Source organism: Bacillus sp. 95MFCvi2.1 (assembly GCF_000374965.1).
In the GTDB taxonomy this organism is placed as follows: domain Bacteria; phylum Bacillota; class Bacilli; order Bacillales; family Bacillaceae_G; genus Bacillus_A; species Bacillus_A pseudomycoides.
In genome coordinates this window covers 1-197074 of the sequence record NZ_KB895698.1, presented here as the reverse complement: position 1 = coordinate 197074, position 197074 = coordinate 1, and the positions used below count along the sequence as shown (strand labels likewise).

General features: G+C 35.5%; 170 protein-coding genes, 12 tRNA genes, 1 rRNA gene and 2 pseudogenes. 51 read left to right on the top strand and 134 right to left on the bottom strand.

The features are described 5' to 3' along the window. A 16S ribosomal RNA gene (locus C568_RS0114740) occupies positions 1 to 209 on the bottom strand; the annotation flags it as partial. A 491-nt stretch (positions 210 to 700) separates the two neighbouring features. On the opposite strand from C568_RS0114740, the gene C568_RS0114735 reads away from it, so the two are divergent. Then, positions 701 to 3745 carry an efflux RND transporter permease subunit gene (locus tag C568_RS0114735; protein ID WP_018781983.1) on the top strand — a complete coding sequence of 1015 codons (3045 nt, stop codon included), beginning with the start codon at positions 701 to 703 and terminating at the stop codon, positions 3743 to 3745. Positions 3746 to 3818: 73 nt separating this feature from the next. On the opposite strand, the gene C568_RS0114730 is transcribed toward C568_RS0114735, so the two are convergent. The 4 genes from C568_RS0114730 to C568_RS0114715 form a co-directional block, all read right to left on the bottom strand. After that, complete coding sequence (locus tag C568_RS0114730; RefSeq protein ID WP_018781982.1) at positions 3819 to 4343, bottom strand: AAA family ATPase; 525 nt, start codon at positions 4341 to 4343, stop codon at positions 3819 to 3821. Between the two features lie 169 nt (positions 4344 to 4512). Further along, positions 4513 to 5430, bottom strand: a complete 918-nt coding sequence (pstA, locus tag C568_RS0114725; RefSeq protein WP_018781981.1) for a phosphate ABC transporter permease PstA — start codon at positions 5428 to 5430, stop codon at positions 4513 to 4515. A gap of 2 nt (positions 5431 to 5432) precedes the next feature. Beyond that, entirely contained in the window at positions 5433 to 6323 is an 891-nt protein-coding gene (pstC, locus tag C568_RS0114720) for a phosphate ABC transporter permease subunit PstC (protein WP_026008547.1), read from the bottom strand. Positions 6324 to 6392: 69 nt separating this feature from the next. Further along, positions 6393 to 7295, bottom strand: a complete 903-nt coding sequence (locus C568_RS0114715; protein ID WP_018765526.1) for a phosphate ABC transporter substrate-binding protein PstS family protein — start codon at positions 7293 to 7295, stop codon at positions 6393 to 6395. Between the two features lie 513 nt (positions 7296 to 7808). Between C568_RS0114715 and C568_RS0114710 the strand changes: the two genes are divergently transcribed. From C568_RS0114710 to C568_RS0114700, 3 genes are read left to right on the top strand one after another with little or no spacing between them, the layout of a single operon-like run. Continuing rightward, complete coding sequence (locus C568_RS0114710) at positions 7809 to 8066, top strand: FeoA family protein (protein WP_006093576.1); 258 nt, start codon at positions 7809 to 7811, stop codon at positions 8064 to 8066. Next, a complete protein-coding gene (locus tag C568_RS0114705; RefSeq protein WP_018765527.1) occupies positions 8063 to 8785 on the top strand; it encodes a FeoB small GTPase domain-containing protein in 723 nt (240 codons plus the stop codon). The genes C568_RS0114710 and C568_RS0114705 overlap by 4 nt, the downstream gene beginning before the upstream one ends. Beyond that, the gene (locus tag C568_RS0114700; protein WP_018781980.1) at positions 8763 to 10163 is read left to right on the top strand and encodes a nucleoside recognition domain-containing protein; all 1401 of its coding nucleotides are present in this window, start codon (positions 8763 to 8765) and stop codon (positions 10161 to 10163) included. The genes C568_RS0114705 and C568_RS0114700 overlap by 23 nt, the downstream gene beginning before the upstream one ends. A gap of 223 nt (positions 10164 to 10386) precedes the next feature. Here C568_RS0114700 and C568_RS34760 read toward each other — a convergent pair whose 3' ends face one another. From C568_RS34760 to C568_RS0114670, 6 genes are all read right to left on the bottom strand, one after another. Then, a complete protein-coding gene (locus tag C568_RS34760) occupies positions 10387 to 10524 on the bottom strand; it encodes a hypothetical protein (protein ID WP_018781979.1) in 138 nt (45 codons plus the stop codon). A gap of 11 nt (positions 10525 to 10535) precedes the next feature. Then, positions 10536 to 11702, bottom strand: a complete 1167-nt coding sequence (locus C568_RS0114690; protein WP_018781978.1) for a Ger(x)C family spore germination protein — start codon at positions 11700 to 11702, stop codon at positions 10536 to 10538. Next, positions 11686 to 12807: an endospore germination permease gene (locus tag C568_RS0114685; RefSeq protein WP_018781977.1), complete on the bottom strand. Its 1122-nt coding sequence runs from the start codon at positions 12805 to 12807 to the stop codon at positions 11686 to 11688. The genes C568_RS0114690 and C568_RS0114685 overlap by 17 nt, the downstream gene beginning before the upstream one ends. Before the next feature lies 1 nt (position 12808). Further along, complete coding sequence (locus C568_RS0114680) at positions 12809 to 14287, bottom strand: spore germination protein (RefSeq protein ID WP_029427315.1); 1479 nt, start codon at positions 14285 to 14287, stop codon at positions 12809 to 12811. 196 nt (positions 14288 to 14483) lie between these two features. Beyond that, positions 14484 to 15665, bottom strand: a complete 1182-nt coding sequence (locus C568_RS0114675) for a M20 family metallopeptidase (protein ID WP_018781975.1) — start codon at positions 15663 to 15665, stop codon at positions 14484 to 14486. A gap of 122 nt (positions 15666 to 15787) precedes the next feature. Next, complete coding sequence (locus C568_RS0114670) at positions 15788 to 16501, bottom strand: C39 family peptidase (protein WP_006093569.1); 714 nt, start codon at positions 16499 to 16501, stop codon at positions 15788 to 15790. A gap of 436 nt (positions 16502 to 16937) precedes the next feature. On the opposite strand from C568_RS0114670, the gene C568_RS0114665 reads away from it, so the two are divergent. From C568_RS0114665 to C568_RS0114630, 8 genes are all read left to right on the top strand, one after another. Beyond that, on the top strand, positions 16938 to 18356 hold the full coding sequence (locus tag C568_RS0114665; protein WP_018765533.1) for an amino acid permease: 1419 nt from the start codon (positions 16938 to 16940) through the stop codon (positions 18354 to 18356). A 283-nt stretch (positions 18357 to 18639) separates the two neighbouring features. After that, positions 18640 to 19515 carry a cytochrome aa3 quinol oxidase subunit II gene (gene qoxA / locus C568_RS0114660; RefSeq protein ID WP_003205897.1) on the top strand — a complete coding sequence of 292 codons (876 nt, stop codon included), beginning with the start codon at positions 18640 to 18642 and terminating at the stop codon, positions 19513 to 19515. Positions 19516 to 19548: 33 nt separating this feature from the next. Then, a complete protein-coding gene (gene qoxB / locus C568_RS0114655; protein ID WP_006093567.1) occupies positions 19549 to 21483 on the top strand; it encodes a cytochrome aa3 quinol oxidase subunit I in 1935 nt (644 codons plus the stop codon). 13 nt (positions 21484 to 21496) lie between these two features. Beyond that, positions 21497 to 22099: a cytochrome aa3 quinol oxidase subunit III gene (qoxC, locus tag C568_RS0114650; protein ID WP_003195274.1), complete on the top strand. Its 603-nt coding sequence runs from the start codon at positions 21497 to 21499 to the stop codon at positions 22097 to 22099. A 2-nt stretch (positions 22100 to 22101) separates the two neighbouring features. Continuing rightward, positions 22102 to 22407, top strand: a complete 306-nt coding sequence (gene qoxD, locus C568_RS0114645) for a cytochrome aa3 quinol oxidase subunit IV (RefSeq protein WP_003195276.1) — start codon at positions 22102 to 22104, stop codon at positions 22405 to 22407. A gap of 239 nt (positions 22408 to 22646) precedes the next feature. Beyond that, entirely contained in the window at positions 22647 to 24476 is a 1830-nt protein-coding gene (locus tag C568_RS0114640) for a monovalent cation:proton antiporter family protein (protein WP_018781974.1), read from the top strand. Positions 24477 to 24639: 163 nt separating this feature from the next. Next, positions 24640 to 24873, top strand: a complete 234-nt coding sequence (locus C568_RS0114635; protein WP_080740155.1) for a DUF4022 family protein — start codon at positions 24640 to 24642, stop codon at positions 24871 to 24873. A 16-nt stretch (positions 24874 to 24889) separates the two neighbouring features. Then, the gene (locus C568_RS0114630) at positions 24890 to 25327 is read left to right on the top strand and encodes a GNAT family N-acetyltransferase (protein ID WP_018781973.1); all 438 of its coding nucleotides are present in this window, start codon (positions 24890 to 24892) and stop codon (positions 25325 to 25327) included. Positions 25328 to 25396: 69 nt separating this feature from the next. Here C568_RS0114630 and C568_RS0114625 read toward each other — a convergent pair whose 3' ends face one another. From C568_RS0114625 to C568_RS0114615, 3 genes are all read right to left on the bottom strand, one after another. Continuing rightward, positions 25397 to 25744 carry a hypothetical protein gene (locus tag C568_RS0114625; protein WP_018781972.1) on the bottom strand — a complete coding sequence of 116 codons (348 nt, stop codon included), beginning with the start codon at positions 25742 to 25744 and terminating at the stop codon, positions 25397 to 25399. A gap of 9 nt (positions 25745 to 25753) precedes the next feature. After that, positions 25754 to 25954, bottom strand: a complete 201-nt coding sequence (locus C568_RS0114620; protein WP_016113146.1) for a helix-turn-helix transcriptional regulator — start codon at positions 25952 to 25954, stop codon at positions 25754 to 25756. A gap of 175 nt (positions 25955 to 26129) precedes the next feature. Continuing rightward, on the bottom strand, positions 26130 to 27422 hold the full coding sequence (locus C568_RS0114615; RefSeq protein WP_018781971.1) for an NCS2 family permease: 1293 nt from the start codon (positions 27420 to 27422) through the stop codon (positions 26130 to 26132). Between the two features lie 273 nt (positions 27423 to 27695). Here C568_RS0114615 and C568_RS0114610 point away from each other — a divergent pair, with 273 nt between their 5' ends. Beyond that, entirely contained in the window at positions 27696 to 29087 is a 1392-nt protein-coding gene (locus C568_RS0114610; RefSeq protein ID WP_018781970.1) for an amino acid permease, read from the top strand. Between the two features lie 182 nt (positions 29088 to 29269). Further along, a complete protein-coding gene (locus C568_RS0114605; protein ID WP_018781969.1) occupies positions 29270 to 30823 on the top strand; it encodes a DNA-binding protein in 1554 nt (517 codons plus the stop codon). A gap of 34 nt (positions 30824 to 30857) precedes the next feature. Here C568_RS0114605 and C568_RS0114600 read toward each other — a convergent pair whose 3' ends face one another. Next, the gene (locus C568_RS0114600; RefSeq protein ID WP_018781968.1) at positions 30858 to 32579 is read right to left on the bottom strand and encodes a DUF2339 domain-containing protein; all 1722 of its coding nucleotides are present in this window, start codon (positions 32577 to 32579) and stop codon (positions 30858 to 30860) included. A 214-nt stretch (positions 32580 to 32793) separates the two neighbouring features. On the opposite strand from C568_RS0114600, the gene C568_RS0114595 reads away from it, so the two are divergent. Further along, positions 32794 to 33342, top strand: coding sequence for a DUF3916 domain-containing protein (locus tag C568_RS0114595; RefSeq protein WP_018781967.1), 549 nt, complete (start codon positions 32794 to 32796; stop codon positions 33340 to 33342). A 41-nt stretch (positions 33343 to 33383) separates the two neighbouring features. On the opposite strand, the gene brnQ1 is transcribed toward C568_RS0114595, so the two are convergent. Beyond that, positions 33384 to 34685, bottom strand: coding sequence for a branched-chain amino acid transport system II carrier protein BrnQ1 (gene brnQ1, locus C568_RS0114590; protein WP_442852864.1), 1302 nt, complete (start codon positions 34683 to 34685; stop codon positions 33384 to 33386). 577 nt (positions 34686 to 35262) lie between these two features. Here brnQ1 and C568_RS0114585 point away from each other — a divergent pair. Then, positions 35263 to 36648 (top strand): peptide MFS transporter, encoded by a 1386-nt coding sequence (locus tag C568_RS0114585; protein ID WP_018781965.1) that lies wholly within the window; start codon positions 35263 to 35265, stop codon positions 36646 to 36648. A gap of 22 nt (positions 36649 to 36670) precedes the next feature. Here the strand turns inward: C568_RS0114585 and C568_RS0114580 are convergent, their stop codons facing one another. The 5 genes from C568_RS0114580 to C568_RS0114560 all read right to left on the bottom strand — a co-directional run bounded on the left by C568_RS0114580 (position 36671) and on the right by C568_RS0114560 (position 41011). Then, positions 36671 to 37303, bottom strand: a complete 633-nt coding sequence (locus C568_RS0114580) for a class A sortase (RefSeq protein WP_018781964.1) — start codon at positions 37301 to 37303, stop codon at positions 36671 to 36673. Between the two features lie 95 nt (positions 37304 to 37398). Then, the gene (locus C568_RS0114575; RefSeq protein ID WP_018781963.1) at positions 37399 to 38835 is read right to left on the bottom strand and encodes a choice-of-anchor I domain-containing protein; all 1437 of its coding nucleotides are present in this window, start codon (positions 38833 to 38835) and stop codon (positions 37399 to 37401) included. Positions 38836 to 38969: 134 nt separating this feature from the next. After that, a complete protein-coding gene (locus C568_RS0114570) occupies positions 38970 to 39443 on the bottom strand; it encodes a hypothetical protein (protein WP_018765544.1) in 474 nt (157 codons plus the stop codon). Next, the gene (locus tag C568_RS0114565) at positions 39436 to 39663 is read right to left on the bottom strand and encodes a helix-turn-helix transcriptional regulator (RefSeq protein WP_078211672.1); all 228 of its coding nucleotides are present in this window, start codon (positions 39661 to 39663) and stop codon (positions 39436 to 39438) included. Before C568_RS0114565 ends, C568_RS0114570 begins: the two co-directional genes overlap by 8 nt. Before the next feature lie 103 nt (positions 39664 to 39766). Continuing rightward, a complete protein-coding gene (locus C568_RS0114560) occupies positions 39767 to 41011 on the bottom strand; it encodes a 3D domain-containing protein (RefSeq protein ID WP_018781962.1) in 1245 nt (414 codons plus the stop codon). 838 nt (positions 41012 to 41849) lie between these two features. Between C568_RS0114560 and C568_RS0114555 the strand changes: the two genes are divergently transcribed. After that, positions 41850 to 42152, top strand: a complete 303-nt coding sequence (locus C568_RS0114555; protein WP_003195160.1) for a hypothetical protein — start codon at positions 41850 to 41852, stop codon at positions 42150 to 42152. A 143-nt stretch (positions 42153 to 42295) separates the two neighbouring features. Next, on the top strand, positions 42296 to 43447 hold the full coding sequence (locus C568_RS0114550; protein ID WP_018781961.1) for a VanZ family protein: 1152 nt from the start codon (positions 42296 to 42298) through the stop codon (positions 43445 to 43447). A gap of 4 nt (positions 43448 to 43451) precedes the next feature. Here the strand turns inward: C568_RS0114550 and C568_RS0114545 are convergent, their stop codons facing one another. The 5 genes from C568_RS0114545 to bdhA all read right to left on the bottom strand — a co-directional run bounded on the left by C568_RS0114545 (position 43452) and on the right by bdhA (position 48735). Continuing rightward, a complete protein-coding gene (locus tag C568_RS0114545) occupies positions 43452 to 44765 on the bottom strand; it encodes a D-arabinono-1,4-lactone oxidase (protein WP_018781960.1) in 1314 nt (437 codons plus the stop codon). Continuing rightward, entirely contained in the window at positions 44753 to 45925 is a 1173-nt protein-coding gene (locus C568_RS0114540) for an amino acid deaminase/aldolase (protein ID WP_018781959.1), read from the bottom strand. Before C568_RS0114540 ends, C568_RS0114545 begins: the two co-directional genes overlap by 13 nt. 190 nt (positions 45926 to 46115) lie before the next feature. Then, a complete protein-coding gene (cerA, locus tag C568_RS0114535) occupies positions 46116 to 46967 on the bottom strand; it encodes a phospholipase CerA (protein ID WP_018781958.1) in 852 nt (283 codons plus the stop codon). Between the two features lie 252 nt (positions 46968 to 47219). Beyond that, positions 47220 to 47564, bottom strand: coding sequence for a potassium channel family protein (locus C568_RS0114530; protein WP_018781957.1), 345 nt, complete (start codon positions 47562 to 47564; stop codon positions 47220 to 47222). A 118-nt stretch (positions 47565 to 47682) separates the two neighbouring features. Next, complete coding sequence (bdhA, locus tag C568_RS0114525) at positions 47683 to 48735, bottom strand: (R,R)-butanediol dehydrogenase (RefSeq protein WP_018765549.1); 1053 nt, start codon at positions 48733 to 48735, stop codon at positions 47683 to 47685. A gap of 228 nt (positions 48736 to 48963) precedes the next feature. Between bdhA and C568_RS0114520 the strand changes: the two genes are divergently transcribed. Continuing rightward, complete coding sequence (locus tag C568_RS0114520; RefSeq protein ID WP_006093547.1) at positions 48964 to 50118, top strand: MFS transporter; 1155 nt, start codon at positions 48964 to 48966, stop codon at positions 50116 to 50118. A gap of 32 nt (positions 50119 to 50150) precedes the next feature. Here the strand turns inward: C568_RS0114520 and C568_RS30855 are convergent, their stop codons facing one another. The 11 genes from C568_RS30855 to C568_RS0114465 all read right to left on the bottom strand — a co-directional run bounded on the left by C568_RS30855 (position 50151) and on the right by C568_RS0114465 (position 62969). Beyond that, a complete protein-coding gene (locus C568_RS30855) occupies positions 50151 to 50990 on the bottom strand; it encodes an N-acetylmuramoyl-L-alanine amidase family protein (protein ID WP_018781956.1) in 840 nt (279 codons plus the stop codon). A 575-nt stretch (positions 50991 to 51565) separates the two neighbouring features. Further along, positions 51566 to 53965, bottom strand: a complete 2400-nt coding sequence (locus tag C568_RS0114510; protein ID WP_018781955.1) for an immune inhibitor A — start codon at positions 53963 to 53965, stop codon at positions 51566 to 51568. Between the two features lie 428 nt (positions 53966 to 54393). Further along, positions 54394 to 55041: a fructose-6-phosphate aldolase gene (gene fsa / locus C568_RS0114505; RefSeq protein WP_003195186.1), complete on the bottom strand. Its 648-nt coding sequence runs from the start codon at positions 55039 to 55041 to the stop codon at positions 54394 to 54396. A 35-nt stretch (positions 55042 to 55076) separates the two neighbouring features. Beyond that, complete coding sequence (gene rbsB, locus C568_RS0114500) at positions 55077 to 56000, bottom strand: ribose ABC transporter substrate-binding protein RbsB (protein ID WP_018765552.1); 924 nt, start codon at positions 55998 to 56000, stop codon at positions 55077 to 55079. A gap of 14 nt (positions 56001 to 56014) precedes the next feature. Beyond that, entirely contained in the window at positions 56015 to 56950 is a 936-nt protein-coding gene (locus C568_RS0114495) for an ABC transporter permease subunit (RefSeq protein WP_018781954.1), read from the bottom strand. A gap of 3 nt (positions 56951 to 56953) precedes the next feature. Next, positions 56954 to 58438, bottom strand: coding sequence for a sugar ABC transporter ATP-binding protein (locus C568_RS0114490; RefSeq protein WP_018781953.1), 1485 nt, complete (start codon positions 58436 to 58438; stop codon positions 56954 to 56956). Between the two features lie 18 nt (positions 58439 to 58456). Then, entirely contained in the window at positions 58457 to 58852 is a 396-nt protein-coding gene (rbsD, locus tag C568_RS0114485; RefSeq protein WP_018781952.1) for a D-ribose pyranase, read from the bottom strand. Next, the gene (gene rbsK, locus C568_RS0114480) at positions 58849 to 59745 is read right to left on the bottom strand and encodes a ribokinase (protein WP_018781951.1); all 897 of its coding nucleotides are present in this window, start codon (positions 59743 to 59745) and stop codon (positions 58849 to 58851) included. The genes rbsD and rbsK overlap by 4 nt, the downstream gene beginning before the upstream one ends. A 13-nt stretch (positions 59746 to 59758) precedes the next feature. Continuing rightward, on the bottom strand, positions 59759 to 60730 hold the full coding sequence (locus C568_RS0114475) for a LacI family DNA-binding transcriptional regulator (protein WP_018781950.1): 972 nt from the start codon (positions 60728 to 60730) through the stop codon (positions 59759 to 59761). A gap of 141 nt (positions 60731 to 60871) precedes the next feature. Then, positions 60872 to 62491: an MDR family MFS transporter gene (locus tag C568_RS0114470; RefSeq protein WP_006093539.1), complete on the bottom strand. Its 1620-nt coding sequence runs from the start codon at positions 62489 to 62491 to the stop codon at positions 60872 to 60874. Between the two features lie 19 nt (positions 62492 to 62510). Further along, the gene (locus C568_RS0114465; RefSeq protein WP_003195202.1) at positions 62511 to 62969 is read right to left on the bottom strand and encodes a MarR family winged helix-turn-helix transcriptional regulator; all 459 of its coding nucleotides are present in this window, start codon (positions 62967 to 62969) and stop codon (positions 62511 to 62513) included. Between the two features lie 217 nt (positions 62970 to 63186). Here C568_RS0114465 and glpT point away from each other — a divergent pair, with 217 nt between their 5' ends. Beyond that, entirely contained in the window at positions 63187 to 64536 is a 1350-nt protein-coding gene (gene glpT / locus C568_RS0114460; RefSeq protein ID WP_006093537.1) for a glycerol-3-phosphate transporter, read from the top strand. A gap of 192 nt (positions 64537 to 64728) precedes the next feature. Here the strand turns inward: glpT and C568_RS32995 are convergent, their stop codons facing one another. The 4 genes and pseudogenes from C568_RS32995 to C568_RS0114440 form a co-directional block, all read right to left on the bottom strand. Continuing rightward, the gene (locus C568_RS32995; protein WP_003195205.1) at positions 64729 to 64848 is read right to left on the bottom strand and encodes a DUF4027 family protein; all 120 of its coding nucleotides are present in this window, start codon (positions 64846 to 64848) and stop codon (positions 64729 to 64731) included. A 139-nt stretch (positions 64849 to 64987) separates the two neighbouring features. Continuing rightward, positions 64988 to 65410 (bottom strand): universal stress protein, encoded by a 423-nt coding sequence (locus C568_RS0114450; protein ID WP_003195208.1) that lies wholly within the window; start codon positions 65408 to 65410, stop codon positions 64988 to 64990. An 81-nt stretch (positions 65411 to 65491) separates the two neighbouring features. Beyond that, a pseudogene (locus C568_RS35440) lies at positions 65492 to 65860 on the bottom strand (STAS domain-containing protein); the annotation flags it as partial. Between the two features lie 151 nt (positions 65861 to 66011). After that, positions 66012 to 67262, bottom strand: coding sequence for a hypothetical protein (locus tag C568_RS0114440; RefSeq protein WP_018781948.1), 1251 nt, complete (start codon positions 67260 to 67262; stop codon positions 66012 to 66014). A gap of 177 nt (positions 67263 to 67439) precedes the next feature. On the opposite strand from C568_RS0114440, the gene C568_RS0114435 reads away from it, so the two are divergent. Then, on the top strand, positions 67440 to 68132 hold the full coding sequence (locus tag C568_RS0114435) for a response regulator transcription factor (protein ID WP_018781947.1): 693 nt from the start codon (positions 67440 to 67442) through the stop codon (positions 68130 to 68132). Beyond that, a complete protein-coding gene (locus C568_RS0114430; protein WP_018781946.1) occupies positions 68129 to 69502 on the top strand; it encodes a sensor histidine kinase in 1374 nt (457 codons plus the stop codon). Before C568_RS0114435 ends, C568_RS0114430 begins: the two co-directional genes overlap by 4 nt. A gap of 57 nt (positions 69503 to 69559) precedes the next feature. Here the strand turns inward: C568_RS0114430 and C568_RS0114425 are convergent, their stop codons facing one another. From C568_RS0114425 to treR, 11 genes are all read right to left on the bottom strand, one after another. Beyond that, complete coding sequence (locus tag C568_RS0114425; protein ID WP_018781945.1) at positions 69560 to 69940, bottom strand: OsmC family protein; 381 nt, start codon at positions 69938 to 69940, stop codon at positions 69560 to 69562. Next, positions 69918 to 71342 carry an amino acid permease gene (locus C568_RS0114420; protein WP_018781944.1) on the bottom strand — a complete coding sequence of 475 codons (1425 nt, stop codon included), beginning with the start codon at positions 71340 to 71342 and terminating at the stop codon, positions 69918 to 69920. Before C568_RS0114420 ends, C568_RS0114425 begins: the two co-directional genes overlap by 23 nt. A gap of 233 nt (positions 71343 to 71575) precedes the next feature. Then, positions 71576 to 72220 (bottom strand): amino acid ABC transporter permease, encoded by a 645-nt coding sequence (locus tag C568_RS0114415; RefSeq protein WP_018781943.1) that lies wholly within the window; start codon positions 72218 to 72220, stop codon positions 71576 to 71578. Further along, entirely contained in the window at positions 72221 to 72877 is a 657-nt protein-coding gene (locus C568_RS0114410; protein ID WP_026008548.1) for an amino acid ABC transporter permease, read from the bottom strand. Positions 72878 to 72942: 65 nt separating this feature from the next. Beyond that, a complete protein-coding gene (locus C568_RS0114405; RefSeq protein ID WP_003195227.1) occupies positions 72943 to 73773 on the bottom strand; it encodes a glutamate ABC transporter substrate-binding protein in 831 nt (276 codons plus the stop codon). 12 nt (positions 73774 to 73785) lie between these two features. After that, positions 73786 to 74514 carry an amino acid ABC transporter ATP-binding protein gene (locus C568_RS0114400; protein WP_003195229.1) on the bottom strand — a complete coding sequence of 243 codons (729 nt, stop codon included), beginning with the start codon at positions 74512 to 74514 and terminating at the stop codon, positions 73786 to 73788. Positions 74515 to 74683: 169 nt separating this feature from the next. Then, a complete protein-coding gene (locus tag C568_RS0114395; RefSeq protein WP_018781942.1) occupies positions 74684 to 76144 on the bottom strand; it encodes an alanine/glycine:cation symporter family protein in 1461 nt (486 codons plus the stop codon). Positions 76145 to 76308: 164 nt separating this feature from the next. Next, a complete protein-coding gene (locus C568_RS0114390) occupies positions 76309 to 77280 on the bottom strand; it encodes a phosphotransferase enzyme family protein (protein ID WP_018781941.1) in 972 nt (323 codons plus the stop codon). 400 nt (positions 77281 to 77680) lie between these two features. Further along, entirely contained in the window at positions 77681 to 79342 is a 1662-nt protein-coding gene (gene treC, locus C568_RS0114385) for an alpha,alpha-phosphotrehalase (protein ID WP_018781940.1), read from the bottom strand. A gap of 13 nt (positions 79343 to 79355) precedes the next feature. After that, entirely contained in the window at positions 79356 to 80783 is a 1428-nt protein-coding gene (gene treP / locus C568_RS0114380; protein ID WP_018781939.1) for a PTS system trehalose-specific EIIBC component, read from the bottom strand. A 160-nt stretch (positions 80784 to 80943) separates the two neighbouring features. Further along, positions 80944 to 81654, bottom strand: coding sequence for a trehalose operon repressor (treR, locus tag C568_RS0114375; RefSeq protein ID WP_006093523.1), 711 nt, complete (start codon positions 81652 to 81654; stop codon positions 80944 to 80946). A gap of 454 nt (positions 81655 to 82108) precedes the next feature. Here treR and C568_RS0114370 point away from each other — a divergent pair, with 454 nt between their 5' ends. After that, the gene (locus C568_RS0114370) at positions 82109 to 83533 is read left to right on the top strand and encodes an amino acid permease (protein ID WP_018781938.1); all 1425 of its coding nucleotides are present in this window, start codon (positions 82109 to 82111) and stop codon (positions 83531 to 83533) included. A gap of 82 nt (positions 83534 to 83615) precedes the next feature. Here the strand turns inward: C568_RS0114370 and C568_RS30845 are convergent, their stop codons facing one another. From C568_RS30845 to C568_RS31940, 3 genes and pseudogenes are all read right to left on the bottom strand, one after another. Continuing rightward, positions 83616 to 83891 (bottom strand): hypothetical protein, encoded by a 276-nt coding sequence (locus C568_RS30845; RefSeq protein ID WP_018781937.1) that lies wholly within the window; start codon positions 83889 to 83891, stop codon positions 83616 to 83618. Positions 83892 to 84027: 136 nt separating this feature from the next. Then, positions 84028 to 84303, bottom strand: coding sequence for a hypothetical protein (locus C568_RS0114360; protein WP_018781936.1), 276 nt, complete (start codon positions 84301 to 84303; stop codon positions 84028 to 84030). Between the two features lie 87 nt (positions 84304 to 84390). Continuing rightward, a pseudogene (locus C568_RS31940) lies at positions 84391 to 84614 on the bottom strand (hypothetical protein). Positions 84615 to 84798: 184 nt separating this feature from the next. Between C568_RS31940 and C568_RS0114350 the strand changes: the two are divergent. From C568_RS0114350 to C568_RS0114335, 4 genes are all read left to right on the top strand, one after another. After that, the gene (locus C568_RS0114350; protein WP_018781935.1) at positions 84799 to 86328 is read left to right on the top strand and encodes a cardiolipin synthase; all 1530 of its coding nucleotides are present in this window, start codon (positions 84799 to 84801) and stop codon (positions 86326 to 86328) included. 151 nt (positions 86329 to 86479) lie between these two features. Beyond that, entirely contained in the window at positions 86480 to 87373 is an 894-nt protein-coding gene (locus C568_RS0114345) for an ATP-binding protein (protein WP_018781934.1), read from the top strand. A gap of 3 nt (positions 87374 to 87376) precedes the next feature. After that, positions 87377 to 89260, top strand: a complete 1884-nt coding sequence (locus tag C568_RS0114340; protein WP_018781933.1) for a vWA domain-containing protein — start codon at positions 87377 to 87379, stop codon at positions 89258 to 89260. A gap of 154 nt (positions 89261 to 89414) precedes the next feature. After that, the gene (locus C568_RS0114335) at positions 89415 to 89693 is read left to right on the top strand and encodes a hypothetical protein (protein WP_003195088.1); all 279 of its coding nucleotides are present in this window, start codon (positions 89415 to 89417) and stop codon (positions 89691 to 89693) included. Between the two features lie 86 nt (positions 89694 to 89779). On the opposite strand, the gene C568_RS0114330 is transcribed toward C568_RS0114335, so the two are convergent. Together C568_RS0114330 and C568_RS0114325 are read right to left on the bottom strand one after the other, a co-directional pair. Continuing rightward, on the bottom strand, positions 89780 to 90754 hold the full coding sequence (locus C568_RS0114330) for an L-threonine 3-dehydrogenase (protein ID WP_003205847.1): 975 nt from the start codon (positions 90752 to 90754) through the stop codon (positions 89780 to 89782). Positions 90755 to 90789: 35 nt separating this feature from the next. After that, complete coding sequence (locus C568_RS0114325; RefSeq protein ID WP_016113089.1) at positions 90790 to 91980, bottom strand: glycine C-acetyltransferase; 1191 nt, start codon at positions 91978 to 91980, stop codon at positions 90790 to 90792. Between the two features lie 214 nt (positions 91981 to 92194). Here C568_RS0114325 and C568_RS0114320 point away from each other — a divergent pair, with 214 nt between their 5' ends. After that, the gene (locus C568_RS0114320; protein ID WP_018781931.1) at positions 92195 to 92926 is read left to right on the top strand and encodes a class I SAM-dependent DNA methyltransferase; all 732 of its coding nucleotides are present in this window, start codon (positions 92195 to 92197) and stop codon (positions 92924 to 92926) included. 27 nt (positions 92927 to 92953) lie between these two features. On the opposite strand, the gene C568_RS0114315 is transcribed toward C568_RS0114320, so the two are convergent. Genes C568_RS0114315 through C568_RS0114305 form a run of 3 tightly spaced genes read right to left on the bottom strand, consistent with a single transcriptional unit; the run spans position 92954 to position 95894 of the window. Then, positions 92954 to 93781 carry an ABC transporter ATP-binding protein gene (locus tag C568_RS0114315; protein ID WP_006093513.1) on the bottom strand — a complete coding sequence of 276 codons (828 nt, stop codon included), beginning with the start codon at positions 93779 to 93781 and terminating at the stop codon, positions 92954 to 92956. A gap of 53 nt (positions 93782 to 93834) precedes the next feature. Continuing rightward, on the bottom strand, positions 93835 to 94893 hold the full coding sequence (locus C568_RS0114310; protein WP_018781929.1) for a FecCD family ABC transporter permease: 1059 nt from the start codon (positions 94891 to 94893) through the stop codon (positions 93835 to 93837). Continuing rightward, positions 94890 to 95894, bottom strand: coding sequence for a FecCD family ABC transporter permease (locus tag C568_RS0114305; RefSeq protein ID WP_018781928.1), 1005 nt, complete (start codon positions 95892 to 95894; stop codon positions 94890 to 94892). Before C568_RS0114305 ends, C568_RS0114310 begins: the two co-directional genes overlap by 4 nt. Positions 95895 to 96089: 195 nt before the next feature. On the opposite strand from C568_RS0114305, the gene C568_RS0114300 reads away from it, so the two are divergent. Both C568_RS0114300 and C568_RS0114295 read left to right on the top strand, forming a co-directional pair. After that, a complete protein-coding gene (locus C568_RS0114300) occupies positions 96090 to 97055 on the top strand; it encodes an ABC transporter substrate-binding protein (protein ID WP_003195102.1) in 966 nt (321 codons plus the stop codon). A gap of 380 nt (positions 97056 to 97435) precedes the next feature. Next, complete coding sequence (locus tag C568_RS0114295; protein WP_006093509.1) at positions 97436 to 98827, top strand: peptide MFS transporter; 1392 nt, start codon at positions 97436 to 97438, stop codon at positions 98825 to 98827. 30 nt (positions 98828 to 98857) lie between these two features. Here C568_RS0114295 and C568_RS0114290 read toward each other — a convergent pair whose 3' ends face one another. Further along, positions 98858 to 99037, bottom strand: coding sequence for an acid-soluble spore protein H (locus C568_RS0114290; protein WP_006093508.1), 180 nt, complete (start codon positions 99035 to 99037; stop codon positions 98858 to 98860). 178 nt (positions 99038 to 99215) lie between these two features. Then, positions 99216 to 99503, bottom strand: coding sequence for an ArsR/SmtB family transcription factor (locus C568_RS0114285; RefSeq protein WP_003195107.1), 288 nt, complete (start codon positions 99501 to 99503; stop codon positions 99216 to 99218). An 869-nt stretch (positions 99504 to 100372) separates the two neighbouring features. On the opposite strand from C568_RS0114285, the gene C568_RS0114280 reads away from it, so the two are divergent. Then, complete coding sequence (locus tag C568_RS0114280; RefSeq protein WP_003205851.1) at positions 100373 to 101992, top strand: lactate permease LctP family transporter; 1620 nt, start codon at positions 100373 to 100375, stop codon at positions 101990 to 101992. Positions 101993 to 102098: 106 nt separating this feature from the next. On the opposite strand, the gene aspA is transcribed toward C568_RS0114280, so the two are convergent. The 3 genes from aspA to gloA2 form a co-directional block, all read right to left on the bottom strand. After that, complete coding sequence (aspA, locus tag C568_RS0114275; RefSeq protein ID WP_018781927.1) at positions 102099 to 103532, bottom strand: aspartate ammonia-lyase; 1434 nt, start codon at positions 103530 to 103532, stop codon at positions 102099 to 102101. A gap of 182 nt (positions 103533 to 103714) precedes the next feature. Continuing rightward, a complete protein-coding gene (locus C568_RS0114270; protein ID WP_018781926.1) occupies positions 103715 to 105031 on the bottom strand; it encodes a hemolysin family protein in 1317 nt (438 codons plus the stop codon). A gap of 160 nt (positions 105032 to 105191) precedes the next feature. Further along, positions 105192 to 105578: an SMU1112c/YaeR family gloxylase I-like metalloprotein gene (gene gloA2, locus C568_RS0114265; RefSeq protein ID WP_018781925.1), complete on the bottom strand. Its 387-nt coding sequence runs from the start codon at positions 105576 to 105578 to the stop codon at positions 105192 to 105194. Positions 105579 to 105669: 91 nt separating this feature from the next. Here gloA2 and C568_RS0114260 point away from each other — a divergent pair, with 91 nt between their 5' ends. The 3 genes from C568_RS0114260 (at position 105670) to C568_RS0114250 (ending at position 109556) form a co-directional block, all read left to right on the top strand. Further along, positions 105670 to 106848 carry a NupC/NupG family nucleoside CNT transporter gene (locus C568_RS0114260; RefSeq protein ID WP_018781924.1) on the top strand — a complete coding sequence of 393 codons (1179 nt, stop codon included), beginning with the start codon at positions 105670 to 105672 and terminating at the stop codon, positions 106846 to 106848. A 194-nt stretch (positions 106849 to 107042) separates the two neighbouring features. Next, complete coding sequence (locus C568_RS0114255) at positions 107043 to 108056, top strand: LCP family glycopolymer transferase (protein ID WP_018781923.1); 1014 nt, start codon at positions 107043 to 107045, stop codon at positions 108054 to 108056. Positions 108057 to 108302: 246 nt separating this feature from the next. Beyond that, the gene (locus C568_RS0114250) at positions 108303 to 109556 is read left to right on the top strand and encodes a VanW family protein (protein ID WP_018781922.1); all 1254 of its coding nucleotides are present in this window, start codon (positions 108303 to 108305) and stop codon (positions 109554 to 109556) included. A 4-nt stretch (positions 109557 to 109560) separates the two neighbouring features. Here C568_RS0114250 and C568_RS0114245 read toward each other — a convergent pair whose 3' ends face one another. From C568_RS0114245 to C568_RS0114225, 5 genes are all read right to left on the bottom strand, one after another. Then, entirely contained in the window at positions 109561 to 109833 is a 273-nt protein-coding gene (locus C568_RS0114245) for a hypothetical protein (protein ID WP_018781921.1), read from the bottom strand. A gap of 15 nt (positions 109834 to 109848) precedes the next feature. Beyond that, positions 109849 to 110367: an RNase A-like domain-containing lipoprotein gene (locus C568_RS0114240; protein ID WP_018765580.1), complete on the bottom strand. Its 519-nt coding sequence runs from the start codon at positions 110365 to 110367 to the stop codon at positions 109849 to 109851. A 144-nt stretch (positions 110368 to 110511) separates the two neighbouring features. Then, positions 110512 to 110715: a copper chaperone CopZ gene (copZ, locus tag C568_RS0114235; RefSeq protein WP_003195128.1), complete on the bottom strand. Its 204-nt coding sequence runs from the start codon at positions 110713 to 110715 to the stop codon at positions 110512 to 110514. Positions 110716 to 110811: 96 nt separating this feature from the next. Further along, a complete protein-coding gene (locus C568_RS0114230; protein WP_018781920.1) occupies positions 110812 to 113202 on the bottom strand; it encodes a heavy metal translocating P-type ATPase in 2391 nt (796 codons plus the stop codon). A gap of 16 nt (positions 113203 to 113218) precedes the next feature. Further along, positions 113219 to 113521, bottom strand: coding sequence for a metal-sensing transcriptional repressor (locus C568_RS0114225; protein WP_018781919.1), 303 nt, complete (start codon positions 113519 to 113521; stop codon positions 113219 to 113221). Between the two features lie 155 nt (positions 113522 to 113676). On the opposite strand from C568_RS0114225, the gene C568_RS0114220 reads away from it, so the two are divergent. Next, positions 113677 to 114225, top strand: coding sequence for a TVP38/TMEM64 family protein (locus tag C568_RS0114220; RefSeq protein ID WP_018781918.1), 549 nt, complete (start codon positions 113677 to 113679; stop codon positions 114223 to 114225). A gap of 46 nt (positions 114226 to 114271) precedes the next feature. On the opposite strand, the gene C568_RS0114215 is transcribed toward C568_RS0114220, so the two are convergent. From C568_RS0114215 to C568_RS0114205, 3 genes are all read right to left on the bottom strand, one after another. Further along, positions 114272 to 115972 carry a M4 family metallopeptidase gene (locus tag C568_RS0114215; RefSeq protein ID WP_018781917.1) on the bottom strand — a complete coding sequence of 567 codons (1701 nt, stop codon included), beginning with the start codon at positions 115970 to 115972 and terminating at the stop codon, positions 114272 to 114274. 178 nt (positions 115973 to 116150) lie between these two features. After that, complete coding sequence (locus tag C568_RS34260) at positions 116151 to 116279, bottom strand: NprX family peptide pheromone (protein WP_018765584.1); 129 nt, start codon at positions 116277 to 116279, stop codon at positions 116151 to 116153. Then, a complete protein-coding gene (locus tag C568_RS0114205) occupies positions 116276 to 117553 on the bottom strand; it encodes a helix-turn-helix domain-containing protein (RefSeq protein ID WP_006093497.1) in 1278 nt (425 codons plus the stop codon). Before C568_RS0114205 ends, C568_RS34260 begins: the two co-directional genes overlap by 4 nt. Before the next feature lie 265 nt (positions 117554 to 117818). Between C568_RS0114205 and C568_RS0114200 the strand changes: the two genes are divergently transcribed. After that, on the top strand, positions 117819 to 119282 hold the full coding sequence (locus tag C568_RS0114200; RefSeq protein ID WP_006093496.1) for a nicotinate phosphoribosyltransferase: 1464 nt from the start codon (positions 117819 to 117821) through the stop codon (positions 119280 to 119282). Positions 119283 to 119453: 171 nt separating this feature from the next. Here the strand turns inward: C568_RS0114200 and C568_RS0114195 are convergent, their stop codons facing one another. The 8 genes from C568_RS0114195 to fdhF all read right to left on the bottom strand — a co-directional run bounded on the left by C568_RS0114195 (position 119454) and on the right by fdhF (position 131851). Beyond that, a complete protein-coding gene (locus C568_RS0114195) occupies positions 119454 to 121820 on the bottom strand; it encodes a heavy metal translocating P-type ATPase (RefSeq protein ID WP_018781916.1) in 2367 nt (788 codons plus the stop codon). A gap of 27 nt (positions 121821 to 121847) precedes the next feature. Beyond that, positions 121848 to 122225 (bottom strand): ArsR/SmtB family transcription factor, encoded by a 378-nt coding sequence (locus C568_RS0114190; RefSeq protein WP_003195140.1) that lies wholly within the window; start codon positions 122223 to 122225, stop codon positions 121848 to 121850. Between the two features lie 223 nt (positions 122226 to 122448). Then, positions 122449 to 123012, bottom strand: coding sequence for a class I SAM-dependent methyltransferase (locus tag C568_RS0114185; RefSeq protein WP_003205860.1), 564 nt, complete (start codon positions 123010 to 123012; stop codon positions 122449 to 122451). Between the two features lie 122 nt (positions 123013 to 123134). Next, positions 123135 to 124550 (bottom strand): amino acid permease, encoded by a 1416-nt coding sequence (locus C568_RS0114180; RefSeq protein ID WP_018765586.1) that lies wholly within the window; start codon positions 124548 to 124550, stop codon positions 123135 to 123137. Between the two features lie 104 nt (positions 124551 to 124654). Next, the gene (gene ald / locus C568_RS0114175; protein WP_018781915.1) at positions 124655 to 125788 is read right to left on the bottom strand and encodes an alanine dehydrogenase; all 1134 of its coding nucleotides are present in this window, start codon (positions 125786 to 125788) and stop codon (positions 124655 to 124657) included. Positions 125789 to 126338: 550 nt separating this feature from the next. Further along, the gene (locus C568_RS0114170) at positions 126339 to 128210 is read right to left on the bottom strand and encodes a glycerophosphoryl diester phosphodiesterase membrane domain-containing protein (RefSeq protein ID WP_018781914.1); all 1872 of its coding nucleotides are present in this window, start codon (positions 128208 to 128210) and stop codon (positions 126339 to 126341) included. A gap of 203 nt (positions 128211 to 128413) precedes the next feature. Further along, on the bottom strand, positions 128414 to 128896 hold the full coding sequence (locus C568_RS0114165; RefSeq protein ID WP_018781913.1) for a DUF1641 domain-containing protein: 483 nt from the start codon (positions 128894 to 128896) through the stop codon (positions 128414 to 128416). A 12-nt stretch (positions 128897 to 128908) separates the two neighbouring features. Beyond that, positions 128909 to 131851: a formate dehydrogenase subunit alpha gene (fdhF, locus tag C568_RS0114160; protein WP_003194950.1), complete on the bottom strand. Its 2943-nt coding sequence runs from the start codon at positions 131849 to 131851 to the stop codon at positions 128909 to 128911. Between the two features lie 293 nt (positions 131852 to 132144). Here fdhF and fdhD point away from each other — a divergent pair, with 293 nt between their 5' ends. Beyond that, positions 132145 to 132954: a formate dehydrogenase accessory sulfurtransferase FdhD gene (fdhD, locus tag C568_RS0114155; protein WP_018765589.1), complete on the top strand. Its 810-nt coding sequence runs from the start codon at positions 132145 to 132147 to the stop codon at positions 132952 to 132954. Positions 132955 to 133272: 318 nt separating this feature from the next. After that, positions 133273 to 133779 (top strand): GNAT family N-acetyltransferase, encoded by a 507-nt coding sequence (locus tag C568_RS0114150; protein ID WP_018781912.1) that lies wholly within the window; start codon positions 133273 to 133275, stop codon positions 133777 to 133779. A 421-nt stretch (positions 133780 to 134200) separates the two neighbouring features. Here the strand turns inward: C568_RS0114150 and C568_RS36115 are convergent, their stop codons facing one another. Continuing rightward, complete coding sequence (locus C568_RS36115) at positions 134201 to 134323, bottom strand: hypothetical protein (RefSeq protein ID WP_003194959.1); 123 nt, start codon at positions 134321 to 134323, stop codon at positions 134201 to 134203. 337 nt (positions 134324 to 134660) lie between these two features. On the opposite strand from C568_RS36115, the gene C568_RS0114140 reads away from it, so the two are divergent. The 3 genes from C568_RS0114140 to C568_RS0114130 all read left to right on the top strand — a co-directional run bounded on the left by C568_RS0114140 (position 134661) and on the right by C568_RS0114130 (position 137554). Beyond that, positions 134661 to 135332, top strand: coding sequence for a response regulator transcription factor (locus C568_RS0114140; RefSeq protein WP_018781911.1), 672 nt, complete (start codon positions 134661 to 134663; stop codon positions 135330 to 135332). A gap of 141 nt (positions 135333 to 135473) precedes the next feature. Continuing rightward, complete coding sequence (locus tag C568_RS0114135; protein ID WP_003194963.1) at positions 135474 to 136850, top strand: HAMP domain-containing sensor histidine kinase; 1377 nt, start codon at positions 135474 to 135476, stop codon at positions 136848 to 136850. 191 nt (positions 136851 to 137041) lie between these two features. Further along, positions 137042 to 137554: a GNAT family N-acetyltransferase gene (locus C568_RS0114130; protein WP_018765592.1), complete on the top strand. Its 513-nt coding sequence runs from the start codon at positions 137042 to 137044 to the stop codon at positions 137552 to 137554. Positions 137555 to 137594: 40 nt separating this feature from the next. On the opposite strand, the gene pdxR is transcribed toward C568_RS0114130, so the two are convergent. Further along, positions 137595 to 138992: a MocR-like pyridoxine biosynthesis transcription factor PdxR gene (gene pdxR / locus C568_RS0114125; protein WP_018781910.1), complete on the bottom strand. Its 1398-nt coding sequence runs from the start codon at positions 138990 to 138992 to the stop codon at positions 137595 to 137597. 119 nt (positions 138993 to 139111) lie between these two features. Between pdxR and C568_RS0114120 the strand changes: the two genes are divergently transcribed. Then, positions 139112 to 140038: a DMT family transporter gene (locus C568_RS0114120; RefSeq protein WP_029427308.1), complete on the top strand. Its 927-nt coding sequence runs from the start codon at positions 139112 to 139114 to the stop codon at positions 140036 to 140038. A gap of 119 nt (positions 140039 to 140157) precedes the next feature. Next, on the top strand, positions 140158 to 140697 hold the full coding sequence (locus C568_RS0114115) for a DUF4871 domain-containing protein (RefSeq protein ID WP_018781908.1): 540 nt from the start codon (positions 140158 to 140160) through the stop codon (positions 140695 to 140697). 325 nt (positions 140698 to 141022) lie between these two features. Here C568_RS0114115 and C568_RS0114105 read toward each other — a convergent pair whose 3' ends face one another. From C568_RS0114105 to C568_RS0114045, 12 genes are all read right to left on the bottom strand, one after another. Beyond that, positions 141023 to 142228, bottom strand: a complete 1206-nt coding sequence (locus C568_RS0114105) for an NAD(P)-dependent malic enzyme (protein ID WP_018781907.1) — start codon at positions 142226 to 142228, stop codon at positions 141023 to 141025. Positions 142229 to 142296: 68 nt separating this feature from the next. Beyond that, entirely contained in the window at positions 142297 to 143643 is a 1347-nt protein-coding gene (locus C568_RS0114100) for a 2-hydroxycarboxylate transporter family protein (RefSeq protein ID WP_018781906.1), read from the bottom strand. A 122-nt stretch (positions 143644 to 143765) separates the two neighbouring features. After that, positions 143766 to 144473: a response regulator gene (locus C568_RS0114095; protein WP_018765595.1), complete on the bottom strand. Its 708-nt coding sequence runs from the start codon at positions 144471 to 144473 to the stop codon at positions 143766 to 143768. After that, positions 144470 to 146077: a sensor histidine kinase gene (locus C568_RS0114090; protein WP_003194978.1), complete on the bottom strand. Its 1608-nt coding sequence runs from the start codon at positions 146075 to 146077 to the stop codon at positions 144470 to 144472. Before C568_RS0114090 ends, C568_RS0114095 begins: the two co-directional genes overlap by 4 nt. Positions 146078 to 146462: 385 nt before the next feature. Beyond that, positions 146463 to 147284, bottom strand: a complete 822-nt coding sequence (locus C568_RS0114080) for a C39 family peptidase (RefSeq protein WP_081623629.1) — start codon at positions 147282 to 147284, stop codon at positions 146463 to 146465. 21 nt (positions 147285 to 147305) lie between these two features. Beyond that, the gene (locus C568_RS0114075) at positions 147306 to 148091 is read right to left on the bottom strand and encodes a hypothetical protein (RefSeq protein ID WP_051091458.1); all 786 of its coding nucleotides are present in this window, start codon (positions 148089 to 148091) and stop codon (positions 147306 to 147308) included. Between the two features lie 315 nt (positions 148092 to 148406). Then, positions 148407 to 149669 (bottom strand): sensor histidine kinase, encoded by a 1263-nt coding sequence (locus C568_RS0114070; protein ID WP_018781902.1) that lies wholly within the window; start codon positions 149667 to 149669, stop codon positions 148407 to 148409. After that, positions 149666 to 150337, bottom strand: coding sequence for a response regulator transcription factor (locus C568_RS0114065; RefSeq protein WP_003194987.1), 672 nt, complete (start codon positions 150335 to 150337; stop codon positions 149666 to 149668). The genes C568_RS0114070 and C568_RS0114065 overlap by 4 nt, the downstream gene beginning before the upstream one ends. 523 nt (positions 150338 to 150860) lie before the next feature. After that, on the bottom strand, positions 150861 to 152237 hold the full coding sequence (locus C568_RS0114060) for an ABC transporter substrate-binding protein (protein ID WP_018781901.1): 1377 nt from the start codon (positions 152235 to 152237) through the stop codon (positions 150861 to 150863). A 27-nt stretch (positions 152238 to 152264) separates the two neighbouring features. Then, the gene (locus tag C568_RS0114055) at positions 152265 to 153086 is read right to left on the bottom strand and encodes a carbohydrate ABC transporter permease (protein WP_018781900.1); all 822 of its coding nucleotides are present in this window, start codon (positions 153084 to 153086) and stop codon (positions 152265 to 152267) included. Continuing rightward, on the bottom strand, positions 153083 to 154015 hold the full coding sequence (locus C568_RS0114050) for a carbohydrate ABC transporter permease (protein WP_018781899.1): 933 nt from the start codon (positions 154013 to 154015) through the stop codon (positions 153083 to 153085). Before C568_RS0114050 ends, C568_RS0114055 begins: the two co-directional genes overlap by 4 nt. Then, on the bottom strand, positions 154015 to 155112 hold the full coding sequence (locus C568_RS0114045; RefSeq protein ID WP_006093468.1) for an ABC transporter ATP-binding protein: 1098 nt from the start codon (positions 155110 to 155112) through the stop codon (positions 154015 to 154017). The genes C568_RS0114050 and C568_RS0114045 overlap by 1 nt, the downstream gene beginning before the upstream one ends. Positions 155113 to 155751: 639 nt before the next feature. Here C568_RS0114045 and C568_RS0114040 point away from each other — a divergent pair. Genes C568_RS0114040 through C568_RS0114015 form a run of 6 tightly spaced genes read left to right on the top strand, consistent with a single transcriptional unit; the run spans position 155752 to position 162197 of the window. Beyond that, positions 155752 to 156741 (top strand): beta-ketoacyl-ACP synthase III, encoded by a 990-nt coding sequence (locus C568_RS0114040; RefSeq protein WP_006093467.1) that lies wholly within the window; start codon positions 155752 to 155754, stop codon positions 156739 to 156741. Next, entirely contained in the window at positions 156731 to 157894 is a 1164-nt protein-coding gene (locus tag C568_RS0114035; protein ID WP_018781898.1) for an ATP-grasp domain-containing protein, read from the top strand. The genes C568_RS0114040 and C568_RS0114035 overlap by 11 nt, the downstream gene beginning before the upstream one ends. Beyond that, positions 157891 to 158877, top strand: a complete 987-nt coding sequence (locus C568_RS0114030) for an NAD-dependent epimerase/dehydratase family protein (RefSeq protein WP_018781897.1) — start codon at positions 157891 to 157893, stop codon at positions 158875 to 158877. Before C568_RS0114035 ends, C568_RS0114030 begins: the two co-directional genes overlap by 4 nt. Continuing rightward, positions 158874 to 159725 carry an MBL fold metallo-hydrolase gene (locus C568_RS0114025; RefSeq protein WP_018781896.1) on the top strand — a complete coding sequence of 284 codons (852 nt, stop codon included), beginning with the start codon at positions 158874 to 158876 and terminating at the stop codon, positions 159723 to 159725. Before C568_RS0114030 ends, C568_RS0114025 begins: the two co-directional genes overlap by 4 nt. Further along, positions 159718 to 161055 carry a F390 synthetase-related protein gene (locus C568_RS0114020; protein WP_018781895.1) on the top strand — a complete coding sequence of 446 codons (1338 nt, stop codon included), beginning with the start codon at positions 159718 to 159720 and terminating at the stop codon, positions 161053 to 161055. Before C568_RS0114025 ends, C568_RS0114020 begins: the two co-directional genes overlap by 8 nt. After that, positions 161052 to 162197 (top strand): hypothetical protein, encoded by a 1146-nt coding sequence (locus C568_RS0114015; protein WP_018781894.1) that lies wholly within the window; start codon positions 161052 to 161054, stop codon positions 162195 to 162197. Before C568_RS0114020 ends, C568_RS0114015 begins: the two co-directional genes overlap by 4 nt. 48 nt (positions 162198 to 162245) lie before the next feature. On the opposite strand, the gene C568_RS0114010 is transcribed toward C568_RS0114015, so the two are convergent. From C568_RS0114010 to C568_RS0113980, 7 genes are all read right to left on the bottom strand, one after another. Continuing rightward, a complete protein-coding gene (locus tag C568_RS0114010; RefSeq protein WP_018781893.1) occupies positions 162246 to 163076 on the bottom strand; it encodes an ankyrin repeat domain-containing protein in 831 nt (276 codons plus the stop codon). Further along, positions 163049 to 163993 (bottom strand): alpha/beta hydrolase family protein, encoded by a 945-nt coding sequence (locus C568_RS0114005; RefSeq protein ID WP_006093461.1) that lies wholly within the window; start codon positions 163991 to 163993, stop codon positions 163049 to 163051. Before C568_RS0114005 ends, C568_RS0114010 begins: the two co-directional genes overlap by 28 nt. 167 nt (positions 163994 to 164160) lie before the next feature. Then, entirely contained in the window at positions 164161 to 164856 is a 696-nt protein-coding gene (locus C568_RS0114000; protein ID WP_018781892.1) for an ABC transporter ATP-binding protein, read from the bottom strand. Then, positions 164853 to 165665, bottom strand: a complete 813-nt coding sequence (locus C568_RS0113995; protein WP_006093459.1) for an ABC transporter permease — start codon at positions 165663 to 165665, stop codon at positions 164853 to 164855. Before C568_RS0113995 ends, C568_RS0114000 begins: the two co-directional genes overlap by 4 nt. Before the next feature lie 95 nt (positions 165666 to 165760). Then, positions 165761 to 166279 carry a nitrous oxide reductase accessory protein NosL gene (locus tag C568_RS0113990; RefSeq protein ID WP_006093458.1) on the bottom strand — a complete coding sequence of 173 codons (519 nt, stop codon included), beginning with the start codon at positions 166277 to 166279 and terminating at the stop codon, positions 165761 to 165763. Then, the gene (locus C568_RS0113985; protein WP_006093457.1) at positions 166279 to 167553 is read right to left on the bottom strand and encodes a right-handed parallel beta-helix repeat-containing protein; all 1275 of its coding nucleotides are present in this window, start codon (positions 167551 to 167553) and stop codon (positions 166279 to 166281) included. The genes C568_RS0113990 and C568_RS0113985 overlap by 1 nt, the downstream gene beginning before the upstream one ends. A 167-nt stretch (positions 167554 to 167720) precedes the next feature. Beyond that, complete coding sequence (locus tag C568_RS0113980) at positions 167721 to 167975, bottom strand: hypothetical protein (RefSeq protein WP_006093456.1); 255 nt, start codon at positions 167973 to 167975, stop codon at positions 167721 to 167723. 254 nt (positions 167976 to 168229) lie between these two features. Here C568_RS0113980 and C568_RS0113975 point away from each other — a divergent pair, with 254 nt between their 5' ends. Beyond that, positions 168230 to 169537, top strand: coding sequence for a CitMHS family transporter (locus C568_RS0113975; RefSeq protein ID WP_006093455.1), 1308 nt, complete (start codon positions 168230 to 168232; stop codon positions 169535 to 169537). Between the two features lie 126 nt (positions 169538 to 169663). On the opposite strand, the gene C568_RS0113970 is transcribed toward C568_RS0113975, so the two are convergent. The 3 genes from C568_RS0113970 to C568_RS0113960 all read right to left on the bottom strand — a co-directional run bounded on the left by C568_RS0113970 (position 169664) and on the right by C568_RS0113960 (position 172727). Continuing rightward, a complete protein-coding gene (locus tag C568_RS0113970; RefSeq protein WP_006093454.1) occupies positions 169664 to 170356 on the bottom strand; it encodes a response regulator in 693 nt (230 codons plus the stop codon). Continuing rightward, a complete protein-coding gene (locus C568_RS0113965) occupies positions 170356 to 171966 on the bottom strand; it encodes an ATP-binding protein (protein ID WP_196813660.1) in 1611 nt (536 codons plus the stop codon). Before C568_RS0113965 ends, C568_RS0113970 begins: the two co-directional genes overlap by 1 nt. Positions 171967 to 172037: 71 nt before the next feature. Next, complete coding sequence (locus C568_RS0113960) at positions 172038 to 172727, bottom strand: DUF4274 domain-containing protein (RefSeq protein ID WP_018781890.1); 690 nt, start codon at positions 172725 to 172727, stop codon at positions 172038 to 172040. A gap of 361 nt (positions 172728 to 173088) precedes the next feature. Between C568_RS0113960 and C568_RS0113955 the strand changes: the two genes are divergently transcribed. Beyond that, positions 173089 to 173883 (top strand): EcsC family protein, encoded by a 795-nt coding sequence (locus C568_RS0113955; protein WP_018781889.1) that lies wholly within the window; start codon positions 173089 to 173091, stop codon positions 173881 to 173883. Positions 173884 to 174036: 153 nt separating this feature from the next. On the opposite strand, the gene C568_RS0113950 is transcribed toward C568_RS0113955, so the two are convergent. The 29 genes from C568_RS0113950 to C568_RS0113795 form a co-directional block, all read right to left on the bottom strand. Continuing rightward, positions 174037 to 174306: a hypothetical protein gene (locus C568_RS0113950; RefSeq protein WP_018781888.1), complete on the bottom strand. Its 270-nt coding sequence runs from the start codon at positions 174304 to 174306 to the stop codon at positions 174037 to 174039. Positions 174307 to 174528: 222 nt separating this feature from the next. Next, positions 174529 to 174840, bottom strand: a complete 312-nt coding sequence (locus tag C568_RS0113945) for a heavy metal-binding domain-containing protein (protein ID WP_000587631.1) — start codon at positions 174838 to 174840, stop codon at positions 174529 to 174531. Between the two features lie 361 nt (positions 174841 to 175201). Further along, positions 175202 to 177505 carry a binary toxin-like calcium binding domain-containing protein gene (locus tag C568_RS0113940; RefSeq protein WP_018781887.1) on the bottom strand — a complete coding sequence of 768 codons (2304 nt, stop codon included), beginning with the start codon at positions 177503 to 177505 and terminating at the stop codon, positions 175202 to 175204. A gap of 120 nt (positions 177506 to 177625) precedes the next feature. After that, positions 177626 to 178684, bottom strand: coding sequence for a sensor histidine kinase (locus C568_RS0113935; protein ID WP_018765619.1), 1059 nt, complete (start codon positions 178682 to 178684; stop codon positions 177626 to 177628). Continuing rightward, complete coding sequence (locus C568_RS0113930; RefSeq protein ID WP_006093449.1) at positions 178681 to 179394, bottom strand: response regulator transcription factor; 714 nt, start codon at positions 179392 to 179394, stop codon at positions 178681 to 178683. The genes C568_RS0113935 and C568_RS0113930 overlap by 4 nt, the downstream gene beginning before the upstream one ends. Positions 179395 to 180834: 1440 nt before the next feature. Next, on the bottom strand, positions 180835 to 182394 hold the full coding sequence (locus C568_RS0113925; protein ID WP_006093447.1) for a flotillin family protein: 1560 nt from the start codon (positions 182392 to 182394) through the stop codon (positions 180835 to 180837). 12 nt (positions 182395 to 182406) lie between these two features. Next, complete coding sequence (locus C568_RS0113920) at positions 182407 to 182955, bottom strand: hypothetical protein (protein WP_006093446.1); 549 nt, start codon at positions 182953 to 182955, stop codon at positions 182407 to 182409. Positions 182956 to 183266: 311 nt separating this feature from the next. After that, entirely contained in the window at positions 183267 to 184442 is a 1176-nt protein-coding gene (gene yhbH, locus C568_RS0113915; RefSeq protein ID WP_006093445.1) for a sporulation protein YhbH, read from the bottom strand. Between the two features lie 679 nt (positions 184443 to 185121). Beyond that, on the bottom strand, positions 185122 to 187017 hold the full coding sequence (locus tag C568_RS0113910; protein ID WP_018781885.1) for a PrkA family serine protein kinase: 1896 nt from the start codon (positions 187015 to 187017) through the stop codon (positions 185122 to 185124). Between the two features lie 402 nt (positions 187018 to 187419). Continuing rightward, the gene (gene trmL / locus C568_RS0113900; protein WP_003195070.1) at positions 187420 to 187908 is read right to left on the bottom strand and encodes a tRNA (uridine(34)/cytosine(34)/5-carboxymethylaminomethyluridine(34)-2'-O)-methyltransferase TrmL; all 489 of its coding nucleotides are present in this window, start codon (positions 187906 to 187908) and stop codon (positions 187420 to 187422) included. Positions 187909 to 187966: 58 nt separating this feature from the next. Beyond that, entirely contained in the window at positions 187967 to 188854 is an 888-nt protein-coding gene (locus C568_RS0113895; protein WP_018781884.1) for an amidase domain-containing protein, read from the bottom strand. Positions 188855 to 188900: 46 nt separating this feature from the next. After that, positions 188901 to 190043 (bottom strand): tRNA epoxyqueuosine(34) reductase QueG, encoded by a 1143-nt coding sequence (queG, locus tag C568_RS0113890; protein WP_006093441.1) that lies wholly within the window; start codon positions 190041 to 190043, stop codon positions 188901 to 188903. Positions 190044 to 190252: 209 nt separating this feature from the next. Next, positions 190253 to 190326: transfer RNA gene (locus tag C568_RS0113885), tRNA-Gly, on the bottom strand. Positions 190327 to 190437: 111 nt separating this feature from the next. Beyond that, the gene (locus C568_RS0113880; RefSeq protein WP_018781883.1) at positions 190438 to 191091 is read right to left on the bottom strand and encodes a DsbA family protein; all 654 of its coding nucleotides are present in this window, start codon (positions 191089 to 191091) and stop codon (positions 190438 to 190440) included. 190 nt (positions 191092 to 191281) lie between these two features. Beyond that, positions 191282 to 192058: a transglycosylase domain-containing protein gene (locus tag C568_RS0113875; protein ID WP_006093439.1), complete on the bottom strand. Its 777-nt coding sequence runs from the start codon at positions 192056 to 192058 to the stop codon at positions 191282 to 191284. A 999-nt stretch (positions 192059 to 193057) separates the two neighbouring features. Then, positions 193058 to 193777 (bottom strand): YebC/PmpR family DNA-binding transcriptional regulator, encoded by a 720-nt coding sequence (locus C568_RS0113860; RefSeq protein ID WP_003205196.1) that lies wholly within the window; start codon positions 193775 to 193777, stop codon positions 193058 to 193060. An 838-nt stretch (positions 193778 to 194615) separates the two neighbouring features. Then, positions 194616 to 195422, bottom strand: a complete 807-nt coding sequence (locus C568_RS0113855) for a C1 family peptidase (protein ID WP_029427298.1) — start codon at positions 195420 to 195422, stop codon at positions 194616 to 194618. 296 nt (positions 195423 to 195718) lie between these two features. Continuing rightward, positions 195719 to 195868 carry a hypothetical protein gene (locus tag C568_RS34755; RefSeq protein ID WP_018781879.1) on the bottom strand — a complete coding sequence of 50 codons (150 nt, stop codon included), beginning with the start codon at positions 195866 to 195868 and terminating at the stop codon, positions 195719 to 195721. A 206-nt stretch (positions 195869 to 196074) separates the two neighbouring features. Further along, positions 196075 to 196156, bottom strand: a tRNA-Leu gene (locus C568_RS0113845). Positions 196157 to 196166: 10 nt separating this feature from the next. Then, a tRNA-Cys gene (locus tag C568_RS0113840) sits at positions 196167 to 196237 on the bottom strand. Positions 196238 to 196251: 14 nt separating this feature from the next. Continuing rightward, positions 196252 to 196326, bottom strand: a tRNA-Gly gene (locus tag C568_RS0113835). Positions 196327 to 196331: 5 nt separating this feature from the next. After that, positions 196332 to 196406 (bottom strand) — tRNA-Gln (locus tag C568_RS0113830). A 65-nt stretch (positions 196407 to 196471) separates the two neighbouring features. Then, positions 196472 to 196547: transfer RNA gene (locus tag C568_RS0113825), tRNA-His, on the bottom strand. A gap of 12 nt (positions 196548 to 196559) precedes the next feature. Continuing rightward, a tRNA-Trp gene (locus C568_RS0113820) sits at positions 196560 to 196633 on the bottom strand. A 14-nt stretch (positions 196634 to 196647) separates the two neighbouring features. Beyond that, positions 196648 to 196731, bottom strand: a tRNA-Tyr gene (locus C568_RS0113815). Positions 196732 to 196741: 10 nt separating this feature from the next. Then, positions 196742 to 196817 (bottom strand) — tRNA-Thr (locus tag C568_RS0113810). 14 nt (positions 196818 to 196831) lie between these two features. Beyond that, positions 196832 to 196907, bottom strand: a tRNA-Phe gene (locus C568_RS0113805). 9 nt (positions 196908 to 196916) lie between these two features. After that, positions 196917 to 196992: transfer RNA gene (locus C568_RS0113800), tRNA-Asp, on the bottom strand. 3 nt (positions 196993 to 196995) lie between these two features. Continuing rightward, positions 196996 to 197072 (bottom strand) — tRNA-Met (locus tag C568_RS0113795). Positions 197073 to 197074: the final 2 nt, after the last annotated feature.

Genomic DNA, 197074 nt, shown 5'->3' with positions numbered 1-197074 from the left:
TGAATTTCGCACCATGCGGTGCAAAATGTTATCCGGTATTAGCCCCGGTTTCCCGGAGTTATCCCAGTCTTATGGGCAGGTTACCCACGTGTTACTCACCCGTCCGCCGCTAACTTCATAAGAGCAAGCTCTTAATCCATTCGCTCGACTTGCATGTATTAGGCACGCCGCCAGCGTTCATCCTGAGCCAGGATCAAACTCTCCAATAAAGTTAGTTTGTCTAGCATCTAAAATAAAAATTGACGTTTCACGTTGTTTGTTTCGTTCAGTTTTCAAAGAACTTGTCCATCGCCGATTGGCGACTTCCTTATGTTAGCATCTTCATTTTTCGATGTCAACTAAGTTTTTTAATTTCTTTTTTTCACTTTCTGCGTGTTCCGCATCAGCGACGTTTATTAATATACCATCCTTATTTTTAAATCACAAGTGTTTTTTTAAAAAAACTAAAAAAGTTTTCCACTTAATAATTTCGCCTCTTTATTTCATATTTAAATGGATTTTCTTCCTCCTGACTTCAACAGAATTTTAAAAGGCTAAAATACCCAGCCAACTCTCTAGCTCTTCCTTACAAAACCCTATTCACTCGCTACTTAAGAATAAATTTAGAATTTTTTTACATTTAATTAATGAAAGATATCCAGATTTTGTTATATAGTAACGAAGTAGGCTAAAAAACAACTTAAACGGAGGAATCATTTTTATGGATAGGTTAACAAAATTCTCATTAAAAAATCGAGCCGCTATCATCATCATGGTTTTTCTCATTTCTGTGCTCGGCATTTATTCCGGCTCCAAATTACCGATGGAGTTTCTACCCAGCGTCGATAATCCCGCAATAACTGTCACTACAATGTCTCAAGGGCTAGATGCTGAAACATTGACAAAAGAAGTAACCGAACCGCTCGAAAAAAAGTTTCGAAATTTGGAACACGTCGATACAATAACTTCTTCTACTTATGAAGGTTTATCTCGTATCGATATCGCTTATACATCTAAAGCTAATATGAAGGATGCTACACGCGAGGTCGAAAAAATTACCAGCAACGTAAATTTCCCAAAAGAAATTACAAAACCCGTCGTTAGTCAACTTAATACCTCTATGATTCCACTTGCACAAATTACCGTTCAAAAACAGAATGGTTTTACAAAAGCAGACGAAAAACAGATTGAAGAAGAAATCATCCCGCAACTTGAAAATATCGACGGCGTTGCTAACGTCATGTATTACGGTAAATCAACATCCGAGTTATCTATCCTCTTAGACCCAAATGAAATGAAAAATAAAAACGTAACACCACAGCAAGTATTAGCCGCTTTACAAGGAAAAGAAACTTCCACTCCAGTTGGTCAAGTTACTGTCAATAACGAAGACCACAGCCTACGCGTCATTGGAAATGTCAAGAATGTAGATGAAATAAAAAACATGTCACTTACCCCTCAAATCAAATTACAAGATATAGCTCAAGTAAAAATAAAACAACATTTTGATACCGTTTCACATGTGAATGGCGAAGAGGGAACTGGATTAGTTATTATGAAAGAACCTAGCAAAAATGCTGTTGCAATCGGAAAAGAAATTGATAAAAAAATAAAAACTATAAGCAAAGAATATAAAGATACTTATACAATTAAATTAATATCCTCTACTCACGAACAAGTTGAAAATGCAGTTATGAGCATGGGGAAAGAAGTCATTTTAGGAGCAATTGCTGCGACATTTATTATTTTAATCTTTTTACGCAGCGTTCGAACAACCCTTATCGCTGTCGTTAGTATTCCGTTATCCATTTTACTAACACTATTTTTACTTGATCAATCTAATGTTACATTAAACATTTTAACTCTCGGGGGCTTAGCAGTAGCGGTTGGTCGACTTGTTGACGATAGTATTGTTGTCATTGAAAATATCTTCCGGCGCCTACAAAAAGAACATTTTTCAAAAGACATCATTCTAGACGCCACAAAAGAGGTAGCTGTTGCGATTACCTCTTCTACTTTAACAACAGTCGCTGTCTTTTTACCTATCGGTCTTGTATCAGGTACAATCGGTAAGCTAATGTTACCTATGGTATTGGCCGTTGTATACTCTATACTTTCTTCACTAGTGGTGGCCTTAACCGTTGTTCCACTTATGGCATTTTTATTACTGAGAAAAACAAGGCAGCGTACACCGAAACCTTCAAGAAAGTATACAGCTACTTTAAAGTGGGCCCTTTCACATAAGTTTATTATTTTATTTTCTTCTTTCTTATTATTTGCCGGATCAATTGCTGCTTATATATTACTTCCAAAAGCAAATATCCAATCAGAAGACGATACGATGCTTTCAATTCAGATGACATTCCCAGCAAATTACGATTTTGAATCTAGAAAGCAAACAGCCTTTGATTTTGAAAAAAAATTACTTTCTAACAGCGATGTAAAAGATGTTATTTTACGAATGGGTTCCAGTTCTGAAGATGCACAGTTTGGATTTACAACTAAAAATAACCTTGCATCTATTGCTGTAGTCTTCAAAAAAGGAACAGATATCGATCAATATATCAAAAAACTTAAAAAAGAGCATGCAGACTTTAAACCAGCTGAATTCGATTATACAAAGGCAAACTATTCTAATTCCGGCGGAGGAAACAGCTTGCAATTTAACGTGACAGCAAACAATGAGACGAATTTAAAAAAAGCTGCTGATGTCGTTGAAACAAAACTAAAAAGTATAGACAGTCTTTCTAAAGTAAAAACAAATCGAGAAGAATCAAAAAAGGAATGGCAAATCGATATTGATCAAAAGAAAGCGGAACAAGTTGGATTGACACCAGAAACAGCCGGACAACAAGTTACATTCCTTATGAAAAAATCACCAATTGGGCAACTGACAATTGATGATGAGAAAACAACCATTATGCTGGAACATAAACAAGAAAAGATAAGTAACAAGGAAGATATTCTTAACACAAACATCTTATCACCTATAGCAGGATCAATTCCTTTAAAAGATATTGCAACCATTTCAGAAAAACGATTACAAACAGAGATTTTCCATAAAGATGGAAAAGAAACCATTCAAATAACTGCCGAAGCAACAAATGAAGATTTAAGTAAAGTAAACACTGAAGTGAATAAAGCTATTTCAGAATTAGACCTACCAAACGGTGCGAAAGTTAAAATTGCTGGTGCAACTGAATCAATGCAAGAAGACTTTACAAATTTATTCAAAATCATGGGTATCGCCATCGGGATTGTTTATTTAATTATGGTTATTACTTTCGGGCAAGCACGCGCCCCATTTGCGATTTTATTCTCTTTACCACTAGCTGCTGTTGGCGGTATTTTAGGATTAATCATTTCAAGAACACCAGTCGATTTAAATGCATTAATCGGTGCATTAATGTTAATTGGTATCGTAGTCACCAATGCCATTGTATTAATAGAACGTGTTCAACAAAATAGAGAACACGGCATGACGACACGGGAAGCTTTACTAGAAGCAGGTTCTACAAGGCTACGACCAATTATTATGACAGCCATTACAACAATAGTAGCGATGTTACCATTATTATTCAGCCAATCACAAGCCGGCAGTATGGTATCTAAAAGTTTAGCGGTTGTTGTAATCGGTGGTTTAGCAGTTTCAACTGTGCTCACACTAGTTGTCGTCCCTGTTATGTATGAACTGTTAGATAAATTCGGTAAAAAACGACGCTCACGCAGAAAAGTAGTCTCTTCTATAGATACACCAAAAGCTTAACACCAAAAAAACGTTATCTTCTGTTTTGAAGATAACGTTTTTTCTACTATAATATACAATTATAATTTCACGACTACTCATTCATATACGTCATCACTTCATCAATATAATCCGCTAAAGGCTTCCCAGAATCTACAATAAGATATGTAAAATCAGATGGTCGTTTACTACCATCTAACCCTTCTTTAAACACTTCTTCAGATTCCACTTTCTCAATTTGACTTATCATTCGTTCTCGTGTCTTTAGCCTATTATTAATTTCTTCTATATTATTAAGATAGCATTCAATATATTTGTATTTCACACGATGTTCCCTAGACAAGATCGTCCCCTTTTCCACCATTTCTATATAGAGACACGGGCTATCCAATATTACACTATGCCCCATGGATAGATGAAAATCTATTAGCGCCCATTCGATTTCATACGAAATTCCACCAGCGGCCGTTGTTTCAATTTGACGAGTTTCCAACGACTCTAGTAAGGCCGTTTTCACAATATCATGATCAATCACAATTGCACCTGTATTTTTCGCTATACGTCTAGAAAGTGTTGATTTTCCCGAACCCGGAAAGCCTGACATTTGTAGAAAAAACATGAAAAACTTCCTCTCCATCTCCATTCCAGCATTTACATACACAGGTATATATACAATATTTTATCTTCATACTCCTGCTATAACCGAGATTACCGGATTCACTTCACACAAAAAAGCTCCCTGTTTTTTTATAAACAGAGAGCTTCTTATCCATTTAGGGTACAAGCGTTTAAGCCGCTTTGGCTTTCGGTGTTTTACGAGATTTCTTAGCTCCCGTAAAACGTTTATGAAGTACAGATGCAGTAAAACGGGCAATAATATTAAAGAGTAATACCATAATAATTAAGACTGCTGCTGATTTTGTCGCAATCAGCTTCGCATCAGGAATAATTCCTTCAGAGTTCAATTTCCAAATATGAACCGCTAATGTTTCAGCTGGTCGAAATGGATTCAACGGATGTGCAGGACTTGAAAAATCGGCTGCAGAATTTAAAATCGGTGATGTTAATCCCGCTGTATAAATTAATGCCGCTGCCTCACCAAATATACGACCCGCAGCTAAAATAACCCCCGTAATAATTTGCGGCAATGCTGTGGGGATAATAATTCGCACAATCGTTTGCCATTTTGTTGCACCAAGCCCAAGACTCGCTTCTTTTACATTAGACGGAACTTCCGTAATCGCACTTTCACAAACACGCGTTAGACCCGGTAAATTTAAAATCGTTAAAGCAAGTGCTCCTCCCATTACCGTATAGCCCCAACCAGTCATTGTAACAAACACTAATAAACCAAATAACCCAACAACAATAGAAGGTAGTGATGCCATCGTTTCAATACATAAACGAACAAATCCTAAAAAGCGTCCTTGTTTCGCATATTCCGCAAGATAAATCCCTGCTCCTAATCCAAGCGGAATTGAAATGACTAAGGTAATAACAAGCATATAGAAAGAGTTGAATAACTGCGGACCAATTCCACCTCCAGCTCTTGTATTGCTTGGTTCTCCGAACAAGAAACTTGGATCCCAAAAACCCCAACCCTTTTGCAAAATTTCGTATACTAAGAAAACAAGTAAAGCTACTACAAACGCTGCAACTGCATATAAAATACCCGTCCAAATATTATTTACTTTTCTTGCGTTCATCGCTATCGTTCACCTCTTTGGCCAATTGCTCGTATTACTAAAATAAACAGGAATGAAATAACAAGTAATATCATTGCCAATGTCCATAAAGCGTTATTCCAGGCAGTTCCATTTAACGTATTCGTCATATCCATTGTTAGAATACCTGTCAACGTTGCCGTTGGACTATATATCCCTTCAGGCAATTTAACAGTATTCCCAATTACCATTTGAACCGCTAACGCTTCGCCGAAAGCACGAGCTAATCCTAGAACGACCCCTGTTAAAATACCTTTTTTTGCAGCTGGAACAATAACACGGCTAATCGCTTGCCATTTCGTCGAACCTAAACCATAAGAGGCTTCCAAATAATCAAAGGGAACCGAACGTATTGCATCGGAAGCAATACTAGCAATAGTAGGTAAAATCATAATACTGAGCACAATAATACCGGCAATTAAACTAAAACCAACACCACCGAATGAATCACGTAAAAGCGGAACTAAAATGGTAACCCCTAATAAACCATATACTACTGAAGGAATTCCAACTAACAATTCTAAAACAGGCTTTAATACCTTATTCCCAAACTTTGGTGAAATTAAGTTCATAAATATCGCAAGAGCAAGCGCGATTGGCGCACTAATAACGACCGCACCTAATGAAACAAGCATTGAGCCAACAATAAAGATAACAGCACCAAACGATCCCTGATCAGCATTCGGATTCCATTTTGTTGACGTCAATACCTCAGAAAATGAAATACCACTTTGCGTAAAAGATTGAATTCCTTTCCCGCAAATAAATGCAATAATTGCTAATGTAACAAGAACAATAAATATACCGCAAAACGTAACAAGCGTTCTTCCGATATATTCACTTTTTACATAATTAATTTGTTTTTTCCCCTTCATCACAGGACACAACCCCACTTCATAGATTGAAATGAACAAGGCTGGCCTCGCAGCCAGCCCGTTAAATGTTTACTTATTCAGTTTAGACATTGGAATATAACCCATATCTTCAACTTGTTTTTCGAAGTCTTTACCTTTTACATAATCGATATAAGCTTTTGTAGCTTCTTTCGCTTCTCCTTTTGTTACCATGTACTCATAAGACCAGAATGGATATTTGCCCGCAGAAATATTTTCAACTTTTGGCTCTGCACCATCAATTTTCACAGTTTGTAATGCACCTTTTTTATCGCCTACCATATAAGACATTGCAAGATAACTAATAGAACCAGGAGTAGAGTTAATTGCTTGTTCTACCGCACCGTTAGAATCTTGTGTTGTACCTGTTCCATCGTTAATCTTCGCATCTTTCATAACTGTTTTTTCAAATGTAGCACGTGTACCAGAAGATGCAGGACGGTTTACCACGTTAATTTTCTCATCTTTACCGCCTAGCTCTTTCCAGTTTGTAACTTTTCCAGAGAAGATATCTTGTACTTGTTTCACAGTTAAGTTATCAACCTTCACATCTTTATTTACAACAAGTGCAAATGCAATACCTGCCACTTTGTTATCTACTAATTCCTTCGCTTTTTCTGGATCTTTTATTTTATCTGCAGCTGGAACATCAGAGTTACCGATTTGAACCGCCCCAGAAGCTACTTGGTTAATCCCTGTTCCACTACCGCCACCTTGAACTTGAATAGAAACTTTCGAATTCTTTTCCATGAATTTTTTACCCGCTTCTTCAGCAAGCGGTTGAAGAGCTGTAGAACCAGCTGCCGCAATTGTACCCGACAATTCTTGTTTTGCATCGTTACTACCTTTAGCAGTTTCTTTGCTATCTGTGCTTTCTGATTTGCCACATCCAACTAAAGCACCAGCAACCACTAATGCCGCTAACGAAAATTTAATACCTTTTTTCATAACCATGTCTTGTACCCCCATTTGGATTATCGCTTTTTCACATTCATCTACTTCTTTCGAACACAAATTCATTGTAGGACAATAATATTGTGTTAGTGTTAAGCGATTTTTAATTTTAAGTAAATAGAGGTCATAAGTCTAAAAACCCATATATCCCAACTCTTTTTATAAGAAAGACCAAAAGAATCCACACAAAATTGCACGTATTGTAAATTTACTTTTAATAATGTAAATGTATTGTAAATAAAATTCTTGGTTTCACTACTTATATTAAAAATACATTTACAAATCTCTTTATTTTTTGAACTTTATAGCGTTCACTCCACATGTATCCCACATAATTTCAGTAATATTTTTCTGTACAACACAATAAATTGGAACAATTCTAAAAATAATTGAATATTTTTAAAGTACCAATTGACAACATCATTTCATGTAGTCTACTATATTAGTAACAAAAAGTTTCCCTCGGCAAACTTTTTAAACCAACACTAAAAATATAGAGAAGAGGTAACTTTTATGGTATCGGCTAATATCAAACCCCTTTCAAATTTCCAAACAGGGCAGTTTGTACAAATCGAGAAGATACAATTAGAAGGAACTATGAAACGTCGTTTATTAGATTTAGGCTTTATTCCCGGAGCTACTATTAAAGTATTACAAAGAAGCCCGCTCGGAGATCCAACCGCTTATCAAGTGAGCAATACGACCATTGCACTGCGTAGTGAAGAAAGTTCCCTTATTTTCGGGAGATTAATAGGAGATGATTTAGTATGAAAAACCATCGCATTGCGCTAGCAGGAAACCCAAATACCGGAAAGAGCACATTGTTTAATACGTTAACAGGATTAAAACAACATACCGGAAACTGGACTGGCAAAACTGTATTAAAAGCAGAAGGTGAATATGAACATAACGGAAGTGTATATACCGTAATTGATTTACCTGGAACATACTCCCTATATTCAAACTCTGCAGATGAGGAAGTTGCACGGGATTATATTATTTTTGAAAAACCTGAGGTAACAGTAGTAGTTGTAGATGCAACTGCAATGGAAAGAAATTTAAATTTAGCGTTACAAGTGATGGAAATGACTAACGACGTTATAGTGTGTATTAACTTAATCGATGAAGCAGAAAAAAAAGGAATCGTCATTGATGAAAAGAAATTAGCAAAATCACTGGGTGTACCTGTAGTCAAAATTTCGGCTCGAAACCGCGTTGGAATCGGACATTTGCTAAATGTAATTGCTAAGGTGGCTAGCAAAAAATTAATTCCTACACCTGTTCAAATTACTTATAATGAACAAATTGAAAATATGATTCAGGAATTAGAACCTCAAATTTATAAAGTATTCGGTGATACATACCCTGCACGCTGGGTTGCACTACGAATACTAGATGGAGATAAAAACTTTCTAGCTACACTTCAAAAACATCATAAAGAGCCGCTGATAAGGGAGGTCGTAATAAATGAAATCTCACTCAGCCAGTAAGGCTCTTCCATTAGATTATATTGTTCAACATGCACAAACACTTACAAAAGATGATATACGAGATGATATTGTAGGTGATATTTATCGAACTTCCGCAAGTATATGTAAAGAAGCTGTTCAATACACGAATACTGATAAGTTATACCGTTCAGAGAGGCTAGATAAAATTTTCACTTCTCCTATATTCGGATTCCCAATTATGCTCGGAATTTTATCTATTATTTTTTATCTTACAATTGCAGGAGCTAACGTGCCATCTGATATGATTGCTGAATTTTTCGGGTGGGCAGAAGGTCATTTAACCGCTTGGTTTCAAGCGATGAATGCACCGAATTGGGTACATGGCATCTTAATTCTCGGCTTATTCCGTGGTACTGGAGCTGTAATTAGTGTTATGTTACCACCTATGGCTATTTTCTTCCCTATGTTTGCTTTATTGGAAAATTACGGATATTTACCGCGTGTTGCTTTTAACATGGATCGTTTATTCAAACGTTCTGGCGCTCACGGAAAACAATCATTAACAATGGCAATGGGGTTTGGTTGTAACGCTGCTGCCATTATGTCAACACGTATTATCGAATCACCACGCGAGCGTATGTTAGCGATTTTAACAAATAACTTCGTTCCATGTAATGGACGTTGGCCTACATTAATATTAATGGCATCATTATTCATGGCCGCTGGATATACCGGCAGTATGCAAACACTTGTTACGGCAGGTGTTGTAGTCGGAATGGTTATAATTGGGGTTATTGTAACATTAACTGTATCTTGGGTATTATCAAAAACCGCTTTAAAAGGCGTCCCAACTCACTATACGTTAGAGTTACCACCATACCGTAAGCCGAAAATTTGGAATACAATTGTACGTTCCACACTTGATAAGTCATTATATGTTTTAAAACGCGCGGTTATCGTAGCTGCACCGGCCGCTATGCTAACTTGGGTATTAGCAAATATTTATGTTGGTGACACAAGCCTACTTATGTATTTTGTGAATTTCTTAGATCCATTCGCTAAATCACTCGGTCTTGACGGATTTATTCTAGCTGCATTCATCCTTGGTTTGCCAGCTAATGAAATTGTCATTCCAATTTTATTAATGTCTTATTTATCAACTGGTGCTTTAACCGAACTAGATGATTTAAACCAAATTAAAAACTTGTTCTTAGAACATGGCTGGACTTGGTTAACTGCGTTAAATACAATGTTGTTCTCACTACTTCATTTCCCATGCGGAACAACATTGGTTAACATATATAAAGAAACAAAAAGTCCCAAATGGACATTTCTATCGTTTGCAATCCCTACCGTAATCGCCATTGTTGTTACATTCCTCACATCGCAATTGGTACATTGGTTAGGGCTTGTATAAAGTGAAACTTCTATCAGTCGGGAGTTTTCTTCATCCCCACTTGTCTGTAAAGGCCCGCATCAATCAGGCTTTTACGGACAGTTATTCACCACCTATCTTCCTCGCTTTCATTTGAATTTTGCGGTGGGTGGATTACTTTTCGTTAATGCGGGATAAAGTGAGACAGGTATCAATAGAGGGAATCTCATTAACGCTTCGTTGATTATTAAAGGAATTCTGAGATTTATTCAGATTTCCTTTTTTGCTTATTCTTTTGCCACGGCTGTGCACCATACTCCATAATTTTCTTATGAAGAAAGTATACTGTATATGGGAGAATTGCCATTAATACCGTGCAGGTTATACTTAATTTAGTAAACAAGACAACCCCTCCTACTTTACCCGAGTCGGCAATGAAGAACCCGAATGTTCAATTGTTGGATGTACTTGAACCACAATGTCACAATTACTAAAATAGTTCTTACCTTGATCCCAATTCTTTTTTATTTTGCTCCACTTTTTATAATCATGACGTTTATATTCTTCTCCCACGCCTAATACATCCACCTTATAATCTTTTTGCACAATTTTTATTGTTTTTTGAATACGTTTTTCCATCTCTTTTGCAATATACTGCTTTAGTTTCTTCTCTCCCACAACTTGGTCATGATCACTAAAATGCAGTTCCGCCAAAGTTCCTTCTAACGATAAATCAATAACAAACTTTGGCTTAGTAGCATTTGTAACAGACGTAGTAATTTTACGACGCATTTTATGAATTTCATATGTAACAAATTCATTCCCTTTACGAATCGTAAAAAAACCCGCCATCTTCTTTCCAATAATATAATTTAATCCTAGTGTATTTTCTCCACTCAACCTACCGACAAGCTTATTATCCTTCCCTCTAAATAAAGCCGCTCCATTCATTTGCACCCCTTGTTTTGTCAATCCTAAAACAGGCAATACAAAACTTCTTTTAGCTGTAATTTTCTCCTGAATATCACCAATCCGAGCCGCTTCTATCATCTGTGCATTTTTCGGAGCGTGGTCAACTAACATATCAATATACTTTGCAGGTAAATTCTCAGGTTTTGCACTTTGGTTTAATATATCCTCTGCTTTTTTTTCAGAAACAAAAATACGAATGTTCCGTCTCATTTCATGGTCACGAACATATACATCCAATGTATTTTCTAACACATACGGTTTTGCTAACAAATCGTTAGAAAAAATTAGCACTTGTATATGAGGGAAAAATAGTGCACGACTAATCTTTTTAGCAACGATACGAATTTGTTCAAAAACCCCATCTGCTACCGCACTAATATTAATATAGTTTTTACTCCCCGTATTTCCTTGTGCTCCTTGTGGTGTTAGCGTTCTAGGCAAAACCATTTGGTATGTTCCCTTCATAACCGGATTGGACTTTTTTTCTTTTACAAGATCGTACGCTGCCCCTACAACAAAGCCTCTTTCTTCAATTTCTTCTTGTTCAGAACAAGCACTCAGGTAACATAACAAACTAATCAGGTATATGAATTTAAGAAGGCGTTTCATTTCTACCAGCCCTTCTTTTTATTTTATATACAATTAGCACTAGTAAGGGCACCAATAGGATACACCCCATATCTATCCAAGCTAAATATGTACCATAATCCGATAACTTTCTCACATCTCCTGGAACCATATTGATCATAAAAATAATAGGTGCACTTATAAAAATAAAAATATGTTTATTTAATTTAGAAAACATTGCACAAAACAATAGAGAAGCAATGTCATAATACATAGCTGTTGTGTTATAAACCGTAATAATCCAAGTCGTAAAGAAGATTGCGTCGAATCGTTCTAAAAATCCTCCTCCAATTTCAATTTCCTTTCCCAACTCAATTGTAGGATACGTTAAACTCCTCGTTGTCATATACGTAAAGACGCTAATACAGGTTACATAAATTAAAATATACGACATAACAGTTACCATTACTCCTTTAGCTACAGCCAAAGGAGCTTTTTTTATATTCCCCTTCAACATCATGGAATAAAAAAGAGCAACTTCGAATCCAATAAAAGTGAAAATAGAATCTTTAATTCCTGCTGCATATTTACTTACTTTCGTTTGAAATACCGGTAATAAGCTATTTATCTCCATTAAATTTATATTTAATAAAGACAAGAGCAACATAGCTATTAGGACAATCGGTAAAAATATTACATTCAGTCTTAATAATGCAGCTCTTGATCCACTTACTCCGTAAATCACAACCAGTAAAAAGAAAAAAGAAAGCCATTGTATAGGCGTATCACTAAATAAATACATTTGTGAAATAATAGAGATCGTTCTGATCTCATACGCTGTCAACGCAACAAATGTCAAAATCAAAATAACACTAAATACGTAAGTAACTGGTTTTGTTAAATGAGCACTTGTATATTCAACAAAATTTTGTTTTGGAAATAAAATCGCAACTTTTGTTACAAACCAAGCAAAAAATGCACATATAATTCCACCCGCTAATAAAATGATCCAACCATCAGAAAACAAAGTTTGTGTAGCAATGACCCTTGGCATTGACAACGCACCGGTACCAATAATGGCTGAAGATACTGCAACAGCAAGTTCACGAGATCCAATTTCTTCATCCCCGTACTTAAACGGTCTCAATTTACTTCCGCTCCTTTGGACGTAATGTACCATCCTTCGTTTGCAAATATTCTGGTCGTTCCTTAAGCATTGCTTTTGGTAAGCGAATAATTTCTTCTTTCCAATCTTTATAGAATGCTGGCGCAATAGGCGTAGTATAAGGTACCCCCACACTCTTTAAATTTGTAAGGTGAATTCCTAGGGCAATTAAAGCCAAAATAATACCGTATAATCCGAATACTGTAGCAGCTAAAACGAATACAAATAATAAAATTCGAAATGTAATTGTGATGCTATATACCGGAAGAGAAAAAGTAGCAATGGCAGTTACAGCAATGATAATTACTAAAAAAGGATTTACAATCCCTGCACTTACTGCCGCTTCTCCAATTACAAGTCCACCAACAATTCCGATTGTTTGCCCCATCGGTCTTGGTAACCTGATACCGGCCTCTCTTATCAGTTCCATCGTGAGCGCCATCATAAACGTTTCAATATAAGCTGGAAATGGCACCCCTTCTCTCGCTCCAGCAATAGAATAAGCCAATTTCGATGGAATCAGCCCTTGATGATAAGAGACAAGAGCTACATACATAGCTGGCAATAAAACTGCAATAATACCAGCACCCATTCGTAAAAACCTTAGTAACGTTCCAATTATCCAACGTTCATAATGATCTTCTACGGATTGAAATATATCAATCAAAACTAGTGGGGCAATGAGAGCAAAAGGAGATCCGTCTACTAAAATTGCCGCTTTTCCTTTCGCCAACGAAGCGACTACATTATCAGGTCTTTCTGTACTCAAAAATTGCGGGAAAGGCGACAAATTATTATCTTGAATTAACTGTTCAATTGTTCCTGTTTCAAGAACAATATCTGTTACTATCGATTGGAGCCTTCGATTTAACTCTTCTACAAAATAAGGATTAATAATATCTTCTATATATACTAAAGTTACTTCTTTTTGCGAACGCTTCCCCATGATATAAGATTGAAACCTGAGCTGCGGATCACGCAGACTACGACGAATTAACATTTTATTTACATTAATATCCTCATTAAATCCAATTCTTGGTCCACGGATTAAAGCTTCTGTAACCGGAGATTCTAAACTTCTTTTTTCCCACGCTCGACTGTTTACAACTACCGCAGATGGAATGTCATCAATTAGTACGATTGTATCTCCAGCTAAAAGAGCATTTATAATCCCCGGAAACGTTTTTGCAATACTCACCTCTGTAATAGAAAGGAAACGATCCAGCAGAGTTTGAATGATTGCAGCTTGTTTTGGTAATTCTTCATATTGAAGTGGCCTGATAATAAACTTATAAATATTATCTTTATCTGTTAATCCGCATAAAAAAACAACCGCACAACGTGTAGAGCAACCGGCAAGTGTAAATTCTCTAACCGTTAGATCATTAGGTGAATCTAACTTTTCTCGAATTTCCTTTGTAATTTTAGATAAGTTAGCATCTAACTTTAACAAATTCCCCACCTAACTTTCTTTTCAACAAGTTGTAGTTAGATTTCGCCAATAGAAACAAATATATACAAAAAGAGCTATCTCTTTTATAAGATAGCTCTTACATATGAATTATTTATCCCGCATTAACGGACAGTAACACTCCCGATTGGTGAGTGCTAATAATCAGTGGGAGATGGAGAAAACCCCCACTGATTAAAGTTTCACTTTATCTACTATCTCCTTTTCTCATAAAATTCAACACAGATGAAACAAAAACTTCTACCCCAATCGGCAAAGCATCTTCATCAATTGTAAAACGAGGATGATGATGCGGATACACAATCCCCTTCTCTTTATTCCCAGCACCAATAAAGAAAAATGTGCCTGGAGCTTCTTGTAAAAAGGCCGAAAAATCTTCTCCGGCCATCGTCGGCTCTAAACGAACTACTTGTTCCCTTCCGTAAAGCTCTAGTGCTGTATTTTCAACAAATTGCGTAACCTGTTCATCATTTACAACTGGACGATAGCCGTACTCATATGAAAATGTATAATTTGCGCCATAAGATTCCGTAATATGTTTAACAAACTTTTCAATTCGCTGCGCAGTTTGTTCTCGTAATTCATGCTTCAGACTTCTTACCGTCCCTTCAATTGTTGCCTGTTCTGGAATTACATTATGCGTTGTTCCCGCATGAAACTGCGTTACAGATAAAACGAGAGAATCTAGCGGATTCGTAAGACGCGATACGATTTGTTGGAGCTGCGTAATTATTTGTGTACCGATTGCAATACTATCAACTGTTTCATGCGGAATACCCGCATGTCCACCTTTTCCTTCTATTGATATTTTAAATACATCAGGCGCCGCCATCGCTGGACCATAAATCACACCAACTTTGCCAACTTCTAAAGAAGCCCAAAGATGCGCCCCGATAATATAATCCACATTTTCCATCACGCCTGCTGCAACCATTTCTTGTGCACCACCTGGAAAATTTTCTTCAGCATGTTGAAATAGAAAACGAATTTCCCCTTTAATTTTTTCCCTTTGCTCTACGAGCGCATATACAGTGCCAAGGAGCATTGCAATGTGACCATCATGCCCACATGCATGCATCACTCCTGGATATGTAGAAACAAATTCAAATTGATTTTCTTCTTGAATTGGAAGGGCATCCATATCAGCACGAATTGCAATCACTTTTCCAGGTTGTTCACCAATTAATCTTGCCATCATGCTGTACTTTGTCGGCCTTGAAATTTCTAGATGAGGAATTGTTTGAAGCATGTCGTATATATACTGAGATGTTTTTTCTTCTTGAAAAGATAACTCTGGATATCTGTGAAAATGCCTTCTCCATTTTATTAATCGTTCTTTAGAAAGAACAATACCTTTGATTTCACCCATCTATCCTCTTCCTTTCTTCACTAAGCTAAACGTTATTATAGCTCGAAGTAAAAACAAAATAAACAATATTCCGAATATTTAACTTACAATAAAAGCCACCTAACATTAGATAGCTTTTATTTTTATAAAATAGTAATTGCTTGTTTTCCCATTTGTTCCCACGCTTTTTCAAATTCAGAACGTGATACTTTTTTATTCGGATTGTTAGCTAACGGATCATTCATATATACAAAGTTTTGATCGTACCCAACAACTACTGCACTATGCTCATAATATGTAATTTTCACATCACCGTTATTTGTATTCCAGGTTTCAAAACTCTCCTCAGCTAGCGGCTGAAACGTTGTATTTGCAATTACCCATACTGGTGAGCCTGAACTAATGACTTTATATACATCTTCAATCTCTCTTCCAGTTAAATTAATCGTTTTTTCAGGTACATATTTTTCTGCAAGTTTAAAAATCGGCCCATGATAAACACCGTAACCTGGTTCGGATTTCGTATAAATATTTCCAACAAATCCTTCATGAGGATTTCCTCGAAGATTATTTTCTTTAAATGGAACATGATTGATTTCACTTGCAAGTTGCATCTTATCCACTTGTACACCTTTATACTGCAATAACATTGCTAAACTCGTAACCTCACAACCTCGCTGTAATTCCGGAAGTTGTTTTATAAATGGAACATTTTCAATCATAGCTGTTTCTTTCATATCAAACAAAAAATTCACTCGTAACTCTTGTACTTTTTGAAGAATTTTATTTTTCCCTACAAAAATAGCAACAACAAGTATAATTCCTACAATACATATATATTTGAATTTTTTAAACATATGCAAAACTCCATTACATCATTATTTTCATCAAACACTATCCTTTTTATTGTACCTTTCTTCTACCTAGTTTGCTAGAAAGATTATATGAATTATTATTCAATTCAACTGTTTTAAAATTCTAATTTTTTGTAATAAAAAGAAAAATGAATATACATTTTCAGAATATTTTGCTAGAATTAAAAATGTTTAATGTGGTTAAAGAAATTGAATTTCTTTTATTCACAAAACAAAAATCAAGGAACACTAATCGTTTCGTTGTTGTTTTTTATGACTACTCAAGCACCCAGAAAATATACGTAATCCATTCGTATAGGAACATAAAGAAAACTACAATCAGTATGTTTTTTATCCCCCACTGATGATTAGCGAAACGAAGCAAGCTCAATATTCATTGAGTAAAACAAACAAGAGAAAAGTACGGGGTGAAGGGAATATGAATCAAACAACTACAGAACAAACTAGTTTAAAACGTACAATGAAAAGCAGACACCTTTTTATGATTGCGCTCGGAGGTGTCATCGGTACGGGATTATTCATGGGATCAGGACAAATCGTCCATAATGCCGGACCTGGTGGGGCAATCCTTGCATTTTTAGTTGGTGGTTTCGTCATGTATTTAACAATGCTCTGTCTTGGCGAATTATCCGTTGCCATGCCAGAAGCAGGTTCATTCCAAAGTTATGCAAGCAAATTTATTTCACCTGGTTTTGGATTTGTCGTTGGCTGGATGTATTGGTTAAACTGGGCTGTTACAGTTGGGGTAGAGCTAACGACTGTTAGCATTTTAATGAAGCGTTGGTTTCCAGACGTATCTTCATGGATTTGGTGTGTTACATTTGCAGTAATCCTTTTTCTTGTAAACGCTTTATCAACAAAAGCATTTGCAGAGACGGAGTTTTGGTTTTCCAGTGTAAAAGTCTCAACAATTGTTGTCTTCATTATACTTGGAGGCGCTGTTATGTTTGGGTTCTTAGATTTCAATGGGCAACCCGCACCAATGCTTCATAACTTCACCGAAAATGGTGGATTATTTCCAAATGGTGCCTTAGCTGTTCTTCTCACAATGATTACTGTAAATTATTCCTTCCAAGGAACCGAACTAATTGGAATTGCTTCAGGTGAAAGTGAAAACCCTGAAAAAACAATTCCAAAAGCAATTAAAAATACAATTTGGCGTACTTTATTCTTTTTCGTACTAGCAATTGCTGTTGTTGTTGGTTTACTTCCATGGCAGGAGGCTAATCTTGTAGAAAGTCCATTTGTACTTGTTTTTGATACAGTTGGTATTCCATATGCGGCTGACATTATGAATTTTGTCATTATTACTGCTGTACTATCAGTAGCAAATTCAGGATTATACGCGAATTCACGTATGCTTTGGGCTATGTCAAAACAAGGTATGGCAAGTCCTGCATTTGCAAAATTAACAAAAAAGGGAATACCACTGAATGCTTTAATTTTCAGCTTAGTCTTTGCAAGTCTCTCGCTTTTAACAAGCGTATTTGCAGCAGATACAGTCTTTTTAGTACTAACATCAATTGCAGCGATGGCAGCAGTTGTCGTCTGGATGTCAATTGCTGCTTCACAATTTTTCTTTCGAAGAGATTTTATAAAGAATGGCGGAAATATAAACGATTTAAAATATCGTACACCCCTTTATCCAATCGTTCCAATTGTTGCTTTTTCTTTAAATTTCATTACATTCGTTAGTTTAGCTTTTATACCGGATCAACGTATCGCACTTTATTGCGGAATTCCATTTATGATTATTTGCTACATCTTGTATCAAATTAAATATAAAAAAGTTGTCACATTTGAAAAGCAACGAAATATTACACAAGGAATAAACTAAATATATAAAATATTCAACTATCTTATCCTATGATAAGATAGTTTTTTTCTATTTTTTGGATATGCTGGTATAACTTTATTTATCTTAAAATTTTTACAATCATGTTTTCATCAAAAAAATAGTTTACAATGTTATCAAGTTACAAATGATATTCACCGTAAAAAGTGTGCATTTGTGTCTATTTTTTAACAATATGACAAAAACTATTGCCTTCTATAAATTAATAGGTTTATATTGTTTTATTGGCATAGTTTCAATCCAAGGAGAAAGGAGATTTTCAATCGTGCAACTGAAAAAAAAATTTTGGAAGTTGGCTTCGCTTCTTCCACTATCACTACTCTTGTTCCTCGGTGGCTGTGATAAAAAACTTGCAGTATTAAATCCGCAGGGGCCTGTTGCAAAAACACAGTATGATTTAATCGTTTGGTCATTCATACTCATGTCGTTGATTATTGCAATTGTATTTATCTTGTTTACAGTCATCTTGATTCGTTACCGTGAAAAACCAGAAAATATGGACTATGAGCCACCTGATATACACGGTAATACTCTTTTAGAAATTATCTGGACTATTTTCCCTGTTATCATCGTGATTGCATTGTCAATCCCAACAGTAAAAGCAACATTTGCATCGGAAAAGCAGCCAGAGCAAACAAAAGATATGAAACCAGTTGAAATTTACGTTACATCTGCCAACTGGAAATGGTTATTCAGTTATCCAGAGGAAAATATTGAAACCGTTAACTATTTAAATGTACCAGCAGGTGTACCAATTCAATTTAAGCTAACTTCTGTTGGTCCAATGAATGCCTTCTGGATTCCAGAGCTTGGTGGTATGAAATACACAATGGATGGCATGATTATGGACTTATATCTACAGGCTGATAAGCCAGGTTCTTACATTGGCCGTAGCGCAAACTTCTCTGGTGAAGGATTCACTGACATGGAATTTGAGCTTGAAGCAAAAACAAAAGAAAAGTATGACAAGTGGGTAAAAGAAGTAAAAGAAACTGCTAAACCACTTACAGAAGAAAAATACAATGAAATCATTAAACCTGGTGTAGTAGGGCGTATGACATTCACTAATACACATTTAAAATACGTAGATCCAAAATCACTTGAATATTGTGATTACAACTACTACAAAAACAAAAAGTAATAACGAATATTCCGACAGATTGGAGTGAATATAGTGAAGCTTGATGAATTTTTTGTCACAGGCGATCCGATTATCTATGGAGCGGACGTATCTATTGTTCTTGTGACGTTAGCGATCCTTTTTGTGCTAACAAAGTACAAAAAATGGAGATGGCTTTGGGATGAGTGGTTAACTTCTGTTGACCATAAGAAAATTGGGGTTATGTATATCATTTCAGCAATTGTAATGATGTTCCGCGGCGGTATGGACGGATTAATGATTCGTGCCCAGTTAACGTTCCCTGACACAACATATTTAAACGCTGAACACTATAATGGTATATTTACAACACACGGTACGGTTATGATTCTCTTCATGGCAATGCCGTTTGTTATGGGACTTATGAACGTTGTTGTTCCTCTTCAAATTGGAGCACGTGACGTTGCATATCCTTTCTTAAATGCATTAAGTTTTTGGTTATTCTTCGTAGGTGCTATGTTATTTAACATCGCCTTCGTTATCGGTGGTTCTCCAGACGCTGGGTGGACATCATACTTCCCAATGGCTGGTACAGAATTCTCACCTGGAGTAGGAAATAATTTCTATGCAATTGCATTGCAGATTTCAGGTCTCGGGACGCTGATGACAGGGATTAACTTCATGGTAACAATCTTAAAAATGCGTGCACCAGGCATGAAGTTAATGCAAATGCCAATGTTTACATGGTCTATTTTAATTACATGTGTAATCATTATCTTTGCTTTCCCAGTATTAACAGTTGCTCTTGCATTAATGACATTCGACCGTCTATTTGATGCTCACTTCTTTACAATGGCAAGCGGCGGTATGCCAATGCTTTGGGCGAACTTGTTCTGGGTATGGGGTCACCCTGAAGTATATATCGTTATTTTACCGGCATTCGGTATTTTCTCTGAAATCGTAAGTACATTCTCACGCAAGCGCTTATTTGGATATACAGCAATGGTGTATTCAATGGTTGCAATCGCAGCTCTAAGTGGTCTTGTATGGCTGCATCACTTCTTTACAATGGGTGCAGGACCAGCAGTTAACTCATTCTTCTCGATTTCAACAATGGCAATTTCGATCCCAACCGGTGTTAAAATCTTTAACTGGTTGTTTACGCTTTATAAAGGTCGTATCCGTTTTACAGTTCCAATGCTTTGGTCATTGGCATTTATTCCAAACTTCGTAATTGGTGGAGTTACGGGTGTTATGCTTGCGATGGCAGCAGCTGACTATCAATACCATAACAGCTACTTCCTAATCGCTCACTTCCACTACGTATTAATCGCTGGTACAGTATTCGCGATGCTTGCTGGATTTACATTCTGGTATCCGAAGATGACTGGTCATATGCTAAATGAACGCCTTGGTAAATGGACATTCTGGATCTTTATGAGTGGATTTAACATTTGTTTCTTCCCAATGTACTTCTTAGGTTTAGATGGTATGACTCGTCGTATGTACACTTACTCTGCAGACCTTGGATGGGGTTGGTTAAACCAAATCGCATCTGTCGGTGCAGTAATGATGGCAATTGGCTTCGCCTTATTATGCTACAACGTAGTTTATAGCATTCGTCACGGTGAGCGCGATGTAACCGGAGATCCTTGGGATGCTCGTACACTTGAGTGGGCAACACAATCTCCAGTACAACATTACAATTTCGCAAAATTACCAGAAATTAAGTCTAGCGATGTATTCTGGGAAATGAAGAAGAACGGCGAAACTATTACACCAAAACCTGAAGAGTTGAAACCAATTCATATGCCAAGTACTACAGGCGTTCCAATCATTATGTCTTGTTTTATCGGTCTTGCAGGTTTTGCACTAGTATTTAGCTGGTTCTGGTTAGCAATTGTCGGTGGTATTGGTATGTTAGGTTGTATGATCTGGCGCTCGTTTGATTACGACGACGGATATTACGTTAGCGTAGATGAAATTAAAAAGACAGAACATGTTGCATGAGAGGTGAAACGAAATGGCGGCTTTAGATAAAAGCTTACCTCTAGAATATCAATCCGAACAAAGCAGATTGAATATTTTAGGGTTTTGGATTTTTCTTGGGGCTGAAATCGTGCTGTTCGCAACACTTTTCGCCTCTTATCTAGTACTTGCTGGTCGTACGGCTGATGGCCCTACACCAGCTCAGCTGTTTGAACTTAAAACCCTTTTAATTCAAACGCTCCTACTTTTAACAAGTAGTTTTACATGCGGTATCGCAATTCATGAAATGCGTAAGCACAACCAAAAAGCAATGTTAGGATGGTTCATCTTCACATTAATTTTAGGTGCAGGCTTCCTTTTCTTTGAAGTTGAAGAGTTTATGGCTTATGTTGCAGAAGGCGCAACAATCCAAACAAGCGGATTCTTATCTGGATTCTTCGTTCTTCTTGGAACGCATGGTGCCCACGTAACAGCTGGTATCATTTGGGCAACTTGTGTTGTTATCCAAATTTTAAAACGAGGTTTAACACCAGTTACAGCTCGTAAAGTATTTATTATCAGCTTATACTGGCATTTCCTTGATGTTGTTTGGATCTTCATTTACACACTAGTTTACTTGAATGGGATGGTGGCGTAATAATGGGACAAAACAATACTCAAGCAAACGCACATAGCGGTTTTCCATGGTCACACGTTTTCGGATTTATTTTATCGCTTGCATTAACGTTCCTCGCTGTATATGTAACGTTATATACAAGCTTGCCACTTTCAACAATCTTAACAGCCATTCTTGTAATGGCTGTGGCACAAGCAGCATTGCAATTTGTTATGTTTATGCACATGACAGAAGGCGAAGGAGTAATACAAACAATCACAATCGTATTCCACTTTTTCATCGCTGCAGTAACGGTTGTTGGTACAGTTTGGATTTTCTTCTCTATGTAATGAACATGAAAAAGACTGCTGAGGTAATCTCAGCAGTCTTTTTTTATTTATTGTACTATTTTCTCTTCCCCTCTCTTATCATCCACATTACGGCAATTAAAACATAAACATGAAACCTATACTTATTATGACAAATGTTAAGAAAACTCTTTCTTTATGGAATCGAGTTCACATGCATTGCTTTTCTTCCTATAATATGGCTAAAATGAGTACTATATTATTTGAAGGGAGAGAACGCAGTGGAACACCATTCCTCAGTCCTATCACTTATGATTGTTGTCGCAATCGCGTTTTTCATTCCCCTTTTGTTACAACGCTTTAAACTAAAAGCACTTCCTGTCGTTGTTGCCGAAATTATTGCAGGAATTTTTGTGGGAAAAAGTGGATTTAATATTATCGAGCCAGATATGTGGCTACAAGTTTTATCAACGCTAGGATTTATCTTCTTAATGTTCTTAAGCGGTTTAGAAATTGATTTTTCTATCTTTAAACAAAAAGGGAAAAAGAATAAGACGAATGAACCCAATACGTTCCAAGCAGCAAGCATTATCTTCTTATTTATTTTCATCTTATCCTATGCCCTATCACTTATATTTGTATGGCTTGGATTTGTAGATAACGCGATGTTCATGACATTGATTATCTCAACGATTTCTTTAGGTGTTGTTGTCCCAACACTAAAAGAAAACAACTTAGGAAAAACAGCAATCGGTCAAATTATTTTGTTAGTCGCCGTTATTGCGGACTTAGTTACAATGATTTTACTCGCTGTTTTCGTTGGATTAAACTCTGAAAGCGGTCAGAGCATGTGGCTTCTTCTCGTTCTATTTGGGGCAGGTATTGTAATTTACTTTGTTGCAAGACGCTTTAAAAATATTCCATACCTGGAAAGCCTAAAAGCTGGTAGTGTACAAATTGACACACGTGCTGTTTTTGCGCTTATTTTAATACTAGTCGGATTATCTGAATCTGTTGGTGCAGAAAACATTTTAGGAGCCTTTTTAGCAGGTGTACTCGTATCCTTATTATCACCAAATGAAGATATGGTTGAAAAACTCGATTCCATCGGATATGGTTTCTTCATTCCAATCTTCTTCGTAATGGTCGGTGTAAATTTAGAAGTATGGTCTATTTTTAAAGAGCCTTCTAGTATGTTAATGATTCCAATTTTAATTGTTGGACTCTTTATTTCAAAACTATTGCCATCACTCGTGCTAAGAAAATGGTATCCTCGTAACATCGTATTAGGAAGTGCCATTTTACTAACATCGACACTTTCATTAGTTATTGCCGCAGCACAAATTGGTGAAAAGTTAAATATTATTAGTCCGAGTCTGTCTGCTTCACTTATCTTGAGTGCAGTTATTACATGTATTTTTGCACCTGTATTATTTAAAAAGATGTTTCCAAAAGTGGAAACACCAAAACCAAGAGTTTCTATTATTGGTGCAAGTCGAATCACGCTTCCATTATCACTTGATTTAAAACGCGAAGACTATGATGTAACACTATACATGATGCGTCAAAATAAAGTAAATGCCGAGGAAGCAAAATCTCATGACTTCCCAATCGTAAAACTAGATACAATTACAATAGAACTATTAGAAGAACAAAAAGCCTTCGACGCAGATCGAGTTGTCGTCGCAACAAGTGATGATGAGCAAAACTTATTATTAGCAGAACACGCAAAAGAATTAGGCGTTGAGCATGTCATTGCAAGTGTAGAAGATCCTCTTTTACAGGAAAAAGCAACGCAAGAGCATATTGCTGTATTCTCGACGATTAACTCCACACGCATTTTATTACGTGCACTCATTGATAAGCCGAGTCTCGTTCGTTTAATTACGACTGCGAATGAAACGGTTCGCGAAGTGGAATTACGTAGTAATACATATAACGGTTTACCGCTTCGTCGCTTGCCATTCCTAGGTGACGTACTCATCATCCAAATTTACCGTGGTAACAAAGCATTAATACCACACGGTGATACAAAATTACAAAATGGTGATACACTTCTTGTAACAGGATCAAAAGAGCACATTGATACAATGAAAAGCATATTAGAATAGCAAAAAGTCCCCTTTCAAAATTTGAGAGGGGACTTTTTAAATCGACATGTAAAAAATAACACAAAACAATTACTCCTTGTTTCCCTAAACCATAATACTTTTAACTTTTTTCTTAAGATTCTTACTTCCTTATGGTAAAATATTACTATCATAAATTATGAGGATGAATCACACTATGTCTATTTCAACTTTAGCTCTTTTATTATTAGCAGAGGTACTTGTAGCCATTATTCTCATCGGTATTAGCATTGAAATTTGCAGCTATGGATGGAAGAAGCCAAATGGAACGAAATACTTTTGTCTCTTTCTTTCCCTTATTATTGGTACTTGTAGCATATTAGGCCTTTGTGTTGCGCCGGCCTATTTCTTTTTACAACTCATAGAAAAATCTTCATAAGAAAGGTGGATTATGTATGGTTACAATTAAATGTATTGACGCCTCCGAAACATACGAACTACGTCAAAAAATTTTACGTCCAACTCAACAGTTGGAAGATTGTAAATACCCATCTGATTACGAAACAAATTCCTTTCATCTTGGTGCCTTCTTAAATGATAAACTCATTAGCATTGCTTCGTTCTCTCATGAAATCCCCCCTTCCTTACAGGGTAACCATCACTATCGTTTACGAGGCATGGCTACAGTACCTACCTTTCGGAAACAACATGCCGGTAGCTCATTAATCCAACAAGCTGAAGTAATCTTAAAAGAGCGTCAAGCAGAGATATTATGGTGTAATGCTCGTATTACCGTTACAGATTACTACAAACGATTAGGATTCCTTGAGCATGGTGAAATATTCGATATACATCCAATTGGACTTCATAAATTAATGTATAAAACATTATGAATTGAACTACCCCTCCCTACCTCTACACGAGCTTGAGGTAGGTGGGGGATTTTTCATATTTTCTATGTCTCATTCATCCTCTTCAGATCGTCTTGTTCTTCTATAATTGTAAGCATATAACGATGGTACCAAGAAACAAATAAATATAACAAGACCAATTAGTCCTGTGCCCTTTAAAGAAGCATTTGGTGTTACAATCATATTAATTCCCATAATTACAATTGCAAGTGTAATAGGGAGCAATAACAATTTGAAAAAATAGCTTCGTTTCACCGGTTCTCCGCCTTCATATCCCACTCCTTTTATGACATAACGGTAAAAAAACATACCTAATATCACAAGGTTTTGTAAAACAAATGCTATTCTAGTATGTTTTAGTCCTTGAATCATTAAGCGTTCATCTTTCACGATCCTCATCGATATCCTTCACTCCTTATCCTCCCAAAATAAATCATTTAACGTTTGATTTACGGCATAACAAATTTTTAAACACAAATCTAAAGAAGGATTATATTTTCCTTTTTCAATTAAACTAATCGTTTGCCGTGTAACTCCTACTTTTTCTGCTAATTGTTGTTGTGTTAAATCTAACTGAACACGAGCGACCTTTATTTTACTTACAGCCAATCCATGCCCCTCCTTCACTATTAATTGTAACTTATATATTCCATTATTAAATTACATTATTATTGAAATGCAATTTCTCTCTTCGTAACGAATTATCCATTTCTACGAATAAAAGTTTTACCTTATTATACACGAAAAAAGGTACTACCTATGAGGAGTACCTTTTTCTATCTCATTATAAAAATAAATGACATCCAAACAAAATCGCAAAGAAATAAAGAAGCGGATGAACTTCCATCCCTTTCCCTTTCACAATCTTTAAGATAGGATAGATTAAAAACCCAAGTGCAATTCCATTCGCAATACTAGATGTTAAGGGAATCCCTACGAAAATTAAAAACGCCGGTAATGCATCTTCAAATTCATTCCAGTTAATATCGCGAATACTTTGTGCCATTAGACTTCCTACAATGATTAATGATGGAGCAGTAATTGCTGCTACACTTGATAAAGAGGCAATAACAGGACTGAAAAATGCAGTAACTATCGTTAAGCAGATTACTACAATACTTGTTAATCCTGTTTTACCACCTGCTGCAATTCCCGCTGATGATTCAATCGTTGCTGCTGTCGGACTTGTCCCGAATACTGCTCCCGTTGTACCACCGATTGCATCAGCAATAAATGCTTTACCGAAACGTTTTTCAGTGTTATCTGTACTTAAACCAGCTTGTTTAATTAAACCAAGCAAGGCACCTGTTGTATCAAATAACAGTACAAGTAAAAATGAAAACACAACTCCGTATAATCCATATTCAATCACATCAGATAACGCAGTCATCGGATTTGAAACAATGATCCCCTTTGGTAAGTGAGGGATAGCTGCAATTTTATCCTCAAACTTAAGTTGACCTGTAAAAAAGGCAATGATGCCCGTCACAATCATACTAATAAATAGTGCACCACTCACACGTAATGCCATTAACACTGCTGCTAACACTAAACCAATTAGTGTTAAAATAACAGCTGGTGAATGAAAATCTCCAATTGTAACTAAATTAGATGGATGATCAACGATAATCCCAGATAAACGAAGACCAATGAAAGCAATAAATAACCCAATTCCACCTGCAATAGCCTGTTTTAAACTATCTGGAATTGCTACAATAAGCTTTTGACGAAATGATGTGAAAGATAGTAAAAGAAAAATAATACCTGTTACAAATACTGCTGAAAACGCAATAACATATGTAATGCCTTCTGCTTTTTGTACAACAGAATAAGCAAAGTATGCATTCATCCCCATGGCTGGAGCAATGACGATTGGATAATTTGCAAAAAACGCCATACATAATGTTCCGACAACTGTCGCAATAATGGTTGCCGTAAATGCTTGATCAAAAGGTACACCTGCATCAGATAATATTTTCGGATTGATGACAAGAATGTACGCAAATGTAAAAAACGTTGTGATGCCAGCTAAAATCTCTTGCTTCACAGAAGTGTTATACTTTTGTAATTGAAACATGCTTAAGTACCCTTCCTACACAATGAATTATTATCACACATTCTTATTATTATACGAGAAAATGTAATACTTAATCTTACCAATCAATAAAAAGAAGAGTCAATGTATTCAATAATAGTTTGAATTTTAAGTTTAGGTCTGACAAATATAGATATAGTACAGCATACACCGACAATTTTTGTAGCATAACAGAAAGAAATGTTTTATAATTTAAAATAGTTTCACTTTTATGCAAACGCATTCAAACTTTTTCATCCTATAAGGAGGCTTTTTATGCAGCACACAAACAAATCAGGAAATTTAAACCGCGGTCTAAAACAACGACACATCACGTTGATGTCTCTTGGATCCGCTATTGGCGTAGGACTATTTTTAGGATCTGCTTCCGCTATTAAATTAGCTGGCCCTTCTATTCTGTTAGCCTATATGATTGCTGGACTCGTTATCTTCTTCATTATGCGCGCTCTTGGGGAAATGGCAATTGAACAGCCTGTTGCTGGTTCTTTTAGCAAATATGCACATGATTATTTAGGACCGTTAGCAGGTTATATCACTGGTTGGAACTACTGGTTTTTATGGGTTGTTACTTGTATGGCAGAAATCACTGCCGCTGGTATTTATATGGAGTTTTGGTTCCCGGATATCCCGCGCTGGATTTGGGCATTAATGGCTCTCGTATTAATGAGTGCATTTAACTTTTTATCTGTAAAAGTATTCGGGGAACTTGAATTTTGGTTTGCTTTAATTAAAATTGTCACAATTATCAGTATGATTGTGATTGGTACAGGAATTATTTTATTTGGATTTGGAAATGATGGTATCGCCACTGGTATTTCAAATCTTTGGTCACACGGCGGATGGTTTCCAAATGGTTTTTCTGGGTTACTTCTTTCCTTACAAATGGTTTTATTCGCTTATCTAGGAGTCGAGCTCATCGGTGTCACAGCTGGTGAAGCGCAAAATCCAAAGAAAACACTCGCAAAAGCAATTGATAACGTATTTTGGCGTATTTTACTGTTCTACGTTGGAGCCTTATTTGTTATGATGGCAATTTATCCATGGAATGAACTTGGCGATAAAGGAAGTCCATTTGTATTAACATTCCAACAAATTGGTATAGCAAAAGCAGCAGGGATTATTAACTTTGTCGTCTTAACAGCGGCTCTTTCTTCTTGTAACGGTGGTCTATTTAGTACGGGACGTATGTTATTTACATTGGCGCAACAAAAAAAGGCACCTGAAAAGTTCGGCCGTTTGAATAAAAATGGGATTCCAAGTAAAGGAATTTTAGCAACTTCTTTCGTCCTACTAGCTGGTGTTATTTTAAACTATCTTGTTCCTGCAAAAGTATTTACATGGCTTACTAGTATTTCAACGTTCGGCGCAATTTGGACATGGGGGATCATATTAGTTACCCAAATCCGATTCCGAAAAGGATTACCAGCACAAACTAAGCAAAATTTAACGTATAAAATGCCTTTGTATCCATTAAGTTCTTATTTTTCACTCGGTTTCCTTACATTAGTATTAGGAATTATGGCTTATTCAGAGGATACACGAATTGCATTAATTGTTGGTCCAATTTGGTTAATTGCATTGGTAGTTGTATATTACTTAAAAGGATTTCATAAGATAGATGCTGTAGAAAATTCAAAAATCAGTTAAATATGTTACCCCTTCCTGATAGCTAGGAAGGGGTTTTCTTATTTTTCACACAAATATTTATCAACAAAATTCATGTTATTTTTACAAATTTTTTGTATATTTTACATTTTCCATCTTTATTTTCATAAAAAAATCCATTACATTATTAAGGGACATATATTTATTATTAGGGGGATTCTTCTATGAAGAACAAAAAATGGCTTAAACTTTCTTTAGCAACAGCAATTACACTCAGTATCGGAAGCACTTATATTCCACCTGCTTTCGCTGAAAGTTCTACAGATCCAGCACCTGAAATTGCTGCAAAAGTTGTAAATCAAAACAATGGGAAGAAAGTATTATTTGATAATACACATGGGCAAACAGCAGGTACAGCTGATTGGGTCATTGATGGTGGTTTTTCCGATTTTGGAAATGGTATTTCTAAAAATGGATATTTTGTAAAAGAGCTTCGCCAATCTACACCTATTACATATGAAAATTTAAAAGATTATAATGTGTTTATTGTTCCTGAAGCAAATATTCCTTATAAAAAATCTGAACAAGATGCTATGTTACAGTATGTTAAAAATGGTGGTAGTATTTTCTTTATCGCAGATCATTATAATGCAGACCGAAATAAGAATCGCTGGGATTCTTCAGAGGTATTTAATGGATACAGACGTGGTGCATGGGACAACCCTGCAAAAGGTATGTCTAGTGAAGAAGCAAACTCGCCAGCAATGCAAGGAGTGGAAAGCTCCGATTGGTTATCTCAAAACTTTGGTATTCGCTTTCGCTATAATGCGCTTGGAGATGTTTCTGCCAAAAATATTGTATCACCTGAACAATCCTTTGGTATTACGAAAGGTGTTTCATCAGTAGCTATGCATGCTGGTTCTACACTTGCCATTACAAACACTAAATTAGCAAAAGGAATCGTGTACCTTCCAGAAAACCCATCAAAATGGAATAACGCTGTTGATAGTGGTGTTTATAATGGTGGCGGTATTGCAGAAGGTCCTTTTGCTGCTATTGCTAAAGTTGGTCTTGGAAAAGCAGCATTTATCGGCGATTCTTCTCCTGTTGAGGATGCCTCACCAAAATATGTTCGTGAAGATACAGGACAAGCAAAAAAAACATATGATGGGTATAAAGAAGAAAATGACGCTATCTTATTGGAAAATATCGTTAATTGGTTATCTAAACAAGAAACCTATACAAGTTTAGATCAAGTAAATGGCTTACAACTTGATAACCCAACACCTTTACAAACATTTGAGCAACCTAATTTATCAACTGAGCCACAACCAGAACCTTGGAGCGCCCCAAATCAAGGATATAAATGGTTCAATACAAATACATTTAAGCCAGGTTCATATGGATATAGCAGTACAGTAACTACACCTGTAAATAATTACGTAGTTACGCATCCTAGTATCCTGCCAAACAATGAAGTATTCCAAGTGAAAATTCAATTAAATAACTTATTACCAAATACAACATATAGTAATTATTCTCTAGGAATTTTCACAACTGGAGGATCACAAGTTGCGAAAATCCAAAATGAAAATGGTACTTGGCCTTCTAACTTGGGATATAGTAATGCATTCTCTTTCATAACAAACAGTCTAGGTTTTGCTGAAAAAGTAGTAAATGTACAACTCGCACCAAATACAACTGGACAAGCCACTTTGCGTCTTCGTCAAAATACAACGACAAAATATAATGAAGCTGTCACTATTAATAATAAATAATAAAAAAAGCAATCCTAAATGGATTGCTTTTTTACTACTCATCTTTTTCTTTTGAGAAAAACATTCTAGAAATAACAATTCCTAGTCCACCAATAAGTAAGAATAATACTGCACGAATCATCATTGATACTTCTGGTAAATCTAAGAAGAATAACTTACTCACTGTCACAACTAACACCACTAGCCCCGCATACAGTATTTCATTCATTCTTCTATTACGCCCAAACCAAACTGAAACTAAAGCATATATCATCCATAAAAGAGAGACAGGTACACTAATGATACTTCCGCTTGTTGAAAGAACCTCTCCTATTCTAGTAATTGTAATAAATACAAGTACCATAAAGCCGTACAGTGTAATCGAATACACATGTTTTCCAAAATGTTGTAACATTGGTTTCACTCTCATCATGCCATAATAAAATGTTACAAGCAAAATGAAGTGAGCTACAAAAGCAGCTGACATAAATGCTTCAAATGGACTAACGAGCGTTTGAAGCATACCAATCGCATAAATAACAGCGCTTATATAAAACTTAATTTCTTGTTTCAATTTAACAGAAGTAACAACACCTAAAAATCCTTGCAACATTAAGACGATCGATCCATTTACTAAGCTGAACTCATATAAAATCGCTAAACTAAACGATCCCATTGCAAATCCAAATAAAAGATCCGTAAATAATGATTTTTTATTTTTCGTATATTCAGCTACAAACATTACAGCGTGCACAATTGTACTAATCAATAATCCCCATGTTGTAAAGTCTGGAATTTTTACAATTGCCATAATAAAGAAGATTGCATTCGCACTAAACAACGCCATTCTAGGTTGATAAATAAAACTTCGGTTCATAAACATATGCCAAAAAAGTATAATATGAATGAATCCATACACAACTGTTAATTGTACATTTAAATTTCCTAGTAACACTGTCATAATGACAAAGAAGACAAATGTTACAAGTACAGAAACACAATAAGACACCATATATAAATATTGATAACGGTTCTTATACGCATACCATAATAAACTAATCGTTAATATTGCTTCATATCCAAAGAAAATGTAAGAATTAGGTGTTGTACTATTTAATAAGAACGGTACAAAAAAGGCACCTACAGATACAAATATAGCGAGATACTCTGATTGATATCGCTTAGCTAGATAGATGCCAAGTATAATCCAAATAATATTTAATATAAATGCAATGGTTGCCGGAAAGAAATGATACAAATAATGTGCAGCGAATGTCGTTAAAACAATACCTGTAATACTCCCCCCAGCTAATACTAACCCTAAAGCTTGACGTTCCTGTTTTATTTGCAGATTACCTACATAGTACAAACCAACTGATAATACTACGCCAAATACAATACGAATTGCTGGAGTAAGTAATCCCGCATCTACTCCCGCTTTAAAGAGCCAAATTACCCCAAGTAGCATAATAGCAACGAAAATACGTGGCAGCCATGTTTGACAAAATTTTATAATATCAAACGGTTCAGGCTTAAATGCAGAAATATCTACTTGTTTTACTTCTGGTTCTTTCACTCTTTCTTCACTAACGACAATTTCTTCTTTTCTCACATTTGGTGCAGGGATACTAGTTTCTTGTTTCTTCTGCTCTCTCTCCTGTTGAACTTTTTCTACTTCTATTTCCCTTTGCTGTGCCTTTAATTCATAGAGCGCCTCTTGGATTGTATCAATCGCTGTTTCTAGAGCTTCTATTTTTTTGTTTAAATCCTGTTTCATTCTCTCCCCCCTCTAATCATGCTGCTAAAATGGTACTATACATATAATTGGTGAAATTACCCATTACTTACATCATACTATTAGCTTATTCATTTTTTAAGAGAAATTTCTCTAACATTTCCTAGTTTCTGCCATTATAGTAATAAATAGCATTTCTCCTTCTTCTTTTCAGCGTAACTAGAAAAATAAAAAATATTGCTTATGAGGTGTTGCTTTGGAACAATCAATTTGGAACAATAACTCAAAAAAGAAAACCCGTGGTCTAAGGCGCGCATTCCGAAATTTCTTGAAATATACTACTATGCATACAAGCTCTCTACCAAATGCTAACGAACAGTCTGCTTTAGGTTGCTGGTCTATTCATCTTCCCTTCAATCCTTCTTATATGAATTCAAAACGTAAATCGAACTCGATTAAACGATTTTATTTACAGACAGCAATCAATCGGGTAGAGCATTTAATCCATCTAAAAACTACAGTTGAAAAAGAGTATCGTATTTATTTTGGTGTCTCTTTTCCTACCTTACAAACTTCTAATATTTTAATTGTATGTAGTGAACAAGGGATAGAACGATTTTTTGAAGGCTTTCTAGGTAGATATATGGACGGGCCACAGTGGGTTTCATTACCACAAGAACGCAATATCGAAAAAGAATTTGGCTTACATATACCTAAAGAATTACAAGTAAAAGGATATACAGAAATTTTTACTGATTCTGATTACAATGACAAAGAAATATGGTTTATTGGCGAATTAGATTAAACAAAAAAGGCGTTTTCCAGTATAGAAAACACCTTTTTCTTTTAATCCTTTTTATTCATACAAGCACTTACAATCATTCCTAAACAGCCACCTACAATCGCTGGAATAACCCATCCTACTCCTTCTGTATATAAAGGAATGTTTTCTAATATAGGTGTCCATTTTGAAAGTAACACATTACGATTTAAAATATCTATTCCACTAAACGCCGCTACTATTCCAATAGTCGCTGGATATATATACGTATACTTACCGATATACTTATGACATAGTCCTAAAATAATAAGTGTTAAAGCAATCGGATAAATAAACCCAAGAATAGGGACTGATACTTTTAAAATTTGTGTTAATCCTAAATTAGCAAGAATCATACTAACAACACTTAAAACAAAAGCCCACACTTTATAAGAGACTCTTGGAAATACTTCTGTAAAAAACTGACTACAAGATGTAACAAGTCCAATCGATACACACAAACAAGCAACTGTAAAAATAATTCCTAATAATATCATACCGCTCTGTCCAAATAATGCAGTCATCACATGAGCTAATACTTGTGCACCATTATCAAATTTTCCAAGTGAGCCACTTATTGATCCGACATATCCGAGAATAACGTAAATAAGAGATAATAATAGACCAGCACCGATACCTGCCATACTCATGTATTTTGCTATGTCTTTTTCATCTTGTACTCCTTTTACACGTAAAGCATTTGCCACAACAATTCCAAAGATTAACGCTGCTAAAGCATCCATCGTTAAATACCCATCTAAAAACCCTTGAAATACCGGAGTATTTCCATAGTTCCCCACTGGTACTTGAACATCTCCTACTGGTGTAATCATACTCTTTATAAAAATAAGGGCAATCATACATAACAATAAAGGTGTTAATAGTTTCCCAAACAGCCCCATCAATTTTGATGGTGATAAACTTAGCCAATATACAATGCTAAAAAAGATGACTGTATAGATAAGTAGCAACACACTACCGGAATCAGGAAATAATTGACCTGGTCCCATTTCAAAAGCTAAACTTCCTGCACGTGGTATACCAAGCCCAGGACCGATAAACAAATAAATTAAACAAGGAAAAATAATTGCAAAAGAGGAATGTACACGATTTGCTAGTCCTTGGAAACTTCCGGCCTTAGCGATTGCTATTACACCTAATATCGGAAGTCCAGTTGCTGATATGATAAAGCCCAACAATGCAATCCATACATGATTCCCCGCTTCATATCCAAGGAAAGGTGGAAAAATAAGATTTCCAGCTCCAAAAAACATGGAAAATAACATCAGACTCATAAGTAAAATTTCTTTTTTCTGTAATGATTTCATTTCTTTCTCCTTCGTTACTTTCATATAAAGTGGAATCCTTTTCATCCTATATACATTTTGTTTGTTCCACATATAAATTGCGGCTACGCCTAACAAAAGATGATTCGCACTCATCTTCTCTCTTTGTCTTCACTTAGTATGAGACAGGAAAAGGATCTGACTGCTTCTAGCCATGAACAAATGCTCTCTCCCATTTAAAAAAAGAGGTATATAACTCGATTTTGATTTTCCAACATATCAGTTGCGGCTTTGAAAACAAAAGCAGACCTCCACTCGTTTTCTCCTTTTGTTTTCCATGGCATGGGGCTAAAAAAGGCCCTAACCGCTTCTATACATAGTCGGATGCTCTCTTCCATCTAAAAAGAAAGGTTTTACATTGTTTTTCAATTTTCACTTATACGCTAAAACAAACATAGTCCATAGTCTACCACAAAAGAAATCCCCATTCTATATCCGCTCTGTTTTCCAATTTCTTCTGAAAAATCAACCTTTATTGACATGCAATAGTTAATAAAGTAAACTATTACATATACAAAACTATTAACTTTGTTTTTGTTTGTGTCAGGAGGAAACTGAAATGGAATCAACGATACAACTTGAGAAAAAACAACAACGAAACAAGAAACATCCTCCAGGTTTATACTTACTCTTCTTCACAGAAATGTGGGAACGATTTAGTTACTATGGATTACGAGGGTTATTAACACTATACTTAACAACAGCTTTAGTAAGCGGTGGTCTTGGATTTAGTCCCGGGTGGGCACTTTCTATCTATGGCTTTTACACTGGAGCGTGTTACTTTACTCCAATGATTGGTGGATACTTAACTGACCGATTTCTTGGAAGACGTTTAGCTATCACGATAGGTGGCGTGACAATGGCAAGCGGTAACCTTACGCTATTTGCCCTGCAAAACCAAATCGGCCTATACCTTGGACTCGCGCTTATTATTATTGGTAATGGTTTCTTCAAACCAAATATTTCTACACTTGTTGGACAACTGTATGAAGAAAACGACCCAAAACGTGATAGTGCATTTACCATTTTCTATATGGGTATTAACGTCGGTTCATTTTTAGCTCCACTCGTTTGCGGATTTTTATCAGAAAATTTATTCAAAACAACAGTAGATGGCGTTGTTCATTACGGCTTCCGTTACGGATTCTTAGCTGCCTCAATCGGTATGATTATTGGACAAATTTTATTTACAACATTGTCTAATCGCTACCTTGGTGATATCGGTAAAAAACCAACAATAGATTTACAAACAGCATCAGGGAAACAAACAGCTGGTAATACACCACTCACAAAAAAAGAAAAACAACATACAGCAGTTATCGTTATTCTAACTTGCTTCGTCGTCTTCTTTTGGGCTGGTTTTGAACAAGCTGGTAGCTCGCTAACGTTATATACAAACAAGTTTGTTGATCGTTCTGTGTTCGGATGGGAAATCCCAACATCTTGGTTCCAATCAGTCAATCCACTATTTATCATTTTGCTTGCTCCCGCTATTTCAGCACTATGGGCTAAGCTGGCTACAACAAAACGTGGAGATTTAAAAATCCCAACAAAAATGGGACTCGGTATGATTTTACTTGGAATCGGTTATATCGTTCTTGTTATCGCTACATTAAAAACAGGTAGTGATGAGCACAACATTACAGAGCAAGCAAACCTACTATTTATTGTCTTTACTTACCTTTTCCACACATTAGGTGAATTGTTCTTATCACCTGTTGGATTATCAATGGTCAGTTCTCTTGCACCAGTAAAACTCGCTTCATTACTGATGGGCGTTTGGCTCGCTAGTTCAGGGGTCGCCAACATTTTAGGTGGTCAACTCGCTAGTTTTACAACTTCACTTGGATATTCAGAAGTATTCACAGTTATAGGAGCAGTCGCTATTGTTTTAGGATGTGTTTTATTACTACTTTCTAAAAAACTGGTAAAATGGATGGACTAAAAAAAGCTGAGGGATTACTCCCTCAGCTTTTTTTCTTCGCTTTTACAAACTCCCCAGTAACAACAAAACGCTTCGAGTTATCAGATACAGACACACATGTAATAAGTGTAACTTCTGTTTTCCCGTGACCTTCTACTACTTCCCATTTATCAGGTGTTACTTCTGACACATTCGTAACAACGTACTCATACTCATTTTTATTATCATATAAATAGATTTTATCGTTCTTTTTTAACGAAGATACATCGCTAAACAAAACACCTTTTTTTGACATGTTATGTCCTGCCAATGCATAATTTTCTTTTCCCATCTCTTGCTTCTCTTTTACAGTTGCTGCTCCTGATAATAAATTTTTCTCGGTAGAAGCATTTAAAATAGGTAATTTCAATGAAATACTTGGAATCTCAATACGACCAATTACTTGTGTTTCATCTAATGATGCATTCGCTACCTCTGATAAATCAGGTTGGTCAATTTTAGATGCATCTACAAATTTCGTATCCTGTTTTTGATATTCCATCTTCTGAACAGCTTGTACATTTTCTGTTTGCTTCTTCTCTGCCATATATCCGTCATAAAATGGCTTACCAATTAAAATGCCACCTACAACAAATAAAAGAACTGCTAGTATACTATATATTCTCTTCTTATTCATACATAATTCCTTCCCTTTACAAAATCTTACTTCTATATAAGATGATAAAGTAAGATGACTATATGTACAAGTATGAGACGAAAAGGAAAAGAAATTTATTTACTTATACGATAAAAACTTAATACTCCATCTACTTCATCCGCACTTACAAACAAATCTCGACCGTTTACTTTATAAATTCCTTCTGGTGCTGCCCCAGCTGATGGAGCAAGTCCAATATAAACCGGGAACATTGGAATTGTCATATCGAAAAATAATACAGCATTTGCCCTTTCAGCAGCTACTGCTAAGATGGAATTTCCTTTTATCATACCCGTCGCCACATTTTCTACTTCACTTCCGCGATTTTCACTTCTATTATCAGGATATAACCCAGCAGCTGCTACTTTTTCATCAATAAGATTCATACTATCGTACACAAGAGATCCGTCCTGACTCCATACAGAAATATTTCTCCCCCCTGATTTCACGCCATCTTTAAACTCATTTTTACCAAGATCCCCTTCATTAGCAGTAACGAGAAATCGCCCAGACGGATCCCATGTCACACCATCTGGTTCTAGGCGTGCAGTCACCTCATCTTGAAAAGATACGGTACCATCCTTTTTTAAATCTGCTTTATGTGTTGTGATGCCAAGACCAAATATATTTTCAATTCGTTTTTCTACAATATTTACAATTGCTACCGCATTATTTTCTTGTAATGTAACAGCTGCTTTATCTCCTTTTGCGCTAATCGCTACATACTCCGGCTGCGGATCATGCTTATAGATTGCTCCATTACTAATGTTACTCATATGGATTGGAAGCTCAATATGTTCCCCGCGCATGACATCACCGTCAGGAAATGTAATCATAGAAATACTTCCTGGTCGTTTTGTTTTTTTCATATTCACTTCATTTTCATCATTTGGATCGTTTTCTTCATCTTCATTACAAATAATAAGTGTTCTTCCATCTGCTGTTAACGCTACTGAATCTGGTCCTACACCTACTTCATACGTCTTTACAACTCTCTGCGCTGCTAAATCCACTACCGCCACTTGTCCCTTATTTGCATAATATAAGTTATCTCCAGTTCGAAAAGCAGCCAATGCGTACTTTCCGTCTGGTGTAACCGTTACACTCGTTACTTCTGCTTCTGAATGAATTTCTTTAAAACTCACATTTCCTAATACTTTTATATTCTCTAAATCTGCAATTGATAGAATCTGAATTTGTCCTAAATCTGCTTCCGTAACAACAAGTGTATTCCCATCAGGTGTTGATGCTGTAATTTCAGCCTTCCCATTTGGCATTTGAAATGAGGCGATTCGATTAACTTTTGTATCCTTATGTTTTTTACCAATAAAGTCCGTCACCATCTGTTCCACTTTCCCACGATACGCTGGGTTAGATATACTCCCCTTTGGTAACGTATCTATTTTATTCACAACCTTTTGTGCGTCCTTGTCTATTGTTTCTGCACTCACATCATTTCCTGTCCATAATACACTTGCAATCATCCCACCGTATAAGAACGCCTTTTTCATTTCCCCACTCCCTTTATTCGATACGTCCAATTTCTATCATAAAAAATATTTGTAAATCTTCACTTCGACACACATTAATTTTTTGTAAAAAATAGAATGTTTATTACAAAAAAAGACGTGCACGTGGCACGTCTTCAAGCAAATTTATTTCGATAAAGTGAAATATGGAATACAGTCATTTGTATAAAGAAGATTAAAAACACAACATATAATGGGTACGCAGGAATATACGGGGTTACAATCGGATATATAACAAGCAATGCAGCTGCAGTCGGCATAACATACCAAAGCGCCATAAAAGTCGTACGACATGCTTTTGCTGTAATGATTTCTTCCCGCTCATCATCTTGTGGAAATAACAAGGGAAACATCCAAAAAGATAATTTCTTATATTTCTTCTTTTGAACTTTATAAAAAATAGTGGATACAACAGCTACAATTAATAACAATAAAAACGGTGTGATGCTCATCGATATTTCAAATGGCACTTTCTCTGTTTGAATAATATTTGCAAATTCCACCTCAAAATAATAGAGTTCAATAAATGCCCAGCTAGCTAATCCGATAAATAACACATTCACCACATAAGACAGAATGATTCTATTCACTTTTTTCTCCCTCCTTATTTAAAACAAACACATCCTCCATCTTTAAATCAAATACATCACAAATCGTCAGTGCTAATAACAATGATGGAACGTAATCACCCTTTTCAATCGCTGCAATCGTTTGCCTTGTTACGCCAACTTTTTCAGCTAATACGCTCTGCGTAAAGTTAAAACGGGCTCTTAGCTCCTTCACTCTATTGTAAATGGTCAAATTTACCACCTCTCACCATCATTGTATGCTAAGCTTTACAAAATGTAAACTCAACTTAACATTTATTTCGTAAAAAAATCCAACTTTACCAGATGTAAAGTTGGATTTGATTTTAATTTAAAATTGTAACTTTAACCGTTCTGCGTCCCCAAGCACTAGAAGAAGCTTTATCTGGCATTAATACATCAATTCTATGACCTTTAATATCTCCGCCAGTATCCCCGGCAATTGCTTCACCGTATCCTTCAACAAATACACGAGATCCCAATGGAATAACCGCATCATCTACAGCAATTAATTTCATTCCTGGGTTTGCAGTTAAGTTATGACCCAATTTAGATTTTACAGTTTCACCTGGCTTATTTCCATTTTCAGAAGGATCAGCTGTATAAGCAGTTGCCAATACATAAATTTCACGCCCACCTTTAGCCGGTTTTGGCTCTGGCTGAGGAGTAGATGGTGTTTTTCCACTTTCAGCTTGCTTAGGCGCTGGTGCTGTTTGCTTAGCCGCGTCTGCTATTGCTTTTGCTTCTGCTTCTTTCGCAGCTTTTGCTTCTGCTTCTGCTTTTGCTTGAGCTTCCGCTGCTAATCTTGCAGCTTCTTGCTCACGAGCAATTGTTTCTTGTACTTCTTTCATACTTGATTCAATTTTTGCTTTTTCTTGTTCAGCTAAATTAATTTGACTTGCAATTTGATTATATTTTGCTTGCACAGCTTGTAAGTTTTCTTGACGCTTTTTCAAGTTTTCTTGTAAATCCGCTTGTGCTTTTGCTAATTTTTGTTTGTCTACTACTAAAGACGCTTCTTTTTCGTCAATTACTTTTTTGTCTTCTTCAATTTGACGAAGATCTTGTTCTTGCAGACGTAAAATCTCTTTATCTGCATCTAGGATTGTAGATACTGCATTCATACGTTGTAAGAAATCAGCAAAATTCTTTGATTCTACTACAACTTCTACTACTAAACTCGTATTTGAGCTATTTTGAACAGAAACCATACGTTTTTTCATAATATCTTTACGAGCAAGTACTTTATCCTCTAAAACGATAATCTCTTGCTTTTTCTGTTCAATTTGCTTATGCGTTTCATCGATTTTACTTTGAATAGCAGCTTGGTCCTCTTTGTTTTTTACAATTGTATTATTTAAATTATGTAGTTCACTTTCAATACCTTGTATTTCTTTATTAACAGCTTGCTTCTCTTGTTCTTTTTGCTGAATATCATTGTTATTCTGCTGCAATTGCTGTTGCATGTTGTCCAGTTTCTCGTCGTTTGACTCAGCTTTTACAGCGACTGTACTAGAAAGACCAATAATTCCTGCTAATACTAGACTACTGATTCGCTTAAAATAGTTCATAATCCGACTCCCTTCTCATACAGTTATACATGATTTGTTTTACAGTTTGTTTACAAACTCATTAAATACACTTTATTTTTCATGACAAAAAAATGAAAATAACCCATAAAATGTAATGAACTCTTAACTTTTAACAACTGATTTTCATACAAATCTTACAAAATGTAAATTCGTATATTAGAAACAAAAGATTACACGACATTAAAAATATTGTCAAATCCTGTAGAAACCTTACTGATACAAAATTAGTCTGTTGACAACATATGACAACCTTCTACAAATTATATAAATCCAAATTGAAAAACCATCATAAAACCTTTCTTTTTGGGCGGAAGAGAGCATCAAGCCATGCATAGAAGCAGTCAAATTCTTCCCTTGCCCCATACCAATCTAAAAAAGAAAAAAAAATAAGTACAGGGCACTTTTTATTCTTCGTAACAGCAACTTATATATTGAAAAGTCGAAATAGATTTATATGGTTTAACTCTCATTTTTCCTTACATTTGATGGCGAAAGGGAATTTAAAATATTTCTCTTTTTATTGTGTCATCGTGGGTGTACTCACTATTATTTTCCTATAAAGCTGAAAGAGTTGTCCTACTAAATAGGGCGCTCTTTTTTATAAAAAATTTGTCGTCTTCCTTTTATTTACTTTAAATTTTCAGAATAGTATAATATTAAATGTATCCTACATTATAAAAATGAATTACGAACATGATGAATCTACGTTAAAGATACCTCCATAACCTCGTAAGCATAATAGGAGGATTGCACATGTTGTGACTGAAACAGGATATTCAATTTAATTTACTACTACAAATACAAAAGGGGTGCAATCATGTTTATTGTTACAAAACTTATTCATATTAAATTCGGCTATGAAGAACAAATTATTCGTTCTCTACAAGAATACTATCCAAACTCCGGTACATATGGGTTTATTAATCTAGAATTTTCTCGCATGAAACGTACTGAGCATGGGAATGAATATATGATTCGTATATTATGGAAAACACAACAAGATTATCATGAGTGGATTTCTCAAAAACAGGAAACTACAACGATGCCATGGAAACAACAATTCAAAAGCTATATTCTCTCATCAAAATCCCATGCTACGCATGTTAAATATTTACACTAGAAGAGCCTTCTGCAAATTTGCAGTAAGGCTCTTCTTCATCCCTCTTTCCTATCGAAACAACTCGGTCTCTAAAAAATAAAATTTGATTTTACATTTTATTAAAGCTATAATAGATTCCGAATTTTTTTGAAAGGAGCCACATTTTGACAGCTTATTTATTTCCAATTAAAACAGCATTTATTCTATTCCCCTTTTTAGCAATGATTCTATTGATTCCATTTTTAATATTTAATTACAGAAAATATGGCTATTTAAATAAATGGCGTTCATTTATTTTATATTCTTTACTGCTTTACTTGTTAAACGCTTATTTTCTTGTCATCTTACCGCTGCCACAAACCTATGATACATGTAACTTGCAGCCAGCTAGTACACAGCACGTTCAGCTTGTACCGTTTTATTTCATTCAAGAAATCAGCAACCATACAGCAGCAGTATTAGCCAAACCAGCTACCTATTTCTATTTATTAAAAGAATCTGCTTTTTTACAAGTCGCATTCAATGCACTATTAACGATTCCAATCGGCATATATTTACGTTACTATTTCCGCCTTGGTTTTTTACAAACAATCTTCTTTTCACTTTGTCTCTCACTATTTTTTGAGATAACACAAGTGACTGGATTATACGGTATATACAATTGCGCATATCGTTTATTTGATGTCGATGATTTATTTTTAAATACACTTGGGGGAGCAATTGGTTATTTCATCGCACCGATATTCACGTACTTCCTTCCTAAATCAAATGAATTAGATGCACATGTCGATTTAGCTACGAAACCAGTTGGATTTATTCGTCGTCTTATCGCACTGCAAATTGATTGGATTTTCTTATCTATTGTTGTGCCAGTTATAAAAAATAAAGGGAATTCTATTTTCATTTCTAGTATCCAGTCTTATACCAATCTATATGAACTTATTTTCACCCTATGTGCGGTCTTCATTTATTTCATCGTCATTCCGTATTTGACGAACGGAAAAACAATTGGTAAAGCGTTGCTTCGTATTCATATAAAAGGTAAAAATGAGCGAATTACCATTAAAGAATTATTTATTCGTTACGGCCTGTTCTATTTTGTTTTAGGTGGAATGAACTATATTCTCTCTAGTAGTTCCATATTGAATCAGACTAATCCATTAACTATGCTCATTATATTACTGTTTATGTTCTCAATTAATGGTCTCTTCATTATACATGTCCTATTACATGTATTTAGTCGAGATAAATTATTATTTTATGAGCATATAAGCCATACACGGAATGCAATTACACTCCAAAAAGCTGACAAATAATTTGTCAGCTTTTTTCATAAATAGAAAACATTTTTGCTACATATGGATTTAAAAACATCCCCATTGGATCTAGCTTTCCTCTAACTTCCAAGAAAGAGTTTAACTTTGGATAAACACATTGTAATGGTTCATATCGCATTGTATGCATTTTCCCCCAATGTGGACGCCCTTCGTACTTTTGAAAAATATGTTCTATTGCTGTAAAGTACGCAGCATATTTCATTCCTTTATACATATGCACAGCGATATACGCTGAATCTCTTCTATAAGCAGGACTTATCCATATATCATCTCCCTTTACATAACGACATTCAATTGGAAAATGAACTTGGAATTTCTTCTTTTCAATGAGGTTGTAAATTTCCCCTACTACCTCTTTCATATACTGCGCTGGGACACTATACTCCATTTCATAAAAACGAACATTACGAGATGTAGCAAATATTTGATAACTTGGACCAATTGTTTTCGTACTCGGCACAGCCTTTGCTGACAGTCTACTAACTCCTTTACTTATAGAAGGAATCCACTTGCATCCTTTAGACAATAATGAAAAAGCTATATTTTCAAGTAGTTCTGTCTTGATCTTATGCCACTTTAAATCTATCCCTTTCTCTGCTGTTTCATTTGTAATTTTCACTTGGACATCATCTGAATACGGAAACACAAAAAATTCAAAATGACGATGTTGCTTATATTTCTCTAGTTTGTTTATTACAGTAGAAAACGATTCCTTTCTGCTTTCATAGATAAGTGAATAAGCTGGAATGACTTTTAATTTAACTTTTACAATGATTCCCAGCATACCAAGAGATAACTGAAATGCCTTCCAAAATTCAGGATTCTCTTTCTCAGAACAAACAATAATTTCTCCAGATGCCAGCACAGCTGTAACTTCTACTACTTGTGTTGCCAAACTACCAAATTGAATACCTGTTCCATGCGTTCCTGTACTAATTGCTCCTGCAATAGATTGCGAATCAATATCTCCTAAATTTTCCTGCGCGTATCCTTTGTCTTCCAGCATTTTTCCTAAGTTATATAACTTTGTTCCGCCCCATACTTCTACTATGAATGATTGTGAATCCACGTCTACTATCCCTTGTAGCTCATCTAAAGAAATTAGAATTTCCTCTGTTTGAACAAGAGGTGTAAAGGAGTGTCCTGATCCAACAACACGAATTCTCTTTCCCTGTTCCTTTGCAAACTTTACTACTTCTATCACATCTTGTATATATTTTGGATACATCGTATATTGTGGATTCCCTTCTACATTCCCTGCCCAATTTCTCCATTTCTGCCCTTTTACAGAAAGCATTGGCCATCCCCCCGGTATGTTGAATACTCCCCTATCACTTTGTTACCTACAATACGATGTAACGATGAGAAACGCTCACATAGTTCTCCGGCTTTACTATGCCGAAATAACATGCCATCCCCAACCGTTAGATGTTCTGAACCATCATAATAAACGGGCGTTTGTACTTCTCCAGCTCCCTCTAAAGCTAACAACTTTGCCCCACTTGGCTCCCAAATCTCAGGCTGTTTGTCTTTCCCAACTGCTCCTGAAGCCATATATCCGCCACCGAGGCAAGTATATATATGTTGGCTTGGTTGTCTAACAATCGGCAACGCAAAGCCAACAGCTGGTTCAAATCTAATATCTTTATAGTAATCAAAGAGCTTGGGAGAGTAAAAAGCAGAACCTATTGTAATCTCTGTAACGGATTCATCTTGCATTGTCGTTTTTATACTTCCTGTGCCTCCTCCATTTACAAAACGAAGTGTAATTCCTTGTTCTTGCAATGCTCGTACAACGCTCTGTCTACGTTCCATCACTTCAAATACAGATTTTCTCTTTAAATAAGAAACTATTTTATTTTTAAAACCTTGCTTTGGTACATCGTCCCCAACTCCTGCAATCTGTGCCTCATAGCCCATTACACCGTCTATTTGTAAAACGGAAGATTGAATTGCTTTTTCAATAACGTTTAAAGCCTCAGAGGTAGTACGTATAGGAGAACGTCTAACACCAAAATGAAACTGAAAAAAATGACTACTCATATCGATATCAATACAAGTTTGAAAGCGTCCACCTGTTTCTATTGCAATTTTCTCTAAATAAGCAATATGTTCTATGCAATCTACCATACAAGTGATTATAAATCCTTGTTTTGTAAGCAAACTAATTTCTTGAAGTGCTTGTTCATCATGTACAGGATATCCAAGCAACAAATCATTAAATCCTTGTTTTATTAAGAATATTACTTCTCGTGGTGAAAAACACATAATGCCTTGAAAACAACTATTAGAGGCTAAAATTTTCTTCATCACTGGAACAGATCGTAACGATTTACTAGCAATACGAACTTTCTTTCCTCCGCACAATTGAACAATTGACTCAATATTTCTTTCTAACGCTTCTTCATCAAGAAATGCGCATGGTAAGGGAACCTTTTGAAACATGTTACGCTCCACATTTTTCTCTCCCCTTCTATATATATGTCTTATACATATTGGAAAGAAACTATCATTTTCCTGTGCCTAAACAAAAAAAGTTTCTTCTTTACGAAGAAACTTTTTAACTATTTCAATAGAAGTGATTGCCTGTACTGGATCATGAATCATTATACGTATATGTTTTTTAACTAAGAAGTAACCAAGCGTTCTAGCGATTTACATACGTATCAAACCAAAGCTGAATATATCCCGCTGTGACACGCTGTGCTTCTACTAAACGTTTTCCTGTTGTTAGTGTAACTTCTGCACGCCATTTATCTGCATATTCTTGTGAAACTGCCGCTCTTACGAACCAATCTTTTGTAGTGCCATTTACAATACCAGCATAATCTTGCTTAGCAGCTACAGCGGCTCCATGAATCCAGTCTTCAGGATTTACTCCTTTCCAATTCCAATATCCATTTCCATCAGCCACTTTATAATTATTCTTTATTGTATCTACAAAATTTTCATATTTGGAGTGGAAACCTTGTGGATAAGAAAGATTTGTAAAGTTTGCTGCATGCATTGGTTGATTTACATCTCCTAAGTAATGAAGTGATAAGCCTAAATAGAAGAATGCTTGTTTTATTTCTTGCTTTTGATAGGCTTCACCAGCAAGTTTAAAATATTTAGCCCCAGTTTCTTTTGCCTGCTTAGCAAAAGGTATATATGTCTTCCCTGTATCAGGATCGTAGAAATGAGAAGCAAATGTACTGTTATCATAATAAGGGTTTTCATAATCAGCAGCATATATACCATTCTCTAACTCTGTACGCCATTCATTTAATAATGCAACTTGGTCTTGTTTTACAACCGTTGTATTACGAGACATAATATCAATTGCACGATTGACAATCCATAAATGGGAGTTTACACCTTCTGCATGTGTATCTTCAGCAGACCAATATTGAATTACTCTTACCTTATTTCCGCCCTCATTTTCATGGGCAAACGCTACACTTTGCAATGGTGCTACTAATGTAATAGCTGCTGCTAAGGCTAATACTTTCTTTTTCATATGAAAACCTCCGTTTATATTTAATTTACTTGGAATATGTAATTCAAATCATATGGTTAACCTACGATTAGAATATCCCACCTTTCTACTCATTTCTATTGAGAAAACAAACAATGTGAATATTCACATTGTTATAATTCTATGGATAATATGTTTCATTTGCATTATAGTAAACGAATATTAAATTCCTGCAAAGAAACAGCTAAAATATTGTAAAAAATAGAAGCAATCAGGTGCATATCCTGATTGCTTCTATTTTTTCTTTCGCCCTGATAATATACTTGATAATTGAACATTTACTGCTAGCTTATGAATAAATCCAAACACTAAACCAATTCCAATGAAAATATAGAAAATCGTAAAGATTTTTCCAAAGTCTGTTTGCGGGCTAAAATCTCCATAGCCAACTGTCGTTAATGTAACAACGCTAAAATATAATGCATCAATCGTGCGTAATCCTTCTACCGTACTGTAAAAAATAGTCCCTGATAGTAACGTTATAATCGTTAATACAAATAACACTTGAAATTCTTTATCTTTCCACGCTCTTGAACAAGCTTTTGGCATTCGTTTCAAAGTTAGTAAAAATGAAACCATGTAACTCTCCCTTCCTACTTAAACAATTTAGTCAAAGGAAAGTCTATCACCTTTCTATCCACAAAAAAGTAGCCTTCTTCTATTTCTAGAAAAAGACTACTTTCTTCTATATTATATATTATTTAGGTGAAACAAGAATCTTCACTTGTTTTTTATCTTTTACAAGCGCTTCAAATCCTTCTTCTACAACTTGATCCACTGTAATTTTTTTCGTAATTAATTTCTCTGCTTGAATTTGACCAGAGCTAATTAATTTAATAACAGATGGGAAGATGTGACGGTATCCAAGAATACCTACAACTTCTTTTTCTTTTAATACTAAGTTGTTTGGAGTAATTGTCGCATCTTTTTCCCAGACACTGACGATTACAGTTTGTCCTTCAAAGCTTGTGCTTTCAATTGCTTGACGAAGTACAACTTCAACTCCTGTTACTTCGAAGCTAACATTTACGCCTAAACCATTTGTTAAGTTACGGATTTCTGCTACCACATCTTGCTCTGCTGGATTTAATACGTAATCAGCACCTGCTAATTTTGCTAACTCTTGACGTTCTTTAGAAAGTTCAACTGCGATAACAGGTGTTGCACCTGCAGCTTTAGCAGCTTGGATAACAAGAAGTCCGATTGGTCCACAGCCAAATACAGCTACAGCTTCGCCTTCTTTTAACTTACTTTGACGCACTGCATGAACTGCAACTGCTGCTGGTTCTACAAGTGCACCTTGTTCATAAGTCATTTCATCTGGGATATGGTGAACCATATCTGCTGGTACTACAGTATATTCAGAGAAGCCACCGCCATCTCCACCAAGACCATGGAAAACAAGTTGTTCACAAACGTTATAATGACCATGTTTACAAGCTTCACATTTACCACAAGAATAAATAGGTTCTACAACAACGCGGTCCCCTACTTTATGATTCGTAACACCTTCACCGATTTCAACAACTTCACCACTAAACTCGTGACCTAAAATAACAGGTGCTTTCACGTGTGTTAGTGGATGTTCTTCTGTTGGAATAAAAATAGGTCCTGCTAAATATTCATGTAAATCTGTTCCACAAATACCACACCATTTAACTTTGATCTTCACTGCTCCTGATCGTACAGCTGGTTCTGGAACTTCTTCTACTCTTACATCACGTTGATTATGCCAAAGTAATGCTTTCATTTTATGCATCCCTCTCTATGTATATATACTTAACCTGGTGAAGTTTACCAATCTATTATAGTACTCTTATCCATATATTTCAAAAAATCAATCTGGTTTTCACTAAATTTTAACAAAAAAAAGTTCACTTTTTTGTCACTTTGTACTTTTTTCCACATCTGTTAATTCAATTTCATTGCAGGCGAAATTCGCATTATGCCATAATAGCAGAGGAGAGGTGAACATCGCTTGAAATATTTCATTTATTTTATTGTTATCGTAGCGTTTTTAGATACATTTTCACAATTACCAATTATGAGTACTTACGCGCAAAGCCTCGGGGGAACCCCTCTTATTATCGGTCTCGTTGTAGGTATGTACTCGTTTGCCAATATGATTGGCAATATTATCGCAGGTGCATCTGTTGATAAATTTGGCGCAAAGAAAGTACTCTATATGAGTATGGGAATTACGAGTCTCATAGTGTTATTGTATACTGTTGTTCAAAGCGGCGAGCAATTACTCATCGTTCGCTTTTTACACGGATTTAGTGATGGCTTCTTAATCCCTGCAGCCTTTACTTTCCTATCTAAACAAACGAAATCTACAAAACAAGGAAAAGCAATGGCACTATCTGGTGCCGCTGTCGGAACAGCAGCTATCGTTGGCCCTGCTTTCAGTGGAATTATGAAAGCAACCGCAGGTGTAGAGTGGGTCTTTGTTACGATTTCTATCTTAATGGTATTCGGGACAATCGTATCCCTGTTCTTATTACCAACCAATGTGACTAGAAAAGACACATCACGGACGCAAATGATGAACAAAGAAGATATGATAGGATTACTAAAATCCGAACCATTATTACAAGCATATATTGGCGCTTTTACATTAATGTTTTCACAAGGAATCGTCACATATATGTTACCGGTAAAAGTAGAAGCACTAGCACTCAAAGCATCTACAACAGGCATGATGCTAAGTGTATTTGGGATTACTGCCATCCTCTTCTTCCTACTGCCAACAAATCGTATTTATGATCGCTTTGACCGTTCAAAAATGATGCTAATTGGTATTGCAGTCATGGCACTTGCCTTATCATTACTTGGCATATTTACAACAAAAGGTATGCTCTTTGTTGTTATGATGATTTACGGAATTGGATTCGCCATCCTCTTCCCATCTATTAATGCTTTACTCGTTGAAAATACAACTGAAGATAAACGCGGGAAGGCATTCGGATTATTTTACGCATTCTTCTCATTAGGTGTTGTCGCTGGATCCTTTACAGTTGGAGCAATCGGGGCATCACCGAGCGTAAGCTTTGTAATTGGAACAGCATTCTTACTCACATTTGCTGGAATGATTTATTTCAGAGGAAAAATAAAAGAGACAATGATGAATTAGCTCATCATTGTCTTTTTTCAATCAAATCTTTATTATAAAACCTCAATATACGAAGGATTAGCAGTTATATAGCTTCCTGATTTTAGCTTATACATTTTTGAACCATTTACAGTTACCGTTGCCACAACAGTGAATACATCACCTTTTTTCACAGTACCAGCCTTTGCATTCCAATCAGGTTGATTATAATAATATAATTCTTCTGTTTTCACACGAACTAAGAATGTTTTCTTCTGTAATCCAAATGCCTTTACTAAACCATTTACATGCCCTCTTGCAAGTTGTTCTCTAAATGTTGCATTACCTAATTTTTGAGCATCTTCTGCTCGATCAATAAACCCATTTTCAGTTAATACTGCTGGCATATTCGTTTCTCTTAACACATGGAAATTATTTGTTTTGATCCCTCTATCATCAAGGTCAGTTGTTTTCATAATTTCCTGATGAATTATATTCTGGTAAGTCGTAGTTGGTGCTCCTGCATTTGGATAACTATAATCTTCATAACCAGAGCCACCACCACTGTTAATATGTACAGATAAGAAGAAATTTGCTCCCCAATTATTTGCATCAGTTGTTCGCTGTGTTAACGTAGGATATACATCACTTGTACGACTCATTTTAATTTCATGACCTGTATACTCTGCATTTAAAATGTTACGAATACGTAATGCGATATCTAATGTTAAATCCTTTTCTCGCAAACCATTTCCAACCGCTCCTGTATCTGTTCCCCCATGACCTGGATCAAGATAAATCTTAACTGTCTCCGCACTTGCATGTGCAGTTGGTATAGCAAAATACATACATGCTACACATAATAAAACAATACTACTTTTCACAAAAGCTGATAATTTTTTCAATGCTGTCAATTATTTCACCCTCCCTATATATAACTTTACAAATATTCTCTACATTTCCTTCCTAAAAAAGGATTTCAATTAAACTATTAAACTATCACTATCTTAATTAATTCCTTTGAATTTTACTCAAAATAAAAAACAAAATCAATATATAATTTTGTTTTTTATAAATAATTATTTTTTAGATTCAAAATCAGTAAAAACTTGAAATATATGTATTTATAAACAACAAAAAAAGGAGCAAACTCTATTTATCTCTATATCAAAAAAATGTATTTTCATTTCATATATTTAAAAATTCCGCTTGTTCTTTTTTACTTTTCAGTAATAATCGTATCCGAATACTACTCATTGTAACTTGCTGAAACTCGTCTTTCTTCTATACCAATCAGCTTGATACACTCTTCACTCATTTTTCAAAAAAATGTATAAATACCAACTATGTCTCGACAATTTCCTCGGAAATATTCCTTTTCCCTACACCATTTGATAGACTGTATATAGGTAAACAATGTGTATTACACAAAATAAAAAAGTACGTTCTTTTTACGAAGAACGTACTTTTCTATTTTATTACTAATCTATTAACGACGAATCCAAATAGCTCCTGCCGACTTATCATCAGCTTGCCCAACAACTTGGAATTTCAGCCCTAATTGCGGCACTTTTCGTCCCGCATCAGGAATTTGAGTGTTACTGTATACTTTAGAATCATCAAATGTTGCAACACCTGGTAAGCCTGGGTAATTAAATTGTCCACGTGTAAATGAATTTACATTCCACGCCGGTGTTTGATCAAGTGAAAATGCAGCATCTGCAATTTGCAACCCTGTATTACCGTATACTGGTTTTCCATTTAAACTTCCAACAAATGCCTCCGGGTGAGAATCAACAACACCAAGGAAGCCTTCACCAGGATGTTGACCAGTCCAGTTATCTTTAAAACTATCATCTGCATACCAAACAACAAGACCAGTATTATATGCTGGACCTCTCGCTACTTTTAACCCTTCATCTGATCCAGCATAGTTTCTCCACTCTAAATAATAATAATGTGGTTTCTTTTCTGTTCCATCAGAAACGACAAAACCATTTAACTTCATTTTCGCTTGTCCTTCTGCATCATCTGAAAATACTACTTTTCCATCGACTGTTACATTCACATTATCCATTGCAAATCCTTTATATGCTACAGCAGGATCTGTAATATAATCAAATTGCAATTTCACTTTCTTCCCTTTAAATTGACTTAAATCATATGATTTATCAATCCATTTTCCTTCTGTCGTATCTTTATCACCTTTTACTACTTTATTGCCTAGTTTATCGATTAATGTTTTTGTTCCATCTTCTGTCACAGCATGTATTTCAATAAAATCACATTCTGCTTCAAGTTCATAGTTTACTTTATAATCAAATTTCGCGTTAGCTGCTTTCGTTAAATCAAACAATGGCGTTTCTAATGTTGTATGCATATCATCGCCTCTTGTACTGTAGTAAGCATACTTGCCAAATCCAGTTTTAATCGTTGCAACACTTTTCTCAGGTAAGTTTACACGTACAAGACCTGGACGATTAGATTTTGTAACACTTTGATCAATATATGTAGGGAAACCTACTCCACGTTTTATTTTATCGTAATCTACTTCTACAATTTTTGCCCAGTTTCCATCCATATTTTTTTGTAAGAAATCTTTATTTTGCGGTGAAAAACTTGTTGGCTCTGTTCCTGCGATTTTTCCTGTCCAACTACCACCACTCATTAATGACCATGATTCTACAGGTGATCCAGTTCCAGTATAATTCGTATCATATTCATCTGGTAAACCAAGATCATGACCAAATTCATGAGCGAATACGCCAACTGCACCATCCTCAGGCTCAATTGTGTAATCATGTGCAGCAACTTTTCCATCCCAATACGAAACTTTTGACTTTGTTCCTTCAATTGCAACTGGATCTTGTGCTAATTTAGAACGATGTGACCAAATCGCATCATCACCTACTTTACCTCCACCAGCTTCTTGACCAACCCCAGCATGAATGACCATTAAATGATCAATTACACCGTCTGGTTCATTTTGATTTCCATCACCATTTGTATCATAACGATCAAACTGGTCAAATTGAGATAAATCTAATCCTTTCTCTGCTGCTGCTTTTAATGCTTCTTTCACAAGGTCACGTGGCCCTTTAGGTCCTTTATTATCATGACCAGTTTTACCATCTGCTCCGTAATCTGCTGCTTTCCCAGGAACAGTCAACCATTCTGTCACATAACCATCTGTCGTATAACTACCACCAGATTGTTCTTCATAATATTGTTTAAATGTTTTTACTTTTGAACCATTGAATAACGTGAATGGTTCATTACCGAATAACATTTTTTGATAATGCTCTCTACTAAAGTCGTTCGAATACATATAACCAGGGCTTTGCTCAATATTATTATGTTTATAATCACTAAACTCTACAAGTAGTACAAGTACTTTATCTGTACGTACAGTTCCGTTATATGGAGCCTGCTTTGCTGGAGAAGTTGGTACTTTTCCATTTAACTGTTTTTTATTTTGTGAAGGCGTTTGCTCTGGGCTAGCATTTTCTACAGACTCCTTCACTTTTTCTTTTTCTTCCATCTTTTTTTCTTTTACTTTTTTCACGAAATCAGATGCCTCTTTAGCAGGGTCACCCGGAAGAATTTCTTTATTTGGCTGATCACCCTTCTTTTTTTCAATATAGTGCTCCACAGCCTTTTGTGTCTCTTCTTTTGATGCTGATTGATCAATCGTTCCACGTTCTTTTAAAGCTTCAGCCAAGCGCTCTTCTTGAATTAAATTGTTATCAATTGGAGTTGTTGAAATACTTCCTTTTGACTGAGATGTTGTTTCCGCATATGCTGATGATGTACCAAGTGCAAATGTGCAACCAAGCATTGTCGTGATTGCCAAAGATGAAAATACTTTAAACGGTGCTTTTCTTTTCATTACTATTTCCTCCCTTATTAATTGTACAAGACTTAAAATTCAGATAATTGGTAATATGAAAGTAACAACATATACGAGTTCTATAATATCGATTTATCCCCCCTTCTATATACAATAAAAAAGACATAGTTCTATAATCATGGAATAGTAATTATTCCCTTATAGAATCATGCCCTCCAGTCCTCTGGTCAGACCCTGTACTGATTATTTACCTCGTATCAAAAAAACTCACAAAAAAGAGTTATTTATTATATATTAAATAACTTAGATAGAAAATTTAAAAGACAATATGCACAATTGCATGAAAATTCTTTTATTCATTATTTTACAAACAAAAAAACTACCAAGGTTAACGTAATGCTAACCTTGGTAGTTTTTGTTTCCCCCTCATAAACGGGGAGCAATCCTTCACAGATGGAAGTTTCACTTTATTTCCCTTGTGTTTTCTCCCAATCAGCTAAGAATTTCTCAATTCCTTGATCTGTTAACGGATGTTTCACTAATGCGCCAATTACGTTTGCCGGAATTGTTGCAATGTGTGCACCGTTTAATGCTGCGTCTGTTACGTGAACGCTATGGCGTACAGATGCTGCGATAATTTCTGTTTTAATGTCATGAATTACAAAGATATCAGCGATTTGGCGAATTAAGTCCATACCATTATGACCGATATCATCTAAACGACCTAAGAATGGAGATACGTACGTTGCACCTGCACGTGCTGCAAGCAATGCTTGTACTGCAGAGAATACTAACGTAACGTTTGTACGAATTCCTAAATCAGAGAATGCTTTTACTGCTTTTAAGCCTTCTTTTGTCATTGGTACTTTTACAACAACGTTTGGAGCAATTTTTGCTAATTCTTTTCCTTCTTCAATCATTTTATCTGATTCTAGGCTAATAACTTCTGCACTTACAGGTCCTGTTACAACGCTGCAAATTTCACGAATACGTTCATGGAAATCTACGCCTTCTTTTGCTACAAGTGATGGATTTGTTGTTACACCTGCTAATACGCCTAAATCATTTGCCTCTTTAATTTCATCAATGTTTGCTGTATCAATAAAAAATTTCATTTGTTTTTCTTCCTTCCTAAATGTAAGTTTATATTTTATTTTTTCTTAATAAGCTCTAATTCAATCGGAATGAATTTTTCCACTTTTTTACCTTGGTTCACTTGTCTGGCTGTTTCCATCGCTTTCTCTCCGATTAATTCTGGTTTTTGCGCAACAGTTGCTGTCATACGTCCGTCATTAACCGCTTTCACAGCATCATCTGTAGCATCAAATCCAACAACAACCACATCTGTTTTTCCAGCAGATTTTAATGCTTCCAGCGCACCTAATGCCATTTCATCATTATGAGCAAACACTGCTTTTATATCATTATTTGCCTGCAATATGTTTTCCATAACTGATAATCCTTTGGCACGGTCAAAGTCTGCGGCTTGCTTTGCAACAACTTTTAGTCCCTTATCGGCAACTTTATGGAATCCTTTCCCACGCTCACGAGCAGCGGATGATCCAGGAATCCCTTCTAACTCAGCAACATTTGCACCTTCACCAACAAGCTCACGAATGTAGTCACCAGCCATGCTTCCACCTTCTACATTATTTGATGCGATGTGTGAAACAACTTTTCCTGAGTTTGCAACACGATCTACTGTAATAACAGGGATGTTTGCTGCATTCGCTGCACTTACTGCTGAAGCAACTGCATCTGAATCTGTAGGGTTAATGACAACTACATCAACGCCTTTTTGAATTAAATCCTCAACATCATTCGTTTGCTTCGCTGCATCATTTTGTGCATCAACAGCAATTAACTCAATGCCACTATCTTTCGCCTTCTTTTCTGCCCCTTTTTTCAACGTAACGAAAAATGGATTGTTTAAAGTTGAAACAGAAAATCCAACTTTAATAGTTTTATTTCGACTTTTATCGCTAGAATCCTTCGCCCATTCCGGTGGTTCCATTGAACAACCAGCAGTGATTGCCATTATGAGTGCAACGAGTACAAGTAACCATTTTTTCATGAATTGTCCCTCCATTATGCTTCTTTTCGACGATCAATTAATACAGCAAGTAAGATCACAAGCCCTTTTACAACTTGTTGGAAGAAAGAAGATACACCTAATAAATTTAGACCGTTATTTAGTACACCGATAATCAGTACACCAATGAACGTGCCGACAATCCAACCTCTTCCACCAGAAAGACTTGTTCCTCCTAATACAACTGCAGCAATTGCATCTAATTCGTAAGAAGAACCAGCAGTTGGCTGTGCAGAATCTAAGCGTGATGTTAACACAATACCCGCAAGCGCTGCCAGAATTCCAGAAAGACCATAAATCATTACTTTTATTCTTGTTACATTAATACCTGATAATGCCGCTGCTTCTTCATTTCCACCAATTGCAAAAGTACGGCGACCAAATGTTGTCTTCTTTAAAATAAAGTACAATGCAGCAAAAGCAATCATCATCGTTACAGCTGGTACGGGAATACCAAGGAAGTAACCACGGCCAAACATTTGAAACATTAAGTGATCACCAAGGCCAGTGATCGGACGTCCGTCCATATAAACAAGCGTGAGTCCTCGGAAAATGGTCATTGTTGCTAATGTCGCAATAAATGGTGCCACTTTTCCTTTCGCAATGATGATACCGTTTACAATTCCCATTACAAGCCCAGCCAATAATCCAACTGCCATTGCAAGGAACGGATCCATGCCACTTGTCATCATTCCAGCAACAAGTGCACTTGATAATGCTAAAATAGAACCTACCGATAAGTCAATACCCCCAGTTAAAATAACGAAGGTCATTCCAAATGCAATGAGTGCATTAATCGATACTTGGCGTAAAATATTAAATAAATTTGGTATTTCAATAAATGCTGGATTTAATGCTGTAATAACTACAATAATCAGTGCCAATCCAATTAAAGAACCTAGCTGCTGCAATATATTCCCCTTTTTAGCCATAACTTACTCTCCCCCTGTAGCTAATGCCATAATGGACTCTTGTGTTGCTTTATCTTTCTCTAAAATACCGCCTACTTTTCCTTCATGAATAACAAGGACACGATCGCTCATTCCTAAAACTTCTGGAAGTTCGGATGAAACCATAATAACCGCATCCCCCTGCTTTGTAAGCTTGTTCATAATAGAGTAAATTTCTTTTTTTGCTCCAACATCAACGCCCCGTGTTGGTTCATCTAAAATTAACAGCTGCGGATGGATTCCTAGCCATTTTGCAATAACAATCTTTTGTTGATTTCCACCAGAAAGTGATTTGACGGCTTGTTCACCATTTGCCGCTTTTACATTGAGAAGCTTCATCATATCCTCTGTGAACTGTGCTTCTACTCCTTTATCCATCACACTACCTTTTGAGAGACTTTCTAGATTTGGCAATGCTAAATTTTCACGAATAGAAAAATCTAAGACAAGCCCTTCTGATTTTCGATCTTCTGTAATAAAGGCAATTCGCTGCCGTATTGCATCAATTGGACTATCAATTTTCACTTCTTGCCCATTCATAAATATTTGGCCCGAATCTAACGGTTCATGTCCAAATATCGCCTTCATAATATCAGTGCGGCCAGCTCCCATTAATCCAGCGACACCGAGAATTTCACCTTTTCTCACTTGAAACGAAATATTTTCAAACTTCCCTTTTTTCGTTGCGTTACGCATTTCAAAAATAACTTCACCGATCTTCGCATCGCGCTCCGGATAGCGCTCACCGATGCTGCGACCAACCATCATACTCACTACTTCATCAAATGATGTTTCTGGAATTAACCTCGTTCCAACATATTCCCCATCACGTAAAATCGTAATAGCATCACAAATAGAAAAGATTTCTTCCATGCGATGTGAAATGTAGACGAACGATACGCCTTCTTTACGTAATTTATTAATAACCGTAAAGAGTGTTTCAATTTCGCGGTCCGTTAAGGCTGCTGTCGGCTCGTCCATAATAATAACGCTCGCATTTGTCATTAAGGCCTTACCAATTTCAATAATTTGCTGCTGTCCAACTGATAATTCCCCAGCAAGCATAGCCCCTTTTACGTGAAGCCCAAGACTTGCTAATTGTTGCTGCGCTAACCCATTCATTTGCCGTGTACGTAAAATGCCTGTTTTGCCGTACATCAACTCTTTCCCAAGAAACATATTTTCAGCAACTGTTAAGTTCGGTAATATGTTCAGCTCTTGATGAATAAAAGCAATTCCGTATTCCTCAGCTTCTTTTGCGTTTTTAAATGTCCATTCTTGCCCATCAATCGTGACTTGACCACTATCTTTCGTATATACACCTGTTAAAATTTTCATGAGCGTTGATTTTCCCGCTCCATTTTCCCCCATCAGTGCATGGACTTCTCCTGTTTCAATACTAAACTGTGCGTTTTTTAAAACAGGATTACCATTGAACGCTTTTGAAATATTTTTCATTTCAATACGCATTCTCATCACATCCCTTTATTAAAAAATCACGCCGGCATGTAAAATAACATTCGCATATGGCGTTGCTTCTCCCGTACGAATAACTGCCTTTGCCCGTTTTGTGCGTTCTTTAAACTGTTCATGCGATACGTATTCAAAAGCAGCTTCTTTTAAACGTGCTTCAACTTCTCTGTTTACTTCTGCATTATTGATCGTAATCTCTTCTGCTAATGTTAGTTTTTCAACTGCCATGTCGTCTATCACAACTTGTAACACCTCTAGAAACGATGGTTTTCCAAGTTCTACAGCTAAATCAATTCGCTTTACACCATCTGGAATAGGTAAACCACAATCAGCAATCACAATTGTATCCGTATGTCCAAGGGAAGCAAGTACCGCAGCAATTTCACTATTTAATACACCATGCTTCTTCATCCAACAATCACCTGCACTTCTCTTACCTTTTCTCTTGTTGGCATACCACCTTGTGCCCCTAACTTTGTTACAGAAAGACCACCGGCAATGTTTGCAAAGCGGATTGCTTTTTGTAATGTCTCACCTTCGGAAAGTGCAACCGCTAATGCACCGTTAAAAGTATCACCTGCTCCTGTTGTATCCACTACTTCAACATCAATACTTGGTACATGAACAATCTCTGTACCATTATGGAAACGAACACCTTTCCCACCTTCTGTCATCAGTAACTTATTTGGATATTTCGCAAGTAACTCTTCAATTGGTGACGTAAAATCATCTAATACAATGCGGCATTCATGCTCATTCGGTGTAATATACGTCGCCTTTTCTAAAATATCTACTGGCAATACTTGTGCCGGAGCTGGATTTAACATAACCGGAATTTTGTGTTCTTCACAAATATCAAGAACGTATTCCACTGTTTCTAGCGGAATTTCCAGCTGAAGAACAACCATATCAGCTTTTACAAGAAGATCTTTCGCACGATCAACAATTTGTTCATTCACAAGACGATTTGCTCCTTGTACAACGACAATACTGTTGTCTTCTTCCGCTAAAACAATATGAGCAATTCCTGTCGTTTCATCTGTAACCGGTACCACATAGTCGATAAAAACACGGTCATTCTCTAAATTTTTTCTAACTAGTTTACCATAATCATCATTTCCTACAGCACCTACCATTGCCACATTTGCACCTAATCTAGCTGCAGCAACAGCTTGGTTTGCTCCTTTTCCTCCAGGCACTGTATGAAATGTTTCTCCAATCACTGTTTCTCCTGCTTTTGGTCGCTTTTTTGAAACAGCGACTAAATCCATTGAAATACTGCCGACTACTGCAATGTTTGGCATATATCTCATCTCCTTACTTCGTTGTATTTCGTTCTATAATTTCAATCGGTAAACGATAATGTTCGGTTTCTAATTGATTTCCTTCCATTTGCTCTAGCAATAATTCTGTTGCAATTCGTCCCATTTCATAAATAGGTTGTGCAACTGTTGTAAGAGATGGATACATCATTTCTGTTAAAGAAATACCATCAAATCCAATAATTTGTAAATCATCTGGAATGGAAATTCCTTTTTGTAATGCCGCTTTCACTACCCCAATGGCAATCAAATCATTTCCAGCTACAATGCCATCGATATGCGGATACTCTTCTAACAATTCCATTGCCACACATTCGCTATCTGCCGGATCAAACGTACTTTCTGCAATCATATAAGAAAGCCCATATTGCGTAATAACATCTACAAAACCTTCAAAACGCTCATTTGCTGTACTCACATCGCGCGGTCCACGAATATGCGCAATATGTTGACACCCTTTTTCTAACAGTAACTTTGTTGCTTCTTGACTTCCCGCATAGTTATCTGCATATACCGTCGGAATACGCTCATTAAACATGCGGTCAATTGCCACAACTGGCACAGACAAGTTCATGTAATTCATACTATTTTGTGGGTTCGTTGCCACAATAAACCCATCAACATTATTTTGTCTGAGCACATCAATATATTGTTTCTCTTTCTCTAAACTTTCATCAGAATTACAAAGTACAACTGTGTATCCTTGCTTATGTGCTACATCCTCTACGGCACGTGCAACTTCTGGAAAGAATGGATTCACGATATTTGGAACAACCAAACCAATTAAGCGAGATTTTTTATTATATAAAGAACGTGCTACTGTACTAGGCTTATAATCCAACAGTTCAATTGCTCGTTCCACTTTTTTTAATGTATCTTCGTGAACATATCCGTTCTTATTTAACACCCTGGAAACGGTCGCAACAGATACTCCCGCTAATTTCGCAACATCTTTAATCGTACTCATTCTCTTCCCTCTCCATTTCATGTAACCGTTTACAGAAAATAATATAACTCATTTACAAAAATACGTCAATCATTTATAACTAAAAAAGATTATATGTTATACACTAAAAAAGCACCACCATAAGGCGATGCTTTTTTCTTATTATGAGTAAGATACGTTTGTATCTTTCTCTTCTACTTCAGTAGCAGGTTCTTCTGCACCTTTTTTACGATTAGAAAGCTTAATTTTTTGTAAGAAGATTGTAAATACGGCACCAACTACGATAAAGACTAATCCTGTTAGGAATACACTATGAAGTGAATCCACTAAAGATGTTTTCAAAATTGGTACAATGCTATTTGAGAATGCTTCTGGCATTTGTTTTAATGCTTCTGGGCTAAATAGCATAGAATATAAACTTTGTGGATCTGTATGAATCATATCTTTAAACTTCGTTACCATTTGTCCCGCTTCTGCTGGGAATGTATCTAGTACAGGAACTAATTTATTTGTCAATGTTGTACCTGACGTATTATTCATAATAGAACCTAAAATCGTAATTCCGAACGTCCCACCGATTTGACGGAAGAACTGACTTGAAGATGTTACAACTCCAAGATCCTTTTTCGGGAAACTTTCTTGTAATGCTAATGTTAATGTCGGCATTACAAGACCCATTCCTAAACCGATAATCATCATATATGATGTTGCAATAAGTTTAGTTGTATGCATATCCATTGTTGTTAATAACCAAAAACCGCCAGCCATAATGAGCATACCTGTAATAATTTGTGGTTTTACGCCTACCTTTAATACAAGCTGACCACCAATAATACTCATCACAATCATCGTAATCATCATTGGTGTCATTATCGTTCCAGATTCAGCCGCACTTACGCCAACAATACCTTGCATAAAGAATGGAACGAACATAATTGCACCAAACATTCCAATACTCATAAAGAAACCAATTGCATTTAATAGTGTAAATGTACGGTTTTTAAAGAAATGCATTGGTAAAATTGGTTCTTCCGCCTTCGTTTCAACAATGATGAAGCTTACTATACCAATGATAGCAAGTGCAAATAATCCAATGATTTGCCAAGAATCCCAAGCATAGTCTTTCCCGCCAAACGTTAGTGCAAGTAATAAAGTCACAACACCAAGAATCATCGTGAAAATACCAGCGATATCAATTTTAATTGGACCTGTTTGTTTATGTCCTTTTAATCCCATTGCAATAAAGATTGTCGCCAAAATACCGACTGGCAAGTTGATATAGAATACCCATCTCCAGTTGACAGCATCAACAATCCAACCGCCCACTTGCGGTCCAATTACGGAAGCAAGACCATATAACGCTCCAAAGATTCCTTGCCATTTCGCACGTTCTTTCCCTGTAAACATATCCCCGATAATAATCATCGCCATTGGCATCATAATACCGCCACCAAGCCCTTGAATACCACGGAAAATAATTAACTCAGTCATACCATTCGCCATACCGCAAAGTGCTGAACCAACCATAAAAATGATTAATCCTGTAATATATACGTTACGACGTCCTAATAAATCCGCTAACTTACCTGCAATTGGTACAACTGTTGTTGATGTTAACATATATGCCGTTGTTAACCATGTCATTAAACTTAATCCGCCTAGATCGCCAACAATTCGCGGCATTGCTGTACCAACGATTGTTCCATCTAATGCAGCAAATAACATGGCAATAACTAGACCGATTAACAACAGCTTTCTATTCTGATTTTCTTGTTGCTCCATGTAATCTCCTCAATTCCTTTTAGTTTGTCTCTTTCTTCTCAGATTCCCCGCAAATAATTACCTCTAACTTTTCAAATAAGCGTAGTAAATCTTCTCTCTCTTGTAATTCTAACTGTGAGAAGTATTTTGCAATATGCTTATTACGAGCAGTCATTGCCTCTTCTACTACATCTTTCCCCTTCTTCGTCAGCTCAATTACAACAACACGACGATCTTCTTTGTCATGGTAGCGCAGTACCAATTCTTGATCGATTAACCGATCGATCATCACTGTAATTGCGCTTGGTTTCACATACATTTTCTTCGCCAATTTCGTTGCTCTTGATGCACCGTAATGGTCTAAAATTTTTAAAATATAAAATTGCGGTGGTGTAAGTCCTGATGCTTGCATTTGTTCTAGTAACTCCGTTTGCATTTTCTTTCCTATAGAGAATGCTAAAGCCTGAATTCTATCAATATGAGTCATATCATTTGGCATGTTATCCACCTCTTATTTAAACAATAAAATATTTAACGTATTTAAATATTAAACCCTATAATTAATTTCGTCAATAATTTTATTTTGTAAAAACGTTTACATTTTTGTCGCAAAGTTGTATAATTTTTGACCAAGTTAATATTGACAGTCATGGGGAATGAGAGTATAAAGACTATGTCATAAAACGTTTTCAATAATAGAGGAGGATTTTTAGGTTATGTTTTTAACTCAGTTGTTTAAACCTGCGCCGCATACAGAGCGCTTACCTGCTGATCGCATTGATAGCGAATACCGCAAACTGCGCTTACAAGTATTTTTAGGCATTTTCATTGGCTATGCAGGTTACTACCTTGTTCGCAAAAACTTTTCACTGGCTATGCCTTATCTTGTTGAACAAGGATTTAGCAAAGGTGAACTTGGAGTTATCCTTTCTGCTGTATCCATTGCATATGGCTTAAGTAAATTTATTATGGGGATTGTCTCCGACCGTTGTAACCCCCGCTACTTCTTAGCGGCAGGACTATTTTTATCCGGTATCATTAATATTATCTTTGGTTCATTCTCTTTTATTACAACAAGTATTTTGCTTATGTTTGTTCTTCAATTTTTAAATGGTTGGGTACAAGGTATGGGCTGGCCTCCATGTGGCCGCACAATGGTTCATTGGTTCTCTATTAGTGAACGCGGTACAAAAATGTCCATTTGGAACGTTGCCCACAATGTTGGTGGCGGACTTATGGGACCACTCGTAACATTAGGACTATTCTTATTTGCTGGTAGCTGGCAAAGCATTTTCTACTTCCCAGGTATTTTTGCAATTTTAGTTGGGATCTATGTATTAATTGTAATGCGCGATACACCGCAATCTTGTGGATTACCACCTATTGAAGAATATACGGGTGAATATCCTTCAGATGAAAGAGTAAAAGATCGTGAACGCGAACTTTCGGTAAAGGAAATTTTATTTACTTATGTACTAAACAACAAATTTTTATGGTACATCGCTATAGCTAACGTATTCGTATACTTCGTACGCTACGGTGTTGTAGACTGGGCACCTACTTATTTAGTAGAAGAAAAAAACTTTACTCATAATAGTTCTCGTACAGCATACGCATTATACGAATTTGCTGGTATTCCGGGCACACTCCTTTGCGGATGGATGAGCGATAAATTATTTAAAGGGCGCCGTGCCCCTGCTGGTATTTTATTCATGGTTGGTGTATTCATTGCTGTTCTTGTTTATTGGTTAAATCCGGCTGGTCATCCAATCATCGATAGCATCGCACTAGTGGCAATTGGCTTCTTAATTTATGGACCAGTTATGCTCATTGGATTACATGCCCTTGACTTAGCACCAAAGAAAGCCGCTGGAACAGCTGCTGGTTTAACAGGTTTCTTCGGTTACCTGGGCGGTGCTGCATTTGCTAGTGCTGCAATGGGCTTTATTGTAGATGCTTTCGGATGGAACGGCGGTTTCATTCTATTACTTACATCTTGTGTACTTGCGATTGTATTCCTTGCTCTAACTTTAAACACAGGATCTTCAAAATCACAACAAGCTTAAACGGAGGTTTTTCTTAAAAACTTCTATAAGATACAGTGAAAAGCTTTAATCAGTGGGGAACAAAAGCTGAAGTAAAGAAATAAAATAGCTCTTAGCATTCAGATATATGCTAAGAGCTATTTTTTATTTATGTCTAGTGATATTGTCTTGCAGCCTATAACAATCATTTCCCTTCTATTTACAACATTACTTTTATAAAAACATCTGCTGAAACATTTTCATAGCAATAGCCAATGTCACCGAAGTAGTAAATCCCCCTAAACAAATAAGACTCACTCCTTGACTATATGTTAAACTTTGAAATGCTTTCATTTCTTACATCCCCCATTCTTTCCCTTTGATGATTACATCATATCAATGGAGGAAATTTCAAAACATCGATTTCCCTAACAACAGTCTTACAATTTTGTAAGATTTATCTCAAAAAAACAGACAACATTTCTGCTGCCTGTTACTTCACGATCATCACCGGACATTTCACTCGTTTTGCTATTTTATGACTTACACTACCAAGTACCATTTCTTGCAATGTATTCAATCCCCTGCTCCCCACTATTACAAGATCAATGTCTCCTGTATTTACATATTGCACAAGTGTATTTCCTGGATCACCATGTAAAATCGTAATTTTATAAGAAACTCCTTCTTGCTGTAATAAAATCTCAATTTCTTTTAATCTATCTTTTCGACTAGCTGAAATTGTTTCTATATTTGTTTGTCCCTGTATAATATCTGATTTTGCTGTTCTACTATCTACTACGTATACAACTTCAACGGTTACTTCCTTACTCAATGTAGAAATATGTACGGCATGTTTTGCTGCGCGTATTGCGTGTTCTGAACCATCACATGCTAATATAATTTGCTTGTACATCTTCTGAAACCCCTTTCATCATCATACTCGTATTATAATACAAAAAGAACCTTTTCGGTCCTTCGAAAAGGTTCTTCCTATTTAACGAACAGCTTGTTTCGCCAATTTTGTAACAAGCTCTGAACTACGCTCATTTAATCCCGTTATGTTTACTTTCACACCATTTTTCTCATACTTCACTACAACTTTATCAACCGCAGCCACAGCTGAATCATCCCATACATGGGCGTGTGTAAAATCAATTTCTACTTCTGTCACATCTTCTTTAAACTGAAATACATTTATAAATTCTGTAGTCGATGCAAAGAAGAGTTATCCGTGAACAGCGTATATCTTTTTCTCACCAACATAAGAATGTTTCACGTGAATCTTTGCCATATTTGCTGCGAATAAAACTGCACTTATTACTGTACCAATCATAACACCAAGAGCTAGATTATGTGTAACAAGATAACACTCCTCTACTTTTCTTATTTTTTGATTTTCTCCGTAAGAAAATCGGGCCGATTGCACGAGTGCTGTTATATAACGAATGTCAGATTTTTTGCTATAAAAAACTTTCCCAAATGAAAAGACGCTGCATCATGCAACGTCTTTTCTCTTAATGTCCACCGTGTCCCCCACCATTTTCTTGAACAATCTCTAACTTCTCGTCAAGTATTCCTTGCGTTTCAAACGAAATATTCTCTGTATTTCCTAATAGAAAACCGTGGTTATATGGCCCGAGCGTTGGATCATCTTTAAATTTTGGTTGAATCGTAGCTAATAAATCATATACTGGCTGTGAAACCTTCCCTTTATCTAATAATAGAACAGGTGCATGTTTCCCCATATGTGAAAACGGCGCTCCAGCAATTGCTAAATCGGGAGTTTCTGTTGAAACAAATGATACGCCGTGCCCTGGTTTTGTGAATCCCCATCCAAATTGTGTTTTCTTATCTTTAAACTTTGCAAAAGCGATTGAGTTTTCTGTTGGATTTTCTCCGCTAATGCGCGTTACTTTTCCATGCTTACTTAACTGTTTTTCTACCTCTTTTGAAATAATTTTTTCAGGTCCTAAAAGATATATATTTGCTTTCCCTTTTCTTGCTTTCAACGCTTCTATTGTAGCCTCAGGTACTTTATCTTTTGCTACATATAAAAGAGGTTCAGGCATATGAGCAATCCAATTCACAGCAGGTGTTGTATATAAGCGTCCTTCTTCTTCAGACGAACCGATAATGACACTTTCTGGGTACTTCCCTGTTATGTCTGCATATTCTTTATCAACATCTTTCGCAAAATTTGCTGAATCCGTTTCTTTTATTTGCTTTATTTTATATTCTTTCAGTTGATTTAATATGGAAGATTCTACATCTCCCATCACCATAATTTGTGTTCCATCTTTTGTTCCAAGTGGGTTTAACCGCTTGATTTCTTTTAACGTCGCCTCTGGAATACTTTCTTTATTCATAAATAAAATAGGTCCATTGTTTGGATGATGAATGAGATCCGCACTAGCAATTCCAAGTTGCCACTGATTAGCTGGTACTAAAATCACCGCTCCTGGTTGGTTCTCTTTGTGAGTCGCTGGCCATATTGTTTGTGATGTTAATACTGCCATTTGAACAGGATCATTTGTGTTTAATCGTGTTACATTTTTTAAACTTGTTGTTAATAAATCTCTAGATGCTCCAGTATTCATTTCTTTCGGTGGCAACGCTGCATGATGCACCTTCATATCTTTTTGCTGCTCATTTTTCTTCTCTTTTGTAGATTCATGATTTTCATGCTCTGTATTTGCTTGTCCACACGCTGCAAGTCCAAGTACAGCAACTATTGTCATACTCAAAACTCGAGTTGCTTTTTTCACTATATCGCCTCCATACCCATCATGTTTGAGCCTATAATCTTTACCTAAAATGTAAATTTCAACTATACAATAACAAGCAATTCTGAAGAAATTATGCAGATGCATGATAATCTGCACCATTTCTTCAGGATTTTGCATTACACTTTTAGTAGTGAATACAAATACGGAGGATATTATATGATGGATATACTACTTGTAGATGATGAACCACGTATGCTCGAATTATTAACGCTTTATCTTACTCCTAGAGGATATAACTGCGTTTGTGCGACTTCTGGACAAGAAGCTATTTCTTATATAGAAAACCAAAGTTTTAAGTTTGTTCTTCTCGATATTATGATGCCGAAAATGGATGGTTGGGAAACATGTAACAGAATTCGTTCGTTTAGTAACGTTCCTATTATTATGGTAACCGCACGCGATCAGCCGATTGATGTTATTCAAGGATTAAAAATCGGGTCTGATGATTATATAACAAAACCTTTTCATGAAGGTGAACTATTAGCACGTATTGAAGCAGTATTACGGCGCAGTAATCAACATGAGCAACTACGATATAAAGGAATTTTGTGGGATGAAGCGAAACACTTTATCTCCGTTTATGAACAAGAACTCCTTCTTACACCAATTGAATTTTCTTTACTTGGTTTATTTCTACGTCACGTGAACTACGTATTAAGTCGCGATCAGCTTATTGAGCGGATTTGGGGACTAGATACAAATACAGAGGATCGCACAGTGGATTCTCATATTCGTAACTTACGTGATAAATTGCGAAAGAACAATTTTCCAATTGACGAACATTTAAAAACTGTGTATGGAGTTGGCTACCGGTGGATTGACGCTGAAAATCAAGGAGTTACGCGATGAAACGAATTTCTGTTCAACTCGGATTTTACTTTTTAATTGTTACGCTTTTAATCGAAACCGTCCTATTTGTTTTACTCTATTATAGCCTTGTCAATACGAGGGTAAATGAGGAAATGACAGCATTATTAAAACGTGGAAATAGCCACCGAGATGTACTTGAGAAATATTTTGATTTCCAAACAATCTCTCATGTCGCTTTAATGGAGTCAGAGGCTGAAACAAAAGTTATTATTACAAACGCTCAGAAAAAAATATTAGCAAAATCTAATGATATAGATTCCACTATAAAGAGGCACATTATTGGAATGATAGCAAATACGAACCATAATGGAACGATCGTGGAGAACCACTGGAAAACTTCCAATTATATATGCACAGTTAGTCCAATAATAATAGAAGGAAAAACGCAAGGTTATGTTTATATGTTTCTTGGCACAAGTTCTATTAAAGAAATGATTACAGGTCTTACAAAACAATTTCTTGTTGCTGGTGTTGTTACATTTATTTTAACAGTCATTACGATATTTCTTCTATCGCGTCTGTTAACAAAACCACTTCTCCGTATGAAGCATGCTACTGAAAAAATGAGTCATGGTGATTTATCCGTATCTCTAACTAGTACTCGAAATGATGAAATTGGTGAACTTGCAGGGTCTATCCAAACGCTCGCGAATGATTTACATTATATGAAAAAAGAACGCAGTGAATTTCTAGCAAGTGTCGCTCATGAACTAAGAACACCGCTAACTTATGTGAGGGGATATGCAGATATCGCCATGAAAAACAGTACACCTCCTGAGCAGCGCCAAAAATATTTATCAATTATAAAAGATGAAGCTGATTATATTACAAATTTAGTACAGGACTTATTCTTGCTTGCTCAAATGGAAAAACATAATTTTTCTATTCAAGCAAAGGAAGTACACTTGCAAACCTTTCTTTCTCGCATTGTTACAAAAGTGAATATAATGTATGAAGCAAAACATATCATTGTTTCTTCAACATGTCCTTCTTCACTTTCTATAGCTCTTGATGAACAAAGGTTTGAACAAGTTATCATCAATATATTAAATAATGCGTATGTACACTCACCTGAACATTCTCGAATTACCATTTCCGTTACAGAGCATAAAACACAACTTGAAATTGCCATCCAAGATACAGGAGAAGGAATTCCAGAAGAAGATATCCCACACATTTTCGAACGATTTTATCGCGTCGATAAAGCAAGATCTCGTTCAACTGGTGGAACTGGATTAGGACTTGCCATTGTAAAAGAAATAGTCGAACTACATGGCGGAGAAATTACTGTTACAAGTGAAGTAAATCAAGGTTCTTGCTTTACTATGTCATTGCCAATCAGTATGTGAAAAAGCTTAAGAGAATTTCTCTTAAGCTTTTTCGCACATTATTTGCTCTACAAAAGTTTATTCACCAATCAACTCAATTGTTTCTGTAATTTTTATACTATCCTTCACAGATTGAGCAATCGTACAATTCTTCACCGCAAGCTCTAACGCTTTTTCTAACTGTACCTGTGTAATTCCTTCTGCTTTTATTTTATAGTGCAAATGAAGACTTTCTACCGGCCTTGGTAAAACTTCGCTTCTTCCAATTTCAGTTTCAATTGTAAACGTATCGTATGTAATACGCTTCTTTTCTAAAATTGTCCGAAATACAATTGCACTGCACCCTGCAATAGAGGAAACGAATAACTCTAACGGTGTATATCCACTTTCTTTTCCAATAGACAATTGACCATGTGAAAGTTCTGTCTCAATATCATCATGCTTGATTGTTAGTTTCATACGTTGTTCCCATCTCCACTTTCGTAATTTGCTTCCGTTTCTTATTTATATAATAATACACGTAACAGAAAATGATAAATGGAATGCCGCAATATAGCGCCATACGCTGTTCTGGAATGAATGCTAAACTAATAACAACAATGCTATTTGTAATTAACGCTAAAATAGGAACAATTGGATATAACGGTGTTCTATATTTTAAATCTTCTACTTTTCCGCCTTGCTTTACATACTGACTTCTAAATCGAAGTTGTGATAAAGCAATGATAATCCAACTTGCAACTGCAGATAAACCAGCAACAGATAATAAATAAATATATACTGTATCCTCTGCCAAAAAGCTTGTTAGTAAAGATAATGCCGCTACTGCGATTGTAACTACTAATGCCGTAATCGGAATACCGCGTTTATTTACCTTTTTGAAGGAAGTTGGTGCCATTCCTTCATTTGCAAGTGACCATAGTATACGCGTCGCCGCATATAATCCTGAATTTGCTACAGATAATAAAGCAGTGATAATAACGAAGTTCATAATATCTGCTGCATATGGAATACCGATCTTATCAAATACAACAACGAATGGGCTTTCAATAACCCCTGCATCTTTCCATGAAATTAAACCTACTAAAATCGTCATTGTTAAAATAAAGAACAACATAATGCGCCATACTGTATTACGAATTGCACGTGGGATTGTTTTTTCCGGTTCTTGACTCTCTCCTGCTGCAATCCCAATTAACTCTGTTCCTTGGAAGGAAAAATTAACTGTAATCATTGTAAGAAGCACAGCAACCAGTCCATTCGGGAACAATCCACCATCGCTCACAAAGTTAGAAAAAAGAGGCGCTGCTTCTTTTCCGTCATACGGTAAAAAACCAAATAACGCACTACCACCAAGAACAACAAATGCAATAATTGTAATTACTTTAATACTTGAGAACCAAAATTCTAATTCAGCATAACTCTTTGCTGAGATAGCATTTGACATATATAAAATAACTCCAAATACAAGACACCATACCCAAACATCTACAGTTGGAAACCATCTTTTCATCATTAAGCCGATAGACGTTAACTCTAAACCAACTGTAACTGCCCATCCAAGCCAATAAAGCCATCCAATCATAAATCCTGTTCCTGGACCGATAAACTTCGTCGCATATTTTTGGAAAGAACCAGAAACCGGCATCGCTACCGTTAGCTCACCAAGGCAAAGCATTGTTAAATACATAATAAATCCACCGACTAAATAAGAAAGGATCGCTCCTCCTGGTCCTGCTTGGTTAATGGTATATCCTGATCCAAGAAAAAAACCTGTTCCAATTACACCTCCAAGTGCAATCATAAATAAATGTCTACTCTTCATCGTACGATGTAATTTCTCATTCGTTGTTTGCTGCATCGTAATCCTCCCCTACAAGTACCCTCTATCTCTTTTTAAAATTTTCTGATAATAAAAATATACACGAAAGCGGTTACAATTTCTATATAAAATTAAAACTTTTCTGATAAAATATAATGTTTTTTCATCTATCTTACAATTACACTATTAAAAAACCAAATATCTTCCAAACCCCAACTTTTAAACTATGTAAAAAACATAAAAAAACTCTCACATCTCATTTCATGTAAGAGTTAACGGCTTTCTAATTTCCTAGACACAAGTGATAAACTGTAGTTGACAACAAAATACATACAAGCAACAAGTAGTAATGTAGGAATCATATAGTTTACGTTTTGTCCATTAATAATTTGGGCATTATGCATGAGTTCTGGCAAGGAGATAACAACCGCTAGTGACGTATCTTTTAATAACGAGATAAATTGACTGACGAGCGGTGGTACCATTCGTCTCAATGCTTGCGGTAAAATAATATGCCAAAGTGTTTGGGTATATGATAATCCAGACGCGCGCGCTGCTTCAATTTGTCCTTTTTCAATCGATAATAAACCACTGCGAACAATTTCTGATATCATCGCTGCTTCAAATATCGTTAAAGCAACAATTGCTGCCGTTATAATCTCTAATTTCAGCCCAGCTTCTGGGAGTGCAAAATATGTAAAGAAGATGATTAAAAGCAGTGGTAAATTTCGAATAATTTCAACGATAAAAGCTAGTAACTGTGATACGACTGGTATTTTTGCATATCGCAAAGTCCCCACTATACTACCAATAATAAAACTAAGTAAAATCGCTACAACAGCTATTTCTAATGTAACAAGTAGCCCTTTTAATAAAAATAAAACATGATCGCCTGTATAAGCACCTCGAAAATCCATTTACACCGCTCCTTTCGCTAAGCGTTTCTCAAAATAACGCACAAGCATACTAAGCGGTACAGTCAATAATAAATAAAACATACCAACAAATATATACACATCAAATGTAACAAATGTTCTTGTTGAAATTAAATCTCCTTGATACATCAAATCTGCTCCAGCAATAATGCCAAGGATAGATGAGTTCTTTACTAAATTGAGAAATTGATTACCTAATGGCGGAATTACTATTTTAATAGCTTGTGGTAAAACGATATAATACATCGCTTGCACGTACGTTAAGCCAGAAGAACGTGCTGCTTCCATCTGTCCTTTCGGAACTGACAAGATTCCAGCTCGAATTGCTTCTGCAATAAATGCGGCTGTATAGATTGTAAGTGCAGCCGTACCAGCAATAAAACCATTTAATGTAACACCCATTACCGGAAAAGCAAAATAAAATACAAACGCAATTAAAACAAGTGGAATATTTCGAATGAATTCTACATAAGCTGCGCCAAACCAATTCAAAACTCGAATGGGTGCAATTCGCATCACTGCCATAATCGTACCAAGAATGAAACTCCCAATCAGTGCAACAATGCTGGACATCACTGTATATTTAAATCCTTCTAAATACAAATCAAGATTGTTTGTAAGAATAGAAAAATCAGGCAAATGCTCCCCCTCTTTCTTTACAAGAAGAGGATGAGTATCTCTCATCCTCTTACTCTTTCTATACTTTACTTCTCTGGCTTTTCACCAATCCATTTTTCATATAATTTATCGTATTCTCCATTTGCTTTCATCTCTTTTAACAAATCATTAATTACCTTTGTTAAATCTGTTGCTCCTTTTTGAACAGCAATTCCATACGGTTCATCCGTGAAAATTTTTCCAACAACTTGATAATTTGCATCTTGTTTTGCCATACCGTATAAAATCGCATTATCTGTTGTAAGGACATCACCTTTCCCTGCTTTTAATGCTGTAAATGCTTCACTATAATTTTCAAATTCTAGCACCTTTGCTTCTGGTGATTTTTTACGAATATTTTGGGTAGAAGTTGATCCTTTTACCGCCAATACTGTCACACCGCTTTTCACATCATCAATACTCTTGATTTTGCTCCCTTTTTTCACAAGTAACGACTGTCCTGCTTTAAAATATACATCTGAAAAATCAACTTCTTTTTTACGCTCTTCTGTAATTGTCATCGTTGCGATAATCGTATCAATATCGCCGTTTTTCAACATTGGAATACGTGTTTTAGACGTCACTTCTTTGAATTCTACTTTACTCTCGTCTCCTAGAATTTTTTTCGCAAGCGCTTTGGCTATATCAACATCAAACCCTTCTACCTTCCCTGTTGCAGGGTCTTTCAATCCAAATAAGTTTGTATCATTCTTAACTCCGACTACTAATTTCCCACGCTTTTTAATTTGATCTACCACTTTTCCGCCCGAAGTTTCTTTAGAAACTTCTTTGGACGTTTCCTTCCCGCAACCTGCTACGATCAGAGTAAATAAACATGAAAATACAATTAAAACGAACAGTTTCTTCATCTTAAACATAAAACCCCTCCTCTAATGGTTCAACACTCGACTTAAAAATAATCGTGCTCTTTCTTGCTCTGGGTTTGCAAAGAAGTTCACTGGCTTTGTATCTTCAATGATTTGTCCTTCATCCATGAATATAATACGATCTGCTACTTCACGTGCAAATCCCATTTCATGGGTCACGACAACCATCGTCATCCCTTCCTTTGCTAAGGTTTTCATAACATCGAGCACTTCACCAATCATTTCTGGATCAAGTGCAGAAGTTGGCTCATCGAATAACATAATTTCTGGTTTCATTGCTAATCCCCTTGCGATTGCTACCCGTTGCTGTTGTCCCCCTGATAATTGCTGCGGATACACATTCGCTTTCTCTGGAATCCCTACTTTTTGCAAATAATACATTGCTGTTTTTTCCGCTTCTTCTTTTGAGATATTATTTACTTTTATCGGTGCAAGTGTAATATTTTGGAGCACTGTTTTGTGTGGATATAAATAAAAATGCTGAAATACCATTCCAATATTTCGGCGTAATTGATTCATATCTGTTTTCGGATTATGTACTTCCACATCTTGTACGACTAATTCTCCTTCTGTAATTGTTTCCAATTGGTTAATGCAGCGGAGCAATGTACTTTTTCCAGACCCTGATGGTCCAACAATTACAACTACTTCACCTTTTTGAACTTGTAAATTAATATTTTTTAAGACTTGAAAGCTACCATAAAACTTATTTACATTACGAAAGGCAATCAATTCGCTTCCTCCTTTCTTCTCTATTTCTATCGTATTTTAAATTGAGGCGATTATTTATAAAGTGAAATTTCTCTGCTTCAAATTTTATTCGGCCATGCAGACATAAATTCCCATTATTTGAACAATAACGAGCAGATATACTGCCCGTTATTGTTCTACAAGTACCTTATTATGACACTTCTTCTTTCTTATCTTTTCCGTATTCATGCTCCCAAAAATCAGCATTTTTGATTCCTAGCTTCTTTGGATCAAATACAGGATCTTTCCCTTCTTTTTTCTGCTTTTCATAGTCTTTCAGTGCTAGCAGTGCCGGTTTTTGTAAAAGTAAGATTGCAATGATATTGACCCATGCCATAATCCCTACACCGATATCACCAAGAGCCCAAGCAGTTGCTGCTGTTTTGACACAGCCGTAAAATACAACGCCTAAGAAAACAATTTTTAAAACAAGTGACATCCATGGACGATCTTTATCACGATTTAAATAAGTAATATTCGTTTCTGCAATGTAGTAATACGCCATAATCGTTGTAAAAGCAAAGAATAATAGGGAAATTGCAACGAAACCGTTTCCAAATCCAGGAAATACAGATTCAACTGCTGCCTGTGTGTACCCTGGTCCTGGTTCTGCACCATTCAATTTATTTACAATGAAATTTTTTCCGCTTGCATCAAATACGTTATACATGCCTGTAATAATCATCATAAATGCTGTTGCTGAACAAACAAATAATGTATCAATGTAAACGGAAAATGCTTGCACAAGGCCTTGCTTTGCTGGATGAGATACTTCAGCAGCAGCAGCAGCATGTGGCCCAGTTCCTTGACCTGCTTCATTCGAATAAATACCACGTTTTACTCCCCAAGAAATTGCTAAACCGATAATCCCTCCAAAAGCAGCTTCTAATGCAAATGCACTTTTTATAATTAACATAAATGCTTCAGGCAACTTTTCAATATTCATAAACACAATTACGCAAGCAACAAGTATATATCCAACCGCCATAAATGGCACAACAACCTGTGCTACGTTAACGATACGCTTAACCCCACCAAAAATAATAAGTGCTAATACAACAACTAATACTGCTCCTGATACAGATGTATTAATACCAAAAGCTGTTTCCAAACTCAAGGCAATACTATTCGCTTGCACACCTGGGAGTAACATTCCTGTTGCAAGAATGGTTGCAGCGACAAACACGAGTGCATACCACTTAACCCCTAATCCCTTTTCAATATAGTAAGCCGGGCCACCACGGAATTGACCTTGATGCTTCGTCTTGTATATTTGAGCAAGTGTCGATTCCACATAAGCAGATCCTGCCCCTAAAAATGCTACAGCCCACATCCAAAAGACAGCTCCCGGACCACCAAATGCAACCGCTGTTGCTACACCAGCAATATTCCCTGTTCCAACGCGCCCAGATAAAGAAAGTGCTAACGCTTGGAAAGAAGAAACACCTGCTTCTGATTTTTCTCCTTGAAATGTAAGTCTCACCATTTCACCTGCATGCCTAACTTGTAAAAATCTCGTTCGAATTGAAAAATATAAACCTACTCCTAAACATAAATAAACAAGTGCGGGACTCCATACAATATTATTTAGCCAAGTAACGAAAGCTTCCAATCTATTCCCCCTCCTTTTCATTTTATAAAGAATATTCAGAATATATAAAAATTATAAAGGTATCTAAAGTCTATGACAATATTATTTTGATAAAACAAACATATTTTTGTATAAAAAAACAAAGTATATATTCGATCTATATACTTTGTTGCGTTGCATGTGTATTATATATTCACAATTGCTTCCTGCTTTATAATTCTTACATAAATGGCATCTGCTAGTTTTTGAAAATGTACTGGCATTTCTTTTCCTTTGAATTTTTTCTGAATCGTACCATACAAACCAATATCACGAAGTCGTAAAAATAGTGGTAGCGATTCATACCAACTTTCCTCTAATTGATGTTCTAACTCGTATCCTTTTCGTAATACTTGCAGTTGTTTACGTGCAAACAATGTTTTCTCTTGTTCAGTCCATGCGGTTGAAAGAACGGAATAATAGATAACCATCGCCAAATCATGAATAAAGTAATTATAAGTCGCGTCATCAAAATCAAAAATCGTTAGCTCTTTCCCATCATAATGAAAATTCCCTTGATGAATATCACCATGCATAAGACCAAACGTTCTTTTTTCCATTGGAAGGGCCTTTATCTCTTCCATTAATATATAAGCTATATTTTTCACCTTTTCGTCATCCAACTCATCAATAATTGCTTTTTCTTCTACTTCCCACGTATCTCGATATTTCGTTTTTGGATAATCAATTGTAAGACGATGAAGTTGACCAATTGCTTTTCCCCATGCTTCAAAAAGGGGATCGCCCCAATAAATAGATGTTTCGCCCTTTACTCTTTCACCCGTTGCATAGGTAAAAAGAGAAACATAAAAAAATGTTCCATCTACTGCTTGTATTACTTCTACAAGTTTTTTAGATTTTGAATAATATGGCGCTGCAACCTTAGCTCCGTTCTCTGCAAGATACCGTAAAAAATCTAATTCTGCTTCTACTTGCTTTTCAGATCGATGTGAAGAGTGCGTTAATCTTAATACGTAAGATACTCCGCTTTCATCCTTTGCATGAAAAATATAATTTTCAAAATCACCTAGCGGATTTTCTTCAACTGTAACATTAAATCTTCTTGCAGCTTCTTCTAAAATTTTATTGGTAAAAACTCGTTCTACAGCTATTTCCATATGTAGCCCTCCTTTATGTATCTCTATATTTAATTTACCATAAATATGGAAAATACTTCTATGAATATAATTAAAAAACTCTGCCTCTACCTAGAAATAGAATCTACATCTTTCAAAACAGTCCCTTCTTTCTTGTAGAAAATATATTTCCTCTATTATCCAACAAAAAAACGGAACTGGTAAAATGGAAGAACTTCCACTAGCCAATCACCGGCTGTGTACTAGGCCTAAAAAGGCAAGACACAATACTAGTATAAAACAACTTCCATAAATTGACTATTCATCAAATGATGTAATTGTACATACCATTGAACGTAACCTTTATAGTACAAAAGATATATAGTGGTGTTTTAAATTAAAAAGAGGTTGTATGTTATAAACATACAACCTCTTTTTTCAATCATTTAGTAAGTCTATACACAATGGATTCATACGGTCTAAGGATAAGCTTTCTAATATCTTCACCAGAATCCTCATAATTTGATAATAATACTTCTTGCTTCATTCCAGTTAACTGAACCTCATCTGGTACGGAATATGTGATTGTTTCCCCATAAAAATTATTTACAACCAACAATACTTCATTATCTAATGTGCGTGTATACGCCCAAATATTTGGATGCTCTATATCTAAAACTGCATATTTACCTTCTGTAAGAACGTCATATGTTTTTCTAAGTTCAATTAGCTTTTTATAATGATAGAACACAGACTCTTTATCCTGTAGCGCTTTTTCCACATTTATTTCTTTTGCATTCTCCGCAACTGAAATCCAAGGTGTACTTGTTGTAAAACCACCATTCACTTCTCCATTCCACTGCATAGGCGTGCGCGAATTATCACGAGATTTTTGTTTCAGGATACCTATAATTTCTTCACCTGACATCCCTTGCGCCTTCTTCATCTTATAAATATTTAAAGATTCTACGTCACGATACTTACTAATATCATCAAAGTCCGGATTCGTCATCCCAATTTCTTCACCTTGATAAATATAAGGTGTCCCCTGTAACATATGCATCGCTGTTGCTAACATTTTTGCAGATTCATTTCGGTGCCGTTTATCATCACCAAAGCGAGAAACAATACGTGGTTGATCATGATTACACCAAAATAATGCATTCCAGCCGCCACCCTCTTGCATCTCGGTTTGCCACTTCGACATGATTTCTTTTAATTTCAAAAAATCAAAATCCGCTTCCGTCCACTTGTCACCATTTGGATAATCTACTTTTAAATGGTGAAAGCTAAATGTCATACTTAATTCCTTCCGCTCTGGATTCGAATACTTGACACAATTCTCAATTGTCGTAGATGACATCTCTCCGACTGTAATCACATCTTTTCCTTCAAACACTTCACGATTCATCTCTTGTAAATATTCATGAACACGCGGTCCATCTGTATAATATTTACGTCCGTCGCTTGTAGCCGATGTTCCTTCATCATCTAAAAAATGCTGTTCTTTTGAAATTAAGTTAATGACATCCAGCCTGAATCCTCTAACACCTTTTTCAAGCCAAAAACGCATCATGTCGTATACTTCTTCTCGAAGTTTTTCATTTTCCCAATTTAAATCAGCTTGTGTTTTATCAAATAGATGTAAATAATATTGCCCTGTCTCTTCATCATATTCCCAAGCCGAACCGCCAAATTTAGATTGCCAATTATTCTTTTCATCACGCCATATATAAAAATCACGGTACGGGCTATTTTTATCTTCACTCGCTTCTTTGAACCATTTATGCTCCGTTGAGCTATGATTTACAACGATATCAAGCATAATATCAATCTCACGTTTTTTCGCTTCTGCTAGTAGCTCTTCAAATTCCTCCATCGTTCCATAAGACGGATCAATAGAATAATAATCACTTACATCATAGCCATTATCATTTTGCGGTGATTGGTATACCGGTGTTAACCAAATGTAATCCACTCCGAGTTCTTTTAAATAATCTAGTTTCTCTGTGACCCCTTTTATGTCACCGGTCTCTGTGTTGTAGTAACTATTAAAGCTTTTCGGATAAATTTGATAGACAACGCTTTTATGCCAATCTTTCATACTAAACTGCCTCCTACTTCTGTTTTACTCGTTTTGCAAATAACCATGTTAAAACAAATGGTACCACTACTGCGATTATCATCCCAACAACAAACATTGGAATCGATTTCGGAATGATAGAAATAAATGCTGGTAACCCACCAATTCCAATCGCTGGTGCTAATACACCATTTAACGTGATAAATACTGCTGCAATTGCCGATCCCGTAATAGCTGCATAAAACGGAAATTTATTTCGTAAGTTTACGCCAAACATCGCTGGCTCCGTAATACCGAAATACGCCGAAATCGCTGATGTAGACGCCATACTTTTATCATTTTGATTTTTGGAAATCCAAAACATTGCAAGCGCTGCACTACCTTGCGCAATGTTAGAAAGTGCAATCATTGGCCAAATAAATGTACCACCATTTTGCGAAATTAACTGTAAATCAATCGCAATAAACATATGATGCATACCTGTAATGACTAACGGTGCATACAATGCGCCAAATAATACTGCCCCCAAAGCAGGAACTGTTTCATATACACCAACTAAACCAGCTGTTAATAAATCGCCGATATGACGTGTAACTGGACCAATGACTCCTAACGCTAATACACCAGTTACAACAATTGTTGTAATCGGAACAACTAATAATTGAATCGCATTTGGCACACGTTTTTTCAGGAAAATCTCAACTTTACTTAAGACAAATGCCGCTACTAAAATCGGTAAAATTTGTCCTTGATAACCTACTTTTTCAATTTGGAACAATCCTAAAATATTGAAGTACTCAATTTTTTGTCCCTCTAGCCCTGCAGCTGCTTTTCCATAATTCCATGCATTTAATAAATCAGGATGTACTAACATAAGTCCCATTACGATACCAAGTATCGGACTGCCGCCAAAACGTTTCGTTGCTGACCAGCCAACAAGTGCTGGTAAGAATACGAATGCCGTATTGGCCATCATATTAATTAAATCCCACAGTCCCCCTAAGTTTGGGTATACTTCTAATAAATTTTTGCCATCAAAAAATAAATCCTTTGCACCTAATAAGTTATTAATTCCCATTAATAAACCAGCTGTTATAATCGCCGGTAAAATCGGCATAAATACGTCAGAAAATACTTTTACAAACTTTTGAAGCGGATTTAATTTTTGATTCCCTGAATCTTTTACATCTGCTACCGTGGATTCTTTCATATCTGCAAGCGTTATCAATTCAGCATATACACGATCTACATCTCCTGGACCAATAACGATTTGAAATACCCCAGCGTTATGAAACGCACCTTTTACTAAAGAAATCGATTGCAGTTTTTCGCTATCTATTTTACTTTCATCCTTCAAAGCGATGCGTAGTCTTGTTACACAGTGCGCTGCTTGTTCAATATTTTCTTTCCCACCAATATATTGCAGCACTTCTTCTGCTATCTTACGATAATCCTTCCCCATATTCCGTCCCTCTTTTCTTTTTTTGATACCGTTTACAAATACATATTAACTCGTATATATAAGTTAGTCAACACTCGTATATACGAGTTGGTGAGGTTTTTTTCATTTGTTCTCAAAATATACAAAATAAAGAGATGAAACACTGCACTGTTTCATCTCTTTATTTTCTCCGCGCCACATCAGAAAAATGAAAAATATCTAAACGGTGACGTGATTCTGTATATTCAAATTGACTACCATCATAAAGATGCGTAAAGTTTTTTACAACAACAACATAATCTGTTCCATTCAAATCCAAATAATTCCGATCATCATCTGTACAAGGTTGCACTTCAATAACACGCTGTGCATAACTAATATGTAATCCTAATTCCTTCTCAATGTATTTATAAATCGATTTCTCAGCAATTTCTTTCGTTAATCCCGGAATATGTTCAGATACGAAATAGTTTACATCTAGAATCACGTTTTCCCCATCAATATTTCGAACACGTTTAATATGATCTACCTTCGTTTTCGTCTTTACATTTAATAATTTAGCCATTTCTTTCGGTACTAACAATTGTTCCATCTCTACAACACTTGTTATACATTGGCGCCCTAAACGTTCATTTTCCTCTTGAAAACTCACAATACCACCAAAGTTAAATTCAATATTTTTTCGCTTTAAAACAAAAACGCCTTTGCCATGTATTTTCTGTACATATCCACGTTCCTGTAATAAATCGACTGCTTTCCTTACAGTCCCTCTACTTGCTTCATACTGCTTCATCAATTCTGTTTCAGATGGGATTTTACATCCCTCTTTTAATTTACGATTATCAATTGAATCACTTATCTCCGTATAGATCTGTTCATACTTACTCATCATTTTGAATAACCCCTTGTCACCTTCTATTTCTACTTGTATTATAGCATGATAGAAAATCATTCCAATCTCTCACTTATTTTCCAATACAAGAAAGTATATATAAATATTTAGTCATCAATCCGCATTTTTATAAATTTTTTTCATATTTTTCTTTTCATTCTAAAAAACATGTAGTATACTAACTTCAAAATCAGAGGAGAAAGGGAGCAAAGAACTATGCTTACAAATAATACAACTGTAGTTACATTTGCACAAAAACATCATCATCATACGTAAACCCTTGAAACCTAGCGGAAAAATTCACGCGTAGGTACAAGGGTTATTCCCATTGTACCTACGCTTTGGCAAAGAGCCATGTAGGTATTTTTTATCTACATGGCTCTTTTTTATTTTCAAAAAACGTTAGTAAAAAGATGATGAATAAGCAAAACTACTACAAAGGAGATAGACAAACATGGAAACGAAAAAATGGGGTTTATGGATTTTAACAGCATTTGTTGTGGGAAATATGGTTGGCGGTGGCGTATTTATGCTCCCAGCAAATTTAGCGCAAGTATCAGGTCCAATGGGATCGACGCTTGCATGGACGATTACAGGACTTGGTGTATTTATGATTGCACTTGTATTCGGAAACCTTGCAGTGCGTAAACCGGAGTTAAAAGCTGGCCCACAAAGTTACGCACAAGCAATGTTTACCTCTCAAAAGGCAGGTAAAGTTGCTGGATATAGCATGGCATGGGGATACTGGGCTGCTAACTGGGCTGCAACTGCTTCTGTTATTATTTCCTTTGCAGGATATTTGTCTACATTCTTCCCAGTTTTACAAAGTAAGCAAGTTCTTTTTTCACTAAACGGGTTTTCATTAGAACTTGGAAAAGGTTTAACATTTGCTGTATGTAGCATCATGCTATGGGGAATTCAATGTATCCTTTCTCAAAACATCGATAGAGCGGGCAACATGAATCTCCTTGCAACGATTGCAAAGATTATCGGATTTACAATGTTCATCGTCATTACATTATTTATTTTTAACGCCTCTAATTTTGGTGATGGCCAAACATTTATGAATGAGGCTGGACAATCGATTCCATTAGGCGGACAAATAAATGCTGCTGCTATTGCAACTCTTTGGGCATTTATAGGAATTGAGTCAGCAGTTATGCTGTCTAATCGCGCAAAATCACAGCGTGATGTGAAAAAAGCAACGATCTTTGGATTAATTATTGCACTTCTTATTTACATGGCAATTACCCTACTCACAATGGGTGCTCTTCCGCAAGATGCTTTAAAAGAATCACAAAAACCATTGGTGGATGCATTAAACCTAGCAATTGGTAATAAAGGTGCTTACATTATGGCACTACTTGCACTTGTATCATTATTCGGATCTACTGTAGGGTGGATTGTTGTTAGTTCAGAAGTACCTTATCAAGCAGCGAAGAATGGACTTTTCCCTAAGTTTTTTGGAAGAACAAATAAAAAAGGAAGCCCTTCAAAATCATTGCTTGTTACAAATATTATGACTCAAATTTTCTTATTTTCAACAATCTCTGGCACTGTTTCAGAAGCATATAATTTTGCCATTGTTGTTGCAACTTTAGCCTATTTAATTCCATACCTTGTTTCTACCTTGTATCAATTAAAACTAGTTGTTACAGGAGAAACATATGATATAACACCAGGATCTCGAGTAAAAGATGGAATCATTACCTTACTTGCATTTCTATATTCCATTTGGGTTATTAAAACTGGAACAGCTGATTTGAAAACATTTTTCTTAGGAATTGGATTATTTGTATTAGGGCTTATTCTTTATCCAATTTTGATGAAAAATTCGTCTACTCCCGCTTCAGAACAACCAAATAACAAAGCAAGCTAATACGAATACAAAAGAAGCTGTGAGAACCCTCCAAATACATTGGATTGTTCGCTCACAGCTTCTTTTATTTCTTGAATACTTATTAATTACTTTTATGTTGCTCCATATGATACTCTTTTCGAGTTAATAGAACCAAAGAAAGTCCTCCCATTAACGTAAACCCAAGTAAAATGGTCGCTACTAATTGTTTATTTTTGAAATGTATTGTATATGCATTCCACATAGAGCGGACATGAAGCACTTTTTTCTTAGAGTTCATTGGAGTACTACAGATGACCGTAAGAATCCCAAGTAGTCCTAATGCGACTCTCCATGAAGATAAATCCGTTGCAATACCGATAAAAATATGACCAGTCATACCTCCAATCTCATTACCACAAATATAGAACCACAAAAACATACGATTTAATGATAAACGTCATAAAAATAAAAAAAGCAGACTGCAATCGTCTGTTTTTTACCATAGTTTTTTGTATGCTTACCTACGTCTTTTATTAAAATCCGCCATATGGAGAATATGGATACTGCGTTGGATAGGTTACTGGGTAAGACACTGGATATGGCGCTGGATAGGTTACCGGATATGGTGCTGGATAATATCCGCCACCGCTCGTTAAAGCTCCTGCTGTAAGTCCCCCTACCAAACCACCCGCAAAACTTCCTGGAAAAAATGTGCTTCCTCCCCATGAGCTACCACCCCATCCGCCACCATGATGATGACCGCTATGATGATTGTGATGATATCCTCCATGATTTCTTATGTCATGCATTTTATCTTCATCCCCTTTTATACTGATTATTTACTACTATACGCAGAACAAATGAGGAAAACATGAGTACTTGTTCTTCCGCGTTCATCAATATGTGCTGTATGAATAATAAGGATAGTCCTGATAATCCGTATAGTATGGATAATCTGAGTAATATGGATAACCATATCCACCATAACCAAAAGCAGGGCTAAGTAACGCACCAGCTACAAATCCTGGAAAAAAACACCACCAAAAAACGGTGGACGTCCAATGCCTCCGGAAAATCCGGCATGACCAAACCCACCAAACGGACGACTTACTCCGTTCATATCATTCACACTCCTTTTCATACAAAAAATGGAACAATATACCTTATGTAGGACAAATGCGGAAGGCATGGGCAAAATGTCTAGATTGGTACAAAAAAATAAAACGTTTTATAATAGAAATGTTAGATTACAACTTCCATATAAGAATCCTATATTTAAGAAAGAATAGGTGAGATTTATACAGATGAAAAATCCTATCGTTCAATTATTATTTGTATTTACACTTGTATCTATCGTACTTTTCCTTTTAGATACGTCCATTATTTCACTATACACCTTCGTTGGTGCTTTATGGTCTATCACAATTGTAGGAATTTCTTTCGTTATTTTTATTGAAAACCGTTCCCCACAAAGCACATTAGCATGGTTTTTAGTATTGGCTCTTCTTCCTGTTGTCGGTGTACTTTTATACTCTATTTTTGGCCGAAGTCGCTGGAGAAGAAAAAAACATCTTCATCGTTCAGAAGAGCAGCGAAAATTATTCCGTGAAATTTTAGAAGGAAGGCAGCTAGATGTATCATCTATTTCTTCATTAAGTGAACACTCTATGCATTTAACAAAAGTGGTACAAAAGTTTGGAGGTGGCCCTGTCGCCGATGCAACAACCACAAAACTTTTAACTAACGGTGAACAAACATTTCCAGAAATTTTACAAGCGATTGAACATGCAAAACACCATATACATATTCAATACTACATTTATCGAGCAGATGAAATTGGTACACAAATTCGAGACGCTTTAATAAAAAAAGCAAATTCCGGTGTAATTGTACGGTTCCTTTATGATGGACTCGGAAGCAATACGTTGCGAAAACGCTTCTTACAGCCTATGAAAGATGCAGGAATTGAAATTGTGGAATTCGATCCTATATTTTCAGCGTGGCTACTTGAAACAGTCAATTATCGTAACCATCGTAAAATCATCATTATCGACGGAGAAATTGGTTTTACCGGAGGGCTCAACGTTGGTGATGAGTATCTTGGTCGTTCTAAAAAATTCCCAATTTGGCGTGACAGTCACTTACGAATAGAAGGGAAAGCATTATACAAATTACAAGCAATATTTCTTGAGGATTGGCTCTATGCCTCTAGTGGTTTAAATACTTATTCTTGGGATCAATTTATGAATACAAAATACTTTCCGGGTAAAGAAAATTCTCATGCAAAAGGTGCTGTTCAAATTGTAGCAAGTGGACCAAGCTCAGATGATACAAGCATTCGCAATACTTTACTTGCTGTTATAGCTTCTGCTAAGAAATCAATTTGGATTGCGACACCCTACTTCATTCCAGATCAAGAAACTTTAACATTACTTCGTTTAAGTGCACTGGCTGGAATAGATGTCCGCATTCTATATCCAGGTAAGAGCGATAGCATCATTAGTGATCAAGCATCTCAATCATACTTTACACCACTCCTAAAAGCAGGAGCTTCAATTTACAGCTATAAAGATGGTTTTATGCACGCTAAAATTGTACTTGTTGATAATACAATTGCAACAATTGGCACGGCAAATATGGATGTCCGCAGCTTTGAACTAAATTATGAAATCATTAGCGTACTTTATGAATCCAAGACAGTTCTTGATATTAAACATGATTTTGAAGAAGATTTTAACCATTCAACTGAAATTAGATGGAAATCATTCCAAAAAAGAAGTATTAAAAAACGAATACTAGAATCTCTAATGCGTCTAATTTCCCCTTTATTATAATTACAAAAAAGTAATCAAAGTCATTTTGGTTACTTTTTTCTTTTATTATGGTACATTCTTCTCCCTCTCCTTTTCTTTGCATACCATATTAAAACAAGTTATCATAAGATGTATTGTTTACTTTATGAAAATAATGTTAGGTGGGAAATACATGTTAGAACAATTTCATATACATGCTGATTTAAAGCAGCAACTGGCAACAATTCACGAAAAAAACAAACAAGCAGCTGGTGAAAATGTACATTTAATCGGTACAAAAATGTACAAAGCATCGGATAATAGCATTATTGAAGATGCAATTACAGCACTTCTGCTTGGTAAAAATATTCTACTGAAGGGACCAACCGGAAGCGGAAAAACAGTCCTTGCAGAAACTCTATCTTCCTTATTCCAAAAGCCAATGCACAGTATTAACTGTTCGGTTGATTTAGATGTGGAAGGTATTTTAGGATACAATACATTAAAAACAAAAGACGGGGCATCTGAAGTTTCCTTCGTTGACGGTCCTCTTATGAAAGCAATGAAAAATGGGCATTTCCTATATATCGATGAAATTAATATGGCAAAACCTGAAACACTTCCACTTCTTCACGGTGCATTGGATTACCGTAAAATGATTACAAATCCATTTACACAGCAAGTTGTATATGGTGATGAAGAATATCGTGTAATTGCTGCAATCAACGAAGGTTATGTTGGAACAAGTGAATTAAATGAAGCATTAAAAAACCGTTTTGTTATCATTGAAGTTCCTTATATTCAAGGCGATACATTAAAACAACTATTATTATCCGAATCAAAATTGAAAGACATTGCAACAATTGAAAAGTTTGTGGCATTCGCAAGTGACCTCATGCCACTTGCTCGTGATGGACGTGTAAGTGAAGAAGCAGCAAGCATTCGTGGTATTATCGATGCATGTGATTTAGGCGTATATATCCCTGTTATGCGTGCGATTGAGCGAAGTATCATCGCGAAATTAAATGATGAAACAGAACAAATGACTGTCCGTGAATTAGCCGAAAGCTATTTCTTTGAGGGATAATTCATGAGACAAATTTTTAGTGACAAAAAAATTGATGCGTCGCTGTTTCTTCAAATGGAAAATTTAATGTATGCTCTTCTAAAAGAAGATGATGCTTACTTAGAGTATGGCTATAAAGCTTATTACGACGAAGTTGAAAAAAAGGTTGTCATCAGTCACTTTTGGGATGATCGCAAAGAAGAAGATACAGTAATCGGATTAAAAAGCGAAGTGTTTTTAAAAGCACTTGGCAATAAACATTACTCAGACATGAAGTTAATTCGCTCTTATGCGATCGAATTACAAGAGTCCCCTCTTAAAAAGTTTTTAACACAATTATTTGTTCTGTTAGAAGATTTACGAGTTGAAGAAATTGTAAAAAGCCTACGTCCTGGAACGAAACATATCTTTAGACGACGCAAGGAAATGTACCGAAATTATTTTGGCTCACAAAATGAAATAAATCGTGTTCGTAACTATCATGGAGATCGTCTATTTTGTCTATGCTATCTTTCACTAACAAGCGATAAATATGAAATGTTTAACAACGAATATTTTGAGCAAATTGAAGCTATTTTACATGAAGCATTCCAGGCTCGTAATACGGAAGATACAATGTATATTGTTGAAAAAATCCGTTATCGCTTAGAAGGTTTTCTTGAAAATGATATGATTAATAACTACTTTGGGCATGCGCCGCTCTATTTATCTGTTATTGCAGAAGAAAAAGATGGGCGCGTAGAAGATTTAGCAAATGATGATGTCCAAATCGTAGATGATGACGATAATAAGAGCAAAATTAATGAAAGCTTCTCTACATGGCATCGTGAAAATAAAAATAATGAAAATGAAAACTTCTTACGTTTTGAATTAGAAAGTGGTACGAAAACAAATATGATGGGCGATACGGCTCGTGAGTCTGAAGATGGTGATCAAGCACTCGGTTCAGTACAAGGTACTTCGCAAAAAAGTACACAGTCGAATTTTGATGGCGCTGATACTGAAGATGCGAGAGCTTCCCATGCTTCTAGTCAAAATGAGGGCATATACGGTAAATATAACGTTGGTGCGTCACATACATTGAAAGAAGCTCGTAAGCCAACCCCTGACGATAAGAAAGACTATCAAGCCATCAAGTCAGTCATTAATAAAGACGTAAAAGAATTAAAGAAAATTATTGAAAAAACGATTGAAAACAAAACAAACGCGAATAGCGATAAATACTACGGAAGACTTCGTAAAAAATTTCTACGTATTTATACAGAAAAGCAACCACGTATGTTTTATAAAAAAGGACAAGAATCACAAGAGCTTGATGTTGCCTTTCAATTATTAGTGGACTGCTCTGGCTCTATGTATAATAAAATGGAAGAAACAAAGAAGAGTGTTGTTCTGTTCCATGAAGCATTAAAATCGTTAAAAATCCCTCATGCGATTAGTGGTTTTTGGGAAGATGCTTCTAGTGCAACACCAGAAGATAAGCCAAACGTAATTCATGAAGTTGTAACATACAAAAATTCAACGTTACCAAACGTTGGTCCAGAAATTATGCAGCTTCGTGAAGAGGAAGACAATCGGGATGGTTACATTATCCGCATCGTTTCTGAAAAGCTTGCAAAAAGGCAAGAGAAACACAAATTCCTGCTTGTCTTTACAGACGGTGAACCATCTGCATTAGACTACCAGCAAGACGGTATTTTAGATACACACGAAGCGGTTAAACTTGCTCGTAAAAGCGGTATGGAAGTCATCGGGATTTTCATCGAAGAAGGCGAAGCAAAAGAAGCAACATATCAATTAATGAAAAATATTTATAACCATCACTTTTTAGTGGCGAATCATGCTGAAGATTTACGCTTAAAGATTAAACCATTATTGAAAAAATTATTACTGAAGACGATTGAATAGGAAACAGGAGCTGATTTTAGCTCCTGTTTTTTAGTTGAAATTTATCTAACGGTCGATATATTTGAAAAAGCGCTGATAAAAGGAAATGAAAAATTCATAGAAATCTTTTTGGGTATATTAAAGAAGAAGTCTACTATCAAATATACTTGAAAGGATGTTTCATTTGTCCCCAAAAAAGGATGAACAATATACAGATTTTACAGCTGCTGAAGCAAGACATCAATATGTCATTCCCGAAGAGTTTCCTGAGGGCCCTTACGGTTCTTCCACTAACAGAAAGTTAGGAAAATCGACTCCTTGGGAGAAAGATCAAAAAGCGCATAAAGCATTTAGCTACGAATATGAGAAACAATATGAAGAAACGGAACAACAATACCCTGAATCTAGCACCGAACCAGGAAGTCTAGATACGAATAAGGTAAAGTCTATATAACGAAAAAACTTATTTCTTCCCTAGACTATGTTTAGGTATGCTGACAAAAAGAGCCGATTCAAAAAATTGAATCGGCTCTTTTTTCATTAGCTAAGTACTAACTCAGCTTCTAATTTTTTTTTTAATTTAGCAAGCATATCAGCTGTCATTTTATCTAAATCATACTCCGCTTTAAAGCCCCACTCTTCTTTCGCTGCTGTTGCATCAATTGAGTTTGGCCAGCTGTTAGCAATGGTTTGACGAGCTGGATCCACAGCATAATCCATTGTAAACGTCGGAATATGCTTGCGAATTGCTGCTGCAATTTGTTCTGGCTCGAAGCTCATTGCGGTAATATTAAAAGCGTTACGATGTATCAACTTACTTGGATCTGCTTCCATTAATGAAACAATTGCTTGCAGTGCATCTGGCATATACATCATATCCATGTATGTGCCTTCCGCAATGTACGAGGTGTAAGCACCTTTTTTAATTGCTTCATAATAAATTTCAACTGCATAGTCCGTCGTACCGCCTCCTGGAGGAGCCACATAAGAAATTAAACCTGGGAAACGTACGCCACGTGTATCAACGCCAAATTTTTGATAATAGTAATCACATAACAATTCTCCTGCTACTTTGTTTACCCCATACATTGTAGTAGGACGCTGGATTGTATCTTGCGGTGTATTATCTTTTGGCGTTGTTGGACCAAACGCACCGATTGAACTTGGCGTGAAAAATTTACAATTTAACTCACGTGCTGCTTCTAATGCATTTACGAGCCCACCCATATTTAAATTCCACGCAAATAACGGATTTTTTTCTGCAGTTGCTGAAAGTAAAGCTGCTAAATGAATAATTGTATCCACTTCATTCCGTTTCGCAATATCATGTAGTTTCTGACCATCAGTTACATCTAATGTTTCAAATGGACCAGATTTTACAACATCACTATCTGTTTCACGAATATCTGTCGCAATAACGTTTGATGCACCGTATACATCGCGAAGTTTCATTACAAGTTCAGAACCAATTTGCCCTAAAGAACCGGTTACTAGAATTTTTTTCATTTTCCCCACTCCTCATTTGCAAGCTTTCAAAAGATGTAATTGTGTTAAATGATTCCCATTTCTTTTCCCACTTTTTCATACTTACGAATTGCTTCATCAAGCATCTCTTTCGTATGAGCCGCTGTTGGCATGTTACGAACACGACCTGTTCCTTTTGCTACAGTTGGGAACACAATTGATTTTGCGTATACGCCTTCTTCATTTAAACGTTTACTAAACTCTTGTGTTAATACTTCATCGCCAATAATACAAGGTGTAATTGGTGTTTCACTTTCTCCAATGTTAAAGCCTAACTCTTTTAAACCTTGTTTTAAATAACGGCCATTTTCCCATAAACGGTCATGTAGTTCTGTACTTTCCATTAAAATTTCAATAGACCTCATACAAGCCGCCGCATCCGCTGGTGTTAAAGCTGTTGAGAACAAGAATGGACGTGAACGAACTTTTAACCAATCAATTAAGTTTTGCTTCCCTGCTACATATCCTCCAATTACCCCAATTGCTTTTGATAATGTACCAATTTGGAAATCTACTTTATCAGAAAGGCCAAAATGTTTTACAGTCCCTGCACCTTGTCCAAGTACGCCTGAACCATGTGCATCATCTACATATGTCATTAAATCTAACTCTTCTGCAATCTCAACGATTTCTGGTAGTTTCGCAACATCACCATCCATTGAGAAAACGCCATCTGTAATAACCATTAATTTATTATAAAGACCGGATTCTTTCGCTTCGATTGCTTTTTTGCGTAAATCTTCCATATCAGAATGTTTATAAACGATAATTTTTGCTTTCGATAAGCGGCTACCGTCAATAATAGACGCGTGGTTTAATTCATCAGAAAGAATCGCATCATTTTTATCCATAACAGCTGAAATCGCTGCCATATTACAGTTAAATCCTGATTGATATGCAATCGCTGCTTCTGTATGTTTAAACTTTGCAATTGTTTCTTCTAATTTGATATGCAAATCAAGAGTACCATTAATTGTACGTACCGCCCCTGCACCAACACCATATTTATGAATTGCACCAATTGCTGCTTCTTGCAGACGATTGTCTGTTGCTAAACCAAGATAGTTATTTGAAGATAAGTTAATATATTCTTTCCCGCCAATTGTAATGATTGGTCCATTTGGACTTTCTAGCGGATCAATTACGTTATAAAGCCCCTTTGCTTTTAAATCCTCTAAATTTTCTTCTAAAAAGTTTGCGAGTGTTTTACTAGACATCGTGAAGCCTCCCTATCGTTCATGTAAGCGGATTATTATCTTAATAATGCTAATAATCCCTCTACTAGCTTAACACGTTTTCGAAATTTATTATAGAAAAATAGCTTAAAGAAAACGCTTACAACTTTTAATTATATAGGATTAAATACAAGAAATCTATGATTTACTTCAATTGTTTGATAGAATGAAAAAAATGTTTTCAGGAGCTGAGAAAATGGCATTTACAGAAGCTGAAGTATATAATAACGATTCTTTTTTTGAACAGTACATGAAGCGTAGATATCGAAATGATAATCCAAATGATACAATCGAAAAACCGGCCTTATTGCAGCTCATTGGTGATGTGAAAGAAAAGACAATTCTTGATCTAGGATGTGATGATGCCCAGTTCGGTGTAGAGTTATTACAAAAAGGTTGTTTATCCTATACCGGTATTGAAGGCTCTCACCTTATGTATACAGAAGCTATAAAACAACTAGAAAATAAAAATGGAATCGTCCATTTTATAAACCTCAAAGACTATACATATCCCTCTTCTACTTTTGACCTTGTTACATCTAGACTCGCTCTGCACTATATTGAACATCTCGATATTATTTTTCAAAATGTTTATCAAACTTTAAAAAACGACGGCATCTTCACTTTTAGCGTTCAACATCCTGTTATTACTTCTTCATTGGAGAGTTTACAAACTAGTGGTAAGAGAACAAGTTGGCTTATCGACAATTATTTCAAAACTGGAGAGCGTATTGAACCATGGATTGAACAGGATGTCATTAAATATCACCGCACCATCGAACAATATTTTACACTCTTACAACAAGCTGGATTTACAATTACAGATTTACGAGAAGCAATACCAAAACGAAACCATTTTCAAAGCGAAGAAGAATATACACGCCGATTGCGTATTCCTCTTTTTCTCTTGTTTTCTTGTAAAAAATAAAAAAGCGATGAAATTTCATCGCTTTTTTCATTTCACTACCTGCGCTGCTTGTGGAAGTAAACATCTTCCTCTTCCCTGCGGAATACAAAGCGGCGTTCCAAATAACGGATCGGTTATGATTTGACAATCCATCCGAAATACATCACGAACTAATTTACAATCAATAATTTCTTCTGGTTTACCTTGCGCATAAATTTGTTTATCTTGAATGGCTACAATGTTGTCTGCATAGCGGCACGCTAAGTTTAAATCATGTAGTACCATAACGATTGTTCTTTGCTCTGTTTCATTTAATTCAAATAATAAATCTAGCACTTCAATTTGATGTGTCATGTCTAAGTATGTTGTCGGCTCATCTAACAGAATAATATCTGTATCTTGTGCAAGCGTCATAGCAATCCAAGCGCGCTGACGTTGTCCACCTGAAAGAGCATGAACATCACGTTCAACAAATTCCGTCATACCTGTTGCAGCAAGCGCTCTTTGTACCATTTCCTCATCTTTTTCTGACCATTGCTTCAGCCATGTTTGATATGGGTAACGTCCTTGTTTCACAAGTTGCAGTACAGTAAGTCCTTCTGGAGCTTGAGGTCCTTGTGGTAAAATTGCCATTTGACGCGCAATTTGCTTCGTTTGCATATTTTGAATTGCATTATCTTCTAATAAAATATCACCCGATGTCGGTTTTAATAAACGAGCAAGCGAACGTAATAAAGTTGATTTTCCACAGCCGTTAGAACCGATAAAAATCGTAATTTTTCCTTTTGGAATCTCTAGATTTAACTCATTAATTATAGTTGTTTCACCGTAAGACAATGTTAACGATTTAGTCTCTAGTGCTTTTTGCATGTTCATCTTCCTTTACTCCGTTTTTTATAGACAGAAAATCATCTATGTATTTTTTTCCTTTATGAATTTCGACTTTTATAAAGTAAATAAATAAAATACGGAGCACCGATTGCTGATGTAAATACACCTGCTGGAACTTCAAGCGGAGCAAAGACTGTGCGCCCAATTAAATCGGCAGCAAGTACTAAAATCGCACCGACAATAGCTGCTACTGGAAGTAATGCACCATATAAAGAACCAACTAATCTTCTTGAAATATGCGGCGCCATTAAACCAACAAATCCGATTCCACCTGCAAAAGCAACCGCTCCCCCAATTAACGCCGTACTTAGGAGTAGCAGGAAAAAACGTGATTTTGTTAAACGAATCCCAAGTCCGGCAGCAATATCATCACCAAGTTCTTGTGCATTTAAATGTCTCGCCGATATAAATGCAACCACTGTTAAGATAAGAACCCAAGGTGCCAATACCCCTACGTTTTGCCAAGAAGATCCGTAAACAGTACCGGTAATCCATACATTTGCTTGGCTCGCTTGATAGATTGGCGCTAACAGCATAAATAATGTTGTCGCTGCCTTTGTCAGTGCCCAAAATCCGACACCTATTAAAATAAGACTAACTGCTGATAATCCATCATTTCTCCATGCGAATAAATATACAAAAAATGCGACGACAGTTGCACCAATAAATGCTGCTAGCGGCATATAATGAATGCTTACTGTTAATGCATTGTTCTTATCACTAAATAAAGCAAGAAATAATACAACCGCTACACTTGCACCACCTGTAATTCCAATAATATCAGGCGAAGCAAGCGGATTTCGAACGAGTCCTTGTAAAATACAACCTGCTACAGCAAGAGCTATCCCTACAAGAATTGCAATTAAAATGCGCGGCATACGGAACTTATTTACAACCATATTAGACATCGCATCACCGTTTCCAGTAATTGCTTGCCATACATCATATGGGGCGATCTTCATCTCCCCCATACCTGCGCTTGCAAAGAATAATCCTATTAAAACAACGAATAAACCCAACAAGACGAGACAAGCTCGTTTATACATTAAAAACGAGAGGCCGTCTTTTCCTATACGAAACGGAATATACTTCTTCATTTGCTAAGCCCTCTCTTACGTGCAATATAAATAAAGAATGGTGCACCAATAAATGCTGTCATAACTCCTACTGGAACTTCTTGTGGCATAATCACATATCTTGCAGCAATATCTGCAAATAATAGTAGAATGGCACCTAACAAACCACTATACGGAACTCTCCAGCGATGATCTACACCAACAAGAGCTCTTGCGAAATGAGGGGTAATAATTCCAACAAATCCAATTGGTCCTGCAACAGCAACAGATCCACCTGATAATAAAACAATAATAAGTAGTACAAATGCCTTCATCATCACAGTTCGTTGTCCTAATCCTTTTGCTACATCTTCTCCCATCATTAGCGTATTCACTTTCCCTGCCATCAGGAGAGAGGCAACCCAACCAACTAATAAATATGGAAATACGGATTGTAATACTTCTAACTTTCTACCTTGTACGGAACCAGCAAGCCAAAACAACACTTCTTCTAACGCTTTTTCATTTAATACAAGCAGTCCCTGTGTCAAAGAAGAGAATAGGGCACTTATCGCTACCCCTGCCAACGTTAACTTAAGAGGAGTTGTCCCTTCTTTTCCTAAAGAACTAGAAGCAAATACAAGTGCTGCAGCAACTGCTGCACCTAAAAAGGCGATCCACGTAAACGCTGACAAAGATGTTATCGAAAAAACAACAATGGCTACAACAATAAAAAAGGCAGCACCTGAGTTTAATCCAATAAAATCTGGAGCAGCAAGTGGATTCTTAGTTAAAGTTTGCATAAAACAACCAGCGATGGCTAAACTAGCACCAACACTAGCAGCGATAAGCGCACGTGGAAGACGTACGTTTTGAATAATAATATGTTCATTCGAACCATTAAAATGAAAAAAAGCATCCAATGCTAATTTCCCACTTGTATTTGTATATCCCAAAATAATACTCCCCCAAATACAAGCAATAACTGCAATGATTCCAACAAATAATCCAACCCATTTTGCTTGATTTGTTTTTAATAACATGCAGCGTTTCTCCTTCAATGTATAATGATACGTTGTTAGTGTATTGTAACTTAATTCGCATTGTCAATGATAGTAATAATTATTTTCAGTTGCAGTGATAATGATTGTAAATTATTACTATTGACAATATATTTATAAAATCGTAATATCGATTTTGATAATGAAAACTATTCTCAATATGTAGGGGGATACATAATGAATTTCGTCAAACAAAAATCGTTTGCGTTATTTGCATTCGTACTATCATTTTCACTTCTTTTAGGGGCATGTGGGAAATCTGATAACAAGGCTGAGCCTAAAAAAGAAGAAAAGAAAGAAATGATTACTGTAGAACATGCAATGGGTAAAACAGAAGTTCCTGCTAATCCAAAGCGTGTCGTTGTTTTAACAAATGAAGGAACAGAAGCTTTACTTACCCTTGGTGTAACACCAGTCGGTGCGGCTGAATCACCTACCGGTAACCCATGGTATCCACATACGAAGGATAAACTAAAAAATGTAAAAACTGTCGGTACCGAGCTTCAACCCAATGTAGAAGCAATTGCTTCTTTAAAACCCGACTTAATCATTGGTAACAAACTGCGTCACGAAAAGATATACGAGCAATTAAAAGGCATTGCTCCTACTGTATTCTCAGAAACACTACGCGGTGAATGGAAAGATAACTTTAAACTTTATGCAAAAGCAGTAAATAAAGATAAAGAAGGTCAAAAGGTATTAGCTGATTACGACAAACGTATAAAAGACTTAAAAGGCAAACTTGGGGATAAAGTAAATCAAGAAATTTCTATGGTACGCTTTATGCCTGGTGATGTTCGTATTTATCATGGCGATACATTCTCTGGTGTTATTTTAAAAGAGCTTGGCTTCAAACGTCCTGGTGATCAAAACAAAAATGACTTTGCAGAACGCAATGTATCTAAAGAGCGCATTCCTGCAATGGATGGCGATATCATCTTCTACTTCACATATGATAAAGGTAATGAGAAAAAAGGTTCTGAATTAGAAAAAGAATATATCAACGATCCTCTATTCAAAAACTTAAATGCTTCCAAAAACGGTAAAGTATACAAAGTTGACGATGTGATTTGGAATACAGCTGGCGGTGTAATGGCTGCGAACTTAATGCTAGATGACATTGAAAAACGATTTGTAAAATAAACTCTTTATTCAAAACAGTTCCCCAAAAAGGGGAACTGTTTTTTATTTCATAAAAGTGTCACATTATTTCATTTTGTATTTTTATTCTCAATATGTTATATTATAATAACAAATAAAATATATTTTCTCTATATCAGAAGAATTGTTTTAATCTAAATTTTCTGATTAATCTTTATTTTATTTTCTTTTAGAATTCAAATACTACATTTGAAAACGCTTATTATCTCGTTTTCAGGGAAAAATACGATAACGGATAGAGATTCAATAGATTGTTTAAGAAATTTTCTTTCTATTTCCATATAATTCTATTGACTTCTAAATATTTTGTAAATTAAAATGATTACATAAATATCCGTTATACAGGATTAGGGGGAAGCAAAATGGATGCAGCTTTAAAATTAAAAAAAGCTGAAGAACAACAATCACCAAAAAAACATCCACCTGGATTATATTTGTTGTTCTTAACAGAAATGTGGGAAAGATTTAGTTACTACGGAATGCGTGGCCTTTTAGTTCTTTATTTAACAACAACTGTTGTAAGCGGCGGTCTTGGATTCGACAAGGCTTTTGCAGTACAATTATACGGAATTTTTACAGCATTAGTATATTTCACACCAATTGCAGGTGGGTGGTTAACTGACCACTTTATTACAAGACGTCATGCAATTACCCTTGGTGGTATTATTATGGCAATTGGTAACTTTGTACTATTTTCAATGAATACAAAAACCGGTCTCTTTTTAGGACTAGGATTATTAGTCATCGGTAATGGATTCTTCAAACCAAATATTTCTACACTTTTAGGTGAACTATACGGTGAAAATGATTCACGCCGTGACAGTGCTTTTACAATCTTTTACATGGGTATCAACGTAGGGGCTTTCTTTGCACCACTAATTTGCGGATTCCTTGCAGAAGATTTCTTTAAAACAAGCGCTAATGGCGTTATGGTTATGGGTTATAAATACGGGTTCCTTGCAGCTTGTATCGGTATGATTGTTGGACAGATTTTCTTTAACCTATTAGCTCCTCGTTACCTTGGTAATGCAGGAACAACAGTTGTAGGTAAAAAGTCACAAGACAAAAACGCAAAAGTAATTGAGAAAAAACCTTTAACAAAACAAGAAAAGAACCGTACTTGGGCAATCATCATTTTAACTTGCTTCGTAGTTTTCTTCTGGGCAGGTTTTGAACAAGCTGGTAGCTCTTTAACACTATATACAAACACATTTGTTGATCGTACAATTTTCGGATGGGAAGTTCCAACATCTTGGTTCCAATCTGTTAACCCAGCATTTATCGTACTATTAGCACCATTCGTATCTATGTTATGGATGAAACTATCTAAAACAAAAAATGGTGACTTAAAAGTTCCAACAAAAATGGCACTTGGTATGATTTTACTAGGCATTGGCTACCTTGTTTTAACATTAGCTGTTCTGAAAACTGGAAGCGATGAAGCACATATTGCTACTAAAGCAAACTTATTATTCATCGTATTCACATACCTGTTCCATACAATTGGTGAACTATTCTTATCACCAATCGGTCTATCAATGGTAAGTGCAATTGCTCCTGTAAAATTAGCATCCCTATTAATGGGAGTATGGTTAGCTGGTTCTGGTATGGCGAACTATCTAGCTGGCGCACTAGCTGCCTTCACGCAATCTTTAGGATATCTAGAAGTATTCGCAAGCATCGGTATTATCGTAATCGTACTTGGCTTAGTACTTCTTATGTTCTCTAAAAAAATTGCACGTATGATGGAATAAAAAAGAAGCGGAGAAAATTCTCCGCTTTTTTTATTGCTCTTCTAACGCTGTAACATCTACTTGTACTGTTTCATTTGGTGATTTCACATCATGTACATTCGCAACTCCACTTCCCTCATCACAACTTTCAATCCAAACCGGTACACCATGATAAGTTACATCGATTCTACTCGAAGATGATAAAATTTGTTTTACGCGCTTTACATCCATCCTTCATTCCTCCTTTTACTTATTACACTCTTATTTATCTTCTCATTTCTCTTTGAAATATATTCCGTGAAAACTCCTGTCACTTATCTCCTTCAGATCTTAAAGTGGGGTTTTCACGCCTATTTTTATAGAAAAAAGACGTGCATTTCCGCACGTCTTTTTTCTATAATATTCAATTTTATGAAAATAATGTCTTTACAACTTCACTTACTTTCTCATTATGCACTTGATAATATACTTCTAAGCCGCGTCTTTCAAAACGAACAACTTTATTCTGCTTTAATTTCGTTAAATGCTGTGAAACAGTAGATTGCGGAATTTCTAATACTTCCTGCAATTGTGTTACGTTACAAGTTCCACGCCCCATAAGCTCCATTACAAGGCGAAGACGGAGCGGGTGAGCTAACGCTCGTAGCATTTGTACATCCTCTTCTGAAATACGACAATCAAATTGATTTTGATTCATAAAGTTCCCCTCATTTTTTCATTTTTATTTTCTCTTTATTTATTTTTATATATTTGTTTTTATATTTCCTGTTACGACACAACTTTATCAACCTAAAATAAAAAAATTATTTCCTCCTTTTATCAACATACAATTAAGGGCAGAAACCCCTGCTGATTTTGAATATTATACTACACGGCTTAGTGAAAAAGCAAAAAATACAGATCGGAATACTTTGCTTCTAAATGCTGTTTTCTCAACCTTTTTGTTATATTTTTTCACTCACAATATTCACCGTAATAATATTGTAAAATATTGTTCTTAAATGATATGTGAATGTAATCTTTTTAGTTATTCGACCTATAAAAATTGCTTTGTTACGATGAAAAGAGTTAAATTTTGGTAAAGAGGAGGATCCACAATTAAAAAGCGGTTAATAATAGTCTTAATTAATATTGCACTTGACTATACAATTATCCAAAACTTCCTCCTTTATTCTTGATAACAAAAGAATTTTTCATTTTAAACATGTAGGACCAATGACATCTGAAAATATGGTTGAGTATATGGAGAGTCCATCAGTGGGGTTTTCTTCATCCCCACCTATCTTCCTCATTTCCCTCTAAATCTTGAAGTGTGGATCTTACTGCCCGTTAATGCGGGATAAATTAGGAATCGTGTACTTTAATATACACGATTCCTCTTTTTGTCTAGTTTATGAACAAAATGTAACGGAATTTTTACAGTTAACACTATCATGGAATAATTATACTTTTTTACGTTGACAATAGTGTTGAAGAGGAATATACTAGGCAATGTAAGTTGATTGTGAATTATTTCACAAATAATGTGAATGTCTTCACATATTATAGATAGGAGTTGTCATTATTATGAATACTTGGACACAAATTTATGACCCGTTGAACAACATTTGGTTATCAGCACTTGTCGCTGCTCTTCCAATCTTATTCTTTGTTCTTTGTTTAACAGTATTTAAGATCAAAGGATATTTATCAGGACTTTATAGCGTAATTTTAGCAATCATTCTTTCCATATTCGTTTACAAAATGCCTGCAACTATGGCTGTATCATCAGCTGCATTTGGTGTAGCAGCTGGATTTTATCCAATTTGTACAATTGTTATTGCAGCTATTTTCCTTTACAAATTAACAGTAAAAACTGAACAATTTAATGTCATTCGCGACAGTATTTCAAGTATTACAAATGACCGTCGCCTTCAAGTGTTATTAATCGCTTATTCTTTCGGTGCTTTCTTAGAAGGTGCAGCTGGATTTGGTGTACCAGTTGCAATTACAGCAGCATTACTTGTAGGTATGGGATTTAACCCATTAAAAGCAGCAGGTATTTGTTTAGTTGCAAATATTGCTGGTGGCGCAATGGGAGCAATGGGTATTCCAGTTACAGTACCTGCTCAATTAACACAAATAGATGCCTTAACTGTCGGTCGTCAAACTGTAACATTATTACCTTTCATTAGCTTTGTATTACCATTCTTACTTGTTGCAATGGTAGATGGCTTTAAAGGAATTAAAGAAACTTGGCAAGGTATCCTTGTAAGTGGTGGTTCCTTCGCTATTACTCAATTCGTTGTAACATACTACCTTGGCGCAGAATTAACTGATATTTTCGCTGCAGTTGTCAGCATGGTTGCACTTGCATTATTCCTACGTGTATGGCAACCAAAATCTTCAGCTCAAACTGAAGAACAAGTAGAAAAACATAGCTACACAATGAAACAAATTTTATACGCTTGGTCACCATTTGCATTCTTAACTGCATTCGTAACAATTTTCAATTTAAAAGCAATCAAAAGTTTATTCGCTCCAAACGGTGCGTTAGCAAACTTAGTATTTAATATCCAGATTCCTGGTTTACACAATCACGTTATTAAAACAACACCAATTGTAAATGCGGATACACCATTTGCAGCAATCTTCAAGCTAGATGTATTTTCATCTACAACTACTGCAATTGTACTAGCAATTATCGTATCTTTACTCGTATATCGCGCAAAAGGCCAATTGGTTAAAGAACTAACTATTGAAACATTAAAAGAGTTGAAAGCTCCAATTTATACAATTTGTAGTGTAATTGCATTAGCATATGTAACAAACTACTCTGGTATGTCTTCTACTCTTGGACTAGCTTTATCATCTACTGGTAAGGCCTTCCCAATCTTATCTCCAATCTTAGGTTGGATTGGCGTATTCTTAACTGGTTCTGTAGTATCAAGTGGTTCACTATTTGCACCACTTCAAGCAGTAACTGCAGCACAATTAGATATCGTACCTTCTACACTTGTTGCTTTAAACGTAGTCGGCGGGACAATGGCAAAAATGGTATCACCTCAATCTGTAGCAGTTGCTTGTGCGGCAGTTGGACTAGTCGGTAAAGAATCTGTCCTATTTAAAACAGCAATGAAATATAGTTTGATTTTCTTAGTCATAATTAGTTTACTTCAACTTAACTCTATATTTAATATCTTTTAAAAGATGAAAACGATCCCTCACGTGGGATCGTTTTTTTATCTTTTTCTTTCTAACCATTCACTCATTCTTATACTTTGGTATAAAAAAAATCCTAATACATACAGTATCAGGATTTTTTATTCTTCAATAGCGACGCACCAGCAATTTCGGGATGTGTCATTTCATATGGATCCAAAATAATATCAAGTTCCTCTTCTGTTAACACACCATGCTCTAAGCAAAGCTCACGAACAGATTTACCTGTTTCAATCGCTTCGCGAGCAATGCGAGATGCCGTCTCATATCCAATATGAGGATTCACCGCTGTAATAATCCCAACGCTTTTCTCGACATATTGTTTTAACAATTCTTCATTTGCAGTAATACCTTTAATACAATACTCACGAAATACGCGGAATGCATTATTCATAATACTAATGGATTGAATTAAATTAAATACTAACACCGGCTCCATTACATTTAGTTCTAATTGTCCTGCTTCTGATGCTAAACATATTGTATGGTCATTTCCAATAACTTGGAAGGCCACTTGATTAATTGCTTCTGCCATAACTGGATTTACTTTTCCTGGCATAATAGATGATCCTGGTTGACGAGCTGGTAATTGAATTTCAGCCAATCCGACACGTGGGCCAGATGCCATAATGCGCAAGTCATTTGCAATTTTAGACATATTCATCATACATACTTTTAGTGCTGCTGATACTTCTGTATACGCATCTGTGTTTTGCGTTGCATCCACTAAATGTTCTGCACCAACTAGTGGAAATCCGCTAATACTGCGTAAATGCTTTACAACTTGCTCAATATAAATTGGATTTGCATTTAATCCGGTCCCAACAGCCGTTGCGCCCATATTCACTTCATACAAATGTTGACGAGACTGCTTAATGCGTTTTATATCACGCCCAAGCACTCGGCTATATGCTTCAAATTCTTGCCCAAGACGAATTGGAACTGCATCTTGCAGATGTGTACGCCCCATTTTTATCACATGATCAAATTCTTTTGCTTTATCGGTAAATGCACGATGAAGTGCATCCATTGTAATAAGAAGTTCTTCTAGCATCATAAGCGCCGCAATATGAATTCCTGTTGGGAACGCATCATTTGTTGATTGCGCCATGTTCACATGTGTATTCGGGCTAATGATTGCATAGTTTCCTTTTTCATGCCCCATTCTCTCAAGTGCACGGTTTGCAATAACCTCATTTGTATTCATATTAATAGAAGTCCCTGCCCCGCCCTGAATTGGGTCTACAATGAACTGCTCATGAAACTTCCCATCAATAATTTCCTGAGCCGATTTTGCAATTTCTTCCCCAATATTTGCGTGCAAATAACCTGTTTCCATATTTGCACGTGCTGCAGCTTTTTTAACCATTGCCATTGCTTTAATTAATGACGTATGAATACGATATCCTGTAATCGGAAAATTTTCTACTGCTCGTAATGTTTGAATACCATAGTAAGCTGCATTTGGTACTTCCTTTTCTCCTAAAAAATCTTTTTCAATACGTATCCCTTTCGTTGCTACCATTTTTCATCACCTATACTTTTCATTCTAATCGATGACCTAAAAACGATTTCTATAAAAATATGATTTTTGTAAGAGATATATTTCTATATCTTCCTTCAATATATAGCACCTTTTTCGAAAGCGCAAACAATATTGTTTTTCTGCAAAATCGATGACGCACTCATACTTCTAATTTATAAAGATTACGCAATTGCCGTATCTTCCACTTCAACTTTTTTTATTTCTACTCGTTTAATTTGATGCACATCTTTTTCAAGAACTTTGAAAATCCAGCCATTCGTTTCAATGACATCACCTTCAATAATTGTCTGTTTTTGCATCATAATCCAACCACCAATCGTATCTACATCGTCAGCAAACAAATGTAAACCGAGCAAATCATTCACTTCACTAATGAGTACTTTTCCATCGATAATTTTATACGTTTCGCTTATATGTTCAATGGGTGGATGTTCATCTTCATCATATTCATCCCGAATTTCACCAACTATTTCCTCTAAAATATCTTCAAGTGTTACAATTCCCGCCGTCCCCCCATATTCATCATATAAAACGGCAAGGGGAATTCTTCTTTTCTGCATTTGCAGTAACAAGTCATGGATTGGGATATTTTCCAAAACTTCAATAACAGGTCTCGTATACGGAATAATAGAACATTCTTCGTTTTGTCCACCATCCATATAGCGAATAAATAAGTCTTTTACATTAACCATCCCAATAATCTCATCTTTATCCTCTCCAAATACAGGATACCTTGTATACTTTTCTTGTCCAATCACTTTAATATGTGTTTCGAACGGTTCATCTTCATATAAACCAACTATTTCAGTGCGTGGAACCATAATTTCTTTTGCTAACCGATTATCAAATTCAAAAATATTATTTACATATTTAAATTCCGCCTGATTAATTTCTCCGCTTTTATAGCTCTCCGATAAAATAAGTCTTAATTCCTCCTCTGAATGTGCAACTTCATGCTCAGAAGCAGGGGATAATCCAAATATGCCAGTCACGAGGCGAGCTGAGCCATTTAGAGCCCAAATAAACGGATACATAATCCGGTAAAAATAAATGAGCGGCTGAGATAGCAACAAACTTACTTGCTCCGCTTTTTGAATGGCAAAGGTTTTTGGTGCTAGCTCTCCAATCACAACATGTAAAAATGTAATAACGACAAATGCAATAATAAAAGAAACAGTACTCGCAATTGCAGGTGAAAATTCAATTTTTAAAAATAACGGCTCTAATACATGCTTTATCGTTGGTTCGCCTAACCAACCTAGTCCTAGAGCTGTAATTGTAATTCCGAGCTGACATGCGGATAAATATTCGTCTAAATTTGAAATCACTTTCTTAGCTGCTAGTGCGCCACGTTTTTTTTCTCCTACAAGCTGATCAATGCGACTACTACGCACTTTTATAATCGCAAATTCAACTGCCACAAAAAAACCAGTTAATGCAATAAGAATAACAACCATGATTAATTTAGCAATTTCCAAAGAACACCTTTAGCTTTTCTTAGCTAAAGTTACACCTCCTTTTTAAAAGAAGTTTTCTCCCAATCAAAGAAGTTGATTGAATGAAAAACGAATGGAAGTTTCACTTTGTTCTTATTCTCTTCATTTGTCAAAAAGCAAACCTATATAAATTTCCCCAATTTTAGTCCTCATATAACTCCAATGGTAAACAATCAGGATCTTGAAAAAACACAAACTGTTTCCCTGTTATTTCATCAACACGTATTAGCTCTGTCTCTATTCCACATCGCTTTAGATGCCCCACTGCTTCATGTATATCTGTAACTGCAAATGCTAAATGTCTAAGACCAGCTGCTTCAGGAAAACTTTGCCGCTTTGGAGGATTTGGAAATGAAAATAACTCAATTTGATACTGTCCTCCTACACATAAATCTAATTTATACGAATCCCTTTCTTCTCTGTAAACTTCATTCAACACATTAAATCCCAATATATTAACATAAAAATTTTTAGATATTTCGTAATCAGAACAAATGATTGCAATATGATGCACTCTAGATATATTCATACTCTACTTCATTCCTCTCTTTACCAAACATGCATATTCTCCCTTGAAATGAAAAACCTATATAACAGAACATATCATAAGGAGGCTTATTATGAAATTTGTTACTTTTTTTCTCGGTCTTGCCGTTGTTTTCTTTCTTGCCTTCATTGCAAGTAACAATAAAAAGCATATCAAATTCAAACCGATTTTCATTATGCTTATTATACAGTTAATTTTAACCTTTTTACTATTAAATACAGAAATCGGCCTCATACTTGTAACCATGATTTCTAATGTATTTACGAAATTATTGGCCTATGCTGCATCTGGGGTAAACTTTGTATTTGGTGGTATTACGAATAAAGGTGAAATGCCCTTCTTCTTAAATGTACTCTTACCAATTGTCTTCATCTCCGTCTTAATTGGTATTTTACAACATTTTAAAATATTACCATTCTGTATTCGTTGGATCGGTTTGTTCCTTAGTAAAATAAATGGACTCGGAAAGCTTGAATCTTATAATGCTGTCGCTTCTGCCATTGTAGGCCAATCAGAAGTATTCATTACCGTAAAAAAACAGCTTGCGCAAATTCCAAAACATCGTCTCTATACACTATGCGCCTCCGCCATGTCGACCGTATCGATGTCAATCGTCGGTGCTTATATGACAATGATTGAACCAAAATATGTAGTAACTGCTCTTGTCTTAAATTTATTTAGCGGCTTTATTATCGTACTTATTATTAATCCATATGATGTTAAAGAAGAAGAAGATATTCTAGAAATTAAGGGTGAAAAGCAAACCTTTTTTGAGATGCTTGGAGAATACATTCTAGATGGATTTCGTGTTGCTATTGTTGTCGGTGCTATGCTGATTGGATTTGTTGCCTTAATTAGCTGTATCAATGATTTATTCCATATTATGTTTGGAATTACATTTCAGCAATTACTTGGTTATGTTTTCTCTCCTATCGCTTTTCTTATTGGTGTGCCAAGTAACGAAATTGTCGCAGCAGGAAGTATTATGGCTACAAAGCTTGTAACGAATGAATTTGTAGCCATGATGGATCTCAGTAAGCTTGCAAACAGCCTCACTCCTCGTACAGTAGGCATTATTTCAGTTTTTCTTGTATCCTTTGCAAACTTCTCTTCTATAGGAATTATTTCTGGTGCCGTTAAAGGATTAAATGAAGAACAAGGAAATGTCGTTGCTCGCTTCGGTTTAAAACTGTTGTACGGTGCGACACTCGTCAGCATTTTATCTGCAATTATTGTAAGCATTATGCTATAAGAAGGTAAAATTTAATCCTTTTCTTATTCATACTTTTTGTATACAATACGAATAGATGTCTCATAAATACTCGAGACATCTATTTTTTTATACATGTACAACAACATCTATTTAGCGTACAATGTCTTTTATGTGTCTCGTCTATGCATTATAAGATAATATGCAAATTGAATGATTTAAAGGAGAACTAAATAATGAAATCTGATGTAGAAAACACGAATAGAACCTCAAAGAGGCGATTTAAAAAAAGACGCCTACTATGGTTTATTCTCATTCCATTACTTATTGTAACAATTAGTGGCGGAAGCTATTCCTTCCATATATACAGTAAAGCAAAATCAATTGTAAATAATGCATATTCTAAATTAGATAGAGGAGATAAATCGGATAAACGAGAAAAAGCTGTTAAGCCGATGACGGACAATGTTTCTGTCCTTATTATGGGTGTTGATGAAAGTGACCTCCGTGAAAAATCTTACGGCAAAGCAACGCGTACCGATGCATTATTACTTGCAACAATTAATAAAAATGATAAATCAGTAAAACTTGTTAGTATACCACGTGACTCTCGTGTATATATTAAATCACGCGATAAACAAGATAAGATTACGCATGCTCACGTATTTGGAGGCGTAGATAGTACAATTGATACAGTCGAGAACTTTTTAAATGTTCCTGTTGACTATTATGTTAAATTTAACTTTAAATCCTTTATAAAAATTGTAGATTCCCTTGGTGGCATCGATGTTGATGTTCCTGTTGAATTTACAGAACAAAATAGTAAGGACGAACCAGGTGCAATCCATCTAAAAAAAGGGCGTCAGCATTTAAATGGTGAAGAAGCACTTGCTTTAGCTAGAACTCGTCATATCGACAGCGATTATATGCGTGGTCAGCGTCAGCAACTTGTTTTGGAAGCCATTGCTCAAAAAGCGCTATCCATAAATTCCATTAATAAAATTAGCAGCTTATTAGATGCTGTTGATCATGATTTAAAAACAAACTTAACATTTGATGACATGATGACAATTACAAAGAGCACAATGGGCTCAAATCTAAAGATGGATAAACTTCAAGTAAAAGGTGACGATAAATATATAGGTGGCATCTACTACTACATTCCTGACGAAAAGAGTGTACAGGACATATCTAAAACATTGAAACAACATCTCGATGTTACGAATAAAACTGAACATAAAAAATTATAATAAAAAGGCTGCTAGGACTTTCCCAGCAGCCTTTTTATTATAATTTTCAACAAAATACTTTCATTTTCTTTCACAAATAATGACAAAAAGAGACAAATGTTACAAGATTGTAACGTTTTTTATAAAAATATTACACCCACAATTAAAATAATAGTATACTAGTACATACATAATACTATTTTTATCATTCATACATTAAAAATGAATACATATGACCTTATATATTAATTTTTTGGGGGGAAGTAAATGAAGCTACGTAACTTACTGATTGGTTCTGCTGTCACTGGTGGAATATTACTATGTGCAGGTGGGATTGGTGGTTATCAATACGTGTCTAAATTGAATAAACAGCTTGATATAAATGTATTACCACATACTACATTTGAAGGCACTTCTCTTGATGGTAAAAGTAAAAAAGATGTTCAAGAAATTATTCAACAAAAAATTGATGAATCAAACAAAAAATCTCTTAACTATACATTCCAAGGCAATACACAAGCTTATACGTGGAAAGACTTAGGTGTTGAATATAAAGAAACGGAAATTGTCGAAAAAATCTTTAAAGAGCAAAAAGGAAATGTGATAAATCGCTATAAAATGCGAAAACAAGCTGAAAATGGCGAGTTAAAACGTGAATATAAACTAACGCCACAGTTAAATACAACTACTTATGAAGCCTTTATAAAAGAAAAATATAATGAAACCTTAGAGGAACCTGTAAATGCTGAATTAAGTGTTTCCGGAACAACAGTAAATATTAGTCAAAGTCAAAATGGCGAAAAAGTTGATAAAGATAAATTAAAAGAATTAACAGCAAAAGCAATTACTGCTGGTACACAAGATATTCAGCTCCCAATTGCCTCTATAAAGCCCGAACGCTCTACAGAAGATCTGCAAAATATGGGGATTACACAAGTGATTGCTGAATATTCTACTCCTATGGCTGGTCGAAACGGGAGCCAATCCTTTAATGTAAACAAATCTGCTAATACTTTAAGCGGAGCAATTGTAGCACCTGATGAAACATTTAGTTTCAATGAACGCGTTGGTATTACAGATGCTGCGCATGGCTATAAATCTGCTGCTGTATTCCTACAAGGAAAAGTTGTCCAGAGCGCCGGTGGTGGGGTTTGCCAAGTGAGTAGTACCCTATATGGGGCAGCATTACGTGCTGATTTAGGAGTTGTTGCTCGTAGTAACCACTCTATGCCTGTTCATTACTTGCCACTTGGTCAAGATGCTGCTGTAGCAGATTATGGCCCAGATTTAAAATTCAAAAATAATACTGGCAAATATATTTACATTCAAGCGTTTTCCAATGGTAGCAGCATAACTACACGTATTTTCGGTACACCTACTGGCAAGAACGTAGAAGTTTCATCAAAAGTAATTGGCGAGACTGAAAATAAAATTACGGCTGTCACATATAAAAAAGTAACACAAAACGGTCAAGTCATCTCAAATGGCCAAATTTCAAAAAGCGTATACAAAAAGGCGTGATGATTCACGCCTTTTTATTTTGCAATAAACGTACAAATGTCCCCATATGTTCCCTCGTCTCTTCTAAAGACCATATACGGCTTCCTTGTTTAGCTACTATTAAACAACCTTCTTCCCATGCCTCTGTCTGCTTTATATGTAATAACTCGCTTTTTAATTTTTCAATTGTTTCCTGATCCTCTTGTTCTAGAAACTCAGTCATTACATTTATTATTTCATCCTCATACACACTTAACGTGCAATATGCTCTTAAGAAATATTGAAGTATCGGATACATGCTCCCCCCCCTTTCTTACTTATCTGATGGATAGGAAGTAATGATTTTAAATCCTAATGCCCCTGATTTATCTCTCGCCAAAACGGTAACTGTATTCATAAGCTTATCTTTTACACTCATATCTCGCTTTAATACCGTTTTTCCAACAGGAAATGAATGCTTCGTATTTAATACAAGACGATTTTCTTTGGAGTTCTTTAACCATTTCTCAATTTCCTGCTCATGTTGCTTTAAGCTATCTTTTACAGCTTTTGTTGCTATCTCTTTATCATAATATGTACTTGCAGCTGATACTTTATCTGTCTGCAACCGCTTCTTTAGCTCATCTTCTGTTTTCCCAACATGTCGTTCTATCGTATGGCCATTTTTCGGCGGTCCTTCCATTTCATCTAAAATCGTATCTTTAATTTTTTCTACTGATGTTGAATTATTTTCTTTCGGGTTCGCTTTGTTTTGCTCTTGTCCCGCACAACCGCTTAAGATAAGAACCATTGCAAACAAGCTACTCAAGAAAGTACCCCATAATCGTTTCATCATATCACCTCTTTCATGATTATTATCGTAACTTCACAAAAAGTCAATTTCACATATAAAAAAAGCGTGTAGAATTCTAAAACCCTACACGCTTTGTCTTATTTTTTCTACATGAACATTTGCCTGATTGATAACAATTTCACTTTATACAATATCGTATCCTTGCTCTTCAATGGCATCTTTTAACTGCTCTATATTCACTTTTGCTTCATCATATTCAACAGCTACTGTGCCCGCTTGCAATTCAACTGCTACGCCATTTACTCCGTTTAGTTCTTGCAATGCATTTGTCACAGCCATTTTACAATGATTACATGTCATTCCTTGTACATTCAATGTTACAGTCATTTCCAATTCCTCCTTAATTATAAATCTTTTATTTATTATTTATGAGCAGCATAACCTATAATAAGGTGTATTGCTCGTAAAAACATTGGCTTCACTTTATATTTTAACACGCTTCAAACGCAAAGCGTTCGTTACAACCGAAACAGAACTAAATGCCATCGCTGCTCCAGCTACCCAAGGTTCTAACAAGCCACTTGCCGCAATGGGGATACCAATCGCATTATAAAATAATGCCCAAAATAAATTTTGACGAATATTTTTCATCGTTTTTTGGCTTAAATCAATTGCTTGTGGGATATGCCCTAAATCTCCTCCAACCAATGTAACATCAGCTGCTTCAATTGCTACATCTGCACCTGTTCCAATCGCCATCCCTATATCCGCTTTCGCTAGTGCTGGAGCATCATTAATACCATCACCAACCATTGCTACTTGCTTTCCTTTTTGCTGTAATTGTTCTACAATATTTGCCTTTTGCTCTGGCAATATTTCTGCATATACATGATTGATACCAACCTGTTTTGCAATTGCTTCAGCAGTTCGTTTATTGTCTCCTGTTACCATATAAACATCAATTCCCGCAGATTGTATCGTATGAATAGCTTCTTTTGAACTTTCTTTTATCGTGTCGGCAACAGAAATCATTCCTGCAAACTGACCCGCAATTGCTACAAGCATAACCGTTTTTCCGTTTGCTTCATGCTCACTCATTACATTCTCATATTCCGCTATATTGACGCTGTGTTCACTCATTAATTTTCGAGTCCCAATGATAACTGATTTCTCTTCTATAATCGATTCAATTCCATGCCCAGGTACTGCACGAAACGTTTCTACAGGTAGTAAAGAAACTTGATTTTGTTTTCCATATTCTACAATTGCAGAGGCTAGCGGATGTTCAGAAACGTTTTCTGCGGAAGCCGCAAATAAAAGCATGTCATCTTGCAGGATCATTACGTCTGTTACTTCTGGTTTCCCTTTTGTAACCGTACCCGTTTTATCTAATAAAACAGCATTAATTTTATGCGTTGCTTCTAAATACTCTCCACCTTTAAAAAGAATTCCTTTCTCTGCACCTTTCCCTGTTCCAACCATAATAGAAGTTGGTGTTGCCAGTCCCAGTGCACAAGGGCAGGCAATTACTAATACTGCTATAGCTACTTCAAGAGATTGCGGTAAATTTTGCGGAGTAATAGCAAAGTACCAAATTAAAAAGGCAACTGCTGCGACAACAACAACGATTGGAACAAATATACCAGAAATTGTATCTGCCATGCGCTGAATTGGTGCTTTAGACCCTTGCGCTTCTTCCACAATTTTAATAATATTTGCAAGGGCTGTATCTTTTCCAATTTTTTCAGCACGCATTGTTAACGTACCGTTTTTATTAATTGTTGCACCTATTAAAGCATCACCGACCTGTTTATCCATGGGGATTGATTCACCGGTAATCATTGCCTCATCAACTGACGAAATACCTGATAAAACAATACCATCTACAGGTATCTTTTCACCTGGTTTTACAACAATGGTATCACCAATAACAACACTTTCGATTGGAATTAACATGTCACGTCCATCACGAATGACCAATGCCTCTTTTGCTTGTAGACTTACTAATTTTGAAATCGCTTCCGTTGTTCTTCCTTTCGCAACAGATTCGAAATATTTTCCAACAAGAATTAATGTGATGAGCACTGCACTCGTTTCAAAATACAGCTGCGGTGAATACGATGGATTTTGTAATGTTTTCAAACCTTCATATAAGCTATAAAAATACGCAGCTGATGTACCAAGTACAACAAGCACATCCATATTCGCACTTTTATTTCGTAAAGAACGGTATGCGCCAATATAAAATTGTGAACCGATATAAAATTGTACTGGTGTTGCAAACAATAATTGCACCCACGGATTCATTAAAAAATGCGGCATCCATAGCCCCGTTTCAAATGGCATATGCGCTACCATTGTATAGAGAAGCGGTAATGATAACAGAATAGAAAGAAATAGATGTTTTCGTTTCCCTTTTAATTTGTCTGCTTTTTTATTTGGTTCAGTCTCTTCTTGGAGCTTTCCTTTGTAACCGAGTTTCGTTATTTTTTCTAAAATAGATTCTATAGTAATAGGGCCATCTTTATATACGATTGTTGCAGTGTTCATCGCCAGATTAACAGTAATACTCTCGATTCCCTCCATTTTTCCAATTACTTTTTCAATCCGATTTGAACATGCGGCACACGTCATTCCATCAATATCTAGACTTACTTTTTTCGTCCGAACTTCATAACCAAGTTTCTCAATACGATTTGTGATTGACTCTGCAGATTGCGCGTCCACATCGTATTGAACCGTTGCTTGTTCCATAGCTAAATTTACATTTGCTTCTACACCTTCTAACTTATTTAACACCTTCTCAATTCTGGCTGAACAAGCTGAACATGTCATCCCATCAATACCAACCGTGATCTGTTTTGTCTGACCCATACAGTTCGTCTCCTTTCTATTTTGAGAACTGTTTGATGACTTTCATTAACTCTTGAATAGACTCATCTCCATGACCTTCTTGAATCGCTTTAGCGACACAATGATTTGTATGTCGCTCTAACAATGAAAAACCGACTTTATTTAACGCTGCTTGCACCGCAGAAATTTGAATCAATACATCTACACAATAACGATTTTCTTCAATCATTTTTTGTATACCGCGCACTTGACCTTCAATCCTTTTTAAGCGTTTTACAACCTTCTCGATCTCTTCGTCCGTTCGCGGAACCATCTTTTCTTGATTTGAACAATGGTCCATCTGTATACCCCCTTCTCTATATACATTATACCCGTAAGGGGTATAATGTTGCAAGTTTTTAACTGTGAAAATTTATATTTTTTAATTAAAATCCACACTTGCCTATATTGAGCAAATATGGTGTAATGCTAAAAAAGACAAAGGACTATAACTATATGCAAGAAATGATTCACAATTTACTCACAGAGCATCACACGATTGCAATTCCACTCAGTATTCTATTCAATATCATCATCAGCTTGGCAGGGTTTATTCCAAGCATATTTTTAACAGCCATCAACATACAACTTTTCGGTTTAACAGATGGAACAATTATTTCAATCGCAGGCGAAGCATTGGGAGCAATTGTCTCATTTTATTTCTATCGACTAGGTTTTCAAAAATTGACTCATAACAAATTAAACAATTATCCAAAAGTAGAACGCCTTCTTTATGTACAAGGTAAAGAGGCATTTTTACTCGTTCTATCATTTCGGCTTGTTCCATTTATTCCGTCAAGCATTATCACCTTATTTGCAGCATTAGGAACAATATCGTTATTCTCTTTCAGTATTGCAAGTACACTAGGAAAAATACCGGCATTACTCATTGAAGTGTATTCTGCATACCATGTCATAAACGGAACAAGTGAAGCAAAGTGGATTATCACGATTGCCGGTTGCATCGGGGTATTATATATATGGAAGAAGTGGAAGAAAAAATAAAAAGGAGCATCTGCTCCTTTTTATTTTTTCTAAAGAAGAATGAACCCTATTTTACACCAACTGCATCATATGTCTGCTTCACCGCTGTAACTTCAGCAGAGTTCGCACCATATAAATCCGCAGCTGCTTGTACTAAGCCAGCACGCGCTTGACTAAACGTAGTAGATTCAGTGAAATATTGTGTATTTGCACGATAATAGATTGCGCCTACTTTATCTTTACCAATGCCATTTACTGTTACACCGTAATGCGTACCACCATTCGCTAGTAAGTAAGCCGCTTTATTAATAATACCACTGTTCGTATGAACACCACCGTTATCACTTGAACCAGTATAACGTTTAGAATAATGATCTGGATCGCCATATTTCGCTGGATCACTCATAGAGCGAAGCGCATCTCCCGATTTGCCAGGCGTATAAATATCCTCACCAATTTCCCAATCTGGATTACGATTATCATAGTATTCTACTAATGTACCAAAAACATCAGAAATCGCTTCATTTAACGCACCTGACTCATTTTGATAAATTAAATTCGAACTATTTTCTGTAACAGCATGCGTTAATTCATGCCCAATTACATCTAATCCACCTGATAATGAAGTAAATGTATAACCATCCCCGTCCCCATATACCATTTGTGAACCGTCCCAGAAAGCATTATTGTAATTACTTCCGTAGTGGACCGTTGATTTTAACGGCGCCCCTGCATCATTAACGGAGTTTCGATTAAACGTATTTTTATAATAGTCATATGTTACACCCGCATAATAATGAGCATCTACTGCAGCTGCATCACGGCTTGCATTGAAAACATTATCTGTATCTGTCCATAATGTCCCTGGCAATGTAGAGCGATTTTTCGCATCATATGTGAAAATCGTTGCTCCACGTGTATTATCTTGTAAATAATAAGTAGATCCAGATAGTGTTGTATTAATAGATTTTGTATCCCCTAGTACACCTTTACCCGTTCCAACTTTATTTGTCCCTGTAACAGGTTTTACAACTGCTTTACCTTCCTGTTTAGCATTTTCTTGCTTAAGTGGTGCTTGATTTTCACCATTCACATGATCAATTGTATTGTATTTATTTAATACTTTACCGCTTTCTGCCTCAATGAAATAATAATAGTTTCCTGGTTTTGGCTCTAAGAAGTTTAATTTCACAACATATGCATAAGTTGTGTCCTCACCATTTTGATATACATATAAATCCGCTGATGGCTCTACTTCATATTTTGGAGTTAATCCTAAGTCTTGCTGTGCAATTGCAATTGCTTTTTTGCCTTCAATCTTATTTTTATTTTTTAATTTTTCCTTTTTATCTAAATCAGGTACAACTGTTCCAGATAAAACTTTCAATGAACCATCTTTACTAACATGAGCTAGTTGAGTAGACCCCCATACTGGTGTACCTTCATATACTTGTTGCATACGTACCACTGTTGCATCAGTTACAGAATCTTTTTTCACTTGTTTCACTTTGAAAGAATCCTCTGCACTCTTTTCCCCTAACTTATACTCTCCTTTTGCTGCATTTAGATAATCAAATACAACAGATTCTGCTTTCTTTCCAGTTGCTCCAGTCAAATCTCCAGAGATAAACTCAGGTGACTGTACTGCTTCATTGTACTTTTTCGTAGAGAGCACATTCTTTGAATCTGCAAATGCAGAACTTGTCCCTCCAAATGTTGTAACTGCCATTCCTGCCGCTAATACAAATGCTAAACTCTTCTTTTTCATATAACCTTCCCCCTAATAAAAATTTTTTTGAAAAAGAGTAATTTTATATTAGCATTAGGTTTCCAATATTGATATACTGAAAATTCAAAAAAATCCTTTCTCAAGTTTTGTAGAATTTTGGCGAACAATTATTGAGAAAGGCCCTTTCCGTTTGGAAAGGGCCTTTTTTGGTAATTTACTATACATTTACTGTTTCTGCTGCATTCGTTTCTTGACCATAGTTATCTGGTTTCCAAGCACACTGCACATCGAATGCTACCGCTAAAACCGTTATAATTACAAAAGTTCCTAAGATTATCTTTTTCATACTATAACCCCTCCTTCTTCTTCTAACAACATAATTGCTAATTTATAATATCGATTACTTTCTTGAAATTCCGATGATTCTTCAAAGTATTCCGCTAATTCTAAGTATACCTTCTTTAAATCTTTCATATTTTTTTCACCCTTAAAGAAAGGCACTGCTTCTATTTCTAAAAACTTCTTATATACCTCTTTTTTTCCATAATACTTATATTGAAGAATTAATAATAAGTGCAACATACTTTTATACCTATCATCTTTTCTTGCAGCAGAAATTCCTTTTTCAATCCAACCTCTCGCTTCTTCAAATTCTTTTAACTGAATACATTGCAAAGAAATCTCATACATAGCATCAATATAATTTAAATCTTCTTCTTTTTTATACTGTAGACCCTCCAAATAATATTCTTTTGCTTTTTCATAATTATTTTGACGATAATATAAGTACCCCATATTATTCAAGGCAATTGACATGATATTATCTTTATCCGCAAAAGAATCAGCCTCTCTTAAAATATGATTATAAATTCCCATAGCTTCACTATACTGTTTTTTTCGTATATAACTGAAAGCGATTAAAAGTTGACAGTTGATTACATGCCGAAACTTATATTCATTTCGAAAACCTTCTAACGCAACATTCGCAAAGTACAATGTCATATGATCGATTTCCATCTGACTATACGTAAGTGCTAAATTATAATATATCCCCGTTTCATAATAACCTTGTTCTTTCGCCATAGACTCTGTTTTTAACAAATGCTCTAATGCCTGTTTATATTTATATTGCATGCAATATAATAAAGCCCTACTATACGTATACAGCAACTTCTGAAACGGAGAATACTTCTTATACATCTTCTTTAATTTCTCTAGTTCTTCTTCAAGCGCAGAAAGATCTCTTTTCATAATCAAATAACGTGTATACAGCAGATTATAATAATTTATAATTTCAAAATCTAAGACATTTTTCATTTCAGACTGTAATTCTTTATATATGCGTTCAACCTGTTGCTTGTCCAAATGAACTAATGCGTTTAACCAATCATCTAATTTCTCTTTCACTTCTTCTTCTACATCTCTCAAATCCGACACGGCAATCTCTAACCTCGCGCAGAGCAACTGCAAGATTTCCTCCGATGCTTCTATTTTTCCATTTTCAATCTTACTTAAATATGAGACGGAACAAATGCCCTGACATAATTCTTCTTGTGTCATTTTTTGCTGCAGCCGCTTATAAAAAACTTGTTTGCCGATTTTTTCTAAAGTTTGTTGCATTGTCCTCCTCCATTCTCATTTACCCCCACTACTTTAATAATACATAAAAATACCAAAAATATAAATTGATAAATGTAAATTTTCCAAAAGTTTTTTCGATAAATTTGTTTTATTCCAATTGAAGTAGCTAAATTTCATGCTAAAAACATGTTATATCACCTATATTACCAAACATTAAAATCACTCTTTCTTATTAGAAATGGATTCTTTGGCATAAACTAGAAAAAACGATATAATATAACCAAATTACGGAGGTGTTTTCACAATGAATCATTATAAAGATGATAGTTACGCCTTACATACAGATTTATATCAAATCAACATGACTTATACATATTGGAAAGACGGCATTCATAATCGCCGCTCTGTTTTTGATTTATATTTCCGAAAGCTTCCATTTAAAAATGGTTACGCCATTTTTGCTGGTCTTGAAAAAATTATAGAATACATAGAGAATTTTCGTTTTACCGAAAGTGATATCACTTATTTAAAAGAGCTACAATTTGAAGAAGAGTTTCTACAGTATTTACAAAACATGAGGTTTACCGGGACAATTCGTAGTATGCAAGAAGGAGAAGTGGTTTTTAATAACGAGCCATTATTGCGCGTTGACGCACCGCTTGGTGAAGCTCAAATTATTGAAACCGCCTTGTTAAACATTGTGAATTACCAAACATTAATCGCTACAAAAGCAGCTCGCATGAAACATGCAGCGAACAATGATGAACTATTAGAATTTGGTACACGCCGTGCTCATGAATTTGATGCGGCCCTTTGGGGTACACGCGCAGCCTTTATCGGTGGATTTTCTTCTACAAGCAATGTCCGTGCTGGAAAACGATTTGGTATTCCAGTTGCTGGTACGCATGCTCATTCCTTTGTCCAAGCATACCGTGATGAATATATTGCATTTAAAAAGTATGCTGAAACACATAAAAAATGTGTTTTTCTTGTCGATACATACGACACATTAAAATCTGGTGTACCAAATGCCATTCGCATCGCGAAAGAATTTGGTGACCGCATTGATTTTTATGGTATTCGTCTTGATAGCGGCGATATGGCTTATTTATCAAAAGAGGCACGAAAACTACTTGATGCAGCTGGATTTACAAATACAAAAATCATCGCTTCTAGTGATTTAGATGAATATACAATTATGCATTTAAAATCACAAGGGGCAAAAATTGATGTATGGGGCGTCGGAACAAAATTAATTACATCATTTGAGCAACCTGCCTTAGGAGCTGTTTATAAGTTAGTTGCGATTGAGGATGCGAATGGCACATTAAATGATACGATTAAAATCTCTTCTAATCCTGAAAAGATTACAACGCCAGGATTAAAACGAATTTATCGAATCATTAATCGCGTTAACAATCATGCAGAAGGTGATTATATCGCTTTAGAATCAGAAGAACCTGAGCAGGAAGAACGTTTAAAAATGTTCCATCCTGTCCATACGTACATCAGTAAATTCGTGACAAACTTTGAAGCACGCGAGCTTCATCATAACATTTTCACAAATGGTAAAAGAACATATGAATTACCTAACATATTAGACATTCAAAAATACACAGAAAACAGCTTAGCACTATTTTGGGAAGAATATATGAGAACACTAAATCCCGAAGAATATCCTGTAGATTTAAGCCAAGAATGCTGGGATCATAAAATGAATTACATTCAAACCGTACGGGATCAGGTTTCAAAAAATATACAAAAATAAAAAGAGAAGCCTTCGCTTCTCTTTTTATCCCGCTATTTACGGGCAGTAATATCCCACCTCAAAGTTCAGCAAAAGAAGTTAGCTGGGAGATAAATTGCCCGTAGAAGCCCGATTCGTGAGGGCTAATAATCAGTGGGAGATATCCCCCACTGATTAAAGTTTCACTTTATTTTACAAATCTTTCACTCTAAGCACACGCATCGCATTCAATACAGCAAGTAGCGTAACGCCCACATCTGAGAAAACAGCTTCCCACATTGTTGCAATTCCAAATGCACCAAGTAATAAGACCAGTCCTTTCACACCAAGTGCAAAGATAATATTTTGCCATACAATGCTCCGTGTACGTTTGGCAATTTTGACAGCCGTTGCGATTTTAGAAGGTTCATCTGTCATGATTACAATATCCGCCGCCTCGATTGCTGCATCAGATCCTAATCCACCCATCGCAATCCCGACGTCTGCTCTCGCTAATACTGGTGTATCATTAATACCATCACCAACGAACGCAACTTTTTCTTTCGCTTGTTTTGCACTATCAATTTTTTCAATTTCTTCTACTTTTTGTTGTGGCAATAATTCAGCGTGAACCTCATCTAAGCCAAGCTCCTTACCAACAGCTTCTCCAACTAATTTCGCATCACCTGTTAACATTACCGTTTTCTTAATACCAAGTTCTTTCAACTTTTGAATTGCTTGTTTTGAGTCCTCTTTTACTTCATCTGAGATGACAATATAACCAGCGTATGCACCGTCTACAGCAACGTGAACAAGCGTGCCCACTGTTTGCGGCTGTTCAAATGTAATATTTTCTTTTTTCATTAATTTTGCATTGCCCGCAAAAATTTCTTTACCTTGTACTTTTACAACTGTACCATGACCGGAAATTTCACTATAATCCTCAATCATATTTTCATCAATTGATTTTCCATATGCACTTCGAATAGATTGTGCAATTGGATGATTTGAATAAACTTCCGCAAATGCAGCATATTCAAGGAGTTCTTCTTTTGTAGTTGCTCCATTTGGCTCCATCTTCGTTACCTTGAATACACCTTTTGTTAATGTTCCTGTTTTGTCAAAGACGATATGTTTCACATCATTCAGTGCTTCTAAATAGTTACTTCCTTTGATTAAAATACCGTTTTTAGAGGCTCCACCAATACCGCCAAAGAATCCAAGTGGAATAGATACCACTAATGCACATGGACAAGAAATAACAAGAAACACTAATGCACGATAAATCCAATCAGAGAATGTAGCCCCTTCTAAAATAAGAGGTGGAATAAACGCTAATGCCGCTGCTGTAATAACTACGACCGGAGTATAGTAACGCGCAAATTTCGTAATAAAGTTTTCTGTTGGTGCTTTTCGGCTACTTGCGTTTTGTACTAAATCCAAAATTTTCGATACAGTTGATTCACCAAATTCTTTTGTTACTTCAATTGTTAACACACCATTTTGGTTCACAAAACCACTTAATACATCTTTCCCAACTTCTACTTCACGCGGTACAGATTCACCTGTTAATGCTGAAGTATCTACCATTGATGTTCCTTCAACTACTTTCCCATCTAATGGTACTTTCTCACCTGGTTTAACAATGATATAATCTCCAATTTGTACATCTTCCGGTGAGACTTGTTTTGTTTCATTGCCAACTTTAACGTTTGCATAATCAGGACGAATATCCATTAATGAAGTAATCGATTTTCGAGAACGATTCACCGCAATACTCTGGAATAACTCACCTACTTGATAAAACAGCATAACTGCGACAGCCTCTGGATATTGCCCGATTGCAAATGCTCCAAGTGTAGCGATTGCCATTAGAAAGTTTTCATCAAATACTTGCCCGCGTGTTATGTTTCTCACAGCTCGCCAAACAATATCTCCACCAATGAGTAAATATGCGATAACGAAAAGTGGAATTGTTATCATTTGTGGTAATCCTGCAAGTGCAGCGACTCCTGTTAAAACACCACCAATCGCTAAGCGCCATAGCATTTTCTTCACATTTCCTTCACCGTGATCGTGACTATGTCCATGATCATGACCTGTTTTTTCTTCACGGACAACTTTTACATCTGGCTCTAATTTATGAACAATATTTTTAATATCTTGTACTGTCGTTTCAAGCTCTTTTTTATTTGCCACTTCTATTTTTAATTTCTTCGATACAAAGTCAACAGCGGCCGCTGAAACCGTAGGCATCTCTTTTACCTTTGTTTCAATCTTCATTGCACAATTTGCACAATCTAGCCCTTCTAATACAAATACTTCTTTTACAACTTTTGTTTTCTGTTCATCCTTTACTTGAATGTGCGGTTCTAATTTCGTAACAAGCTGTTTCGCTTCAGCAACAACATTATTTTCTTTATTTTGTTCTGTTTCTAAAGTCATTGTCTTAGTTGCGAAGTTCACGGAACAAGAGGAGACACCTTCTAATCCTCCGACCCCTTTCTCAATTTTCATCGCACAGTTCGCACAATCTAATCCTTCTAACACAAGTTTTCGTTTCACTAGTGCTTCTGCCATCTTTCTCCCTCCTTGTGCTTTTATTTTCTATTCTTCCTCATTTACGTGTTCAAATGCTTGCTCAAAGATATGAATTACGTGATGGTCAGCTAATGAATAATACACAACCTTTCCTTCTTTACGGTTTTTCACAAGTTTTGCTTGCTTTAAAACACGCAACTGATGAGAAATAGATGATTGTGTCATGCCGAGTAAATACGCTAAGTCACATACGCACATTTCTGCTTCAAATAATGCGTGTAAAATGCGGGTACGCGTACGGTCACCTAATACTTTAAATAATTCTGCCACTTTACTTAAACTTTCGTCAGCTGGAATCGTTTGTTTCACTTGATCAACAACTTCTCCATGGATAATTGTTTGAGAACATGCTTCTTGACATGTTTCTACTTTATTTTCAGCCATTATAGCTCACCTCTTCATTTGAACATATGAACAACCATTCATATATCTTATACCTTTATTATATGAGCGCCCATTCATATGTGTCAATAAAATCCATAACAAATTTTCCGAACATTTTGTTCAAATTTAAAAACATATCACTTATTTTCCACATCCGTTATATTCTTCATACAAAAAGGATGTACGAAAGTTTCTATCCTTTCGTACATCCTTTTTTCTTCATTTATTCACCTTTCACTGCATCAACAATTAAAGAAACAAACCCTAACTTTCCATCCTGATTTCTATGATCAAAGCGTTTAGACCGATAAATAAATCCTTCTTTTTCATCCCAATCATTATAATGAAACTCTCCACTCTCATCACAATACTCCAAAAGCTTCACCTGAAATCCTGCGCTCTCAAACATGGATATTATCGTTTTATAATTGTGAACAATTTTATGGCTCGCCGCTGGATGATCTAGTGGTCCAGGTCCCCCAACTTGTACCCCTTCTTGATATTCTTCATCCGGGAAAAAGCTATCCGGAACCGCACAGCGAATATAACCACCGTTCTTTAAAAATTCATAACACACTTTCGCTGCTTCTACACCTTCCTCATATGATAAATGCTCCCATACATGCTCTGCTAAAATTACCTCTAAAGAGTTACTATCAAACCTTTTTATCCAATCTTCTCTTTTTAATAAATTCAATTCATCTTCATTTGTATGTAACCATCCTGGGTTATTGTTAATTTCTCCTGCACCAACAACAATTTTTAATTCGTCTTTTACAACCATCATTTCACCCCTTTGAATATTTCAACATATAAATTCTACAAGATACTACTTTTTCCTCCTTTGACCAAAAGAAAAAACCTTGCGCGCTCCCTAGGCACACAAGGCTTACAATTTATTATATCCCCTTAATTAGCTTTTTCTAAGCTATCTTGCGAACTTGTATCTTCTTTTAAATGACTATGTTTTTTCGAATAAACAAAGTATACAACTACTCCAATTGCTAACCAAGCACCGAAGTACATCCATGTTGTTAATGGTAGATTGAACATTAAGAATAGACAACATGCGATTGAAATGATTGGTAAAGTTGGTACAAGTGGTACCATAAATCCGCGTTTTAAATTCGGATGTGTTTTACGAAGAATGATAACAGATACACCAACCATCGCAAATGTTAATAACGCTCCAATATTCGCTAAATTCGACAATTCTTTTAAATCGATAAATCCAGCAATTAAAGCACTACCAATCCCTGTTAACCAAGTTGAAAATGTTGGTGCTTCTGTCTTCTTGTTAATTTTCGCAAAAGATTCTGGCAATAAACCGTCACGACTCATTGCAAAGAATACACGTGTTGTTGCGTAAATATAAGCAAAAATTACAGCCATAATACCAATTACAGCTCCAATAGCAATTACACCAGCTACTTTATCTTGTCCGACAACTTCTAGTACATAAGCCATTGCTTCTGGTACATCTAATTCTTTATAAGAAACCATACCAGTCATAACAAGACAAACTGCAACATAAATGATCGTACAAATAACTAACGAAGCAATGATACCAATTGGAAGGTCACGCTGTGGATTTTTTACTTCTTCTGCTGAAGTTGCTAATGCATCAAAACCTAGGAAAGCAAAGAATACTGCTGCTCCTCCGGCAAAGACTCCACTTAAACCGTACGGTGTAAATGGTACCCAGTTTTCTGGTTTTACGTAGAATACACCAACTGCAATAAATAAGACAACAATAGCAATTTTAATTAATACCATTGCGTTATTTACACGCTTACTCTCTTTCGTACCACGTGATAACAACCATGTTAATACGAGCGTGATGATTACTGCTGGCAAGTTCACAATACCACCTTGAGATGGAATCGTTAACAGCGCTTTTGGAATTTCCAATCCAAATCCACTTATCAAGTTATGGAAGTAACCTGTCCATCCGCCAGCTACGGCCGCTGTTGTTACAACATATACAGATAGTAACGTCCATCCCATTAAATGGGCTACAAACTCACCAATTGTTGCATAAGAATATGTGTATACACTACCTGAAACAGGAAGTGTCGAAGCAACTTCCGCATAACATAATGCTGCAAATCCACAAACAATTGCTGCAATCATAAATGAAAAAATAACTGCTGGACCAGCATCTCTTGCTGCCACTAATCCAGTTAATACAAGAACTCCTGTACCGATTATCGCACCAATCCCTAGCATTGTTAGGTCAAATGCCCCTAGTGTTTTCGTCAAAGTTTTACTTTGACTTTCCCCTAACAGTTGCGTAACGGATTTCTTTTTAAATAGGTTGGCCACGATGTATGCCCCCTTTGACTAAGAAGAGCTAAGAGGTCTTCTCTCTTAGCTCTTATCATGTTGTATTAAATATTGTTCGATTTTTAGTTTGTATTATGCTTCAATTAGCAAGATACAGTTTCTGCTTCTAATAATTCTTTTGCACCTTTGTATTCTACACCGTGAGCTTCTGCAACCGCTTCGAATGTTACATAACCAGCTAATGTATTAATACCTTTTAATAATGCAGAGTTGCCTAGGCAAGCTTCTTTGTAGCCTTTGTTTGCAATTTGTACTGCGTATGGTACTGTTACGTTTGTTAATGCAAGAGTTGATGTACGTGGAACCGCACCTGGCATGTTTGCAACTGCATAATGAACAACGCCGTGTTTTTCATAAGTTGGGTTATCATGAGTTGTAATACGATCAGTTGTCTCGAAAATACCACCTTGGTCAATTGCGATATCTACTACAACAGAACCTGGTTCCATTGATTTAATCATTTCTTCTGTTACAAGTTTTGGCGCTTTTGCACCTGGAATTAATACCGCACCGATTACAAGATCAGACTCTTTTACAGCTTCTGCGATGTTGTAAGGGTTAGACATTAGAGTTTTCACTTGGTTACCGAAAATGTCATCTAATTGACGAAGACGTTCTGCACTTAAGTCGATGATTGTTACATCCGCACCTAGTCCAACTGCAATTTTAGCAGCATTTGTACCAGCTTGTCCACCACCGATAATTGTTACTTTACCACGTTTTACTCCTGGAACGCCTGCAAGTAAGATACCTTTGCCGCCTTTGTTTTTCTCAAGGAATTGTGCACCAATTTGCGCAGACATACGACCAGCTACTTCACTCATAGGTGCAAGTAATGGTAAAGAACGGTTTTCTAATTGTACTGTTTCATAAGCGATTGAAACAACTTTCTTTTCAATTAATGCTTTTGTTAATTCTGGTTCTGGAGCTAAGTGTAAGTATGTGAATAAGATTAAACCTTCACTAAAGTGCTTGTATTCGCTTTCAATTGGTTCCTTAACTTTCATTACCATATCCATGTTCCAAGCTTCTTCAGCTGTATCAACGATGTTTGCACCTGCTTCAACGTACTCAGCATCTGTAAAACCAGATCCTATACCTGCACCCTTTTGAATGAATACTTCGTGATTGTTACGAACTAAATGTACAACACCAGCTGGTGTCATTGCCACACGGTTTTCGTTGTTTTTAATTTCTGTTGGTACCCCAATACGCATAATGAAATGCCCCCTTATAATTAACAGAAAAAAGGAATTCTTTTTTCTTTTTTTAATAATTAATAACTTATGTCCTTATTCTAGCATAACTTAAAAGTTATGAAAACGCTAACATACTAGATTTTAAAAGTTTTTATATTTTGAATAGTGTAAATATAAAGAACTTTATTTTTCAGGGGGATTTCTCATATTCCGTTTATCTATCACTCTCTTTTTATTATAACCTTTGCAATCCAACGTTAATATTTTATTATTTGACAATAATATAACAATGTGAAAAAACAATACAAACCGCATACATATGCAATTAAAATCCCCTGTAACATTTTAGAAGTATATTCTTTTTTATATAAATCCATTTTAATTTTTCAACATATAAATGACTGCTATGAAGAGAAGAAGGTGACTTTACACTCGGTTGTTCTTGGCATGGGATAGGAAAAGAATTTGACCGCTTCTATGCATGATCGAATGCTCTCTCCCACCTAAAAATTAGATTTTATGTCGGTTTTTCAATTTGTACTTATATAATAAAAACAGCTACCGATATTTAACCGGCAGCTGGATAACCTATGAATAACTTTGAAAATAAATCTTCCGTTGTTTCTGTAATCTTATCAAACACATCTGTTTCACTTTCTTCTTGCTCTTTCATCATTTTAACGGCTTCTTGTGCATCCACAGGGTAGTCTGTAACAATCCCATCGACATTAAGCTTATAATATTTTTTAAAGCTTTCCATATCATTTACAGTCCATACATAAATTGGCTTATTTAACTTTCGTGCTGCTTTTACTAAGCTTTTATTTAACATATATTCTTCTGCAACATAAAAATCTGCTTGAACGTATTTTAAATTTGCTCTACTTGCATATAAAATATATCCTACCTTTATGTTTGGATTTGCACGTTTAAATTCTTTAATGAGCGGATAATGCAATGTTTGAATGACACATTGTTTTTCAAAGTCATTTTCCTTTATTGTTTTCAATACTTTCTTTACAAAATCTTTTTCATTTCCGTGCAATTTCACTTCTATATTGAGTTTTATCTTGTTTTTCGCAAGCTTAATCATCTCATCAAGTGTACTAATTCTTCCCGTGAATCCATCTTGATGAAGAGTAAGCTTTCGAAGCTCATCCATCGTCAAATCCGATACTTGTACATTGGCATTCGCAAGACGCTTTAAGTTCAAATCGTGTATCACTGCCAATTCACCATCTTTTGTTTGCAACACATCAATTTCAGCATACTCTGCTTTTGCATCAATCGCACCTTGCAAGGCCTCTTTCGTATTCTCTACTCCTTTGGAAACATATCCACGATGCGCCATAATAACGGGTTCTTTATATGAATTCGTAATAAACGTCACAATAAAAGCAACAACCACGCCCACGGTGAAAATACCAACAATATATACACCAATAAACTTCAAACGATGCTTTTTAAAAAAACATTTATCTGCTTTTGTTTTGGAATAATCTAAGCCTTCTTCTAATAAAACATCTTCAACTGGAACCTTTTGTAAATAAAGTCTTGTCAATGCCATAATATAAAACGGCGTTACAATAAAACTAAATAAATATAATGTACTCGTCAAAAATACAGATAGGGTAGATTCCGCTAATAAAGCAAATGTTCCTTTTGGATTCGTAAATTCATACACACACCATAAAAGTAATAAGTACAGACCCATAAATAAAACGAACATAATCCCTATCGAGATAAAAAGTCCGACTAAAAAGAATAAGACTTTAAACAAGCTTTCTTTTACCAACTTTGCACTCTTACGTGCAGCTGCGCGAAATGGTTTTTCTTCTAAAACAATAATAGGAAAAACAAAAATCCATCTCAAATTTAAATACGCAACTACAGCAAAAAAGGTATAATATCCTACTTGCCCCATTGTCGTTTTAAACAATTCTCCTGTAATAAAATTAGGAATTTGAATTTCAGGGATTAGTGCAGATTTATAACCGACGCTTAAAAGAGGTAACAAGATTACCGCATACAAAATAAATCCTGGTAAACAATATGTGAAAAGAGAAGGTAAATACGTTACCGTTTTATACAGAATCGGACGCAATTTTACCCTTTGTCGTTTATGTGCAAAATACGAAATAATGATAAGTACCGCAAATTCCGTAAAAATGAGAAAAAGTGCCAATATCGATAAAATGAAAATAGCTGCGATACCATATGGAGTTTTCAAAAAAGCTAGCAATTCATCGTTTGTCGCATTTGCATAGCCGCCCAAATACAACAACTTATTAAAAATCATACCGAATAACGGTATAAATACAATGGCTGCTAATAGTTTATAAACAAGCTGAAACGCCAACACATTCCAAAAAGCAAATTGTACTGTTTGAAAGGAATGTTTCATGACTCCTGGTATAGATAGTCTTTTACGGTGTAGCATAAATTCCTCCAAATTCTAACACTATATTTGAGATGGATTCCATATTTCTATTTCAAATCCATCTTTTTTATAATAATATATTCCGCTTAATATGAACACTCTTATACATCCCAAAAAGAGTGACAGGCACACCCCCATCACTCTTTCTCATTTCCACCACACTATTGACGGTCAGTAAGACCCCCACTGACTAAAATTTCACCTTATTTTTTCTCTAATCCTTGTCCAAATGCTTTTAAAAAGCTAAATCCAAAAGTAATGGCTCTGTTAATATCCGGGTCTTTTAATACTTTAAAGAAGTCCATAACCTTTGTTTTCCTACCCTTTTTTAATTCGTCTGTTGCAAATTGTAATCCTGTAACTAAACTCGATGTCACCTGTTTTGTTACTTCTGGATCAACAGAAGATAGCGCTTCTCCTGCCCCCATCATATTATTTAATGCATTTTTTACCGGTTCACGATTTAATTGCTCAACAGCAATTTTAGAAACATCTTCCTTTGCAGCAAGCAAACTAATTGCTGCATCTAATATGCCAGCTTGTTGCAACTGTGCTAACAATTGCATCGTCTCTTCTACCGCTTCACGATTCTCAGCTAATTGGGTTAGCAGTTCATCTGATAACTGTTGTTTCTTTTCTGCTTCTGTAATGACCTTTTTCTGAATCAATGTAATTTCTTTTGCCACGTTCTTCGCCCCCTAGTTCTGATCCACAAGTGATACGTACTGCTTTCTCTGCCATTTCTGCTGAATTTCAACACCATTTTGCGGATGACGCTTTTTATCTCTTGGGTTTGAAGCAGGAAGTGGACGATTTCCTTTTTCACGTAGTACACGCATTTTCACCATCGTTTGTTTATAAGCCGGTGTACACGTATATAGGTCTGTCGCTGTTCCTGTTAAAATATTAATCGCTTCTTCATTTACTGTCGCATGCATCGGTAAATATAACTCGTTTCCAGTCACACGATCTGTAATAAGTGCCTGTACTTTGATTTTCCCAAACGGTGATGTCAGTTCTACAAGGCCACCATCTTTCACATTCCGCTCAGTAGCAAGCTCAGGCGAAATCTCAACAAACACCTCAGAAATTTTGGATAGAATCCCCACTGATTTATTTGTCATATTTCCTTCATGGAAATGTTCTAACATACGACCATTATTTAATAATAAATCGTAGTCTTCTGGCGCTACAACTGGCGGCACCCATTCATCTAGTGAAAGACGGGCTTTTTTATCAGGGAAATTAAAACCATCGACATATAATAACGGTGTATCACTACCGTCATGACTTCCCCAGCATAAACTGTTCCATCCTTCTAAACGATCATATGTTGCTTGTGAATAGAGCGGCGCAAGTGATGCAATTTCATCCATAATTTCACTTGGGTTCTCATAATTCCAATCCCCACCAAGTACACGTGCTACTTTTTGTAAAATCCACCAGTCTGGTTTAGAATCACCAAGCGGTTTCATAACTTCATATAAACGTTGAATACGGCGCTCTGTATTTGTAAATGTTCCCTCTTTTTCTAAACTTGGTGCTGCTGGTAAAATAACATCCGCAAAGCGCGCTGTTTTTGATAAGAACATATCTTGAACAACAAGGAAATCAAGATTTGCTAAAATATGCTGTACATGATTTGCATTTGAATCTACTAAAGCCATTTCTTCTCCCATAACATACATACCACGCAATTTTCCTTCTTCTGCTGCAAGTAGCATCGCAATGTTATTTAGCCCTGGCTCTTTCGGAATCGTAGTTCCATATGCTTTTTCAAATTTCGCACGCATTGCATCATCCGATACCGCTTGATAACCTGGAAGCCAGTTTGGTAATGTTGCCATATCACAAGCACCTTGTACATTATTATGTCCGCGAAGTGGATATGCACCTGCACCCGGGCGACGATAGTTACCTGTTACAAGAAGTAAGTTTGAAATCGCTGCAGATGTTGTACTTCCTCCTGTATTTTGTGTAACACCCATACCCCAAAGTATACAAGTACCATCTGCTTCGTATACCATACGAGCCATTTCTTTTAATGTATCTTTAGAAATACCTGTAATACTTTCCGTATAATCAAGTGTATATTTTTCTAACATCTTGCTATATTCATCAAAATTCTTCACATTTTCATCTAAGAATTTTTTATCATGCCAATCTTGATCAATAATATATTTCGTTACACCAGCAAGCCATACATAGTCAGTTCCTTGGCGCGGATGAACAAACAGATCAGCACGCTCTGCCATTTCATGTTTGCGAAGGTCCGCTACAATTAGTTTTTGTTCATGCAATTTGTGAGCACGTTTTACACGTGTTGCAAGTACTGGATGTCCCTCTGTCGGGTTTGCACCGACAACAATGACTAGTCCTGCCTCAGCAATATCTTTCACTGTCCCAGCGTCACCGCCCATACCAACAGTTTTAAATAAACCATCTGTTGCTGGCGATTGACAGTAACGAGAACAGTTATCCACATTATTTGTTCCATATATTTGACGAGCTAACTTTTGCATTAAATAGTTTTCTTCATTTGTTACTTTTGAAGAAGAGATAAAGCCAAATGCATCACTACCATGTTCCGATTTAATATGTTGCATATTGGACGCAACAACTTCTAATGCTTCTTCCCATGATGCTTCAACGAACATATCCCCTTGACGAATCAAAGGCTTCGTAATACGGTCTTCACTGTTTACAAAGTCCCATCCGAACTTTCCTTTCACACATGTAGAAATTCCGTTTACTGGTGCGTCTGATACAGGTTGTACTTTTAAAATTTGACGATCCTTCGTCCACACTTCAAACGAACAGCCTACACCGCAAAATGTACAAACTGTTTTCGTCTTATTAATCTTCGTTGCACGCATTGCAGATTCAACTTCTGAAACTGCTAAAATACTACTATATCCAGGTTCTACATCCTTTACAAAATCAATCATTGGGTCTAAAACATTTGGTTTCAATCCAGTCATGAATCCAGCTTCCCCAAGCATAGATTTTTCCATTAATGCGTTACAAGGGCAAACTGTTACACATTGTCCGCAACTAACACAAGAGGAATCGTTAATACTCACCCCATTATCCCAAATAACACGCGGACGATCTAAACTCCAATCAATCGATAATGTTTCGTTTACTTGTAAATTCTGACATACTTCTACACATTGTCCACAAGCAATACATTGATTGGGATCGTAACGATAAAATGGATGAGTCATATCCACTTCTTTTGCACTAACTTTCGGTTCATATGGATATTTCTGTTCTTCAATTCCCATCATATGTACCGTATTATGGACTTTACAGTTCCCGTTATTATTATCACATACTGTACAATACAATAAATGATTCTCTAATATTCGATCCATCGCTTCCGTTTGTGCTTCTTTTGCGCGCGCTGATTGTCTTTCGATATGCATACCATTTTCTAATTTCGTTGAACAAGCACGCATTAATTTTCCATCCACTTCTACAATACATGTATCACAAGTTTGAATTGGATCAACCTCTGGTACGTGACAAATTTGTGGGTGCTCTAAATTACTTTCGTTAAATAATTGCAGTATCGTCTTTTCACCAGATGAAAGAAATTCCTTTCCATCTACGGTTACACGAACCGTTTGTTCTGCCATAGTTTCCCCTCTCCTTACAACTAACTGTACAATATAGTTTTGAATCCGTTTTCAAAACTATATTGCTGTACATTTTTTGAAACGCTCTGTTGAAATCCTATCTTAGAAGTCGATTCTTGATGCTATAAGGTATACTACAAAAGCCTAAAATGACACTATTCTACTACTCTATTATATCTCACATATACAATAATCACCAAATAATCTTCTGATAATATAGATAACGGATGCTTTTATATTTTCAATGTTTTATGATGAATAGGAAGAAAAATACATACGAAGGGGAAAATAGTATGGAGCCTGTCCAAGAAACATATAAAATGATACGTTATCAAGGAGGAGCCTTTTCCGAACGAGAAGATGAAGTTGTTACAGAATCCCCTGTAACAATTAAATTAAACGGGGAAGAATATGTAACAGTTGTATGCACTCCAAATTATATTGAAGATATGATAATAGGTTTTTTAATTTCTGAAGGAATTATTGCTTCTTATGAGAACATTGATGAGTTATGGATACAGAAAGACAAAGGGGTTGCTCATGTAAAAACATCACAAATCAATCCACTCTATCAAACGCTATATAACAAACGATATGTCACTTCTTGTTGCGGCAAAAGTAGACAAGGGTTTGTTTTTGTAAACGATGCAGCAAAAGCAAAAACTTTACATGATATACATGTAACAATTACTCCAGAAGAATGCTTTCATTTAATGAGCACCTTACAGCAATCTTCTACTACGTTTCGTCAAACAGGCGGGGTTCATAATACCGCCCTGTGCGATCGAAATACCGTTCTCATATCAAGAATGGATATTGGAAGACATAACGCATTAGATAAAATATATGGTCATTGTTTACGTAATAACATATCTGTCAAAGGAAAAATCATCGCATTTAGCGGTCGTATTTCATCTGAAATTTTACTCAAAGTTTCTAAAATCGGTTGCGAAATTGTTCTTTCTAAATCAGCTCCCACAAAATTAGCATTACAGCTCGCTCATGATTTAGGCATTACTGTAGTTGGGTTTATTCGTAATGACTCCTGTAATATTTATACTCATCCAGAACGAGTTGAAGGATATATACCAGAAACAAAATGATTCCTGCTAAAGGGATCGTTTTTTAGTTATAAAAATGTAATATATTTATTTGTTGAATAGTTAATAAAGTTAATATATAATTTCATTACATAAAGTGAATTACTAAAAAACAAATGAAGACACCTGTCTTCCTCGCATATATCTTCTTATTCTTTTACAAATTAAGAAAGAATACGTACAGAATATGTTTATGAATACACAGTAGATGCTCTATCAATATAATCATCAGACCCTTACGGATTACAAATTTCTTCTTTAAATATTAAAGCAGATTATTTATTTTCCTATAAAGCAGGATAAACTGAGGAGGTTACAGCTATGGAAATTCGTTTATTAACAAAAGAGGATGCAAAAATTTATTTAAAAGTGTGTATGGAAGGATTAACACAAAATCCAGAAGCCTTTAGTTCCTCTTATGAAGATGTATTAAAACATGAGGATCCTATTGCTGCAATGGCAAAACGGTTAGATAACCCTAATAAATATACAATTGGTGTCTTTAAAGATAATGATTTAATTGGAATTGCTACATTAGAAACAAAGTCATTTATTAAACAAGAACATAAAGCAAAAATCGGCTCTGTTTATGTCTCTCCAAAAGCTCGTGGTCTTGGAGCTGGACGTGCATTAATAAAAGCTATTATTGAAAATGCATATAAACTACATGTTGAACAGCTCATGCTTGATGTTGTTATGGGAAATGAAACTGCGAAAAAATTATACGAATCGCTTGGCTTCCAAACGTATGGCGTACAAGAACGTGCCTTAAAGCACAATGGACAGTATTGGGATGAAGAACATATGGTTTTATTTTTAAATGACTAATTGTATAGCATCAATTTATATAAAAAACACCTTTCGATAAAGGTGTTTTTTCTTACAACAATGTAATGTTCCCGTCATCTTATTGAATGGTTCTATTCCCTCCTCTTCGCTATACTAAAAGTACGAAATCACAACAAAAAGACATGAGAGATGAAAAAATAATAGAAGTAATAGAATAAAATCAGTAATTGGAGGAATAACAGATATGAAACAGCACAAACATCTTATTTTGTTCATTTTTGGTACAATAATCGTCACTTCAGGATTAGCAATTCTTCCTTGGTTTATTGTATAAAGCTTCTATCATTTTTTTGATTCCTTCCTATACAAAAATCCCCTGTACATAGCATACAGGGGATTTTTACGTACAAATAAAAAAGTTCATTGTTTCTCAAAATGAAACAATGAGCCTTTACATCTATTATAGAATTCCGAAAAATTTATTAGCACACGTCACAATAATTAGCATAGATACGGCAATACACATCACAATAGCATTGCGCTCTTGTTTATCTTTTTGTAAACGTTCTTCTTTTTTACTCACGTGTATAGTCCCCTTTATAACAATAAAAAAAGTGTGAGATAGGAGATTTTCCTTATCCGATGCGAGGTGAATACGAAATTCCTCACTATCTCACATACACAATAGAATGGAATTGTCATTTTATAAATAAAATGACATGACGTTATGTCGCAACATAGGGTATTTTGTGTCGCTACGCTTTCTATTATAAAAAAGAGTTGTGCAAAAGTAGTGCATTTTTTATGTCAATTGCCTTAGTAGAAAAAATACACTACAATTCAATCACGTAAACAGAGTTTTTTATTATTTTCATGTAAACTATACAAAGTAGAATGAATGTTTTGAGGTGCACAAGACTATGATTAAAATCTTATTAGTAGACGATGAAGAACGCATGTTGCGATTGTTAGATTTATTTTTGAGCCCACGTGGTTATTTTTGTATGAAAGCCAATTCAGGTATAGAAGCTCTTGAACTAATTCAACAAAAGAACTTCGATATCATTTTGTTAGATGTGATGATGCCCAATATGGATGGATGGGATACATGTTATCAAATCCGTCAAATCAGCAATGTTCCAATCATAATGTTAACAGCTCGTAATCAAAACTACGATATGGTAAAAGGACTTACAATGGGAGCCGATGATTATATTACAAAACCTTTTGACGAACAAGTACTAGTTGCACGAATTGAAGCTGTACTGCGCCGAACAAAAAAGGATGGTTTTATAAGCTTCAATGGCATTGAATGGGATAAAACAAAACATACTGTTACTGTTTACAGCGAGAAAATTCCCCTTACACCTATCGAGTTTTCATTACTAGGACTGTTTTTACAAAATACAAACCGAGCTTATAGCCGTGATGATTTAATTGGAAAAATATGGGGTTATCAAACAGATATTGAATATCGTACTGTTGACTCACATATTCGCAATATCCGTGATAAATTACGAAAAAAAGACTTTCCTGTTGAAAAATACTTAGAGACTATCTATAAAGTGGGATATAAGTGGAAAAGCGAATGAAAATAATAATGCGAAACTTTTCTAAGTGGGACATGACTCACCTCACACTTAGAATTAGTTAAACAACACGTGATAAAACTTTGGTCAGTGGTGAGATTTCTTCCGCTGGCCATTAATGTGAAATAAAGGTATGGTGAAAAAATGAACAAACTTTCGCTCAAAATTGGTACATATTTCTTAATATTAGCTTTATGTATTGAAACAATTGCCTTTGTATCTTGTCATACAAGTCTGGCGAACATGCGTATCGAGGAAGAAAAATCCGCCCTTTTAGAAAAAGGAAAGCGCTATAGTAACTTTATTTCAAGACGTTATGGGCCACGAGCTTTTGAACATGCTGCAGCAATGGAATCACATTCTAATTCAGATACAAAGTTAGTCATAACAGACACTAATGGGCAAATCCTTTCCTCTTCTGATCCGGTAACACAAGAAATGAAAAAGCAACTTGCCTCCAAAATAAACTGTACTTCAATAGATGGAACTTTGGTTGAGAAAAATTGGAAAACATCGAAATTTATTTCAACAGCAACGCCAATTATCATTCATAGACAAATAGCTGGGTATGTACATATGTTTTTAGATACAGCCTTCTTAGAAAAAATGATTCTTCGTTTAACACGTCAATTTATTATTATTGGTATACTAACTCTTATTTTAACAACCATTTCTGTATTTATCTTTTCTCGTGTCATTACCGATCCTCTTATTAAAATGAAACGTGCAACAGAAAAAATGTTAAAGCTGAATAAACCAATTAAATTAGGAATTAAACGCAATGATGAACTCGGTAGTTTAGCAACAACAATTGAAGAATTATCCAGTGAATTAGCCTACATGAAAAAAGAAAGAAATGAATTTCTTGCAAGTGTAGCACACGAACTGCTCACACCACTCACGTATATGAAAGGTTATGCGAAAGTTGCTAAAAGAGATTCTTTATCTAAAGAAGAACGTGAAGAATACCTACAAATTATCGAAGATGAAACCGATAGTGTAACAGGACTCGTTCAAGATTTATTCGATCTTGTTCAGCTAGAACAACATCAATTTATTATAAAAAAACAAAAAGTTCCACTCTTGCCTTTTCTAGAGCGCATGATTGAGAAAACAAAAACTACACTTGCTAAAAAACAAATGAAAATTAAGTTCTACTGTGTAGATAACCTCGATGTATGTATGGATGAACGCCGAATGGAACAAGTTATGCTAAATTTATTACACAACGCCTATCAGCATTCTTATGAACAATCAATTATTACTGTACACGCATCACAAAATGAGAATACTTTTTCTATAAGTGTGCAAGATGAAGGAGAAGGTATTCCACAGGAAGATATTCCACATATTTTTGATCGTTTTTATCGAGTTGATAAATCAAGAACTCGAGCTACAGGGGGGAAAGGAATCGGTCTAGCTGTTGCAAAAGAAATTGTTGAATTACACAGCGGCTCCATTCAAGTAAAAAGTAAGTTAAGAATTGGAACTGAATTTATTATTGAATTACCAATTGAATAATATGTACGTTAAATCACCAGTAGTGTCTTTACTTCAAAACTGCTGGTGATATTATATTAATAGCCAATATTTATTCGCAAATTATTAGTAAACACATTAAAATACTACTAGTACGAGCTGACCTTTTGAAATTATTCTTATTTCAATATAAAATGTAAATACAACTGTGAAAGGTTCGGAGGGTGATACGATTGGAAATCCATGTATTAACAAAACAAGAGGCAGAAATTTACTTAGAACTTCGTGTAGAAGGATTAAAACAAAATCCAGAGGCTTTTAGTTCTTCTTATGAAGATATTATTAATAAAGAATGCCCGATTGAGTATAAAGCACAGAAATTAGCACAAGATGAAAACTATACACTAGGTGCATTTAAAGACGATAAATTAATCGGGGTTGCAACCTTGGAAACGAAACCATACGTGAAACAAGAGCATAAAGCAAAAATCGGCTCAGTATATGTATCTCCAAAAGCACGTGGACTTGGAGCAGGAAAATCGCTCATTAAAGAGTGTATTGAACTTGCAAAAACATTAGAAGTAGAACAAGTTATGCTTGATGTTGTTGTCGGAAACGATGGTGCAAAAAAACTTTACGAATCATTAGGATTTAAAACATTTGGTGTACAAGAGCGCTCTTTAAAATATAACGGCCAGTACTGGGATGAAGAGCATATGGTTTTATTCTTAGATGAAGAAAACTAATAAAAAAGTCCTCAAGTATGAGGATTTTTTTATTACCATTTTACATTGCAAACCACGCATTATATAACAACTGAATTGCCTCTTCAATCTCTGCCTCTGATAAAATAGCAAACCCAAGTAAAACTGTATTTTTTGAAGTAGTCCCTTCTTTATAGTACATAGAAACTGGATATACTTTTATACTATTTTCAGCTGCTCTTTTTATTAATTCTTCTTCTAACATTTCATTGTGAACCTTTAATAAGATATGTAAGCCAGAATCTTCTCCTATCACTTCCACCTTATTAGAAAAGTACCTTTCTATCGCTGAGACAAGAGCATCTCTCTTTTTCCGATAAACGACTCGCATCTTATGAATATGTTTTTCCCAATATCCTTCATTTAAAAACCTTCTAATGATTTCTTGATCGATTCTTGAAACACTTTGTGTATAAAATAAATATTGTGTTTGATACAACTCAATTAGCTGTTTAGGCAGCACCATGTAGCTCATACGTAATGATGGAAGCAATGCTTTTGAAAATGTTCCCATATAAATTACATTTCCCTCTGTGTCAAGCCCTTGCAATGCTGGAATCGGCTTTCCAGAGTAACGAAACTCACTATCATAATCATCTTCGATAATATAACGTCCACGCTCCCCTTGTGCCCATTGTAATAGTTGCATCCTTCTTTTAATTGGCATAATCATTCCACACGGAAATTGATGAGATGGAGTAACGAACACAACATTTGCATTACTACCTTCTAAATCTGAAATACAAATCCCATCCTCATCAAGCGAGAGCATCTGAACATTTTCTTCTCCTTTCTCAAAGGTAACCAATTTCCGGTGATATCCTGGATTTTCAACTGCAAAGTGACTTCCCTTTAGCAGCTGAAATAACATTCTTATTAAAAATTGTGTTCCGGCCCCTATTACAATTTGACTTGCTGAACATCTCACACCTCTTGATTCATATAAATATTTCGCCATCTCCTCACGCAAACTCGCTTCACCTTGGGGATGGCCAAGAAAGAGTAGATCCTTATTTTCTAGTTGCCATACCTCGTTTGAAATCTTTCGATAAACCGAGAATGGAAATGCATTTGCATCTACACCTGTTTGTGTAAAATCATATTTATATTTCTGTTCCCTATGCAGTACTTCCTTAACAACTTCTCTTTTTTTCACTGTATGTACCATTTGTTCAATTTCACATACAAAATACCCCTTACGTGAAACTGATTCAATATATCCTTCTGCAAGAAGCTGTTCATATGCCGATTCCACTGTATTTTTACTTACCTCTAAATGCATCGCTAACTTTCTTTTTGCTGGGAGCTTCGTCAAAGGAGGGATTTTTCCACTTCTTATTTCTGCTTTTATATACTCGTATAACTGTACATACAGTGGGATTTTTTCCTCCATATTCAAATTTGGTGTTAATTCTAACATGAAATCTGACCCCTTTATAAAATGAATTATTGATACTTTTTATAGTACCAGAAGTTATATATAATTCCTTCTATCATGTAAATTTTTAAAAATCAATCTTAGAAAGGAGCATCATGATGATGAACAATAACAGACGACTCGGCCTCATTATGATTATTGCAGGAGCTACTTTATGGGGAGTATCAGGTCCGATGATTCAGTGGCTTTTTCAACATACTAAGGTATCATCTATCGATTTTTTAGTAATTCGCCTATTGCTTGCTGGGGTCTTTATTTTATGTTTCTTACTTACCAAAAAACAAAATATATTTCGTATTTGGCAACACCCACGCCATCTTTTACAACTTATCATTTTCTCTATTCTCGGGATGCTTGGCGCACAGTATGCTTTTATCGAAACAGTGCATATTAGCAACGCTGTTACCGCTACTCTATTTCAATTTTTAGGGCCAGTTCTCATTACTATTTATGTTGCAGTGCAACATAAAAAGCTTCCTTCCATTATGCAAGTATTGGCAATTGTCTCTGCCCTGACAGGAACATACTTTATCATTACAAATGGATCCGCCCAAAATATTGTCTTATCGAAAGAAGCGATTTTATTTGGGGTGTTAACAGCAATTGGTTTTGCCTTTTACACACTGCACCCAGCTTCCCTTATTAAACAATGGGGGACGGCTCTTATTATTGGCTGGGGTATGTTAATCGGGGGTCTTGCACTATTTATTTGTAATCGCTTCTTCGAATGGAAACAACTTTCACAAACCTTTACGTTGCAAACATTCTCTATGCTAATTCTAATCATTGTAAGTGGAACACTTTCTTTCCTTCTTTACATTGGTAGTCTAAAATATTTATCAGCAACAGAGACAAGTATTTTATCTAGTATTGAACCGCTTGTAGCAGCTATTGTTTCCATCACTTGGCTAAAAGAATCTTTCGGAGCATACCAATTACTAGGCGGTGTGTGTATCGTCATTGCTGTTATTTTCTTAACAATGCCAGCAAAAGATGCAGAGCCTACATTTACAACTGAACAAATATAGTACAAAATGTCAAAAGAGGCCATACTAAACTTATGACCTCTTTTTATGAATTAAAAGGAATTGTCCTGTCTTCTAGCAAATACAATTACACTAACTATGAAAAATAGGAGTGTGGCAAGATGAAAAAAATTGGAACCGTGCTACTTTTCTCCTGTATCATCACTGGCTGTACCTCACTAGGGCAAAATTCCAAGGAACCGATAAAAGAAATAACCGAAATCTCTAAACCTCAAACTAACGCACCCACCTTTTTTCACCTTAGTGTCTTAAAGGATGTTTACTGGCAAGAAAGCCCTTCCTTTGTAGAAGGAAAGATGCCGTTAAAAGGTATTGAAGGAAAGATTGCAATTGCAGATAGTACTTTCATTGCCAATGAGAAAAATAAACAGATGTGGTTCTTCCTCGATCCACAAATGCCATCTGGTAAACTATCTATTATTGCTCTAAAACAAGGATCTACAACACCCACTCCCGTACTCTTTCCAGATGAAGCTTCTGAACAGACTTGGACTACTCCTACTCCCATTCATTCAAATACAAAAGAACTACCTCTTCTTATGTCACTGTCTTCCCCCGGATTATGGGTATTAAATGTATATATTGATGAGAACTATTATGAGCAAATTGTTATTCATGTAGAAAAGAGTGACAAAGCTTAATTTCTTCCTTACAACAATGTAATTCTTATGTCATCTACTTCGATAGTTGTATCTCCCTCTCTCTCTTATACTAAAAATAAGAAATGCAACAACAAACAAGGAGAGATGAGAGATGAAAAAAGTGATGGATGTTGTAGTGGCAGTGGTAGAGGTTTTCGTAAATGGAAAGCAAGTTGCAATGGAGTTGAATAAATAATGCAGAGCGAAATATTTATTACTAATCATATAAAACAATAAGCGGGAGTACGATTTCTTTATTGTTTTGATCTCTTATCTCACTAAAAAAGCAGCGCCCTTCTAAGAAGATGGCACTGCTTTTTTATTATTATTTTAAATAACTTGGCATTTTTGTAATTTGCGCTACTCCTGATTCAATTGCTGCTTTTGCTACTGCAGCTGCAACACTTGGGACAACTCTTTTATCTAGCGGATTCGGAATTACATAGTTTTCATTACGTTCTTCATCAGTAATGATGTTAGCGATCCCATATGCTGCAGCTAATTTCATTTCCTCTGTAACATCTGTTGCACGTACATCTAATGCCCCACGGAATATACCAGGAAATGCCAACACGTTATTTACTTGGTTTGGATAATCAGAACGCCCTGTTCCAACTACAACAGCACCAGCCTTTAGTGCATCCTCTGGGTATATTTCTGGGATTGGATTCGCCATTGCAAACACAATTGGTTTTTCACTCATTGTCTGTACAAGTTCTGTTGTTAACACATTAGGAGCAGATACACCGATAAAAATGTCTGCTTCATGAATCGCTTCTTTTAATGTTCCACGTATATATTCGCGATTTGTTTTCTTTGCAATCTCTATTTGTGCCGGATTCATCCATGATTCACCCTCACAAACAATTCCTTCTAAACTTACTAATGTAATATGCTGCGCTCCAGCTTGTAACAGTAATTTAGCAATTGCTATCCCTGCCGAACCAGCACCATTAATGACAATTTTCACTGCATCCACCTGTTTGTTTACAACTTTTAACGCATTAATAACCGCAGCTAAAACAACAATTGCTGTTCCATGTTGGTCATCATGAAACACCGGAATATTTGTTTCTTCTTTTAAGCGCTTTTCAATTTCAAAACAGCGCGGCGCTGCAATATCTTCTAAATTAATACCTGCAAATGTAGGTTCTAAGTTTTTAACAATGGTTACGATTTCATCTACATCAGTCGTTCCAAGACAAAGCGGAAATGCATCTACATTCGCAAACTTTTTAAATAAAATACTTTTTCCTTCCATAACAGGCATGGCTGCTTTCGGGCCAATATCACCTAATCCAAGTACTGCTGTTCCATCCGAAACAACTGCAACCATATTACCGCGCGCTGTATAGTCATAAGCTGTTTCTTCATCTGCAGCGATCGCTTTACAAGACTCAGCCACTCCTGGTGTATATGTCAAACTTAAATCATCTGCTGAATTTACTTCTACTTTACTTGTAATTTCAATTTTCCCTACCAATTCTTTATGAAGTAATAATGAACGTTCATTAATTTGACTTTCTAACATATAAATAAGCTCCTCCTAATTTGACAAGCTAGCTACGTTTTTACATAGCTAGCTTGTATGATAATAATTTACGAAAACATTTTTAATAAAATTGTTGCTGTTACGACCATTGCAGCACCGCCCAAACGCGTGGAAATTTGCGCAAATGGCATTAATTCCATACGATTTGATGCTGATAAAATCGCAACGTCTCCAGTTCCGCCTAATCCGCTATGGCATCCTGTTACAATCGCAGATTCAACTGGGTACATTTTCATGACTTTCCCAATAAGGAAACCAGTCGTTATCATTGTTAATACTACTGATGCACACACCACAACATATCCAACTGAAAGAACAGCTGCTACATCTTTTAATGGGATATATAACAATCCTAAACCAACCATTAATGGCCACGTTAAGCTTGTCGAAATAAATTTATATAAGTGATATGCACCTTGCTCCATTTTTGCTGGCATTAATTTAAAGTATTTTACAAGTGCTGCTGAAAAGATCATAATAATTGCCCCTGGAATACCAATAAATTTAGAAGCAAATCCACCGAAGATAAAGAACGTACATGCAATTAATAAACCTGCTCCCATTAATGAGAAGTCAATTGGTTTTTCTGTATTTTGTTCTTTTAATAATTCATCTTGATCACCTGTTTTTACCAATGCACCATTACCGCTAAGCTCTGGTTTTTTCTCACCTAAGCGCTTCATGTATCCAGCGCTTACAATCGCAAACATATTTCCGATAACCGCTGCTGGCACAAGCTGAGATACAAATGTTGCTGATGATTGATTTAAAATGTCACTGTAAGCTAAGGAAAGTGGTAAAATACCTTCTCCGATACCACCGCTCACAATTGGTACAATGATAAAGAAGAACGTTCGCTTCATTTCAAATCCAAATAATGATCCAACTAATAATCCAACTGCAATAGATGCAATTGTTCCTACAACTAACGGAATAAACATACGAACAAACCCTTGTACTAACACTTTACGGTTCATTCCTAAAACACTTCCGACTACTAAACAAGAAATATATAAATATAAAAAGTTCGACTTTTTCATTAGCATCGTCGCTGCTTCCATTGAAGCTGGATTCATCCAATTAAAAAACACTAGTAAAGATGGAATAAATAATGAAAGAATTGCTGGTCCACCAATATTTTTTAAAATCGGAATCCTCATCCCAATATCACCTAAGAAAATCCCCATGATCATAATGACTGCAAATCCACCAATCATATCAGCAGGTAATTTGTTATATACAGATGCTCCATAAATAATAGCTGCTAATACGATATATAACGGTAAAGGTATAACACCAATTTTAATATTCATAATTTTTGAAACAAAAGACTTTTGTTCCACCTCTGTTGTTTCCACGGGTGATACCGCTTCCACTTTTTTTTGAATCCCCATGTAGGCACCTCCTTATATTCTTATCTACAATATTAAAACGCTTTCAATAGTAAAAATAGTTTTTGTAAGTTTTGTAATTAGTTTTGTAATTAAAAAAAGTATAAGCGGCTTATATAAGCCGCTTATACATACAAACGTATTTTGTTTTCATCGATGCATCGTAATTTACTTACTGGTCTCCCCACATGTTGATAAACCATTTCATTTTCTAAAACTCCAATTTCAGTTAAGAACATTACATACTTTCGAATAGACACCCTTGAAATTCCAACTAATTGAGCCATTTCATCTGTTGTAAATGCTTGTCCATGAAGTGATTCTATTTGCTTCCAAATTAACTGTAATGTTTGTCTTGTTAGCCCTTTCGGCAGCTCTTTATTCACATAAGTTTCTACTTTTTCTTTTTGTAAAATCAACGTATCTAATTCAGACTGGCTAATTTTTTGCTGTTCTTTCATAAAGATAAATTTTTCTCGATATGCGGTTAATGCTTCCTTAAACCTTTCAAATGTAAATGGTTTAATTAAATAATCAACAACCCCATATTGAAGTGCTTTTTTAATACTTCCCATATCATGCACAGCTGAAATCATGATAACATCAATTTCTTTTTCTTGATTCCGAATATGCAGTAGCAATTCAAATCCTGTATCAACAGGCATAAAAATATCAAGCAATATGAAATCTATAGACGATTCCTTTAATATCTCTACTGCTTCTTTCACAGAATTAGCTATATGAACAAGTTCAAACCCTCCTACTTGCTCTAAATAATGCTTATTTAACATCGCTACCATTGGATCATCTTCTACAATCAAAACTTTGATCATATCCCTATCTCATCCCTACTTTTGTATGGTATTTCAATGGTTATAGTCGTTCCCTTCCCTAACAAAGACTCTACCTGTATATCCCCATTTATTCGCTTTAAACTATCCTTTACAAGATACAAACCATATCCTCGATTTTCTCCTTTTGAGGAATACCCTTTGACAAATAATTTGTCAATTTCTTCTTGCCGGATTCCAACTCCTGTATCTTTAACTGTGATAATCATCTTATCATGATATTGAATAGAAATATCTACTCGCTTATATTGACAATTTATCACCGCATCTAATGCATTATCAATTAAATTTCCTACAATTGTAATGAGTTCATGAATAATACTTTCATCATATGGCTCTGGTAAGTAAGAATTTTCGCTTACAATGAGTTGTATACTCTTTTCCCTTGCGTAACTAAGTTTACCAAGCATAAATCCTGCAAATACAGGATTTTTTATTTTTCGCATCACACCACCAATTTCATATTGATGCTCCGAGACCATGTTACTAATATAGGTCTCTAATTGTTCATAATGCTTCATATGTGTAAGCCCTAATACAACATGCATCTTATTCATAAACTCATGAGATTGTGCCCTGAGCGCTTCTGCATAAAGTTGAATATCCGTTAATTGTTCTGCTAATTGCCTAATCTCTGTTTTATCACGAAATGTTGCAATAGCACCAACAATTTCTCCTTTAACATATAAAGGAACTCTATTTGTAACAATGGTAATTCCATAAAGATTTTGTTCCTCATACAATTGTGCTTTCCCAGTTTGTAACACTTCTTTTATACATGAGTTGGGCATATACTTCTCAACATCTTTACCAATAAAATCTTCTTCGAGACCACTTTTCTTAAATAACCGTTTCGCTTCGTTATTAATTAAAGTAACTCTCGCATCTTTATCGACAGCAATAATTCCTTCTTTAACAGATTGTAACATCGTATTCCGTTCTTCTAAAATTTTTGCGATTTCGCTAGGTTCAAGATCAAATAAAATTTTCTTAATATGTCTAGCTAATAAAATAGCACCTATAATTCCAACTAAGATTCCAACACCGACACCGATATAAATAATGTATCTACTCTCTTTTATCCTCTCATGCACATTATCAGCTGAAATTCCGACAGCAACAACCCCCATTTGTTCTCTCGTTTCAGAAAAAACAGGTACAAACACTCGCATAGAGATTCCCAATGTTCCTTCTGCCATTGATACATGTTCTTTTCCTTTTAAGGCTATCCCTTCATCTCCCCCTACAAAGTGATGGCCGATTTTTTGAGGATCTGGGTGAGATTTACGAATGCCATTCATATCCATGACCACGATAAATTGAACATCTGTATTTTTTAACAACCGATTTGTATACGTTTGAATTTCAGATATATCTTTTCTTCCTGCCAAAGCATCAATTACAAGTGGTGAATTTGCTACAATACGCGCGATTGTTTTTGCTTTTTCAGCTTGACTTTCTTCCGTCGTACGTTCGACATTATGACTAATTAATATATCTGTTACAAGTAAAGAAAGTAAAATAACAGTACATACCAGCAACGTAATCGTTTTCCATAAACTTAACAATTTTTTTCTTTTTCTCATCCCTTTATTGTCTCCCTTATTTCTTCTTTACTACACGCGAAATCTATCTTACTTATTCTTTTTTATGAATACAACGTTTTTTAATACAACTGAACTTTAATCATGCCTCAGCAAACGGGATTTTACGAGGATTTTATCTCCCACCTATTTTCTTTGTTTTTACTGAATCTTGAGATGAGGAATATTACCGTTCGCAAATAGTAAAATAAGAAATGGTAGCGATTTTTGCAAACGAGAAATATTCATCATTGTTTTTCTCTCCTATCTCCCGATGTATAACTAAACAAAAACAAGAGAAATTCAGTATAAAAAATTATGCTGAATTTCTCTTGTTTTTGTTAAATATAATCATCACTTTCTCTTCTTAACTCCATTTCTGTCCCATTCACTTTGAATTTTGCACATAACTAATAGCTTGACTCCCCATCTGTACCCATGCCTGTTCAAAGCTTTCGCGTGGAACACTTACACTTGCAGTATCACTAAGCGGATCATGAATATAAACTAACTCCTTATCATAACCAACAAGAAGAATACAATGTTCATTGTACGTAATAGAGACATTACCTGCATCTGTTTCCCATGTATCAAATTCATTTTCATCCAAAGGAGCATATGTTGCATTTGTAATCATAACAACTGGCTTGCCCTCTTTTACAGTTTTATAAATTTCATTTATATTTTCACCTGTTAAATCAACAACTTGATTTGGTAAGTATTTATTTGCTAACTGAAAAAGCGGTTCATGATACACACCATATCCTGATTCAGAAAAAGTATAAATATTCCCTACAAACCCTTCATGTGGATTACCGCGTACACCATCATTTGAAAAGGCAACTTTCTGTATTTCATCTGCCAGCGCCATCTTACCTACTGAAACACCTGCGTACTGTAACATCATGGCTAAGCTAGTTACTTCGCAGCCTCTATCTAACTCTGGTAACTGCTGGATAAAAGGTACATTTTGCAATAATACTTTTTCTTCATCTGCATTCCCCAGCGTCTTTTTCTTTTTTGCTTGCGCAACTGGAGTGACAAGCTGATTCTTACCGCTTTCCTTTTGAACAAATTTGTTTGAGACGATTCTCTTTACATTTTCTACACGTTTAGTAACAGGCATTATGCCGCTCCGTTTCATATATACACTACAGATAAATATCCCTAATACAATCAAACATATATACACCTTCCACTTTCGCTTCATTCTTCTATCTTCACGTCCTTTTTAATTCGTTAAATACGAATAAAATGCATCCGCATCTGTTTGAACCATAGGTAAAAAGACAAGTTCTTTTCCCTTTTCAGGTTGTTCCTTTTTTATTTTCTCTGTTAACTGTTGAATATTTGTATTTGTACTATCTATGCCAAGCTCGTCTGCAATTTGTATTACTTTCTGCTCATTTATTTCTCTTAGCACTTGGTAAATATCTTTACCATATAAATCAATATGAAGTTCTTTTGCTTCGGCCTGAATTTTCCCCTCGTATACTTCTTGTGCCAAATCTTCTATACCTTTTCCTTTTTGAGAAATCCCTAGCTGTTTCGCTTCTTCCTTTACTTTCGTTCCATAAATCTCGGTTGCAATCTCTTCTATTTCTTTTCCTTTGGTTGAAACCCCAAGTTTATCTGCTTCATCATTGATCTTGATTGTATTAATTTGATTTATTAAATCCACAATAGATGTATTATCTATTATTATTCCTAAATTCGCTGCTTCTTTTTTTACTTTGGTTTCATAGATTTCTTCTGAAAGAGCCCCCACATCTTTTCCCTCAGTAGGAATCCCTAGCTGTTTTGCTTCCTGATCAACTTCAGTTTCATGAATCTCTTTTTCTAATGTAATTTGTTCTTTACCATCCGTTTCAATTCCTAGTTTTTTTGCTTTTTCCTCTGTATGTGCCACATGTATTTTCCCATCATTTAGTTGTTCTTTACTGCGCTGAACAAAGTCCGTTTCTCCTTTTGACATCATAGAAGAGGAAGCGCCTCCCATTACGCTTAAACTCAACATTCCAATAACAAATAATGACACTATCTTTTTCTTTTCCAAATTTCATCTCCCCTTTACATTTCTTACACTGTGATTTTCTTCTGATGCTTCCTCTTCCATTTTCCCCACATTATCGTAAAAGATATGCTCAATTCGGTTCCTATTAAAATTACCCATGAACATAACTATCTAGCTATCCTCAAAAAGAATACAAAGTGATTACTTTTTCTCTCTTTTGTCCTTCTCATTCTGTGTAAACTCTATTATTAAAAATATTTCTTAACTTTCCCTTAACAAAAAGACGACCTTGTAAAAACAAGATCGTCTCCAATTTCTTTATATTCTTTGATTTTTAGGTAAAATCACTTCAAAACAAGTACCTTCATTCATTTTACTCTCTACTTTTATTTTCCCATTATGCTTTTCTACAATCCAGCTGGCAATTGAAAGACCTAAACCAGCACCTTCTGCCTTCGTTCTTGCCTTATCTCCTTGATAAAAACGGTCAAATAACTTTGGAATCTCTTCTTCTTTTATTCCAATTCCATTGTCTTTTACCTGAATCGTAATTGAACTATTGGTTTGCATGCATGCTACTTGAATCGTTCCGCCCACATCAGTATATTTCATCGCATTGTCTAATAAAATTACCACCATTTGATGAATTCGTTCTCTATCACCAATAAAAGATACTTTAGATTTGATTTCCAATGTCATCTTTTTCTCTTGATACGCAGCAATTTCTGTATAAGGATCTACTACTTCCGTTAATAATTCATCTAATGCAAATTCCTTTTTATACATTTCAATTTGATTCGAATCCGAACGAGCTAATAATAATAAATTAGCAACAAGCTTCGATAACCTTCTACACTCCTTTGAAATTGTAGAAATATCAATTGCCTTTTCCTCTATCGTGGCGGAAGGAGACTGAAATAGTACATCCGTTTTAGATTGAATGACCGCTAGTGGTGTTCTTAATTCATGAGATGCATCAGAAACAAACTGTTGTTGCTTTTCCCAAGAATTACGAATTGGTACAAGAGCTTTTCCAGCTAAGAAAAATCCCATCCCAATTGCACATAAACTTCCTATACTGCATCCAACTATAAGAATTAGCAGTAACGTATGCAACATATCCCTTTCTGCTGTTGTATCGCGTACAAATTGAACTGTCATTTGTCCAAATTCAGTATTATGCTGAAAAGCCAACGCTCGAAAACTCTTCCCTTTGATTTCAATATCCTGAAAACCCTCTAATTGTTCTGGGAAAAACGCTAAAGCATTTTCTTCAAAAACAGGATCAACAAATTTAGGATTCTTATCTATTAGGGCTACTTTTTTTCCATGCCATAACAGTACAGTAATCCTCGGATCTCCAATACGAATATCCTTAACGGATCCTTTTGGATTAGACTTAGAATGTTTCTTCTCTTTTGCTTTAAACATTTCTAGCGAATTATCTACTCCACTATAAATACGATTATATGTATAGCCATAGATAATACTCCCTAGAACTCCAATTAATATAATAAACACTAATGAATTTAACACGGTAAGTTGAATGCGGGTTCTTTGAAACATACTCTTATTTTTCATTGTTCTTTTAACATATATCCAATCCCACGAACGGTTTGAATATCTTTTTGATAACCAAATGGCTCCAACTTTTTTCGTAAATGATGAACATACACTTCAACAATGGCTACCGTTGTATCTGAATCGAATCCCCAAACGCGATCAAAGATTTGTTCACGCATTAAAATCTTTCCACTATTTTGAATGAGGTACTCTAAAAGTTCATATTGCTTTAATGTTAATTTAATTGCTTCTCCATCCACTTGAATATCCTTGTCCTTTCCGAACAATTCGATTCCACGGTAGTTAATGGTTTGCTTTGTTGTTAAATTACCACTTCTTCGTAATAAAGCTCGAATTCTCGCTTTCAGCTCGGGAGCTTGAAATGGCTTTATTAAATAATCATCCCCTCCAAAATCTAATCCTTTCACACGGTCTTCCAAAGAATCTTTAGCAGTCAAAAACAAGACAGGTGTTTCAATTTTGTCATTCCGTATTCTTTGAATTACTTCAAAACCATCTATCACCGGTAACATCACATCAAGAAGTATTACATCATAAATATTTTGTAACGCCAAAAATAAACCATCTTCTCCATTCATTGCTGTATCAACTTCAAACTCATCACATAAAATTTGTGTAATTGATTCCAATAAAGGTGCATTATCTTCTACAACTAATAAGCGCATACCACTTTCTCACCTTTCATCAAATATAAAGTGAAACTTTAATCGGTGGTGATTTTCTTCATCCATCACTGATTATTAGTAGCCCGCGAATAGCGGGATAAATACTTACTGTTATCATTTTTCATAATAACAAAAGAGAGCAGCACAACATACTTATCCTTACTTCCAAACGATTTCCAGTCTTGTATCCGAACACTTCACCTTGCCTTGCTTCCTCTAAATCCTACGTACTTATAATAATTATATATCATTGTCTATGTAGACCTGTCATAACATGAATCATTTTCTCGCTCATTTACCATCCGTTTATATATGTACTTTATTATGAAAGCTATTCCTTAACTTTCCCTTAACAAAAGGAGTTTCAAAAAGGAGAATTTGTACCCTTACAACACTGTAATCCTCATGTCACCTAATTCGATAGTTACAAGACTTGCTACCCGCTATACTTAAAGTAAGAAATGAGACAACAAGCAAAGGAAAGATAAGAAAGCCGTATCTTTTTTACAGATACGGCTTTCTTTTATTTTTGATTTGTACGGTTCGAAATACTAATTGCCCGATCTGTTGTTTTTGCTGCTTCATCTAATGCTTCTTTACTATTTTTCCCATCATACATTGCTTCTAGCGCTTTTACAACTGCATCGCGGGATTCAGGAAATACACTAATAAGTGCACCTTGTGTTGCAACAGATGGTTTTGTTGCTTGTAACTGTTCTACCGTTACTTTTAACTGTGGATATTTTTCATATTGTTGTTTTACTAAAGGCTCATTATATGCATCTGGGTTAATAGAGAAATAACCTGTTTCCGTATGCCATTTTGCTTGTACATCTGCTTTTGTTAAGTATTTCATAAAGTCCCAAGCACCTTTTTGTGTTTCTTCTGCGACCATATTCGTCATCCATAGTGATGCACCGCCAATAACAACTCCGTTTTGTTTCACATCTTCTGGATATGGGATATATGCTACTCCTACATTAAATTTAGACGAATCAATCACATTACGAACACCTGCTGAAGAATCTAAATACATCGCAACTTGTCCAGATTGGAATGCGGCACGAACATCATCCCAACTCGCCCCATACTTTCCTAATGTACCAGCTTTATTCAGTTCATCTAATAAGCCAAATACTTTTTGTCCTTCTTTTCCGTTAAATACAGCTTTTTCCGCTGCACCTTTACGCCCATTTTCTTTATCAACATATAACCCACCTTGTGTTGCCAAAAGCTCTTCAAAGAACCATCCGTAATTTAACATTGAAAAACCGTACTGTTTTACGCTTTCGCCTTCTTTAACAGTTAATTTTTTTGCTGCTTCTTTTAATTCAGCGTATGTTTTCGGTGCTTTTTCCGGATCGAGCCCCGCTTTTGTAAAGGCATCTTTATTATAAATTAATACTGGTGTAGATGAATTAAATGGCATGGAATACATCTTCCCATCAACTGAATAGTAATTCGTAATCGCTTTTTCTAATTTCGATGTATCATATTTATCCTTTTTAATCCAGCTATCAATCGGTGTAATCTTTTTACTATCAATCATATATTTCGTTGTAATTTCGCTAGATTGAACGAGAGCTGGTGATTCTTTTGAAGCTGTTATATTTTTAAACTTCGTTAAAGATTCTTCATAGGAACCTTGAAATTCAGCTTTCACCTCATATTTATTTTGTGACTTATTATAATCTGCAACAATTCCATCTAACACACCTTGCGTTTTTCCACCCATTGCATGCCAAAAGCGAATAACTGTTTTATCTCCATTCTTTTCTGCGGGAGCTACTTTTTCCTTTGCTTCAGATTTCCCCTCTGTTTTACTACTTGAACAAGCTGCACCTGATAAAGCCATCGTTGCTGCCATTATAATAACAGCACCTTTTTTCCAAAATCTCATCTCAATCCCACCTTTTCATATGTATGTTTATTTAATTGCCCCTTTTGTTAAACCTTGTTGCAACTGCTTCTGACCTAAAAATAATAAAATTAAAGTCGGAATCACAATAACTGTAACTCCTGCCATCACACTGCCCCAATCTGTTGCAACTTCCTGAGATTGAAGTTGTTTCACCCCAATTTGTACGGTTCTAATTTTCTCATCATTCGTAACTAGAAGAGGCCATAAATACATATTCCATGTTGTTAAAAAGCTATATACACCTAGTGTTATAAAACTTGTTTTACAATAAGGAATGACAACACGGAATAAAAACTTCACATGGCCAATCCCCTCGATAAAGGCAGCTTCTTTTAACTCATTTGGAAGCGTCATAAAATGCTGACGTAATAAAAAGATTCCAAAAGCAGTTGCAAAGAACGGAACCGTCATTCCAGTAAATGTGTTAATCCATCCAAATTGTTGTACCGTTAAAAAGTTCGGTACCATCGTTGCTTCCCATGGGATAAGCATCGTTGAAATAAACAGAAAGAAAATAAAATTTCGTCCTTTAAAATTTAAAAATACAAATGCATAAGCAGCTAAACTTGATACAACAAGCTGCCCAATCATCACTGCTGTTGAAACTATAAAACTATTGTATAAATAAGAAAACAGCGGTACTTTCTGAAAAATATGCACAAAATTATCGAATGTAAATTGTGTCGGGAACACCCTTCTCATTTGAATGTCTTCTGGCGTCATGAACCCTAGCAAAAATGCGTATAGAACTGGAAAAAAGACCATCACTGCGCTTATGGTAAGCAGTATGTATAAAAGAATATGTTGTTTCCACTTATTCGTAATCATTTATAATGCACCTTTCTCTCTGCAAACTTAAATTGAAGTAATGTGGCAAGAAAAATGAAAATAAATAATACCATTGCCTGTGCACTCGCTGTACCAAATTGATGATTCGCAAAAGCTTCTTTATAAATAGAGTACACAATTAAGTTTGTTGCATCGTTCGGTCCACCGTGCGTTAAAATATCAATCTGTCCAAAGCTTTGAAATGCACTAATTAAAGTAACTGTTATAATAAAAAATAATGTAGGAGATAGCATCGGTAATGTAACGCGCCGAAGTTTATGTAAATAGCTAGCACCATCAATAGATGCACTCTCGTATAGAGTCGTATCAATATTTTGCAAACCACCTAATATAACTAAAAATGCAAACCCCGTATTTACCCAAACTGTTGTAACTGATACAGAAAATAATGCCCAATCTGGACTTGTTAGCCATGCAATTGCAGGAAGATTCATCGAACCAAGTATATTATTGAATAAACCGACACTCGGATGGAATAAAAATAACCAGATTACTGCGCTAGCTGCTACTGAAATTCCCATTGTTGAAGAGAATAAAACTCGAAACAAGCCTATTCCTTTTATTTTTTCGTTTGCAATTAAGGCAAGAAACAGTGCAAACAAAATACTAGTTGGAACTGTATATAATACAAAGAGTAAAGTAGATTTTATGCTTTTATAAAAAGTTGGATCAGACAATAAATATTGATAGTTTTCCAGTCCTACGAAAAGATTTGCCTCACCATGAACATCTGTTAAATAAAAACTATAATAGATAGTACGAAATAATGGATAAAACAAAAAAATTGTAAATAATATGATGGAAGGTGCTAAAAATAACAAGCCTGTGCGCAAACCTTTCGTACGGCCCCATAATGCCTTTTTTCTTGAAACTTCTGTTTGAACAGGTGAATTTTCTACCTCAATCATTATTTCGCCACCGCCTTCAACTCTTCTTCGGCAACGAATCGAATCCTTTCATTTGTATCGTTATGAAAGAAACATAGTTTCTGTACTGGAAATTGCAATGTAACTTTATCACCTTTTTTCAAAATAAGTTGTCCGATTACTTTTGCACTCCATGTTTTTTCATTTACTATAAAATTTAAAATTGTTTCATTTCCTAATACTTCTACAGATTGCAGTGTAACTTCTTGGCCATCTTCAGCTAATACGATGTGTTCTGGACGAATTCCTAAGCGCACCTTTTGTTCTGAAAACTGTTGTAAATGCCCCGAAGACAACGGGATTTGTAATCCATCAACATGTAATCCCCCCATACCTTTACCTACGATTCCATTACCAATATTCATGGATGGTGAACCGATAAAGCCTGCAACAAATTCATTTGCAGGATAGTTATATATATCGAGCGGTGTGCCTACCTGTTGTATACTCCCTTTGTTTAACACCATAATGCGATCCCCCATTGTCATTGCCTCAATTTGATCATGGGTCACATAAATCATCGTAATACCTAGTCGCTGCTGGATCTCTCTAATTTCAATGCGCATTTGTGCACGCAACTTTGCATCCAAGTTAGAAAGGGGTTCATCCATTAAACAAATTGGCGCTTGACTTACAATTGCTCGCGCCAGTGCAACACGTTGTCTTTGTCCACCTGATAATTGACCTGGTTTCGACTTTGTATATTCCGTAAGCCCTACCATTTCTACTGCTTCTATCAATCGTTTTTGTCGTTCCTCTTTTGGAATTTTCCGTATTTTCAATCCAAATAAAATATTTTCTTCTACCGTCAAATGTGGATATAAAGCATAATTTTGAAATACCATTGATAGATTTCGATTTTTCGGTTCTAAATCATTTGCAACATTTTCATTAATAAGTAACGCCCCAGAAGTAATTTCTTCTAAACCTGCAATCATTCGCAATAATGTACTTTTCCCACACCCAGAAGGACCAACTAGAACAAAAAATTCACCTTTTTGAATCTGCACCGACACATTTTCAACTGCTATTTCCTTTGAATTCTTATAAACTTTTGACACATCTCTTAATTCAATCATCAGTTTGCACTCCTTTTTTGTTCTTGTAACCATACTTCACAACGGCTTATTGAAATCTGCTTTACCTGTAATCTCCGCCTCTTCTTACGTTTGAATGAAGCTTCCTGCAATAATAGGAAAAAACACCTTCTCTACTAGTTACTTTATAAAGGAAAGGTTCCTGAAATATTGATTTCCCTCAGCTTTTTACGTATTTCTAATATGCATGTAGGCAAATTTAAAACACCAATCTACATAGAACAACCTTCTTCTCGCTTAACCCCTATAAACTAGAGTAAATGTAAGAAATATAAATAGATTGTTATATGTAAGCGGGTGTTCTCAAATGTTCTCTACCCTAGTTACGTTGTTACCTTTACTATATTACTTATTTATTAAGTTAGTTTTGATGATTTGTTAACAAGATGTTAATCACATGTTAATATTTTTTTGTTTTTTTTTACAATTTTCACCACATTAATTATTTATTTCTCACTATAAAGTTAGTTATTTCTTTTCTTACAGCGACACAAATTAAATAGAAATAATTTATAAAAATACTAAATTTCCTAAAAATACTTTTTTCCATATTTTTTCTATAATAGTATATAATATGATAGAATTTTATAAATTTATGAAAAGATTAAGAGGCGATATGGGATGAAAAGGTATATTAAAATAAAAGGTATTGGTGTATATGTTCCAAAACGAAAAGTAGATTCTTTTGAAATAGATCGTATGTTAGGAGTCTCTGAAGGCTGGACTTTAAAAAAGGCTGGAGTGAAAACGAGATACTTTGTCGATGAGGAAACTTCTTCTTATATGGGAGCTGAAGCTGCAAAAAAAGCTGTAGCAGATGCGAATTTAACATGGAAAGATATCGATTGTATCATCTGCGGAAGCGGAACAATCCAGCAGGCAATTCCTTCTACTGCATCACTTATTCAAGAACAACTTGGGCTACAGCATTCTGGTATTCCATGTTTTGATATTAACTCAACATGCTTAAGTTTCGTAACAGCACTTGATACAATTTCTTACGCAATTGAATGCGGGAGATACAAAAATGTGGTTATCATTTCTTCTGAAATTTCTTCTGTAGGATTAAATTGGGGACAAAATGAAAGCAGCATTTTATTCGGCGATGGCGCAGCGGCCGTTGTTGTAACCCAAAGTGATCACACTTCTTCCATTATAGCTTCTCATATGGAAACGTATAGCTCTGGCGCACATCTATCGGAAATTCGCGGCGGGGGAACGATGATTCATCCTAGAGAATATAGCGAAGAACGAAAAGAGGATTTCTTATTCGATATGAATGGCAGAGCTATTTTCAAGTTGTCCTCTAAATATATGTTAGATTTTATCGAAAAACTACTTATGCATACAGGTTATTCGTTAAATGATATCAATTTAATTGTTCCACACCAAGCAAGTGGACCAGCTATGAAACTAATTCGTAAAAAGCTAGGCGTCGATGAGGATCGCTTTATGACTATTTTTGAAGACTATGGGAATATGATTTCTGCATCCATTCCGTTCGCTCTTTTCGAAGCAATTAAACAAAAGAAAGTGCAACGTGGAGATAAAATATTATTACTAGGTACTTCTGCTGGGCTTTCTATCGGAGGCATTCTCCTTGAGTACTAAGAAAACAGTATTAATTACTGGCGCACGCGCACCAGCAGCATTGCATTTATGCAGGCTGCTTAAGAAAAACGGACATACCGTCATTATTGCAGATAGTATTCCTTATCCATTAAGCAAAGTTTCAACGAGCACTGATTATTTTTATGAAATTCCTTCTCCAAAATGGAAAACAGATGAATGTATCTCTGCACTACAATTAATTATTCAAAGTCATGATGTAGATTTACTTATTCCTACTTGTGAAGAAATATTTTATATATCCAGACATAAAGAGAAATTAAGCCGATTTTGTCATATATTTGTAGACGAATTTCAGAAACTTGCATTACTTCATAATAAGTGGGAATTTATTCAGTTAGTAACGAAATTAGGTTGGCAAGTTCCTGCAACATATAGAACAAATAACGAACAGATCATACAGGAAATGATTCAGCAAACATCACCCGCCACTCCTTTTGTGTTAAAACCTATTTTCTCTCGTTTTTCTGACAAAGTAACGTTTATTACAAAAGAAGATATTGAAAAAGGCATCACGATGGACAAGCAAAATTATATCATTCAAGAGTTTATAAAAGGAACGCAGCATTGCTCCTACAGTATTGTACAATCTGGGAAGGTATTAGCTCACTCTGTTTACAAAACGGAATTCACGGCGGGTTTAGGTGCTACTATTGCTTTCGAGCATATTAACCATCCAAAAATTGACCAATTTGTTGAACATATCGTAAAGGAGCTAAATTTCTCTGGGCAAATCGCCTTTGATTTTATCATTACAGAAGATGGAGACGCTATTCCGATTGAATGTAATCCACGTACCACAAGTGGATTACATTTATTCGACGAAGAAGTAGTATCCGCTTTTTTTGCTAAAAAGGTGAACAATATGCGCATTCCTAAGCACAACTCCCAATGTGCAATTCGATTAGCAATACTTTTATACGGAACTCCTTACTTAAAAAGCAAACAAACACGTAAACGATGGTGGAAAGTCCTATGTTCCTATCCAGATATTATTTATAGTCGCTCTGATAAAAAAACATTTTTTTATCAGTTTTATAGCATGTATAAATTATGGAATGAAAGCTATAAACATGGACGGACTATTTTGGAGCAAACAACATATGACATATCATGGGACGGTGAAAATTTATGAAAACGCTAGTAACTGGAGGAACTGGTTTTCTGGGACAAAAACTTGCTTTTCGATTAGCGAGTATGGGTTATGAAGTAACAGCAACCGGGAGAAATAAGACAATCGGAAAATTATTAGAGCGAAATGGAATTGAGTTTGTCTATTGCCCTCTTGAAGACAGGCATAGTGTTCTACAAGTCTGTAAAGATAAAGACTATATCTTTCATAGCGGTGCCCTTTCTTCTCCTTGGGGCAAATATAAAGATTTTTACAATGCGAATGTATTAGGAACAAAGCATATTATCGAAGGAAGTCAAAAATCTGGTATAAAACGCCTCATCCATGTATCAACACCGAGTATTTATTTCTATTATGATGAACGACAAGATGTAGTAGAAAATGCGAAACTTCCTGATACATTTGTAAACCATTATGCGAAAACAAAGTACTTAGCTGAGCAATCTATTGATCAAGCATTCAATCATGGTTTACCTGTTATCACGATACGCCCACGTGCTTTATTTGGTCCAGGAGATAACGCCATTCTCCCGCGCCTTATTAAAGTATGTGAAAAAGGCGCTCTACCAAGAATCGGTACAGAAGATGTACTCGTCGATATTACCTATATCGATAATGTTGTAGATGCCTTACTTCTTTGTATGCATTCACCTAAACATACATTAGGTCAAAAATATAATATAACAAATGGTGAACGTGTAAATTTATATGAAGTAATTGAGAATGTGATGAAACGCCTTGGTAAAGAGGTTCAATATAAAAAGATTTCCTACAAAGCCGCTTTTACAATTGCCGCTATACTAGAAGGTATTTCAAAAACCATTTTACTTGGAAAAGAACCTATTCTCACAAAATATACAGTTAGTGTACTTTCAAAAAGTCAGACTTTAAGCATTGATAAAGCTCAAAAAGAACTAGGCTATGCTCCGAATATCAGCATAGCAGAAGGAATCACAAAATTTGTAGAATGGTGGAAAACACAATGAAAATCAAATCCTTAAAGCTATACGATACAGGATATTGTACACACCCTGAAAAAGTTGCATATTCCAAGGGGAGTTGGAGGCAAATTCGATTTCCAGCTACAGTGGGGTTACTTCAACATCCAAGCTTAGGTTATATCTTGTTTGATACCGGATATGCTCAGCACTTTAAAGAAGCAACAAGAAAATTTCCTTACTCTGTATACGCTAAACTTACCCCTGTTCATTTTACAGAGGAGCAATCTATTAAACAGCAACTACTTCTTGATGGCATCCAGCCAGAAGAAATTAAATATATTATTCTTTCTCACTTTCACGGTGACCATACAGCAGGGCTACCTGACTTTCCGAAAGCAAAAATACTAACCTTCGCGAAAGCTTATGAAGATATAAAAAAGAGAAGTAAATTTGGTGCTCTATTAAAAGGCTGCTTAAAAGACACATTACCAATTGATTTAGAACAACGGCTGACATTCATTGATCAAATCCCATCATCAAGCTTACCTCCTACATATGGAAAATTTGAAGAGGCTTATGACGTGTTTGGTGATGGTTCATTGCTCGCTGTTGATTTAACGGGACATGCAATTGGACAATTTGGTGTATTCGTCCATTTACATAGTAATAAAATTGTTTTTCTTTGTGCAGATGCAGTGTGGCTAAGTAAAACGTATGAAAACCTTGTATTTCCAAGTAAGATCGCCAATCTTTTAACTGGGGATGCAAAATCTTATCGTCTCAACATTGAAAAATTACATCATTTATCGCAAATATCACCTGAAATTGAAATTCTTCCAACTCATTGCGAACGCACATGGAATCAAATTAAAGCAGGGGTGTACTATGAATAAATTACGAATTCTCCAGCAATATTTGAAAACAAAATATCGCTTACGATTTTCAACTCGCGAACAATTGGAACAATTTCATAAACAACAAATAAAAAAACAACTTTTGTTCACTGTAGAGATGTCCCCTTTCTATCGCCAGTTATATACACCTTTTTCAAAAGAAATCGAAAAAGGGAACTTGGCTGCACTCCCTATCATTAATAAAGAGGTAATGATGGAAAATTTTGATACATTAAATACAGTTTCTATTTCAAAGAAAGAAGCCTTTCATGTAGCATTTGAGGCTGAAAAGACCCGGAATTTTTCTCCGACTATTCGTAATATAACTGTTGGGCTATCATCAGGCACTAGTGGAAATCGCGGAGTTTTTCTCGTTTCTGAGGAAGAACAAACGATGTGGGCTGGTTCTATTATCGGTAAAGTACTCCCTTCTAGCATTCTACATAAACACACTATCGCTTTTTTCCTACGAGCGAACAGCAATTTATATGAAGCGACAAAAAATAAGCGAATCTCATTTCATTTTTTTGATTTACTAGATTCGTTTCAGCAACATATCGCTCGACTAAATGAAGTAAATCCATCTATTTTAATTGCACCTCCTTCTATGTTGCGAAAAATCGCTCATTGGCAACAAGAAGGACTTATTATGATTTGTCCAAAAAAAATTATCTCTGTAGCAGAAGTACTTGAAGATATTGATAGAGAGTTTATCAGTACAATTTTTCAACAAACAGTACACCAAATTTACCAATGTACAGAAGGCTTTCTTGCTACAACATGTAAACATGGTACATTACATATCAATGAAGACCTTGTTCATATTGAAAAAGAATACCTAGATCAGGAAAGAGGGATATTCGTTCCTATTATTACTGATTTCATGAGGAAAACACAGCCTATAATCCGCTACCGTCTCAATGACATATTAATTGAGAAAAAAACAACATGCGCCTGCGGCTCTCCCTTCTTAGCATTAGAACGAATTGATGGTCGATGTGATGATATATTTATTGGGATAAGTGAATTGGATAAGAGTGAGATATCTATTTTTCCTGATTTCATTCGAAGAGCAATTATGTTTGCATCTAATGAAATTCAAGAATTTAAAGTGATTCAGCATAGCACAGACAAAATTGAGATTAAACTTAAAGTACCACCTGAACATTTCAAATCATGTAAATCTATCGTAATACAGGAGCTACATACACTATGGGCCACTAAAAAATGTGTTGCACCACACTTTTTCTTTTCACATTATGATATTCAGTTATATGATAAAAAACTAAAAAGAATAGAAAACCTTATAAAGCATGGTGGGAATATATGATTAAGCTACATGATATTCATTCTCTACACAGCATCGACTGGACCACAAAACGAGATGGAGCATATGTAAGAGACAGCTTCCTACCACTCTTACAAAATGGCATTACAGCATTTATTGAAAATGTTAATACTCAACTTTTTCTATTAGAAATTGACGATCTTGTATTACCAGTTACTGTTAATCATGAGGAGTTTGAAAATTCATATGTATGTTCTCCTTATACACATTACATATCCTATGCGCTAGAAGAGTTATGGGAATTAAAAAAACCGTGGTTAGAGAAGTTACTAACCTATCCGATTCATCTTATCGGAAGCTGGCTACGACGAACGAATATTAATAAAGTAATTATAGTAAATAATTGGATGCTATCAACAAACCTTTACCATTCTATCAATAAACAACAAATCGAACAGATTACGAATTTACTTGTTGAGAAATTTCCAGAGCATACAATTTTATTCCGTTCTTTAAATAGCGAATTATACCCTACAATTACACAAGCATTGTCTACTGTAGGTTACAATAAAATTATGTCTCGTTCTGTATATTTATTTAATCCAAAAGACTATAAAAAAATGAACCGAAAAGCACGAAAAGACTTATTAAATGATAAAAGTTTATTAAAGAAAAGTAATTATGAAATAATTACGAATGAGGAGTTAACAAAAGAGGATATTTTACAGATTTCCGAGTTATACAATCAACTATATATCGAGAAATATTCCGATCATAATCCAATGTTTACACCAGCTTATTTATGGAATGCACTTCAGCATCATTTATTTGAGATAAAAGTTATAAAAAAAGAGGGGATAATTGATGGTGTCATTGCTTACTTTATTAGAGATGGAGTTATGACAACTCCTATACTTGGATATGATACAAACTCTGATCAGCAACAAGGCTTATATCGCATTCTTTCCCTCCTTATTACAATGGATTCTATCGAAAAAAATTTAATTTGTCATTGTAGCGCTGGGGCTGGAGAGTTCAAACGAAATCGTGGTGCAAAACAGCAGATTGAATACAGCTATATATATAATGACCATTTGCCACATAAACAACAAAAAGTCTGGAGAATCTTAAGTTGGATATTAAATACATGTATAGAACCGATGGCAAAAAAACATCGCTTTTAAATAAAAAAGAGATAAGATTCCCTCTTATCTCTTTTTCTATACCTTACATTATTCTGTAGATTGTTTGATAATTTCATTTGCTCCTGCTACTCTTAGCATATTTGCGATTTCTTTAAAACCTCGATTTTCCGCATGCTCTAGTGGAGTAACGCCGTCTCGATCTGCCATATTTACATCTGCCCCATGATCAATGAGTAACTGAACAATTTGTTTATGATTTTCACTACCATTACCAAGAACAATTGCTTCTAGTAATGCCGTCCAACCACGGTCATTTCTATAATTCACATCGATATCTGTGCGACCTACTAGCTCTTTTACAACTTCCACATGTCCTCTTTCAGCCGCTGGAATGAGTGCTGTTCCACCATGACGATTTGTTTCTCTAATATTTGTTCCTGCATCAATTGTTAGTTTCACAATATTAACATAGCCCTCTTTGCTCGCATAAAGGAATGGATTTTCTTTATTTTCATCTGGCAATTCAATGTCTGCACCTGCATCGATCAATGCTTTCACTGTCTCAACATGATTATGATACGTCGCTGCCATTACAGGTGTTTCTCCTTTATCCCCTGATACATTTATGTTAGCTCCATCTTTTATTAATTTCATAACTGTTTCTGTATCGCCTAATGTTGCAGAAAGTAATAATTGCTTATCCATTAAATTCATATTCTTTTTCTCTTTGTTCTCTTCTTCCTCTTTATGCGTCTTCTCTTGTTTTTTTTCATTTTTCACTTGAACCGGTTTAGATTCAACCTCTTCTTGCTTCTCACAAGCTACTATCATAATGAAAAGCCCTAACAACATAAATAATAAAAAATTTTGTTTCCTCACAACTACAGCTCCTATGAAAGATAATGTTTTTTTAACCATCCCTTCATCACATGTAACAACTCTTCTTCAATAGATTTATCCATAAGCCCCTCATATTCCTTCATTAATCGAATCATTGTATGCTTATGTTCATAATTTCTTAAAATATGGTTCATGTTCGGAATGATATGCCACTCTGCTTCACCATTAACATATGAAGCAATCAGTTTAGCATGCTCAGGTGGCACTTGTATATCACTGTCTCCCGTAATTGCTAAAACAGGACATGATACTTGCTCTAAATATGTAACTACATTATATTGTAACTGTTCTCTTAGCCATTTTGCATTCACTTTTGTACCTTTGATCCATATAACAGCTTTTGTTGAATGTTGCACCTTTTTCATCAGTACTTCATTTTGCTTTCTTATATGCTGCGGAATTTTCAACATTTTAGATAAACACCCTCTGAATCCTGACGCTATTTCTAACTCGTTAGCAACTTTATCTACTTGTCTCTCGAGCAACAATTTAGATGGTTCTGCTGCACCAGCAAGTAATATTAATCCCGCAACTGATTCTCTTACGTAGACAGCTGGTGCAAGCAAAGCTCCCTCACTATGCCCCGCAATAATAACACGTTTCGGATCTATTTGCGGATGATCCTTTAAAAATCTAATCCATAAAGCAGCATCATCAATAAAATCTGTTATCCCTGCTTTATAGTAATTCCCCTTACTTTTATGAGTACCACGTTTATCATAACGAAGCACTGCAAATCCTAAAGAGGTAAAATAATCAGCTAATTCTTTATATAAGTTTAACTGTAAACGACTTGTATTTCCATCACGATTTCCCTTCCCAGTACCACCAATCAACATAATAACTGGATATGTTTCTGAATAATATGTAGGAATTGTTAATGTTCCTTGAAGTGTAAAAGTACTTTCAATTGTCACAGACAGTTCTTTCCCCATTTCTATTCGCCTCTCATTCTTTTTCAGGAATGATAATCGTTGCAATCGCTCTTCTTTCCTACTATATTCTATGCCTATATTATCAAAAGTAAGAACAGGTATATAATCCAAACAGCTGTTGAAAATGATTCAACAGCTGTTTGGATTATATGAAAAAATCTATTCTGTTACTTACGATGAAGCTGCAATAATTGTAATATCAAGTTTTCCGTATTTCCATCGTCTCTTATTTCTTGTGTAATCTTTCCATCTTCCATAAAGAGAATCACATCTCCAATATCTGCTGCTACATCCATCATATGTGTAGAAAAAACAATGATTGTACCACTTCTCTTTATATCTTTTAATAATGTAACAAATTCATTTACCCAATATGGATCTAAACCATTTGTTGGTTCATCTAATAGTAGTAATTTAGGCTTGGCGAGCCACGCTTGTCCAAATAAAAGCCTTTGTCTCATTCCTTTTGATAGTCTGTGTAAACACTCGCTTTGCTTCTCTTCTAATCCAAGTAATGCAATTACTTCCTGAACTCTCTCTTTTCCTACCTTCCGAAAAGCTGCATAGAATGATAGAAACTCTTGTACAGTCATAGATTGTTGCGCATGAAAATCATCTGGCATATAACCAATTTCAGCTACATATCGCCTTCTATTTTTACGCAATTCTATGTCCTGTAACCTTACTGTTCCAGATGTAGGTGAAGAGATTCCTGCTAATATATTAAGGATCGTACTTTTCCCCGCTCCGTTTCCACCGCATAGTACAATACATTCTCCATCTCTACCGTGTAGCGAAGTAGGAAATAATGCCGTTTTCTTTTTATACTGCTTACAAATTCCATCAATTTGCAATACCGTCATTGGTTTCTTCTCCTTTCTAGTCGCCAAACAGCTAATAATAAGAAGATTACTGTATAGATCGCACTATACATAAAAAGAACTATAACTACTGCCCCACTCTGAAAAAACATCACAAGCTGATCATAGGATTGTCCAAATACTGCCCCTCCCCCTAATTGAATAACAAATATGATTCTTAGCAGTTCAGCCGGATTACAAAACACAAAAACTTTTATAAGCGACGCTATCATCGTATATGGAACAAGATTAAGAATACTAATTACTGCCGTAGGCCACATCATAATGAGTAAAAACCAAACTGCAATTGAAATTGCTAACGCTTGCCACCTTGTCAGAGAAAATGCACCAATTGTTATACCTAAAACTATAAAAAAGAATATAAGAATAATAGAAAATAAGTAAATTGCTAGTATCCAGCTACTTTTAAACATACTTCCACTTAATAATCCAATCATTACACTACTTCCAAAGCTAAGTGTAAAAAGAATAATTTGCGCTATAAATTGACCAGCAATCTTTCCTATTACATATGAGGATGTAGTTAAAGGATATGTACACAGAAGCCGCCACTGTCCATTTTCCATCTCATTTGCAATTGAAAATGATCCTGCGATTAACATAAATAAAGGGATAATGTATAAAATTAAGTTTAAAATCGTTCCCATTGTGTTCGTATATCCCGCTAAGGATGGTACATTCCGTTCCATCAAAAATAATAAAGAAAGTATTACAATCCAAAGTAATAAAAATGTATACGAAGACTTTTCTCTTACTGTTCTACGCCACTCTGAATAGCATATATTCCACATATCATCACCCTTTTTATAGAAAAAGACAACCGCCTAAGGTTGTCTTTTATCCAGCTATTTGTAGGCTATAAAGCCTCTTTCCATTTTATTTCATATTAATGGGAGTGCCCTGAGTTATTCTCTTTCCCATGCTCCTTCTTCATTTTCCCCATCATTTCTTTATTCATTTCCCATTTATGATCCGTTAACTCTTTATATGAAAGGACTTTTCCAGCATGTTTAGATACAAAGTTTTCAGCATCTTTTTTCTCTTTAAAAGAAATTACATTGTATGCCATTGGCGTTTTAATTGTTTTATCATACACATAAGTAGCTTTATCTAATGAAATCCAATCCTTGGTATGATAATCTCGAACAAATTTTTCTTGTGTTTTTTCATTTTTATGTTCGTCCATCCATTTATACATACAACCAATGTCATCAAATTTTAGCGCTTTACCATTTTCTAAAATAACTTCCGTTGCGAATTGATTATCCATTACTGCCATATTACAAACATCACACTTATCATTTTTTTCATCGACCGCGACTGGCTCTGCGCCCTTCTTTCCACACCCTACCACTGCAAATACTAGGCACATACACATAACAAATACAACATGTTTTATTTTCATCAATACTTCCTCCCTAAAAAGAACAATATACTTCCCATAAGCAACATACTTACACTAATAATCCAAGCTTCAAATTGACTTTCTGTACCTCTTTCTATCTTCGAAAACTGCATACTCATACTTGGTTTATAATCAATTAACATCGATTCATCTGGAATTTTGATTAAATTTTGTAAAACAAGCAGCCCAGGCGAATGAAAAAACAACTGGTATTCAGGAATATCCTGCGTTAAAACTAAAAAAAAAGAATCAGCCTTATAAGGTAATGCACTAATACCTGTATGATTTAAATCTACTTTTAAAGCACCATCCCAATAATTACGATGAATTACATTATTCGTGCTTTTCGCAGCTTGTGAGCCATTGATATTACTTAAAAAGGTATTCTCAGCTATTTCATTTTCATTTGCATTTTTTAATTGCACTCCAATAAAGTTATTTGTAACGATGTTTTTTATAATCCGACTATCTTTCGCCTTTTCAACATACATTCCCACTCTATTGTTAGTAACTTGATTCTGCATAACTTCTGTTTCTATCGCATCGTACAAAAGTAATCCTTGCGCATGAACATTTCTTCTATTATTGATAAATTGATTTCCCTTTACAGTCGTTCTTTTCGTACCCATAATCATCGCACCAGTTATATTATATTGTGATATATTATTGCTCACATTCGTACCATCAGAATACATAAGGTGAATACCATAACGAGATTGCCTAATGGAATTTCTTAATATTTGATTATTATCACTTTGCTCTAAATAAATCCCATCCCTTACATTTTTCATTCGAACATTTTCAATTTGATTCCAATGGGACTTCCATAAATCAATTCCATTACCGTTAGCTTCTCCTAGAATACTGCTATTCTGGATTTTCGTATTTTGAGTACCTTCCAACTTCATCCCAATTTGCTGTGTACGAATTTCTAAATCAGTGAAATTATGCCCGGCTCCTGCAACATATACAGCGGCTGTTCCCTCTCTTTTCTTACACTGCTCTATTTTTAGTCGTTTAACAGTAACATTTTCCCCATTCACCTTAATAACAGGTTTATTACCACAAAAACGAATCTTCGTATTTTTCTCTCCTTCCAACGTAATAGGTTTTGATATTTCAATCGTTTCATTATACATACCATTTTTTAGCTTTACAGTTCCGTACGCAGGAGTATCATCAATTTGTGATTGAATTGTTGTTTCAGCATGAATACGAAATGGGATACAAAGTAATACAAAAAATAAGAGAAAAGAAAATCGAATCATTTTCATATGTAATTCCCTTCTCTATCAAATTCTATTTACTTACTCATTTAGGAGAATACCAAAGAGTTGTGTGAAATTTGTGTGAGATTTGTGAAAAAACAATGCACTTTTTGTAATAAATGGAATTTTTCCTAATAAAAAAAAGATGTGTAGCAATTTCTACACATCTTCTATCATTCGCAGCCCGTAATCAATAAATCATCTTCTAACTTAAGTAACAATGTATCCATATCAATTTCCTGACCAACCTCTATATTTACAGATCGTATATGACCACTAATTCCCACTGCTACTTTCTCCAGTGTTCCGTCATTTTTTCGAATCGTCATTAATTTTGCCCATTCATATACGTAAGATGATTCATCAACGAAAATCTCTTCTACTCTTCCTTTATATGAACTATAAATCTCTTCAATCATTGCTTTCATTCAAAATCTACTCCCTACTTCACGCTTCTCTATTTTCTCATCTATTCTATCACTCCTACAATAAACACATTATATTTTTAAAAATTCAAAATAAAATTCATGAACAAAATGAACAAAATAACGATTATGCGTTTAATAACGTTATTTTTCTAATTATTTACCATACATATTCCATCCTTTATGATAAATAGAAAGGTTTTTCTGAATTTTCAGCATTCGTTGAAAGCGCAATCATTTTCAGAGGGGGAGATTACATGTTAGCGGTACTCGGGTTTGCGATGGTCTTTGTCTTTATGTTTTTAATTATGACCAAACGTATGTCAGCATTAGTTGCATTAATATTAATTCCTATTATATTTGCATTAATTGGGGGATTTTATGCAAATGTAGGACCAATGATGCTAGACGGGATTAAGAAATTAGCACCGACTGGTATTATGCTTATGTTTGCCATTTTATATTTCGGAATTATGATTGATAGTGGATTATTTGATCCAATCATTAGTAAAATCTTGAAGATTGTAAACGGTGATCCATTAAAAATTGTTGTTGGTACAGCAATTCTTACTATTATTGTTTCATTGGATGGTGATGGCACAACAACATATATGATTACAGTTTCTGCAATGTATCCACTATATAAACGCCTTGGAATGAATCCGCTTATATTAGCTGGAGTTGTTATGCTAGGAGCTGGGGTTACAAATCTTACACCTTGGGGTGGTCCAACAGCTAGGGTTATGAGTGCACTTACTCTCGATGCTTCACAGTTATTTACACCACTTATTCCAGCAATGATTGGTGGAGCAATATGGGTTGTTTTTGTTGCTTACTTCCTTGGAAAAAAAGAGAGAAAGCGCTTAGGAATTGTCGATATACAATATACACAAAAAGAAAAGGCACTGATGGATGAACAAGCAGCAACTACAGAAGCTACTAGCTATAAACGTCCCAAATTATTATGGATTAACTTTTTATTAACAATCGCTCTTCTCGTCTGCCTTATCATAGAGGTTATGCCACTTCCTGTATTATTTACAGTTGCTTTTGCTATTGCAGTTATGATTAATTATCCAAGTCTGGAAGAACAAAAAGAACGTATTGCTTCTCATGCAGGAAACGTATTAGCGGTTGTTTCTTTAGTATTTGCCGCTGGAATTTTCACAGGAATTTTATCGGGGACAAAAATGGTAGATGCGATGGCACAAAGCCTAGTTGCCCTTATTCCTGATGCGCTCGGACCACAGCTTCCTATTATTACAGCTATTATAAGTATGCCTTTCACATTCTTTATGTCCAATGATGCTTTTTATTTTGGTGTATTGCCAATTCTCACAAAAGCCGCTGCGGCTTATGGAATTAGTGCCGCTGAAATGGGGCGTGCCTCTCTCCTTGGACAACCAGTTCACTTATTAAGTCCACTCGTTCCATCCACTTATTTATTAGTTGGAATGGCAAAGGTTGATTTTGGTGAACATCAACGCTTCACTTTACTTTGGGCAGTTGGAACAACAATGGTCATGTTAATAGTCGGTATTATTACTGGCATCATTCCAATATAAAATGAAATAAATATCCTCATCCTTCCTATTCAAAAAGTAGAGACCATAGAAGTCTCTACTTTTTCTATTCTATGTTTTTCTCCGCTATTCGTAGATAGTAATACTTCCACTGGTTAAAATTCCACTTTATGAAGAGACCTGAAAATATCTTCTTTCTGGTCTTCCAACATTTCCATATATAAGTTCTGCATAAACCGTCTTTTCAGAAATTAAATACTCTAAATAGCGTCTTGCTGTCGATCGGCTTACGCCTACTTCTACACTCAACATTTCCGCCGTAATTCCTTCTTGTCCAACGTTAGATACATATTTTCTAATTTTTATTAGTGTTAAAGGATCAATTCCTTTTGGGGCATAAACAATTTGATTATATTCCACCTGTCCTTTAAACCACAAATGCTCAATTTGTTCTGCAGATAGTTGCTCAGTTTGTTTTAATTGTTGTATTTTTTTTTGATAGTTTTCTAAACTTTTTTTGAAACGATCAAACATAAGTGGCTTTACAATATAATCCGACACCCCACCTCGCAATGCATGACGGACAATTTCGACTTCTGATGCCGCTGTAATCATAATTATATCCGTATCATGTAGGTTACGCCGGATATATGTAACAAGTTCCGTCCCTTGCATATCAGGTAAATAAACATCCAATAAAACAAGTTGCGGCGAGACAAGATCTAACCACTCTTTCGCTTGTTCTCCTGTTGTTGCAGTCCCAATTACCTTGAATCCCCCTACTTTTTCAGTAAACCGACGATGAATCTCTGCGATGCGAATATCATCTTCTACAATCAGTACTTCAATCCCCTCGTTCATTACAATTCGCCTCTTTCCTTTGGCAATGCAACTATAAACAGTGCACCACCTAGCTCCCCTTTTTCTAGCGCCATACTCCCATTTAAATCTTCAACTAACTCTTTTACCTTTGCTAACCCATAACCTCGTTTTTCTCCTTCTTTTGTCGAAAAGCCTTTATCAAATATACATGTAATTACCTCATCATCAATCCCAAGACCTGAGTCTTCAACTTCAATGACAATCTCTTCTCCAATATCTGTCACAAACATTCTAACTTGCTTTTCATATCCCTGATTATATTCAACTGCTTCAAATGCATTTGTAATTAAATTACCTACAATAGAAACAACATGATTACTATCAATATGCGAACCTAACTTTTGCAAACTACTCTCGCGATCTAAAATAAAATCAATTTTCAATTCTCTAGCTCGATTATAAAATCCTATTAAAATTCCACCTAGCCACGGATTTTGTATACGTTCCATAATAAACCGAACAAAGTCTTGGTATACAGCAGTCTCTTTATGAATAAGCTCCAATGCTTCATCATATGACTCTAATTGGATAAGACCCGAAAGCGTATACAAAAGATTGTTATACTCATGTGTCTGCGCTCGAAGTGCTTCTGTATAACGCCTCGCTTGAGATAGTTCTTCAGTTAACTGATCCATTTCTGACTTCAAGCGAAAACTAGAAACGACTCCCATTACCACATTGTTTACTTTAATAGGTAATCGATTTACAATAACAGCTTGTCCCCTTATATTTAAATATCGATCAAATTGCTCTTCTCCAGTTCGGAGCACTTCTAATATTGAGGAGTTCGGAATAATTTTCAAAATAGAATCCCCAATGATAGTCTGATGTTTTTCAAGAGAAAGAATTTCATACGCCGCCTGATTGACTAAACGAATGCAACCTTCTTTGTCTATTACCATAATTCCTTCCCGTACAGATTGGATGATAGCACTATGTTCCTCATATAGAGAGGAAATTTCTTCTGGTTCAAAACCAAACATTAATTTTTTTATACTACGTGCTAAATATATAGAACCAAATATTCCAATTACTAACCCAGCAATAGCAATCCAAAATACTCTCTTACCGTATGCTTCTGCCACTTCATGAATATCCTCCATAGAAAAACCAACAGATACAACACCGATAATATGATTAGTCTGATCACGAATTGGTACTTTCCCACGTAAAGAAAGACCTAACGTCCCAGTCGCTTTTGAAATATATGATTTCCCATCCGTTAAAACCCCCTCGTTATCCCCACCAACCATCTCTTTTCCGATTCTCTCTCGCAAAGGATGCGCATAACGAATCCCATCTTTATTCCCTACCACGATAAAATCGGCATCTGTTTCTACTCTTATTTTCTCAACAATTGGTTGAATAATAGCAGATGGGTTTTCTTTCTGAAATGCTTCTTGAATTTCAGGTATGGCAGCAACTGTTTTTGCAACGTGTAATGCCCTTTTACCAATTTGCTCTTCCACCGTTTCAGATACAATATAGTAAAAAAGAAAGCTCGTTAAAACAATAACAAAGAAAATGAGTGTACCAATCGTCAATGTAATTCTTGGCTGTAATTTTAATTTTTTAACCTTCAAAATCATTCCCCTAACTTTCATTGCCCATTACTCTGTATAATCTCCTTAATACAAAGATCACAATATGAAAAAATAGCTTATAATATATTAGGAAACCTCCTTAAAAGATGTTGTACAAAATCTACATACTCCCTTTCTTCATCACTACTATCTCCCTGATTCAGCCAATAATCCCCATCTACTAAATCAAACATTTCAATAGCAGTTATTTCCTGACAATTAGCATGTTGCAATACCATTTTCATCAGCTGTAAATCATCATCCCAATTAAAATGTAATACAAAAGCATGTAACAATTCCGGAGTATTTAAGTGAGTCAAATAAACATTTACTTCAGCAGATTCTCCATACAAACAACCATCGATGATTGCTTGTTCGCTTTCTGTTAATTTCAGTCGAATAGCTCCTTTTGTTTCCAATAATAAATCTGCTATTTCAGGATTATGTCTTGCTAAAAACCAAGGAGTTTTCTTTATCCCGGCTGAATGATTCAGTTCCACTCCATTTTCGATTAAACACTTCACAGCTTGTTTATTATTAAACTTAATTGCTTTAGTAAGTACTGACTCATGTAAACGATCTGTTATGCCTGTTTTCGCCCCGAAGGCTAGTAATTCTTTGAATATTTCAATAGGAGCCTTTTTTACAATTACGTAATGCAAAGAAGTTCTTCCAAACTGATCTTGTTCATTTATATCCACCTTTGGCATAGCTCCTATCACTTTTTCAAGATTTTTACTCTTAATTGCTTCAAACAGTATATTCATTTCATCCACCACTTTCGAACTAAAGTCTCTTTTTTACAGAAAATACTGATATCTAAAAATAGATTAAGCCCTTTATCAGTAAAAAAGGATACCTCACAAAAATCAATTAAGCTTATTCAAATGTTAAAAGTTAAGTAAAACTAACATATTTATTGTACTCGTATATCTACTTCCTACACAAGAAATCCCAACTGAAATGCTGTATTACGTTATCTAATTCTATACTTCCTTCAAGCCGGTTCTCTTATCTCTTTTTCTTATTTACAGCATCCAATATAAATACAAACGCTGAATTTTATTTATTATTCAAAAAATACCCAGTAAAATAGAAAGACACGGTTATAAGAAAGTAGGGCGAAAAATGGAGTCAAAAGAACTTTTATTACAGGAAATCGCAATCATTGAAAAATGGGAGAAAGAACAGGAAGATCTTTGGTTCTTTGAAAAGTGGGGGAAAATTCCATTTACTATTCTTGATAAGTTAACTCCAAAGTTTATCCATAAGAAAATTAATATTTTACTAGATGAGCTCATTCAATATCTCAATTCTGGAAGTAAATATTTAATTCATCCACAAACAACAATAAAGAAATTTGAAAACGCAGCTTCTTTAACAGATGTTCAAAAATCCCTTTTAAGTGAGATGGATACAATCGTTGATAAAATTATCGAAAATAGAAAATCTGTCGCAACTGCGCAAGGGGCCACAACTGGTTTTGGTGGCATTTTCACCCTAGCAATTGATATTCCAGCTGTTTTAAGCATGTCACTAAACATTCTGCAAGAAATTGCAATTTGCTACGGTTATAATCCTGAAGATATTCAAGAGAGATTATTTATCGTAAAATGCTTACAATTTTCCTCGTCTGATATTGTAGGAAAACAAACCATTCTTCATGAATTAAAACATTTTGATGCTCGTGTCAATCACGACGACAGTATGTCCCAAATTAAATCATGGCGCGAAGTGTTTACTGTATATCGTGACAATTACGGTTGGAAGAAGCTATTTCAGATGATTCCCATTGCTGGTATGATTTTTGGTGCTTATTTAAATCGAAAAACGATTGAAGAAATTGCTGAAGTAGGTAAGATGCTTTATAAGAAAAGAAGGGTACTAGATAGACTAGAAGGAATGAAATACACTTCTAAATAGTGTCTAAAAAGGCGGGCTGGTGCAAAGATATAATAAAAGAGAATATACCACATATATTTCTTGCACCAGAATCCCTCAAAAATTATCAAAGATCTTTCTACGTTTTTCCCCTTTAGAGAAGGTAACTCTATTTAAATATAACCAAAATAGAAATCACATCGTTCCCCGTATCAGCAAAATAAAAGGAATTAAGAATACTAACACATTTAATACGATCCCAATCTTTGCTCCATTATTTTTATCTACTTTATAAGAAAAAATAGCTAAAATAAATCCAATAGGACAAAGAAATAAAGGTAAAACAAGAGAAATCCCCTGAAATACAGTTAAAATAATTTCATTTATAAAGTTAACTATGAGTAAGATCAATAAAACTGGTATTAAAATCGATATACTTGTAGTTACCCCACTTTTTTTTAACAAAATATTCTCCTTTTTATTAAAAATATATTTATTATGAATTGAACATCTTCTTCCGCTAAAAAATATACCATAATTGGAAATATTAATGGTGCAAAAAAACACTAAAGTAACTTAAAGAAAATAAGATATTATTTCCTTTCAGGTGTTTCACCTTTCTAATTTTACAAAAAAGAAAAAGCACCTCACTCTTAACAAGGTGCTTTAGCAATTATACTTTTTATTTTATACACGTACAGCTGTACCACTAACAGCAACCATTAACATTCCATCACGAACGACCTCGTAGTCTACATCAATACCAACAATTGCATTTGCACCTTTTTGCTTCGCAAGAGTTTTCATCTCTTCCATTGCAATATCACGAGCTTCTTTTAATTTACTTTCATATGCACCAGAACGGCCACCGACAACGTCACGAACAGAAGCAAATAAATCACGTACAATATTTGCACCCATAATCGCTTCACCGTTTACAATATCGATATACTCAATAATTTCTTTTCCTTGAATCGTTGAAGTTGTTGTTATAATCATCACTGACACTCTCCTATAATATCTAAAAATTTACTGGTATTTCTTCTACCTTTATTATCACATTAAAATAATAAATGAACTATCTAATAACCTTACATAAAGATGACAGGTTTGTAAGATTTCATAGGTGAGGACTGATAATCAGTGGCAAACTCTTCATTCCCACTGATTATCAGTCCTCACCAACTAGCATTTTACAGGCAGTAATACTTCTACTCTTTGTTTTTAGGCAGGAGTATTACTGTCCGCTCAACTAACGAGATAAACTTAACTTTTTTAATTGTTACCGCACGTAGCTTCCAAATATGCATAGGTCGTTAAGTTTTCTAAAACCATACTTGCGGCCTTATAATCTCTTACTTTACTTAATACTTTCTAATTCCCATTTATGGTTATTACCTGGTGAATTTGTATGCTCAGGTTTTAAAATAAACTCACTAGAAGCTACAACTGGGGCGCTACCATTATCTGCGACACTAGCAGTCCAATTATTTTGTCTAAATGTGATATAAGTAGAATCAGATTTTAGATAGAAACTCTTCTCATTAGGAAGCTTGTCTAATTTAATAGAAGATCTATTGTTTTCAGTATCTAACCAGTTATAATCATAACCATTTCCAATATTTAAATACTGGTAACCACTATAACTACTGTTAGTAAACTTAAGGAACACTTCTTCATCTTTTTTGAATGGTTGTCCTGGTTTAGGCTGTCCTTTTCTTTCTATCATTACTGGTGTTGCTTGAATGTCTGCTCCATGTATTGCCTTTTGTATAGGACCGAGTCTCAATCTATCCCAATTGGACTGAGGTGAAAAGTGTACATATCGCCCATTAATTGTTTGGCTTAAACCAATGTGCCAATCCTCCTGTACACCTTCACGTATGTTAACATTCGTCTTCAAATAGTACTGTTTTCCTTCTAGAATAGGTTCTCCGGAATTATCTACTACTAATTTATCGATAGCCTCTAGATAGCTTTTATTTGAAACAAGAGGCACAGAAACTTCAGTTTTATTATTTTGGACATCATTGAGTTCAAACTTAACTGGGGTTTCTCCAAGAGCTCTTTTGTTTACTGCTAAGTCTACAGGTTCATTCTCTTTAGATTCATACACATTTGAATTCTTATTTCGAACTAATTTTACCTTTTGTTGCTTACCTTCTTTATTATTAACCGTAACAAAGATTTCTTCACTTATATTAAATAAACCTGGTATAACCGATGCGTAAATCTTTTTCTTGCTATAATCATAACTGCTATATGATAGAGTTGGTCGTAGTGCGCGGTTATCAAAGAAACCAAGGTTCACACCTCGTTCTAAAAGAGAACGATTTGGACCATAACGAACTAGATTTTTGTTTAGCTGACCATTTACTACAGCGTTTGCTGTCCAAGCATAACTATCTATCCCGCTATTTTTAAAAAATTCGTCCAATGAAAGATTATGATCAACGCTAGCAGGTTTTGTTTTATCCTTTTTTGGTGTATACACTCTAAATTTTGGTATAGAACCCAAATTTGTTTCTACTAATGTAGTAGAAGCATTTACATTAGACGCAAAATGCGCCCAATCTCCTAAATTTTCAAATTTCCCATCTTTCATTGTATACACATTCATCGTACTAGTAGGCAATACTTCAATAGAAAGAGGTGCCCCTTGTTCTACTGCTTTTAATTCATCCAGTGTTAGGGAAATTTTCACATCCGCTTGACCTTCTACACTGTCCATTAGAATTTCAGTTTTATTGTTTCCACCTTTTTCTGTAGTTAACAAGTTTGCTTTATAACGGTCTTGTGTTGCCTTTACAGTATTGATAATTTTATTTCCTAATCGAATGTTAAAGTGAGGTGAAACATCCCCAGCAGATGCTGTACCCGTATTTTTATATTCTAGATGGAAACGCACATTTGCTGCTTTAGCTGAATCAACAGTTGTTGCTGTTGACCAATCAAAACTATTAGAAATACTTTCTGTTTCTGTTTTTGTATTAGAATAACCATACCCCACATTTAACGATCCTTTTCCTGAAGGTACAGGACCCGCTGCTGATCCCTCAGCACCGGCTTCACCAGCTAAACCTACATTAAAAGAATGTTGTACCGATAAACTTTTTTCCCAACTCTTAGTACGTGATTCACCATTTGAATCTGTAATACTAGCAACTGGAGTAATATCGATGCGTTTTACAGCAATTTGTAGATTTGGCACATTCGCAATCATGGGATTGAAATCTACATCAGAATCACTGCCATAATGCTCCACTTCATAGCTATCTGTAAAAGGATCTCCATCTGAGTTTGCACTCCTAGGATTTGTTATAAATCTCTTTTCACCAAAGTCTTGCTGTTGATCCCATGGTTGGGCTTCATTTTTCCCTGTCTTTTTATTAAATACAATTTTAAACCCTTTTTCTTCTACATCATTAGGAATGCCATCATTATCCCAGTCATTATTTTCCTGAGGCTCTTCCATAATTATGATTCCCTTTTTTTCAGAACCATCATAGATAATATTTTGCCCTTCCTTCATATTTTTATTTTCTTTAAAAGTTTCCACTTTTCCGTCTTGTTCAGGTGTTGTTTCAGCTAACGCAGGGGATGCCAAAGTCAGTGCCATTGTTACACTACCTAATACACTAAGTGTTGGTTTTAATTTCTTCATCGTCATTTTTCTCCTTGTTTTCTAGATGAGTTAGAACATCTACTAGTAAGATTAACTTCATCATAGCTAACAAATCTTTCATTTCTCTCTCATAAATGTTACAAAAGTCTTTCAACCGTATTATTTCTTTTCTGATGCAATGGGAAGAGTAAACCAAAATTCACATCCCTGTTTCCCATCCGAACGATCTTGAACACCAATTTCTCCTTTGTGTATTTCAACTAGTGATTTTGCAATGGCGAGTCCAAGTCCAGACCCTCCAGATTGTGAACTTCTTGATGGATCTGTTCTGAAAAAACGTTCAAATATACGTAATTGATCATCGTAAGAAATCCCTTCCCCTTCATCACGCAAAATGAATGTAACTTGCTGTTTTTGTTTATTTTCCTCCACAATTAACTCGATTGTTCCAAATGTGGGGGAATGCCGAATCGCATTATGTAACAAATTACTGATAACCCGCACTATTTTACATGGCATAATCCAAAGTCGTGGCAATGTATCCGAAACGTGCAATTGCAAATGGATATTTTTGTCCTTCAATAAGATCGCATGGGAATCTAGTACTTCTAATAGAATGCTGTCCACATGTGTTAAACTGGGATGAAAGGCTCCTTGTCCAAGTTCTAGCTTAGAAAGCTCAAACAAATTATTAATTAATCCACTTAATCTTTGAATTTCGTTTAGGATTGTTGTTAGATACTGCATTTTCATATTAGGATCTTCAATTAAACCATCTTGTAACGCTTCTATCATCAATTGTATGCTAGCCATAGGGGTTCGTAAGTCATGGGAAATATTCGCAATTAGTTCTGTACGTGCTTTTTCTCCTTGTTCTAACTTAGTAAAGCTTTCTTCTAATTTTTTAGCCATTTGTTGAAAAGCTGTCGCTAATTCTTTAAACTCTTCTGGTTCTTTCCCGATTATATACATCGTTTCAAAGTGTCTATCACTAAATTGTTTCGTTAATGCAATTAAATTTTGAATAGATCTCATAATAGGACGTGTCATTAACCAGTAAATAATCGTTGAAAGAATCATCGCTACCATCACAATTCCTATTAATAGCCGTGTTTGTTCCGGTCTAAGTAACATTCTTCTGTCACTATACCAGATCGAAATTACTATGATTCCCGTGCTTAATAAATTCATCAATAACAATTGATTCCGTAACTTCATGTTTCATTTCCTCCATCTGGCTCAAAGCGATATCCTATGCCCCAAACTGTATGAATCCAACGATTCTTTGTTGTATGCTTCTCCAATTTTTCACGTAGACGACTCATTAACACAGTTACTGCATTTGTGCACCCTTCATACTCAAAATTCCATATCTGTTCAAGAAGTTGAGATCGTGAGAATACTTGTTTTGGATGTTTTGCCATTATATAAAGTACCTCAAATTCTTTCACTGTTAACTCAATTTCATGTCCACAAACAAATACACGTCTTTTCGTTGGATCAATCTTCAAATCTAGGAACTCTATCATTTCTGATACAGGTTCTTTCTCTTGTATCGTTGCTTGATTTCCTCTTCTTAATATAATTTGCACCCTTAATACTAATTCACGAGGTGAAAACGGCTTTGTCACATAATCATCCGCGCCCATTGTTAATCCTAAAATTCGATCTCTTTCTTCTCCTCTAGCGGTTAACATAATAATAGGGACATTAGAGTATTGGCGAATTTCCTCACATAATTCCCAGCCATCTTTTTTCGGCATCATCAAGTCTAGAATAATTAAATCTGGTTGATATTGCTGAAATACATTCCAACCTTCTGTTCCGTTTACAGCGGTGTATACTTCATATCCTTCTCTTTCCAAGTACCGTTTACATATTTCTCGGATATTATCTTCATCTTCTATGATTACAATTCTTTTTTTCATACATTAAGTCTCCTCTGTTCCTTATAAAAACTGCGATAACAGCACACTAAATAAAGTGAAATTTTAATCAGTGGGGGTCTTGATCCCCCACCTAACTTCTTTGTTTTCGGTGGGGGTCTTACTGCCCGTTAATGCGGGATAAAAATACATGATTTTTATTATGCTTTTACGAAATAATGCTGATATAAATAGCCTTCCTAAGATATTTCTCGCTTCTTACCATCTTTAAAGAATGTTAAAAATAAAGTGAAACTTTAATCAGTGGGGGTTTTCTTCATCCCCCACTGATTATTAGTTGAACGAATCGGGCTTTTTCGGACAGTTCATCTCCCACCTAACTTCTTTGCTTTCGCTAAATTTTGAGGTGGGAGTGTTACTGTCCGTTAATGCGGGATAAAAATGGAGTTACACAATAATTTTTATGTCACATTAACAATTCTGTTTATATAACTATAAAAACATTTGAGTTACGCTATACACAACAGTCCATCCTATTTGTAATCTCCCTTGAATAAAAGTAGCTTTTTCAAACGCTATATGAAGTTCAAATTCCCCATATTAAATTAATTCTGTTTCTCTAACGCTATTTTCAATCCTTTTTGAAATTCTTCGATATCAGGATTAATTCCAAATACTTCCTCCATTGAAATGAGCCTGTTTAGTAAAGGATATTAGCCTTTCCATACTTGTATATATTTGCTTTCAATTTCCTCATCTTTCTAATCCTCCTAATGTTCTTGTAGCAAGTTGTGTAACGAATTATAATTAAACATATTTTAATGTAGTTTAACATACAATCATTTCTCCATTAATCTAAATTTACTTTATTTCAATTAAATTTAACACATTGAAAGAAATAACATAATTGTATGCAGCAGAAAAGATATCTTTAGCCTTGATATTATTCAATTTCTTTATTTTTAGGAATCGATCTTGTTGTTCCTATAATGTCTTTTTATATGAATACGTTACAATTAGTTACTGATATAATGAAATATTGCTACATTTACTCAATTACTAACACCTCCTATCACCGGAATATAGATAGATTCAATCAAAAATTGATTATACTGGGGTTACTTCTTTGTTCTTCATCTGAATCTTTATTTGAATTTGCCAATCATATATGGGGATTATTTCTTTCCAAAGCATTAGGTGGCATGAGTGCGGTATGTATGATGCTAGCGAGATTCTGGTGCGAGAAATTTATAAAACCTTGACATACTGATACTATCAATCTAAAAAAGAACATGATCAGTATGAAAAAGAAAAATTGATTTACAGAATCAACCTGTCCAAACTAGAAAGAATTCATCCATCAATTGTTTGCACTTATATCATCAAATATAATTCCGCTAGAAATATATGCGCTATATTCTCTTTCATTTTCGCTTTGCATTAGAGCCTAAAAAGGCCCCTAATGCTAGAGGCCTTCCTTCGTTATTTTTCACTTTTCTCGTTTTCTTCCACTACTTGCACAACAGGCTTCTCACTCACCACCTGCTGCACAGCACCTTTTCCAGCAAAACTTTCTAATAGTTCTTTTAAATCAATACCAGAAGAAGCTTTTAATGTTTCTTGCATCGTTGCCATTAGATCAGTCGCATATCCTGCCACTTTTCCAGCTCCGCTGTTTTTTCCACCGCCGCCTGTATCCACAACAGTAATCTTATCAATGTTACTAAGTGGGCTTGCAATTTCTTTTGCGTAGCTTGGAAGCATTTTAAGAACCATATCCATAATTGCCGCTTGCCCATATAATTCGAACGCTTCCGCAATTTTTTGCTTCGCTTCCGCTTCTGCTAAACCTTTTAATCGGATAACATCCGCTTCCGCTGTACCTTGCGCTTTTTGAACTTCTGCTTTTGCTTGCCCTTGTGCCTTTTCAATTTCGGCTTTTGCTAAACCTTCTACACGCACCTCTTCCGCACGTGCTCTTGCTTCTGCTTCAATCTTATATTGATCTGCATCTGCTTTTTTCATTTGTTTTACTTTTTCCGCTTCCGCTGATTGTTCCACTGCATAACGATCTGCATCTGCTTTCTTCTTTACTTCCGCGTCGTATTGTTTTTCACGACGTGCAATTTCTTTTTCTTCTAATTCAATTTGCTTTTCACGCTCAATGATTTTAACGCGCATTTGCTCTTCTGTAACACCTTGTTGTGCTTTTGCTTGTTGTAATTCATAAGAAAGGTCCGCATCGGCACGTGCTTGCTCTTGCTCTCTCTTATATGATTGTACTTTTAATTCTTTATGCTTTTCAGCCTCTGCAATTTGTGCATCGCGTTGATATTCAGCTTCTTTTGCTTCTTTCTCCGCACGAGCTTTTTCAATACGTGCTTCTTTTTCACGCTCTGCATTCGCAATTGTTGCATCACGTTTCACTGTTGCGATTTGCGGTTGACCTAAAGCATCTAAATAACCATTTTTATCCATGATTTCTTTAATCGTAAAGGAGACAATACGAAGCCCCATCTTCTTCAAATCTGTCGAAGCAACTTCATGTACTTTTTGTGCAAATTGCTCTCTATTACTATAAGCATCCTCCACTGTCATTGAAGATAAGATAGCACGTAAATGGCCTTCTAATACTTCTTTCGCTTCAACTTTTAACTCTTCCGTTTCTTTCCCTAAATATTGTTCAGCTGCTGTAGATACTTCTTCAATTGTTGAACCTACTTTAATAATAGAAACACCATTTACCGTAACTGGCACCCCTTGCTTTGTATACGTATCACGTGTTCCAACTTCTAATTTATAGTTTAATAAACTAAGAAGTTCCGCTCGTTGCATAATTGGTACAACAAATGTACCACCACCACGAATAATTTTAATTTTTTTACCATCATCTGTTGTGACAACGTTTTTCCCGCCACCAAGCCAGTTTCCTGTTACAATCAGCGCCTCATCAGGACCAACTGTACGGTATTTTGTGATAAACACCAAAATAAGTAAAAGTAAGATTGCGAGTAATATACCACCGATAATTAATGGAATCATTCAAATTCCCCCTTATAACTTTGGTTTTTTTAAAGAATAAGCGATGTTCTGTACAAGCAAAACACCATCTTGAACTTCCTCAATAATGACCTCGGTTCCTTGTAAAATATCTTTCTTTCCAATTGTCTTAGCTGGTATCGCATTACTTCCAAATTGCGAAGAAACTAATACTTCTCCAAATCCTTCTTTCGGGATGGTAATAATCACTTCTCCTTTGCATCCAACAAATTCAGCCATACGTTGCACTGTATTTTGTTCAGCTTCTGCAATTGGTTTTAAAATCAATATTTTCATTAGGAAAACTCCAATAAAAGATATGCCGAAAGAAAGACTAAAAATAACAATACTATTCCAAGTAAATAAATACTCTCCTATATAACTAAAACCACAAAGCATGGCAAAGAAACTGAGCAGCAACGTTACAATAGATGTAGATCCACCTCCGAAGCTACATATGGATTCAAATATATCTCCAAAAAAGATATAAATAACAGTAAGTACGGTAGCAATAATAAATCCATATAAATAAATTGTCTCAAGCGGATAACCCAACAATGTCATGCCTTATCCCCCTTTCATCATTACCTCTCTCTTTGTTATATGTATGCCTCACCTCTTTCAAAAATTATTTTTCCTAATTTTCAGTTATTTATTCTTTTAAAAAAAACCTGTACGACAGGCTGCTTAAAAAAGAACAGGAGGAGCCTATGGTGACAGGCTCCTCCTAGAAAATAACCGTTATATTGTATATTTATATAATATACTATTTTACATAAAAAGTAAAGTTATATAAATATTTCTACTTCGATTTTTTCCCTTTTATTACACATGAATGAATATTCTATTATATAAAAAACCCCTTAAAAAAGGGGCTACGCCATTTTCTCACCTGATTCTTCTCTAAAAAAGCTCTTCATTGCATGAAACACATCAGCTTTCTGCTTTAAAATATAGTATCTGAAATTCTCATCTTTAATATTTTTATAGGCTGACATAAGCGTACTGTGACGATTGTACTGGTTTACTTCCCCATACCCAAACATATTACATACCTTCATCAATTCTTGCACAAACTTCACACACCGAGCATTATCTGATGTTAAGTTATCTCCATCTGAAAAATGAAATGGATAAATATTATAGCGTTCCGGTGAATACTTGCCATCTATAAGCTCAAGTGCTTTTCTATAAACAGAGGAACAGATTGTTCCACCACTTTCTCCTTTTGAGAAAAACTCTTCTTCTGTCACGACCTTCGCTTCTGTGTGATGTGCAATAAACTCTATATCTACCGTTTCGTACTTTGTACGTAAGAATCTTGTCATCCAAAAGAAGAAACTACGCGCCATATACTTCTCCCAAATCCCCATAGATCCGCTCGTATCCATCATTGCTAATACAACAGCTTTGGAATCTGGCTTCAACACTTCATTCCATGTTCGGAACTTCAAATCTTCTTGACGAATTGGATGAAAAGCTGGCTTTCCATTCATCGCATTTCGTTTGTAAGCTGAGATCATCGTCCGTTTTTTATCAATATTTCCCCACAATCCTGTTTTTCTAATGTCATTAAATTCAATATGTTCAATACGATTTTCATCCATTTCTTTCCGCTTTAAATTAGGCAGCTCCAACTCTTTAAAAAATGCTTGCTCTAATTCTAAAATTGATACTTCTGCTTCATAATAATCTTCTCCAGCTGCATCCCCTGCACCTTGCCCTTTTCCTGGTCCTTTTTGCTTTTGACCACCTGCCCCATCTCTTGCAACCACATCGCCAACTTTACTATCACCAGTTCCTTGCCCAACATGTTTATTCTTATCGTAGTTATATCTAATTTTATATTCATCTAAAGACCGAATTGGTATTTTTACAACGTCCCTACCATTAGACATCACGATATTTTCTTCTGTCACAAGGTCTGGTAAGTTATTCTTAATTGCCTCTTGTACCTTTTCTTGATGGCGTTGTTGATCGTCATGTCCTTTGCGATGGAGGGACCAGTTTTCCTGTGAAATTGTATAATTTGGTTGATTTTCTTCGCCCATCTTTTTCCCTCCTTACTGTAATTTCCCTTATTTTCTCTAATAAACAGTAATATACAAATTTAAGGTTATGATGTAGCAACAAGAATAGTTAAAAAGTATCTGTTCATTAGAACTTACTTTTTCCATAATCATAAGGCACCCATAGCTTTTTTACGTATTGCTCCGAACTTCCTTAACAAAAACTTTGGCATTCATTTTAAATTGAAATTTCTTTAGCTGATAAGAAAGAAACACAATTCATTGTTGCACACTTTTCCACTCTGCAACATATTGTATTGTGTTGGCTTTTTCTGTATGAATGATTGGTTACTCTATCATATGCGTATTGTAAAAATAATTGACAATAAATTCATGAAATTGCACCTTAATTTATTATATTTGGACAAGTCTCCAGGAAACATTCACTATATAAATACAGATTGAAAAACCAATACAGCACCTACTTTTTAGGTAGAAGAGAGCATCCGACCATGCATAGTAGCGGTCAATGCCTTTTTTAGCCCCATTCCACGTGAAAACAAAGGGAGAAAATAAGTGGAGATTTCCTTTTGTTTTCATAGCCGCGACTTATATGTCGAAAAATCGAAATGGATTTATATAGTAAAGTTCCATTACTTCAATCAGATAGATACAAAAACGCTGCCTCTGCTTTCATTAGAGACAGCGTTTTATTATCAAGCTATCGATTCAACAAGCTACCTACATAGCGAAGCAATTCATTTGCTGATGAAGAGTTATATCCATGTTCATCGATTAAGCGTGCTACAACATCATTAATTTTCTTCAGCTGATTTTCATCTGGTGTTTTCGTAGATGTTGTAATTTTCACAACATCTTTCAAATCAGCAAATAATTTTTTCTGGATTGCTTCGCGAAGGCGTTCATGTGAGTTATAATCAAAACGTTTTCCTTTACGAGCATAAGCAGAAATGCGTATTAAAATTTCTTCTCGGAACGCTTTCTTTGCATTTTCTGAAATACCAATTTGCTCTTCAATAGAACGCATCAGCTTTTCATCTGGACTCATTTCTTCACCTGTTAATGGATCACGTAATTTTGATTTATTGCAATATGCCTCAACGTTATCTAAGTAATTATCCATAAGCGTCTTAGCTGATTCTTCATACGAATACACGAATGCTTTTTGTACTTCTTTCTTAGCAATTTCATCGTACTCTTTCCGTGCTAATGAAATGAAATTCATATAGCGCTCCCGATCTTCATTACTAATAGATGGATGTTGATCTAACCCATCTTTTAATGAACGTAACACATCAAGCGCATTAATCGATGGCACTTCTTTTCTAATAATAGTAGAAGAAATACGGTTAATGACATAACGCGGATCAATACCACTCATACCTTCATCCTGATATTCACGCTGCAATTCCTCTACATCAATTGCATTGTAACCTTCTACCATTTCTCCGTCATATAAACGCATCTTTTTAATTAAATCAATATCCGGGCGCTTCGGATCCTTCAAGCGTGTTAAAATCGTGAACATTGCTGCGACGCGAAGTGTGTGCGGCGCAATGTGTACATTGGCAACATCGCTTTCATGAATCATCTTTTCATAAATATGTTCTTCTTCACTCACTCGTAAATTATATGGAACCGGCATTACAATAATCCTTGAATGTAACGCCTCATTCTTCTTGTTAGAAATAAAGGAGCGATACTCTGTTTCATTCGTGTGGGCTACAATTAATTCATCTGCTGAAATAAGTGCAAATCTCCCCGCTTTGAAATTCCCCTCTTGTGTAAGAGATAATAGATGCCATAAAAATTTCTCATCACATTTTAACATCTCCTGAAATTCCATCATACCACGGTTTGCTTTATTTAACTCTCCATCAAAACGGTATGCACGTGGATCTGATTCTGAACCATATTCTGCAATTGTAGAAAAATCAATACTCCCTGTTAAATCTGCAATATCCTGTGATTTTGGATCTGAAGGACTAAATGTACCAATTCCTGTCCGGCGATCTTCCGAGAAGAAAATACGTTCTACAATTACATCTTCAATTCTTCCACCATATTCTTTTTCTAAACGCATCACATTTAATGGTGACAAATTCCCTTCAATTCTAACGCTATATTCATCGTAAAAGTCATCACGTAAATGATGTGGTATTAAATGAAGAGGATCTTCATGCATCGGGCAACCTTTTATCGCAAAAATAGCTCCTCGATCTGTACGCGAGTATGTCTCTAATCCCCGTTTTAACATAGTGACTAACGTTGATTTCCCACCACTAACTGGCCCCATTAATAATAAAATCCGTTTTCTAACATCTAAACGTTTCGCAGACGGATGAAAATATTCTTCCACAAGACGCTCTAATGCTTCTTCTAATCCAAATAGCTGATTGCTAAAAAAATTATATTTTTTTCTACCCTCTACTTCTTCAATGCCAGCATCTTTAATCATATTGTAAATGCGAGAGTGTGCAGTTTGAGCCACCCATGGTCGTTCTTTAACAAGCTCCAAATATTCCGCAAACGTACCTTCCCATTGTAAACGTTCTTCTGCTTCTCGATGCTGTTCAATTTTCTTTAGAATATCCATTATAGCTCCTCCCCCATCTCCTTGTTCAATCGGATTATTATAAAAGGTATGCGAGGATGTCCTTAAACATTCTTTAAATCAAAATGAAATCTTCTACAAACATTATAAATTTCACCCCAAATTTAAAAGAAAATTCTGTATAATAAAAATAATGGGGAACTTGTTCTCCATTCTTACAGGATATATCTTCTTTACTTCCATAGAATCTACATAAACTTCAGATCAAAATTATTTTAAATAAAATATGAAGAAGGAGGTCTCACATGAAATTATTATTAATTTTAGGTGTCTCACTTACATTTCTTACTGCAATTTTCACTTCAGGATATAATGATAAACCAGGTACAAACAAAAAGTGATGGGCCTAAGCCCATCACTTTTGTCTGCTATTACATTTAAATTTTAATATACAATCTCTAAATCTAAACCTGGATAATTTTGTTGGCGGAATGCCTCATAAATTAAAATCGCTGCTGTATTGGATAAATTTAAAGAACGTACTTTGTCAGTCATTGGAATACGTAAACAATGATCGAAGTTTTCTTCAATTACGTTTGCTGGCAATCCGTTTGTTTCTCTTCCAAATACAAAATAATAATCTTTCTCTACCTTACTATAATCAAACGCTGTATGTGCTTTTTCACCATACTTTGTTAAATAGAAGAATTCACCGTCTTTATTTTTTTCATAAAACTCTTCAATCGAATCATAATACGTAATTTTTACGTGCTGCCAGTAGTCAAGACCGGCACGTTTTAACATTTTATCATCCGTTGAAAATCCAAGTGGTCGAATTAAATGTAATTCTGTTCCAGTGGCTGCACAAGTACGTGCAATGTTCCCTGTATTTGCTGGAATTTCTGGTTGATATAAAACAACATGTACTCCCACGTTATATTCACCTCAATCTTTTGTCTACTACGTATTATACCACTTGAGTGAAAAATCTCTACCCATTAATAATATGAAAAAATTTATATTTCATTTGTGGTGTATATTTACTGGAATCCTCATAATTCCAATAACGCCTGCGGCTATTAGCAGAATGGGCATTTACAAGCGGCATGCCGTCCGCATCTTTGGCTACAACTATTGTTGTATGATTCCATCTACCATCATCTTCAAAATCATAAACAATTACATCACCAAGTAGAAGGTCTTCCGGATTTTCTACCGCTTTAGCACGAAGTCCTGTTGTAGCTCCTGATAAATACCAATAAAATGAATGAGCAACTGCCCAGCTCCAGCTCCACTGATTCTCCCTTTGCCACCATCCTTTACGAATGTTAGGATACCCAGTCATTGGTGTTTCACCAATATGCAGACACTGTGAAATAAAATTCGTACAATTATCAGGAAAATTACGATACGCCGGGTTTCGATCATCCCACCAACGCTCCGCATATTTGACAGCTTCTAAGCGATTATATTGATACGAATCATACTTTCCTTTCGTTATCTCACGCTCTAACGTTTCCCCTTGGACCTTTTCTTCTTTCACTGCAATATCTTTATCTTCTACAATACGCCCATCTTTCAGATAAACACGCCGTTCTAATTGTTCTTCTTCCATGTAGAATAATTCATGATGATGAACTAAATACTTCAAATGAACTTGATAATCTACTTCTTGATATTGCTTACTATTCAATTGTCTTATAAAAGATACGTCTGCTGTTGCTTTTACAATTTCAGCATCACGTTTTTGAAACAAACTTCTTTTTCGTTGTAACACTTGTAGTAAATCAGCAGGAATCTTATCGACACCTACACGTTTATTTGTAATATAAGCTAAAAATTGTTGCATCTGTTGTTCAAGCTGTTTCTTTATCAACATAGGCCTCTCCCTCCATATTACACAATATGAAAAAAAGAGGCATTATCTACTGTTTTTTCTCAGCTAACATTTCAAGACCGCGATTCATTTCATGAAGAACTTCTTCATCCTTTTCACGCTCCATTGCCTTTTCAATCGATTCTCCTACACCTTCACCACCGATTTTTCCTAGAGCCCATGCTGCTGTACCACGAATTACAGGTCTTGGATCCTCTTTCATAACACCAATTAAATCAGGAATTGCTGTGGTTTCCTTGAAATGAGCAAGGGCTAAAATTGCATTTCGTTGCAATGGTTTTTTCCCGCGCCATGATCCAGACATAATGCCATATTTTTCTTTGAAATCCCGATTACTTATCGTTAATAATGGAGTTAATAAAGGTTTAACAAGCTCTGGATCTGGCTCCATTTCTAAATGGTTATGAAAGTCCTTCCCTCTGTTCTTTGGACAAACTGTTTGACACGTATCACAGCCGTAAATACGATTTCCAATTTTATCTCGATATTCTTCTGGGAGAAACCCTTTTGTTTGCGTTAAAAAAGCAATACATTTTTTTGAATCTAATTGTCCTCCCTGTACAAGTGCACCAGTTGGACAAATATCAATACACTTTGTACAACTTCCGCACTGATCTTCTATTGGTTGATCCGGCGGAAATGGTACGTTCGTAATCATTTCACCTAAATACACATAGGAGCCAAATTCTGGCGTAATAATAGAACAGTTTTTACCGCTCCATCCAATACCAGCACGCTCCGAAACAGCGCGATCGCTCAACTCCCCCGTATCCACCATTGATCTCACTTCTATATCAGGAAGCTTCTCAATTAAATACGCCTCTAATTTTTGCAGGCGATCCCGCAAAACAAGATGATAATCTTGTCCCCAAGAAGCACGGCAAAAAATACCACGTCTTTCTCCTCGTTTACTTAACGGTGCATTTTTCAACTTTGATGGATACGCTAATGCAATTGCAATAATGGATTTTGCTCCTGGCAATAGTAACTGTGGATTCGTTCTTTTTTCAATATCAGGTTCTTCAAATCCAGACTGATAATTTAATTGTTGCTGCTGAATTAAACGCTGTTTTAATTCTTCAAATGGTGAGGCACTCGCAAAGCCTATTTTATCTATTCCAATTGTTTTACTATACGCTATAACATCTTGCTTTAATTGCTCAAAATTCATGCTTTGCCTCCTTCTACGATGAATACATATCCTCATCAAACAAGTAATCACCTACTGATGGTTAGCAATCCACTTCGTAATCATAGTCCTTAATTCTATTTTCGCATAAAATCTTCATTTCCAAACATTAAAAAACGCAATGCCTCGTTTATCTTAGAAACGAAACACTGCGTTGATCACAATTTATTATGAGAATATGAAATAATATCTGGAGCGGGTGAAGAGAATCGAACTCTCGACCAGAGCTTGGAAGGCTCTTGTTTTACCACTAAACTACACCCGCAAATATGAAAAAACATAAGATATTGAAATAACTTATGTAAAATAGTATAGCATGTAATAAAAGCCCAAGCAAGAATTTTATCGAAAAAAGTCGAAAAGTGATGAATAATCATCACTTTTTCAATTCTTTATCGATTGCCTTTTTCATACTATCATAATCAGGATTTGAAAGATTCCCATTTACATATACTGAAGGAGCACCTTGTACTTTTAATTTTTGTGCACGATCGGAATCCTTACGTACTTTGTCTTGGGTTTCTTTGCTATGTAAATCTTTTTTAAACTGTTCTATATTAACTTTCGGAAGTTTTTCCTTCACTGTATTAAGAAGCAGTTCTTCTGTAATCCATTCTTCAGTATCTTTCTTCTGAATTTGATAAATTTCATCATAGAATGTCCAGAAAGATTCTGGGTCTTGTTTATAAATCGCCTCACCAGCCGCTGCACCTAAATTAGAATCTTTTCCAATAAACGGAAAATTAATGAAATAAAACTGAACTTTCCCTTTATTAATATACTCCTCTTTTAAACGAGGTAATACTGTCGTATCCCAAGTTCGACAAGCTGGACATTTAAAATCCCCAAATTCAACAACCTTAACGGGTGCATCTTCCTTACCTAAAGATTGCTGCGTGGAATAAGCAAACATTTCATTCCCTTTATCTTTTTTGTCATTTATGATACTGTACGCAACTGTTCCAATTACAATTAACACTGCAATAGAAAAAACAATACCAAGAGCCATGATTTTATTTGATGATTTCATATACATTCCTCTTTAAATTCATATTCTGTATACATTGTTGTACACATTACACATGATATCAATACTTTTATACATCATGCAATGAACACGCTCACATAATTTCCAAAAATACAACAAATGTGTCAATATTGTGTCTCTTCTTTGGCAGTCTTATTCAAAAAAAGTGAAGTTCCCCTATGGAACTTCACTTTTAACTTACCGCTTTTTCACGAGCTACTTTTTGCAATGAATGCTGAGTTGGAATGTCATGACGAATTACTAATTTTTCACTAATTGCTTGCACATATTCATCATGACTAATATATCCTTCTCGTTCCATTAATTTCAAAACGACATTTCGTCTTTCTACTGCTTTGTCATAATTTTGAGCAGGGGAATAATAAGCAGGAGCTTTCACAACAGCAGCCATCATTGCACTCTCACTTAATGTTAATTGATTTACCGTTTTGCCAAAGTATAGCTTGGATGCTTTTTCAATCCCCCATGCACCTTCTCCGTAATAAATATTGCTTACATATAATTTTAAAATCTCATCTTTAGTAAATGTTCGCTCAATTTTTTTTGTATAAAAAACTTCCTTCCATTTACGAGAAAATGTACGTTCATTAGATAAAAAAGCATTTTTGGAAAGCTGCTGTGTAATTGTACTTCCACCTTGTACAACACCACCAGCTTTTATATTTTCAATAGAAGCTCGGACAATTGCTATATAGTCTAAGCCGTTATGGTGATAAAACCTTTTATCTTCTGTCGCAATAAATGCGTGAGCCAGAGATTCTGGTACCTCTAATTTAGCAGGTACATGTAGCTTACTAATATCACTTCTTTCAATCATTACATTTCCGATAAATAATAATGTACAACTCAGTAGTAATAATAAAATAATAGCTTTATAAAGAAACTTTGTAATTGGATTGAATGAAACTTTTTGATGATAGTTGACTCTAGACAGTACTCGTTCTTTCATTATGCACACCTCTTTTCCTTACATCATATATAATCCTTACATTAAGAATACCGTTTTTTAAAACAATCTCCAATCGATTTCTCTTACACCTACCTTACAATGTTGTAAGTTATAGAATACATATTCTAGCAGAAAAAATGGTAAGCTTCTATATACATCGAAATTAAAAAACAACATCCCCCCCTTCTTTTTAGATGGAAGAGAGAATCTGGCCATGTATAGAATCGGTCAGTGCCTTTTTTGGCCCCATACCACGTGAAAACAAAGGGAGCAAATGAGTGGAGATCCTCTTTTGTTTTCATAGCCACGACTTATATGTCGGAAAATCAAAATGGATATATATATTCAGATGAATTGCTTTAAAATCACATATCCATCCTTCTTCTATTATATCACCTGGCATATTTTTAGTTTTAGTTAGTTCCCTCCTAACATTTTTTCTACAGTATTTCTAAAAAATTAATATAACAGTCCAATTGGAACAATATAGATATAATACCAAACGAACGTTCTTATAATCAATATGTATTTACTATGTATACTTTTTATCTTATTACTTTACCTAATTTCACCGATTAAACATCATACTAGAGATTTTTACTTACACAATATAAGCAAAAAAGGACGATTGATTTGATGATATCTCAAATCACTTGCCCTTTTGAAATTAGTAATAGATGAAATAATCTATAATCTCCCTATCAAATCATAAGGATCTATTTTCCATGTTTCATATGGAATGAAATTCTTTGCTTTTATGGCATCAAGTGTTCTCGACTTCATATGTGGGCGTGTTATATATTTTATGTAAGCAGAAACAGCAACAATATGCTTAGGGGTTGTATATTCCATCATCCTGCTTCCAAAGAATATTAGTTTTATTTTAAAATCAATATAATTTAATTTTCAACAAGCATTTCGAGAATCCTTTTTAATCTACAAACAATCCAAAAAAAGAGGCCTTTTGTTCTAAATAACAAAAGGTCTCTTTTTTAGATATTATTCACCCAAATCAACATTGTGATAAACTTGTTGAACATCTTCTAAATCTTCTAATGCATCAATCATTTTTTCAAATTGCACTTGTGCATCTTCTGGAAGTGTTAAATCATTTTGTGCAAGCATTGTTAGCTCAGCAACTGTAAATTCAGTAATACCAGCATCCTTAAGCGCTGCTTGTACCGAATGGAACTGATCAGGTTCAGCATAAACGATAACCGCTTCCTCTTCTTCTAGAATATCACGCGCGTCTACATCTGCTTCCATTAAAATTTCAAGCACTTCATCTGCTGTTTTTCCTTCAAGCCCAATAACAGCAGTTGCATCAAACATATATGCTACGGATCCATTTACGCCCATATTACCACTATTTTTACTAAACGCAGCTCGTACATCCGCTGCAGTACGATTCACGTTATTTGTAAGTGTATCTACAATTACCATAGATCCATTTGGTCCGAATCCTTCATAACGAAGCTCGTCGTAATTTTCTTCAGAACCACCTTTTGCTTTTTCAATCGCACGATCAATGATTGTTCTTGGTACATTGTATGTTTTTGCACGTTCTAATACGACTCTCAACGTTTGATTTGATTCTGGATCTGGCTCACCTTGTTTTGCAGCCACATAAATCTCACGTCCAAATTTCGCATATATACGGCTTGTATTTGCATCTTTTGATGCTTTTTTGTCTTTAATATTATTCCATTTACGGCCCATACTGTTCCACTCTCTTTCACGTTTAAATCTACATAAAAATATTAATATGAAATACAATGTTTATTCAACACTTTTTCAAAATAAATACAAAAAGTTCATTATTGATTCGCATTACTGACATAATATAAATCAATATAATTTCGTTCATTCACCAAATTATATTATACCTTAAATTCATAATTCATTACGAATTTAACACTCAAATAACATGATTTTACAGTGTAAATACAAAAAGCCTCCTAAAATGGAAGCCTACTTTTACAACCCATTATTTTGGTTCTGAAAGGTCTCCAGATTTCGTTAATGATCTAGCAATTCCATCTCCAAATTTATTTAATACAAAGTGTGTTTCCTCATAATGCGCATGATTTGGTTCATCGAACTCTCGGACTCACTGCCGATTAAAATGCACGGTTTTAATGTGTGGTGCGAACGGTGAGAATTGCTCGTAGTGTTAACTTTTGTTCAGCTAGTACCGATAACGGAATAACTGATACTATAAGAGTTTTTCTTTGTGTTTATAGCAATACGTAAATAAGACCGCCTCTTTTACAAGAACGGTCTTACAAAAAACATTTGCTGGAGGTTGCTACGAATAGCTTAAGATATCTTCTTTAGTTATTGTGGACAAGAATTTTTACGTTTATTCGCAAAAACAGCAGGCAACTGATTAAGTCCCCCGCTACGTTCTTGCACGACACGGAAGAGAGAGCGCCCCGTTTTGAAAGAGTGAAGCCGAAGGAAAGTCGGCTTGCAGATAGTATACGCAATACAAAAAAAGATTATTCAAAGAGGAGGAATTAGAATAATCTTTTTATCCTCCTTCCTTATTCTGAAATTAGCGTCCGGTCCACATATCCTGTACAATTCCGTTTTGGAATAATTCATATGGAAAATAACAATACCCTTCATCTCCCCATTCTGTCCCCCAGCTGTTTCGAATAATCACAACTTTTTTATCATCATCATACCCAACAGCACATACAGCATGTCCTGCTGGTTGTCCATCTTCTATAATTACATCATCAGTTCCTGAGATAGGTACGATTCCAGTTTTTCTTACCTCATCAGAATGATAAAAGGCATTTGTAACTAGAAAACCAAGAACTACTGGAAGTCCATGCGCCAGTGCAGATTTTAATCGTGGTAAATCTTGCACACGACTATATTGCCCAATCCGATAAAGTAATGCATCATTTTCCGATTTCGAGGATGGTGTATCACGAAAATGCTCTATTTGGTAAGGGTAATCTTTCTCAGGACAGACTCCCAGCTTTTCAAGTACACTCATCCCATCTCGCAAAATAGCTCCATTATCATTTTGAATGTCTCCCTCTATTTTTCGTTCATGATAATACAGATATAAGCGCGATAATAGAACAAATGGGCGTCCCGATTGTTTTAAGAGATACTCACGTAATCCGGATACAATAGCGTTTGCTGTACAAGAACCAAGTTGACCTTGATCTACAACATCTGACATTCGCTCTCGAAGATCCACTTGAGTTGGAAGATCCTCCTCATTACTAAAAAGATAACTTTGAAACATTCTATCTCGTAAATCGATAGGGTCTTTCCTCACATTTAGGTATTTAACAATATCATTATTACTAGTAAGGCTAAGAATTGATTCCTTTGAATTCATATTTAAACATTCGTCCTTTCCTTATAGACAAAGTCATTCAATATATATCCTTAACATATACATTAGAAAATATGTATTCTATAACAGAGAGTCTTGGTTATACTTTGACTTCCTCGTATAAAAAAAACGAGTAAAGCCAACGAGAATGGTGGTCACTTACGATAATTAAACGCGGGGCTCCGTAGGATTTTCTACTTCATTACACATATATATAATGACGTTTTCTTTACTATGTTCCTCTGTGACGTTATACAACTTTAAATTTATACTGTCGATACCTTGCTCACGTAAATGGTTTAGGCAGATACTTCCTTACGATAAAGCCCAATCGTATGAGGCCTTAAATTACGTAACTCACAATTCTTCGTAAAAATACTTAGCGCATCCTCAAACGTTTCTACGTACGACTTTTTACTTTTGTGAACAACAAGATAATTCGCGATCATTTAACACGTTCCTTCGTCTTACCACAACTACACCTCCACACTCAGCGTAAACGATTTGCTCGCACGCTTCGAGTTAATAAAGTCATCTAAGAATTCAACGTCTATAAACGCAAAAAAAGCACTCCTTACCGCAGTAAGAAGCGCTTAATATGTACGATATAATCAATCCGAAGACAAATAAAAAAGACGATTACTCGTCTTTTTGATACCGATGGTCGGGGTCGAACCGACACTCCCGAAGGAACACGATTTTGAGTCGTGCGCGTCTGCCAATTCCGCCACATCGGCATAATGAGAAAGGCGGCAACCGGATTCGAACCGGTGGTAAAGGTTTTGCAGACCTCTGCCTTACCACTTGGCTATGCCGCCATATTAAATTACTTTGGAGCGGAAGACGGGATTCGAACCCGCGACCCCAACCTTGGCAAGGTTGTATTCTACCACTGAACTACTTCCGCAAAAATGGCTGGGCTAGCTGGATTCGAACCAGCGCATGACGGAGTCAAAGTCCGTTGCCTTACCGCTTGGCTATAGCCCACCGAAGTTTTAATTCATTATATGCAAGTATTAACTACTTTATTTACAAATATTAAAAAATAAAAATGGGGCGACTGATGGGAATCGAACCCACGAATGCCGGAGCCACAATCCGGTGCGTTAACCACTTCGCCACAACCGCCATGTTGTGTTTTGGCAGGGGTAGTAGGAATTGAACCCACACTGGAGGTTTTGGAGACCTCTGTTCTACCTTTAAACTATACCCCTATATAAAATGTAAATGGTGGAGGGGGGCAGATTCGAACTGCCGAACCCGAAGGAGCGGATTTACAGTCCGCCGCGTTTAGCCACTTCGCTACCCCTCCGAAACTTACATGGTGCCGGCTAGAGGACTTGAACCCCCAACCTACTGATTACAAGTCAGTTGCTCTACCAATTGAGCTAAGCCGGCATATTTAGTTAAAATGGTGGCTCGGGACGGAATCGAACCGCCGACACGAGGATTTTCAGTCCTCTGCTCTACCGACTGAGCTACCGAGCCAGAAATAAATGGCGGTCCCGACCGGGGTCGAACCGGCGATCTCCTGCGTGACAGGCAGGCATGTTAACCACTACACCACGGGACCATTTGGTTGCGGGGACAGGATTTGAACCTGCGACCTTCGGGTTATGAGCCCGACGAGCTACCGAACTGCTCCACCCCGCGAC

Coding starts and splice junctions, on each gene's coding strand:
- C568_RS0114735 (WP_018781983.1), top strand. CDS start 701: ATGGATAGGTTAACAAAATTCTCATTAAAAAATCGAGCCGCTATCATC.
- C568_RS0114730 (WP_018781982.1), bottom strand. CDS start 4,343: ATGTTTTTTCTACAAATGTCAGGCTTTCCGGGTTCGGGAAAATCAACA.
- pstA (WP_018781981.1), bottom strand. CDS start 5,430: ATGAACGCAAGAAAAGTAAATAATATTTGGACGGGTATTTTATATGCA.
- pstC (WP_026008547.1), bottom strand. CDS start 6,323: ATGAAGGGGAAAAAACAAATTAATTATGTAAAAAGTGAATATATCGGA.
- C568_RS0114715 (WP_018765526.1), bottom strand. CDS start 7,295: ATGGTTATGAAAAAAGGTATTAAATTTTCGTTAGCGGCATTAGTGGTT.
- C568_RS0114710 (WP_006093576.1), top strand. CDS start 7,809: ATGGTATCGGCTAATATCAAACCCCTTTCAAATTTCCAAACAGGGCAG.
- C568_RS0114705 (WP_018765527.1), top strand. CDS start 8,063: ATGAAAAACCATCGCATTGCGCTAGCAGGAAACCCAAATACCGGAAAG.
- C568_RS0114700 (WP_018781980.1), top strand. CDS start 8,763: ATGAAATCTCACTCAGCCAGTAAGGCTCTTCCATTAGATTATATTGTT.
- C568_RS0114690 (WP_018781978.1), bottom strand. CDS start 11,702: ATGAAACGCCTTCTTAAATTCATATACCTGATTAGTTTGTTATGTTAC.
- C568_RS0114675 (WP_018781975.1), bottom strand. CDS start 15,665: ATGGGTGAAATCAAAGGTATTGTTCTTTCTAAAGAACGATTAATAAAA.
- C568_RS0114670 (WP_006093569.1), bottom strand. CDS start 16,501: ATGTTTAAAAAATTCAAATATATATGTATTGTAGGAATTATACTTGTT.
- C568_RS0114665 (WP_018765533.1), top strand. CDS start 16,938: ATGAATCAAACAACTACAGAACAAACTAGTTTAAAACGTACAATGAAA.
- qoxC (WP_003195274.1), top strand. CDS start 21,497: ATGGCGGCTTTAGATAAAAGCTTACCTCTAGAATATCAATCCGAACAA.
- qoxD (WP_003195276.1), top strand. CDS start 22,102: ATGGGACAAAACAATACTCAAGCAAACGCACATAGCGGTTTTCCATGG.
- C568_RS0114635 (WP_080740155.1), top strand. CDS start 24,640: ATGAATCACACTATGTCTATTTCAACTTTAGCTCTTTTATTATTAGCA.
- C568_RS0114630 (WP_018781973.1), top strand. CDS start 24,890: ATGGTTACAATTAAATGTATTGACGCCTCCGAAACATACGAACTACGT.
- C568_RS0114625 (WP_018781972.1), bottom strand. CDS start 25,744: ATGAGGATCGTGAAAGATGAACGCTTAATGATTCAAGGACTAAAACAT.
- C568_RS0114615 (WP_018781971.1), bottom strand. CDS start 27,422: ATGTTTCAATTACAAAAGTATAACACTTCTGTGAAGCAAGAGATTTTA.
- C568_RS0114610 (WP_018781970.1), top strand. CDS start 27,696: ATGCAGCACACAAACAAATCAGGAAATTTAAACCGCGGTCTAAAACAA.
- C568_RS0114605 (WP_018781969.1), top strand. CDS start 29,270: ATGAAGAACAAAAAATGGCTTAAACTTTCTTTAGCAACAGCAATTACA.
- C568_RS0114600 (WP_018781968.1), bottom strand. CDS start 32,579: ATGAAACAGGATTTAAACAAAAAAATAGAAGCTCTAGAAACAGCGATT.
- brnQ1 (WP_442852864.1), bottom strand. CDS start 34,685: ATGAAATCATTACAGAAAAAAGAAATTTTACTTATGAGTCTGATGTTA.
- C568_RS0114585 (WP_018781965.1), top strand. CDS start 35,263: ATGGAATCAACGATACAACTTGAGAAAAAACAACAACGAAACAAGAAA.
- C568_RS0114580 (WP_018781964.1), bottom strand. CDS start 37,303: ATGAATAAGAAGAGAATATATAGTATACTAGCAGTTCTTTTATTTGTT.
- C568_RS0114575 (WP_018781963.1), bottom strand. CDS start 38,835: ATGAAAAAGGCGTTCTTATACGGTGGGATGATTGCAAGTGTATTATGG.
- C568_RS0114560 (WP_018781962.1), bottom strand. CDS start 41,011: ATGAACTATTTTAAGCGAATCAGTAGTCTAGTATTAGCAGGAATTATT.
- C568_RS0114555 (WP_003195160.1), top strand. CDS start 41,850: ATGTTTATTGTTACAAAACTTATTCATATTAAATTCGGCTATGAAGAA.
- C568_RS0114545 (WP_018781960.1), bottom strand. CDS start 44,765: ATGCTTTCTGTAAAAGGGCAGAAATGGAGAAATTGGGCAGGGAATGTA.
- cerA (WP_018781958.1), bottom strand. CDS start 46,967: ATGAAAAAGAAAGTATTAGCCTTAGCAGCAGCTATTACATTAGTAGCA.
- C568_RS0114530 (WP_018781957.1), bottom strand. CDS start 47,564: ATGGTTTCATTTTTACTAACTTTGAAACGAATGCCAAAAGCTTGTTCA.
- bdhA (WP_018765549.1), bottom strand. CDS start 48,735: ATGAAAGCATTACTTTGGCATAATCAACGTGATGTAAGAGTAGAAGAA.
- C568_RS0114510 (WP_018781955.1), bottom strand. CDS start 53,965: ATGAAAAGAAAAGCACCGTTTAAAGTATTTTCATCTTTGGCAATCACG.
- fsa (WP_003195186.1), bottom strand. CDS start 55,041: ATGAAATTTTTTATTGATACAGCAAACATTGATGAAATTAAAGAGGCA.
- rbsB (WP_018765552.1), bottom strand. CDS start 56,000: ATGAAAAAATGGTTACTTGTACTCGTTGCACTCATAATGGCAATCACT.
- C568_RS0114495 (WP_018781954.1), bottom strand. CDS start 56,950: ATGGCTAAAAAGGGGAATATATTGCAGCAGCTAGGTTCTTTAATTGGA.
- C568_RS0114490 (WP_018781953.1), bottom strand. CDS start 58,438: ATGCGTATTGAAATGAAAAATATTTCAAAAGCGTTCAATGGTAATCCT.
- rbsD (WP_018781952.1), bottom strand. CDS start 58,852: ATGAAGAAGCATGGTGTATTAAATAGTGAAATTGCTGCGGTACTTGCT.
- rbsK (WP_018781951.1), bottom strand. CDS start 59,745: ATGCCAAACATTGCAGTAGTCGGCAGTATTTCAATGGATTTAGTCGCT.
- C568_RS0114475 (WP_018781950.1), bottom strand. CDS start 60,730: ATGAGTACGATTAAAGATGTTGCGAAATTAGCGGGAGTATCTGTTGCG.
- C568_RS0114470 (WP_006093539.1), bottom strand. CDS start 62,491: ATGGAGCAACAAGAAAATCAGAATAGAAAGCTGTTGTTAATCGGTCTA.
- C568_RS0114465 (WP_003195202.1), bottom strand. CDS start 62,969: ATGCCAAATGATATGACTCATATTGATAGAATTCAGGCTTTAGCATTC.
- glpT (WP_006093537.1), top strand. CDS start 63,187: ATGTTTTTAACTCAGTTGTTTAAACCTGCGCCGCATACAGAGCGCTTA.
- C568_RS32995 (WP_003195205.1), bottom strand. CDS start 64,848: ATGAAAGCATTTCAAAGTTTAACATATAGTCAAGGAGTGAGTCTTATT.
- C568_RS0114450 (WP_003195208.1), bottom strand. CDS start 65,410: ATGTACAAGCAAATTATATTAGCATGTGATGGTTCAGAACACGCAATA.
- C568_RS0114435 (WP_018781947.1), top strand. CDS start 67,440: ATGATGGATATACTACTTGTAGATGATGAACCACGTATGCTCGAATTA.
- C568_RS0114430 (WP_018781946.1), top strand. CDS start 68,129: ATGAAACGAATTTCTGTTCAACTCGGATTTTACTTTTTAATTGTTACG.
- C568_RS0114425 (WP_018781945.1), bottom strand. CDS start 69,940: ATGAAACTAACAATCAAGCATGATGATATTGAGACAGAACTTTCACAT.
- C568_RS0114420 (WP_018781944.1), bottom strand. CDS start 71,342: ATGCAGCAAACAACGAATGAGAAATTACATCGTACGATGAAGAGTAGA.
- C568_RS0114415 (WP_018781943.1), bottom strand. CDS start 72,220: ATGGATTTTCGAGGTGCTTATACAGGCGATCATGTTTTATTTTTATTA.
- C568_RS0114405 (WP_003195227.1), bottom strand. CDS start 73,773: ATGTTTAAGATGAAGAAACTGTTCGTTTTAATTGTATTTTCATGTTTA.
- C568_RS0114390 (WP_018781941.1), bottom strand. CDS start 77,280: ATGGAAATAGCTGTAGAACGAGTTTTTACCAATAAAATTTTAGAAGAA.
- treC (WP_018781940.1), bottom strand. CDS start 79,342: ATGAAAGATTGGCATAAAAGCGTTGTCTATCAAATTTATCCGAAAAGC.
- treP (WP_018781939.1), bottom strand. CDS start 80,783: ATGGGGAAGGATTATCGTAAGATAGCAGAAGAAGTGCTGCAATATATT.
- treR (WP_006093523.1), bottom strand. CDS start 81,654: ATGATGAGTAAGTATGAACAGATCTATACGGAGATAAGTGATTCAATT.
- C568_RS0114370 (WP_018781938.1), top strand. CDS start 82,109: ATGGAAACGAAAAAATGGGGTTTATGGATTTTAACAGCATTTGTTGTG.
- C568_RS30845 (WP_018781937.1), bottom strand. CDS start 83,891: ATGACTGGTCATATTTTTATCGGTATTGCAACGGATTTATCTTCATGG.
- C568_RS0114360 (WP_018781936.1), bottom strand. CDS start 84,303: ATGCATGACATAAGAAATCATGGAGGATATCATCACAATCATCATAGC.
- C568_RS0114350 (WP_018781935.1), top strand. CDS start 84,799: ATGAAAAATCCTATCGTTCAATTATTATTTGTATTTACACTTGTATCT.
- C568_RS0114345 (WP_018781934.1), top strand. CDS start 86,480: ATGTTAGAACAATTTCATATACATGCTGATTTAAAGCAGCAACTGGCA.
- C568_RS0114340 (WP_018781933.1), top strand. CDS start 87,377: ATGAGACAAATTTTTAGTGACAAAAAAATTGATGCGTCGCTGTTTCTT.
- C568_RS0114335 (WP_003195088.1), top strand. CDS start 89,415: ATGTTTCATTTGTCCCCAAAAAAGGATGAACAATATACAGATTTTACA.
- C568_RS0114325 (WP_016113089.1), bottom strand. CDS start 91,980: ATGTCTAGTAAAACACTCGCAAACTTTTTAGAAGAAAATTTAGAGGAT.
- C568_RS0114320 (WP_018781931.1), top strand. CDS start 92,195: ATGGCATTTACAGAAGCTGAAGTATATAATAACGATTCTTTTTTTGAA.
- C568_RS0114315 (WP_006093513.1), bottom strand. CDS start 93,781: ATGAACATGCAAAAAGCACTAGAGACTAAATCGTTAACATTGTCTTAC.
- C568_RS0114310 (WP_018781929.1), bottom strand. CDS start 94,893: ATGAAGAAGTATATTCCGTTTCGTATAGGAAAAGACGGCCTCTCGTTT.
- C568_RS0114305 (WP_018781928.1), bottom strand. CDS start 95,894: ATGTTATTAAAAACAAATCAAGCAAAATGGGTTGGATTATTTGTTGGA.
- C568_RS0114300 (WP_003195102.1), top strand. CDS start 96,090: ATGAATTTCGTCAAACAAAAATCGTTTGCGTTATTTGCATTCGTACTA.
- C568_RS0114295 (WP_006093509.1), top strand. CDS start 97,436: ATGGATGCAGCTTTAAAATTAAAAAAAGCTGAAGAACAACAATCACCA.
- C568_RS0114290 (WP_006093508.1), bottom strand. CDS start 99,037: ATGGATGTAAAGCGCGTAAAACAAATTTTATCATCTTCGAGTAGAATC.
- C568_RS0114285 (WP_003195107.1), bottom strand. CDS start 99,503: ATGAATCAAAATCAATTTGATTGTCGTATTTCAGAAGAGGATGTACAA.
- C568_RS0114280 (WP_003205851.1), top strand. CDS start 100,373: ATGAATACTTGGACACAAATTTATGACCCGTTGAACAACATTTGGTTA.
- aspA (WP_018781927.1), bottom strand. CDS start 103,532: ATGGTAGCAACGAAAGGGATACGTATTGAAAAAGATTTTTTAGGAGAA.
- gloA2 (WP_018781925.1), bottom strand. CDS start 105,578: ATGAATATATCTAGAGTGCATCATATTGCAATCATTTGTTCTGATTAC.
- C568_RS0114260 (WP_018781924.1), top strand. CDS start 105,670: ATGAAATTTGTTACTTTTTTTCTCGGTCTTGCCGTTGTTTTCTTTCTT.
- C568_RS0114255 (WP_018781923.1), top strand. CDS start 107,043: ATGAAATCTGATGTAGAAAACACGAATAGAACCTCAAAGAGGCGATTT.
- C568_RS0114250 (WP_018781922.1), top strand. CDS start 108,303: ATGAAGCTACGTAACTTACTGATTGGTTCTGCTGTCACTGGTGGAATA.
- C568_RS0114245 (WP_018781921.1), bottom strand. CDS start 109,833: ATGTATCCGATACTTCAATATTTCTTAAGAGCATATTGCACGTTAAGT.
- C568_RS0114240 (WP_018765580.1), bottom strand. CDS start 110,367: ATGAAACGATTATGGGGTACTTTCTTGAGTAGCTTGTTTGCAATGGTT.
- copZ (WP_003195128.1), bottom strand. CDS start 110,715: ATGACTGTAACATTGAATGTACAAGGAATGACATGTAATCATTGTAAA.
- C568_RS0114230 (WP_018781920.1), bottom strand. CDS start 113,202: ATGGGTCAGACAAAACAGATCACGGTTGGTATTGATGGGATGACATGT.
- C568_RS0114225 (WP_018781919.1), bottom strand. CDS start 113,521: ATGGACCATTGTTCAAATCAAGAAAAGATGGTTCCGCGAACGGACGAA.
- C568_RS0114220 (WP_018781918.1), top strand. CDS start 113,677: ATGCAAGAAATGATTCACAATTTACTCACAGAGCATCACACGATTGCA.
- C568_RS0114215 (WP_018781917.1), bottom strand. CDS start 115,972: ATGAAAAAGAAGAGTTTAGCATTTGTATTAGCGGCAGGAATGGCAGTT.
- C568_RS34260 (WP_018765584.1), bottom strand. CDS start 116,279: ATGAAAAAGATAATCTTAGGAACTTTTGTAATTATAACGGTTTTAGCG.
- C568_RS0114205 (WP_006093497.1), bottom strand. CDS start 117,553: ATGCAACAAACTTTAGAAAAAATCGGCAAACAAGTTTTTTATAAGCGG.
- C568_RS0114200 (WP_006093496.1), top strand. CDS start 117,819: ATGAATCATTATAAAGATGATAGTTACGCCTTACATACAGATTTATAT.
- C568_RS0114195 (WP_018781916.1), bottom strand. CDS start 121,820: ATGGCAGAAGCACTAGTGAAACGAAAACTTGTGTTAGAAGGATTAGAT.
- C568_RS0114190 (WP_003195140.1), bottom strand. CDS start 122,225: ATGGCTGAAAATAAAGTAGAAACATGTCAAGAAGCATGTTCTCAAACA.
- C568_RS0114185 (WP_003205860.1), bottom strand. CDS start 123,012: ATGATGGTTGTAAAAGACGAATTAAAAATTGTTGTTGGTGCAGGAGAA.
- ald (WP_018781915.1), bottom strand. CDS start 125,788: ATGCGTATTGGGGTACCAACAGAAATTAAAAACAACGAAAACCGTGTG.
- C568_RS0114170 (WP_018781914.1), bottom strand. CDS start 128,210: ATGCTACACCGTAAAAGACTATCTATACCAGGAGTCATGAAACATTCC.
- fdhF (WP_003194950.1), bottom strand. CDS start 131,851: ATGGCAGAACAAACGGTTCGTGTAACCGTAGATGGAAAGGAATTTCTT.
- fdhD (WP_018765589.1), top strand. CDS start 132,145: ATGGAGCCTGTCCAAGAAACATATAAAATGATACGTTATCAAGGAGGA.
- C568_RS0114150 (WP_018781912.1), top strand. CDS start 133,273: ATGGAAATTCGTTTATTAACAAAAGAGGATGCAAAAATTTATTTAAAA.
- C568_RS0114140 (WP_018781911.1), top strand. CDS start 134,661: ATGATTAAAATCTTATTAGTAGACGATGAAGAACGCATGTTGCGATTG.
- C568_RS0114135 (WP_003194963.1), top strand. CDS start 135,474: ATGAACAAACTTTCGCTCAAAATTGGTACATATTTCTTAATATTAGCT.
- pdxR (WP_018781910.1), bottom strand. CDS start 138,992: ATGTTAGAATTAACACCAAATTTGAATATGGAGGAAAAAATCCCACTG.
- C568_RS0114120 (WP_029427308.1), top strand. CDS start 139,112: ATGAACAATAACAGACGACTCGGCCTCATTATGATTATTGCAGGAGCT.
- C568_RS0114115 (WP_018781908.1), top strand. CDS start 140,158: ATGAAAAAAATTGGAACCGTGCTACTTTTCTCCTGTATCATCACTGGC.
- C568_RS0114105 (WP_018781907.1), bottom strand. CDS start 142,228: ATGTTAGAAAGTCAAATTAATGAACGTTCATTATTACTTCATAAAGAA.
- C568_RS0114100 (WP_018781906.1), bottom strand. CDS start 143,643: ATGGGGATTCAAAAAAAAGTGGAAGCGGTATCACCCGTGGAAACAACA.
- C568_RS0114095 (WP_018765595.1), bottom strand. CDS start 144,473: ATGATCAAAGTTTTGATTGTAGAAGATGATCCAATGGTAGCGATGTTA.
- C568_RS0114090 (WP_003194978.1), bottom strand. CDS start 146,077: ATGAGAAAAAGAAAAAAATTGTTAAGTTTATGGAAAACGATTACGTTG.
- C568_RS0114080 (WP_081623629.1), bottom strand. CDS start 147,284: ATGAAGCGAAAGTGGAAGGTGTATATATGTTTGATTGTATTAGGGATA.
- C568_RS0114075 (WP_051091458.1), bottom strand. CDS start 148,091: ATGTTGAGTTTAAGCGTAATGGGAGGCGCTTCCTCTTCTATGATGTCA.
- C568_RS0114070 (WP_018781902.1), bottom strand. CDS start 149,669: ATGAAAAATAAGAGTATGTTTCAAAGAACCCGCATTCAACTTACCGTG.
- C568_RS0114065 (WP_003194987.1), bottom strand. CDS start 150,337: ATGCGCTTATTAGTTGTAGAAGATAATGCACCTTTATTGGAATCAATT.
- C568_RS0114060 (WP_018781901.1), bottom strand. CDS start 152,237: ATGAGATTTTGGAAAAAAGGTGCTGTTATTATAATGGCAGCAACGATG.
- C568_RS0114055 (WP_018781900.1), bottom strand. CDS start 153,086: ATGATTACGAATAAGTGGAAACAACATATTCTTTTATACATACTGCTT.
- C568_RS0114050 (WP_018781899.1), bottom strand. CDS start 154,015: ATGATTGAGGTAGAAAATTCACCTGTTCAAACAGAAGTTTCAAGAAAA.
- C568_RS0114045 (WP_006093468.1), bottom strand. CDS start 155,112: ATGATTGAATTAAGAGATGTGTCAAAAGTTTATAAGAATTCAAAGGAA.
- C568_RS0114040 (WP_006093467.1), top strand. CDS start 155,752: ATGAAAAGGTATATTAAAATAAAAGGTATTGGTGTATATGTTCCAAAA.
- C568_RS0114030 (WP_018781897.1), top strand. CDS start 157,891: ATGAAAACGCTAGTAACTGGAGGAACTGGTTTTCTGGGACAAAAACTT.
- C568_RS0114025 (WP_018781896.1), top strand. CDS start 158,874: ATGAAAATCAAATCCTTAAAGCTATACGATACAGGATATTGTACACAC.
- C568_RS0114020 (WP_018781895.1), top strand. CDS start 159,718: ATGAATAAATTACGAATTCTCCAGCAATATTTGAAAACAAAATATCGC.
- C568_RS0114015 (WP_018781894.1), top strand. CDS start 161,052: ATGATTAAGCTACATGATATTCATTCTCTACACAGCATCGACTGGACC.
- C568_RS0114010 (WP_018781893.1), bottom strand. CDS start 163,076: ATGGTTAAAAAAACATTATCTTTCATAGGAGCTGTAGTTGTGAGGAAA.
- C568_RS0114005 (WP_006093461.1), bottom strand. CDS start 163,993: ATGGGGAAAGAACTGTCTGTGACAATTGAAAGTACTTTTACACTTCAA.
- C568_RS0114000 (WP_018781892.1), bottom strand. CDS start 164,856: ATGACGGTATTGCAAATTGATGGAATTTGTAAGCAGTATAAAAAGAAA.
- C568_RS0113995 (WP_006093459.1), bottom strand. CDS start 165,665: ATGTGGAATATATGCTATTCAGAGTGGCGTAGAACAGTAAGAGAAAAG.
- C568_RS0113990 (WP_006093458.1), bottom strand. CDS start 166,279: ATGAAAATAAAACATGTTGTATTTGTTATGTGTATGTGCCTAGTATTT.
- C568_RS0113985 (WP_006093457.1), bottom strand. CDS start 167,553: ATGAAAATGATTCGATTTTCTTTTCTCTTATTTTTTGTATTACTTTGT.
- C568_RS0113980 (WP_006093456.1), bottom strand. CDS start 167,975: ATGAAAGCAATGATTGAAGAGATTTATAGTTCATATAAAGGAAGAGTA.
- C568_RS0113975 (WP_006093455.1), top strand. CDS start 168,230: ATGTTAGCGGTACTCGGGTTTGCGATGGTCTTTGTCTTTATGTTTTTA.
- C568_RS0113970 (WP_006093454.1), bottom strand. CDS start 170,356: ATGAACGAGGGGATTGAAGTACTGATTGTAGAAGATGATATTCGCATC.
- C568_RS0113965 (WP_196813660.1), bottom strand. CDS start 171,966: ATGATTTTGAAGGTTAAAAAATTAAAATTACAGCCAAGAATTACATTG.
- C568_RS0113960 (WP_018781890.1), bottom strand. CDS start 172,727: ATGAATATACTGTTTGAAGCAATTAAGAGTAAAAATCTTGAAAAAGTG.
- C568_RS0113955 (WP_018781889.1), top strand. CDS start 173,089: ATGGAGTCAAAAGAACTTTTATTACAGGAAATCGCAATCATTGAAAAA.
- C568_RS0113945 (WP_000587631.1), bottom strand. CDS start 174,840: ATGATTATAACAACAACTTCAACGATTCAAGGAAAAGAAATTATTGAG.
- C568_RS0113940 (WP_018781887.1), bottom strand. CDS start 177,505: ATGAAGAAATTAAAACCAACACTTAGTGTATTAGGTAGTGTAACAATG.
- C568_RS0113935 (WP_018765619.1), bottom strand. CDS start 178,684: ATGAAGTTACGGAATCAATTGTTATTGATGAATTTATTAAGCACGGGA.
- C568_RS0113930 (WP_006093449.1), bottom strand. CDS start 179,394: ATGAAAAAAAGAATTGTAATCATAGAAGATGAAGATAATATCCGAGAA.
- C568_RS0113925 (WP_006093447.1), bottom strand. CDS start 182,394: ATGATTCCATTAATTATCGGTGGTATATTACTCGCAATCTTACTTTTA.
- C568_RS0113920 (WP_006093446.1), bottom strand. CDS start 182,955: ATGACATTGTTGGGTTATCCGCTTGAGACAATTTATTTATATGGATTT.
- yhbH (WP_006093445.1), bottom strand. CDS start 184,442: ATGGGCGAAGAAAATCAACCAAATTATACAATTTCACAGGAAAACTGG.
- C568_RS0113910 (WP_018781885.1), bottom strand. CDS start 187,017: ATGGATATTCTAAAGAAAATTGAACAGCATCGAGAAGCAGAAGAACGT.
- C568_RS0113895 (WP_018781884.1), bottom strand. CDS start 188,854: ATGTTGATAAAGAAACAGCTTGAACAACAGATGCAACAATTTTTAGCT.
- queG (WP_006093441.1), bottom strand. CDS start 190,043: ATGAATTTTGAGCAATTAAAGCAAGATGTTATAGCGTATAGTAAAACA.
- C568_RS0113880 (WP_018781883.1), bottom strand. CDS start 191,091: ATGAAATCATCAAATAAAATCATGGCTCTTGGTATTGTTTTTTCTATT.
- C568_RS0113875 (WP_006093439.1), bottom strand. CDS start 192,058: ATGAAAGAACGAGTACTGTCTAGAGTCAACTATCATCAAAAAGTTTCA.
- C568_RS0113860 (WP_003205196.1), bottom strand. CDS start 193,777: ATGGGCCGTAAATGGAATAATATTAAAGACAAAAAAGCATCAAAAGAT.
- C568_RS0113855 (WP_029427298.1), bottom strand. CDS start 195,422: ATGAATTCAAAGGAATCAATTCTTAGCCTTACTAGTAATAATGATATT.
- C568_RS34755 (WP_018781879.1), bottom strand. CDS start 195,868: ATGATCGCGAATTATCTTGTTGTTCACAAAAGTAAAAAGTCGTACGTA.